Here is a 174694-nt window from a genome sequence, read left to right on the forward strand (position 1 = left end):
AGAAGAGAAAGCACTCGACCCCCTGGGTGGGGGGCCCCCCCCCCTCCCCCCCCCCCCACTTCTCTCCCCACGTCATCTCCCCACCCATCTGTCCGAGACAGGGCGCAGCAGCGCCCGGAAGGAACACGATGTCCCAGAACACCCGCACCCAGGCCCTCACCGACTCCGGCGTCTCCATCTGGCTGGACGACCTCTCCCGTCAGCGGCTGCAGTCCGGCAACCTCGCCGAGCTCATCGCCACCCGCAACGTCGTGGGCGTGACCACGAACCCCTCGATCTTCCAGGCCGCGATCTCCGGCTCCGACGAGTACGACGCCGACATCACCGCCCTCGCCGCCGAGGGCAAGGACGTCGACGCTGTCATCGAGAAGCTCACCACCGACGACGTGCGCACCGCGGCGGACCTCTTCGCCGACGTCTACGCCTCCTCCAAGGGCTTCGACGGCCGCGTCTCCATCGAGGTCGACCCGCGCCTGGCCCACGAGACCGAGAAGACCATCGAGCAGGCCAAGCACCTGTTCGAGGTCGTCGGCCGCGAGAACGTGATGATCAAGATCCCCGCCACTGAGGCCGGCCTGCCCGCGATCACCGCGGTCATCGCCGAGGGCATCAGCGTGAACGTGACCCTGATCTTCTCGGTCGAGCGCTACCAGGAGGTCATCGACGCCTACCTGACCGGTCTCGAGCAGGCCGCTGCGGCCGGGAAGGACCTCGCGACCATCCACTCGGTCGCCTCGTTCTTCGTCTCCCGCGTCGACACCGAGATCGACAAGCGCCTCGAGGCCCTCGGCGGCGAGGCGGAGACCCTGCGCGGCAGCGCCGGTGTCGCGAACGCCCAGGCCGCCTTCGGCGAGTACCTCACCGCGTTCGCCTCGGAGCGCTTCGAGGCCCTGAAGGCCCAGGGCGCCAACGTGCAGCGCGCCCTGTGGGCGTCCACCGGCGTCAAGAACCCCGACTACCCGGATACGCTGTACGTCGACCGTCTCGTGGCCGATCCGAGCGTGAACACCATGCCGGAGAAGACCCTCGAGGCCGCCGCCGACCACTCCGAGCCGGCCGCCGCGCTCTCCGCCGAGTCCGCGGCCACCGGCGAGTCCGTGCTCGAGCGCGTCGCCGAGGCCGGGGTCGATCTGGCCGATGTCTTCGCGCTGCTCGAGCGCGAGGGTGTCGAGAAGTTCGAGAAGGCCTGGGAGGAGCTCATCGCGACCGTGTCGACCTCTGTCGACGCGGCGCGCGCCTGATCTCCTCCGCTCCACGAGCACGGTCCCGACCCTTCCGGGGCGGGCCGTGCTCTCGCCAGTCCGTGTCCGAGAAAGGACCATCGTGACCGATACCAGCACTCCCCCGTCCGGGACCGAAGGGCCGGAGGTCGACAATCCGCTGCGCGACCCGCGCGACCGTCGGCTGCCCCTGATCGCCGGGCCCTCCTCCATGGTGATGTTCGGCGTCACCGGCGATCTCGCCCGCAAGAAGCTGCTGCCGGCGATCTACGACCTCACCCACCGCGGCCTGCTCCCCCCGAGCTTCGGCCTCGTCGGCTACGGCCGGCGCGACTGGTCCGACGACGACTTCGCCGAGTACGTGCGCAAGAGCGTCTCCGAGCACTCCCGGACCGGCTTCTCCGAGAGCGTCTTCGAGCAGCTGCGAGGCGGCCTCCGCTTCGTGACCGGCACCTTCGACGACCCCGCGGCGTTCGAGCGGCTCACCGAGGTCGTCGGCGAGCTCGACCGCACCCGCGGCACCGGCGGCAACCACGCCTTCTACCTGTCGATCCCGCCGGACGCCTTCCCGCAGGTGTGCGAGCAGCTCGCGAACTCGGGCCTGAACACGCCGCGCGACGGCTCCTGGCGCCGCGTCGTCATCGAGAAGCCCTTCGGCCACGACCTCGCCTCCGCGCGCGAGCTCAACGACGTGGTGGAGAAGGCGTTCCGCCCCGAGGACGTGTTCCGCATCGACCACTACCTGGGCAAGGAGACGGTGCAGAACATCCTCGCGCTGCGCTTCGCGAACCAGCTGTTCGAGCCCGTGTGGAACGCGAACTACGTCGACCACGTGCAGATCACGATGGCCGAGGACATCGGCATCGGCTCCCGCGCCGGCTACTACGACGGCATCGGCACCGCCCGCGACGTCATCCAGAACCACCTCCTGCAGCTGGTCGCGCTCACCGCCATGGAGGAGCCCGTCTCCTTCCGCGCCTCGGACCTCCGGGCCGAGAAGGAGAAGGTGCTCGCCGCCGTCGAGCTGCCCGAGGATCTCGGCGCCCACACCGCCCGCGGCCAGTACGTCGGCGGCTGGCAGGGCGGCGAGGAGGTGCGCCCCTACCTCGAGGAGGACGGCATCCCCGCGGACTCGGTCACCGAGACCTTCGCGGCGATGCGCCTGGACATCGCGACCCGTCGCTGGGCCGGGGTGCCCTTCTACCTGCGGGCCGGCAAGCGTCTGGGTCGCCGCGTCACTGAGATCGCGGTCGTGCTCAAGCGGGCTCCGTTCCTGCCCTTCCGCTCCACCGACACCGCGGACCTGGGCCAGAACGCGATCGTCATCCGTGTCCAGCCCGACGAGGGCGTGACCATGCGCTTCGGCTCCAAGGTCCCCGGCACCCAGATGGAGGTGCGCGACGTGACCATGGACTTCGCCTACGGCATGAACTTCACCGAGGAGTCCCCCGAGGCGTACGAGCGCCTGATCCTGGACATGCTGCTCGGCGACCCGCCGCTGTTCCCGCGCCAGAAGGAGGTCGAGCTCTCCTGGAAGATCCTCGACCCCATCACCGAGTACTGGGCCGAGAACCTGAAGCCCGCCCCGTACCGACCCGGCACCTGGGGCCCGGACACCGCCCACGAGATGCTCGCCCGCGACGGACGTACCTGGAGGCGACCGTGATCACCACCCTGCAAGACACCACCGCCTCGGCCATCGACAAGAAGATGACCGAGATGCGGGAGACCTTCGGCGCGAACACCATCGGCCGGGTCCTCACCCTCATCATCATCGCCACCGGCGACCTCGAGGAGCCGCTGGAGGCGGCGATCAGCGCGAGCCACGAGCATCCCGCACGGGTCATCGTGGTCGACGCCGATCCCGAGGCCGAGAGCTCCGGGCTGGACGCCGAGATCCGCGTGGGCCGCGACGCCGGTGCCGGGGAGATCGTGATCCTCCGCGCCCGCGGCGAGATCATGAGCTCCCTGGACACCCTGGTGATGGCGCTGCTGCTGCCGGATGCGCCGATCGTCACCTGGTGGCCCGAGAACGCGCCCTCCTCCCCCGTCCACGACGTGCTCGGCTCCATGTCGCAGCGGCGCATCTCCGACGCCGCCGCCTGCGAGTCCCCCGTCGCGACCCTGAAGCGTCTCCGCCGCGGCTACGCGAGCGGCGACTCGGACCTCGCCTGGTCGCGCCTGACCCGCTGGCGGGGCCTGCTGGCGAGCGTCTTCGAGGTGCCGCCGGTCTCCGTGCCGCAACGCATCGAGGTCTCCGGCGCCGCCGAGAACCCCTCGGTCGTGCTGATGTCGGCCTGGCTCGAGCACGCCCTCGGGATCGAGGCGGAGATCGTCGAGCCGACCGGCGAGGGCAAGGACATCCCCGGCGTGCACGGGGTGCGCCTGCACCGCGCCGACGGCATCATCGAGCTGACCCGCGTGAGCGACGAGGCGATCGTCATGACCCTGCCCGGGGACGACAACCGACAGCACGTCACCATGCCGCGCCGCAGCCTCGACGAGCTCCTCGCCGAGGAGCTGCGCCGCCTGGATCCCGACGAGGTGTACGGGGAGGTGCTCGCGAGCGCCTTCACCGGCATCGACGACTTCGCGACCTATGCCTCGGGCAAGCCGGAGCCGACCGACACGGTCGTCGCCGACGCCGCTGCGGTGGCGGAGGCCGCCGCGACCGACGTCGCCGCCCGGCTCGCGGAGGCGCAGTCCGAGCGGACCGTCGCACACCTGGTCGTCACCGGCGGGACCGTCGGCACCGCGACCGCGGCAGCCCTGCCCGCGGCCCTCTCCGCCGCCGGTGTGGACGCCGCTCGCCTCCACCTCTGGTGGGGCGACGAGCGGTACGTCGACCCCGACTCCGACGAGCGCAACGAGGTCGCCGTGCGGAAGGGCCTGATCGAGCCGCTGCTCGCGGCCGGCCTGCTCCCCCGCAACGTGCATGCGATGCCCTCCCCCGCCGACGGCATGTCCCTCGACGAGGCGGCCGCCTGGTACGGCCAGCAGCTCGACGCGGCGGGCGGCGACGAGCCCTTCCGCACCCGCGGACGCGCCTTCTTCGACGTGCTCCTGCTGGGCGTCGGACCCGACGGCCACGTCGCCTCGCTGTTCCCGGAGCACCCGGACCAGCAGCAGGCCGGTGCCAGCGCGATCCCCGTCACCGACTCCCCGAAGCCGCCGGCCTCCCGGATCTCCCTGACCTGGCCGGTGCTGAACTCGGCGCGCCACGTCGGGCTCCTGGTCGCCGGTGAGGAGAAGGCCGAGGCCGTCGCCGCGGGTCACGGCGAGATCGCCCCGTGGACGATTCCGGCCTCCGCGGTGCGCGGACTCGAGTCGACCACCTGGTACCTCGACAAGGCTGCGGCCTCGCAGCTCGCCGAGGGCTGAGAGGACGGCGCGGCGCGCGCGCAGTGCACGCCCGCCCTCGCGCCCGACGGGGCGGCTCCCTCCGGAGAGCCGCCCCGTCGGCGTCTGCGCACCCGTGGCTGTGACTTCGTCCGCTAAATGGCGGGATTCTTCCGACGCTCCGTAGCGGCCTCGATCGCTGACCACCGACAACCACCGCGTCCCGGTAGAGAATGGCTCAGTGAGACAGTGCCTGAGTCGCTGATCTCGTCTAGGACGGCTTGAAGATCTGTCCGACATCGGCGTGCTGGGCGTGCCAGGCCACTCGTTCTACCCCTCGGACCAGGTCTGCCAGCCCCGGGTCCTCGATCGGGAAGTGGCCGCACTCGCGCAACATGACCAGTTCTGCCGGAGCGGCGATGCGACTGAGCCAGCGCGTGCTCACCTCCACTGGCGTCCAGGCGTCTTTCGCCGGATGGGCGAGCGTCACCGGGGTGGTCATCCGCTCCGGCGGGGCGTGGCGGTAGGTCATGAACGAGGTGAGGAACCCGAGCGGGACCGTGGCCCCGCCCCCGCGCGGATCCGCAGTGCACAGCCTCGACAGGCGCGGATCGCGACTCATCTTCGACAGCGCGGCCACCCATGACATCGGAACGCGACGCCCCGCGAGCCTGCCCGGGAGGAGTCGTGCCAGCGGCCCACCCAGGATGCCGATAGGGCCGAAGCGGGTGATGACTGCGCGTACATGCGCATCCCGCGGGTCTAGCAGACAGGTCGCCACCACTGCGGCGGAGAGACCGGTGCGTGCAGCGACCTCATAGGCGAGCATCCCGCCGATGCTGGCACCCAGCAGCACCAGCGGGCGGCCGTCGTCCTCATCGCGGACGAAATCGCAGAGCAGCGAGACCCAGTCTTCATACCGCACGGCGTCCGGATCCGGTGAGATCGTCTCGCCATACAGGGGCATGTCGACGGCGGCCAGTTCGACCTGATCTTCCGGAAGGAGCGAGGCTACCGGCCACAATGCCGCGCTGTGGCCGCCAGCTCCGTGGACAAGTAGGACCCGCACGGGTGCGTTCGAATTCACCCGGCGGAGCACATGAACTTCGTGCCCCCGCCAGTCCCACCACGTACTCGTCGGCTCCTGATCGACTCTTTCTCGCCAAGAAACGGGCAGGAAGTTCGCGTAGTCCGCCACACCTGGAGAAGTCACGCTTCAACGGTACCGGTAGACATGTACCCGAGCGCAATGCGGGCCCAGCGCTCCTCAGCCCGCCGACTCGCCACGGTTTTCGTGCACGCCCTGAACCGTCACCACCTCGTGGGGTCGATGGGGAAAGTCGGCGCGGCCGGGGACAACGCGGCAATGGAGTCTTTCTTCGCCCTGCTGCAGAAGCACGTCCTGGACCGCAAGCGGTGGCGGACCCGAGAGGAGCTCCGGATCGCGATCATCACCTGGATCGAGCGGACTTACCACCGACGCCGCCGGCAGGCCCGCCTGGGCCGATTGACCCCCATCGAGAACGAGACCATCATGAACCCGACCGTCAGCCTGGCGGCCTAACCCCAGCTGACACCTGATCGCGCATCAGTCCCGACCCGCCACTCCCCCGAGGAACCTCTGCGGACCTGGGGGTCTGACGCGCCTCTTCCCCCGAGTGTGCAGAGGTTCCGCGCAGGCTCGCCCCTCCCCAGGTCGCCCCGTCACCGCTCTCGCGTCACCCGGTCGTCGCCGGACACGACGAAGCCCCCGCGATCGGCGGGGGCTTCTAGAGGAGGGGGGCCAACGCGAAGGCGCCGCGGGCTCAGATCAGGCGCTCGATGATGCCGAGACCGATGCAGCACAGGCCCCAGATCACGGCCATGCCCACGGTGAGCCGGTTGAGGTTCCGCTCCGCCACGCCCGAGGCGCTCGCAGAGGCGGAGACGCCGCCGCCGAACATGTCGGAGAGCCCACCGCCGCGTCCCTTGTGCAGGAGCACGAGCATGATCGCGAGAAGGCCGCTGACGACCATCACGATCTGGAGGATGAGCTTCAGGAGGGACAGATCCACGGGGGACGACACCTTCCGGGTGGGGGACGGACCGATCCAGGATACGGCACGGGCCGGACCTCGAGAGGTCCGGCCCGCGTGGCGAGGCTCTCCAGGCGGCAACCCGCCGGTTAGCCAGGATCAGACTCGGCACGACCGGCTGATCTCCTACCGCTCGTTCCTCGCAGAACGTCGATCAGCCCTGGTAACCCGCGATCTTGGCGAATTCCTCGGCCTTGAGCGAGGCGCCGCCCACGAGGGCGCCGTCGACGTCGGGCTTCTCCATCAGCTCGGCGACGTTGGAGGACTTCACGCTGCCGCCGTAGAGGACGCGCACGGCATCGGCCGCGGTGTCCCCGTGCTTCGCGCGGACCCACTCGCGGATCGCGGCGCAGACCTCCTGCGCGTCATCCGGGGTGGCGACCTCGCCGGTGCCGATGGCCCACACGGGCTCGTAGGCGATGACGCTCACCGCGACATGCTCGGCGGTGAGACCCTCGAGACCGCCCTCGACCTGCGCGAGGGAGTACTCGACCTGCTTGCCGGCCTGGCGCTCCTCGAGCGGCTCGCCGACGCACAGGATCGGGGTCAGGCCTGCAGCGAAGGCGGCCTTCACCTTGGCGTTGGTGAGCTCCTCGGTCTCGCCGTGGTACTGGCGGCGCTCCGAGTGGCCGATCGCCACAAAGGTGCAGCCCAGCGCCGTCAGCATCTGGCCGGAGATCTCGCCGGTGTAGGCGCCGGACTCGTGCGCGGAGAGGTCCTGGCCGCCGTAGGCGATCGGGAGCTTGCCGGCGTCGACCGCGGTCTGCACGGTGCGGAGGTCCACGAACGGCGGCAGCACGACGGTGTCGACCTTGCTGGTGTCGACGTCCTTCAGCTGCTCGCCGAGCTCCTCGACGAGGGCCAGGCCCTGCTTCCAGTCGAGGTTCATCTTCCAGTTGCCCGCCATGAGCGGGGTGCGGGTGGTCACTTGGAGCCCTCCTCGAGGATCGCGATGCCCGGCAGTTCCTTGCCCTCGATCAGCTCGAGGCTCGCACCGCCGCCGGTGGAGATGTGCGAGAAGCGCTCCTCGTCGACGCCGAGGAGGCGCACGGCCGCGGCGGAGTCCCCGCCGCCGACCACGGTGTAGCCCGGCGCGTCGGCCAGGTGCTCCGCGACGGCACGGGTGCCGGCCGCGAAGGTCTCGAACTCGAACACGCCCATCGGGCCGTTCCAGAACACAGTCTTGGCGTCCGCCATCTTCTCGCCGAACAGCGCGGCGGTCTTCGGGCCGATGTCCATGCCCTCCTGGTCGGCGGGGATCCCGTCGGCCGGGACGACGGTGGCCTCCGCGTCGGCGGAGAACTCCGCGGCGACGACGGTGTCCACGGGCAGCACGAGCTCGACGCCGTTCGCGGCGGCGCGCTGCAGGTACTCGGCGACGACATCGATCTTCGACTCGTCGAGCAGCGACTTGCCGATCTCGAGGCCCTGGGCCTTCTGGAAGGTGTAGGCCATGCCGCCGCCGATGAGGATGCGGTCGGCCTTGCCGAGGAGGTTGTCGATGACGGCGAGCTTGTCGGCGATCTTCGCGCCGCCGAGGACGACCACGAAGGGGCGCTCGGGCTCGTCGGTGACCTTGCGAAGCGCCTCGACCTCGCGCAGAACCAGCTCGCCGGCGGCGGCCGGGAGCAGGGTGGCGAGCTCGTAGACGGACGCCTGCTTGCGGTGCACGACGCCGAAGCCGTCGGAGACGAAGGCGTCGCCGAGGGCGGCGATCTGCTCGGCGAAGGCGAGGCGCTCAGCATCGTCCTTCGCGGTCTCGCCCGCGTTGAAGCGCAGGTTCTCGAGGATCGCGACGCGGCCGTCCTCGAGGGCGTCGACGACCGAGCGAGCGGACTCGCCGACGGTGTCGGTCGCGAAGGCGACCTCCTGGCCGAGCAGCTCGCCGAGGCGGGCCACGACGGGGCGCAGGGAGTACTTGTCCTCCGGCGCGCCCTTCGGACGGCCCAGGTGGGAGATCACGACGACGCGGGCGCCGGCCTCGACGAGGCGGGTCAGGGTCGGCAGCGCGGCGCGGATGCGGCCGTCGTCGGTGATGGTGGTGCCGTCGAGCGGCACGTTGAGGTCGGCGCGGACGATGACGCGCTTGCCGCGCACCTCGCCGAGCGAATCGAGGGTCTTGAGCACTGGTGCTTCCTTTGCTGAGGGGCAGGGGCCCCGCCGGGGCCGGGAGCCGTGGGCCCCGGGGGCCGGCTGAGGGGCGGTGCGGGCCGGGGCCGGAGCACACGGCGGGTAGCCGTGACGAGAGGAGCCCGCCGACACCGACCCTGCGGGGCGGCGCCGGCGGGCTCCTGAGCTGTCCAGCTCGTCAGGGACGAGAGGTCAGAGGGACTTGCCGACGAGCTGCGAGAGCTCGACGAGGCGGTTCGAGAAGCCCCACTCGTTGTCGTACCAGGCGAAGATCTTCACGAGGTTGCCGTTCACCTTGGTGAGCTGCGCGTCGAAGATCGAGGAGTGCGGGTCGCCCTCGATGTCCTTGGAGACGATCGGGTCCTCGGTGTAGCGGAGGATGCCCTTGAGCGGGCCCTCGGCCGCCTTCTTCACCGCGGCGTTGATCTCCTCGATGGTGACCTCGCGGGACGCCTCGAAGGTGAGGTCGGTGATCGAGCCGGTGGGGACCGGCACGCGCAGCGAGTAGCCGTCCAGCTTGCCCTTGAGCTCGGGGAGCACGAGCGCCACGGCCTTGGCCGCACCGGTGGTGGTGGGGACGATGTTCAGGGCGGCGGCGCGGGCACGGCGCGGGTCCTTGTGCGGGCCGTCCTGGAGCACCTGGTCCGAGGTGTAGGCGTGGATGGTGGTCATGAGGCCCTTGACGATGCCGAACTCGTCGTTGAGGACCTTGGCCACCGGCGCGAGGCTGTTGGTGGTGCAGGACGCGTTGGAGACGATGTGGTGGTTGGCGGGGTCGTAGTCGCCCTCGTTCACACCGATCACGAAGGTGGCGTCCTCGTTCTTCGCCGGAGCGGAGATGATGACCTTCTTGGCGCCGGCCTCGATGTGGGCCTTGGCCTTCTCGGCGTCGGTGAAGATGCCGGTGGACTCGATGACGACGTCCGCACCGATCTCGCCCCACGGGATGTTCTTGGGGTCGCGCTCGGCGTACGCCTTGAAGGTGTTGTCGCCGACGGTGATCGAGGTCTCGTCGTGGGAGACGTCGTAGGGCAGCACGCCGCCGATCGAGTCGTACTTGATCAGGTTCGCGAGCGTGGCGTTGTCGGTGAGGTCGTTCACACCGACGATCTGGATGTCTGCCTTCTGCTCGAGCGCGGCGCGCAGGAAGTTGCGGCCGATGCGACCGAACCCGTTGATTCCGACCTTAATGGTCACGGTTCCTCCTAGATTCACAGGTCCTCTGTGAAATATGAACACTGGCGCGCACGCCCTCGTACGCTCGGACGGCGCCGGATGTGACCGACGACCGCTGTGATCCTATCAATGCCCGGCGTCGGGTGACGGGGGCAACTGGTCCTCGTCCACTCCGTCTTCGGTCCCGGGGATGCCGAGCTCCTCCGCCTGCTTGTCCGCCATGGCGAGCAGGCGCCGGATACGACCGGCCACGGCGTCCTTCGTGAGCGGCGGGTCGGCGAGCCGTCCGAGCTCCTCGAGGCTCGCCTGACGGTGCTCGAGCCGGAGACGCCCGGCGTGCCCGAGATGCTCGGGGACCTCGTCGCCGAGGATCTCCAGCGCCCGCTGGACCCGCTGCCCGGCGGCCACCGCGGCCCGCGCAGAGCGGCGGAGGTTCGCGTCGTCGAAGTTCGCCAGCCGGTGCGCGGTGGCCTTGACCTCCCGCTTGGTCCGACGGTCCTCCCAGGTGAGGACGGTGTCGTGGGCACCCATCCGGGTGAGCAGGGCGGAGATCGCGTCGCCGTCGCGCAGCACCACGCGGTCCGCGCCGCGGGCCTCGCGCGCCTTCGAGGCGACGCCCAGGCGGCGCGCCGCGCCGACCATCGCCAGCGCCACCTCCGGCCCGGGGCAGGAGAGCTCGAGCGCCGAGGCGCGGCCCGGCTCGGTGAGGGTCCCCCGGGCGAGGAAGGCCCCGCGCCAGGCGGCCTCCGCGTCGGCGATCGCGCCGCCGACGACGAAGGGCGGCATCCCGCGCACCGGGCGCCCCCGGGCGTCGAGCAGCCCTGCCTGGCGGGCGAGCATGCCGCCCTCCCGGTCCACGCGGACGAGATAGCGGGTGGTCCGCCGGATCCCGCCCGGGGCGAGCACCGCGAGCTCGGCACGGTGCCCGTACATCTCGGCGATGATCCCGTGCAGACGGCGTGCGACCGCCGCGGAGTCCAGCTCGGCCTCGACGACGATACGTCCCGCGACGAGCTGCAGCCCGCCCGCGAAGCGCAGCATCGCCGCCGCCTCCGCCTTGCGCGCGGAGGGCCGCGTCACCTCGAGATGGCTGAGCTCCTCCTTGGCCTCACCGGTCAGCGCCATGGCGGTCCTCCTCGGGGGTCGGGGCGGGCTCGACGTCGCCGTAGGCGTCGTCGAACAGGTCGCGATACGCCGCGGCGAGGCGCACCGGGTCGTGATGGGGCGTGCCGTCGCCGACGCTCACCTGGCGCAACAGGGCGCGGATGCCCCGCTGACCGGCGGCCTCGGCGAGGCCGAGCGCGTCCTCGAGGACGGAGGGATCGGCGAGCAGCGCGTCGAAACGGATGCCCGGCGCGATCTCGAGCAGCACGTCGAGCATGTCGAGGCTGGTCATGCCCTCCGCCTCCTGCGCGCCGCTCGAGAGGTTGGTGGTGATGCAGCGCCGCGCCGGCGTGGTGCGGAGGGCCTCGGCGATCTCGGGGATCATCAGGTGCGGCATCACGGAGGTGTACCAGGACCCCGGCCCGACGATGACCCAGTCGGCGCGCTGGATCGCCTCGATCACCTCCTCGGGCACCCGGGGGCGCGGCGGGTCCAGCCGCACCTCCTCGACGCGGCCCTCCGCCGTGGCCACCTGCCACTGGCCGGAGATGGTGCGCAGGGTGCCGTCGGCGCCGCGCACGTCCGCCTCGATGTCGAGCGGGTCCAGCGCCATGGGCAGCACGCGGCCCCGGGCACCGAGGAGCGCCGCCATCTGCTCGAGCCCCTCCACGGGGTCGTCGAGGATCTGCCAGAGGGCGACGATCAGGAGGTTCCCGAGGGCGTGCCCGTCCAGCTCGCCGTCGGTCTGGAAGCGGTGCTGGATGACATCGCCCCAGATCGATCCCCAATCGGAGTCCTCGCACAGGGCGGCGAGGGCCATCCGAAGGTCGCCCGGGGGCAGCACCGGCATCTCGGTGCGGATGCGGCCGGAGGAGCCGCCGTTGTCGGCGACGGTGACCACCGCGGTGATGTCGTCGGCCAGCAGACGCAGGGCGCGCAGGTTCGCGGCGAGGCCGTGGCCGCCGCCGAGGGCGACGACCCGCAGCGGGCGGTCCGGGGCGCCGCGGCCACCGCGGCGGGCGCGCAGGGAGCGGTCGGGCAGGTGCGGGGAGCTGCCGCGGCGGGAGCGGGGGGCGATGCTCATTCGCGCCCCAGATCCCGGTGACGGATGCGCACGGCGTGGCCGGCGCGGCGCAGCTCGTCGCCGATCCGCTCGCTCACCGCCACGGAGCGATGCTTCCCGCCGGTGCAGCCGATCGCGAGAGTGGTGAAGTGCTTGTTCTCGGCGCTGTACCCGCGCAGCACGGGGGTGATCATCTCGAGGTAGCGGTCCACGAACTCCGCGGCATTGGCGTCGGAGAGCACGAAGTCGGCGACCTCGGGGTCGGTGCCGCGCTTCGGCTTCAGCTCCGGCACCCAGTAGGGATTGGGGATGAAGCGCACGTCGCTGACGTGATCGGCCTCGAGCGGGATGCCGTACTTGAAGCCGAAGGAGAGCATCGTGACAGTCAGCCGCTGCTCCTGCACCGTCCCGAAGACGGTGCGCATCTTCATCGTCAGCTGGTGGACGTTGAGCGGGGAAGTGTCGATGACCAGGTCGGCCATCCGACGATAGGCGGCGAGCATCTCGCGCTCGCGGCGCATGCCCTCGAGCACGCCCTCCTCCCCGGCGAGGGGGTGGGGGCGGCGCACCGAGTCGAAGCGGCGCACGAGCGTGCTCTCGTCGGCCGTGAGGAACACCAGGCGCACCCGGTGCTGGGTGCGGCGCAGCTCGGCGACGACATCCCCGAGCTCGGAGAAGAACGGGCCGGAGCGCGGGTCGACCACGACGGCGACGCGGTAGTCGCGACCCTTCGCGGAGGCCTGCAGCTCGAGCATCGCGGGGATCAGCTGCGGGACGATGTTGTAGACGACGTACCAGCCCATGTCCTCGAGAGCGTGGGCGGCGGTCTCCCGGCCGGCGCCGGCGAGACCGGTGATGATCACGACGTCGCCGCGCGGATCACCTTCCTCGTCGCGGTCCCGTGCATGGTCGGGCGCGGACGGCTCCGGGGGCTCGGCCCGCGGAGCGCGCTCCGAGGGTTCTTCCGAGCGGTTCTGCGCGGGCGGGGCGGGGTCGATCGGCGGGACGGGATCCGTGCCGTCGCGGGACTCCTCAGCGGTCACCGGGGGCTCCTTCCGAGTCGGGGTCCGGGGCGGCGGCGCGGGCCGTCGGCTCCCGGTCGAGGATCTCGCCGGTGGCCATGTCGATGACCACGTCGAGCCCCTGGTCCTCCGGGGCCGCCCCCTCGTCGGAGGCGACCGCTGCCTCCTCGGATGTTAGCGCGGCCAGGATCGACGCGGCGAGTGCGGGACCGATCCCGTCGACCTCGACGAGGTCCTCCTCACGCGCCGCCCGGATCGCCGAGACCGTCACGAAGCGGTCCAGCAGGGCGCGACGGCGCGCCGGTCCCAGCCCGGGGATGCCGTCGAGGGCGCTGGCCTGCATGGCACGCCCCCGCTTGGACCGGTGGAAGGTGATCGCGAAGCGGTGGGCCTCGTCGCGGAGACGCTGCACGAGGAACAGCGCCTCGCTCGTGCGCGGCAGGATCACCGGGTACTCCTCCCCCGGCAGCCAGATCTCCTCGAGCCGTTTGGCGATGCCGGCGAGGGCGATGTCGGTGATCCCGAGGTCGTCCATGGCGCGCTGGGCGGCGGCGACCTGGGGCGGTCCGCCGTCGACGAGGATCAGCGAGGGCGGGTAGGCGAAGCGGCGGTGCCGTCCCGGGGTCGCGTCGTCCTCGGCCGGGTCCGGCGGATCGAGATGGTGCTTGAGGCGCCGCGTGATGACGTCGTACATCGAGGCGGTGTCGTCGCGGGCGGCGGTGCCGGTCACCGAGTAGCGGCGGTACTCGCTCTTCTTGGGCAGACCGTCCTCGAAGACCACCTGGGAGCCGACCACGTTCGTGCCCTGCGAATGGGAGATGTCGAAGCACTCGATGCGCAGCGGGGCGTCGGCGAGTCCGAGCGCCTCGCCCAGGTCCTCGAGGGCCTTGGTGCGGGCGGTCAGGTCACCGGTGCGCTTCAGACGGTGGAGCCGCAGCGCCTCCGCGGCGTTCTCCGTGACCGTGGCGAGGAGGTCCTTCTTCTCGCCGCGCCGGGGGACGCGCAGGTCGACCTGGTGTCCGATCAGCTCGCGCACCTGCTCGAGGTTGGTGGGCAGGACGGGCACCAGCACCTCGCGGGGCGCGGAGCCCTCTGCGTAGAGGGTGGTGAGCGCGCGCTCGACCAGATCCGGGACCTCGGACTCGTCGAGGATCTCGGCGGTCCAGCCGCGCTGGCCGCGGATCCGGCCGCCGCGCACGTGGAAGACCTGCACCGAGGCCTCGAGCTCGTCCTGGACGAGGCCGAGGAGGTCGGCGTCGGTCGCATCAGACAGCACGACGGAGTTCTTCGACATCACCGCGTCGAGGGCGGCGAGGTCGTCGCGCAGGGCGGCGGCACGCTCGTAGTCCATGGCCGCCGCGGCGTCGCGCATCTGCCGCTCGAGGCGGCGGGTGTAGGTCGCGGTGTTCCCGGCCATGAAGTCCGCGAACTGCTCGGCGAGCCGCCGGTGCTCCTCCTCGGAGATCTCACCGGTGCAGGGCGCGGAGCACTTCCCGATGAAGCCCAGCAGACAGGGCCGGCCGGAGCGCTCGGCGCGGCGGTAGACGCCCGCGGTGCAGGAGCGCACGGGGAAGACGCGCAGCATCAGGTCGAGGGTCTCCCGGATCGCGCCCACCTGCGGGTACGGCCCGAAGACGCGGTCCCCCTTGGGCCGGGGACGACGGGTGATGTGGACCCGCGGCACCTGCTCGCCCATCGTCAGCACCAGGTAGGGGTAGGACTTGTCGTCGCGGAACTTGACGTTGAACCGCGGGTCGAACTCCTTGATCCAGGTGTACTCGAGGGTGAGCGCCTCCACCTCGGTGCCGACGACGGTCCACTCGACGCTCGCGGCCGTGGTGACCATGCGACGGGTGCGCTCATGCAGCACCGCGAGGTCCTGGAAATAGTTCACGAGGCGCTGGCGGAGGTTCTTCGCCTTGCCGACGTAGATCACGCGGCCGTGCTCGTCCCGGAAGCGGTACACGCCGGGGCGGGTGGGGATGTCCCCCGTCTTCGGCCGGTAGGTCGACGGATCTGCCATGCCTCAGCCTCGCACGGCGCGGCCGGAGCGTCCTGACTGCAGCAGCGGGGCGAGGAAGCGTCCGGTGTGGGAGTCGGGGTGCGCAGCGATCTCCTCGGGGGTGCCCGTCGCGACGATGGTGCCACCGCCCGAACCGCCCTCGGGGCCGAGATCGATCACGTGATCGGCCGTCTTGATGACGTCGAGGTTGTGCTCGATGACGATCACTGAGTTCCCCTTGTCCACGAGTCCGCCGAGCACCTCGAGCAGCTTGCGCACGTCCTCGAAGTGGAGGCCGGTGGTCGGCTCGTCGAGCACGTAGATCGTGCGGCCGTTGGAGCGCTTGTGCAGCTCCGAGGAGAGCTTGACCCGCTGCGCCTCGCCGCCGGAGAGCGTCGTGGCGGACTGTCCGAGCTTCACGTAGCCGAGGCCCACGTCGACGAGGGTCTGCATCTGCCGGCGGATCGCGGGGACCGCGTCGAAGAACTCGAGCGCCTCCGCGATCGACATGTCGAGCACCTCGGCGACGTTCTTGTCCTTGAAGTGCACCTCGAGGGTCTCGCGGTTGTACCGCTTCCCGTGGCAGACCTCGCACTGGACGTAGACGTCCGGCAGGAAGTTCATCTCGATCTTCAGCGTGCCGTCGCCCGAGCAGGCCTCGCAGCGGCCGCCCTTGACGTTGAAGGAGAAGCGCCCGGCGGTGTAACCGCGCATCTTCGCCTCGTGGGTCTGCGCGAAGAGAGTCCGCACCCGGTCCCACACGCCGGTGTAGGTCGCGGGGTTCGAGCGCGGGGTGCGGCCGATGGGTGACTGGTCCACGTGCACGACCTTGTCGAGGTGCTCGAGGCCCGTGACCCGCTTGTGCCGGCCGGGGACGATCCGTGCCCGGTTCAGCTCCTTCGCGAGCACCGCGTAGAGGATGTCGTTGACCAGGGAGGACTTGCCCGAGCCGGAGACGCCGGTGACGGCGGTGAGCACGCCGAGCGGGAAGGTGACGTCCTGGCCCTTGAGGTTGTTGGCGCGCGGGCCGACGACGGTCACGGTCCGGCCCGGGTCCAGGGGCCGGCGGGCGTCGGGCAGCGGGATCTCGAGGGCGCCGGAGAGATAGCGGCCGGTGAGGCTCTCGGTGTTCGCCTTGAGCTCCTCGACGGTCCCGGAGTGGACGACCTTCCCGCCGTGCTCGCCGGCGAGCGGGCCGATGTCGACGACCCAGTCGGCGGCGTTGAGGGTGTCCTCGTCGTGCTCGACGACGATGAGGGTGTTGCCGAGGTCGCGCAGCCGCTCGAGCGTCGCGATGAGCCGCTCGTTGTCGCGCTGGTGCAGGCCGATCGACGGCTCGTCGAGGACGTAGAGCACGCCGACGAGCCCCGAGCCGATCTGGGTGGCGAGGCGGATGCGCTGCGCCTCGCCGCCGGAGAGGGTCGCGGCGGCGCGGGCGAGGGTCAGGTAGTCGAGGCCCACGTCGAGCAGGAAGCCGAGGCGGGAGCGAATCTCGCGCAGCACCTCGTCGGCGATCGCGGCCTCGCGCACGCCGAGCTCGAGCGCCTCGTGGAAGGCGAGCGCGTCGCGGATCGACATGTCGGCGACCTCGGCGATCGACCTGCCGCCGACGGTCACCGCGAGCACCTCCGGCCGCAGGCGGGCGCCGCGGCAGGCGGGGCAGGGCACCTCGCGCATGAACTGCTCGTAGCGCTCCTTGGCCCAGTCGGACTCGGTGTCGGAATGGCGGCGCTCGAGGAACGTCATGACGCCCTCGAAGCCGGTGGAGTAGGTGCGCTCGCGGCCGAAGCGGTTGCGGTAGCGGACGTGGACCTGGTGGTCCTTGCCGTTCAGCAGTGCTTCGCGGGCCCGCTCGGGGAGCGCGCGCCAGGGCACGTCCATCGAGAAGGAGAGCTCCTCGGCGAGGGCCGCCATGACCTCCTGGTGGTGGTCGGTCGAGCCCATGGCCCAGGGAGCGATCGCGCCCTCGGCAAGGGTGAGGTCCTCGTCGGGGATCACCAGGTCGGGGTCGACCTCGAGACGCTGGCCGAGGCCGGTGCACTCGGGGCAGGCGCCGTAGGGGGCGTTGAAGGAGAAGGTGCGCGGCTCGATGTCGTCGATCGAGAGCGGGTGCTGGTTGGGGCAGGCGCGCTTCTCGGAGAAGCGGCGGATGCGGTCCTCGTCGTCCTCGGGACGGTCCACGAACTCGACCAGCACGACGCCCTCGGCCAGACGCAGCGAGGTCTCGACGGAGTCGGTGAGCCGGCGGCGGGCGTCGGGCTTCGCGGCGAGACGGTCGACGACCACCTCGATGGTGTGCTTGTAGCGCTTGTCGAGGGAGATCTCCTCGTCGAGGCGCCGCGTCGTGCCGTCGATGCGGGCGCGCGCGTAGCCCTGGGAGCGCAGGGAGGACAGCAGGTCCTGGTGCTCTCCCTTGCGGCCCTGGACCACGGGGGCGAGGAGCTGGAAGCGGGTGCCCTCGTCGAGGTCGAGGAGGGTGTCCACGATCTGCTCGGCCGAGGAGGAGGTGACGGCCTCGCCGCACACCGGGCAGTGCTGCACGCCGGTGCGGGAGAAGAGCAGGCGCAGGTAGTCGTAGATCTCGGTGATCGTGCCGACGGTCGAGCGCGGGTTGCGGTTGGTGGACTTCTGGTCGATCGAGACCGCCGGCGAGAGCCCCTCGATGAGGTCGACGGAGGGCTTGTCCATCTGGCCCAGGAACTGCCGGGCGTAGGCGGAGAGCGACTCGACGTAGCGCCGCTGCCCCTCGGCGAAGATCGTGTCGAAGGCGAGGGAGCTCTTGCCCGAGCCGGACAGGCCGGAGAACACCACCAGCCTGTCGCGGGGGATGTCGATGTCGATGTTCTTGAGGTTGTGCTCGCGCGCACCACGGACGACCAGCGATTCAGTCACCGGGCCATCGTAGTGGCGCGGCCCGACGCTCGAACAGCTGTTCGGAGGAGAGCTGTGCGACATACCCTGGTGCCCATGAACCCCGAGACCCCCGCCTCGCCCTTCCCCGCCCTCGCCGTCCGCGCGCTGTCCGTCGGCCCCATGGACAACAACGCCTACCTGCTCACCTGCCGGGCGACCGGCGCGCAGCTGCTGATCGATGCGGCCGCCGAGCCCGAGCGGCTGCTCGAGCTGGTCGCCGCGGGTGCGGCCGACGGACCCGGCGGGGCCGACGAGAGCTCAGTCCCGGCAGCGGCGATCCGCCTCGAGCGCGTGGTGACCACCCACCGCCACCACGACCACATCGGCGCCCTCGCGGCCGTCGTCGAGGCGACCGGCGCGCGCACCGCCGCCGGCGCCGAGGACGCCGAGTCGATCCGGGAGCAGACCGGCGTGACGATCGACGAGCCCCTGGCCCACGGCGACCGGATCCGCGTCGGCGCGGCGGAGCTCGAGGTGATCGCGCTGCGGGGACACACCCCCGGCTCGATCGCGCTGCTGTGGCGCGGCGGGGAGACGGGTGACCATCTCTTCACGGGCGACTCGCTGTTCCCCGGCGGGGTGGGCAACACCCAGCAGGATCCCGAACGCTTCGCCCAGCTCCTCGGCGACGTCGAGGACCGGGTCTTCGCTGTGCTGCCCGACGCGACCGCCGTGCACCCCGGTCACGGCGCGCCGACGACGCTCGGCGCCGAGCGGCCCGAGCTGCCGGCCTGGCGCGCGCGGGGCTGGTGAGCCCGATGGAGGCCGACAGACCGGTCTGGACCGCCCTGGGGCGGGCGGCCGACGGGCGGATCGCCCAGGTCGACCTCACCGAGGACGGCACGGTCCTCGCGACCGCCTCCGTCGACCTCGAGGGACTCGCGGAGGCCGTCGCCGCGCACGAGGCCGCGGTGCGCCCGCGCTGGGTGCTCCCGGACGTGCGCACCTGGTATCCGCGCCTGCTGGCCGCCGGGGTGACCCTCGAGCGCTGCCTCGACCTGCGCCTCGTGCACCGGATCCTGCGCCATTCGCAGCTCGTCGCGGACGTGCGGGCGCTGCGCGCGGCGACCGCCTGGGACACGCCCGTCGATCCCGCACCGGAGGTCGAGCGGGGCGGGGAGGCGCTCTTCGACCTGGATCCGTCAGCGGCCCGCGACCAGGGCGTGCCCCATGACATCGACGAGGTGCTCGCCGAGCTCGGTCGTCAGCGCGAGGCGCTCGACGGCGCGCGGGACCCGGGCCGGCTGCGGCTGCTCGCCGCGGCGGAGTCCGCCGGGGCGCTGATCGCCGCCGAGCTGCAGGCCGCCGGCATCCCCTGGGACGTGGCCGAGCACGACCGCATCCTCACGGCGGCTCTCGGCCCGCGCCCGGCCGCGGGCTCGCCGCCCGCTCGGATGGTGGAGGTCGGGGCGGAGGTGCGTGCGGCCCTCGGGGACCCGCAGCTGTCCCTCGAGTCCCCGCCCCGCCTGCTGCGGGCCCTGCATCGGGCCGGGATCGACGTGCGTTCCACCTCGCAGTGGGAGCTGCAGGAGCAGGAGCATCCGGCGATCGAGCCACTGCTGCGCTACAAGAAGATGTCCCGCCTGCTGACGGCGAACGGCTGGGCGTGGATCGACGAGTGGGTGCACGAGGGCCGGTACCGCCCGGTCTACGTGCCCGGCGGCGTGGTCACCGGGCGGTGGGCGTCCAGCGGCGGCGGCGCCCTGCAGATCCCGCGGCAGCTGCGGCCGGCGCTGCGCGCCGATCCCGGCTGGATGCTGGTGAGCGCCGACGTCTCCCAGCTCGAGCCGCGGGTGCTCGCCGCCATGGCCGCGGACGAGGCGATGATCACCGCCGGGGCCGGCCGCGACCTCTACGCCGGCATCGTCGACGCCGGCATCGTCGCGACCCGGCAGGAGGCGAAGGTGGGGGTGCTCGGGGCGCTGTACGGCGGCACCACCGGGGACAGCGGACGGGTGGTGCCGCGGCTGCGGCAGCGCTTCCCCGCGGCGATGGCCCTGGTGGACGGCGCAGCGGCGACCGGGGAGCGGGGCGGGACGGTGACCACGTGGCTCGGCCGCTCCTCCCCCGCCCCCGAGCAGGAGTGGACGCGGGCGCAGGCCGAGGCGCACGGGGCCGACGCCCCGGCCGGGGAGGGCGAGCGGGCGCGGCGCGCCGCACGGGACCGGGGGCGATTCACCCGGAACTTCGTCGTGCAGGGCACGGCGGCCGAGTGGGCGCTGTCCTGGATGGCGGGGCTGCGCCTCGCGCTGAGCCGCTTCGAGGAGGTGCCCGCGGAGCGGGCCGCCTCAGCCTCCGGCCCGGTCTTCGCCCGGCGGCCGCACCTGGCGTTCTTCCTGCACGACGAGGTGATCGTGCACGCCCCCGCGGAGCAGGCCGAGGCCGCCGCCGCCGCGATCCGCGAGTCCGCGCAGGCGGCGGGGCGGCTGCTGTTCCCGGGCAGTCCGATCGACTTCCCGCTCGATCTGGAGATCAGCGAGCGCTCGGCGCAGAAGTGAGCTGTGCGGCCTCGGCGGTGAGCTCCGCGGCCAGGGACGCGGTCCGGGTCGCGCCGACCAGCTCGGTCATCGACCGGTCGAACGATTCCTCCCACACCTGATCGAGCATCACGGCGTCGATGGCGCCGTCACGGCGGAGGATCACGGCGATCGTCTCCGCCTCCCGCAGGTACTCGTCGCTGGGGGCTCCCCCGCGATGCCCGGGCTCGAGGCGCACCGGGTCGCTCTCGGACAGCGTGGCGAGGACGCGCTCCTCGAGCGTCCGCTCAGCGTCCCGCGCCTCGCGCCGTTCCTCGGCGATGCCCATCGCGAGCGAGAGCGCACCGGAGGCGAGGGCCATCGCCAGCCGCGGGGCGGGCACGCCGCGGCGGTGCAGGAACTCTTCGATGCCTCGGTCCATCCACAGGCTGAGGACGCTCGAGCCGGCGATGATGCCGCCGACTGCGAGCGGCAGCGAGGCGTGCACGGCGGGAGACCTGCTGCGGGAGGAGGAGGCGGCGAAGGACGCGGCGCCGTCGCTGTCCAGGGGCTCGGAGTCGTGGCGGCGCAGTGCGATGAGCATGGCTCCTGCCCCGAGGGCGGCGGGCAGCACGATATAGCCGGTCTTCACGGCGCGCGGCCGCCGGTGCAGGGGGATCATCCCGAGGCCGGTCGCCATGACAGTGCCCGTGGTGAGAGAGATGATCCGTTGCTGCGGAGTGCGGGACAAGAGCATCCTCCTCGGCGTGGGGTGCGATGCGAGGTGGCGCAGCGGTGCGGGACGTGTCGACGGTATCGAGCCGGATGGTCCTGCATGCACCGACGATCGTCGGCTCTGCGTCATCCCTGCGGGTGGATCGCTGTTCGCGGGGAGGGCCGGGACTGGGGCAGTATGTGCGGATGCGTCTGTGGTCACTGCACCCCCGCCATCTCGACCGCCAGGGCCTCACGGGGTGCTGGCGGGAAGCGCTGCTGGCTCAGGCGGTGCTCGCGGGGCGCACCCGGGGCTACCGCAGCCATCCCCAGCTGGAGCGTCTGCGTGCGCAGAGCGATCCGCTCGCCGCCATCGGCGCGTATCTCGATGCCGTGGCCGTCGAGGCCACGGCGCGCGGATATCGCTTCGACCGCACCCGCATCGACCATGCGCCGAATGTGGAGGCGCCTGCGACGAGGATCCCGGTCACCGACGGGCAGCTCGCCCTGGAGTGGCGGCACCTGCTGGCCAAGCTCGAGCTCCGCAGCCCCGACCTCCACCACCGGCTGCGGCAGCTGTCCGGCCCGGAGCCGCATCCGCTGTTCACCGTCGTGCCGGGACCCGTCGAGCCGTGGGAGCGAGAACCCGCCTGAGACGGGCTCAGCGCCCGATCGAGAGGATGCCCCGCGAGGTGGTCGGGCTCTCGAGCTGGCGGCTGCTGGAGGCTGCGAACGCACGGAACCGCCGAGGCACCCACACCGGGTCCTCGAGCGCACTCCAGGAGGTTCCGGGGAATCGCAGGGGTGCCGCACCCCCGACGACGACGAGCCGTCGACCCGCCCGGCGGGTGCCCTCGGCGATCCCTGCGGTGACGACATCGATGTCCTCCTCCCGGCCGGGAGCCGGACGGGTGGCCCCGATGACCACGTCGTGCTCCTGCGCGAGATCTGCGACGTGTGCGGCCGAGGAGCCGTCGAGCACGGCGGACTGCGCCCGTCCGATGAAGCCCGGGCGGATGCTGCGGGATGCTGCGGTGACCGCGTGCCCTCTTCGCAGCGTCTCGGCGGTGAGGCGGGTCGCGGCCGCGCCGAGGATGAGGATCTTCATGCGGCGTGCTCCTTCGTCGGGGTGTTCGTCGTCGTGGCGGCGGGGCGGGGATCGTGGGATGTCTCGGACTCGGTGCCCGATCGGCTCGGCCAGGTCGGCGACCGCTGGGAGCTCGCGACGGCGATCAGCGCGAGGACGAATCCGACGCTCTGGAACGCAGTGAGACCCTCGCCGAGCACGCACCACCCGAGGACGGCGGCGACGAGCGGCGAGATCAGCGGCAGGAAGGCGACCGCGCCCGCGGGCATCCTGCCCACCCCGCGGAACCAGAGCGTGTACGCCAGGGCCGCACCGACCAGTCCCAGCCAGGCATAGCCCGCAACGGCTGGAGCGTCCAGAGCAGGCGGGGCCCCCTCGACCAGCAGTGCGAGCGGCACGATCACGGAGCCGCCGGCGGCGAGCTGCCAGCCGGCATAGGGCACCGGGCCGACGGGTCTGCCCCAGCGCTTGCTCAGCACGGTGCCCACCGCCATGCTCACCGGTGCCGCGATCCCGGCGAGCACACCGAGCAGGTTCAGCTCGACCCCCGGAGCGAGGACCATCATCGTCACGCCCACCACGGCAAGCACTCCCCAGCACAGCCGCCACGCAGTGGGGCGCTCGGACAGCAGCGGGAGGGCGAGAGCCGCAACGAGCAGAGGGCTGGCGGCCCCGAAGATCGCCGCGATACCACCGGGCAGGAGGTACGCCGCGACGAACAGCAGCGGGAAGAACGCCCCGATGTTCAGCGTGCCGAGCACGAGCGCCCGCCACCACCAGTGCCCGCGCGGGAGCGTCCTGCCCAGTGCGCACAGCAGCAGTCCCGCGGGAAGCGCCCGCAGCACCCCCGACCACAGAGCGTGGTCCGCTGGCAGCAACACGGTGGTCACCACGTAGGTGGTTCCCCAGACCATGGGGGCGAAAGCGGTGGAGAGCACCGGAGCACCCCTGGAGATGGAGGAGGGGGCGGTTGCGGCGGAGGGGGCTGTGGCCATGTGTTCCACTGTCCACCTGCCTCCATGCATGAGTCCAGCACATGCTTGTCATTCAAGCGATCGCGTAGCACGATCGTCGGCATGGAACTGCAGCAGCTGCGCTACGTCCTCGCCGTCGCCGAGACCCGGAACTTCACCCGAGCTGCGCAGCAGTGCTTCGTGGTCCAATCGGCGCTCAGCCACCAGGTGCGCAAGCTCGGCACGCCCCTCTTCGCACGCTCCAGCCGGCGGGTCGAGCTCACGCCCGCCGGGGAGGCGTTCCTCCCATGGGCCCGCAACAGTCTGGACGCCGCCGAGCGCGCCGCGGCGGAGGCCACGGCGGCGGTCGGAGTGGTCAGCGGCACCCTGACGATCGGACTGATTCCCACGGTCACGGCGCTGGACATCCCCGCACTGGTGCGCCGCCTGCACGAGGCCCACCCGGAGGTGAACGTGAGGCTCCGTGTCGGAGCCAGCGACGAGCTCGTCGCCGCGGTGCGCGAGGACGAGATCGACCTGGCAGTGCTCGGCCTCGCCCAGGGCATCATCCCCGAGGGGGTCGAGCACCGGGTGCTGGCCGAGGAGGCGCTCGTGGCCGTGGTGCCCGAGGAGCACCCTCTGGCCCGTCGCGGCACGGTGGATCTGGCCGAGCTGGCTGAGGAGCCGTTCGCGGACTTCGCCACGGGCAGCCCCGGCCGCGCCCAGAGCGACCGGGCATTTCGGACCGCAGGCCTGGTGCGCCGAGACCCCTACGAGGCCTCCACCGCGCAGCTGATCGGAGAGCTGGTCTGCGCAGGACTGGCCGTCGCACTGCTGCCCGCGCCCTTCGCCCCCACCCACGGCGCCCGCACGCTCACCGTCCGCAGCGGCCCGCATCGCACGGTGCACCTGGTGTGGAACGCCTTCCAGCCCAGCTCGGCCGCGCGGGCCGCCCTCCGGCTGCTGCCCTGAGCGGCTGTCGGAGTCCGGGCCGCCCATGGTCGGCCTACTCTCTTCCCACAGCAGTCGGAAGTATTCTTCCGGCACTGCAGTCCCGCTCTGCGGTCCATTGCCGCGAAGAGCCATGCTCCTGCTTCATCGGAAGCATCTTTCCGAAAGACTGCCTGGCATCGCGTGCTGGACCCGAAATCGACGATGTCGGAAGGATCTTTCCGCTACGGCCGCAGGTGAGGACCTCGCCACCGAGATCGGCGCTGCGATTCGCGCAGCATGCAAAGAGGCTTGCCTGACCCAGCAGCAGCTCGGCGAGCTCTCGGGGCTGTCCGACCGCACGATCCGCGACATAGAGTCCGGCACCGCAGGCCCCGGCCTGCGGGCAGTCCTGGCCGTGGTCGATGTGCTCGGCCTCCGTCTGGCAATCGCCCGATGAGCGCTGCCTGTCCTGAGCGCGTCAGGAGCGCTGCACGGCCCGCAGCTCCTTCTTCAGTTCCTGCACCTCGTCGCGCAGACGGGCGGCGACCTCGAAGTTCAGCGACTCCGCCGCCTGGTGCATCTGCGCGGTCATCTCGTCGATCATGCCGGTGAGCGCGCCGACCGGATCGTCACCGAGGTCGACCTTGCGGCCCTGCACGGAGTCGACGGCGTTGGCCCGGGCGCGGTCCCGCGCCACCCGCTCCTTGCCGGAGCGGTAGTCGGTGGACATCAGGGTCTCGGTGTCGATGTCCTCGCGCGCGAGCATGTCCGTGACGTCCGCGATCCGCTTGCGCAGCGGGGTCGGGTCGATGCCGTGCTCGGTGTTGTAGGCGATCTGCTTCTCGCGGCGACGGTTCGTCTCGTCGATCGCCTGCTGCATCGAGTCGGTGATCCGGTCCGCGTACATGTGCACCTGACCGGACACGTTGCGGGCCGCGCGCCCGATCGTCTGGATCAGCGAGGTGCGCGAGCGGAGGAAGCCCTCCTTGTCCGCGTCGAGGATCGCGACGAGCGAGACCTCCGGCAGGTCCAGGCCCTCGCGCAGCAGGTTGATACCCACGAGCACGTCGAACTCGCCCTGGCGCAGGGAGCGGAGCAGCTCGATCCGGCGCAGCGTGTCGACGTCCGAGTGCAGGTACTGGACCCGCACCCCGTTCTCGAGCAGGAAGTCGGTGAGGTCCTCCGCCATGCGTTTGGTCAGCGTCGTCACGAGCACGCGCTCGTCCCGCTGGACGCGCTTCTCGATCTCCTCACGGAGATCGTCGATCTGGCCCTTGACCGGCTTGACGATCACCTCGGGGTCCACCAGTCCCGTCGGCCGGATGATCTGCTCGACCACCCCGTTCGCGCGGTTCAGCTCGTACTCGGCCGGGGTCGCGGAGAGATAGACCGTCTGGCCGGTGCGCTCGGTGAACTCGCCGAATGTGAGGGGGCGGTTGTCGAGCGCCGAGGGGAGGCGGAAGCCGAAGTCGACGAGGGTCCGCTTGCGGGACCGGTCCCCCTCGTACATCGCGCCGATCTGCGGGACGGTCACGTGCGACTCGTCGATGACCAGCAGGAAGTCCTCGGGGAAGTAGTCCATCAGGGTGTTCGGGGCGGTGCCGGGCGCGCGGCCGTCGAGGTGGCGGGAGTAGTTCTCGACGCCGTTGGTCGAGCCCATCTGCCGCAGCATCTCGAGATCGTGCGTGGTGCGCATCCGCAGCCGCTGCGCCTCGAGTAGCTTGTTCTGGCCCTCGAGCTCCACGAGCCGCTCGGCGAGCTCCTCCTCGATCGTGCCGATCGCCCGCGCGAGCCGCTCGGGACCCGCGACGTAGTGCGAGGCGGGGAAGATGTGGATGTGGTCCTCCTGCCGGATCACCTCGCCGGTGAGCGGGTGCAGGGTGTAGAGCGCATCGACCTCGTCGCCGAAGAACTCGATGCGGATCGCGAGCTCCTCGTACATCGGGATGATCTCGACGGTGTCGCCGCGCACCCGGAACGTGCCCCGCTCGAAGGCGACGTCGTTGCGGTCGTACTGCATGTCCACGAAGTGGCGCAGGAGGTCGTCGCGGTCCAGCTGCTGGCCGCGGGACAGCTGCACCATGCGGTCCACGTACTCCTGCGGCGTGCCGAGGCCGTAGATGCAGGAGACGGACGAGACCACGACCACGTCACGGCGGGTCAGCAGCGAGTTGGTGGCGCTGTGCCGCAGCCGCTCCACCTCGGCGTTGATCGAGGAGTCCTTCTCGATGTAGGTGTCCGACTGCGGGACGTACGCCTCCGGCTGGTAGTAGTCGTAGTACGAGACGAAGTACTCGACCGCGTTGTGCGGCAGCAGCTCCCGGAACTCGCTCGCGAGCTGCGCGGCGAGGGTCTTGTTGTGCGCCATCACCAGCGTGGGCCGTTGCACCTGCTCGATGAGCCAGGCCGTCGTCGCGGACTTGCCGGTGCCCGTCGCGCCGAGCAGCACGACATCCTGCTCGCCGTCGTTGATGCGCTTCGTGAGCTCCTTGATCGCCTGCGGCTGATCGCCGGACGGCGAGTACTCGGAGACGACCTCGAAGGGATGCTCGGCGCGGACCAGATCGGTGACAGGACGCATGGGGTCGAGCCTACGACCCGGGGCCGACGGACGACATGGCGCGCGTCTCCTGTCCGCTCAGGGCCGACGGGCCGCGCTCAGCGGCGTCGGTCCAGGAGCGTGCGCACCGCCTCGAGCGCGCGGTCCGCACGGTCGGCGAGCTCCGTGCGGCCCGATGTGTTGAGGATCAGCCGGTCCGCGCGCCGGATCCGCTCGAGATCGGTGACCTGCACGGCCATGATCGACTCGACGTAGGCGCGGTCCCTGCCGCGGTCGCGGGTCACCCGGGCGATGCGGTCCTCGCGCCGGGCGAGCACCGCGACCACCGCGGCGTAGGTGCCCGCGGCGTCCTGCGCCTTCTCGAGCAGCAGCGGGCTGTCGTGCACGAAGATCCGCTCCCCCGCCGCGGCGGCGTCGGCCTCCTCGCGGGCGACCGCCTCGTCGACGCGGGTGAGCACGATCCGCTCGAGGTCGGCGCGGGCCGCGGCATCGGCGAAGACGATCCGCGCCATCGCGGCGCGGTCGATCGTGCCTGCCGGGTTGCGCAGCTCCTCGCCGAACCGCGCGATCGCCTCCTCGACCCCGTCCCCGGGCATGTCGAGCACCGCGCGGGAGTGCGCGTCGAGGTCGATCACGCGCATCCCGGCGCCGCGCCAGAGCGCGGCGACCGTGGACTTGCCGGAGCCGATGCCGCCGGTGAGGCCGACGCGGAAGCGGGGCGATGCGGGGTACATGACCCGATCGTAGGGCTAGCGCGTCAGAGCCGTCACGAGCTGTTTCCCGGCTGGCGCCCCAGGTCGTACGGTGCTCGGGTGGATCCTCTGCAGCTGCTCGTGACCAACGACTTCCTCCGTGTGCTGGACCTCGTGGGCGTGTTCGTGATGGGCGTGGCGGCCGGAGCGATCGCCTCGCGGCTGAACTTCGACGCGGTCGGCTTCGCGGTCATCGGGATCGTCGCCGGCCTCGGCGGCGGGCTCGTGCGCGACCTGATCCTCGACTACGGCACCCCCGCCGCCTTCGACGGCCCCTGGTACCTCGCGTGCGCCCTCGCCGGGGCGATGTTCACCTTCCTCATCCACGCCGACGGCCCGTGGTGGCGCCGCCTGGTGACGGTGCTCGACATCGCGGCGATGGGGCTGTGGGCGGCGACCGGCACGGCGAAGTCCCTCGGCTACGGCCTCGACGTGCTGCCCGCGATCCTGCTCGGGGTCACGAGCGCCGTCGGCGGCGGCGTGATCCGCGACGTCCTCGTGGGGCGGATCCCCCAGATCTTCGGCGGCGGCCCCCTGTACGCGACCGGGGCGCTCGTCACCGCGGTGATGACCTGGCTGGTGCTGGCCCTCGGCCTCCCCTCCCCCACGGTGCTGATCGCCGTCGCCGCGGGCTCGCTGCTCGCCGGGATCGCGGCCTGGCGCCGCTGGTCGCTGCCGGCCCATCAGGAATGGCAGGTGACCCTGTCCGCGACCCAGCTCAAGCGGCTCGTGCGCCGCACCCGCAAGGACGAGCGGGAGCGGGTGGCGCTCGAGACCGGCGCGATCCCGGTCGTCGACGTGGAGCACGACGACCTCGCCGAGGACAGCGCGGCCGAGGACCGCGATGCGCACTACTTCGAGGAGCGGGTCTTCCCGGAGGCGGAGGCGCTCCCCGGCACGATCGAGCACGAGCAGCGTCACGGCCGGGACCCCGGGACCGCCGCGGCGCGCTGACGCGCCGGGGCACGGCGCGGGGAGCCTGGCCGCCGCGCGGGGCGCCGCGGGATCGTCGCGGGGCGCCGCCGCGCGACGCCCTCAGGGACGCAGCAGCTCGAGCATCCGCGCGACGTCGACCGCGTCGAGCTGACCGGGCGCCGAGGCCTCCCCGACCGTCGCGAATGTCGCGGCGCTGCCGAACGTCTCCGCGGCGACGCGGCTCGCGGCGCCGAGCGTGCCCATGCTGATCGCGAGGTGCGGACCGCGGCGGTCCCCGGCCACGGCGAGGCTCGCCGCGAGCAGGGTCAGCACGTCCATCGGGCTCCGCGGGGTGACCGCGATCTTCGGCACGTCCGCGCCGAGCTCGCGCTGCCCGCGCAGGATCTCGACGATCCGCTCCCGGGTGGGCGTCGCCTCCATGTCGTGGAACGAGCCGACGACGGCGATGCCGTTGCGGCGCGCCGCCTCGATCACGCGGGCGACCATCGCGCCGTCCCGCGCGGTCTCGATGTCGACGAGGTCCACCGCGGACTGGGTCCCGGCGGGCCGGCCCGTGATCAGCGCGAGGAGGAGCTCCCCGAGGTCGTGGTCCGCGATCGGGCGCGGTCCGCCCTCGGCGGCGGTGCGGAAGGTGACCAGGAGCGCCCGGTCCGGGCCGAGGGCGGCGCGCAGCGGGGCGAGGGCGGCGAGCACGGCGACGCGGTGCTCCGCCGGGTCCCCGAGGTCGGGGCGGAAGCGGTCGAGGCGCCACTCGACGATCCGGGCGGGGGCCTCGACCGCGGCGGCGGCCTGGCCGAGGAGCGCGTCGAGGTGGTCGCCGACGAGCGGCACGATCACCTCGGGGCGGCCCCGGCCCAGCTCGATCCCACGCACGGTGACGGTGCGCCGCCGCGGATCCGGGCCCCCCGCCGCGTCAGCCGGCGCGGCGGATCGGTCCGAGGACGGCATCTCGTCATGGGCGGTCACGCCGCTCAGTCCTCCGTCACCGCGGCGTAGGCCGCGAGCAGCAGCGCCGGGTCCGGGCCCTCGAGGCGTGAGACCTTCCCGATCCGGTCCAGCACGACGAAACGCAGCACGCCGGCGCGGGTCTTCTTGTCGCGCTTCATGGCGTCCTCGAGCTTCGGCCACTGCCGATCGCGGTAGGTGACGGGCAGGCCGAGGGAGGTGAGGATCGTGCGGTGGCGGTCGACCTCGGCCTCGGAGAGCTTGCCGGCGAGGTGGGAGAGCTCGGCGGCGAACATCATGCCGACGGAGACCGCAGCGCCGTGCCGCCACTGGTAACGCTCGTTGCGCTCGATCGCGTGGCCGAGGGTGTGGCCGTAGTTGAGGATCTCCCTCTCGCCCGCCTCCATAAGGTCGGCGGAGACGACGCGCGCCTTGACCCGGATCGCCCGCTCGATCACCTCGCGGAAGGCGTCGCTGCCGGTGTCGCGCACCGCGTCGGGATCCTGCTCGACGAGCGAGAGGATCTCGGTGTCGGCGATGAATCCGGCCTTCACGGCCTCGGCGAGGCCCGCCGCGACGTCGTGCGCGCCGAGGCCGGCGAGCACGTCGAGATCGGCGACCACGGCGATCGGCGGGTGGAACGCCCCGACGAGATTCTTGCCCTCGGAGGTGTTGATGCCGGTCTTCCCGCCGACGGCCGCGTCGACCATGGCCGCGACGGTGGTCGGAACCTGCAGCACGTCGATGCCGCGCAGCCAGGACGCGGCGACGAAACCCGCGAGGTCCGTGGCGGCGCCGCCGCCGAGACCGATCACGAGGTCGCCGCGGCCGATCTCCGCCTGTCCGCACACCCCCCAGAGGAACCCGGCGACCTGCGCCGTCTTGGCCTCCTCGCCGTCGGGGATCTCCGCGGCGAAGGCCTCGCGGCCGGTCGCGATGATCGCCTCGCGCAGCTCGTCGGCGACCTGGCGCAGGCTCGGCTGGTGGATGATCACCACCCGGCGCGCCCGCTCGGGGATCCGGCTCGGTGCCTCGGCGAGCAGTCCGCGGCCGACGAGCACGTCATAGCCGCCGGTCGGGGTGGTCACGGGAATGGTGGTGGTGCTCATGCGGTCTCCTCCTCGGCGCCGGCGGCCCGCAGCCCCAGCTCGTCCATGATCTGGCGCGCGACGCGCGCCGGGGGGCCGGATCCGGCGTCGATGCGCAGCGCGGCGAGGTCGCGGTAGACGGGTCCGCGCTCCTCGGCGAGCCGGCGCCAGCTCTCCATCGGGTCGTCCCCCGACAGCATCGGGCGTCCTGCGCCGCGCGCGATGCGGCGGGCGGCGATGGCCTCGTCGACCTCAAGCAGCACCACGCGGCGGCCGCGCAGCCTCTCCCCCGACTCGCTCCGCATCGGCGCCCCGCCGCCGAGGGCGAGCACCCCCGTCTGCTCCTCGAGGGCGCGGGCGAGGACCTCCGCCTCGAGCGCGCGGAAGCCCTCCTCCCCGTCGGCGGCGAAGATCTCCGGGATCTGGCGGCCCGCGGCCGTGACGATCAGCGCGTCGAGATCGCAGAAGGCGACGCCGAGCCGGGCGGCGAGGGCGCGGCCGACGCTGGTCTTGCCCGCCGCCATGGGTCCCATCAGGATGACGAGCGGCCCGCTCACGAGGCGGTGTCCGCTCCGCCCGGGAGACGGGACTGCAGCTCGACGGTGCGCTCGAGGTGGGCGCGGATCTCCTCGACGCTGTCCCCGCCGACCTTCTCCAGCAGGGCGTCCGCGAGGGTCAGCGCGACCACGGCCTCGGCGATCACGGCAGCGGGCGCGACGGCGCAGACGTCCGAACGCTGATGGTTCGCCGTGGCCTCGGCGCCGGTCGCCACGTCGACCGTGCGCAGGGCGCGGGGCACCGTCGAGATGGGCTTGAGTGCGCCACGGACCCGGATCACCTGGCCGTTGCTCATGCCGCCCTCGAGGCCGCCCGCGCGGTTCGTCACGCGCGGGTACTGCCCGGACTCCGAGGCGATCAGGATCTCGTCGTGCGCGGCGGAGCCGCGGCGGGCCGCGGTCGCGAAGCCGTCCCCGATCTCCACGCCCTTCATCGCCTGGATCGACATGACCGCCTGGGCCAGGCGGCCGTCCAGCTTGCGGTCCCACTGGGTGTGGGAGCCCAGGCCGACGGGCACGCCGTAGGCGATGACCTCGACGACGCCGCCGAGGGTGTCGGCATCGGCCTTGGCCGCGTCGACCTCGGCGACCATCGCCGCGGAGGTCTCCGGGTGGAAGCAGCGCAGCGGGTCCGCATCGAGCGCGGCGGCGTCCTCGGGGGTGGGCAGCGGGGCGTCCTCGGGGACGCGCACGGAGCCGACGGAGAGGGTGTGCGAGACCAGACGGATGCCGGCGGCCTGCTCGAGCAGGGCCGCGGCGACCCGGCCCGCGACCACCCGGGCGGCGGTCTCGCGGGCGCTCGCGCGCTCGAGCACCGGACGAGCGTCGTCGAAGCCGTACTTCAGCATGCCGGAGAGGTCCGCATGACCGGGGCGGGGCCGGGTCAGGGGCCGGTTCCGAGCGATCTCGCGCTCGTCCCCGGTGCCGGCGTCGACGAGGAGATCGTCCCGCTCGACGGGGTCGGCGCTCATGACCTTCTCCCACTTCGGCCACTCCGAGTTGGCGATCTCGATCGCGAGCGGAGATCCGAGGGTGCGCCCGTGCCGCAGGCCACCGTGGATGCTCACCACGTCCTGCTCGAACTTCTGGCGGCTGCCGCGACCGTGGCCGAGACGGCGCCGGGCGAGCACGTCGCGCAGATCGTCACTGGTCAGCTCGATCCCGGCGGGGACGCCGTCGAGCAGGGAGATGAGGGAGGGGCCGTGGGATTCCCCGGCCGTGAGCCAGCGCAACATGGCCACGATTCTCTCACGGGCCGTCCGACCGGTACGCGGACGTCCAGGTGAGGACGACCCGCCGGCCGACGCCACGCCGCGTCAGGAAGCGTCAGTCTTCGTCCAGCTCCACCGACTCCAGCGGGGTCAGCCGCTCGACCAGCGGCACCACGTCGGAGATGCCGCCCAGCACGGCGGTGGGCCGGTACGGGTACTGGGTGATCTCGTCCTCGCGGGTGGAGCCGGTCAGGACCAGCACCGACCGCATGCCGGCCTCGAGCCCGGACTTCACGTCGGTGTCCATGCGGTCCCCGATCATCACCGAGGTCTCCGAATGGGCGCCGATGCGGTTCAGCGCCGTGCGCATCATGAGCGGGTTCGGCTTGCCCACGTAGTACGGCTGAGTGCCCGTCGCCGCGGTGATCATCGCGGCGACCGCACCGGTCGCCGGGAGCGGTCCCTCGGAGCTGGGACCGGTGACATCGGGGTTTGTCGCGATGAACTTCGCCCCGCCGCGCACGAGACGGATCGCCCGGGTGATCGCCTCGAAGGAGTAGGTGCGGGTCTCCCCCAGCACCACGAACTCGACATCGGTGTCCGCGAGGATGAAGCCCTCCTCGTGCATGGCGCTGGTGAGCCCTGCCTCGCCGATCACGTAGGCGGACGAGCCGGGCGCCTGCTCGGCGAGGAAGCGGGCGGTGGCGAGGGCGCTGGTCCAGATCGCCTCCTCGGGCAGCTCGATCCCGGAACGCGCCAGCCGGGCCCTCAGGTCCCGCGGCGTGAAGATCGAGTTGTTGGTGAGCACGAGGAAGGGGCGTCCGAACTGCTGCAGCGCAGCGATGAAGTCGGCGGCGCCGGGCAGGGCGGACTCCTCGTGCACGAGCACGCCGTCCATGTCGGTCAGCCAGGTGTGGATCGGGTGGTCCTCGAGAGCGGTGAACATGCTCCCAGTGTGCCCCGGGCGGGGCGGCGAACCCAACCCGTCCCGTTCCCGGACAGCCGGAAGGCCCGGCCCCCTGCGGGGACCGGGCCTTCCGAGCCGGGTGATCAGCGGGTGATCAGTTGCCGGTGAGCTTGGCGCGCAGGGCGGCCAGGGCCTCGTCGGAGGCCAGGGTGCCCTCGTCGGAGGAGCTCGACTGGTACGAGGTCTGCGAGGACGGAGCCGACTCCGGGGTGCTGGAGGTGCTCGCGGCGGCCGGGGCGTTCGCGGACTCCTCGTCGGCCTTGATGGCCTCGGCGACCTGGGACTTGTGGGCGGTCCAGCGCTCGTAGGCGGCCGCGTACTGGGCCTCCCACTCCTCGCGCTGGGTGTCGTAGCCCTCGAGCCACTCGTTGGTCTCCGGGTCGAAGCCCTCGGGGAACTTGTACTCGCCGTTGGCGTCGTACTCGGCCGCCATGCCGTAGAGCGCGGGGTCGAAGGTCGAGTCGTCGCCCTCCGGGTCCACGCCCTCGTTGGCCTGCTTGAGGGACAGCGAGATACGGCGACGCTCGAGGTCGATGTCGATGACCTTGACGAAGACGTCCTGGTCGACCGTGACGACCTGCTCGGGCAGGTCGACGTGGCGCTGGGCCAGCTCGGAGATGTGGACGAGGCCCTCGATGCCGTCCTCGACACGCACGAAGGCGCCGAAGGGGACCAGCTTGGTGACCTTGCCGGGCACGACCTCGCCGATGGCGTGGGTGCGGGCGAACAGCTGCCACGGGTCCTCCTGGGTCGCCTTCAGCGACAGGGAGACGCGCTCGCGGTCCATGTCGACGTCCAGGACCTCGACCTTGACGTGCTGACCGACCTCGACGACCTCGGACGGGTGGTCGATGTGCTTCCAGGACAGCTCGGAGACGTGCACCAGACCGTCGACGCCGCCGAGATCGACGAAGGCGCCGAAGTTGACGATGGAGGACACGTTGCCCTCGCGGACCTGGCCCTTCTGCAGGGTCTGCAGGAAGTCCGAGCGGACCGCGGACTGGGTCTCCTCGAGGTAGGCGCGGCGCGACAGGACCACGTTGTTGCGGTTCTTGTCGAGCTCGATGATCTTCGCCTCGATCTCCTGGCCGACGTACGGCTGCAGGTCGCGGACGCGGCGCATCTCCACGAGGGAGGCCGGGAGGAAGCCGCGCAGGCCGATGTCGACGATGAGGCCGCCCTTGACGACCTCGATGACGCGACCGGTGACGACGCCCTCGTCTTCCTTGATCTGCTCGATCGTGCCCCAGGCGCGCTCGTACTGGGCGCGCTTCTTGGACAGGATCAGGCGACCCTCCTTGTCCTCCTTCTGGAGGACGAGGGCCTCGATCTCGTCGCCGACCTCGACGACCTCACCGGGGTCGACGTCGTGCTTGATGGACAGCTCGCGCGAGGGGATGACGCCCTCGGTCTTGTAGCCGATGTCCAGGAGGACCTCGTCGTGATCGACCTTCACCACGGTGCCCTCGACGATGTCGCCATCGTTGAAGTACTTGATGGTGGCATCGATGGCGGCCATGAGTTCGTCGGCGCCGCCGATGTCGTTGATGGCGATCTGGGGGGTCGTGGTGTCGGTCATGTAGGTAGGAACTCCGTCGGGACAGGAATCGAGTAGGTACGGTGGACGTGCAACCTCGCCGGTGATCGCCGACAGATCGCGGCGCTCGCCCGGGCGGGGCATCCGCACGCGGGGACGACCACCGAACTGCTCAAGACGGCCGCCTGCGCACAGACCTTCAGAAGCCTATCAGCCGGGGCGCGCCGATGCGAGGGCCCGCGGGGCGTGGGGATCCGCTGCGGGATGTGACCTCGCTCCCCCGAGGCGTGACGGCGCGGCTCAGTGGGCGGCCGCTAGCCAGGAGGGGCCGACGCCGATCCCGACCTCGAGCGGGACCGACAGCTCGTAGGCCTCACCCATGCCCCGGGCCACCAGCGCCCGCAGCTCCTGCTCCTCGCCGGCGGCGACCTCGAGCACGAGCTCGTCGTGGACCTGGAGCAGCACGCGGGAGCTGAGCGCGGAGGCCGCGAGGAGCTCGTCGACGCGCAGCATGGCGAGCTTGATGATGTCCGCGGCGCTGCCCTGGATCGGGGAGTTCAGCGCGACCCGCTCGGCGTTCTCGCGGCGCTGGCGGTTGTCCGAGGTGAGGTCGGGCAGATAGCGGCGTCGCCCCAGGATGGTCTCGGTGTACCCGGTCTCGCGGGCCCTCTCGACGCTCGCCCGCAGGTAGTCGCGCACCCCACCGAAGCGCTCGAAGTAGCCGTCCCGCAGCGCCGTCGCCTCGCCCTGGGAGATGCGCAACTGCCGAGCCAGGCCGAAGGCGCTGAGCCCGTAGGCGAGGCCGTAGCTGACGGCCTTCGTCTTCGAGCGCATCTCGGCGTCGACGTCCTCGGGGGCGACGTCGAAGACCCGCGAGGCGACGAAGCGGTGGAGGTCCTCCCCCGAGTTGAAGGCCTCGATCAGGCCAGCGTCCTCGGAGAGGTGCGCCATGATGCGCATCTCGATCTGCGAGTAGTCCGCCGTCATCAGGTCCGCGTAGCCCTCGCCCGGGACGAAGATCTCGCGGATGCGCTGCCCCTCGTGGGTGCGCACCGGGATGTTCTGCAGGTTCGGATCGGTCGAGGCCAGGCGACCGGTGGCGGCGGCGGTCTGCAGGAAGGTGGTGTGCACGCGGGAGCCGTGGTCCACGGCCGCGTCGAGGCCCACCAGGTAGCCGGTCAGCTTGCTCATCTCGCGGAAGCGCAGCAGCCAGGAGAGGAAGTCGTGGCCGGAGGAGCCCGGCTCGACCTTGTCCTGGAGATCCGCGAGGGATTCGGCGTCCGTCGAGAAGCCCGAGGCGATCTTCCGGGTGCGGGGCATGGCGAGGGTGTCGAAGAGGACCGTCTGCAGCTGCTTCGGCGAGGCGAGGTTGACCTCCTCGCCGACGATCGCGCCGGCCTCCCGCTTGGCCTGTGCGACGAAGCCCTCGAACTCGGACTGCAGGGCGGCGAGGCGCTCGAGATCCAGGGCGATGCCCCGCTCGTGCATGCTCACCAGACTGCGCTGGAGCGGCAGCTCGAGCTCGTGCAGGATCTTCGCGGCCCAGGGCTCCGCCGTCAGCTGGTCGGCGAGGCGCTTGGCGACGGTGAGCAGCGCCGCGGCGGAGCGGGCGAGGCGCTCGGCAGCGCGCACCACGTGCTCCTCCCGGGCCTCGGCGGACTCCTTGGCGAGGGTGGCCTGTGCGGGCTTGCGCGGCCGCGGCTCGAAGGTCACGCCGGCGTGCTCGGCGGCGAGGGTCTCCGCGTCGTAGGTGCGGGCCCCGGGGCGCAGGACGAAGGCCTCGAGGGCGAGGTCGTGCCTCCCCTCCCCCAGCCGGTGCCCGTGCTCGCCGAGGAAGGCGAGAGCCGCCTGAGCCCCGGCGACCTCGATCCGCGGGGTGTCCTCGAGCAGCCGGGTGAGGACGGCGGTGGCCTCCTCGTCCAGGGCGGACAGGCGCAGCCCGACCGCGCGCTCGGGGGTGGCCAGACCCAGCAGCGGGCCGCCGCGCACATCGTCGGCCAGGTCGAGCGCGAGCAGCGCCGGCGACTGTCCGAGGGCGTCCGCGAGGTCCGCCGCGGTGCTCACGACGGACACCTCGAGGTCCGCCTCCACCTCCTGCTCGCCGTAGCCGTCCGCATCGAGGAAGACGTCGGGGACGTCGGCGCGGATCGTAGGACCGAAGGCGAGCTCGTCGAACACCTTCTGCAGGGCGACGCCGTCGCCGCGCCCCAGGGTGTAGTGCTCGGGGTCGGCGGGGAGGTCGAGATCGAGCACGGCGGCGTTCATGCGCCGGTTGCGCTCGACGTCCTCCCGATGGGCGCGCAGATTCTCCCCGGCCTTGCCCTTGATCTCGTCGGCATGGGCGAGCACACCGGGGAGATCGCCGTGGGCGAGGATCCACTTCGCGGCGGTCTTGGGGCCGACGCCGGGCACGCCCGGCAGGTTGTCCGCGGCCTCGCCCACGAGCGCGGCGAGGTCGGGATAGCGCTCCGGCGGGATGCCGTACTTCTCCTCGACGGCGGCGGGGGTCATCCGGCGCATCTCGGTGACGCCCTTGACCGGCTGCAGGAGCGTCACCCGCTCCCCCACCAGCTGGATCGAGTCCCGGTCGCTCGTGACGATGAGCGCCTCGTGGCCGTCCGCGGCGGCCCTCATGGCGAGGGTCGCGATGATGTCGTCGGCCTCGTAGTCCTCGTAGGTCAGCCAGCGCACCCCGAGCGCGTCGAGGACCTGCTGGATGAGCCCGATCTGACCGTGGAACTCGGGCGGGGTCACCTCGCGACCGCCCTTGTACTGGTCGTAGATGCGGTCGCGGAAGGTCCCGCCGGGCAGGTCGAAGGCGACCGCCACGTGCGTGGGCCGCTCCGCGGCGACGACGTTGATGATCATCCTGGTGAAGCCGTAGACGGCGTTGGTGGCCTGACCGCGCCCGTCGCTGAAGCCGTCGGCCGGCAGGGCGAAGAAGGCGCGGAACGCCATCGCATGCCCGTCGATGAGGAGGATCCGCTGGTCGCTGGGGGCGCTCGCACTCATGGGGAGCAGTCTCGCACGGGACGATCCCCGGCGCCGCTCCCCAGGGCGAGGGTCCCCGGGAGGGTGTCCCGACGATGTGGCAGGCTCGCCCCATGCACCAGCACCCCGATACCTCCGGCAGCCCCGGTACTCCCGGCACTGATCGGTTGCGCGGCGAGGAGCTCGCCGCCCTCGTCGGCCCGATCACTCGCGGCACCCTGCTCGAGCGCTGCCAGATGGAGCTGGTGGAGCTCTCCTCCGAGGGAGGGATCATGACCATGCCGGTCGCGGGGAACATCCAGCCCGCGGGGCTCCTCCACGGCGGGGCTACGATCGCCCTGGCCGAGTCGATCGCCTCCTTCGCGGCGATCCTGCGGGCGCGCGAGGTGCACGGCGAGGGCGCCCAGGCGGTGGGCACCTCGGTCTCCGCGGTGCATCACCGCAGCGCTCGAGAAGGTCTGGTCACCGCGACCGCGTCCCTGCGCCACGGGGGCCGCCAGGTCGCGACCTACCTCGTCGACGTGCACGACGAGGCGGGGACGCTGCTGAGCACCGTGACCGTCTCGACCATGCTGCTGCCGCCCCGCTGAGGATCCCCGCGGCCGGAGCGGCTCGCCAGCAGGGCGGCTCGACATCCTCGCCGTCCCGTCCACCGGTCCGGGAGGCGCTCAGCCCTCCAGCTCGTAGCCGTCCGCCCCGTCGAACTCCAGCTCGTTGGCGTCGTTCCAGGCGTAGTGGCGGAAGTCGCCGACCCGCGGATCGCGGTCCGAACCCAGCTCGAGGGGACCCGACCGGCCCGCATAGGAGATCGACTCCTTGGCCCCCGCCGCCAGGGCATCGCGCAGCACCGTGCGGCACTCCCCGTAGTCGTTGCACTCCCCCGAGCCGGTGAGCACCCGCGGGATCGAGGCGGCGATCGCCGTGCCCTCGACGGAGAGCGCGTCTTGGGCGGCCAGCGCCGCGATCACGAACCCGTCATAGGCCTGCTGGGAGTAGGCGTACCCGGTGTCGTAGAGCCCTGGATCGACGTTGAGCATCATGTTGACGTGGCGGACGCTGTACTCGCCCCCCGGTTCGAGGCCCTTCGCCCGGGAGAGGCACTCGGCCGCCAAGTCCGCCTCGGCGTAGTTGACGCTCGCGGCCGGGGAGAGCTGGGCCGCGATCTCAACGGTGGGCCGCTGCCCGCCGTCGAGGGTCGCCGTGTGCAGCGCGGAGAGGAACGGCCCCGTCTCCGGGCCGCCGTTGACGATGAGCAAGGCCGGCGGGGTCTCCAGCACGGAGGCGACCAGCGCGTTCACGTCGCCCAGATCGCCCGCGGCGTGGAAGTGCTCGAGGACCACCTTGCCGCCCGTCGGCCCGAGCACCTGGGTGAGCTCGAAGAGGAGGCTGCGACCCTGCGCCGAATCCTCCGAGACGTAGGCGACCGTTCCCGGAGCTCCGGCCCGGTCGCCGGAGACGGCCCAGGACTGCTCGGCGTAGTAGGCCGCGAGGGCCTTGTCGTTGGGGCACAGCCGGGCGAGCATGCCGGAGGTCTCGACCTCCGGGGCGCGGACGCTCATCCCCGAGCTGAAGACGTCGATCACGGCGATGCCCGCGGCGACGAAGGCGGGGATCGCGGCGACCAGCGCCTCCTCGTCCACCGAGGTGATGCAGGCCGTGACCCCGGCCTCGGCGAGTCCCTGGATGACCTCGGTGAGATCCGCGCCGGCCTCCGTGACGACGTGCCGGTCCACGAGGCCGACGTCGTGTCCGAAGAGGCCCTTCCACTCGGCGTTGACGTCGATCCAGGCCTCGTGCACCGCGAGGGCGATCGCGTTCTCGAAGGGCGCGGAGCGGCCGTAGCTCGCCCCGATCGACCCGAGGGTCAGCGCGGTGTCCGGCTCCGCGAGCGCATCGCCCGTCGGCGCCGTCGTGGTGGCCCGACGCCCGCGGCCGCGGCGGATGCCGCCGGTGCCGCAGGCGCTCAGCAGTCCCGCACCCAGGATCCCCGCCCCCAGGCCCTGCACCATCGTGCGCCGCGACATGCCCATGTCGAGACCTCCCCCGTCCGTCGTCTCGCCCGTTCGACGCCCCCGTCGCCGGGCGGTCAGTCCTTGCCGCCGCCCAACTGGTCCACGACCGCGTCCGCGACCTCGCGCATGGTGAGGCGACGGTCCATCGAGGTCTTCTGGATCCAGCGGAAGGCCTCCGGCTCGCTGAGGCCCATGTTGGTCTGCAGCAGGCCCTTGGCGCGATCGACGCGCTTGCGGGTCTCGAAGCGCTCCCCGAGGTCGGCGATCTCCGCCTCGAGCTGCGTGATCTGCTGGTAGCGGGAGATCGCGATCTCGATCGCGGGCAGCAGGTCCGCCGGGGTGAAGGGCTTGACGACATAGGCCATGGCGCCGGCGTCGCGGGCGCGCTCGACGAGCTCGGCCTGCGAGAAGGCGGTGAGCATGACGACCGGAGCGAGATTGTCCTGGCCGATCTGCTCGGCCGCGGAGACACCGTCGGTCTTCGGCATCTTGACGTCCATCACGACCACGTCGGGGCGCAGCTCGCGCGCCTTCTCGACGGCGCTCTCGCCGTCGCCCACAGCGGCGACGACCTCGTAGCCGGCCTCGGTGAGGGTCTCGACGATGTCCATGCGGATGAGGCTCTCGTCCTCGGCCACCACCGCGGTACGGCGGACACCGCCGGTCTCCTGGACCTCGAGATCCTGGTCGTCGGTGGGAAGGGAAGGATTCTGCTCAGTCATGTCGCCCTGTTGTCTCGTGGGTGTCCGCGGCGGGGACGGGGTCCGTCGCGCCGCCGGGACCGGTGGTCATCAGCGGTATCCTAGTCCAGGCCTCCGTCCCGGGGGTGCGAGCCGGATTGGCGAAATGGCAGACGCGGCGCACTCAAAATGCGCTGTCCTCACGGGCGTGCGGGTTCGAGTCCCGCATCCGGCACCTCAGCGCGACAGATCACGACAGGCCACAACGGATACGGCGCCCCTCGACCCATGGGTCGAGGGGCGCCGTATCCGTGTGGCAGCAGCGGCCGGATCAGGCCTGCTGCGGACCCGCCGCGATGCTCGCCGACTCGATGCGGGCCGACTCGGTCCCGTCGAGGTCGCCGATGCGGTGCACGCGCAGGGAGTTGGTCGAGCCGTGGACGCCGGGGGGCGAGCCGGCCGCGACGATCACCAGATCGTTCTTCTGCAGGCCCTTGTGCTCGCGCAGCAGCTCGTCCACGACGGAGATCATCGCGTCGGTCTCCTTCTGCATCGGCACCAGGTGCGCCTCGATGCCCCAGGTCAGGGACAGCTGGCGGGCGACCTCGGGGTACGGGGTCAGGGCCAGCAGGGGGATGGTCGGGCGCAGGCGGGAGAGGCGGCGCGCGGTGTCGCCGGACTCGGTGAAGGTGACCAGGTACTGCGCGGAGAGCTGATCGCCGATCTCGGCGGCCGCGCGGGTGATGGCGCCACCGCGGGTGTGCGGGATGGTGCCCAGCGGGAGGATGCGGTCGGCGCCATTCTCCTCGGTGTTGGTGACGATGCGGGCCATGGTGCGGACCGCCTCAAAGGGGTACTTGCCCACGCTGGTCTCGCCCGAGAGCATGACCGCGTCGGCGCCGTCGAGGATCGCGTTCGCGCAGTCGGACGCCTCCGCGCGGGTGGGGCGCGGGCTCTCGATCATCGACTCGAGCACCTGGGTGGCGACGATGACGGGCTTCGCGTTGCGGCGGGCGAGCTCGATGGCGCGCTTCTGCACCAGCGGCACCTGCTCGAGCGGCAGCTCGACGCCGAGGTCGCCGCGGGCGACCATGATGCCGTCGAAGGCGCCGACGATCGAGCGCAGCGCGCGCACGGCCTGCGGCTTCTCGATCTTCGCGATGACCGGGACGCGGCGCCCCTCCTCCTGCATGATCCGCAGCACGTCGTCCATGTCGTGGGCGTCGCGCACGAAGGAGAGCGCGATGAGGTCCGCGCCGAGCTTGAGGCCCCAGCGGAGGTCGTCGATGTCCTTCTCGCTCATGGCGGGAACGGACACGGCGACGCCGGGCAGGTTGATGCCCTTGTTGTTGGAGACGGGCCCGGGGACCTCGACCACGGTGGTGACATCGGTGTCGGTGACGTCCGTGACGCGCACCGAGACCTTGCCGTCGTCGATCAGGAGCACGTCGCCGGGGCGGCAGTCGCCCGGCAGGCCCTTGAAGGTAGTGGACACGCGCTCGCGGGTGCCGACGATGTCCTCGGTGGTGATCACGAAGGTGTCGCCGACCTCGAGCTGATGCGGCCCGTCGGAGAACTTGCCCAGACGGATCTTGGGGCCCTGGAGGTCGACCAGGATGGCGACGTTGCGACCGAGATCGTCGGCCGCGCGACGGATGTTCGCGTAGACCTGCTCGTGGTCGGCGTGGGAGCCGTGGCTCAGATTCATCCGAGCCACGTTCATGCCTGCATCGATCAGGGTCCGGATCTGCTCATAGGTGTTGGTCGCCGGACCGAGTGTGCAGACGATCTTCGCTTTACGCATGTCAACCCATCTGTAGTTCGAGTAAGGGCCGCGGCGCCTTCTCGGGCGAGCACAGGACGTGCTCCGCCGGAGGCGCCGCAGCATCGCGTGATCTGGGCACAGTCTTTCACACTGTGACGGGCTTCTCTCCCGGGTCCACGGGCGCGGGCAGAGAGGTCGAGCCCATCAGGTGGCGGTCGACGGCCGCGGCGGCGGAACGTCCCTCGGCGATCGCCCAGACGATGAGGCTCTGGCCTCGGGCGCAGTCGCCCGCGGTGAAGACGCCGGGCACCGAGGTCTGCCAGTCCTGGTCGTGCACGATGTTGCCGCGTGAGGTGATCTCCACACCCAGATCGGCCAGCAGGCCCTCTTCCTGGGTGCCCGTGAACCCCATCGCGACGAGCACGAGGGTGGCGGGGAGCACGGTCTCCGTGCCGGGGGTCGGCACGCGGGAGCCGTCGAGGTACTGGGTGCGGGCGACCTTCAGTCCCGTGACCGCGCCGCTCTCGTCGATCTCGAAGCCGGTCGTCGAGGCGAGGTAGGAGCGGTCGCCGCCCTCCTCGTGCGCCGTGGAGACCTCGAAGAGCACCGGGTGCACCGGCCAGGGCTGCTTCTCGTCGCGCTCGACCGGCGGCTGGGTACCGATCGCCAGAGTGGTCACGGAGCGGGCGCCCTGGCGCAGCGCGGTCCCGAGGCAGTCGGCTCCGGTGTCGCCGCCGCCGATGATCACCACGTCCTTGCCCTCGGCGGAGATCGCGTCCTCGACCCAGTCGCCCTCGACCAGGCGGTTGGCCTGGGTGAGGTACTCCATGGCGGGATGGATGCCGGTCGCCTCGCGGCCCGGGACCGCGAGGTCGCGCGGGGTCGAGGCGCCGGTCGCGAGGACCACCGCGTCGAAGCGGCTGCGGAGGTCGGCGACGCTCAGCGCGCTCTCGCCGGTCCCGCCGACGTCGACGCCGGTGCGGAAGCGGGTGCCCTCCTCGCGCATCTGCTGCAGGCGGCGGTCCACGTGGCGCTTCTCGAGCTTGAACTCGGGGATGCCGTAGCGGAGCAGGCCGCCGAGGCGGTCGTCGCGCTCGAGCACGACCACCGAGTGGCCGGCGCGGGTGAGCTGCTGCGCGGCCGCGAGGCCGGCGGGCCCGGACCCGACGACGGCCACGGTGCGGCCCGTGTGCCGGGTCGGCTCCACGGGCTTGACCCACCCCTCCTCGAAGGCGCGGTCGATGATCGAGACCTCGACGTTCTTGATGGTCACCGGCGGCTGGTTGATCCCCAGCACGCAGCTCGACTCGCACGGGGCGGGGCAGGCGCGGCCGGTGAACTCCGGGAAGTTGTTGGTCGCGTGGAGGCGCTCCGAGGCCTGCTGCCAGTCGTCGCGGTAGACGAGGTCGTTCCACTCGGGGATGAGGTTCCCGAGCGGGCAGCCCTGGTGGCAGAACGGGATGCCGCAGTTCATGCAGCGTCCGGCCTGCCGGGAGACGACGCTGAGGGCGTCGGGGCCGCCCTTCTCGCGGGCCTCGTAGACCTCGCGCCAGTCCATCAGGCGCAGCGGCACCGGCCGACGGGCGGGGAGCTCGCGCTCGCGGTACCGCAGGAATCCGCGGGGATCAGCCATGGGTGGCCTCCATGATCTCGTTCCAGACGTCGTGGGAGTCGGGGTCCACGCCCTGCGCGACGGCCTCCTCGCGGATGCCGGTGATCCGCAGGAACGCGCGGGGGGCGACCTCGGTGAGGCGGTCGAAGAGCTCCGCCGGGTCGGCGAGCAGGGCGGCGGCCCGGTCGGACCCCGTCCGCTCGGCGTGGTCGGTGAGGGCCTCGAGCACGAACTCGCGGTGCTCCTCGCGGACCGGTGTGATCTCGAAGCCGGCGGCGTCCTTGGGGTTCAGGTCCGCGGGGTCGAGATCGAGGACGAACAGGGTGCCGCCGCTCATGCCGGCGCCCAGGTTGCGGCCCGTGGGGCCGAGGATCAGCACGGCTCCGCCGGTCATGTACTCGGCGCCGTGGTCGCCGATGCCCTCGACGACCAGGGTCGCGCCGGAGTTGCGCACGCCGAAGCGCTCGCCCGCGGAGCCCGCGAGCAGCAGCCGGCCGCTCGTGGCCCCGTAGGCGCAGGTGTTCCCGGCGATCGTCGAGGAGGTCAGGGACGGTGCCGTGCCGGCGCCGTGGCCGATCGCGATCACTCCGCCCGAGAGGCCCTTGCCGACGTAGTCGTTGGCATCGCCGGTGAGGTGGAGGGTCACGCCGCGCGGGAGGAAGGCGCCGAAGGACTGGCCGCCGGTGCCGGTCAGCTCGACGAGGATCGAGTCCTCGGCGAGGCCCGCGCCGTCGGTGCGGCGGGTCACCTCGTGGCCGAGCAGGGTGCCGGTCGAGCGCTGCACGTTGCGGATCTCGCCCTGCAGGCGGACGCTCGGCTCGGCGCCGTCGAGCACGGGGGCCGCGGCGGCGATCCACGGATGGTCCGCCGCCTTCTCCAGCTGGTGGTCCTGCCCGCGGCGGCGCTGCGGGTGGTCGCCGGGGAAGACCGTCGGCGGCTCGAGGATCGCCGAGAGGTCGAGCCCCTCGCGCTTCGCGGTGCCGAGGGCGCCGAGCGCCGGGGCGTCGTCCCGCAGGCCGAGGAGGTCGGTGCGGCCGATGGCCTCGTCGAGGCTGCGCAGTCCGAGGGCGGCGAGGTGCTCGCGCACCTGCTCGGCCACGAACTGGAAGAAGGTCACCACGTGCTCGGCCTTGCCGGCGTACCGGGCCCGCAGCTCGGGGTTCTGGGTCGCGACGCCGACGGGGCAGGTGTCGAGATGGCAGACCCGCATCATGACGCAGCCGGTGACGACCAGGGGCGCCGAGGCGAAGCCGTACTCCTCCGCACCGAGCAGCGCGGCGATGACGACGTCGCGGCCGGTCTTCATCTGCCCGTCGACCTGGACGGTGATGCGGTCGCGCAGACCGTTCAGCAGCAGGGTCTGCTGGGTCTCGGCGAGGCCGAGCTCCCAGGGGGTGCCGGCGTGCTTGAGGGAGTTCAGCGGGCTCGCGCCCGTGCCGCCGTCATGGCCCGAGATGAGCACGACGTCGGCGTGGGACTTCGAGACGCCCGCCGCGACGGTGCCCACGCCGAAGCGCGAGACCAGCTTCACGTGGACACGGGCCGCAGGGTTAGCGGACTTCGCGTCGTGGATCAGCTGGGCGAGATCCTCGATCGAGTAGATGTCGTGGTGCGGCGGCGGGGAGATCAGGCCGATGCCGGGGGTCGAGTGCCGGGTGCGGGCGATCCACGGGTACACCTTCTCGGGCGGCAGCTGACCGCCCTCGCCGGGCTTGGCGCCCTGGGCGATCTTGATCTGGATGTCCTTCGCGAAGGTCAGGTACTCGCTGGTGACGCCGAAGCGACCCGAGGCGATCTGCTTGATCGCGCTGCTGCGCTCGGGGTCGCGCAGCCGCTCCGGATCCTCGCCGCCCTCACCGCTGTTGGACATGCCGCCGAGACGGTTCATCGCGATCGCGAGGGTCTCGTGCGCCTCCTGCGAGATCGAGCCGTAGCTCATCGCGCCGGTCATGAAGCGGCGCGTGATCGACTCGACCGGCTCCACCTCGTCCAGCGGGATCGGCGTGCGGTCCTCGGTGCGCAGGCGCATCAGGCCGCGCACGGTCATGAGGTGCTCGTGCTGCTCGTCGACCGCATCGGTGTAGCGGCGGAACTCGTCGTACTGACGGTTCCGCGTGGAGTGCTGCAGGCGGAACACGGTCTCGGGCGTGAACAGGTGCGGCTCGCCCTCGCGGCGCCACTGGTACTCGCCGCCCACGGGCAGCTGACGGTGCGGCAGCTGGACGCCGTCGACGGGATGGGCGAGCGCGTGGCGGGCCGCGTTCTCCTGGGCGATGACGTCGAGATCGATGCCGCCGATACGGCTGACGGTCCCGGGGAACCAGGTGTCGACCAGGTGCTGGGAGAGGCCGACGGCCTCGAACACCTGCGCCCCGCGGTAGGACGCGACGGTCGCGATGCCCATCTTCGACATGATCTTCAGGACGCCCTTGCCGAGGGCGGTGAGCAGGTTGCGCACCGCCTCGGCCGGGGTGAGGTCGGAGACCACGCCGCGGCGGACGAGGTCCTCGACGCTCTCGATCGCGAGATAAGGGTTGACGGCGCTCGCGCCGTAGCCGATCAGCAGCGCGGCATGGTGCACCTCGCGCACGTCCCCGGCCTCGACCACGAGCGCGGCCGCGGTGCGGCGGCCCGTCCGCACCAGGTGGTGCTGGACGGCGCTGGTCAGCAGCAGCGACGGGATGGGAGCGAGCACCTGGTTGGCGTCGCGGTCGGAGAGGACCAGGAAGGTCGCGCCGTCGTCGATCGCGGCGACCGCCTCCGCGCAGATCTCCTCGAGCCGCGCCTCGAGGGCGGCGGTCCCGCCGGCCACGGGGTACAGGCCGCGCAGGCGCACCGCGTGGAAGTCCGCGGTCTCGGGGTTCGCGTCGACCGCGAGGATCTTCGCGAGCTCGTCGTCGTCCAGCATCGGGAAGCCGAGCACCAGCTGGCGCGCGTGCTCCGGAGTCGCGTCCAGCAGGTTGCGGGAGCGGCCGATGGTCACTCCCAGCGAGGTCACGATCTCCTCGCGGAGGGAGTCCAGCGGCGGATTGGTGACCTGCGCGAACATCTGCGTGAAGTAGTCGAACAGGAGCCGGGGGCGGTCCGACAGCGCGGCGATCGGGGTGTCGGTGCCCATGGCGCCGAGGGGCTCGGCACCCTTGGCCGCCATCGGGGCGAGCAGCACCCGCAGCTCCTCCTCGGTGTAGCCGAACACCTGCTGGCGTCGCACCACGGAGGCGGGCGAGTAGGTCACGTGCTCGCGCTCGGGGAGATCGGCGAGCTTCACCGTCTGCTGCTTGACCCAGCTGGCGTAGGGGCGCTCGGTCGCGACCTGGTGCTTGAGCTCGTCGCTCGGGACGATGCGGCCCTCGGCGAGGTCGAGCAGGAAGATCTCGCCCGGGGAGACGCGGCCGGTGCGGGCGATCGCGCTGTGCGGCACGTCGACGAGACCGGTCTCGGAGCCGAGGATCACGAGGTCGTCCTCGGTGATCCAGTAGCGCAGCGGGCGCAGGCCGTTGCGGTCCAGGCGCGCTCCCACCTGGGTGCCGTCGGTGAAGACGACCGAGGCGGGCCCGTCCCAGGGCTCCTGCAGCGCGGAGTGGAAGCGGTAGAAGGCGCGGAGGTCCTCGTCCATGGAGTCGTCGGACTCCCAGGGCTCGGGGATCAGCATCATCAGCGCGTGCGGGAGGGAGCGGCCCGAGAGGTGCAGCAGCTCGAGCACCTCGTCGAGGCTCGCGGAGTCCGAGGCGCCGGGGGTGTTCACCGGGAAGAGCCGTGAGAGGTCCTCGCCGAAGACGTCGGTGCGCATGCTGCCCTCGGCGGCCCGCACGCGGTTGCGGTTGCCGATCACGGTGTTGATCTCGCCGTTGTGGGCCAGGGTGCGGAAGGGGTGCGCGAGCGGCCACGCCGGGAAGGTGTTCGTGGAGAAGCGCGAGTGGACGATCGCGAGCTCGGAGGCGAAGCGCGGATCGCGCAGGTCCGGGTAGAACTCGTCGAGCTGTCCGGGGGTGAGCATGCCCTTGTAGACCATCACCCGGGTGGACAGCGAGGGGAAGTAGGCGCCCGTCGCGTGCTCGACCCGGCGACGCACCGCGAAGGCGGCGCGCTCGAGGTCGAGGCCGGTGCGGCCGGTCGCCTCGTCGGCGAGGAAGACCTGCTCCATGACCGGTCGCACGGCCTCCGCGGAGGGGCCGACCAGCCCGTCGGTCGTGGGCAGCGGACGCCGCCCGAGGACCGTGAGGCCCTCCTCGCGGGCGATCTCCTCCAGGGCTGCGAGCGCCTGCTCGCGCTCGGCCTCCTCCCGCGGGAGGAAGGCGATGCCTGCGGCGTAGGCACCGCGCGCGGGCAGCTCGACCCCGGCGACCTCGCGGAGGAAGGCGTCGGGCAGCTGGACCATGATGCCGGTCCCGTCGCCCGTGGACTCCTCGGCGCCGACCGCGCCGCGGTGCTCGAGGTTGCGCAGGGCGGTGAGGGCGTGCTCGACGATGTCGTGGCCGGGCTCGCCGCGCAGGGTCGCGATGAGCGCGACGCCGCACGAGTCCACCTCGCTGTCGGGGCGGTACAGGGCCTGCGGGCCGGGGAGGGAGGAGAAGCGGGAGCTGAGGGGGATCATGCGGAGGGCCCTTCCAGGGACGACGGCCGGGCGGCCGTCGATGGTCGACGGGATCCCGGGTCCCCTCCCTCGGTGCCGTGCGCCGCTCGATGGCGGTCACGGGTCCCCTGGGGCTAGGAGCCGGGTGTAGCGGAGTCGTCGGCCGCGGAGGGCGGCGTGCCGGACTTCTCGACGTGGTCCTCGTCGGGGCCGTTGCCCTCGGTCTGGGCGGGCAGCTCGAAGGAGCCGTCAGCGGCGACGACCTCTCCCCCGCGGCGGCGCCGGCGGCGGGTGAGGTGGGCGACCATGGCGATGCCGACGAGGGCCATCACGATCGCGACCAGAGTGTGGATGCGCAGCGGGCCGACCATCAGCACGGGCTCGGAGCGGATCGCGTCGATCCAGGCGCGGCCGATCGAGTAGATCGCGACGTAGCTCCAGAAGACGCGGCCGCCCGCGAGGTCGAAGCGGCGCGCGAGCCAGAGCAGCAGGACGACCCCGAGGAGGTTCCACAGCTGCTCGTAGAGGAAGGTCGGGTGGTAGGTGCCCGGCACGCAGCCGGGGATGGTCTCGCCGTTGGTCACGCAGGTGACCGTCCATGCCCAGGGGACGTAGGTGGCCGGCCCGTACAGCTCCTGGTTGAACCAGTTGCCGAAGCGGCCGATCGCCTGGGCGACCATCAGGGTGGGGGCGAGGGTGTCCGCGAGAGCGGTGAAGGAGACGCCCTTGAGGCGGGCCATGAACCACACGGCCACGGCGCCGCCGGCGATGCCGCCGTAGATCGCGAGGCCGCCCTGCCAGATGTAGAGGATGGCGACGGGGTCGCCGCCCGGGCCGAAGAAGGGCGCGGGAGAGGTGAGGACGTGCCAGATCCGCGCCCCGATGATCCCCGCGACGATCCCGGCGAAGGCGATGTCGAAGAGGTCGTCGCCGTTGCCGCCGCGGGCGACCCAGCGCTTCGTGCCCCACCAGAGGGCCACCCCCATGCCGGCCAGGATGCACAGGGCGTAGAAGTGGATGGTGAGCGGGCCGAGGGAGACGGCGGAGATCGGCGAGCTGGGGATCATCGGTGCTGTCTCCTCTCTGCGCTGCGGGGGCGGCGCGCCCTCGAGGGGGCGCCCGGCCGGTCCGGGGACGGGGTGTCGGGGTCCTGCTCCGCCGCCTCAGGGGCGGGGCTCGTCACTGGGGACGCTGGGCCCGCTCGACGCCGGCGCGGAGATCATCGGCCACCGCGGAGAGCGCGGTGCGGGCCGCCGCGTCATCGCCTTTATGGTCCAGGAGAGCCCGCACGAAGGCGGACCCGACGATCACTCCATCAGCGTACGCGCCGACCTGCGCGGCCTGCTCACCGTTTGAGACGCCCAGACCCACGCAGACGTTCCGCGCGCCCGCCGCCCGGGTGCGCTCCACCAGGCCCTCGGTGGCCGTGGAGACGCTCGCCCGGGTGCCGGTGACACCCATCGTGCTGGCCGCGTAGACGAATCCGCGTGTGTGCGAGACCACATAGGAGAGCCGGTCCGCCGGCGAGCTCGGAGCGACGAGGAACACACGGTCGACCGCATGCTCGTCCGAGGCGGCGATCCAGTCGGCGCCCTCGTCGGGGATGAGGTCCGGGGTGATCACCCCGGCACCACCGGCGGCGGCGAGATCCCGGGCGAAGGCGTTCGGCCCGTAGGCGAGCACGGGGTTCCAGTAGGACATGACGAGGATCGCGGCCCCGCGGCCCGAGAGCCGCTCCACGGCCTCGAGGACGTGCCGGGTGCGGACCCCGCCGGCGAGGGCCGCGCCGGCCGCCCGCTGGATGACAGGGCCGTCCATGACCGGGTCCGAGTAGGGAAGGCCCAGCTCGATCATGTCGGCGCCGTGGTCGATGAGGACCTTCGCCGCCTCGACCGAGCGGTCGAGGTCCGGGTAGCCGACGGGGAGGTAGCCGATGAGGGCCGCACGGCCCTCGCCGCGGGCCCGGTCCAGGGCGTCGCCGGAGCGGAGCCGGCCGGTGTCGGGGGTGCTCATCGGATCTCCTCCGGGGTGTCGGTGGCGTCGAGGGTGCCCCGGGCCATGGCGCGCAGCGCCGAGAGGTCCCCGCTGACGGCGTCCTCGTCCCCGCCGACGAGGCCGAACCACCGCGAGGCGGTGTCGACGTCCTTGTCCCCGCGGCCCGAGAGGCTCACCAGGATCACGGCGTCCTCCCCCAGCTCGCGGCCGAGCTCGAGGGCTCCGGCGAGGGCGTGCGCCGACTCGATGGCGGGCATGATCCCCTCGGTCATGGACAGCAGCGCGAAGGCGTCCATCGCGGGACCGTCGTCGATCGCCCGGTACTCGGCGCGGCGGATGTCCGCGAGCCAGGCGTGCTCCGGGCCGACGCTCGGGTAGTCGAGCCCCGCGGAGACCGAGTGGGAGGGGATGGTCTGGCCGTCCTCGTCCTGCATCACGAAGGAGCGGGCACCGTGGAGCACGCCGGGGCTGCCGCCACCGATGGTCGCCGAGTGCCGTCCCGAGGAGATCCCGTCTCCCCCGGCCTCGCATCCGACGAGGCGGACCAGCGGGTCGGTGTCGTCGAGGAAGGCGTGGAAGATGCCCATCGCGTTCGAGCCGCCGCCCACGCAGGCGACGACCGCATCGGGCAGACGGCCGGTGCGGTCGAGGACCTGGGCACGGGCCTCCTCGCCGATGATGCGGTGGAAGTCGCGCACCATCACCGGGAACGGGTGGGGCCCCGCGACGGTGCCCAGCAGGTAGTGGGTGGTCTCCACGTTCGCGACCCAGTCGCGGAAGGCCTCGTTGATGGCGTCCTTGAGTGTGCGGGATCCCTGGGAGACGGCGACGACGTCCGCACCGAGCAGGCGCATCCGGGCGACGTTCAGGGCCTGCCGCTCGGTGTCCTCCTCCCCCATGTAGATCGTGCAGTCCAGGCCGAACAGGGCGGCGGCGGTCGCGGTCGCGACGCCGTGCTGGCCGGCGCCGGTCTCGGCGATCAGCCGGGTCTTGCCCATGCGCCGGGTCAGGAGCGCCTGGCCGAGCACGTTGTTGATCTTGTGCGAGCCGGTGTGGTTGAGGTCCTCGCGCTTGAGCAGGATCCGGGCACCTCCCGCGAGGCGGGAGAAGCGGGGCGCCTCGCTCAGCAGCGAGGGGCGCCCGGTGTACTCGGCGGCGAGGCGACGCAGCTCGGCCACGAACTCGGGGTCGAGGATCGCCTTCTGGTAGACCTCGTTCAGCTCGTCGAGGGCGGGGACGAGGGCCTCGGGCAGGAACCTGCCGCCGAAGTCGCCGAAGTAGGGTCCGGCCTCCGAGCGGAGCTCTCCGTCGGGCCGGTCCATGTCGGGGACGGGCAGGGGCGATGCGGGGGTGCTCATGCCGGAGCTCCTTCGGTCTGGGGACGGCCGCGGCGGGGCACGCGACGGAACGAGGCGACGGCGGCGGCCGGGTCGCCGGAGGTGACGAGGGCCTCGCCGACCAGGACGGCATCGGCCCCGGCGGCGGCATAGGCCTCGACGTCCGCGACGCTCGCCACCGCGGACTCCCCGATCGCGAGAGGGCCCGCGGGGATCCGGCCGATCAGCTCGGCGGCCCGCGTGAGGTCCACGTCGAGGGTCTTGAGGTTGCGGGCGTTCACGCCGATGAGATCGGCGCCGAGGGCGAGGGCCCGATCCAGCTCCTCCTCGGTGTGGGTCTCGACGAGCGCCTGCATGCCGAGGGCGGTGGTGAGGTCGTGCAGCTCGCGCAGGAGGCCGTCCTCGAGCGCCGCGACGATGAGCAGCACCAGGTCCGCGCCGTGGGCGCGCGCCTCGAAGACCTGGTACGGGTCGACGACGAAGTCCTTGCGCAGCACCGGGACGTCCACCCGCTCGCGCACCGCGTCGAGGTCGGCGAGGGTGCCGCGGAAGCGGCGCTGTTCGGTGAGGACGCTGATCGCCGAGGCGCCGGCGTCGGCGTAGGCTGCGGCGAGCACGGCGGGCTCGGGGATCTCCGCGAGTTCCCCCTTGGAGGGGCTGGCGCGCTTGACCTCGGCGATGAGGCCGAGGGTGGTGCCATCGCCCTCGAGGGCGGCGCGTGCGTCGCGGGCGGGGGCGGCGGCGCGCGCCCGTCGGGCGATCTCCTCGGCGGGCACCGCCTGACGGCGCGGCGCGAGGTCCTCGCGCACGCCCGCGATGATCTCGTCGAGAACGGTTCCGGTGGTGGTCACGGAGGCCTCCTGGGCGGTGGGGACGGGGCGGCGGGGCCGGCGCCCGTCACGGTCGGCGCGGGTCAGGCGCCGACGAGGGACGTCGGGGCGAGGAACCAGAACAGCGGCAGGTTCCGCGCCACGGTGTACAGCGCGAGCAGAGCGAGCGCGCTGAGGAGCAGCGGCATCGGGGGACGCCAGGCGAGGGTCCGTCCCTGCACCCGGCGGACGGCCCAGGCGAGCAGGCCGAGGGCCACGACGGGCAGGGCCAGCACGACGGGGGCGTTGTTGCGCAGGGCCAGCAGCGGATCGCCGTCGAGCAGGGCGTGGACAGCGCGGGTCGCCCCACAGCCGGGGCAGTGCAGCCCAGTCAGGTGGTACACGATGCACAGCGGCACATCGGTGCGGAAGGGATCGAACACGAGCTGCACGCCGAGGGCGAGGGCGAGTCCTCCCAGCCCGATGCCGAGCGGCAGCAGCAGGGCGCGCGGACCGCGGACGCCGGGGGTCGTGCCGTCCTCGCGGCCGACGGGGCCGTGATCTGCGGCGGCGCGGTGCGGCACGGGCTGGCCGTGCTGCTCCGACGCCGCGGCGGTCACCGCGCCTCGGACTCGGCGGCGGCGCGGCGCGGCTGGCCGAGCCCGGCCAGCGACAGGCCGACGCCCGCGAGGATGGCGAGCACGACGAGGCCGGCGCCGATCCACACCAGGATCGACAGCTGCGGCTGCGCGGCGGCATCCGGGAGGATCATGCCCAGGGCCAGAACCACCGAGCCGATCACGATGCCCATGTTCATCGTCCAGGCGGCCACGGTCTTGCCCTCGTTGTGGTGCGGCTGCGGGGGCACGGTGTAGGTCTTGGTCATGGTCCTTCTCCGGTCGGTGGCCTGATCGGCACTCATTGTGCCACGAGCAGGGTCTCCACCCGGCGAGGCGCTCAGTCCCCGGAGCCGGTCCGGTCGGCGGCCTCGGCGGACTCCGATGCCTCCGCAGCCTCGGCGGGCTCCGTCTGCTCGGTCGGGTCCTCGCCGCGGGTCAGCGCGTCCCAGGCGGCGGCCGGATCCGCCTGCGGATCGACGTCGACGGCCACGGCGGCCGCCGCGCTGCGATACCGGCTGCGCCGCGGCCAGCGCCCGCCCACGAGCACCGTGGCGGCGCCGACGAGGACCAGCAGCAGGGCCGGGACGACGGTGAGCCACGGCCACAGGGTGGCCTCGGCCTCGATCGCGCCGCCCACCACCCCGGTGGCCTCGGCGACCGTGCCGCTCGCGGCGGAGACCGGATCGCGGAGCGGGCCGAACGCCGCCGCGCCCGCCGCGACGCCGGCGACCATCAGCACCGGACCGGTGACGAAGCGCACCCAGCTCGAGGACAGGGAGGTCGCGAGCGAGGCCGCGAGGGCGACGACCGCGAGCGCGACCACGGCGGGCGCGGCGTCGGAGCCGCCGACCTCGAGGGCCTGGGCGGTCCCCGTGAGGTTCGCGGCGAGGGCGTCCACCCACGTCAGGCGGGTCACGCCGAGCAGCAGGCCGGAGGCGGCCACCCCGAGCAGCACCGCGGTACGGCGCGTCGGGCGGGCGGCGGCCGCCGCGCCCTCCGACTGCTCGTCCGCGCCCGGCTGGTCCACGGCGGGGTCGTCGCCCGTCCGCTCGCTCATGCGCCGCGCAGGGTGTCGGCCGAGGCGACGGCGCGCAGGGCAGCGGCCGCCTTGGACTGGGTCTCGCGATGCTCCATCGTGGGCTGCGAGTCCGCGACCACTCCCCCGCCCGCCTGCACATGGGCGTCGCCGTCGACCAGCACCGCGGTGCGGATAGCGATGGCCATGTCCATGTCGCCGGCGAAGTCGATGTAGCCGACCGTCCCGCCGTAGACGCCGCGGCGCACCGGCTCGAGGCGGTCGATGATCCGCATCGCGGACGGCTTCGGAGCCCCCGAGAGGGTCCCCGCGGGGAAGGTCGCCCGCAGCGCGTCGTAGGCGAGGGCCTCCTCGCGGATCCTCCCGGTCACGGTCGAGACGATGTGCTGGATGTGCGAGAAGCGCTCGATGTGCATGAAGTCGCGCACCACGACGGTCCCCGGATCGCAGAACTTCTGCAGGTCGTTGCGGGCGAGGTCGACGAGCATGAGGTGCTCGGAGCGCTCCTTCGGATCGCCGAGGAGCTCCTCGGCGAGGCGCTCGTCCTCCTCAGGGGTCGCGCCGCGCGGCCGCGAGCCGGCGATCGGGTGGGTCGTCGCCGTGCGACCGCGCACGGTCACGAGCGACTCGGGGCTCGCGCCGACCACGTCGATCGCGCGACCCTCGGCGTCGGTGGTGCGCAGCAGGTACATGTAGGGGCTCGGGTTCATCCGTCGCAGCACCCGGTACACGTCGAGCGGATCCGCCGCCGTGGGCAGGGAGAACCGCTGCGAGGGGACGACCTGGAAGATCTCGCCGTCGACGATGTCGGCGACGGCCTCGCGCACCGCGGCCTCGTACTCGAGCTGGGCGGTGCGGGCCTTCGGCTCGGCGTCCCGCACCGTCTCGTACACCATGGCGCTCGTGGTGAGCGGGCGGCGCAGGGCCTCCCGCATCGTCTCCAGACGCGCGAGGGCGTCGTCATAGGCGGCGTCGACGCCCTCGTCGGTCGCGTTCAGGTTCAGGGCGTTCGCCACCAGCACCACCGTCGCGTCGTGCGCATCGTGCACGGCGACGTCCTGGGCGAGGAGCATGGAGAGGTCGGGGATGTCGATCTCATCCGGCGGGGCATCCGGGAGCTTCTCCCAGTGGCGGACCGCGTCGTAGGCGACGAAGCCCACCATCCCTCCGGAGAAGGGCGGGAGATGGGACTGCCGGGCGGCGCGGAAGGCCTCGGTGACCGCGCGGAGCGCCTCGACGGGGCTGCCGTCGACGGGCACCCCGGCAGGCACGTCACCGATCCAGTGGGCGCGACCTTCCCGTTCGGTGAGCACGGCCCGCGCCCGCGTGCCGATGATCGAGTAGCGGCTGTCGCCGCCCTCGCCGGCCGACTCGAGGAGGAAGGTGCCGCGGCCGTCCCCGGCGTCGGTGAGCCGACGGTAGAGGGAGACGGGGGTGTCCTCGTCCACGAGCAGGCGCACGCTCACGGGCACGACGCGCTGCCGGGAGGCGAGGGCGCGGAAGGTCTCGCGGTCGGGGACCACGCGACCCAGGGCGTCCCCCTCGAGCCCTCCGACGAGCTCGGGATAGGCGGTGATCCCCGCATCGGCCCCGGTCACCCCGGGGGTCCCGGAATCGGGCCCGCTGAACGGCGCGCTCATGCGGTGCGCTCCGCGGCGTCGAGCACGACGGCTCCGAGGTCCGTGCCGTCGAAGCACGTGGTGGTGCCGCGATGGCAGGCCGCACCGACCTGGTCCACCCGCACCAGGAGGGTGTCGCCGTCGCAGTCCAGGGCGACCGATCGCACCCACTGGACGTGGCCGCTGGTGTCGCCCTTGCGCCAGTACTCGCCCCGGGAGCGGGACCAGTAGGTGGCGCGGCCGGTGGTCAGGGTGCGGTGCAGCGCCTCGTCGTCCATCCAGCCGACCATGAGCACCTGCTCGGTCGACGCGTCCTGGACGACGGCGGTGATCAGGCCGGCATCATCGCGCTTGAGGCGCGCGGCGAGCTCGGCGGGCAGCGGGGAGGGGACGTTCACAGGGCGCGCTCCAGCTCCTCGGCGCGATCCGTGCGCTCCCAGGTGAACTCGGGCAGCTCCCGGCCGAAGTGGCCGTGCACCGAGGTCAGGGAGTAGATCGGACGCAGCAGGTCGAGCTCGTGGATGAGCGCCGCGGGGCGGAGGTCGAACACCTTCCGCACGGCGGCGGCGATCTGGTGAGCGGGGGCCTTCCCGGTGCCGAAGGTCTCGACGTACAGACCGACCGGCTCCGCCACGCCGATGGCGTAGGCGACCTGCACCTCGCAGCGGTCGGCGAGACCCGCCGCGACGATGGTCTTCGCGACCCAGCGCATCGCATAGGCGCCGGAGCGGTCGACCTTGCTGGGATCCTTGCCGGAGAAGGCGCCGCCGCCGTGGCGGGCCATGCCGCCGTAGGTGTCGACGATGATCTTGCGGCCGGTGAGGCCGGCATCGCCCTTGGGGCCGCCGAGCACGAAGCGGCCCGAGGGGTTGATGTGCTTGACCACGCCCGAGATGTCCAGGCCCTGGGCGGCGAGGTCCTCGAGGACCGGGGCGATGACCACGCGGTCGATGGCGGGGGCGAGCTGCGAGGCGAGGTCGACGTCGGCGCTGTGCTGCGTCGAGACGACGACCGCCTCGACGGACCGGGCGACGCCCGACTCGTCGTAGCCGATGGAGACCTGGGTCTTGCCGTCCGGTCGCAGGTACGGCAGCACGCCGTCGCGACGGGCGCGGGAGAGGTTCTGGGTGAGGCGGTGCGCGCTGTGGATCGGCAGCGGCATCAGCTCGGCGGTGTCCCGGCACGCGTAGCCGAACATCAGGCCCTGGTCGCCCGCGCCGAGGCGGGCGAAGTCCTCGAGGTCGCCGGTGCCGGAGCGGGACTCGAAGGAGTCGTCGACCCCCGCGGCGATGTCCGGGGACTGCGCCCCGATCGAGACCTCGACCCCGCAGGAGTCGGCGTCGAAGCCCTTCTCCGAGGAGTCGTAGCCGATCTCGCGGATCACATCGCGCACGATCGTGGAGACGTCGCTGTAGCCGCTCGTGCGGACCTCACCCGCAACGTGCACCAGTCCGGTGGTGACCATCGTCTCGACGGCGACCCGGGCCCCGGGATCCTGGGCGAGGAGGTCGTCGAGGATGGCGTCTGAGATCTGGTCGCAGATCTTGTCGGGATGCCCCTCGGTGACCGATTCGGACGTGAAGGTGCGCAGCTCGCTCGAGGTCATGGTGTCGAGGATACGTCGGCGAGCAGACCGACGAGCTCATCGAGCACGGCGTGGGCGACCGCGGTCTTCGAGCCGGCGGCCGCGCCGCGGTCGGCGCCCTCCGCGTCCAGGATCCGCACCGCGTTCTCGTCCGCGCCGAAGACGCCCGTGGTGATGTCGTTGAAGACCAGCAGGTCGGCGCCCTTGCGGCGCGCCTTCGCGCGGGCGAGCTCGAGGGCGCTCGCCCCTCCCCCGCCGGTCTCGGCGGCGAAGCCCACGATCACCGGCCGCTGCGCGTCTCCGCGGTCCAGCACGCTGCTGCGCAGCACGTCCTCGGTGCGGCGCAGGGAGATCACGGGCACCGAGTCCGTGGAGGACTCGTCCTTCTTGATCTTGTGGTCCGCCGGCTCCGCGGCGGTGAAGTCGGCGACGGCGGCCGCCATCACGAGCGCGTCGACGGAGCCGCGGTGAGCGGCGATCGTCGCGGCGAGCTCAGCGGCGTCGCCCACGTCCGTCCGCACGGCGCCCGGCGGTGTCTCGAGCCCGACGTTCGCGGCGGCGAGGTGCACCCGGGCACCGCGCACGAGCGCGGCGTGGGCGAGGGCCCAGCCCTGCTTCCCCGAGGAGTGGTTGGCGAGATAACGCACCGGGTCGAGCCTCTCGCGGGTCCCGCCCGCGCTGATCAGCAGCTCGCGGCCGACGAGGTCGCGGCGGACGGCGCCGTCGGCCGTGCGGGGCGCGGCGATCGCCGCGCGGGCCGCCTCGAGGATCGCCTCCGGCTCGGGGAGGCGGCCCGGGCCCGAGTCCGGCCCGGTGAGCCGGCCGACGGCGGGCTCGAGGACGACCAGGCCCCGTTCGCGCAGCACCGCGACGTTCTCGCGGGTGCTGGGGTGCTCCCACATCTCAGTGTGCATCGCCGGGGCGACCACGACCGGGGCGCGGGTGACGAGCAGCGAGGCGGTCAGCAGGTCATCGGCGCGGCCGATCCGCATCCGGGCGAGGAGGTCGGCCGTCGCGGGGGCGATCACCACCAGATCGGCCTGCTGGCCGTGGCGGACGTGCGCCACCTCGTCGACGTCCTCGAAGACCGAGGTGAGCACCGGGTGATGGCTCAGCGCCTCCCAGGTAGCCGCCCCGACGAAGGCGAGGGACGCCTCCGTGGGGACGACGCGCACCGAGGCCCCGGACGCGACGAGACCGCGCACCAGGTGCGCGGTCTTGTACGCGGCGATGCCGCCTCCGACCCCCACCAGGACGCGCGCTCCCTCGAGGGTGCGCAGCTCGCTGCTCATCGGTGCTCCCGGCGGGGTGGACGGATCAGAAGGTGAAATCCGACGGGGGGATCTCGGGGGCGTCGTCGCCGAGCAGCAGCGGCGCGGGCGCGTTGGGATCGGGCTCGTTCTGCGCCGCGTACTCCTCCTCGTCGATCTCGCGGACCGTCAGGAGGCCCTCGTCGATCTCGCGGAGCGCGATCGAGAGCGGCTTCTCCTGGTTGTCGACATCCACCAGGGGGCCGACGAACTCGAGCAGGCCCTCGGAGAGCTGCGAGTAGTAGGCGTTGATCTGGCGGGCGCGCTGGGAGGCGTACAGCACCAGGGCGTACTTCGAGTCGACGGTCTCCAGGAGACGGTCGATCGGCGGGTTCGTGATGCCCTCGGGCTGGGCGACGGTTCCGGCCACGGAAGTCCCTTCATCGAAAGTGTGCGTGCGACTGACCAGGATACGCCCTGGACCCCCCGGGGCGCGAGGGCGCCCGGGGACCGGCCGCGTGAGACGGCGCACGCCGGGGCGGGTGCGGAGATCCTGCGGGAACGGCGCGAAGGCGGAGAACCCGCGGGGTCGCCCCCGCGCTCAGCGGCGGACGCCGAGCAGCGCGGCGAGCTCGTCGGCCGCGCGGTCCACCTCGTCGTTGACGATGGTGACGTCGAACTCGCTCTCCGCGGCGAGCTCGACCTTCGCGGTCTCGAGGCGCCGGGTGCGCTCCTCCTCGTCCTCCGTGCCGCGCCCCACGAGACGCTGCACGAGCGTGTCCCAGTCGGGCGGCGCGAGGAAGACGAAGTGCGCCTCGGGGAGGGTCTCGCGGATCTGCCGGGCACCGGCGAGGTCGATCTCGAGGAGCACCGGGCGCCCCGCGGCGACCATCTCCTCGACCGGCCCGCGCGGGGTCCCGTACTTGTTCCTGCCATGGACCACGGCCCACTCGAGCATCTGCCCGTCCTCGATCAGGCGCGAGAACTCCTCCTCGCTGACGAAGCGGTAGTGGACGCCGTCGACCTCCCCCGGGCGCGGGGCGCGGGTGGTCGCCGAGACGGAGAGCCAGATCTCGGGGTAGCGGGCGCGGATCGCGGCCGAGACCGTTCCCTTGCCCACCGCGGTGGGGCCGGCGAGGACCGTCACCGGAGCCGGTGCCGACGCGGCACCGGCCCCGTGGGAGGTCGTCACTCGGAGAAGTGCGCGACGAGCTTCTCCGCCTGATGGGAGCCGAGGCCCCGGATCTTGCGGGAGGGGGAGATGCCGATCTCCTCCATGATCTGCTGCGCCTTGACCTTACCGACGCCCGGAAGGGCCTCCAGGAGCGCGGAGACGCGCAGGCGGCCGACGATCTCGTTGGTCTCGGCCTCGGCCAGGACCTTCGTGATCTCCTCGCCGCGACGGCCGGCGCTGTCCTTGAGACGGGCCTTGATCGCGGCGCGCTCGCGGCGGGCCTCGGCGGCCTTCTTCAGGGCATCGGCCCGCTGCTCAGGAGTGAGGGGAGGGAGAGCCACTGTTCTTACCTCTTGTTCTGTCGCTGGTGAGGAGCGGGATCCGAGAGGAGCCCGCACGTGGGAAGACTGTAACCCCTCGGACGTGGCGAGGCACACTCATCGGCGAAGGTGTCGCAGATCAGAGGCTTGCGGCCCCGCCTCCGCCCGCTCCTGCCCCGGTCCGGGGAGAGGCGGCGGGAGGCGGGTGCGCCGCCGGGCTCAGGAGTACTCGGCGCGCAGCTCGGTAAGACGCTGCTCGAGCGAGGCTGGGTCGGGGCCCGCGGAGAGCAGCCCGCGGGACACCGAGACCAGCACCTGACCTGCGGATTCACCGAAGACCTCGGCGAGCTCCGCGGGTCCGGCCCCCTGTGCTCCGAAGCCGGGGGCGAGCAACGGGACGTGCGGCGCGGCCGCGTCGATCCCGAGCCGCCGATAGGCGTCGCCCACCGTCGCCCCGACGACGAGGCCGACAGAGCCCCAGGTCGAGTCGTCGCCGCCTCCGCGCGCCTCGGCGTGTCGCGCCATGGTCAGCGCCACCGGCGTGCCCTGCTGGTCCACCGCGTGTTGGACCTGCGGGCCGCTCGGATTGGAGGTCAGCGAGAGGACGAAGACGCCCTTGCCGTGCTCGAGGGCGAGGTCCACGGCGGGGTCGAGGGACTCCGCCCCAAGATACGGGCTCGCGGTGATCGCATCGGCCTCGAGCGGCGCGCCGGGCCGGAGGAACGCCTCGGCGTAGGCGTCCATGGTCGAGCCGATGTCGCCGCGCTTGGCGTCGAGGATAGTCAGCAGACCCTGCTCGCGAGCCCCGGCGAGGAGCTCTTCGAGGGCCGCGATCCCGGCCGAGCCGTGACGCTCGTAGAAGGCCGACTGGGGCTTGATCGCCGCGACCCGTCCCGCGGTCGCGGCGAGCACCGCGCGGGAGAACTCCCGCACACCGTCGGCCGAATCGGGCAGGCCCCAGGCCGCGAGCAGCGCGGCGTGCGGGTCGACGCCGGCCAGGAGCGGCCCGTGCTCGGCCACGGCCCGCTGCAGGCGGGCACCGAAGGACTCCCCCGTCGGCATCCCGGCGGTGCGCTCGCTCATGCGGTCACCGCCGCGGCGCGCGCCTCGACAAGCCGACGGGTGTGCTCCTGCAGGCTGCCGACGCTGAACGGCTCCTCCGGGCGGGCCTCGATCGCCTGGACGGCTGCCTGGAACTCCTGGAGGGTCGTCACCAGCGGGACGTCCATGCTGGTCGCAGCCGCGCGGATGGCGTAGCCGTCGACTCGCGCGTTGGAGCCGGAGGGCGTGTTCAGCACCAGGGCCACCTCCCCGGACTCGATCAGTTCGATCACACTCGCGTCCTCGCCGCGCTCCGAGGCCTTGCGCAGCACTCGGCAGGGGATGCCGCTGCGACGCAGCACCCGGCCGGTGCCGGCGGTGGTGAGGATCTCGAAGCCGAGGGCGGCGAGGCGGGCGGCCGGCAGGGAGAGGGCGCGCTTGTCGCGGTCAGCGACCGAGACGAAGACGGCGCCGGAGGTCGGCAGGCCGCTCCCGGAGATCGCCAGCTGCGACTTCGCGAACGCGAGGGGGAAGGTCGCGTCCAGACCCATCACCTCGCCCGTGGAGCGCATCTCGGGGCCGAGCACCGAGTCGACGGCGCGCCCCTCGCGAGTGCGGAAGCGCTTGAAGGGCATCACCGCCTCCTTCACCGCGATCGGGGCGTCGTCGGGCAGGTCGGCGCCGTCGCCCGCGGGCAGCACGCCCGCGCCGCGCAGCTCGGAGATCGTCTCCCCCGCCATCACCCGGGCCGCGGCCTGGGCGAGGCGGACGCCGGTGGCCTTCGCGACGAAGGGGACGGTGCGGGAGGCGCGCGGATTGGCCTCGAGGACGTAGAGGATGCCCTGGGAGAGGGCGTACTGCACGTTGAGCAGGCCGCGCACGCCGACGCCGGCGGCGATCGCGAGGGTCGAGGTGCGGATGCGCTCGAGCACCTCGTCGCCGAGGGACACCGGGGGCAGGGTGCAGGCCGAGTCGCCCGAGTGCACACCGGCCTCCTCGATGTGCTCCATGATCCCGGCGAGGTACAGCTCCTCGCCGTCGTAGAGGGCGTCGACGTCGATCTCGATCGCGGTGTCCAGGAAGCTGTCCAGCAGGATCGGGGCCTCCGCCCGGCCTCCCTCGGGGAGGTTCCGGCTCACGTAATCGACGAGACCGTCCTGGTCGTAGACGATCTCCATGCCGCGGCCGCCGAGCACGTAGCTGGGGCGGACCAGCACGGGGTAGCCCACCTCCTCGGCGACCTCGATCGCGTCGGCGAGGCCCCAGGCGGTTCCGTAGGGAGGGGCGGGCAGCTCGGCCTCGGCGAGGACGGCACCGAAGTGACCGCGGTCCTCGGCGAGGTCGATCGCGGCAGGGCTGGTGCCGATGATCGGCAGGCCCGCGGCCTCGAGGCGGCGGGCGAGGGCCAGCGGGGTCTGCCCGCCGAGCTGCACGATGACGCCCGCGACGGGGCCGGCTGCCTTCTCCGCCTCGTACACCTCGACGACGTCCTCGAAGGTGAGTGGCTCGAAGTAGAGGCGGTCGGCGATGTCGTAGTCGGTCGAGACCGTCTCCGGGTTGCAGTTGACCATCACGGTCTCGTAGCCGCCGCCGGGCAGGTCGCGATCGCCGAGCGCGATCGCGGCGTGCACGCACGAGTAGTCGAACTCGATGCCCTGGCCGATGCGGTTCGGGCCCGATCCCAGGATCAGCACGGCCGGACGTTCGCGCGGCTCGACCTCGGTCTCCTGATCGTAGCTCGAGTAGTGGTACGGGGTGCGGGAGGCGAACTCGGCCGCGCAGGTGTCGACGGTCTTGTAGACCGGGTTGATCCCGAGCGCCTCGCGGACCCCCTTGATGACGTCCCCGCTCTGTCCGCGCAGCTGGCCGATCTGGTCGTCGCTCAGGCCGCGGCGCTTGGCGAGGGCCAGCAGCTCCGCGTCGAGCACGGAGGAGGAGCGGATCTCGGCGGCCAGCTCGGCGACCTGGAGCATCTGGTCGAGGAACCAGCGGTCGATCGCCGTGGCCTCGACGAGGCGGTCCAGCGTCTCCTCGGGATCGAGGATCCCCTCGGCCGCGGACCACAGCACCCGGGCGATCGCCACGAGGCGGCCGTCGGTCGGGGTGCGGGAGGCGTCGATCAGCTCGGCGACCTCGGCGGGGGCGGGCGGCTCCCCGACGTAGGAGGGCACCGCGGTCTTCACGTCGAGGGAGCGCTGGGCCTTGCCGAGCGCCTCGGTGAAGCTGCGTCCCATGGCCATCGCCTCGCCCACCGACTTCATGGTGGTGGTGAGGGTCGGATCGGCGGCCGGGAACTTCTCGAAGGCGAAGCGCGGCACCTTGACGACCACGTAGTCCAGCGCGGGTTCGAAACTCGCGGGGGTGGTGCCGGTGATGTCGTTGCGGATCTCGTCGAGGGTGTAGCCGATCGCGAGGCGCGCGGCGATCTTCGCGATCGGGAACCCGGTCGCCTTCGAGGCGAGCGCCGAGGAGCGGGACACGCGCGGGTTCATCTCGATGACCACGACGCGCCCGGTCTCGGGATGGGTCGCGAACTGGACGTTGCAGCCTCCCGTGTCGACACCGACCTCGCGGATGATGCCGATCCCGAGGTCGCGCAGGTGCTGCAGCTCCACGTCGGTGAGGGTCAGGGCGGGGGCCACCGTCACCGAGTCGCCGGTGTGCACGCCGACGGGGTCGACGTTCTCGATCGAGCAGACCACCACGCAGTTGTCGTTGCGGTCGCGCATCAGCTCGAGCTCGAACTCCTTCCACCCGAGGATCGACTCCTCCAGGAGCACCTCGGTGGTCGGCGAGTAGTGCAGCCCGTCGCCGCCGATCCGGCGCAGGTCCGCTTCGTCGTAGGCCATGCCGGAGCCGAGCCCGCCCATGGTGAAGCTGGGGCGCACCACCATCGGGTAGCCGAGCTCCTCGGCGGCCTCGAGCAGCTCGTCCATGGTGTGGCAGATCCGCGAGCGCGCGGACTCGCCGCCCACCCGCTCGACGACCTCCTTGAACTTCTGGCGGTCCTCGGCCTTCTGGATCGCGTCGAGGCTCGCGCCGATCATCTCGACGCCGAACTCCTCGAGGGTGCCGTTCTCGGCCAGCGCGATCGCGGCGTTGAGAGCGGTCTGGCCGCCGAGCGTCGGCAGGATCGCATCGGGACGCTCCGCGGCGATGATCGAGCGGATGATGTCCGGGGAGATCGGCTCGATGTAGGTGGCGTCGGCGACCTCGGGGTCGGTCATGATCGTGGCCGGGTTCGAGTTGACGAGGATGACGCGCAGGCCCTCCTCGCGCAGCACGCGGCAGGCCTGGGTGCCGGAGTAGTCGAACTCCGCGGCCTGGCCGATGACGATCGGACCGGAGCCGATGACGAGGACGGACTGGATGTCTGTGCGGCGGGGCATCAGGACTCCTTCTGCGAGGTCTGGCCATCCGCGACCGACGCGGACGAGGCGGCGGGGGCGGAGGTCGGGGCGGCGGCGCGCCGTTCGCGGACGAGGTCGGCGAGGCGGTCGAAGAGGTACGAGGCGTCGTGCGGGCCGCCGGCCGCCTCGGGGTGGTACTGGACCGAGAAGACGGGGCGGTCGAGGCAGCGCAGCCCCTCGACGACGTCGTCGTTCAGCCCGACGTGGGAGACGACCACGCGGCCGTAGCGACCGCCGTCGTGCGGGGCGAGGTGCTCGCCCTCCAGGGGGACGTCCACGGCGAAGCCGTGGTTGTGGGCCGTGATCTCGACCGTGCCGGTCTCGCGGTCGAGCACGGGCTGGTTGATGCCGCGGTGGCCGAACTTCAGCTTGTAGGTGTCGAAGCCGAGGGCGCGGCCCAGCAGCTGGTTGCCGAAGCAGATGCCGAAGAAGGGCAGGTCCGCGTCGAGGACGCCGCGGAGCAGCTCGACCTGGGCGTCGGCCGCGGCGGGATCGCCGGGGCCGTTGGAGAAGAACACCGCATCGGGCTGGATCGCGAGCAGGTCCTCGAGGGAGGTGCTCGCGGGCAGCAGGTGCACGCGGAGGCCGCGCTGCAGCATGCTGCGCGGTGAGGCGCCCTTGATGCCGAGGTCGACGGCGGCGATGGTGCCGATCGCCTCGCCCTCGGGCTCGAGGACGATCGGCTGGGCGATCGTGACCTCGTCGACGAAGCTCGATCCGCTCATCTCGGGCTGCTGGCGCACCTGGGCGAGCAGCGCCTCCTCGCCCGCCTCGAGGGCGTCGCCGGAGAAGATGCCGCCGCGGAGGGAGCCGGTCTCCCGCAGGATGCGGGTGAGCATGCGGGTGTCGATGTCGCTGATGCCGACCACGTCGGCGCCGACCAGCAGCTCGTCGAGAGTCTGCTCGGCGCGGAAGTTGGAGGCCAGGCGGCTCGCCTCGCGCACGGCGTAGCCGCGCACCCACACGGTGCGGGACTCCATGTCCTCGGAGTTCGCGCCGGTGTTGCCGATGTGCGGGGCGGTCTGGACCACGATCTGGCCCGCGTAGGAGGGATCCGAGAGGGTCTCCTGGTAGCCGGTCATGCCGGTGGAGAAGACGACCTCGCCGAGGCGGGCGCCGCGGGCGCCGTAGGCGGAGCCGCGCAGCACGGTGCCGTCCTCGAGGATCAGCAGGGCGCGCTCGCGACGGGCGCGGCGGGTCGGGGACGCGGGGTCCCTCGGGGCGGTGGCGGTGGTCATGCGTGCTCCTTCCGGGAGAGCAGGAGGTCGTGGTCGGCGCGGCGGGCGAGCCGCAGGCCGGTGTCGAGGAGCTGGTCGCCGAGGCGCCAGCGGAGGACGAGGAGCCCGTCGCCGCCGACGAACTTGCCGGCCATGCCGGGGCTCGTGGTGATCTCGGCGAGGGCGGAGGAGGGCACGGTCAGCGGGGCGAGGCCCTGACGTCGGATGTGCCAGGTGCCCTGCTCCCCCACCTCGACCGAGGCGGTGGCGCGCTGTCCGAGCCCGTGGGCGACGATCCGCTCGAGCGGCTGCTCGGCGAGGACCGTGTCGACGTAGACGGCGTCGAAGGGTCCCGCCGCCCGCTGCTCGCCGAGGGCGGCGAGATCGCGGCTGTCGGGCGGCGGGAGATGCTGCTGCGAGCGGCGTCGTCCGCGCCAGCCGAGCACCATCAGCCCCAGGAGCAGGACGAAGACGAGGACCAGGAGCAGGACCGGGACGAGGCGATCCATCAGGCGCCCGCCAGCGCGCCGTCGCGGACGGTGATGCGTCCGGCGTGGACGGTGAGGCGGTTGCGGCCCGGCAGCTCGCGCCCCGCGACCGGGGAGTTGCGGCTGCGGGAGGCGTGCTCGGCGGGGTCGACGGGCTGCGAGGGGCGCGGGTCCCAGACGAGCACGTGCGCCGGGGAGCCAGGCTCGAGCGGTCGGCCCTGGTCCTCGTCGCGACCGATCTCGGCGGGCTTCTCGCTCATCACCCGGGCGACGTCCCGCCAGCTCAGCCGCCCCTCGTCGACCATGGTCGCCTGCACGAGGGAGAGGGCGGTCTCGAGCCCGGTCATGCCCATCGCGGCCTGGTCCCACTCGCGGTCCTTCGCGTCCCGCGGGTGCGGCGCATGGTCGGTCGCGACGATGTCGATCGTGCCGTCGGCGAGCCCCGCCCGCACCGCCTCGACGTCCGCCGCGGTGCGCAGCGGCGGGTTCACCTTGAAGACCGCGTCGAAGCCGCGCACCTCCTCGTCGGTGAGCAGCAGGTGGTGCGGGGTGACCTCGGCGGTCACCTCGATGCCGCGCTGCTTGGCCCAACGGATGATGTCGACGCTGCCCGCCGTCGACAGGTGGCACACGTGCAGGCGCGAACCGACGTGCTGGGCGAGCAGCACGTCGCGGGCGATGATCGACTCCTCGGCGACCGCCGGCCAGCCCGCGAGGCCGAGCTCCGCGGAGACGACGCCTTCGTGCATCTGGGCGCCCTCGGTGAGCCGCGGGTCCTGGGCGTGCTGGGCGATGACTCCGTCGAAGGACTTCACGTACTCGAGCGCGCGGCGCATCAGCACCGGGTCGTGCACGCACTTGCCGTCGTCGCTGAAGACCCGCACCCGGGCGCGGGAGGAGGCCATCGCGTCCAGTTCGGCGAGGCGCTCGCCCTGCAGGCCGACGGTGACGGCGCCGACGGGCCGGACGGTGCACCATCCGGCCGTCTCGCCCTGGCTCGCGACCTGCTCGACCACGCCGGCGGTGTCCGCGGTGGGGGTCGTGTTGGCCATCGCGTGCACGGCGGTGTATCCGCCGCGGGCCGCGGCGCGGGTGCCGGTCTCGACGGTCTCGGCCTCCTCACCGCCGGGCTCGCGTAGGTGGGTGTGGAGGTCGGCCAGACCGGGCAGCACGATGCAGCCGTCGGCGTCGACCACCTCGGCACCCGCGGGTGCTTCCAGGTCCGCTCCGACGGCGGTGATCTCCCCGCCCTCGAGGAGGAGGTCGGCGACGTCCTCGCCGTAGGGGCGGCCGCCCCGGATCAGCACGACGGGCACGGCAGTGGTGGTGGAGACGGCGGCGTTCATCGGGCGTCCTCCCGGGTGTCGGTGGCGAGCAGGTGGTACAGGACCGCCATCCGCACGAACACGCCCGAGGCGACCTGTTCGACGATGACGCTGCGGGGGCCGTCGGCCACGTCCCCCGCGATCTCGAAGCCGCGGTTCATCGGCCCGGGGTGGAGCACGAGGGAGTGCTCGGGCAGCGCGGCGGCGCGGGCCGTGGTGAGCCCGTAGCGGCGGGCGTACTCCCCCTCGGTGGGGAAGAAGCCGCCGCCGACCATCCGCTCCCGCTGGACGCGGAGCATCATCACGGCATCGGGCCCGGTGGCCAGCGCCGCGTCGAGGTCGTAGGTGATCTCGCAGGGCCAGGCGCCCGCGCCGACGGGGACCAGCGCGGGCGGGGCGACGAGGGTCACCCGGGCCCCGAGCAGGGTCAGCAGCAGCACGTTCGAGCGGGCCACCCGCGAGTGGAGGATGTCGCCGACGATGACCACGTGCAGGCCCGCGAGGTCCGCCCGGGGATCCCCGGGGCGGAGGTGGCGGCGCAGGGTGAAGGCGTCGAGCAGCGCCTGGGTGGGATGCTCGTGGGCGCCGTCCCCCGCGTTGACGATCGGCTGGTCGATCCAGCCGGCGTGGGCGAGCTGGTGCGCCGCGCCCGAGGAGGCGGAGCGGACCACGACGGCGTCGGCCCCCATCGCCTGGAGGGTCAGCGCGGTGTCCTTGAGCGACTCCCCCTTGGACAGGCTCGAGCCCTTGGCGGAGAAGTTGATGACGTCCGCGGAGAGCCGCTTCGCGGCCGCCTCGAAGCTGATCCGGGTGCGGGTCGAGTCCTCGAAGAAGAGGTTCACGACCGTGGTGCCCACGAGCGTGGGCAGCTTGCGGATCTGCCGGGACTGGGTCTCGGCCATGTGCTCGGCGGTGGCGAGCAGGTCGAGGGCTTCGGTGAGGTCGAGGTCCGCGATGGAGATGACGTGCCTCATGCGCGCGCCTCCCCCGGGGTCGCCGCGGGACGGACGATGTCGACCGCGTCGATCCCGTCGGTCTCGGCGAGCTGCACGTGGACCCGCTCGCTGCGCGCGGTGGGCAGGTTCTTGCCGACGTGGTCGGCGCGGATGGGGAGCTGCCGGTGGCCGCGGTCCACGAGGACGGCGAGGCGCACGGCGGCGGGCCGGCCGATGGCCCCGAGAGCGTCGAGGGCGGCGCGGACGGTGCGGCCCGAGTAGAGCACGTCGTCGACCAGGACGACGGTGCGCCCGTCGATGCCGCCCTTCGGGATCCGCGTGGGACCGGGGACCCGAGTGCGCTGGGTGCGCAGGTCATCGCGGTACATGGTGATGTCGAGGCTGCCGACGAGGTCCTCGAGGGGACGCTCCCCGCCCTCGGAGCGGGCGATGCGCTCGGCGAGCCGATGGGCGAGCGGCACGCCGCGATGCGGGATGCCGAGGAGGACGAGGTCGTCCGCGCCGTGGCCGCTCTCGAGGATCTCGTGCGCGATCCGGGTGAGGGCGCGGCGGATCTCCTCGGCGCCCAGGACGCGCGAGGCCTCCGGATCCGGAGGGGCGTCGGTGTCGTGCGGGGTGGTCATGCGTCTCCCTTCCACGCCTCACGGGACGTGTCGTTAAAGGGTGGTGATGCTCTGCCGGGCCGTCCCGGGGTGACCCGGTGCACGGACCCGTGCGAGCCGTGCTGCGCGGCCGAGTCTAGCTTCCGCCGCGGCGGCGCCCCGACCTCGCCCGCCCCTCGGACGGGGCGGGGAGGAGGGGCCAGGAGGTCCTCAGGACCCCAGGCCCCGGATGTCGAGCAGGCGCTGGAGCAGCCCGTTGACGAAGCGCGGCGAGTCGTCGGTCGAGAGCACCTCGGCGATCTTGGTGTACTCGCCGATGATCGCCCCGCGACCGGTGCTCTCCTCGCCGTACAGCACCTCGGCGCTGCCCAGGCGCAGGATCGCGCGGTCCACGGCGGGCATGCGGTGCAGCGGCCAGTCCCGCGAGTGGGTCTCGAGGTCCTCGTCGATGTCGGTCGCATAGGGCGCGTACAGCTCGACGAGGTCGCGCGAGCGCACCGGCAGCGGGGTCTGCGCCGCGGTGATCCGCAGCCGGTCCCGCAGCACGTCGAGGACGTCACGGCGCTGGGCGTCGGCCTCGAAGAGAACGTCCAGCGCGCGGATCCGGTCGCGCGAGCGCGCGCCGAGACGATCCGCGGGCGCCGGGATCGTGCGCTCGAACTCGACCTCCCCCTCCGTCACCGGGAGCGGGAGGCCGGGTCCCTTGGGGGCCTTGGCCCCCTCGGGGCGGGGGGCATCGGTCACTTGACGCGCTCGATGTAGTCGCCGGAGCGGGTGTCGACCTTGACCTTGTCGCCCTGGTTGAGGAACAGGGGCACCTGGATCTCGCGGCCGGTTTCCAGGCGCGCGGGCTTGGTGCCGCCGCTGCTGCGGTCGCCCTGCAGGCCCGGCTCGGTGAACTCGATGGTCAGCACGACCGAGGCCGGGAGCTCGACGAAGAGCGCCTCGCCCTCGTGGAAGGCGATGATGACGTCCTGGCCCTCGAGCATGAAGTCCTTGGCGTCGGCCACGGTCTCGCCGGAGACGTTGGTCTGCTCCCAGTTGCTGGGGTCCATGAAGACGTACATCTCGCCGTCGAGGTACGAGTACTGCATGTCGCGGCGGTCGACGGTGGCGGTCTCCACCTTGACGCCGGCGTTGAAGGTCTTGTCGACGGTCTTGCCGGACAGGACGTTCTTCAGCTTGGTGCGCACGAAGGCCGGGCCCTTGCCGGGCTTGACGTGCTGGAACTCGACCACGCTCCACAGGCCGTTGTCCTGCTTGAGGACCATTCCGTTCTTGAGGTCGTTCGTCGTCGCCATGGGTCTCCTCGGAAGTCGTCGGGGCGGCCCCAAGGATAGCGTCACGCCGCCCCGCTCCCCCGGGGCTCCCGGTGGATCAGCGCTCGGAGGTGAGGTCGATCATGCTGAGCAGTCGCTCGGCGAGCGGATGGGCGGCGCTCTCCTCCCGCCACCCTCCGGTCTGCACGGCGCGGGAGACGGTCTGCTGCGTGACGCCGAGGCGCTCGGCGAGCTGGGCCTGCGTGGCCATCGGATCCTCGCGCAGGGCCCGCACCGCCCGCCACTGACCGCGGTTGCGGGTGCGGACCATCCAGCCGATCAGGCGCAGCACGGCCTCGGCGTCCTCGACGGTGCCGGCCTGGCGCGGATCGGCGGCGCGCACGGCCACGGGCACGGTGGAGGTGACCTCCGCGGCGCGGAGGGCCTCGGCCGCGGCGGAGGCCGCTCCCCCGGTGAGCTCCCGCACCGAGGCGGGCAGCGGCGCGGGCACCGTCCCGATCCCGAGGCCGACGGCGAAACCGCCCGTCTCGAGGGCCCGCAGCAGGACCTCGAGGGCGATCTCGGAGCGCGGGGCCAGGGCGAGGACGTGCCATCCGGCGGTGCGCTCGGCCGGCAGGGCGAGCGGCAGCGGGGCGAGGGCCGCGAGCAGCGCGGGGACCGGGTCCTCGCCGCCGCGGCGACGGAGCGCCCGGGTCGCGGTCAGGGACAGCAGGTGCATGGCGGCCTCCTCCGGCACGGACGGCGCTCTGCCGCTGTGCCGGACGATACAGCGGAAACCCGTTGAGCTCTCGAGGGCGCGCCGGGCCGATCAGGCCAGCTCGATGAGCTCCATGTACGAGGCGTTCCAGAGGTCCTCGACCGCGTCGGGCATGAGCAGCACCCGCTCCGGGGAGAGCGCCTCGACGGCACCCGGGTCGTGGGAGACCAGGATGACGGCCCCCTCGAAGGCGGACAGCGCCCCCAGGATCTCGGCGCGGCTGGCCGGGTCGAGGTTGTTCGTCGGCTCGTCCAGCAGCAGCACGTTCGCGCTGGAGACAACGAGGGTCGCGAGCGCCAGGCGCGTCTTCTCGCCGCCGGAGAGCACGCCGGCCGGCTTGTGCACGTCCTCGCCGGTGAAGAGGAAGGAACCCAGGATCTTGCGCGCCTCGACCTCGGGCAGCTCATAGGCCGCGGTCATCATGTTCTCGAGCACGGTGCGCTCGAGGTCGAGGGTGTCGTGCTCCTGCGCGTAGTAGCCGACGCGCAGCCCGTGCCCGGGGAGGATCTCACCCGTGTCGGACTCGTCGGCGCCGGCGAGGATCCGCAGAAGGGTGGTCTTGCCCGCGCCGTTCAGACCGAGGATCACGACCCGCGAGCCGCGGTCGATCGCGAGGTCGACGTCCGTGAAGATCTCGAGGCTGCCGTAGGACTTCGAGAGGCCCTTCGCCATGAGCGGGGTCTTGCCGCACGCAGCGGGCTTGGGGAAGCGGAGCGAGGCGACCTTGTCGCTGCGGCGCTCCTCCTCGACCCCGTCGAGCATCCGCTCGGCGCGCTTGAGCATGTTCTGGGCGGCGACGGCCTTGGTGGCCTTCGCCCGCATCTTCTCTGCCTGCGCGGTGAGGGCGCTGGCCTTCTTCTCCGCGTTGCTGCGCTCGCGCCGGCGCCGCTTCTCGTCGTCCTCGCGCTGGCGCAGGTACTGCTTCCAGCCCATGTTGTAGATGTCGATGACCTGGCGGTTCGCATCGAGGTAGAAGACCTTGTTGACCACCTCCTCGACGAGCATCACATCGTGGCTGATGATGATCAGCCCGCCGCGGTAGGTCATCAGGTACTCGCGCAGCCACACGATCGAGTCGGCGTCGAGGTGGTTGGTCGGCTCGTCGAGGATCATCGTCGTCGCCTGCGAGAACAGGATGCGGGCGAGCTCGACGCGACGGCGCTGGCCGCCGGAGAGGGTGCCCAGCGGCTGCTCGAGGAGGCGGTTGGGGATGCCGAGGTTCGCCGCCATGCGCTTCGCCTCCGCCTCGGCCGCGTAGCCGCCGGCGGCGTCGAGCTCCGCCTCGAGGCGGGGATAGCGGTTCATCGCCTTCTCGCGCTTGGCCTCGGAGAGGGACATGTCCCCCATCTCCTCCTCGGCTCGGCGCAGACGGCGCAGCACGTCGTCGAGACCCCGCGCGGAGAGGATGCGGTGCAGCACCGGCTCGGTGTCGTCGCCGGAGTGGGTGTCCTGCGGGAGGTAGCCCAGCTCCCCGCTCACCTCGACGCTCCCCTCGGTGGGCTGCAGGGTCCCCGAGAGCACCTTCGTGAGCGTGGTCTTCCCGGCGCCGTTTCGGCCCACCAGCCCGACGCGGTCGCCGTCGGTGATCTGGAAGGACACCTCGCTCATGAGCAGTCGGGCGCCGACGCGGACGGCGAGGTCGTGCACGGTGATCACGGCGGGTACTCCTAGCGAGCGGGGGCGGCCCGGAGGAGGGCCGGATCGAGTCTAGGGCCGGGGCGGCGCGGGGTCCCGCCGATTCCCGCCGACGGTGCCGCGGACCACAGGGGATCCGACGCCCAGGAGCGCTCCGGGATGTCATCCTGGGTGCGTGGTCGTGACCACGGCCACGGAGGCTCAGCAGAGAGGCTGGACATGCGCATCGGGGTGCCCCGCGAGGTCAAGAACAACGAGAACCGGGTGGGTCTGGGGGCCGCCGGCGTCCACGAGCTCGCGATGCGCGGGCACGAGGTCCTCGTCGAGACCGGAGCCGGTCTCGGCTCGCGCGTGAGCGACGAGGACTATGTCGCAGCGGGCGCGAGGATCCTGCCGACGGCCGACGAGGTCTGGGAGCAGGCCGAGATGATCGTCAAGGTGAAGGAGCCGCTCCCCGAGGAGTACGGGCGCCTGCGGACGGGCCAGATCCTTTTCACCTACCTGCATCTGGCGGCGGATCGCGGGCTCACCGAGGCCCTGCTCACCTCCGGCACCACCGCGATCGCCTACGAGACGGTGCAGCTGCCGGATCGCTCCCTGCCGCTGCTGGCCCCGATGAGCGCGATCGCCGGACGGCTCGCGGCACAGGTCGGCGCGTACCACCTGATGGCCCCGCTCGGCGGCTCGGGCGTGCTGATGGGCGGGGTCCCCGGCACCTCCGAGGCGAACGTGCTGGTCGTCGGGGGTGGCGTGGTCGGCGAACAGGCCGCGATGATGGCGCACGGACTGCACGCGAACGTCACCGTGATGGATCTGAACGTCGCACGGCTGGGCCAGATCGCGACGATGCACCACGGCGGGATCCTCACCCGCTACTCGACCACCCTGGACCTCGCCGAGCAGGTCGAGCGGGCCGATGTGGTGGTCGGCTCGGTGCTGATCCCGGGCAAGCGCGCCCCGAAGCTGGTGACCGACGAGATGGTGTCCCGGATGAAGCCCGGCTCGGTCCTCGTGGACGTCGCGATCGACCAGGGCGGCTGCTTCGAGAACTCCCGGCCGACCACGCATTCCGATCCGACCTTCCGCGTGCACGACGCGGTGTACTACTGCGTCGCGAACATGCCCGGCTCGGTGCCGGTCACCGCGACCGCGGCGCTCAACAACGCGACCCTGCCCTACATCCTGCGTCTGGCCGCCTCCGGCTGGCGGGACGCGCTGCGGGCCGACGGCGCGCTCGCCCTGGGCCTGCACACCCACGAGGGTGCGCTCACCCATGCGGGCACCGCCGAGGCGCACGAGCTGGAGCTCACGGAGGCGACCACGGTCATCGGCTGACCCAACCGGAGGCTCCGCTGCCCCGCCCCCGCCCCGGGGGCTCCGCGGCCCCGCCCCGCCGCAGAAATGCCACAGACTTGGGGGAATTCTTCGCGAACTCCCCCAAGTCTGTGGCATGACCCGCCGGTCACCGCGCGCGGTGGGCGGGGAGGGCGGCTCAGAGGTTGAAGCCGATGGCGCGCAGCTGCTCGCGGCCGTCCTCGGTGATCTTCTCCATCCCCCACGGCGGCATCCACACCCAGTTGATGCGGTGGGACTCCGTGATGGGATCCAGCGCCGCGAAGGTCTGCTCCTCGAGCAGATCGGTCAGCGGGCAGGCGGCGGAGGTCAGGGTCATGTCGATGACGGCGCTGCCGTTCTCGACGGTGATGCCGTAGACGAGGCCGAGGTCGACGACGTTGATCCCGAGCTCGGGATCGATCACGTCCTTCATGGCCTCGGTGACGTCCTCGACGGTGACCGTCGAGGCCGGGGTCTGCTGGTCGGTCATGGGTCCTCCCGGTGGGGTGCGAGCGCTCGGCCCGCGGCGTGGGATGGGCTCCGTCGGTCCGGACGCGGCGGTCCGGACCGACGGACGGGGGTCAGCTGTCGGCGCCGACGAGGAAGCGGTCGTAGCCCTCGGCCTCGAGACGCTCGGCGAGCTCGGGGCCGCCCTGCTCGGCGATCTTGCCGTTCACGAAGACGTGGACGAAGTCCGGCTTCACGTAGTTGAGGATGCGGGTGTAGTGGGTGATCAGCATGATGCCCACCTCGGTGTTCTCCTTGGCGCGGTTGACGCCCTCGGAGACGATGCGCAGCGCGTCCACGTCGAGGCCGGAGTCGGTCTCGTCGAGGATCGCGATGGAGGGCTTGAGCAGCTGCATCTGCAGGATCTCGTGGCGCTTCTTCTCGCCGCCGGAGAAGCCCTCGTTGACGTTGCGCTCGGCGAAGACCGGGTCCATCTTGAGGTCGTCCATGGCGCCCTTGACGTCCTTGACCCAGGTGCGCAGGGCAGGTGCCTCGCCGTCGACCGCGGTCTTGGCGGTGCGCAGGAAGTTCGAGACGGTCACGCCGGGGACCTCGACGGGGTACTGCATGGCGAGGAAGAGACCCGCACGGGCGCGCTCGTCGACGCTCATCTCGAGCAGGTCCTCGCCGTCGAGGAGGACCTCGCCGGAGGTGATCTCGTACTTGGGGTGGCCGGCGATGGCGTAGGCGAGGGTGGACTTGCCCGAGCCGTTAGGGCCCATGATCGCGTGGGTCTCGCCGCCCTTGATGGTCAGGTCGACGCCCTTGAGGATCTCCTTGGTGCCCTCAGGGGTCTCGACGGTGGCGTGGAGGTTCTTGATCTCCAGGATCGACATGTGGGGTTCTCCTTGACCAGGAAGCTGGTGAATACGTGGGGCTGGGGTCGGGCGCCGCGGGGCACCCGGAGGATCAGGTGGCGGGGGCGGCGGTCGGATCCACGAGGATCGCGCCGCTGCTCTCGTCGATGCGCACGGGGAAGACCCGCACGGGCCGGACGGCCGGGAGCTGCAGGGGACGACCGGTGACGAGGTCGAACTGGCTGCCGTGCTTCCAGCACTCGATGGTGCACCCCTCGACCTCGCCGTCGCTCAGCGCGATCTCGTCGTGCGAGCAGAGGTCCTCGAGGGCGTGGACGCCGCCGTCCTCGTCGCGCACCAGCGCGATCTCGATGCCGCCGGCGACGACGTCGATCGCCTCACCGGGGTCGAGGTCGGCGAGGGCGGCGACGGGGACGAAGGCGTCCGACATCAGTTCATGCTCCGGGCGAGCTCGTCCTCGATCGCGGCCGAGAGGCGCTCGCGCACCTCGGGGACATCGATCTGCTGGATGATCTCCGCGAAGAAGCCGCGCACCACGAGGCGGCGGGCCTCGACCTCGGAGATGCCGCGAGCGCGCAGGTAGAACAGCTGCTCGTCGTCGAAACGACCGGTCGCCGCGGCATGCCCGGCGCCCTCGATCTCACCGGTCTCGATCTCCAGGTTCGGCACAGAGTCGGCGCGCGCCCCCTCGGTGAGCACCAGGTTGCGGTTCAGCTCGTAGGTGTTCGTCCCCTCGGCCGACTTGCGGATCAGCACGTCGCCGACCCACACGGACCGCGCGCCCTTGCCCTGCAGCGCGCCCTTGTAGGCGACGTTGGAGGTGCAGTTCGGGGCGCTGTGGTCGATGAAGAGCCGGTTCTCGAAGAACTGGCCCTCGTCGGAGAAGTACAGGCCGAGCTTCTCGATCTCGCCGCCGGGGGCGGCGTACTCGCCGATCGCGTTCAGGCGCACCGCACCGCCGCCGAGGGTGACCGCGACGTGCTTCAGGCGGGCGTCGCGGCCCACGCGGGCGTGGTGCTGGGCGATGTGCACGGCGTCGTCGTCCCAGTCGTGGACCGAGATGACCGTCATCTGGGCATTGTCGCCGACGACGATCTCGACGTTCTGCGCGTACTGCGCGGAGCCGGTGTGGTTCAGGACCACGATCGAGGAGGAGGACTCCTCGGCCTCGAGCACGAGGTGGGCGTTGCCGCGCCGCTCGGCGCCGCGCCCGGTGATGTCGACGCGGAACGGCGTGTCGTACGCGGCGTTCTTCGCGGCCACGAGGTGCAGCGCCTGCTCGGTGCGGGCGGAGGCGACGGCGGAGGTGCGGTCCTCGGGCACCAGGACGGTGCCGCGCGGCGCCTGACCGGGGGCCAGGACTCCCGGCTCCGGGGCGCCCTCGGGGACGCTCACCGCGTAGTCGACGGCGAAATCGCCCTCGCGGTCGTCGGTGGCGACGTCCTCGAAGAGCGGCGCGAAGCGGCGCAGCGGGGAGAAGCGCCACTCCTCGACGTCGCTGCGGGGCACGGCGTGGTCGGCGACCTCGAAGGAGCGCAGCCGAGCCCCGCGGTTCGCCGCGGCGTGCGCGGCGGACAGCCCCTGGCCGGGGAGGGAGAGGTTCTCCGCCTCCAGCTCGGGAGCGGCCGTGGTGTCGGTGCCCTCGAGGGCGGTTCCGGCGGCGACGGGGGCAGCCCCCGCCGCATGGCCCACGGCCTCGTTCGCGGTGGGGTCCCCGGCGCTCTCGGGGCCCTTCACATCGGTGACATCGGTCGAGGTCATCAGCCGACTGCTCCTTCCATCTGCAGCTCGATCAGGCGGTTCAGCTCGAGGGCGTACTCCATCGGGAGCTCGCGGGCGATGGGCTCGATGAAGCCGCGCACGATCATCGCCATCGCCTCGGTCTCCTCCATGCCGCGGCTCATCAGGTAGAAGAGCTGCTCCTCGGAGACCTTGGAGACGGTGGCCTCATGGCCCATCTGGACGTCGTCGACGCGCACGTCGACGTAGGGGTAGGTGTCGGTGCGCGAGATGGTGTCCACCAGCAGCGCGTCGCACAGCACGGTCGAGGCGGAGTGCTCGGCACCGGGCATGACCTGGACCAGGCCGCGGTAGGAGCTGCGGCCGCCGCCGCGCGAGACCGACTTCGAGACGATCGAGCTCGAGGTGTGCGGCGCCATGTGCACCATCTTCGAGCCGGTGTCCTGGTTCTGGCCCTCGCCGGCGAAGGCGACGGAGAGGGTCTCCCCGCGGGCGTGCTCGCCCATCAGCCACACGGCCGGGTACTTCATGGTGACCTTCGAGCCGATGTTGCCGTCGACCCACTCCATGACGCCGCCCTGCTCGACGGTGGTGCGCTTGGTGACCAGGTTGTAGACGTTGTTCGACCAGTTCTGGATGGTCGTGTAGCGGACGCGGGCGTCCTTCTTCACGACGATCTCGACGACGGCGCTGTGCAGCGAGTCGGACTTGTAGATCGGCGCGGTGCAGCCCTCGACGTAGTGCACGTACGAGCCCTCGTCGGCGATGATCAGCGTGCGCTCGAACTGACCCATGTTCTCGGTGTTGATCCGGAAGTAGGCCTGCAGCGGGATCTCCACGTGCACGCCCTTGGGGACGTAGACGAAGGAACCGCCGGACCACACGGCGGTGTTCAGCGCCGAGAACTTGTTGTCGCCCGAGGGGATGACGGTGCCGAAGTACTCCCGGAACAGCTCCGGGTGCTCCTTGAGCGCCGTGTCGGTATCGAGGAAGATGACGCCCTGCTCCTCCAGGTCCTCGCGGATCTGGTGGTAGACGACCTCGGACTCGTACTGCGCGGCGACGCCGGCGACGAGGCGCTGCTTCTCCGCCTCGGGGATGCCCAGGCGGTCGTAGGTCTCGCGGATGTCCTCGGGCAGTTCCTCCCAGGAGGTGGCCTGCTTCTCGGTGGAGCGGACGAAGTACTTGATGTCGTCGAAGGCGATCCCGGAGAGATCCGGGCCCCAGGTCGGCATCGGCTTCTTCTCGAAGAGCCGGAGCGCCTTGAGGCGGCGCTCGAGCATCCACTCGGGCTCGCTCTTGCGGGCGGAGATGTCGCGCACGACGTCCTCGGACAGACCGCGGCGCGCGCTGGCCCCGGCCGAGTCCTCGTCGTGCCATCCGAAGGCGTAATTGCCGATGGAGTCGATGATCTCGTCCTGTGTGAGCTTCTCTGGTGCGCTCGTCATGATGTCCTTCCCTCGGTGAGCGGAATATGAGTCGTGCAGACGTGGGCGCCCTGGGCCAGGGTGGCCAGGCGCTGGACGGGGGCCCCGATGATGCGGGAGATGAGCTCGGACTCGGCCTCGCACAGCTCGGGATGATCGGCCGCGACGTCCAGGACGGGGCAGCGGCCGTGGCAGAGCTGGGCCGTGACGAGCGTACGCGGGATCTCCCCCGGACGTCCGCCGGCGGTCGGCAGCGGGACGTGCAGCGGGCGCACGGTGGTGGCGTAACCGCGGTCGGTGAGCAGCTCGGCGAGCAGCTCGATCCGCCGCGAGCGGGTGATCCTCTCCCCCGCCGCTTCCCGGCGCTCGACCTCCGCGGAGAGCGCGCTCTCCCAGTCGGCGATGCGACGGGCGGCGAGCTGGGCGACCGCGTCCTCCCCGCCTCGGCGGGCGAGCTCGGCGACCGCGAGGACGGCGAGCTCGTCGTAGCCCCCGGGGAGCTTCTCGTGCGCCGCCTTGGACAGCACGAACGTCTTCGACGGGCGGCCACGGCCGCGATGGGCGACCGGGACCTCGTGCTCCTCGATCACCCCGTCGGCCTCGAGGAGGGCGAGGTGCCGACGCACGGCGGCGCTGGTGAGCTCGAAGCGCTCGGCCAGCTGGCGGGCGGTGATCGGCCCGTGCGCGGAGATCGCGTCGATCAGCCGGTCCCGGGTGGCGTGCGGCCCGGCGGGCTCCTGCTGGGGAGTCGTCATGTCCTCGGCGCCTCCTCCGTCTCGACCGTCGGCGACCCCACCGATTTTACAACAGGGAGCTTTCCAAAACCCTACTCCGTAGTGTGCCTCGAACCACCCAGGGCGCCCTTACCCGGGGGTGACGCGACCCTCCCCCAACTGCTACGCTTTTCAACTATATTGGGGGCAGGTCGTGGAAGCGGCCCGCCCCGCGCACCGCGCCGTCGAGCACCGGAGGGAACCATGAGCAGCACCGAGAGCCAGGCAGGGCACGAGGCCACCGCGCCCGAGAGCGGCGAGGAGCATTCGACCCGAGGCGCGTACGTGAGCACGGGAAAGCCGTTCGACCGCGACATGACCTACATCGATGATCGGATCACGCGCGACGGCCGCGACGGCTGGCCGGTCGAGGCCGGTCGCTACCGGCTCATCGCGGCCCGCGCCTGTCCCTGGGCGAACCGCACCCTCATCTCCCGGCGGCTCCTGGGCCTCGAAGGCGTGATCTCCGTCGGCATGCCCGGCCCCACGCACGACAAGCGCTCCTGGACCTTCGATCTCGATCCCGGCGGCGTCGACCCCGTGCTCGGCTACGAGCGCCTCCAGCAGGCCTACTTCGCCCGCTTCCCCGACTACCCGCGCGGCATCACCGTGCCCGCCGTCGTCGACGTGCCCTCCCGGGCCGTCGTCACCAACGACTTCCAACGCATCACCCTCGACTTCGCGACCGAGTGGACCGAGCACCACCGCGAGGGCGCCCCGGACCTCTACCCCGAGCACCAGCGGGAGGAGATCGACGCGCTGAACGCGTGGATGCTCCACCGCGTCAACAACGGCGTGTACAAGGTGGGCTTCGCCGGCTCGCAGGAGGACTACGAGCGCGAGTACGCCCTGCTGTGGGAGGCGCTGGACGAGCTCGAGGAGCGCCTCGGCCGCAGCCGCTACCTCCTGGGCCCCTCGATCACCGAGGCGGACGTGCGCCTCTTCCCCACCCTGATCCGCTTCGATCCCGTCTACCACGGCCACTTCAAGGCCAACCGGCAGACCCTCGCTTCCATGCCGAACCTGTGGAACTACACCAAGGACCTCTTCCAGACCCCCGGCTTCGGCGACACCGTCGACTTCGAGCAGATCAAGCGGCACTACTACTACGTGCACGAGGACCTCAACCCCACGCAGATCGTGCCGCTCGGCCCGGCGCTCGAGCCGCTGATGGCGCCCCACGATCGCGATCGCCTCGAGACCGACACCTGGGGGCCGGGAGGCACCGCCCCCGAGCCGCCGCTCGCGGCCGAGGTCGTCGATCCCGCGCACACGCCCCTGCACGTCGCCGGTCGCTGAGCCGCCGACCGACGACGGGGGCCTAGCATGGGCGGCGCCATGACCGACCATTCCCCAGCCCTCGTCGTCGAGGACCTCGCCCTTTCCTTCGGCCCCGTCCGCGCCCTCGACGGGGTCGACCTCGTCGCCCGTCACGGGCGGGTCACCGCGCTGCTCGGCCCCAACGGTGCCGGCAAGACGACCACCATCTCCTGTGCGACGGGCCTGCTGCGGCCCGCGGGCGGGACCGTGCGGGTGCTCGGGGTCGACCCCTGGCGCTCCACCGCCGAGCATCGCGCGCAGGTCGGCGTGATGATCCAGGACGGAGGGCTCACCTCCGGGGCGCGCGCCCTCGAGCTCCTGCGCTACGGGGCCTCGCTGCACGCCCACCCCCTCGACATCGACGAGGTCGCCGAGTACCTGGGGATCACCGACTTCGCGGACACCCTCGTGCGCCGTCTCTCCGGCGGTCAGCGCCAGCGGCTCGCCCTCGCGCTCGCGATCATCGGGCGGCCCCGCCTCGTCTTCCTCGACGAGCCGACGGCGGGCATGGACCCCGAGATCCGACGCCGCGTGCGCACCCTCGTGCGCGGCCTCGCCCATCAGGGCACCGCCGTGGTCCTCACCACCCACCTGATGGAGGACGTGGTGGGGCTGGCCGACGAGGTGTGCGTGATCGCGCGGGGCCGCACGGTGGCCGCCGGGACGGTCGCGGAGGTCATCGAGGACCACCGCGGCTCCGGCGCCGACGGGTCGGTGACCGCCCGGCTGAGCGGCATCGCCCCCACCGCCCGGGCGACCCTCGAAGAGGATCTCCGCGCGCTCGCCGCCCGCCACGGCGCGCGACTCGAGATGGGCGCCGCCGGGGCGGCGGACCTCGAAGCGGTGCTCCTCGACCTGACGTGCGCCGCGCCGACGACGGAGGAGATCCGATGACCGCCCCCGACCTCTCCGCCGACTCCCGGGCGGGCGATCCCGCCTCCCCGACCTCCCAGGCCCCGTCGAACGCCCCGTCCTCCGGCCCGGCACCGGCCCCGAGACTTCGCCGTATCCTCGCCCATGCGCGTCTGGAGGCGCGCACCCTGCTGACGAACGGCGAACAGCTGATGGTCGCCATCGCCGTCCCGGCCTTCGTGCTGATCGGTCTGCGGCTGCTGCCCGTCGGCCGGCTCGAGGGTGTCGCCCCGATCGACACCGCGGTCGCTGCGACTCTCGCGACGGCGCTGGTCTCGACCTCCTTCACCTCCCAGGCGATCCAGACCGGCTTCGACCGGCGCAACGGCGTGCTGCGCTGGGTCGCCACCACCCCGCTCGGCCGGGACGGCTATCTCGCCGGGAAGGTGCTGGCGACCCTGCTGGTGCACGTGCTGCAGGGAGCGGTGCTCGGCCTGCTCGCTCTGGCCCTGGGCTGGCGTCCGGAGCTGTGGGGACTGCTCGCCGCCCTTCCGGTGTGGCTCGTCGGCACCGTGGCCTTCGGCGCCCTCGGCCTGCTGCTCGCGGGTCGGCTGCGCACCGAGGGCGTGCTCGCCGCCTCGAACCTCGTCTTCGTGCTGTTCGTGGTGGGAGGCATCTCCTTCCCGGTCGCGCAGTACCCCCGTTTCCTGCGCGGCCTCGTCGACCTGCTCCCCTCGGGCGCTCTCGGCGAGCTGCTGCGGGCCTGCCTCGCGGGCTCCCCGTTCTCCGTCGGCTCCGCGCTCGTGCTCGTGATCTGGGCCGTGGGCGCGAGCCTCGCGGTGATCCGCTTGTTCCGCTGGACGGACGCCTGAGGGCTCGTCCGACGTGCCCCGGGTCACCGCGCGGGGCACAGCGGATCCACGGGCGGGCTCCCTAGAATCGAGGGCATGCCCTCCGCCCCCGTCGCCCCCGCGGCTGCCGCGCGCGCTCCCGAGCGCCACGGCAGCGTGACCACCCTTCCCGACGCCCGGTTGGACTGGGGGCCGCGCCGCCGGGCCCGTCTCGCCCAGGTCGTGTTCTGGGGGAACCTGATCAGCCAGATGGGCATCATCCTCTCGGGCGGAGCGGTGCGGCTGACGGGCAGCGGACTGGGCTGCTCGACGTGGCCCAACTGCGAGCCGGGCACTTTCACGCCCGAGCTGACCCTCGAGTCGGGGATCCATCCCTTCGTCGAGTTCGGGAACCGGATGCTGACCGGCGTGCTGTGCGTCTTCGCCGCGGCGCTGCTGCTGGTGACCTGGCGGTGGCTGTCCCACAAGGGCGTCGGCTTCCGTCGCCTGGCCTGGGTGCCGCTGCTCGGCACGATCCTGCAGGCGCTGATCGGCATGGTGGTGGTCTTCGCCGACCTCCACCCCGGGGTGGTCAGCCCGCACTTCCTGATCTCCCCCGTGCTGGCGGCGACCTCGATGGTGCTGCTCGTCCGGCTCTACGACGGAGACGGCCCCGTGCGCCGGGCCGTGCCCCGTGCAGCGGTGTGGATCTACGTCCCCCTCGCCGCGGTGGGCTTCCTGGTGCTGGTCCTCGGCACGATCGTGACCGGCACCGGGCCGCATTCGGGCGATGCCGGGGACGTCACCCGGATCATGCTCGACCCGGTGCTGATCTCCCGGGTGCATGCGCTCTCGGTCTACCTCTTCTGCGCCCTCCTGATCGCCCTGCTCGTGGTCCTCGTCCACACCGGAGCCCGCCGCGAGGCCCGGGTCGCCGCGTGGTGGCTGCTGGGCATGACCTTGATCCAGGGCGTCATCGGCTACGTCCAGTACTTCACCGGGCTCCCCGAGATCGTGGTCTTCCTGCACCTGATCGGGGCCGCCCTCTTCGGTGCCGCCATCGCCTGGGTCGGGGCACGGCTCGTCACCTGGCAGGAGGCGACGGCATGATCCTCGGTCGCCGCCGTCGCTCCTCCACCGCCGAGCTGCCCACCCTCGAGCAGGCCCGGCCCGCCGGCGAGTTCGTGGCCTCGGTGCTCTCGCACCTTCGGGAGACCGTCGAGGTCGGATGGAACCTGCTCGAGGTCGACGCCGAGGCGCACCGCCTGATCCGCGAGGCGGGGGCGACGAGCTGCTATCTCGACTATCACCCGGCCTTCGGCGCCTCCCCCTTCGGGTACGTCATCTGCACCTCGCTCAACGATGGCGTGCTGCACGGACGCCCCTACGACCGGGTGCTCGAGGACGGCGACCTGCTCTCCCTCGACTTCGCGGTCTCGCTCGAGGGCTGGGTCGCCGACTCCTGCCTGACGATCCCCGTCGGCACCCCGCGGGAGGAGGACCTCCAGCTCATCCGAGACACCGAGCAGGTGATGTGGGCCGGGATCGACCAGGTCACCGCCGGGGCGACCGTGGGCGACATCGGGAACGCGGTCATGCACCGGGCCCACGCGCTGGGCTACACAATCAACGACCGCTTCGGTGGGCACGGCGTGGGCCGCACGATGCACGAGGCTCCGTTCGTCCCGAACCACGGCACCCCCGGCTCGGGCGCCGAGCTGGTCGCCGGGCAGCTGATCACGGTCGAGCCCTTCCTCGTCCCGACCACCTCGGAGCTCCGGGTCGACGAGCGCGACGGCTGGACCCAGCTCTCCGCCGACGGGTCCCGCGGCGCGCACGCCGAGCACACCCTGCAGGTCACCGACGGGGCGCCGATCGTGCTCACCGGCCGGGCGGACGACCCCTCCCCGCGCAGCTCGCTGGGCTGAGCGCGCTCAGCCGAGCACGGCGCGCAGGGTCGCAGCGATCCCGTCGGCGTCGAGGCCCTGAGCGGACAGGATCTGGTCGCGCTTGGCATGGGCGATGAACTCCCCCGCGACGCCCAGGGTGCGCACCACCGGAGCGGGATGCGCGAGGGTCGCACGGGACTGGAGCCGCACGGCGAGAGCCGCCCCGACGCCGCGCTCGGCGAGGCCGTCCTCGAGGGTGACGACGGCGCGGGCACGACCGGCGAGGTCCAGGAGAGGGTCCTGGAGCGGCAGGGCCTGCACGGGATCGATCACCAGGACGTTGAGGTCCGTGCGCTCGGCGAGCAGTTCCTCCGCGGCCTGGACGGCGCGGGGTGCGAGGGCGCCGATGCTGACCAGCAGCAGGTCCACCGGCGCCTCGTGGTCGCCGGCGAGCACGTCACCCGCGGGGATCCGCGTGCGGGCCGGCTGGACGGGCGGGCAGGCGCCCTTCGGGAAGCGGATGATCGACGGCCCCGGGGTGCCGAGCGCGGCGGGGACCGCCTCCTCGAGCCGCTCGGCATCGCGCGGCGCCCACAGCGACAGACCGGGGACCTGGGTCGCGAGGGCGAGGTCCCAGATGCCGTGATGGCTGGGGCCGTCGTCGCCGGTCACGCCGGCGCGATCGAGGGTGATCACGACGTCCTCGCGGTGCAGGGCGAGGTCCAGGAGCAGCTGGTCGTGGGCACGGTTGAGGAAGGTCGCGTAGAGGGCGACCAGCGGTCGGCGCCCGCCGGCCGAGAGGCCCGCCGCGGTGTCGAGGGCGAGCTGCTCGGCGATGCCCACGTCGAGGACGCGTTCGGGCATCTCCCGCTGCATCGGGGTGAGGCCGACGGGGTCGATCATCGCGGCGCTGAGGGCGACCACGCGCTCGTCGGCGCGGGCGGCGTCGAGCACCGCTCGTCCCAACCGGGCGGTCCAGGTGTCTGCGGCCCGGGCGGCCTCCTCCTGCTCCTCGAGGGCGAACGGGCCGGTGGAGTGCCACTGGTCGACGAGGTCGGACTCGGCGCGGGCGAAGCCGGCGCCCTTGCGGGTCACGACGTGGACAAGCACTCCGGCGCGGTCCTCGGCCTCGGCCAGGACCCGGGCGCGGGTGAGCGCCTGCGCGAGCGCTCCGAGGTCATGACCGTCCACGGGGCCGACGTAGCCCAGCCCGAGGGCGGTGAAGACGTCCTCGCCCGGGGCGACGTCCCCGGCGCGGAGCGCCGCGAGATGCGCGGCGAGACCTCCGACGGTCGGGGCATAGGAGCGCGTATTGTCGTTCAAGACCACGACGGTGCGGGAGCCGCGGTCCGTGGCGAGCTCGTTGAGCGCCTCGAGTCCGACGCCGCCCGTGAGCGCCCCGTCGCCGATCACGGCGACCGTCGCCCCGTCGACCCCGGCGAGCCGATGAGCGCGGTCCAGACCGTGAGCCCAGGCGATCGACCCGGAGGCGTGGGAGTTCTCGACCACGTCGTGCGGGGATTCGGAGCGATCCGGATAGCCCGAGACGCCGCCGGCGCTGCGCAGGCCGGAGAGGTCGGCACGACCGGTGATCATCTTGTGCACGTAGGCCTGATGCCCGGTGTCGAAGACGATCGGCTCGGCCGGTGAGCGGAACTCGCGGTGGAGGGCGATCGTCAGCTCGACCACGCCGAGGTTCGGTCCCAGGTGTCCGCCGGTGCGCGAGCAGATCTCGAGCAGGCGGCGACGGAGGGTGCGGGCGAGACCGGGGAGCCGGTCGGCGGGGAGCCGACGGAGGGCCTCCGGGTCCGAAGGGATCGGTACGTCGACGGGTGCCGCGGCGGCCGACGACTGCGGTGTCGTCCGGGGGCGCGGAGGTCCGGTGAGGGAGCGCTGCTGAGTGGTGGGCACGCGCGGTCCTCCCTGGGGTGCGGGGGCGGGACTCGCTCAGAATACGTCGTGCTGACCTGGATCGACGGCCGACATGGTCACATCCGTGCACATCTTCACCGGGGTTTCACGGTCACCGTCCGGCGTCTGCAATGGCGTGCAGATCGGGTGATCAGGGGTGCTCGTGCGGGGCGCTGGAGACCCGCGCGGACCCGTCCACGACGACGGCGCCCCGCCCGGCATTTGCCGGACGGGGCACCGTCTGTCACGCAGTACGTCGATCAGGCCGGAACCTACTGCCTGATCTCCTACCGCTCGTCCCTCGCAGTACGTCGATCAGGCCGGAACCTACTGCCTGATCTCCTACCGCTCGTCCCTCGCAGTACGTCGATCAGGCCGGAACCTACTGCCTGATCTCCTACCGCTCGTCCCTCGCAGTACGTCGATCAGGCCGGAACCTACTGCCTGATCTCCTACCGCTCGTCCCTCGCAGTACGTCGATCAGGCCGGAACCTACTGCCTGATCTCCTACCGCTCGTCCCTCGCAGTACGTCGATCAGGCGACGAGCGAGCGCAGGACGTACTGCAGGATGCCGCCGTTGCGGAAGTAGTCCGCCTCGCCGGGGGTGTCGATACGGACCACCGCGTCGAAGGTGACGACCGAGCCGTCCTCCTTGGTGGCGGTGACGGCCACGGTCTTCGGGGTCGTGCCCTCGTTCAGCGCGGTGACGCCCGCGATGTCGAAGGTCTCGGTCCCGTCGAGCCCGAGCGAGTCGGCGCTCTCCCCCGCCGGGAACTGCAGCGGCAGCACGCCCATGCCGATGAGGTTCGAGCGGTGGATGCGCTCGTAGCTCTCGGTGATGACGGCCTTGACGCCCAGGAGCTTGGTGCCCTTGGCGGCCCAGTCGCGCGAGGAGCCGGTGCCGTACTCCTTGCCGGCCAGCACCACCAGCGGGATGTCCTCCGCCGCGTACGCCTGCGCCGCGTCGTAGATGAACTCCTGCTCGCCGGTCAGGAAGTTCTTCGTGTACCCGCCCTCGACGCCGTCGAGCAGCTGGTTCTTGATGCGGATGTTCGCGAAGGTGCCGCGGATCATCACCTCGTGGTTGCCGCGCCGCGACCCGTAGGAGTTGAAGTCCTTGCGGGCCACGCCGTGCTCCTGCAGGTACTTCCCGGCCGGGGAGTCGAGCTTGATGGAACCCGCGGGCGAGATGTGGTCCGTGGTGGTGGAGTCGCCGAGCTTGGCGAGCACCCGCGCACCGCGGATGTCCTCGACCGGCTCGGGGGTCTGGCCCATGCCCTCGAAGTACGGGGGCTTGCGCACGTAGGTGGACTCGGCATCCCAGTCGAAGGTCGCGCCCTCGGGGGTCTCCAGCCCGCGCCAGCGCTCATCGCCGGTGAAGACGTCCTGATAGTCGGCGGAGAACATCTCCTGGGTGATGTTCTCGCCGATCACACGCTCGACATCGGTCGGGTTCGGCCAGATGTCGCGCAGGTAGACGTCCTGGCCGTCCTTGTCGGTGCCCAGCGGGTCGTTCTCGAAGTCGAAGTCCATCGTGCCCGCGAGCGCGTAGGCGATGACCAGCGGCGGGGACGCCAGGTAGTTCATCTTCACGTCGGGGTTGATGCGGCCCTCGAAGTTGCGGTTGCCCGAGAGCACCGCGGTGACCGCGAGGTCCTTCTCGGCGATGGCCTCGGAGATCTCCGCATCCAGCGGGCCGGAGTTGCCGATGCAGGTGGTGCAGCCGTAGCCCACCAGGTGGAAGCCGAGCTGCTCGAGGGCGGGCCACAGGCCGGCCTTCGTGTAGTAGTTCGTGACGACCTGCGAGCCGGGGGCCATGGAGGTCTTGACCCACGGCTTGGCCGCGAGGCCGCGGTCCACGGCGTTCTGGGCCAGCAGGCCGGCGGCCATCATCACCGAGGGGTTCGAGGTGTTGGTGCAGGAGGTGATCGAGGCGATCGAGACGATGCCGTGGTCGATCTCGAAGTCCCTGCCCTTGACCTGGACGGGGTTCGAGGCGCGGCCGACGACGTGCTGGTGCACGGGCGCGGCGCCGCCCGACTCGTTGTCGGAGTCGGGGGTCGCGGGATCCGACGCCGGGAAGGAGCCGTCGCCGTTCGTCTGCACCGGATGATCGGCGGCGTACGAGGGCAGCACCTCGCGGAAGGACTCCTTGGCCTCGGTGAGGATGATGCGGTCCTGGGGACGCTTCGGGCCGGCGATCGAGGGGACCACGGTGGAGAGGTCCAGCTCGAGGTACTCGGAGTAGGCGACCTCGATGCTCGGGTCGTGCCACAGGCCCTGGCGCTTGGCGTAGGCCTCGACGAGCGCGAGCTGCTCCTCGGAGCGGCCGGTGAGGCGGAGGTAGTCGACGGTGACGTCGTCGATCGGGAAGATCGCGCAGGTCGAGCCGAACTCCGGGCTCATGTTGCCGATGGTCGCGCGGTTCGCGAGCGGGACCTGGGAGACGCCCTCGCCGTAGAACTCGACGAACTTGCCGACCACGCCCTGCTGGCGGAGCATCTCGGTGATGGTGAGCACGACGTCGGTCGCGGTCGCCGCGGCGGGGATCTCGCCGGTGAGCTTGAAGCCGACCACCTTGGGGATCAGCATCGACACGGGCTGGCCCAGCATCGCGGCCTCGGCCTCGATGCCGCCGACGCCCCAGCCGAGCACGCCCAGGCCGTTGACCATGGTGGTGTGGGAGTCGGTGCCGACGCAAGAGTCCGGGTACGCGCGCAGGACCGGCGCCTCCCCGTTGACGGACACCTCACGGGTCATGACGGTCCGGGCCAGGTACTCGATGTTGACCTGGTGGACGATGCCGGTGCCCGGGGGGACGACCTTGAAGTCGTCGAAGGCGGTCTGGCCCCAGCGCAGGAACTGGTAGCGCTCGCGGTTGCGCTCGTACTCGAGCTCCATGTTCTTCTCGAGCGCGTCCAGGCGGCCGGCGACGTCGATCATGACGGAGTGGTCGATGACCATCTCGGCCGGGGCGAGCGGGTTGATCTTCTCGGGGTCGCCGCCGAGGTCCTCCATCGCCTCGCGCATGGTGGCGAGGTCGACGACGCAGGGCACGCCGGTGAAGTCCTGCATGATCACGCGGGCCGGGGTGAACTGGATCTCCGTCGCGGGCTCGGCGGAGGGATCCCACGAGGCCAGAGCGCGGACGTGATCGGCGGTGATGTTCGCGCCGTCCTCGGTGCGCAGCAGGTTCTCGAGCAGGACCTTGAGGCTGTAGGGCAGCTTCTCGGCGCCCGGCACGGCGTCGAGGGCGTAGATCTCGTAGTCGGTCCCGCCGACGGCGAGCTGCTGCTTCGCGTGGAACGAGTCGATGGTGCTCATGGAAGAACTCCTCGGTTGATGGGCGACCCCCTCATCGTAGGCGCGCGCACCGACGGCGGCAGGCGAACGCGCCGACCGCCGATCCGGACGAGTGTGCAGGTGAGGTGGTGGTCTGCAGGGGCGACCCCGGCAGATATCTTGAAGTCAAGATAAATTCTACCACGGATCGGGGCCTCCAGCTGACAGGTCGTCAGCTCGGCCCGGGGCGGGTCGGCCGCCTGCCCAGACCGGTTCAGACCCGCTCGAGGACCGCGACGGACTCGATGTGGTGCGTGTGCGGGAAGAGGTCGAAGGCCCGCAGCTCGGTGAGGCCCCATCCCTTCTTCTCGATCGCGGCGAGGTCCCGGGCGAGGGTCGATGGCTCGCAGGACACGTAGACGATGCGCTGCCGCACCGCGGCGGCGAGCAGGTCCATCAGTTCGAGCCCGGCGCCGTTGCGCGGCGGATCCAGGACCACCACGTCGACCCCGCCGCGCCGGGCGCGCACCCAGTCGGTGACGTCGGCCGTGCCGGTCGACACCTGCGGGAGGTCCTGGAGGTTCTCCGCGGCGAGCTGAGAGGCCCGTCGGTTCCCCTCGACGGAGACGACGGTGCCGTCCCGCCCCACCTGCTCGGCGGCGACGGCGGCGAACAGCCCCACCCCGCCGTAGAGGTCCCAGGCGCTGCCGCCGCGAGGTGCGCGCAGCGCCGTCGAGACGGCCTCGCTGAGCAGCTCGGCGGCCCGGCGATGGGACTGCCAGAACCCGGTCGCCGAGACCGCGAACAGCCGATCGCCGACGCGCTCGCGCACCATGCCGTCACCGCGGAGCGGGACGAGCCCGCGAGAGGTCCGCACGGACACGTCCACATCGCCCCACTCCTCGGGGACGCGGATCGTCGCCGGGTCCAGGTCCCGGCCCACCAGGACCACCGAGGCGGGGCCGACCGAGGGGGCGACCGCGTCGATGGCCTCCACGCCCTCCGGCGCCGTCCAGGATCCGAGGTCGAGATCGCGGATCGCGCGGGCCGCGAGCGGGTTCGCCCCGAGCGGGTGCACGTCGTGGGAGCGCCAGCCGCGCATCCCCACGTGCCCCTCCTCGTCGACCGCGAAGCGCATGCGCGTGCGCCAGCCGAGTCCGTCCATGTCGTGGGTGGCCGGCTCGACCTGCACCTCCTCGATGGGATAGCTGCTCACCCCGGCGCGGCGCAGGAGCTCCTGCATGACTTCGGTCGCGATGCGGCGCTGCGCGGGCAGGGCGATGTGGGACCACTCGGCACCGCCGATCCCCTCGGCGGAGGCCTCCTCCCACACCGTCGGGACGCGATCGACCCCGGGCTCGAGGACCTCGACCGCCTCGGCGCGCCAGAAGCGCGCATCGGGCTTCTCGGCCGGATCGTCGAGGAGGCGCGCGATCACCGTCTCCCCCGGGGCGGTCCCGCGCACGAACACGACCCGGCCCTCATGGCGGGCCACGAAGGTGCCCCCGGCGGCGGGCGCGCCGACGGAGAGGGTGAGGAGTCGTCCGTCCGGCGCCGGGCCGCTCGCGTCGCGTTCGGGGTCCGTGCTCATCGGTCCACTCCCTCTCCGCCCGCGTCTGGACGTCGCGGGACCGGCTCCGGTCGATCAGGTGGCTGCTCCGCTGGAATCTGACAGCGGTCATGTCGGCGACCAGTGTCCCACCACCGCGGGCGTCCCGGGGACATCCCGCGCCCGGCGCGTCCGCTCAGCCCGCGTCGGCGGCCGCGCGCCGCGCGAGCAGCGCCCGGTGGAGCAGCCACACCAGGTAGGCGATGACGGCGAAGGCCGGCAGACCCATGACCAGCTTGGCGACGCCGAGGGCGGCGACCTGGCCGGTGAGGAGCAGCGGGACCTGCACCGCGAGCTTCGCGACGTAGAGCCCGAGGAAGAGCAGCGTCGCCCGGGTGTAGACGCGGCGCGCGTCGGGGTCCTCGGCCCAGTCCTGCACCCGCGGGTCCAGCACCCCGACCACGAGACCCACGAGGGGCCGCCGAGCGAGCAGCGAGACCAGCAGCACCAGCACGGAGACGGCGTTGATCGCGATCCCCGGGGCGTAGAAGTCGGTGCCGTCGCCCGAGCGGATGGCGAGGACGGCGCCGAGGGCGACCCCGAGCAGACCCCCGAGCACCGTGGCCGGGCTCTGCCGCTGGACCAGGCGCACCACGAGCAGCACGGCCACGACCCCGACCGCGGCGAGGGCGGCGGCCATCACCGAACGGGTCACCAGGTACAGCACGAGGAAGACGAGGGTCGGCAGGACCGACTCGGCGACGCCGCGCGGCCCGCCGATCGCCTGAGCGACCGAGAACTCCTCCTGCTGCAGCACGCCGCCGAGGCCCGTGCTCGGGGCCGACGAGCCCTCCGAAGGCCGCTCCGGCGTGGGAGTCGTCGTCCCGGGGTCCCGGGGCTCGGTGCCGGCGGCGCTCATCCGACCTCGGTGATCTCGGGACCGCGGGCCAGCGGGTCGAGCGGGCCCTCGGCGATCTGGGCGAGGCCGGGACGCTGGCCGGGAAGGTGCAGCGGGATCAGCTCCTGGGGAGCCATCGCCTCGGTGCCGCGCACGACGACCAGGCGGGAGATCAGGGTCTCGAAGCGCTCGGCCTGGGCGCGGTCGCCGAGTGCCTTCCCGGTGAGGATCGCGCGCAGGAACCAGCGCGGGCCGTCGACGCCGAGGAAGCGCGCCGGGCGATAGCCGGTGCGTCCGTCGGCGCGCTTGACGGGCAGGCGGGTGATCAGCTCGGTGCCGAACACACCGGGACGGGTCTCGGCGGTGCCGCCCTGCTTGACCACGGAGTCGCGCAGCGAAGTGCGCACCTCGTCCCACAGTCCGCGGGACTTGGGGGCGGCGAAGGCCTGGACCTGGAGGGAGGATCCCTCGATCACGAGGTTCGCGCCGGTGACGTTGCCGCTGCGCTGGTCGACCTCCATGCGCAGTTCCATCCCGTCGATGGTGGGGACGAGCAGCGCACCGAGGTCGATCCGGTCCTCCTCGGGGGCGTCGTGGGCGTCGAAGGGCCCCGCGTCGAGGTGATCCGGTCGCTCGACGGTGTCGTCGCCGTCGGCGGGTGCGTCCGCGCCCTCCGACCGGGTCGCGTCCTCGGTGTCGGCCTCCTCGCCCGGCGTCCCGGGGTCGTCGGTGTCGAGCGCGTCCAGGCCCTCGATCTCCTCGACCTCGGCCTTCTTCCTGCGGGAGAACAGTCCCATCCTCATCCCTCCTGCTGCTGTTCGCGGTCGGACAGGGCGGCGGCGAGCCCGCCGCTCGAGCCGAAGCCCGCCTGAGCCCGGTCCGTCTCGTCCAGGTCCTCGACGTCCTCGAGCACGGGGGCGAGGAAGGGCACCACGACCAGCTGGGCGATGCGATCCCCGACCCGCAGCGTGACCGACTGCTCGAGGTCCGTGTTGTGCAGGGCCACCTTGACGGGCCCGCGGTACCCGGCGTCCACGACGCCGGGGCCGTTGAGCACCGTGACGCCGTGCTTCGCCGCGAGCCCGGAGCGCGGGCAGACGAGGCCGACCGTGCCGGCCGGGAGCGCGATGGCCAGGCCGGTGTCGACCAGGGCGCGACCTCCGGGCGGGATCACGACGTCCTCGGCGCTCGCGAGATCGAGGCCGGCGTCGTCGTGATGGGCGCGATGAGGCAGCGGAGTCCCGGGAGCACGACGGACCCGCAGGGTCGTGCCGCGCGGATCCGGGGAGCCGGGGGCTGAGGGCATCTCGGGCATGGGGTCCAGGGTAGGCGCTGGGACGACCGGTGCGCGCGACGGCCCTCGGCGACCTGTGCCCGGGACCTCCCCGCGGGCACCCCGGACGGGCGTGAGAACATGGCGGCATGTCCGCCGATCCCGCCGATACCGTGTCCCCGCGCCCCGCAGGAGATCCTCCCGCGATCGGGGAGGACGGTCGGCTCTTCCACGAGCGCCTGCTGCCCGGACCCGGCACCGCGGCGGTCGTCGTGCTGCTGGCCGTGGTGGTCGGCATCGCCGTGGCGCCGCTCGGGACCATCGGGGCCCTCGTCGCGGGCGTCCTCGCCCTGATCGTGGGAGCAGTGGTCATCGTCCTGGCCTCGCCCGTGCTCGAGGTCGCTGGCGGCGAGCTGCGCCTGGGCCGGGCGCACATCCCCACGGAGCTGCTCGGCGAGCCGGAGGTGCTCCGCGGCGAGGACTGGCAGCGGACGATGGGGCAGGATTTCGAGCCCCTCGCCCACCACTGCACGCGGCCCTGGGTCGCACGGGGCCTGCGCATCGCGGTGCTCGACGCCGAGGACCCCACGACGGCGTGGGTCGCCTCCACCCGTCGGCCCGAGGACCTCGCGCTCGCGGTGCGCACCGCGCAGGCCGCCACCGCCCGCTGAGGCGCCGACTCCGCCCGGGAGCTCGAGCCCGGCTCCGGAGCACGGGGCCGGCTCGGACCGGAGACGACGACGGCGCCGCCCCTCAGGGGGACGGCGCCGTGATCGGGGCGGGTGCTCGCTCAGGCGGCGGCGCACTCCTTGCAGATGATGAGGGTGCCCTCGACGTGATCGATCTGGCTGCGGTGCTTCACCAGGAAGCAGCTCGCGCAGGTGAACTCGTCGGCCTGACGCGGGAGGACCCGGACGGAGAGCTCCTCGCCCGAGAGATCGGCGCCCGGCAGCTCGTAGGAATCCGCGGCCTCGGCCTCGTCCTCATCCACCACCGGGGTCGCGGCCTCGTTCCGGCGACCCTTCAGCTCCTCGATCGAGTCCTCGCCGGACTCGTCGTCGTTCTTGCGCGGTGCGTCGTAATCAGTGGCCATCTACGGTCCGTTCTGGGTTGTCTCGAGTGTTCTCGGAGGGTCGTTCGACCTGTGGGGCGGGGGCCGTCCGTCGTCGTGGAACGCCGGCCGGTCCCCCGGTGGTCGACGCGCTTCCCAACGCGGAATGCGGCGGCATTATTGCAGAGAGGCCTGCGGGACTCAACAGGATGCCACCCGGAGCACGACACGCGGCGATCCGAGCCCTTGAGCGGGCCCGGTGAGCAGGCTCGCGCGGTAAGGTCGCGGCCTAGCGGACGCACGGCCCGCGGGGTGCCCACGCCCCACAGCGCCCCGCCGCGCCCCGACGTGGGTGCGCACACGGCGACCGCAGGACGCAGGCCAGGGCAGCGACGGAGAGGACGACGATGCGAGAGCTCGAGCTCGACGGGATCCATGACGACGGGGAGCACCTGATCCTCGTCGACTCGGAGGGGACCCGCTTCACAGTGCGCATCGACGCCGCCCTGCGCGCCGCCGTCCGCACCGACCGCCCCGCCCTCGGCGCGATCCAGGCGGCCTCCTCCGCTCCGGTGCGCCCCCGCGAGATCCAAGCGATGCTCCGCGCGGGCCGCAGCGCCGAGGAGATCTCCGAGTCCGCCGACATCCCGCTCGAGCACGTGCGCCGCTACGAGGGGCCCGTGCTCGCCGAGCGCGAGTGGACGGCGCAGCGCGCCGGCACCTTCCCCGTCGGCCGGGGCGGACCCGCCCTGCTCGAGGTGGTGCGCGAGCGTCTCCTGGCCCGCGAGGCCGCCGGCGATACCGCCTGGGACGCCTGGCGCCGCCCCGACGGCACCTGGACCCTCGAGCTGACCTTCGCGGCGGGGGGACGTACCCGTCAGGCGCAGTGGATCGCCGACCTCGAGACCCGCACCGTGACCCCGATCGACGACGAGGCCCGCTGGATCAGCGATGAGGACGCCCCTCCCGCGCCCACCCGCGGCCCAGCCCGCCTGATGGCCGTCAAGAGCGCGGTGTACGACGTGGAGAGCGACGACTCGATCGACGAGACCACCGGCGCTCCCCGTCGCAGCCGGAACACCTGGCCCGGCGCGCGCCCCGGCCGGACCGATCAGCCGGGGCGGCCCTCTGCCTTCGAGGAGGATGAGCTCGAGGCGCTCAACGCCCGTCGCGGACTGCGCTCGGTGCCGCCGCTGGACGACGGCGGCACGGTGTGGTCGAGCCTCGCGGACGAGGAGACCCCGGAGACGGCGCCCGCGCGCGCCACCGGCAGCGACGAGCCGGCAGACCTCGATGAGACCGCCGATCCCGCCGACCGTGAGGCGCTCGCCGAGCACGACGCCACGCGCCCCGCGACCGGGATCTCCGAGCGGGACGAGGACCAGGATCCCGTGGCTGAAGACGACATCGAGGCCGCCGGGCCGGACGCGGACGAGACCGCACCGGTGGCGTCGGCGGACCAGGAGGAGCCGGCCGAGGGCTCCGCCCCGATCGGCGCGGTGCACCACCAGGAGACGGTCGACCTCACGCCGCTGCCCGGCTTCGACCATCTCCCGTCGGCCCGGAGCGCCTCGGACGAGTCCGAGAACCCCGCCGCGGAGGACGCCCCCGCGAAGCCGGCGCGCCCTGCGCGCTCCAAGTCCAAGCGCTCCTCGATCCCCAGCTGGGACGAGATCGTCTTCGGCTCGAAGCACGACTGAGGCCGGCAGAGCTGAAGGAGGCCGGTCCGCCTCCTCTCGGATCTGCCCTGGCTCTGACCTGCCCCGGCGCGGACCTGCCCTCGCTCAGACCGTCACGGTGAGCAGCGGCACCCAGGACTCTGCCGCGGTGAGCGATCCGTGGACGCCGATCAGCGTCGGCGCCCCGGTGGGCCGCCGGGAGGAGTCCTCGATGTTCCACCGACCCCGGGCGAGCAGCTGCACGTCACCGAGGCGCCCGGCCACGCGCGGGTCCGGTGCGCGTCCCGCCGGGCCGAGGAGTCCGATGCGCAGGACCTCCTCCCGCTCGAGCACGAGCGCCCGCTCGCCGAGGAGCTCCCGCAGGGCGCCGGCCAGATCGGCCTCCGCCCCGGGCACCGCGAAGAGCGTCGCCGCCCGCGGCTCCCCCGCGACCTCCGCGATCAGACGGTGGACCGCCGGATGCTCGGCCAGGTCGATCGTGCGCTGCGGCGAGGTGTCGACCATGCCGTGATCCGCGGTGACGTGGATCCGCGTGCCGCGCGGCAGGCGACGCAGCAGGGCACCGAGCAGCGCGTCCGCCTCGGCCAGCGCATCCCGCCACGCCTCGGAGTCGATCCCGTGATGGTGTCCGGCGTGATCGACCGCGTCGTGGTGCAGGTGCACGAGCCCATCGGGCCCGGCCCGGTGCAACGCCGTGCGCACCGCCTCGACCCGATCGCCACGGCCGTGCGCCAGGAAGTCCCACCCCCGGTAGGCCGCTCCCGTGAGGTGCGAGCGCTGATGCTTCGCGGGTGCGACCTGCACCGCATGCCGTGTCCCCGCCTCCACCGGGGTGGGCAGCGGCATCCACTCCTCCGGGCGGACCCGCGGGTCCCCGGTCAGCTGGTTCACGACCGTGCCCGTCGCCGGATCGCGGGTGAGATAGCCGATCACGCCGTGCTCGAGCGGGCTGAGTCCGGTGTGCAGCGACACCATGGCGCTCGCCGTGGTCGACGGGGCGACGGTCCGGATCCGGCGGACCTCCCCCTCCAGGCGCCTCAGCGTGGGGGTGAGCGAGCGGTGCTCGCGGAGCAGGTCCGCCCCGACGCCGTCGAGCAGGAGCACGAGGTCCCGACCGGGCTGCGGGCGGTGCAGCAGGGGCGGCAGCACGTCGAGCAGTCCGGGGCGCGCCCCGTCGGCGAACGGCGGGGGCAGCAGGTCTCCCGGCCACTCCACGGGGCCGGGGAGGGTCGACGCGGTCACCGGGGCGGTCAGTCGTCGAGGGCGTCGACCGCGTCGAGCAGGGCGCCGTGGAAGCGGAGCGCCTCCTGCACGGCGCGGGGGCCGTCCGCGAGGGCGCTCACGCGCAGGGCGAGGTCGGCGGGGGCGACGGTGCCGGTGTAGCCGTGGTCGACCTGGCACGACGGGTCGTCGCAGACGGCGCGCTCGAGATCCATGCGGTGGGAACCGCTCCAGGAGATGCCGAGGGTGATCTCGGCCTCCGTGCCCGGCGCCTTCTGACCGTCGGTGTCGAAGACCTGGCTGAGACCGGTCGCCGACACCCGGCGCAGACGGATGCGCTCGGTGGTGGAGACCACCTGGCTCGGGTTGAGCTGATCCTCGGGGTCGTCGTCGAGATGGGTGACCAGGAGATGGGCGGCGGTCAGCACCACCACGGTGAGGTGCCTCCGGACCTCAGGACCGTCGAAGGTCGTCTCGGGACGCACCAGATGGGCGAGCACCGGGGCGCCGCGCAGGGAGCGCTCGATGCTCTGCCCCGCGATGTGGGGGAAGTAACCGGCGCTCTCGAGCTGGTCGATCAGGTCGTCGGGCAGTACGGAGGTCATCGGCCCAGTCTGTCACGCTCCTCCGGCACGGTGCAGGGCTCCTCGACGGGCGGCACGACCGGTCCGGACCGGGTGCGAGCAGGCGGGCAGCGCTGCCCTCAGAACCCGGCCGGGCCGGCGAGCGCGCGCCGGATCCCGTCGGTGCGGTTCGGGGCGGGGGCGAGCCGTCCCTCGGCGCCGACGACGGCGACCCCGTCCTGCCCGACGAGGACCGGGTACAGGTCGAGGCGGGAGAGCTCCGGGAGGTCCTCCGCGAGCATCCCGATGCGCACCAGCAGATCGGCGAGCGCCGCGCGGTCCGCGGGGGGCAGCCCGCGGGTGCCGTCGAGCTTCACCGCCGAGGCCGGGGCGCGCGTCAGCCGCGCCGCGGCGGCCTCGCTGAAGGGCGGGATCGCGTAGGAGATGTCGTCGAGCAGATCGGTCGCGTCGCCCGCGACGGAGAGGCTGACGACGGGCCCGAGCGAGGGGTCCTCGATGCTGCGCACCACCATCGCCACCCCGGGCGGGGCCATGGCCTGCACGGCGAGGGCCGCGCTCGAGAAGGACAGGTCCCGGCGCATGGACTCGAGAGCGTGGCGCAGCTGCACCTCGTCGGGGATCTCGAGCCGCACCCCGCCGAGGTCCGCGCGATGACGCAGCACCGGGTCGGTGCTCTTGAGGGCGACGGGATAGCCGATCCGCGCCGCGACCTCGACCGCCTCCTCGTCGTCCCGCACCGGGACGGCCTCGAGCAGCGGCACGCCGTACGCCGCCAGCAGCTCGGCGAGGTCCTCGGCGGTGAGGTCGACCTCGGCCGTCGCACCCTCGGGCAGCAGCCGGTCGACGAGGGCGCGGGCCGCCGCGCGGTCGACGTCCTCCCGTCGCGCGGGCTCGTCGTCGTCTGCCGCGGGCCGCAGCGCGGCGGCGAGCATGCCGGCTCCGGCGCGCACCACGCCGAAGGGCGTCGCGTGGACGGGCGGGAGTTCCGAATCGGCGCGCACCGCGGCCTGCACGGCGGCGAAGCGCTCGGCGCTGGTGATCAGGCAGACGAGCAGGACCACCTCGGAGTGCCGGGCGATCTGCGCCATCTGCCGGATCAGCTCCGTCGGATCGGAGGTGAGCGGGTCGAGCACCCCGGCGATCACCAGGTCCACCTCGCCGAGCGCCGCCATCGAGGTGAAGGCGCGCTGCACGAGGCGGGGGTCCGGGGCGAGCGGGACCGAGCGGTTGTCGGCGACCACGTCGAGCCCGGCCTCGTCGGCCGCTCCGCGCAGGGCCGCGCCGAGCGCAGCGGTGTTGGAGAGCAGTCCGGTGCGCGGCCCCGGCGGGAGGCCCTGGCGTCCGAGCGCGTCGACGACGTCGAGCAGGTGGTCCACCCCCTGGGCCTGCACCACCCCGGCGGAGTCGAGCACCTGGTCGAGGGCGCGGCGCGGGAGCTCGGAGAGCCGGACGTCGTGCCCGGGCGGTCCGCTCGTCGCGAGGCCCGGTGGGCGCAGCACGATCACGGGCGTGCGCCGCGTGATGCGACGGGCGAGACGGGTGAACTTGCGGGGGTTGCCCATCGACTCGAGCGCCAGGGCGATCACCCCCACCTCCTCGGCGTCCTCCCAGTACTGCAGGGTGTCGTTGAGGGAGACGTCCGCCCGATTGCCGGCGCCGACGAACTCGTGCAGTCCGATGCCGCGCGTGTCGGCCCCCGCGAGCAGCAGGGCGGAGAGGGCGCTTGACTGCCCGGCGAGCGCGACGCGGCCGGGACGCGGCATGGCGGGGGCGAGGGAGAGGCTGATGGCGTCCTCGCCCGTGCGCAGGAAACCGAGCGATCCGGGGCCGAGCAGGCGCATGCCGTGGCGTCGGGCGCGGGCGACGAGCTCCCGCTGCAGGGCCCGTCCGCCGTCGCTGTCGGAGAAGCCCTCGGTGGGGATCACGACGGATCGGACGCCGATCTCCACGCACTCCTCGATCGCCCCGAGACAGGCCTCGGGGCGCAGGGCGATCACGGCCAGGTCCACCGGTCCCGGGACGTCGCCGATCCGGGCGCGGGTGCGATGCCCGCGCAGCTCGAACGACTCACGGGAGACGACGTGCACGGCCCCGGTGTAGCCGGACCGCTCGAGCGCGGTCAGGAAGCGCCCGCCGACGGAGTCGTCCCGGGAGGAGACGCCGACGAGGAGCACCGAGCGGGGATGCAGCAGGAGCTCCATGGCCCGTGCCTCGGCACGATGCTCGCGCTCGGCCATGACCTGCAGGGAGCGCGCCGTGGGATCGATGCGGAAGGTGACCTGCACGACCCCGTCGTCGAGGGTGCGCTCGACGTCGAAGCCGGCATCGGTGAACACCCCGATCATCCGTGCGTTCTGCGGGAGCACCTCGGCGACGAAGACCCCGATCCCCCGTTCGCGGGCGGCGGCCGCGAGATGCTCGAGCAGCACCGAGCCTAGCCCGGTCCCCTGTCGCGAGTCGGCCACGTTGAAGGCGACCTCGGCCTCCCCCGGTCCGGTGCGGTCGTACCGGGCGACGGCGATGATCTCCTCGCCCACCTCGACGACGAAGGCCACCCGGTCGCGATGGTCGACGACGGTGAAGCGCGCCAGGTCACGAGGGGACAGCCGCGGCATCGGCGCGAAGAACCGCAGGTAACGGGACTGCTCGGACTGGGCGACGTGAAAGGCCTGGAGGGCGTCGGCGTCGGAGGGCCGGATGGGGCGCAGGTGCGCCGCGGTGCCGTCGCGCAGGGCGATGTCCGCCTCCCAGTGGGCGGGATAGGCGAGCCGCGGACGGCGGCCCTCGGCAGGACCTCCCGGGCTCGCGGTCCCCGGGCGGCGGCGTCCGGGGCGCCGGTCCTCACGTCGCTCGACCATGTCCGGATCCTATCGTCGCAGGCCGTGCGCGGGACGGTTCTCACGTCCCGCGGACGGCCCCGTCTGCCGGGATCGGTGCCGGTCATGCGCGATGATGTCCCCCATGGCCCGATCACGAAGCACCCAGCCCCCCGGCGCGGGAGATGCGGTCGACGAGACCATCGTCGACATCGACGTCACCAGCGAGATGGAGTCCTCGTTCCTCGAGTACGCCTACTCGGTGATCTACTCGCGGGCCCTGCCGGACGCGCGCGACGGCCTCAAGCCCGTGCAGCGCCGCATCCTCTACATGATGAGCGAGATGGGCCTGCGCCCCGACCGCGGCCACGTCAAGAGCCAGCGCGTCGTCGGCGAGGTGATGGGCAAGCTCCATCCTCACGGCGACACCGCCATCTACGACGCCCTGGTGCGGATGGCGCAGAGCTTCAACATGCGCCTGCCGCTCGTGGACGGGCACGGCAACTTCGGCTCGCTCGACAACGGTCCGGCGGCGCCGCGCTACACCGAGGCGCGTCTGGCCCGGGCGGCGCTGCTGATGACCGAGTCGCTGGACGAGGACGTCGTGGACCGCGTCCCGAACTACGACAATCAGCTCACCCAGCCCGAGGTGCTCCCCGCCCAGTACCCGAACTTGCTGGTCAACGGCGCCTCGGGGATCGCCGTCGGCATGGCCACGAACATGGCCCCGCACAACCTCGTGGAGGCGATCTCGGCGGCGCGGCACCTGATCGATCACCCGGAGGCGACGCTCGAGGAGCTGATGCGCTTCGTCCCCGGTCCGGATCTCCCCACCGGCGGGCGGATCATCGGGCTGGGCGGGATCCGGGACGCGTACCGCACGGGACGCGGCTCCTTCAAGATGCGCGCCACCACCCGCATCGAGAACATCACCTCGCGGCGCAAGGGCATCGTCGTCACCGAGCTGCCCTACCAGGTCGGTCCCGAGAAGGTCGCCGAGAAGCTGCGCGACGCGGTCCAGGCGAAGCGGGTCCAGGGCATCACCGACTACCAGGACCTCACGGACCGTCATCACGGCCTCCGGCTCGTGCTCACCGTGAAGTCCGGCTTCGAGCCCGAGGCGGTGCTCGAGCAGCTGTACCGGTACACGCCGCTCGAGGAGTCCTTCGGGATCAACAACGTGGCGCTCGTGGACGGGCAGCCGCGCACCCTGGGCCTCAAGCAGATGCTCGAGGTCTTCGTCGACCACCGGATCACCGTGGTGCGCCGCCGCACCGAGCATCGGCTGGCGAAGCGGAAGGCACGGCTGCACCTGGTCGAGGGCCTGCTGCTCGCGATCCTGGACATCGACGAGGTGATCCAGATCGTCCGCACCAGCGACGACGCGGAGATCGCGCGCGGTCGTCTGATGCAGGTCTTCGACCTCACCGAGGTGCAGGCCGAGTACATCCTCGAGCTACGCCTGCGGCGCCTGACCAAGTTCTCGCAGATCGATCTCGAGGCGGAGCGCGACGAGCTGCGCCGGGAGATCGAGGCGCTCGAGGAGATCCTGGGCTCCGACGAGGTGCTGCGCCGGCTGGTCTCCGACGAGCTGGCCGCCGTCGCCGCGGAGCACGGCGATGCCCGGCGCACGGTGCTGTTGGAGTCCTCCGCCGCCCCGGCTCCCACCGCGGGGGCGTCGCTCGAGGTCGCCGACGAGCCGTGCCGCGTGCTGTTCACCGGCACGGGCCTGGTCGCCCGGGCCGCCGGGGAGGAGCCGCTGCGCCGCGACGGGCAGCGGGGGGCGCATGACGTGATCGTCTCGGACGTGCTCACCTCGACCCGCTCGGCGGTGGGCGTGGTCACCGATCGCGGCCGTCTGCTGCGCCTGTCCGTCGTGGATCTGCCGACGCTCGCCCCGACGGCGGGGGCGCCGTCCCTCGCCGGCGGCACCCGGCTCGCGGATCTCGTGGACCTCGAGCGGGACGAGCGGGCCCTCGCGCTGGTCCGCGTCGCGGAGGACGATCTCTCCCGCGGCGGGGCGATCGCGCTCGGCACCCGCCAGGGCGTGGTGAAGCGGGTCCAGCTCGACTTCCCCCGCACCGACGGCTTCGAGATCATCTCCCTGAAGGACGGGGACGCCGTGGTGGGAGTGGTCGATCTCGAGGTCGACGCGGACCTGGATCTCGTGTTCGTCACCTCCGACGCCCAGCTCCTCCACTTCCCCGCCTCCGGGATCCGACCCCAGGGCCGGGCCGCGGGCGGCGTGGCCGGAATCAAGCTCGCTGACGGCGCGCGGGTGATCAGCTTCGGGGCGATCGACGTCACCGCTCCCGCCGACGTGGTCACCGTGGCCGGCAGCTCCGCGACGCTGCCGCTGCTGCAGACCGGCTCTCTCAAGGTCTCCCCGCTCACCGACTTCCCGGCCAAGGGCCGGGCCACCGCGGGGATGCGCTGCCACCGCTTCCTGCGCGGCGAGGACGAGCTGATCGGCGCGTGGGTCGTGCCGCATCCGGCGCGAGCCTCCTCCGAGGCGGGCCAGCCCATCGATCTGCCGGAGCCGACCGGACGACGCGACGGATCCGGCACCCCGGTGCCGGTCCCGATCGCCGCGGTCGGCTGACCGGGGCCCGGGCCGTGACCTCCGGGCGCCCCGTCGGCTCCCAGCCCGCCCAGCGCTCGAGTCCGGGACTCCCCCGTCCGACGGCGGCGAGCCGCACCGAGTCCTCGGCCCTCGCTCTCGGGCTCGGCGGGGCCGTCGTCGGAGTGGCCGTGGGACTGCTCGCCCTGGACGGCACCGCTCCCCTCTCCGGGGACCGCTCGATCGGACAGGTCGCCGCGGCCTCCTCGGCCCTCACCGCGGGAACGTTCGCGGCCGTGGGCATGGCGGTTCTCCTCCCCCGTCGCCACCCCTGGGTACGGACGGTGCCGCTGCTGCGGCGGGCGCTCACGATCGTCGGTCCGGCGCTGGTGTTCGCCGCCCTCGCCCTCCTGCTCACGAGCGCGATGTACGGCTTGCTGCAGCAGGCCTTCCTGGGCGTCGCCCTGGACCGCTTCGCGAGCACCTTCTGGGTCGCGGCCACCACGGGCCTGTGGGCGTACATCGTCTCCGCGAGCGCCTCCGCGCTCGACGGCAGGTCCCTCGCGACGCTGCTGATGGTGTTCCTGACCGTGGGTGTGCTCGCCTCCGCGATGCTCTCCCCCGACCCCTACTGGTGGGAGCGCTACTTCTCCCGGCTCGGCGAGGATCCGGGCTCTGCGGGGCGCACCTTCAACCTGACCCTCCTGCTCACCGGGCTCGCCTTCGTGGCGGTGGGTGACTTCGTCGCCCACGACCTGGAGCGGTGGGCGGCCGCGAGCGGGGCCGCGCCCTGGAGCGTCCACGTGGTGCGCGGGACCCTCGTCGTGCTCGGGCTGCTGCTCGCGCTGGTCGCCCTGATCTCCCGGGCGGTCTCCGTGCCCTGGCACGATGTCGTCGCCCAACTGCTCGTGGTGGTGTTCGGGCTCGCCCTGATCGTCTTCCCGCTCCTGCTGCGACGGCTCCCGGGAGTGCTGCTGGTGTTCACTGCGATCGCTTTCGCGATCCTGATCATGCTGATCGTCCTGTTCGTGGTGGTCGGCTACCTGAACATGACCGCCTTCGAGATGGGCGCGGCGGTGACCATGTATGTGTGGCTGCTGCTGTTCATCCGGACCGTCTCCGCGGCCGCCGAGGGGACGGAGACCGCGGAGGTGCCCGCCGAGCCCGCCCGAGCCGACGCCGCGCCGACAACTCCCTGACCGTCCTCCGGCGGTCACCGGTCCCCGTGGCACGATGACGCCATGAAGAGCACCGAGCACCCTGCTCCCTCGTCCCTCTCCCTCCCCGACGGCGTGCGCCTCGGCACCGCCCACGGCGTCGATGCCGTGCTGGTGGATACTCCCGCAGCGACCGCGGTCCTGCTGCTCGACGGCGCGCACCTGGTCAGCGCCGTGCTGGCGGGCGAAGAGGATCTCCTGTGGCTCAGCCCCACCTCGGGCTTCGGTCCCGGCGTCGCGGTCCGCGGTGGCGTACCGCTCGTCGGCCCCTGGTTCGGGCCCGGCCGAGACGGCGACCAGGAGGTCAAGCACGGCTGGCTGCGGAACGTCCGCTGGGAGCTGCGCTCCGCGACCCGCGAGGGCGAGGAGACCGTGCTCGTGCTCGACTCCCCCGCAGATCGACCGGATCTGACGGCCTCCCTCACCGTCCGGATCGGGGCCGAGCTGTCCCTCGACCTCGCGATCACCGCGGGCGAGCAGGGGCTCGAGCTCGAGGCCGCGCTCCACACCTATCTCGCCGTCGGCGACGTCCGCCAGATCACGATCGGGGGACTCGAGGGCGCCGACTATCTCGACAACACCCGCGGCCTCGCCCCGGCCGTGCTCCCGGAGGTGCCGCTGCGCCTGACCGAGGCGTCCGATCGGGTCGTCGACTCCACCGCGGAGGTCGTCGTGGACGATCCCCGGCGCGGCCGACGGATCGTCTCTGCGGCCCGCGGCACCTCCCGCACCGTGGTGTGGAACCCCTTCGACACCCTCGTCACCGGTCTCCCGGACGTGCCCGACGTGGCCTGGCCCGAGTTCGTGTGCGTCGAGCCGGCCGCCGCCAAGGACGGCTTCGTCGCCCTCGCCGCGGGAGAGACCCACACCCTCGGCGTGACCTACCGCATCGAGCACTGACCCCATCTGCTCGGTCCCGGGCCCGGCCGCGCCTCACGGAGCGGCCGGGCGCTTTCGCTGTCCGCGGGCGTCGGCGCCCGATTAATCGCTGGCGTCGCTGAACGTCCCCGTGGTCGACTGGGGTCATGGAGATGCTGCAGACCCCGAACCCGACCCCGACGGTGCTCGTCGGGGGTCCGGCGGGCCGCATCACCGCCGGCTGAGGCGCACCCGCCCCGCCGCCGGTCGGCGCGGTCCCCGGCCCCGACCACCCCTGATTCTCTCGACCTCGTCGAGCGCTCCGTCGCGCCCGCCTGCCCGGCGAGCGGACTCCGCCTGAGGCCCCAGTGGGCTTCCGCCCGTCCCCGAATTGCTCGGGGCATGGGCCCGGTTCGAGGACGGATCCCGTCCTCCCTCCCCCGAAGACTCGATGCATCATCCCGAGGAGATGTCATGACCACCACGACCACCCGTTCACCCACCACCACCGTCCGTCCCCTCCCCACTCCCCGCCCCGCACCGCGTCCCGCCACGTCGGCCCCCGCGTTCGCCTCCGAGACGGACGTGATCGAGGTGGAGAGGGCGCGCGCTCTCCTCACCCGGCTGCTGGCGATCCGCCGCGCGCGCCGCGAGCAGGCCGCTCGGCAGGCCCGGGCGGAGCAGGAGGCGATCATGCAGCGCACCCTGCTCGTCACCGGGCTGCTGCATCGATGATCCGCGCGACCGTGCGATCCCGCCCGGGTCGCAGTGCTCGCTCGGCTCGCCCGGCTCGCTCGCCGGGGGCCACCGCAGGACGACGGCCCGCCCTCCCCTCGCGGGGACCGGGCGGGCCGTCGTTCTGCGGGTCAGCGGACGGTGATGCCCTCGGCCGCCATCGCCGCTTTCGCCTCGGCGATGGTGAACTCCTGGAAGTGGAAGACGCTCGCGGCGAGCACTGCATCGGCTCCCGCCCGCACGGCCGGCGCGAAGTGCTCCGGGGCTCCCGCGCCGCCCGAGGCGATCAGCGGCAGCGAGGTCGCCTCGCGGGCGAGACGGATCAGCTCGAGGTCGAAGCCGTTCTTCGTGCCGTCGGCATCCATGGAGTTGAGCAGGATCTCGCCTGCTCCACGCTCGGTGACCTCCCGGATCCACGCGATCGCGTCGATCCCGGTGCCGCGCCGTCCACCATGGGTCGTGACCTCGAAGCCGGAGCCGGTGCGGGCCGAGCCCTCCGGGGTCTCGTCGGTGACCCGGCGGGCGTCGATCGAGAGCACCAGCACCTGATTGCCGAAGCGCCGGGAGATCTCCGAGACGACCTCGGGGCGGCCGATCGCCGCGGTGTTGACCCCGCACTTGTCGGCCCCGGCGCGCAGGAGCTGGTCGACGTCCTCTGCCGAGCGCACCCCGCCGCCGACGGTCAGGGGGATGAACACCTGCTCGGCGGTGCGGCGGACCACGTCGATCATCGTGTCGCGGCCGCCGGAGGAGGCGGTGACGTCCAGGAAGGTGAGCTCGTCGGCGCCCTCGGAGCCGTAGCGGGCGGCGAGCTCGACGGGATCACCGGCATCGCGCAGGCCCTGGAAGTTCACGCCCTTGACGACGCGGCCCGCGTCGACGTCCAGGCAGGGGATGACCCTCACGGACACGCTCATGCGTCGATCCTCTCCATGTCCAGCTCCTCGGCGCCCTCGATGATGAACTGCTTGCGCGGAGCGACCTCGGAGCCCATCAACAGCTCGAACATGGCGCTGGCCGCCTCCGCGTCCTCGATCCGCACGCGGCGGAGGGTCCGCTGACGGGGATCCATGGTGGTGTCCGCGAGCTGATCGGCGTCCATCTCGCCGAGACCCTTGTAGCGCTGGATCGGCTCCTTGTACCGCTTGCCGCGCCGCTCGAGGGAGGTCAGCAGCTTCTGCAGCTCCGCCTCGGAGTAGGTGTAGACCAGCTCGTTCTTCTTCGACCCGCCGTGGACGATCTCCACCCGGTGCAGCGGCGGCACCGCGGCGTACACCCGCCCCGCCTCGACCAGCGGCCGCATGTAGCGGTGGAAGAGGGTGAGCAGCAGGGTGCGGATGTGGGCGCCGTCGACGTCCGCGTCCGTCATCATGATGATCTTGCCGTAGCGAGCAGCGTCCAGGTCGAAGGTGCGCCCGGAGCCCGCACCGATCACCTGGATGATCGCCGCGCACTCGGCGTTCTTCAGCATGTCGGTGATCGTGGCCTTCTGCACGTTGAGGATCTTGCCGCGGATCGGCAGCAGCGCCTGGAACTCGGAGTCGCGGGCGTTCTTCGCCGTGCCGAGGGCGCTGTCGCCCTCGACGATGAACAGCTCCGAACGCTCCACGTCGGTCGAGCGGCAGTCGGCGAGCTTGGTGGGCATGGTCGAGGACTCGAGCGCGTTCTTGCGGCGCGAGACCTCCTTGTGCATGCGGGCCGAGATGCGGGCCCGCATCTCGGAGACCACCTTGTCGATGACCAGCGCAGCCTGCTCCTTCTCCCCCTTCTTCGTGGAGGTGAGGAAGTCAGTGAGGCGGTCCTCGACCACCTTGGCCACGATCTGGCGGATCGCCGGGGTGCCGAGCACTTCCTTGGTCTGCCCCTCGAACTGGGGCTCCTCGATGCGGACGCTCACCACGGCGGTGAGGCCGGCGAGGGTGTCGTCCTTCTCGATCTTCTCGTTCTTCGCGTTGAACTTGACCCGCCGCGCCTGGTTCTCGACCTGCTTGCGCATCACCTTGACGAGCGCCTGCTCGAAGCCGGTCAGGTGCGTCCCGCCCTTGGGAGTCGCGACGATGTTGACGAAGGAACGGGTCGTGGACTCGTAGTCGGAGCCCCACCGCAGCGCCACGTCGACCTCGCAGGTCCGCTGCACCTCGGTCGAGACCATGTGGCCCTTGCTGTCGAGCACCGGGATGGTCTCGGTGTAGTCGCCGCTGCCCTGCAGGCGGAGCACGTCGGTGATCCGCTGGTCCTGGGCGAGGTACTCGACGAACTCGCCGATACCGCCCTCGTAGCGGTAGGTGCGGGTCGCGGGCTGGTCGGGCGAGGCCTCGGGGCGGTGGTCGGTGACCGCGATCGCGAGCCCCGGGACCAGGAAGGCCGTCTGACGAGCTCGGCGCGTGAGGTCGTCGAGGGAGAAGTGGGAGCCCTTGACGAAGATCTGCGGGTCGGCCCAGTAGCGCACGCGGGTGCCGGTGACGCCGCGCTTGGCCTTCCCGATCACGCGCAGCTCGGCCGGGCCGTCGGCCGGGGTGAACGGCGCGGTGGGGCTCGGGTCGCCGTCGTCGGCGAAGACACCGGCCTGGCCGCGCTGGAAGCTCATGGCGTAGGTCTTCCCGGCGCGGTCCACCTCGACGTCGAGACGTGCGGAGAGGGCGTTGACGACGCTCGCGCCGACACCGTGGAGGCCGCCGGAGGCGGCGTAGGAGCCGCCGCCGAACTTCCCGCCCGCGTGCAGCTTGGTGTAGACCACCTCGACGCCGGTCAGCCCGGTGCGGGGCTCGACGTCGACGGGGACGCCGCGGCCGGTGTCCCGCACCTCGACGGACGCGTCGGGGTGGAGGATCACGGCGATCGAGTCCCCGTTGCCGCCGAGCGCCTCGTCCACGGCGTTGTCGAGGATCTCCCAGAGGCAGTGCATGAGGCCCCGGGAGTCGGTGGAGCCGATGTACATGCCCGGGCGCTTGCGCACGGCCTCGAGGCCCTCGAGGACCTGGAGGTTGCGGGCGTCGTAGGCGGTGCTCTTCGCGGTGCTGGTGGTGGACACCCTGGGATCCTACGTGGCAGGACGCTCAGAACCCGGGAGGCCGGGGCTGCGTGGCCGCTCACAGCGCCACGAGCCGTCCGACGGCCGTCTTGAGCCGGGCCGGCGCCCGGCCGATGCCCGCCCCGATGTGCCGGTGTTGCGCCGCGAGCGAACCGTGATCCCCGTCCCAGCCGAGCGGGGCCTCCGGGTGCTACAAAAGACTCCATGAACCTGACTCTCGAAGCCCCCCGGCTGACTGCCCACGACCGCTGCGACCGCTGCGGCGCCCAGGCGTACGTCAAGGTGCTCCTGGAGGCCGGCGGTGAGCTGATGTTCTGCGCCCACCATGCCCGCGCCCACCAGGATGCTCTGCAGGGCATCGCCGCCGAGGTCATCGACGAGACCGAGCGACTGCACGCCAAGCCGGAGCCCGTCGAGGACTGACCTCACCCGTCCTTCCGAGCGTCCGCCGCGCGGACGACGCACGGGGCGCCCACCCTCTGGTGGGCGCCCCGTCGTGCGTTCAGGGGCGGGTCCGCCGACTCCGCAGAGGGTGCGGACCCGTCGGCTCAGCGTCCGAGCAGCTCCGCCGCGTCGGCGGCGTACTCGACCCAGTGGCTGTCGGTCCCGTCGCGCGGATCCGTGGCGCCGGTGGCGCGGAAGCCGCTGCGCTCGTAGCTGCGTCGGGCGGTGAGGTTGCGGGCGTCGACGTCGAGTAGCAGACGCGGCCGGCCCAGCTCGAGCGCGACCTGCGCCGCGCCCCGCAGCAGGAGCGCGGAGACCCCGCGGCCGCGGGCTGCGGGATGCACCCACATCGAGACCAGGTGCGCGGCATCCTCGGGGAGCAAGTGCTCGGGCGTGTACCCCTCGGGCAGCACCCCGATCCCGCCGAGCACGACCTCCCCGGACCGCGCCTGCAGGTGGAGGCGGGGACCGGCGGCGTCCGCCCGCCACTGCTCCTCCGTCCAGCCCTCGAGCTCCGCGAGGCTCGCCCAGAAGGCGTCCGGATCGGTGCGGAGCATCTCGAGACGCAACGCACGGTGGGCGGCCCAGTCCTCGGGGCCGACGCGATGGATCTCCACGCCGACGGCGCCGGCCCCCGTTCCCGGGGTGCCGGCGCCGTCGAGGTGCTCGTGCGCGGTCCTCACTCAGTCGAGGTAGTCGCGCAGGACCTGCGAGCGCGAGGGGTGACGCAGCTTGCTCATGGTCTTGGACTCGATCTGGCGGATCCGCTCGCGGGTCACGCCGTAGACCTTGCCGATCTCGTCGAGGGTCTTGGGCTGGCCGTCCTCGAGACCGAAACGCATGGAGACGACGCCCGCCTCGCGCTCGGAGAGGGTGTCCAGCACCGAGTGGAGCTGCTCCTGCAGGAGGGTGAAGCTCACGGCGTCGGCCGGGACGACGGCCTCGGAGTCCTCGATGAGGTCGCCGAACTCGCTGTCGCCGTCCTCGCCCAGCGGGGTGTGCAGGGAGATCGGCTCGCGGCCGTACTTCTGGACCTCGACGACCTTCTCGGGGGTCATGTCGAGCTCCTTGGCGAGCTCCTCCGGGGTGGGCTCGCGCCCGAGGTCCTGCAGCATCTGCCGCTGGACGCGGGCGAGCTTGTTGATGACCTCGACCATGTGCACCGGGATGCGGATGGTGCGGGCCTGATCGGCCATCGCGCGGGTGATCGCCTGACGGATCCACCAGGTCGCGTAGGTCGAGAACTTGTAGCCCTTGGAGTAGTCGAACTTCTCCACGGCGCGGATCAGGCCCAGGTTGCCCTCCTGGATCAGGTCCAGGAAGAGCATGCCGCGGCCGGTGTAGCGCTTGGCGAGGGAGACGACCAGGCGGAGGTTCGCCTCGAGCAGGTGATCCTTCGCGGCGCGGCCGTCCTCGGCGATGATCGCCAGCTCGCGCCCCTGCTTGGTTTTCACGATCGACTCGTCGCGCTTGAGCAGCTGCTCCGCGAAGAGGCCGGCCTCGATGCGCTCGGCGAGCTCGACCTCCTGGGCGGCGTTGAGCAGCGCGACCTTGCCGATCTGCTTGAGGTAGTCCTTGACAGGATCAGCGGTGGCGCCGGCGGTGACGACCTGCTGCGCCGGTGCGTCGTCCTCCGAGGCGTTGAAGACGAAGCCGCCGGACTCCTCGACCTTGTCGTCGGCCTCCTTGGCCTCACCGGTCGGCTCGGCGTCCTCCTCGAGATCCTCGGAGGCGTCCTCGTCGCTCGCGGTCGCCTTGGCGGCCTTGCTCGACGCGGTCTTGCTCGGCGTCTTGGTCGAGCTCTTCCTCGCGGTGGTCTTCTTGGGGGCGGCCTTGCGCGAGCTGGAGGCGCCCTTCGCGGTCGTCCCGCTCGACGAGCTCGCCTCCACCTCGGACTCCACCGCCGCAGCGGTCGTGTCGGTCGTGGTCTCAGCGGTCTTGGAGGAGGTCACAGAGTTCCTTCTTCCGGCAGCGCCCCCTCTGGGAGGGGAGCACCGCACTCGGGCGTTCGGTCTTCACGGCGCGGCTCGCGGTCCCCGCTCCCCCGCCTCGCCGGTCCGAAACCGGTGTGATGGCGCAAAAAGGCACGGTGCCGTCAAGCCTCACGAGTATAACCACCTCGCGGACGCGGATATTCCCGGTGCCTGAACGCGGGCGATCGACCTGCGAGCGATCGACGGGTCGGCGGCGCGGATCGCCGGGCTGTGCGTCCTGCGAGCCCGGCAGAGATCCGGCCCCGTATTCCTCCGACGGAATGCCGCTCAGGCGGAACCGGCCACGGCCTCGCGCGCGGCGTCGTCCTTCACGGTGAGCACCGGGCAAGGGGCCGAGAGCACGACGCGGCGCGCGGAGGCTCCGAGGTTCAGCTTCCCGATGGGCGACTTTCGGCGCAGTCCGATCACCAGCAGGCTCGCGGAGGTCTCCTCGACGATCTCGAGCAGGAACTCGCCGATGTCCTGTTCGGGTCCGAGCCGCACGCTCACCTCGAGGTCCGCGGCGTCCTCGCCGAGCGCCTCGCGCACCGCGGGCTCCCCTGCTGCCCGCAGGCCCAGCTCGGGATCGTGGTACTGGTGGGAGGCGACGACGAGGCCCTCCCCGGTGCGACGCGCACGGCGCACCGCGGCAGCGAGCGCGGCGCGCCCCTGGCTCGAGGGCGAGTACCCCACGACGACGGTCATGCGACCTCTCCTTTGCGATGGTCACGGCGGGGCGTCGACATCGGTGCGCCCGCCCGGATCACCTTAGTCCTCCAGCAGGGAGGCGATCCACTCGTCGAGATCCGGGTGGGCCAGCAGGAAGGCGTCGTGCCCGATCGGGGAGCGTGCCACGTGGCCGACCGCTCCGGGCACGTGCTCGGCGATCTCCAGCACCAGGTCCGGCGGGAAGAGCCGGTCGGTGTCGATCGCGACGACGAGGGTGCGAGCGCGCACGCGCCCCAGGGCGGCCGCGACCCCACCACGGCCCCGACCCACGTCATGGGTGTTCATGGACCGAGCCAGCACCAGATAGGAGTTTGCGTCGAAGCGGCGGGACAGCTTCACCGCGTGGTGGTCGAGATAGCTGGTGACCTGGTGCCGGCCACCCGCACCCAGGGGGTCCTCCGTGCCCTGCGGACGGTTCCCGAAGCGTTCCTCGAGCTCGCGCGCGGTGCGATAGGTGGTGTGGGCGATACGGCGGGCGATGCCGAGTCCGCGCTCGGGCCCCTCTCCCTCGGGTGCGTCGTAGTAGTCGCCGCCGCGGAATCCGGGGTCGAGCTCGATCGCACCGATCTGCGCGATGTTCCAGGCGATCTGATCGGCGGTCGCGCGGGCTGAGCTCGCGATGACCGCCAGGCGCTCGACTTCGTCGGGATGGGTGACGGCCCATTCCACGGCGCGCATCCCGCCCATCGAGCCCCCGATGACGAGAGCCCAGCGGGAGATGCCGAGCTGGTCGCGCAGCCGGCGCTCGGCCTCGACCTGGTCACGGACGGTCAGGGAGGGGAAACGGGAGCCCCAGGGGCGGCCGTCGGCCGCCGGGCTGCTGGGACCGGTGCTGCCCTGGCAACCGCCGAGCACGTTCGGGGCGATGACGAACCAGCTGTCGGTGTCGAGGGGGCGGCCGGGGCCGACCATCTCCTCCCACCAGCCGGGGCCGGGATGGGCCGGGCCCGCCGGTCCGCGCACATGGGAGTCGCCGGTGAGGGCGTGGAGCACGAGGACGGCGTTGGAGCCGTCCTCGTCGAGCGTCCCCCAGGTCTCGTACGCGAGGGTGACCTCGGGGAGGTGCTCCCCGCTCTCCAGCGGCAGCGCTCCGAGCGCGGCGAAGCGCCGCTCACCGTCCCCGAGGGACGGATGCCAGGCTCCGCTGCTGCGCCCCGGTCGGGCAGTGGTCGGGGCCGCGCCCTCCCGCTCGGTGGCGTCGCTGCGCTCCTGCGCTCCCAGAACGATCATCGGCAGCTGTTCCTCCTTCGTCCCCGACACGGCCCGGGTCGGCGGAGGCGCCCGGTCAGGGGGCTGGCCACCACGCCGGGGGGATCGGGGTGTCGGTCATGCGTCCCAGCAAGGGTGCCAGAGTCGAGTCGGGTTCACGCCGGAGCAGGTCGTCGACGAGCGCGCCGGCGCTCGCGTAGCGGTGGTTCCACCAGGACAGCAGGACCAGCAGCGCGGTCAGACCGCGCCAGGCGTCGCGCGGTCCGCCGCGAGCTCCGGGCGGGGCGGCGTCCCAGGCGCTCGCTGCGACGACGCGCAGCGCGCTGAGCACTCGGAAGTGCCTTCCACCTGCGCAGACACTCGGGTCCGGCCTCCACTCGGGATCGCTGACGAGCACCTGCAGGAGGCGCTCGCGATCGATGCGGCGCGACTGGCCGCGCTCGACGAGCTGGGCCATGAGCTCCCAGTGGAGCCGGTCCACGGCGAGCGCGGAGAGCACTCGCGCGATGCGTTCACAGTCCGTCACATCGGCGTCGTCCTGCGGCCCGGCGTTCCCGGCACGCAGGCGCTCGAGGGCGCTGGCGGCTTCCTCGAGCAACAGCCCCGGGTCCTCGGCAGAGGCGAGGTCTCCGGCGGGGACGACGAGGGAGGCGCCCAGGGTCGTGAGGGCGGCGAGATCCGCGGGGCTCGCGTCCTCGGAGGGCAGTTCGTGGCCGTCGAGGACAGCACGGGCGGCCGTGTGGGTCTCGGTGAAGTCCCGCAGCGGCTGGGGCCGCTCGGGGACCGGGAGCTCCCCGGTCTCCGTGACCGGTCCGGTGGACAGCCGCGCGGAGCGGCCGCCGGCGAGCACCCAGGTGGACTCGAGGGCGAGCCCTCCCCCGTCGGCCGCGGCGGGAGCGGGCAGGAGGGCGCCGATCCGTGCGGCGATCGCCGTCACCTCCTCGGCGTGCGGCTCTCCCCGCTGTCCGTCTCCGAGAACGACCAGGACCAGGGCCGTGCGTACGCCGTGCCCGCTCAGCGCCTCGAGATGACGGCGGATCTGCTCTGCACCCCGCGGCGCGAGCAGTTCGGAGAGCGGGGAGGAGGTCACCATCGGTGAGGAGGTGGTGGTTCCCCGGCCGACGACGATCAGTTCGTCCCACGGGATGCGGTGCAGGGCCAGGCGCGCGGTGGCGAGCAGCTCGGCGGGATCGGGGGCGGGGCGGAGGGGGCGGCCGGCGCCCGCAGCGGAGAGGTGTGTGCTCATGTCCCGACGCTCTCGCGGCGATCCTCTCGGCGGAAGCCGCGCCGCCCCGATGTGGATGGCCATGGCGTGGGGAGGAACGATCACGACCCGGGTCCGGGGCTCTCTGGCCCGCGTGGGAGGATCATCCCGACCGTCGACTGGAGGAGTGTCATGCCCGTGTCCCCCAAGGATCTGTCCGCAGCGCAGCTCGCCGCTCTCGACGCCGGTCTCGTCGACGCCGTCGGGGCGGTCCTCGACGCGGAGCTGGCAGCGCGGCGCGCGCTGCTCGAGCCCATCGCCCCCGAGGCGGTGCAGCTCATCGACCATCTCGAGACGTACCTCGAGGGTGGGAAGCTGCTGCGCCCCCGCTTCGTGTTCTGGGGCGGGGTGGCCGCCCTGGACCGGGAGCCCGATCCCCAGGAAGTGGACTCCCTCGCGCGCGCCGGCGCGGCGATCGAGCTGGTGCAGGCCGCCGCTCTGCTGCATGACGACGTCATCGACCACTCCCCCCTGCGCCGGGGCCGGCCCGCCGCGCACGTCGCGGCCGCCGCACGCCACCGAGAGCTGGAGCTCGACGGCTCCGACGAGGAGTTCGGCGTCGCCGCCGCGATCATCCTCGGCGACCTCGCGCTGAGCTGGTCCGAGCAGCTCGCCGCCACCCTTCGCGGGGAGCCGGCCGCCCTCTCCGCGGGCCGCGCCGAGTTCGACGCGCTGCGCACCGAGGTGATGACCGGCCAGTACCTCGACATCCTCCATCAGGCGGGTGGCTTCGCGAGCGTCCCGGACTCCGTCGACGCCGCCCTCGCGGTGATCCGCTGGAAGACCGTTCCCTACACGGTGCTGCGGCCGGTGCGCACCGGTGCCGCGCTGATGGGCGCCCCTGATGCCGTGCTGTCGGCTCTGTCCGACTGGGCCGTCGAGATCGGCACCGCCTTCCAGCTGCGCGATGACCTGCTGAGTGTGGTCGGGGCGCAGGACGCGACCGGCAAGCCGATCGGCGGCGACATCGTCGAGGGCAAGCGGACCGTGCTGCTGGCCCGCACCGAGCAGGCGGTCGACGACGCCGGCCGTACCCTGCTCGACGAGGTGGTGGGGTGCGCGGGGGCGAGCGCCTCGCAGATCGAGCAGGTGCACGAGCTGATGGTGCGCACCGGTGCGGTCGCCGCCGTCACCCAGGAGGTGCGCGACGGCGCGCTCCGCGGGCGGCGGATCCTCGAGCGGACGCCGGGGCTCGGAGCACTCGGGGTCGCCGGGCTGCAGCGCATCGCGGATCACGCGACCGACGTCGAGACCCTCACCGCCTGACGAGGCTGACGAGCCCGACGAGCCTGGTGAGCCCGACGGGCACCTGCGCCACGGTGCGCGGTCGGGGCGCGGAGCTCAGAAGGCGAGCGCCTGGGCCCGACGGCGCACCTCGCCGCGCTGGCCCTGGCGCAGATGATCGATGGGCCGCCCCGGGAGGCTGTCGTCCTCCGAGAACAGCCACGTGAGCAGCTCCACGTCGTCGTAGCCACCGTCGCGCAGCACGGTGATGGTCCCCGCGAGATGCGGCGTGATCTCGTCCTCGACCAGCAGCAGCGCCGGGATCATCCGCACCACGGGCTCGCCGCGCCGCATCGCGATCAGGTGGCCCTCGTCGACCAGGCGACGCACCCTGGACACCTCCACGTCCAGTCGCTCTGCGACATCCGGGAGGGTCAGCCAGTCGGTGATCAGTTCCTCGAGCTCGTTCACCCGGCAAGAGTGCCACGACGAAGCCCGCGTGCGCACCTCGCCGTTCCCGGAACCCGCCCGACCCCGCGTCGCTCCCCCGCTCGGCGCGCCGCACCTCACACCCCGGCGCGCCGTGTGTCGATCCCCGTCCTGTGCGGTCCGGAGACCTACAGTGAGCAGGTGAGCTCGGCGACGTCGACTTCCCCCGGCATCAGCCAGCTCCTCGACGACCGCTACCGGGTCGAGGAGCCGATCGCGCGCGGCGGAATGGCGACCGTCCACCGCGGCCATGACCTGCGCCTGGACCGGGTGGTCGCGCTCAAGATCATGCACCCGCATCTCGCGATGGACGAGGACTTCCGCCGTCGCTTCGGGCGCGAGGCCCGCGCTGCGGCGCGGCTCGCGCATCGCAACGTGGTGGGGGTCTTCGACCAGGGGGCCGACGCGGACCGCATCTACCTCGCGATGGAGCTGATCGAGGGTCCGACCCTCCGCGCCCGGATCGCCGAGGAGGAGCGGCTCACGGTCCGCGCCGCGCTCGACGTCACCGCACAGGTGCTCGAGGCGATGGTCGCGGCGCACGGCGCGGGGATCGTCCACCGCGACATCAAGCCGGAGAACATCCTGATCGACCCGCACGGGGTGGTGAAGGTCGCGGACTTCGGCCTCGCCCGGGCAATCGGCACGTCCAACTCCTCCGCCTCCACCACGCTGCTGGGCACGGTCGCCTACATCAGCCCGGAGGTGGTCACCCGGGGCCACTGCGACGAGCGGAGCGATCTGTACTCCCTCGGGGTGGTGCTCTTCGAGATGCTCACCGGCCGTCAGCCCTTCGTCGGCGAGCAGCCGGTCCACATCGCCTTCCAGCACGTGCACGAAGACATCCCCGCGCCGTCCACCCTGGTCACCCGGGTACCGCGGGAGCTCGACTCCCTGGTGACCTGGGCCGCCGCCCGCCCCGTCGAGCAGCGCCCCGCGACAGCCGCCGATCTGCTGCGCGCCGTCCGCGAGCTGCAGCGCACCCTCCCCGCCGCGGTCCTGGACGCGCGTCCCACGCCGCGGGAGGCCCCGGAGGACCTCTCGACCGGCGAGATCCCGCAGTTGACCACCCCGCTCGAGGAGGTCGTCTCCTCGCTCGACGGGGATCCGCGCGCCTTCCCCGTCGGCCTGCTCGGCGAGGCCGTCCAGGACGCCGACGGGGAGACAGTGCAGCACGCCGCAGCAGAGCCCGGCAGCGCGGTCATCGCGGACGGCGAGACGGAGCCCGGCTCCGACGCGCCCGTGGTGGATGCCGACACCGCGGCCTCCAGCCCGCGGGAAGTCGCGCTGCGCACTCCCCGCGCCCGCCGCGGACGGCACCTGCCGCTCGGAGCGCGGCGCCGCTCGCGCGCGGTCGCCGCGCTGGCCACCCTGAGCCTGATCGCATCCCTCGGCGCGAGCGGCTGGGCGGGCGGCGACTGGTACCTCAACTCCGGCCCGGGAGCGGACCGCACCATTCCCGCCGTTGCCGGCAGCGATCTCGCCGACGCCGAGGCGGTGCTCGGCGCCGCCGATCTCACCACCCGCACCGTCGAGCGCTTCGACGACACCGTCCCCGCCGGACAGGTGATCTCCGCCGACCCCTCCCCCGGCTCCACCGTGAAGAAGGGCACCGCCGTCGAGGTCGTCGTCTCCAAGGGCGTCGAGACCTTCCCGGTGCCGGCACTCACGGGACTCTCCCTCGAGGAAGCGCGCTCCACGGTCGAGGCGGCGAGCCTCGAACTCGTGGAGGACGAGCCGCAGTACTCCGAGACGGTGCCCGAGGGCGAGGTGATCTCCCAGTCCCAGGAGGCCGAGGCGCTCCCCGCCGGCGGCGAGGTGCACGTCGTCGTCTCCCAGGGCCGGATGCCGATCACGATCCCCGACCAGACCGGTCGCGGCGGGGATGCCGCCCGCTCCACCCTCCAGGACGCCGGCTTCGACGTCTCGGTCTCCTCCGCCCACCACTCGTCGGTGCCTGCCGGCGCCGTGATCTCGCAGTCTCCTGCCTCCGGCACGGGATACCGGGGGGACACGATAAGCATCGTGACCTCGCTCGGGCCCGAGATGGTCACCGTCCCCGACGTCTTCCAGCAGCCGGAGGCCGATGCCCGGGCCGCGCTCGAGGCGGCCGGATTCGTGGTCGCCGTCCAGTACGACCGCGGCGATCCCGTCTTCGGCCTGGTCTACCAGCAATCCGCAACCGCGGGGACCGAGCTCGCCAAGGGCTCCACCGTCACGCTGACCGTCTTCTGAGCGCCGCGGCGAGGCTCACCTCTGGAAGCGAGCGACGCGCGCCGATCCGCTGGGGTCGACACGCGCCGCGCAGGACGCCGCTCAGCGCCGGGCGAGCCGCTCGGCGACGAGGAAGGCGAGCTCGAGGGACTGGGAGTGGTTCAGCCGCGGATCGACCAGGGTCTCGTAGCGGCGGGTCAGGCCCTCCTCGTCGATCTCCCCGGCGCCCCCGAGCACCTCGGTGACGTCGTCCCCGGTGAGCTCCATGTGGAGTCCGGCCGGAACCGTCCCAGCCGCCTCGTGGACCTCGAAGAAGCCGACCACCTCGTCGAGGATGTCCTCGAAGCGGCGGGTCTTGTACCCGTTGGAGGAAGTGATGGTGTTGCCGTGCATCGGATCGGTGACCCAGGCGACCTGCGCCCCGGACGCCCGCACCCCCTCGACCAGGGCGGGCAGGCGATCACGGATGGTCCCCGCCCCCATGCGGGTGATGAAGGTGAGGCGACCGGGCTCGCGCTCCGGATCGAGCGTGTCGATCAGACGCAGGGTGTCGTCGACCGTGGCCGTGGGGCCGATCTTCACCCCGATCGGGTTCCGCAGGCGGGACATGAACTCGACGTGCGCCCCGTCGAGCTGGCGGGTCCGCTCGCCGATCCACAGGAAGTGGCCCGAGCAGCCGTAGATCTCCCCGGTGCGGGAGTCGATGCGGGCGAGCGCCTCCTCGTAGTCCAGCAGCAGCGCCTCGTGGGAGGCGTAGAACTCGACCACCTTCAGGGCGTCGAAGTCGGCCCCGATCGCGTCCATGAAGCGGATCGCCTTGTCGATCTGACCGGCGAGCTCCTCGTAGCGGTCGTACCCGCTCCCCGCGGTGAAGCCGCGGTTCCAGGAGTGCACCTCGCGCAGGTCCGCGAAGCCGCCGCCGGTGAAGGCCCGCAGCAGGTTCAGGGTCGAGGCGCTCGTGGTGTAGGTCCGCCACAGCCGCTGCGGGTCCGGGATACGCGACTCCGGCGTGAAGGCGTAGTCGTTGACCGCGTCGCCGCGGTAGGTGGGCAGGGTGACGCCGTCGCGGGTCTCCTCGTCGGCCGAGCGGGGCTTCGCGAACTGCCCTGCCATCCGCCCCATCTTCACGACCGGGAGGGAGGCGCCGTAGGTGAGGACGGCCGACATCTGCAGGATGGTGCGGATCTTGTTGCGGATCCGGTCGGCACCGGACTCCGCGAAGGTCTCGGCGCAGTCGCCGCCGGCGAGCATGAACGCCTCTCCGCGGGCGGCGGCGGCGATGCGCTCGCGCAGCACGTCGACCTCGCCGGCGAAGACCAGCGGCGGCGCCGCGCGCAGGGCATCGAAGACCTCGGCCCGACGTGCCTCGTCGGGCCACACCGGCTGCTGCACCCGGGGACGCTCGCGCCAGCTCCCGAGCGCCGCCAGTCCCTCGTCAGCCGAGGACAGCGAGAAGGAGTGAGCGCGGGCGGGGGCATCGGGGCTGAACTGAGTCACCCGCACAGGGTACTCAGTGCGGCCCTGTGCCCTCGCCGCGTCCCGCGGTGCGGAAGGCGACACCCCCGGAGACTCGCTCACGCACCGAGCGGACGCGCCTCCGCGTCTCTCCGCTCCCCGGCGTCAGCCTCGGCCGGAGGCCCGCAGCCGGCGCTTGGCGTCGGCGGCGTACTCGTCGCTGCGCTCCTGGCCCGACAGTTCGGCGATGCGGTCCATCACCGCATCGGTGACGGCCCGGAGCCGCTCCGCCTCGCCCGCCTCACCGAGGGACGCGGCCAGGGCCCGCACGTCGATCGGCTCGCCCACGACCGCACGGATCCGCGGGGAGCGGCGCGGGAAGTACTTCCGGCCGCGCTGCGCCTCGTGGGCGCCGAGCATCGCCACCGGCACGACCGGCGCCCCGGAGGCGAGCGCGAGGCGGGCGACACCGGTCTTGCCCCGATAGAGGCGTCCGTCCGGGCTGCGGGTGCCCTCGGGGTAGATGCCGAGCACGCCGCCGTCCCGCAGCACCGCGAGGCCCGCCTCGATCGCCGCGGCCGAGGCGCTGCCGCCCGTGCGGTCCACCGGCATGACGCGCAGTCCGCGCATTACCGCGGCGGCGATCCGCTGCAGCGGTCCGCGCCCGGAGAAGATGTCCGACTTGCCGAGGAAGTGCACGCTGCGGCGCACCTGACCGGGCAGGAAGACGGTGTCCGAGTACGCCTGGTGGTTCGACGCGAGGATCACCGGGCCCGAGGCCGGGATCCGCTCCGCGCCGCTGATGGTGGGGTTCCACAGCACGCGCACCACGCCCATGACGACGGGCTTGGCGATCTCGTACAGCACGGAGGACTCCTCGCGGTGGGCCTGCGGGGCTCGGGATGAGTTCCCCGGCGGAGGGTGCGACGATGTACCCATGGCGTTCAGCGAACTGTCCCGCCCCTGGCGCGCGCGGGGACACTCTAACCCGCGCGGCGGGCTGCTCCTGTGCCACGGATTCACCGGCTCGCCGCAGTCGCTGCGGCCCTGGGCCGAGCACCATGCCGCGCTCGGCTGGGAGGTCGAGCTCCCGCTCCTGCCCGGCCATGGTTCGACCTGGCAGGAGCTCGCCTCGACCCGTTGGGAGCAGTGGTACTGCACGGTCCGCAGCGCTGCTCTGGCGCTCTCCGAGGAGACGGGCCCGATCGCGATCGGCGGGCTGTCGATGGGCGGTGCGCTCACCCTGGCCCTGGCCGAGGACCCCGACCTCCGGGGTCGGATCGCCGCGATCGTCGCGGTGAACCCCGGGATGACCCTGCCTGCCGTCGCGCGGTTCGCCGGTGTCCTCGGCCGCATCGTCCCCACGATCCCGGGGATCGGCTCGGACATCGCCCTGCCGGGAGCGAGCGAGGAGGCCTACGAGCGCACCCCGCTGCGGGCCGTCGCGCAGCTGCGCGAGTTGTTCGCCGTCACCCGTCGTGAGCTGGGCGCGGTCGAGGTTCCGCTGCTCCTGGCGACCTCCCCGCACGACCACACCGTGCCCGCCCGGGACAGCGACCTGGTCGCGGCGGGGGTGCGCGGGCCCCTCGAGCGCCTCCCCCTCCCCCGCAGCTACCACCTGGCGACGCTCGATCACGATGCGGAGATGCTGTTCGAATCCTCGGCGCGGTTCCTGGACCGGCACGTGCCGCTCCCGGGGGCACGGCGATGAGCACCGGGCGCAGCCCCTCGGATCCCCGGGACGTCGACGCCGAGTTCGCCCGGATGCTCGAGGGGGAGGGCATGCTCCTGCGTCCCGGTCGCGCCCCGCAGGAGCCGGCCGCCCCCGAGGAGCCGCAGCGGGACGACCCCTGGGATCTCGGCCCCGAGTCCCCCGCGGAGCCGCCGTCGGACGAGGACCGCGCCCGGTCCCGGGCCGCCCATCCGGCGCTCGGCGACCCCGGTGCGGGCATCCGCGGAGCGGCCGGGCCCCGCGAGCTCGACGACGAGGAGGCGCTCTACGGCGACTTCGAGCCGCCGGACCCGGACCTTCCGGCCCCGACCACCGGGGCGCTGTGGGCCTGGACGGCCCTCGCGGGAGGCTTCGCGCTGATGCTCGCAGCGGCGCTCACTGTCGTGGTCCCGACGATCCTCGGCTGGGCGGGCGGGCTCTGCGCGATCGGCGGGCTGGTCGCCCTGCTGCTGCGCGCGCCCCGATCACGCGACGAGGACGACGACGGCGCCGAGGTCTGAGCCCCGGCGCCGTCCGCGGTGCCGCTCAGCGCGCGAGGTCCGCGGCGCCGACGATGCCCGCCCGGTTCCCCATCGCCGCGGGCACGAAGGGCGTCAGCTCCCGATGCGCGCGCGCCGTCAGGTGCGCCGCATAGGACTCCCGCGCCGGATCCAGCAGCAGATCACCGGCGGCGACCACGCCGCCGCCGACCACGATCACGTCGGGATCCAGCAGGGAGCAGATCGAGGCCGTGCCGAAGCCGAGCCAACGGCCCAGCTCCGCGATCAGCTCGCGCGCCCCCGGATCGCCCTGCTGGGCGAGATGGGTGATCAGCGGCCCGTCGATCTCCTTCTTCGCCCCGCCGGCGGCCTGCACCAGCGGGCCCATCGCGGGGTCACCGGTCGCGGCGCGGCGCTTGGCCGTGCGCACGAGCGCGGTGCCGGCGGTGTACTGCTCGAGACAGCCGCGGTTCCCGCAGCCGCACCACTGCCCGTCGGGGACCGCGATCATGTGCGCGACCTCCCCGGCGAAGCCCGCCGCGCCGCGCACGAGCCTGCCGTCCAGGACGATCGCCCCCCCGAGGCCGGTGCCGACGGTGAGCATCAGCATGTGGCTCGCCCCGCGCGCGGCGCCGAAGCGGTACTCGGCCCAGCCCGCCGCGTTGGCGTCGTTCTCGACGATCACCGGCAGGCCGATCAGCTGCTCGAGCTCGTCGGCGAGCGGCCGATGGCGCCAGGAGAGGTTGGCCGCGAAGTTGATGGTGCGGCGGTCGGATCCCACGAAGCCCGCCGCTCCGACGCCGACGCCGACGACGTCGTGGCCCGTGCGCAGCTCGGCGACGGCCTCCGCGACGGCGGCCTCGATCAGCTCCGGATCGGTGGCCGGTGTGCTGCGCGTCGTGGTCGCGACGATCGTGCCCTCCTCGTCGACCACCCCCGCCGCGATCTTCGTCCCGCCGATGTCCACTCCGATGGAGAGCATGCCGCTCCTTCTCTTCCCAGCCGATCGTGACCTTGGATCAGGGCGATGCACCGCCTGCCCGCGCCCATCGTAGTGCCGCCTGCCGTACGATCGACCCGACCCCACCAGCGCTTCCGGGCAAGCGTCCGGCATGTCGGCGTATGGCGCACCTCCCGGATCAAAGGAGATTCGATGCAGCAGTTCAGCACTCCCCAGCAGCACGAGAGCCGTCCGGAGGAGAACACCACCGATCTCCTGCTGGGGCGTCGGCGCCAGGACCCGACCGTGCCGATCTTCGAGCGCACCCTCCCGGGCGGCGGCTACTCCCCGATGAGCGTGGACGAGTTCCTCGCGGAGGTGCACGGGGTGGCCAAGGGCCTGATCGCGAGCGGTGTCGGGACGGGCGACGTCATCGCCATCCTCTCCCGCACCCGCTACGAGTGGGCGCTCGCCGACTGGGCCGTGTGGTGGGCCGGCGGGATCAGCGTCCCGATCTACGAGACCTCCTCCCCCAGCCAGATCCAGTGGATCGCCTCCGACTCCGGCGCCCGCTTCGCCCTCGTCGAGCAGGCGCGTCACCGCGAGGACATGGAGTCCGTGCGGGGCGAGCTGCCGGCCCTCGAGCACATCGGCGTGATCGAGGACGGCATCTTCGCGGAGCTGACCGAGCGCGGGGCCTCCGTGAGCGACGAGGAGCTCGAGGCGCGGCGCACCTCGCGCGGGATGGCCGACGTCGCGACGATCATCTACACCTCGGGCACCACCGGACGTCCCAAGGGTGCCGAGCTCACCCACGCGAACTTCGTCGACACCACGCGCAGCGCCGTCAACCTGCTCGGCGAGTCCGTGCTGCCGCCCGGCTCCCGAATGCTCATGTTCCTGCCGATGGCGCACGTCTTCGCCCGCCTGCTCACGGTCCTCGCCGCAGCCTGGCCGGTGACCACCGCCTTCACCCCGGACACGAAGAACCTCCTGCCCGATCTCGCGGAGTTCAAGCCCACCTTCCTGCTCGCGGTGCCGCGCGTCTTCGAGAAGGTCTACAACGGCGCGGAGGCCAAGGCCATCGCGGGCGGACGCGGCAAGATCTTCTCCGCGGCCGCGCAGACCGCGATCGACTGGTCGCGGGCGGTCTCGACCGGGAGGGTGCCGCTCACGCTCAAGGCCAAGCACGCCCTCTTCGACCGCCTGGTCTACGGGAAGCTCCGGGCGGCGATGGGCGGGGACGTGAAGTGGGCCGTCTCCGGAGGCGCCCCGCTCGGCGAGCGGCTCGCCCACTTCTTCCGCGGCATCGGCGTGACCATCCTCGAGGGGTACGGCCTCACCGAGACCACCGCCCCCGTGGGCGTGAACCTCCCCTGGGCGGTCAAGCCCGGCACCGTCGGCCCGCCGCTGCCCGGCGCGACCGTCGCGATCGCCGAGAACGGCGAGATCCTGGTCAAGGGCGTCATGGTGTTCAAGGGCTACCGCAACAACCCCGAGGCGACCGCTGAGGCGCTCAAGGACGGCTGGTTCCACACCGGGGACCTCGGTTCGCTCGGCCCGGACGGCTCGCTCACCATCACCGGCCGCTCCAAGGAGGTGCTGGTCACCGCCGGCGGCAAGAACATCTCCCCGGCGCAGCTCGAGGACCAGCTGCGCGCGCACCCTCTGATCAGCCAGTGCATCGTGGTCGGCGACCAGAAGCCGTTCGTCGCCGCGATACTCACCCTCGACGCGGAGATGCTGCCCACCTGGCTGAAGAACAACGGCCTGCCGGAGATGACCATCGCCGAAGCCGCGCAGGACGAGCGGATCCGCGCCGAGCTACAGACCGTCGTCGATTCCGCGAACGGCTCGGTCTCCCGGGCGGAGTCCATCCGCGCCTTCGAGGTCATCGACACCGACTTCACCGAGGAGAACGGCTACCTCACCCCGTCGCTCAAGCTCAAGCGCAACGTGGTGGTCCAGGAGATGTCCGAGGTCATCGACCGCATCTACGGAGGCTCCAAGCCCGCCTCCTGATCCGCGGCGCCGGCCCGGCCCCGATCCGCCTCCCCGACGCCCGCGTCCGGGATCTCGCGGGTCGGGGCCGCGCCGTACCCTGGCCCCCATGCCCGCACGCCGCCAGCTCAGCTTCGAGGACCTCGGCACCCCGCTCGCGGAGGCGACCCTCGTGGTGGTCGATCTCGAGACGACCGGGACCGATCCCTCGGCCGACGCGATCACCGAGATCGGTGCGGTGAAGGTCCGCGGCGGCGAGGTCCTCGGCGAGTTCCGCAGCTTCGTGGATCCTGAGCGGCCGATCCCCGCCTACATCGCCTCGCTCACGGGGATCACCGACGCGACGGTGGCGGGCGCCCCGTCGATCCGTGCCGTGCTGCCGATGTTCCTGGACTTCGTGGGCGACGCCGCGCTGGTCGCGCACAACGCCCGCTTCGACGTCGGTTTCCTCACCGCGCAGGCCGCCCGTCTCGGGGTGGGATGGCCGCGGCCGACGGTGCTGGACACGCTCGCCCTCGCCCGGCGCGTGTACCGGCGGGACGAGGTGCGCGACCATCGTCTCTCGACCCTCGCCGCGCACGTCGGCGCGAGCATCACCCCCGATCACCGGGCTCTCTCCGATGCGCGCGCGACCGTGGACGTGCTCCACGCGATCATCTCCCGTCTCGGCGAGCAGGGCGCCGCGACCCTCCAGGACCTCGCGGGGGCGCACCGGCGGGCGACCCCGGTCCAGCTGCGGAAGAAGCACCTCGCCGAGACGATCCCCGCGGTGCCCGGGGTGTACCAGTTCCTGGACGCCGCCGGGGCGGTGCTCTACGTCGGCACCTCCCGCAACCTCCGCACCCGGGTGCGGACCTACTTCACCGCCGCCGAGACCCGGCGCAAGGTCTTGGACATGCTGCCGCGCGCGGAGGAGATCCGGGTGCTCGAGTGCACGACGCCGACGGAGGCCGCGGTGCGCGAGCTGCGCATCATCGCCGCGGAGAAGCCGCCCTCGAACCGGCACGGACTGCACCCCGAGAAGGCTCACTGGCTGCGGCTCGGCACCGGCCGGGAGGGACTGCGCGCGGCGCGCCTGGCCCGCGCGGAGTCGGACGGCTCCGCCCAGATCGGGCCGCTCCGATCCCGCCACGACGTCGAGCCCCTGCGCGGCCTGCTCCACGATGCGATCCTCGGGCGCGGGGCCGCCTTCGAGCGCGGGGCCGACGGGCCGGAGGTCCTCGGGAGCGGGGCTCGCGGGAGGCTGCGACGCGCGCTGGTGGAGGACCCGACCGAGGTCCTCGACCATGTCGCCGTCCGTCTGCGGGCTCAGGTCACGGCCGGCCGCTACGAGGAGGCGGAGCGGATGCGGCGGCTCGCCCACCTGTATCTGGAGGCCGCGCACCGCGCCGGTCGCCTGCGCGCCCTAGCCGCCGTGCCGCTGCTGATCGCCGCCCGCCCGAGCACCGAGGGCGTGATCGGCGGGCGGGGCTGGGAGCTGCTGTCGGTGCGGCACGGGCGCTTCGCGGGCACGACCCTGGTGCCGCAGCGCGCGGATCCGCTCGCCGCCGCCCGGTCGCTCGCCCTGATCGGGGTCGGGGAGGCAGAGCTGGCCGCGCCGCTCTGCCAGGGCTATCACCAGGAGGCGGAGATCCTGCTCGGATGGCTCGAGGGCGAGGGCGTGAGGACGGTGCTCGTCGAGGGGACCTGGGCCGTCCCCGCCCGGGCCCGCTTCGACGCCGAGCATCTCGCCGCTCGCTTCGCCCGCACCGCGGCGGCCGACGGGGCATAGGCTCGGGAGCACGCACCCGTCCGACGACCGCGCCAGGAGCAGCCATGATCACCGCCATCGTCTCGATCCTCGTCGAGTCCGCCCGCATCCCCGAGGTCGCCGAGACCATCGTCGACCTCGACGGCGTGGACCACGTCTACTCCGTCACCGGCGACGTGGACCTGATCGTGGTGGTGCGCGTGCGCGAGCACGAGGAGCTGGCCGACGTGATCGCCGATCGGATCTCGAAGGTCGACGGCGTCCTGGACACCACCACCAACATCGCCTTCAAGACCTACTCGGGCTGTGATCTCGACGCGGCCTTCGACCTCGGCAACGAGGGCTGAACCCCGACCCGGGCGGAGGGCCTGCCGCCCGTAATCGGGAGGACTCAGCTCCGGTCGTCGACTGCGGCCTGGGAGGCCTCCGCCCAGCGGGTGACGAGCTCCGTGGGGCGCCCCGAGTCGAGGGCCGCGGTGACCTCGGCATGGGCAGCGACGAAGCGCTCGGCGAAGTCAGCGGACGCCGGCTGGTCGATGCCGTCGAAAGCCACCACCCCCGCCGCGGCGTTCAGCAGCACCGCATCGCGGACCGGGCCCAGCCGGCCCTCGGACGACCCGGCGAACACCTCACGGGCGACCTGAGCGTTCTCCTCCGCGGACCCGCCGCGCAGCGCATCGTGACCGCTGCGGGGGATGCCGAGGAGCACCTCGGGGACCAGGACGTGCTCGCGCACCTCGCCACCGCGCACCTCCCAGACGTCCGACGGGGCGGTGACGGTGAGCTCGTCGAGCCCGTCCTGCCCTCGGAACACGAGGGCGCTCGTCCCGCGGGAGGCGAAGACTCCGGCGACGATCGGCGCGATCTGGGGATCGGCGACGCCGACGGCGCTCGCCCGCGGTCGTGCCGGGTTCGTGATCGGGCCGAGGACGTTCATCACGGTCGGGATCCCGAGCCCCTTGCGCGCCTCGGCGGTGTGCCGCATCGAGGGATGGAATACCTGCGCGAAGAGGAAGGTCATGCCGACCTGCTCCACGAGCGCCTCGACTGCGGGGACCGGGAGGTCCAGGCGGACTCCGAGCGCCTCGAGGACGTCGGCGGAGCCGGACCTCGAGGTCGAGGCCCGGTTGCCGTGCTTGACGACGGTGCGTCCGGTCGAGGCGATGACGACAGACGCCATCGTGGAAATGTTCACGGTCTGCGCGAGGTCGCCGCCGGTGCCGACGATGTCGATCGCACGGTCGGTGGCGCGCACCGGGCGGGCATGGGCGACCATCGAGTCGGCCAGGGCGCCGAGCTCCTCGCTCGTGACCCCCTTCGCCTGCAGGGCGACCAGGAAGCCGGCGAGCTGCACCGCGGACGCGCTGCCGGAGAAGACCTCGTCCATCGCCCACCCCGCCTGCGCGGCCTCCAGATCCTCGCCGCGCACGAGGCGCGCCGTGAGCCGGGACCAGGTCGGGGTGTTCTCGCTCATGCTCCCGATGATCGCACCTGCGCCGTGCCGCGCGCACGACGGCCCGCCCACCGAACCGCTCCATCCCGCCCGGGCGGAGCGCGTCACGGAACGGTCACGACGGGGCGACCCGACCCCTCACCTGCACAGAGGGCGCGTGTCCCGGTTCGTGACACCTCGTCAGGAGGGCTATGCTGGGACGGTCCGCCCGGGGTGCTCCCCGCGGCGTGCCCGGACGTCGTGATCCGGGCCGCCGATCCTGACCGCACGACATAATGGTGACGTGAGTACTGCGACCCTGCCTGAGCGCCCCGCCGCCGCCCTGCCGGCGGTCGGCCGACCCAACCCGACGCAGATCGGCACGATCGTCTGGCTCGCGAGCGAGCTGATGTTCTTCGGCGGCCTGTTCGCGATGATCTTCACCCTCCGCTCGATGGTCCCCGAGACCTTCGCGGACGGCCAGGCCCACTTCACGCACGGCTTCGCCCTGCTGAACACCGTGATCCTGGTCGCGAGCTCCTTCACCTGCCAGATGGGCGTGTGGATCGCCGAGGGCCGCCTCCCGGGCGGCCGCACCTTCACCCCGCGCAAGCACCGCACCGGTTCGATCTTCAACATCGCCCGCTGGGGCATGGTCGAGTGGTACATCCTCACCTTCGCCATGGGCGCTGTCTTCGTCTCCGGTCAGGCCTTCGAGTACGCGGAGCTGGTGCACAAGGGCGTGACGCTGTCGTCCTCGCCCTTCGGCTCGGTGTTCTACCTCTCGACCGGCTTCCACGGGCTGCACGTCCTCGGCGGCCTGATCGCCTTCCTGATGGTCCTGATGCGCGCCTTCGCCGCGGACTCCTTCTCGCAGCACGAGCAGGTCTCGGCCATCTGCATCTCGTACTACTGGCACTTCGTGGACGTGGTGTGGATCGTGCTGTTCTTCATCGTCTACCTGCTCGATCCGCTGTCCACGATGCTGAACGGCGACCACATGGTCCCGGTCGACTTCGTCTGGAGGCTGTTCTGATCCCCGGTCGGATCCCTCCCCTCGGACCGCAGTCCGCGCCCCCTCCCTCCCCCGACTCCCCCGTCTCGCCCGTCTCCTTCCTCCACGAATCGAGGTCCGAACCGTGAAGGCACTCGCCGCCCGACGTCATCATCCGATGGCGCTCCTCGTGATACTGCTGCTCGCGCTCGTTGCGACCGGCGGGCTGTACGCCGCCTTCCAGCCGCAGTCGGCGCAGGCCGAGGCCTACACCCAGGACGATGTGGAGGCCGGAGAGGCGCTCTTCCTCGCCAACTGCGCGACCTGCCACGGCCGCAGCGCAGAGGGCCTCCAGGAGGCCGACGGCTCGACCCTCGGCCCCTCCCTCATCGGCGTCGGCGCCGCCGCGGTCGACTTCCAGGTCGGCACCGGCCGCATGCCCATGCAAGCTTCCGGTCCTCAGGCGCCGCGCAAGCCCGCGCAGATGAACGAGGAGCAGACCCGGCAGCTCGCCGCCTACGTCGCGTCGCTGGGCCCCGGCCCCGCGGTGCCCGACGAGGAGTACCTCGACGCCTCCCTCGGCGACGCCGAGCGCGGTGGCGAGATCTTCCGCATCAACTGCGCCATGTGCCACAACGCCGCCGGCGCTGGCGGCGCCCTCACCCGCGGCAAGTACGCCCCGGAGGTGACCGGGCTCGAGGCCAAGCACGTCTACGAGGCGATGGAGACCGGCCCCCAGAACATGCCGGTGTTCAACGACACCAACCTGTCCCCCGAGGACAAGCGCGACGTCATCGCCTACCTCGAGGCGATCGATGAGGTCGGCTCGCCCGGCGGCATCTCCCTGGGCTCCCTCGGTCCCGTCACCGAGGGTCTGTACGCCTGGACCATCGTCCTGTCCCTGCTGACCGCCTGCGCCGTGTGGCTGGGGGCGAAGGCCAAGTGAACGCGAGCATGAACACCAACCTCGATGGCACCAACCCCGCGCGCGGCGTGAGCGCCGTCGCGCCCAAGGAGGACGGCGGTTTCCCGAACCCGGGCCTGCCCCCGCACGTCCACCGCCAGGCGGACCACTCCAAGACCGCGGAGAAGCGCGCCGAGCGCCTCGTCGCCGGCATGTTCCTGCTGTCGGTGCTGGGGACCGCGGTCTTCATCGCCGCCTACTTCCTGGTCACGCCGACCGGGCGGAACATCTTCGCCGAGGAGGGCACCCCCAGCGCCCTGTGGTGGTCGAACCTGGTCACCGGTCTCGGCCTCGCGATCGCCGTCTTCTTCATCGGTGCCGCCGCCGTGCACTGGGCCAAGACGCTCATGCCCGACGAGGAGATGGTCGAGGAGCGCCACGACATCCGCAGCTCCGAGGAGACCCGCGAGGTCGCCGCCGGCATCATCACCGACGGCTTCGCGGAGTCGGGCATCGCCCGTCGGCCCGTGATCGTCACCGCGATGGTCGCCGCCTTCGCCGCGCTCCCCATCGCGGTCCTCGCGCCGCTGTCGACCCTCGGCCCGCTGCCGGGCAACAAGCTCCACCACACCTTCTGGGGCCACAACCCCGGTCAGCGCCTGGCGCGGGACCACGACGGCACCCCGATCAAGCTCTCCGACGTGGCAATGAACTCGATCTTCCACGTGATGCCGGAGGGGCTCACAGAGGAGACCCCGCACTTCCTCGAGGAGCGCGCCAAGGCCGCGGCGGTCATCGTCCGCATCGACCCGAAGCTCGCCAAGAACGAGGAGAGCATGAGCCAGGGCGTCCAGGGCGTCCTCGCGTTCTCCAAGATCTGCACCCATGTGGGCTGCCCCGTCGCTCTCTACGAGCAGCAGACGCACCACATGCTGTGCCCCTGCCACCAGTCCACCTTCGACGTCACCGACGGCGCCAAGGTGATCTTCGGCCCGGCCCACCGCCCGCTCCCCCAGCTGCCGATCGAGGTCGATGACGAGGGCTACCTCGTCGCCCCCGGCGACTTCAACTCGCCCATCGGTCCCAGCTTCTGGAACATCCACAAGGACCGGTGACCCCCATGACCACCACCACCTCCCGCTCCCCGAAGGCCGCCCCGGCGGCGAACGGCACCTCGCGCATCCAGAAGCTCGGCGCGGTCGGCGGCGACTGGCTCGACCAGCGCACCTCCGGCGGCGGCTTCGTCCGCTTCATCGCGCGCAAGATCTTCCCCGACCACTGGTCGTTCATGTTCGGCGAGGTCGCGCTGTACAGCTTCGTGATCCTGCTGATCTCGGGCGTCTTCCTCACGATGTTCTTCGACCCCTCCATGGAGGAGGTCATCTACACCGGGCCGTACGAGCCGTTGCAGGGCGCTCACGTGTCCCGCGCGTTCGAGTCGACGATGCAGATCTCCTTCGAGGTCAAGGGCGGCCTGCTCTTCCGCCAGATGCACCACTGGTCCGCGCTGGTGTTCATGGTCGCGATCTTCGTGCACATGTTCCGCGTGTTCTTCACCGGCGCCTTCCGCAAGCCGCGCGAGCTCAACTGGCTGGTCGGCTTCGCCCTCATGGTCCTGGGCATGGTCGCCGGCTTCACCGGCTACTCGCTCCCCGACGACGTCCTCTCCGGCAACGGTCTGCGCGTGGTCGACGGCCTGATGAAGTCGATCCCGGTGGTCGGCACCTACATCTCGATGCTGCTGTTCGGCGGCGAGTTCCCCGGCACGCAGATCATCCCGCGCTTCTTCACCATGCACATCCTGCTGGTGCCCGCGCTGATCCTCGGCCTGATCGCGATCCACATGGTGCTGCTCGTGCTGCACAAGCACACCCAGTACCCCGGGCCCGGCCGCACCGAGCGCAATGTCGTCGGTTTCCCGGTCTTCCCGGTGTACGCGGCCAAGGCGGGCGGCTTCTTCTTCCTGGTCTTCGGCATCATCACCCTCATCTCGGCGACGACCTCGATCAACGCCATGTGGGTGTACGGCCCCTACGACCCCTCCCCCGTGTCCGCCGGCTCGCAGCCTGACTGGTACATGCTCTGGACCGACGGCGGCCTCCGCCTCATCCCGGGCTGGGAGTTCACCATCTTCGGCTACGTGATCTCGCTGAACATGCTGATCCCGATGGCCCTCTACGGCGGGATGCTGGCCGTCCTGGCTCTGTACCCGTTCATCGAGGCCTGGGTGACCGGTGACGATCGAGAGCACCACCTCAACGACCTCCCGTACAACGCCCCGGTCCGTACCGGCCTCGGCGTCGCGTGGATCAGCCTGTACGTGATCCTGGCGTTGGCTGCGACCAACGACCTCATCGCGATCGCCCTGCACCTCTCCATCAACGACCTCACCTGGGCGTTCCGGATCGGCATCTTCGTGATCCCGGTGCTGCTGTTCTACGTGACGAAGCGGCTCTGCCTGGCGCTGCAGCGCCAGAAGCGCGAGCTCGTCCTGCACGGCCGCGAGACCTCCCGCATCGTGCGTACCGAGACCGGTGACATGATCGAGATCCACGCGCCGCTCAACGAGTACGACCGCTGGGTCCTCGTGCAGCATGACGATTACCGTCCGCTGCAGGCCGGGAACGGCGTCTCCTCGCTCCGCGCGAAGGCGACGAGCTTCTTCTTCAAGGACCGCATCGAGCCGGTCTCCCCGGCCGAGCTGCGTGAGGCCATGGAGCATGCCGGGCACGAGCGCCACGTCATCGACGAGCTCACCGGCGGCGACTACCGGACCCCGGCGGAGAAGGCCAGCCACTGAGGCCATCCCCTCCCCCACCCTGACGAGGGCCCGAGAGCTTCTGCTCTCGGGCCCTCGTCATGTCTGATGGCGCGCGGCGACAGGGCCGCGCGGCGCAGGATCGGGGTCGACGGACGGAGCTTCCGGGCGGGCGAGCGTCACTCTCCAGAGCAGAGGGGACGTCAGTGCACTGCGGGGCGCGAGATGCAGGACCACCCCCACGGAGTCAGAGGGACCTCAGCGCAGCACGGGGCTGGTCTGCCGCGGTGGCGCCTCCCCGCGTCCGGCAGCCGCCTCGACGAGGAATCGCGCCGCGACCAGACTGAGCCGGCGGTCGGCTCGTCGGAGCTCCCGGAGGGAGCGCAACTGCTGGGCGGACGGATTGAGACCGCGGACCGCGAGGATCTCGCGCGCCCACGCCACCGCGCGATCCAGGGCGTCGTCGTCCGCGAACAGTCCACGGACCTCGCGCTCTGCGCGCCCGGCCGGGTCGATGCTGCCACCGATCATCGTGGCCCCTCCTGTCTTGAGCGGCATGCAGGGCGATGCCGCGCGGCTCGGAGGGACAGCAGGTCGGCGTGTCCGCTCCGTCGCCCACGCTAGCACCGGGTGCTCCTCGGCCCGGGGAGACAGCAGGAATGCGCCGGTCCGTCTACCGCTCAGCCAGTTGCGCCGTACGTGCGGGACGAAGGGCTCTCTTCATACAGCGTTATTACACAGTGTTTGCCAGTACACCCTCGGGTCGCGAATGCTCACTGGACCGAGCGTGCTTCGCCGACCGGGCGTGCTCCACCGAGCGGAGCGTGCTTCGCCGAGCGGGCGTGCACCGTGGTCCGCGAGTGCTCAGTGGACGGGACGTGCTCCTTCAAGCATGCGTGCTCCGCGGAGCGGCCTCCCCGAGGGGGGACACGGTTCCTCCGCCCAGATGCACCGCACCCCCGCACCGGAGATCCGGTGCGGGGGTGCGAGGAGAGTGTAGCGAGTTGCCGACTCAGTGCTGGTGCTGGCCGACGGAGAACTCGAGGACCCAGCTGATGATGCCGTAGATGACGAACACAACGCCGATGGCGAGGATCCACCAGCCGGCGGCGACGCCGAGGAAGGCCATCGCGCAACCGATGGACAGCCACAGCGGTGCCCAGCTGTACGGGGCGAAGCTGCCCTGCACACCGGCCTCGTCGGAGACCTCGGCGTTCTCGTCACCGGCGGCACCCTGGTCATGCTTGCGCAGGGTGATCGTCATGAGCACGGCGATCATGAAGCTCAGACCCGAGGTGGCGAGGATCGCCGGGAAGCCCGCGCCCTCAATGCCCATCGGCTCATAGCGCCAGGTGAGATAGCCGTAAGCGGCACCGACGACGAGGAGGAAGACGCCGAGGATGTAGAAGATCTTGGCAGCGGCCTTCATGTCAGTTGCTCCTGGGGTGCTCGATGGGCTCCGCGTGCAGCATGTGGTCCTGCAGGCCGACCTCCGGGTGGTGGAGGTCGAAGGCGGGACGCTCCGAACGCACACGGGGCAGGGAGTGGAAGTTGTGTCGCGGCGGCGGGCACGACGTCGCCCACTCGAGCGAGGCGCCGTAGCCCCACGGATCGTCGACCTCGATCTTCTTGCCCTTGATGTGGGTGAGGACCGCGTTGAGCAGGAAGGGCAGGGTCGAGGCGCCCATGATGAACGCACCGACGGTCGAGATCTGGTTCAGCCAGGTGAAATCGTCCTCTGCGAGGTAGTTCACGTAGCGGCGGGGAGCGCCGAGCACGCCGAGCCAGTGCTGGATCAGGAACGTCATGTGGAAGCCGATGGTCAGCAGCCAGAAGTGCAGCTTGCCGATGCCCTCCGAGAGCTTGTAGCCGAACATCTTGGGCCACCAGAAGTAGAAGCCCGCGAACATCTCGAACACCACGGTCCCGGCCATCACGTAGTGGAAGTGCGCGACCACGAAGTAGGTATCGGACAGCGGCCAGTCCAGCACCGGCGAGGAGAGGATGACACCGGTGAGACCACCGAAGATGAAGGTGGTGAGGAAGCCGAGGGTGAACAACATCGGCGTCTCGAAGGTCAGCGACCCTCGCCACATGGTCCCGATCCAGTTGAAGAACTTCACGCCCGTCGGCACCGCGATGAGCATCGTCATGAAGGCGAAGAAGTCCAGCATGACCGCACCGGTGGTGTACATGTGGTGAGCCCACACGGTGACGGAGAGGGCGGCGATCGAGATGGTCGCGCCGATCAGCGTCTTGTATCCGAAGATCGGCTTGCGGGAGAAGACCGGGATGATCTCCGAGGCGATGCCGAAGAAGGGCAGCGCGAGCACGTACACCTCGGGGTGGCCGAAGAACCAGAAGAGGTGCTGCCACAGGATCGGGCCGCCGTTCTCCGGGTTGAAGACCTGCGCGTCGAAGCGACGGTCGGCGCCGAGCGCCAGCAGGGCGGAAGCCAGGGGCGGGAAGGCCATCAGCACCAGCACACCGGTGATCAGCACGTTCCACGTGAAGATCGGCATGCGGAACATGGTCATGCCGGGCATGCGCATGCACAGGATCGTGGTGATGAAGTTGACCGAGCCGAGGATCGTGCCGAAGCCCTGCAAGGCGAGGCCGAAGACCCAGAGATCACCACCCAGTCCCGGGGTGAACGTGGTGTCGGACAGCGGCGCATAGGCGAACCAGCCGAAGGACGCGGCACCCTGCGGGGTGAGGAAGCCGGCGACCACGATCAGAGAGCCCCAGAGGGTGATCCAGAAGGCGAACATGTTCAGACGCGGGAACGCCATGTCCACGGCGCCGATCTGCAGCGGCACCAGGTAGTTCGCGAAGCCGTTGAACAGCGGGGTGCCGAACATCAGCAGCATGATCGTGCCGTGCATGGTGAACAGCTGGTTGTACTGGTCCTTCGAGACCACGACCTGGAGGCCGGGCTCCCACAGCTCGGTACGGATGCCGAGCGCGAGCAGGCCTCCGAAGGCGAAGAAGGCGAAGGCCATGCCCATGTACATCTTGCCGATCAGCTTGTGATCGGTGGTGGTCAGCAGCTGGAAGAACTGGCTGCCCAGGCTGTGCTTCCGCTGCTCGACGAATCGCGCCGGGCGCGCGGGCGACGCGGTGACGGTCTCGGCGCTCACTCGTTCTCTCCCTCGGTGGAGGTGGACTCGGAGTAACGGGGGCCCGCGTCGTCATGACGCTCGCGCATGCTCCAGTCCTCCTGGTTGCGGTTGAGGTCCACGCCCAGCTGGCCGTCGTAGCCCTGGTCGCGCAGTTCCTGCATGTGGGCGTCGAACTCCTCCTGGGAGACGACCTCGATGTTGAAGAGCATGTCCGAGTGGTACTCGCCGCACAGCTCGGCGCACTTGCCGGCGTAGGTGCCCTCACGGGTCGGGGTCACCTGGAAGGTCGTGGTGTGCCCGGGGATCATGTCCTTCTTGTAGAGGAAGTCCACGACCCAGAACGAGTGGATCACGTCGCGCGAGTCCAGACGGAACTCGACGGTCTGGCCGACCGGGAGGTACAGGGTCGGCAGCGTCTCGGCCGCCCCCTCCTCACCGGTGGCGAAGGACTGCACGCCCGCGGGCTCGTGGACGTCGGCCTCGACGTAGTTGAAGTCCCAGCTCCACTGCTTGGCGACGACGTTCACGGTGACGTCGGGCTCGGCGACGTGCATCTCGACCTCTCGCGCGTCCCGCTGCGTGAAGTAGAAGAAGGTGAGCACCATCACGACGGGGACGAGCGTGAACATCAGCTCGAGCGGCACGTGGTAGCGCAGCTGGGTCGGGAAGCCGGTGTCGTTCTTGCGGCGGCGGTAGGCGATCGCGCACCAGATGGTCAGGCCCCACACGATCAGACCCACGATGATCAGCACGGCCCACGAGCCGACCCACAGGTCGGTGATCATCCCGGTGCGGTCGGTGACCTCGCCGTCGGAGTATCCGGGGAGGAAGCCTCGCAGCTGCTGGTCCGTGCAGCCCGAGAGGACCAGGACGGCCAGGGCGAGTCCTGCGGCCAGAGCGCGACGTCCGTGCCGCGAAGGCTGGGGAACCTGGGGGATCACAGGGAATGACCTTCCGCTCGTCGTCCCCGCTCTCCGGCACCGGTTCCGCGTCAGGCGGATCTGGCTCCGAGGAGCGGAGTGGGTACTGATGTGGGCGGGGACATGCCCACAGTGCCGCGCCCGCTCCGGGGAGCGGGCCGGGCCGGACCGAGGGGTCCGACTCTTGACGGCACCCCGTCATCATACGGCCTCCGAGCGGCGGTTTCGCCCACGGCGCGCCCCCTCTCCGGGTCCGTCACCGCACCGTGATCGGGGCACCTCGCTCCCCAGGCACGCGACGGGCCCGCTCCCGTGACGCGTTGGTCATCGGGGACGGGCCCGTCGGACGCCTCCGCCGTGGGCGGCGGGGCGGATGCTACGGAGTTGACTCAGGCGAAGGAGTCGCCGCAGGCGCAGGAGCTCTGGGCGTTCGGGTTGTCGATCGTGAAGCCCTGCTTCTCGATGGTGTCCGCGAAGTCGATCACGGCGCCGGTGAGGTACGGGCTGGACATCTTGTCCACCACGACCTCGACCCCGGAGAAGTCGACGACCAGGTCGTCGTCCATCGTCCGCTCGTCGAAGTACAGCTGGTAGATGAGGCCCGAGCAGCCGCCGGGCTGCACGGCGATCCGCAGGCGGAGGTCGTCGCGGCCCTCCTGCTCCAGCAGGGACGAGACCTTGCCGGCGGCGACGTCGGTGAGGGTGACGCCGTGCGCCGCGGTGGGACGCTCGGTGGTGGGGGTGGTCATGCGGTCCTCCTCGAAGCTCTGGTCCCGCCAGGATACGCCTCGGCACCTCGCCGTGGTGAGTGGGCCCGCCCACGCGGGCGATCGAGGTCTGCGGCTCCGGGCGATCCCGGCTGCCTCAGAGCACTCCGCGGAAGGCCGCGAGGAGCATCACTCCCCCGTAACCGAGGACGATGCCGAGGACCGCGGCGGTGGCGGCATCGCGGCTGCGTCCGGCGAGCACGGCGGAGAAGGCGCCCAGGAGCACCGCGGCGACGACGAGCAGGCCCCACCAGAGGCCGAAGTAGCCGGCCAGGAAACCGAGCACGAGGGTGCCGGTGAGCAGCGGGATCGTCAGCGGGGAAACGGGGGTCGACCCTCCCGGCGTCTGCTCGGTCCCCTTCTCGGATCTCGCGGCGGGGCTCATCGGTCCTCCCGTCGGAGATCGCCCGCACGGAGCAGCAGCAGCGCCTCGGCGAGGCACACCTTGGCGAACTCGCCGAGGTGCAGCGACTCGTCGATCCCATGGGCGCGGGACTCGGGATCCTCCACGCCGGTGACGAGCACGTCGGCGGCGGGGAACACCTCGAGCAGGTCCGCGATGAAGGGGATCGAGCCGCCCAGACCGGTGTCCACCGCGGGACGACCCCAGGCATCGGCGAGCGCCCCACGGGCGAGCTCCATCGCCGGGGAGTCCTGGCGCGCGCTGTAGGGCCGGCCCTGCTCGCCGCGGTGCACGGTGACCTGGGCGGCCGCGGGGGCGTGCGCCTCGAGATGGGCGACGAGCACGTCCATCGCGGCCGCGGGCTCCTGGCCGGGCGGGATGCGCAGGGAGACCTTCGCCCTCGCCACGGGGACGAGCGTGTTGGACGCGTCGCGGACCGTCGGGGCGTCGATCCCGATGACGGACAGCGCGGGCCTCGTCCACAGCCGGGCGGCGATCGATCCGGTCCCGGAGAGCGGGAGCCCCGCGGGGACGCCGGCATCGCGCCGGTAGTCCTCCTCGGTCATCTCGACCTCGGGGTCCGCGGCGCGGACCAGGCCGGGGATCGCGACCTCGCCGTTCTCGTCGTGGAGCGTCGCGAGGAGCCGGGCGAGCTGGGTCGGAGCATCGAGGACCGGACCCCCGAAGAGCCCGGAGTGGACCGCCTGCTCGAGCACCCGCACCTCGACGACGGCGTCGACCACGCCGCGCAGGCTCGTGGTCAGCGCCGGGACGCCGACGGCCCAGTTCGCGGAGTCGGCGACCACGATGAGGTCGGCGGCGAGGGCGTCCCGGTGCGCCTCGATGAATGGCCGGAAGGTCGGCGAGCCCGCCTCCTCCTCCCCCTCGACGAAGACGGTCACGCCGATGCCCTCCGCGGAGAGCTCTTCGCCGACCAGGCGCAGCGCGGTCACGTGCGCCATGACGCCCGCCTTGTCGTCGGCGGCGCCGCGGGCGTACAGCCGCTCGCCGCGGCGGGTCGGCTCGAAGGGCGGCGTGGTCCACTCCGCGGGGTCACCGGTGGGCTGGACGTCGTGGTGCGCGTAGAGCAGCACGGTGGGGCGGCCGGGGGCGGCGGGTCGACGACCGATCACGGCAGGGGCCCCACCGGCGACCGACTCGAGGCTCACCTGCTCCAGACCCGCGCCGCGGAGCAGCTCGGCGACGGCCTCGGCGCTGCGCTGCACGGGCTCGCGGTCGTGGCCCGGGAAGGCGATCGAGGGGATGCGCACGAGCGCCTCGAGATCCTTGATCGCCTGCGGGAGGAGCGCGTCCAGGCGGGTGCGGAGGGCGTCGGGATCGGACGCGGCGCCGACGGGCGCGATGTGCTGAAGGTCCTGCGGAGTCGTCATGGTCCCAACCTACCGCCGCCGCCCGAATGTGCCTCCGGAGCCGACGGCCGCGCACCGCCGTCCTGCCCGACAGCTCGTGCAGAGAGGTCCCGGGCGGACCGCCTAGAATGCCCCGGTGATCTTCCGGAAGTCCGACTCCTCTCAGCCCTCGCAGCCCTCCGAGCCGACGCCTCCCGTGCGTCCCGGCTCCAAGGGCCGCCCCACCCGGTCCCGCAAGGAGGCCGAGGCGGCACGTCGGCGCCCGCTCGTGGTCGACGACCGCAAGGAGGCCCGTCGTCGCGATCGGGAGCGGGCGAACCAGCAGCGCATCGAGTCCCAGCAGGCCCTCATGACCGGCGATGAGAAGAAGATGCCCGCGCAGCATCGCGGTCCGCAGCGCCGCCTGGTGCGCGACCTCGTCGACTCCCGTCGCAACGTCGGCGAGCTCTTCTTCCCGGTTGCGCTCGTGATCATGCTGGTCGCCCTGGTGCTGCCCTTGGTGCGCCCCGATCTCACGGCCGTCATGAGCACCGCGATGCTCGTGGTCCTCTGGGGCGGCATCGCCCTGTGCGTGGTGGACGGCTTCCTCATCCGCCGCCTGCTGCGGCGCCGGCTCGAGGCGGAGTTCTCGGACGTCGAGCGGGGTCTGGTCGGCTACGGGATCATGCGCGCGATCCAGATCCGCCGCTTCCGCCTGCCCCGCCCTCAGGTGAAGCACGGCGAGGTGCCGCTGCGCTGAGCGCGCCCGTCGTCCGCGAACAGACTGCGGCCCGCACGTTCGACGTGCGGGCCGCAGTTCGTTCGGGGGCTCCCGGGGGTCAGGCGTCGGCCTCCGGCGTCGCCTCGGCTGCCTTCTCGCCCTTCGCGGCGGGCTTGGCGTCGACACCCGCCTCCTTTCGCTGCTGCGGGGTGATCGGCGCCGGAGCGGCGGTGAGCGGGTCGTAGCCGTTGCCGGTCTTCGGGAAGGCGATGACCTCGCGGATCGACTCCTCCCCGGCGAGCAGGGCCACGATGCGGTCCCAGCCGAAGGCGATGCCGCCGTGCGGCGGGGCGCCGAACTGGAAGGCGTCGAGCAGGAAGCCGAACTTCTCCTGCGCGTCCTGCTCCCCGATGCCCATCACCTGGAAGACGCGCTGCTGCACGTCCTGGGAATGGATACGGATGGAACCGCCGCCGATCTCGTTGCCGTTGCAGACGATGTCGTAGGCGTAGGCGAGGGCGCTACCGGGATCGGTGTCGAAGGTGTCGAGGAACTCGGGCTTCGGCGAGGTGAAGGCGTGGTGCACCGCGGTCCAGGCACCCCCGCCGACGGCGACGTCCCCGGCCGCGCGGGCGTCGGCCGCCGGCTCGAACATCGGCGCGTCGACGACCCACACGAAGGCGAAGGCGTCGTGGTCGATGAGGCCGAGGCGCTCGGCGATTTCGCCGCGCGCCGCGCCGAGCAGGGCGCGGGAGGTCTTCGGCTCGCCCGCGGCGAAGAAGACGCAGTCGCCGGGCGCGGCGCCGGTGGCCTCGAGCAGTCCCGCCTTCTCCGCGTCGGAGATGTTCTTGGAGACCGGGCCCGTGAGCGAGCCGTCCTCCTGCACCAGGACGTAGGCGAGTCCCTTCGCACCGCGCTGCTTCGCCCACTCCTGCCAGGCGTCGAGCTGGCGACGGGGCTGGGAGGCGCCGCCGGCCATCACCACCGCGCCGACGTAGGGTGCCTGGAACACGCGGAACGGGGTCTCGGCGAAGTACTCGGTCATCTCGACCAGCTCGAGGTCGAAGCGCAGGTCGGGCTTGTCCGAGCCGTAGCGGCGCATCGACTCCGCATAGGTGATCCGCGGGATCGGGGTCGTGATCTCGTGCCCGGCGGTCGCCCACACGTTGGTGAGGATCTGCTCGGCGAGCGCGATCACGTCCTCCTGGTCCACGAAGCTCATCTCGATGTCGAGCTGGGTGAACTCGGGCTGGCGGTCCGCGCGGAAGTCCTCATCGCGATAGCAGCGGGCGAGCTGGAAGTACTTCTCGATGCCGCCCACCATCAGCAGCTGCTTGAACAGCTGCGGGGACTGCGGCAACGCGTACCAGGAACCGGGAGCGAGGCGCGCCGGGACCAGGAAGTCGCGGGCGCCCTCGGGGGTGGAGCGGGTCAGGGTCGGGGTCTCGACCTCGACGAAGTCCTGGTCCAGCAGGGTGTCGCGGGCGGCACGGTTCACGGCCGAGCGCAGCCGCATCGCGCGGGCAGGGCCCTGGCGGCGCAGGTCGAGGTAGCGGTAGCGCAGTCGCGTCTCCTCGCCGACCTCGGTGTGCTCGTCGAGCTGGAAGGGCAGCGCCGCCGAGGCGGAGAGCACCTCGACCTCGGACGCGGTCACCTCGACCTCGCCCGTGGGCAGCGCCGGGTTCTCGTTGCCCTCGGGGCGCCGGTCGACGCTGCCGACGACCTTCAGCACGTACTCGTTGCGCAGGTGCATCGCCTCGTCCTCGCGCACGACGACCTGGGCGACGCCGCTCGCGTCGCGCAGATCGAGGAACGTCACGCCGCCGTGGTCACGGCGACGGCCGATCCAGCCGGTGAGGGTGACGGTCTGTCCGATGTGCTCCGAGCGGAGCTCGCCGGCGGTATGGGTGCGCAGCACGAGGTGTCCTTCACGATGGGGTCCAGGGGTCCACGCCGCCGCCGGCGTGGAGCGCCCAGCCTACCGTGGAGGGTGAGCGATCTCGCCCGGGCCGGCCTGGCCCTCGCCGGGGGCACCCCCGTACAGTGGACCCTCGTGCGACCTGCGATCACGCAGGTCTGGTTCGCCCCTTGTCGCTAGTGCCCCGCCCTGGAAGGCGGGAGATGCCGTTCGCGATGTGTCGGGGCGCTCATGTCCCGCGATCTCGCGAGGACCGCATCCCCCACTATCCGAGGACGCCATGAACGACGTTTCCCCTGCCCAGAATCCTGCCGTCGAGGACGAGAGCACGCCTGCCGCCCCCGTGGAGAGCACCGCCCCCGCCGACCAGGTGAGCGACGCGCCCGTCGAGCCGATCGCCCCCGCCCAGGACTCCGCCGAGGGCGACGCCCCGTCGGCGTCCGCGGCCCCCGCCGAGCCCGCGGCCCCCGCAGAGGCAGAGGCAGAGGCTGAGGCCGAGGCAGAACCCACGTTCGACGACATCGACCTGCCCCCGGCGCTGCGTCGCGCGGTCGATGACCTGGGCTTCACCCGCCCCTCCGCGATCCAGGCCCGCGCGATCCCCGCGCTGCTCGAGGGCCGTGACGTGATCGGCGTCGCCCAGACCGGTACCGGCAAGACCGCGGCCTTCGGCCTCCCCCTCCTCGCCGCGGTCGACCCCTCGCTCCGCGAGGTCCAGGGCCTCGTCCTGGCCCCCACCCGTGAGCTCGCGATGCAGGTTGCCGACGCGATCTCCTCGTTCGCCACCTCGATCGGCGGCCTCGAGGTCGTCGCCGTCTACGGCGGTTCCCCGTATCACCCGCAGGAGCGGGCCCTCGCCCGCGGCGCCCAGGTGGTCGTCGGCACCCCCGGCCGCGTGATGGACCACATGCGCCGCAACACGCTGCGCCTGGACACCGTGCGCTTCGCGGTGCTCGACGAGGCCGACGAGATGCTCCGGATGGGCTTCGCGGAGGACGTCGAGGAGATCCTCTCCCACTCCCCCGCGACCCGTCAGGTCGCCCTGTTCTCGGCGACCATGCCGCCCGCGATCGAGCGGGTCGCCCGCGACCACATGCAGGACCCGGTGCGGGTGAGCGTCACCCCGCAGTCCTCCACGGTCAAGAGCGTCCACCAGACCTTCGCCGTGGTGCCCTTCAAGCACCGCACCGGCGCGCTCGCCCGGGTGCTCGCGACCTCGGAGGCCGAGGCGGCGATCGTCTTCGTCCGCACCCGTGCCGCCGCCGAGGAGGTCGGCTCGGCGCTCGTCGCCCGCGGCGTGATCGCCGCGTCGATCAGCGGCGACGTCCCCCAGAAGGAGCGCGAGAAGATCGTCGAGCGCCTGCGCGACGGCTCCCTGCAGGTCCTGGTCGCGACCGACGTCGCGGCCCGTGGCCTCGACGTCGAGCGCATCGGCCTGGTCGTCAACTTCGACGTCCCCCGCGAGCCCGAGGCCTACGTCCACCGCATCGGCCGGACCGGCCGTGCGGGGCGCTCCGGCGAGGCGCTGACCTTCATCGGCCCCCACGAGCGTCGCGCGCTGAAGAACATCGAGCGCGCCACCAAGCAGACCCTCGAGGAGGCGGTCATCCCCACGCCGCGGGATGTCTCCAAGCACCGCCTCGCGACCCTGCTCACCCAGGTCCCCGAGCGCCGCGAGCGCGGCCGTCTCGAGCTCTACCGCGAGCTGGTGGGCGAGTTCGTGACCGAGCAGGGCATCGATCCGCTCGAGCTGGCCGCCGTGCTCGGCGCGATGACCGTCGGCGACGAGGGCCCCGGCGCCCCGACCGAGGACGAGGAGTTCACCCAGCAGACCGGGCGCTTCGAGCGGGACGACCGCCGGGACGACCGTCGCGGCGGGGACCGATTCGACCGCGGGGACCGCGGCTCCTCGCCCCGCACCGAGGCCGGCTACACCTCCTACCGCCTCGGCATCGGCCACTCCCACGGGGCGCGCCCGCCGGCCATCGTCGGCGCGATCACCGGCGAGGGCGGCCTCGACGGCAAGGACGTCGGCAAGATCCAGATCTTCGGCAGCTTCTCGCTGGTCCAGATCCGCGGCGGTCTCGACGACGAGCAGATGGGGCGCATCGGCAAGGCTCGCGTGGGCGGCCGCGCGCTGCGCATCGGCCCGGACTCCGGCCCCCGCGGCGGCAACGGCGACCGGGGCGATCGCGGTGACCGCAGCTCCGACCGCGGCGGCTTCCGCTCGGGCGGCGACCGTGGTCATCGGGGCGATCGGGGCGGCCGACGCTTCGAGGACCGCCCCCGCCGCGACGGCGGGAAGTTCGACGCCAAGCGCAAGGGCTTCCGCAGCTCCCACGAGGGCTGAGACCAGCACGCGGCCCGGCATCCTCGGGATGCCGGGCCGGTGTGACGCAGAGGACCCCGCACCGTTCGGTGCGGGGTCCTCTGTTCGTTGCGCTCTGTGCGCCGACGAGGCGGCGGGCTCAGCCCTGCTGCTCGGCCTGGGCGTCGGCGTAGGCCTTGCGGACCTCGTCCATGTCGAGGTTCTTCACCTGGCCGATGAGGTCCTCGAGGGCCGACTGGGGCAGCGCGCCGGCCTGGGAGAAGACCGGGATGCCCTCGCGGTAGGCGACGAGGGTCGGGATCGAGGTGACGCCGTAGCGCATCGCCAGCTGCTGCTGGTCCTCCGTGTCGACCTTCGCGAAGGTGACGTCCTCGTGCTTCTCGGACGCCTCGTCGTAGATCGGGGCGAAGCGCTGGCAGGGAACGCACCAGCCCGCCCAGAAGTCGATCAGGACGATGCCGTCCTCGACGGTGGTGTCGTGGTTCTCGGTGGTCAGGGTGACGGTAGCCATGTGCGCTCCAACGTCGTAGGGCTCGAAGTCATTCCCACTCTCTCACGGTGTGGGCCAGGTCATCGACAGCGGTGAGGAGACCCACTCCTCAGGCGTCCGCGGACGGGGCGGCGACCACGCGGACCAGCCGGTCCTCGGCGGGCGCCTCCCAGGTGGCAGCGTCGGCCGGGGCCTGCTCGCCGCTGCGGATGTCCTTCACCTCGTCCGCGGCGCCGTAGGCGCCGGGGAACCAGACGAAAGGGATGCCGCGGCGGTCGGCGTAGCGGATCTGCTTGCCGAACTTCGCGGCGGTGGGCGCGACCTCGCAGGGGATGCCACGGGCACGCAGGGCCCGGGCCACGGCCTCGCTCCGGCCGCGGCTCTCCTCCTCGCCGACGGAGACCAGCACGCAGGTGGGCACCGACCGGGTGGGGACGGCGATCCCCGTCGACAGCATCCGGGAGACCAGCCGGGACAGTCCGATGGACAGCCCCACCCCGGGATAGGTGTGGCGGTTGTCCGCCGCGAGACGGTCATAGCGGCCGCCGGAGCAGATCGAGCCGAGCAACTCGTGGCCCTCGAGGAAGCTCTCGAAGACGGTCCCCGTGTAGTAGTCGAGCCCGCGGGCGATCGACAGGTCGGCGAGGATCATCCCGGGGACGGCGGCCTCGACCCGCTCGATCACCGCAGTCAGCTCGGCGATGCCCTGCTCGACCATCTCGCCGGTCCCGCCGAGATCGCGCACCTGGTCGCCGAAGGAGGCGTCACGGGTGCGGATGGAGGCGAAGGCGAGGGCACGGTCTGCCTGCTCCGCGCTCGCGCCCGACTCGTCGACGAGCAGCGTCCGCACCGCCTCGGCACCGATCTTGGGGAGCTTGTCGAGGGCGCGCAGCACCGCGGTGTGGTCCTCGAAGCCGATCGCGCGGAAGAAGCCCTCGGAGAGCCGGCGGGTGTTCGCGTGGATGCTCACCTGCGGCAGCGGCAGCCGGGAGAGGATCTCCGCCATCACGATCGCGACCTCCGCCTCGACGTGCCCGGGCAGGGAGTCCTGTCCGATCACGTCGAGATCGGCCTGGTAGAACTCGCGGAAGCGACCGTCCTGCGGGCGCTCCCCGCGCCACACCTTCTGGATCTGGAAGCGTCGGAAGGGGAAGGAGAGATCGTTCTGGTGCTCGAGGACGTAGCGGGCCAGCGGCACCGTGAGGTCGAAGTGGAGCCCGAGGGTGCGGGAAGCGTCGGCGCCGGAGTCGTCGCCTCCGTCGTCCTCGGCGTGGAGGCGACGCAGGACGTACACCTCCTTGTCGATCTCCCCCTTGCGCAGCATCTGCTCGAGCGGCTCGACCGCCCGGGTCTCGATGCCGGAGAACCCGTGCAGCTCGGCGACCTCGCGGAAGACGTCCATCACGTGCTGCTCCACGAGCCGCTCGGCGGGGAGCCACTCGGGGAATCCGGACAGGGCGGCGATCTTCGCCATGCGGGGCACATCCTTCTCGGTCGCGGAAGACGGGAGCACCCATTATCGCCCGGACCTCCCGGGGGCACCGCGCGGACCGTGCCGAGCAGGCGGCCGCACCCCTGTAGAGTTCCGTGACGTGGTTCTCCCCGGTCGGGGCCAGGACCCCGTACCCGCCCGGCCGTCCCCGCGACGGCAGTGTCCCGCCCTGCAGCGGATCCCTTCGAAGGAGCTCAATCGTGAGCGAGTCCGAGACTCCCGTCCCCGCCTCCACCCCCGCCGATCCGGTCGCCGCCGCAGAGGTCGCGCCCACGGCGGAGTCGACGACGCCGGAGACCGTGCCCCCGGGCGAGACCGCCCCGAGCGTCGAGGCTCCGGCGGACGAGACCGCCGCTGCCGCACCCGCGGATCCGTCGGCCGAGCAGACCGAGTCCGCCGAGCCGACCGTGACCGCTGAGACGGACGACGCTGCCGCTGCCGACGCGCCCGAGGCCCCGGCGACGCCCGCCGCCGCCCCGCGTCCGTCGGCCCCGAAGCCCGGCCTGCCCTCCCCCGCCGCGCTCGCCGGCCGACGGGCCGCCGCGCCGCTGGTCCCGATCGCTCCTCCGGTCTCCACGCACGATCCCGAGGCCGTCGCCGCCGCCCGTGCCTTCGGCACCCTCGGCGAGGACGGCACCGTCTCCGTGCAGGACGGCACGCAGGTCCGCGCGGTCGGGACCAGCACCGAGTCCGATCCGGAGAAGGCGCTGGAGCCCTTCGTCCATGCCTACCTCGACCTGGTCGCCTTCCTGGACCTCACCCAGTCGACCCTCAACGCCCCCGAGCACACCCAGAACGAGCTCAACCGGCTCCTGGAGAACCTGCGCAAGAATATGAAGGAGCCGCAGGTCGTCGGCGACATCCCGGCGCTGCGGGCGCGCGCCCACGAGCTGCGCGAGAACGCCAAGGAGAAGATCCAGGCGCTCGAGGCGAAGCGGGCCGAGGGGCGCGCAGAGGCGACCCGGCGCCGCACCGAGTTCGTCGAGTCGATCGAGGCTCTCGTCGCGACCGATCCGGAGCAGATCTCCTGGAAGAACGCCGGCGACACCATGCGCCAGATGGTGCCGACCTGGAAGCAGATGCAGTCCGAGGACGTCTCCCTGGACCGTCCCACCGAGGAGGCGCTGTGGAAGCGGCTCTCCGCCGCGCGCGCGACCTTCGACCGCCTCCGCAAGCAGTTCTTCTCGCAGCTCGACGAGCGGCACTCCGAGGCGGCCACCGTTAAGGAGCAGCTCATCAGCCGCGCCGAGGCCATGCAGGACTCCACCGATTGGGGTCCGACGGTCCGCGCGTACAAGGACCTGATGGACGAGTGGCGCGCCGCCCCACGTGGCAGCCGCAAGAAGGACGACGCGCAGTGGAAGCGGTTCAAGGCCGCCCAGGACGCCTTCTTCGCCGCCCGCAACGCGGATCTCCACGAGACCGAGGCCGAGCAGCGCAAGAACCTCGAGGTGAAGGAGTCCCTGCTGGTCGAGGCCGAGGCCATCGACGCGGTGAAGGACCTCGACGCCGCCAAGGCCGCGCTGCGCTCGATCCAGGACCGCTGGGAGGAGGCGGGGAAGGTGCCGCGCGCGGACATGCGCCGCGTCGACGACCGCCTCCGCGCCGTGGAGCGTGCCGTGAAGGACGCCGAGCAGGCCGAGTGGCGACGCACCGACCCGCGTACCAAGGCGCGTGTCGAGGGGGCGTCCTCGCAGCTGCACTCGGCGATCGCCTCGTACGAGGAGGCCCTCGAGAAGGCCCGCGCGGGCGGCGATCCGAAGAAGATCGCCGAGGCCGAGGCCGCCCTCGAGGCCCGCAAGGAGTGGCTCGCCGTGATTGAGCGCTCGGCTCGCGACCTCGGCTGACCCCTCGCCCGGGGCGCGCCCGCACGGTCGCGTCCCCGGGCCGGGATCCTTCCTCCCCCGCCCCGCTCCGTCCACAGTGACGGGCGGGGCGTTGCCGTCCGCCGGGTCGCTTGCCACGCTCGGTCCATGATCTCCGTCGCTCCAGCCTCCCCGGATCCGCCGACGGCATGGGATCCCCCGGTGTTCGTCCGGCTGGGTCTCTGCGCCGCCTGGTCCTCCCATGCCGCTGAGCTCGCGGTCCCGCTCGGGGCGCAGCTCGAGCGCTGGCCGGAGAGTCCGGCCGTGGAGTCGATGGTGCGGGACGGTTTGCTCACCCGAATCCTGCCGGGCGTGCTGTTGCCCCCGGATCTCCTCTCCGGCGCGATCTCGCGGGTCCTGGCCCTCGGCTGCGCGCTCGGCGAGCACCTGCACTCCACGCAGGTCGTGGCGGGCGCCTCTGCCGCCTGGGTGCTGCTCGGGGGCACGCCGCCCCACCCGGCGGAGCTGCTCTCCTCCGCGCACCGGATGGTCCTCTCCGGCGTGGTGGTGCGCACGGCCCGGCTGCTCCCCCGGGAGGTGGAGACTCTCGGTGGTGCGCCGCTGACGGTGCCGACCCGCACCTGCGTGGATCTGCTGCGCTTCGCTCCGGCCGAGAGCGCGGCGGCGCTCGTCGGCGCGCTGCTCGAGAGCGGTCACGTCACCGAGGCCGAGATCGCTGGCAGTCTGGGGCGGATCTCCTCGCGTCATCCCGGGCTGGCGCAGGCGCGGCTGCGCTTCGAAACCCTGGAACGGACCGGTACAGCGGCGGCGTGAGCGGCGGCACTCACCCCGCGGCGAGAGGCTCCCCCGCATTCACGGCCTTGCCGTCGGCCGTGACCCGATACACGTCGTACACGCCCTCGACCCGTCGCACCTGCGAGAGGACCGACTGCAGATGCGAGGGATCCGCGAGCTCGAAGGAGAAGAACGCCGTGGCCAGCCGGTCCGAGTTGGTCTGCGCCGAGGCGGACTGCAGGTTGACCTGCTGCTCCGCGACGACCATGGCCAGATCGGTGAGCAGCCGGGGCCGGTCCAGCGCCTCGACCTTGATGTGCACCAGATAGGCGGTGCTGTACCGACCCGACCAGGTCACCGCGACGATCCGATCCGGCTGCTGCTCCCGCAGCTGCAGGGCGTTCGTGCAGGTCGCGTGGTGGACGGAGATCCCCGATCCGCGGGTGACGAAGCCGACGATCGGATCGCCCGGAACCGGGGCGCAGCACTTGGCGAGCTTCACCCACAGATCCGACTGGCCGTCGACCACGACGCCCTGATCGGTGTCCGCGATGTGCTGCGCCGAGCGCGAGGGCCGCGACTTCGCCCGCGAGGGCAGCGTCATCTCGGCGACGTCCTCCTCGGCGCCGATGGTGCCGCCGAAGGAGGCGCGCAGACGCTCCACGACGTGCTGGGCGCTCGTGTGCCCCTCCCCGATCGCGGTGTAGAGCGAGTCGACGGACGGCAGGTTCAGATCCGAGGCGACCGTGGCGAGGGTGTCGTGCGTGAGTAGGCGCCGCATCGGCAGGTCCTGCCGACGGAGCGCCTTGGCGAGCTCGTCCTTGCCCCGCTCGAGCGCCTCCTCGCGACGCTCCTTCGAGAACCACTGGCGGATCTTGCTGCGCGCCCGCGGCGATTTCACGAACCCGAGCCAGTCCTGGCTCGGCCCGGCCTCCGGGGACTTCGAGGTGAACACCTCGACCACGTCACCGGTGGACAGGGTCGACTCGAGAGATATCAGGCGGCCGTTGACGCGGGCGCCGATGGTGCGGTGGCCGACCTCGGTGTGGACGCTGTACGCGAAGTCGACCGGGGTGGAGCCCTGCGGGAGGGCGAGCACGTCCCCCTTCGGGGTGAAGACGTACACCTCCTGCGTGGTGATCTCGAAGCGCAGCGAGTCCAGGAACTCCCCGGAGTCGGTCGTCTCCTTCTGCCAGTCCATCAGCTGACGCAGCCACGCGGCGTCGTTCCCGATCGGTCGGGTCTCGCCGCCGCTGGACTGCCCGGCCATGGCCTTGTACTTCCAGTGCGCGGCGACCCCGTACTCGGCGCGGCGGTGCATCTCCCAGGTGCGGATCTGGATCTCCACCGGCTTGCCGGTGGGTCCGATGACCGTGGTGTGCAGCGACTGGTAGAGGTTGAACTTCGGCAGCGCGATGTAGTCCTTGAACCGGCCCTGCACCGGGGACCAGCGGGCATGCAACGTGCCGAGCACCCCGTAGCAGTCCTGGACCGTGTCGACCAGGACCCTCACGCCCACCAGGTCGTAGATGTCCGCGAAGTCCCGGCCGCGCACGATCATCTTCTGATAGATCGAGTAGTAGTGCTTGGGGCGCCCCGTGACCTCCGCCTTGATCCGCGCCTTGCGCAGGTCCTCGAGGATCTGCGAGGAGACGGTGCGGAGGTACTGGTCGCGGGCCGGTGCGTGCTGCGCGACGAGGGCCACGATCTCTTCGTAGACCTTGGGGTAGAGCACCTGGAAGGAGCGGTCCTCGAGCTCCCACTTCATGGTGTTCAGCCCGAGCCGGTGCGCGAGCGGTGCGTAGATCTCGAGAGTCTCCTTGGCCTTGCGCTCCGCGGAGGCGGCCGGCACGTACTTCCAGGTGCGCGCGTTGTGGAGACGGTCGGCGAGCTTGATCAGCAGCACCCGCACGTCGCGGCTCATCGCGACGATCATCTTGCGGACGGTCTCGGCCTGGGCGGCCTCCCCGTAGGTGACCTTGTCGAGCTTGGTGACGCCGTCGACCATCACCGCGATCACCTCGCCGAACTCCTCACGGAGCCGGTCGAGGGAGTAGTCGGTGTCCTCGACCGTGTCGTGCAGCAGCGCGGCGGCGACGACGTCCGCCGGGGAGCCGAGCTCGGCGAGGATCGTCGCGACCGACACCGGATGGGTGATGTACGGGTCCCCGCTCTTGCGCATCTGGCCGCGGTGGGCCTGCTCGGCGACGGTGTACGCCCGCTGCACGAGGGCGAGGGACTCCTTGGGGCTCGCCGCCGCCATGGTCTCCAGCAGCGGAGCCAGGAGCGGGTCGGTCACGGGAGCCGAGCGGCCGCCGAAGAAGGACAGCCGCGAGCGGGCGCGGCGCGGCAGGGTGCTGGGAGCGCTCCCCGGATCAGCCCCGGAGGGCGCGGACGAAACGGGCGAGACCGGTGTTCCCGGAGTGGCGGGCGCGGTCCCCTCCCGGGTCGCCTCGATCTCGGCACCCGGCCTCGTGGTCCCGCTCTGCTCCTGCACTGCGCACCTCCTGCTGGGAGGTCAAGTCTACGCACGCCCCGGGGTGGTCGCGTCCACGACAACTCGCTGGCGGATCAGCGGATCAGTTGGGGAAGGACCAGACCGCCGAGACGGGCACGTCGCCGAGCTTCTCCCGCCCGTTCAGGCCCTCGAGCTCGATGAGGAACGTGGCCCCCAGGATCTCCGCGCCGAACTGCTCCGCGAGCGCCATGGTCGCGGCGGCCGTCCCGCCGGTCGCCAGCAGGTCGTCGACCACGAGGGTGCGCGCCCCCGCGGGGAGGGACCCCTCGGGGATCTGGATCACGGCGCTGCCGTACTCGAGGTCGTACTCGAGGGTCGCCGGGTTCCCGGGCAGCTTGCCCGCCTTGCGCACGGGGACGAACCCCGCGCCGATCTCGTAGGCGAGCGGGGCGCCGAGCACGAAGCCACGGGCCTCGGTGCCGACGACGTACTCGATCCCCTCGGGGAGCCTGCTCGCCCAGTGGCGGATCACCGCGCGCAGCGCCGCACCGTCGCGCAGCAGGGGCGTGATGTCGCGGAAGAGCACTCCCGGCTGCGGGAAGTCCGGGTACTCGGCGATGTGGGTGCGGCGGAGCTCCTCGATCACCGCAGGGTTCACGGCGCCCTCCGAGTCCTCAGGGATGTCAGGGTTCTCGGGGGTGACGGTCATCGCTGTCCTCGTCGATCGGAGGTGCGCCGCCGACGGGTGGTCCGACGGGGCTGGGTGCGGGGAGCCGCGGGGCGGGATCCGCGGGTCGAGCCGGTGGCCCCACCGGCCGCGGCGATCTCGACCTCGTCCGCGTCGTCTTCCTCGTCCCGCACGTCCTCGCGCCCGAGGCCGTCGTCGGCGTCCTCGACCCGCGGCGCCGCCTCCACGACGGTGCCGGAGCGACGTGTCCGCTCGACGCGAGCGGTGTGGGCCCGGAGCTCGCTCTCGCCGCGCCGGAGGTCCACGAGCAGGCCCGGAGCGAGGAAGACCGAGGAGTAGGTGCCGGCGAGGATGCCGATGAAGAGTGCCAGCGAGATGTCCTTCAGCGTGCCGGCACCGAGCAGGAAGGCACCGATCACCAGGATCGAGCCGACGGGCAGCAGCGCTACCACGGAGGTGTTGATCGAGCGCACCAGGGTCTGGTTCGCCGCCCGCTCCACCTGGTCGGCGAAGCTGTGGCGCGTCTGCTGCAGGAGCCCCGAAGTGTTCTCGCGGACCTTGTCGAACACGACGATGGTGTCGTAGAGCGAGTAGCCCATGACGGTGAGGAAGCCGATCACCGCGGCCGGGGTGATCTCGAAGCCGCTGACCAGGTAGACGGCCGCCGTGACGAGCATGTCATGGACCAGGGCGATCAGCGCCGCCGCGGAGGACTTCAGGTTGCGGAAGTACACCGCCATGGTGATCGCGACCAGAGCGAGGAAGACGACCACGCTACGCAGCATCTTCTGCGTGATGTCGCCGCTCCACACCGGACCGATGTACGAGGTGGAGACGGCGTCGACCTCCACCCCGTAGGCGTCAGCGAGGTCGGCGGCGAGCTCCGCGGTCTGGGTCGAGTCGAGCTGGTCGGTCTGGACCCGGAGGGTGTTCTGGCCGAGCACCGTGATCTTCGGCTCGGAGTCGGGGAGCACCTCCCGCACGACCTCGCGGGCGGAGGTCTGCTCGGTGTCGGCGACCCCGGCGACCTGGAACTCGGAGCCGCCGGTGAACTCGATGCCCAGGTTCGGGCCGCGGAGCCCGGCGAGGGAGCCGAGCACCACGAGGACGATGACGCTGATCAGGTACCAGGTGCGGCGTCGACGCACGATGGGGACGACGCGTCGGCCCTCGTGCAGGTCGTTCCCGAGACGGGACAACACGGCGGTCATCGGCCCTCCTCCTCGGTGGTCTCGGCGCTGTCGGCGCTGGTGCTGTCCGGGTCCGGCGCCGGACCGCCGGGATCCTCCCCCGCGGCCCGCGTCTCGGCGGCCTCACGGGCGAGCCGCGCCTTGCGGGCGGCGAGGGGCTCGCGCTCGACGGTCCCCTCCTCCACCCGTCCGCGACGGGCGGGGCGCTCCGCGACCGAGCGGAACCGACCGCGGACCGCATAGGCGGGGACGTCCCGGCCCAGCAACGCCGGATCGAGACCGCTCAGCGGATGGCCCTTCCCGAAGAAGCGGGTCCGCACGAGGGACTGCAGCAGCGGGTGGGTGAACAGGAACACGACCACGAGGTCGAGGATGGTGGTCACGCCGAGCACGAAGGCGAAGCCGCGCACACCACCCGTGGACAGTGCGTACAGCACGACGGCGGCGATCAGGTTCACCGCGTCGGAGGCGAGGATGGTCCGCTTGGCCCGGTCCCAGCCATGGTCGACGGCGGCGACGATCCCGCGCCCCTCGCGGATCTCGTCGCGGACCCTCTCGAAGTACACGATGAAGGAGTCGGCTGTGAAGGCGATCGCGACGATCAGGCCGACCACGCCCGCGAGGGACAACCGGTAGCCGATCTCCGGGATGTTCGAGAGGACCGTGAGGATGCCGTAGGTGAGGGCGCCCATGACGAGCAGGCTCGTGGTGGTCACGATCGCGAGCACGCGGTACTGGAAGAAGGCGTAGACGACCACGAGGGCGAGACCGATGAGCCCCGCGATCAGGCCCATCTCGAGCTGGTCGCTGCCGAGGGTCGCGGAGATCTGCTGCTCCGAGGCGACCTCGAACTCGAGCGGGAGCGCACCGAAGCGCAGCTGGTCCGCGAGCTGGCTGGCCTGCTCCTGGGTGAAGCTGCCGGAAATGGAGGCCTCACCGTTCGGGGAGGGCTCCTGCACCTGGGGCGAGGAGATCACCAGGCCGTCGAGCACGATGGCGAACATCGGGCTCGCCCCCTCGCCGTTGTACAGCGCGGAGGTCATGTCGGAGAAGGCCTGCGCACCCGAGTCTTGGAAGGACATGTTCACCACGAAGTACCCCGTGGCCTGGCCGGTGGGGGTGGTCTCGGAGCTGACCTGGGCGTTCTGGATCGAGGATCCGGCGACCACCTCGGGGCCGAGCAGGAACTTCTGGGTGCCGTCCGGGTCGCAGGCGACGACGGCCTCGTCCGGGGCCGCGTCCGCCATCTTCTCCTGCTGGGCACGGGGATCGGTGCAGTCCGCGGTCATCAGCTCGGTCTGCAGCTCGGGGGTGAGCCAGTCGAGCGACCACGCGGGGTAGGCCAGCTCGCCCTCGGCGGGCGGGGCGAGCGAGGCGTCCTCGCCGAGGGTGCCGGAGAACTTCTGCTCCGCGGGGTCGACGGGCGGGGCGGAGCTCTCCTCCGACGCCTCGCCCGCGCCGCCGGCGTCGGAGGCGCCGCCCGCGTCGGACTCCCCTCCGCCGTCGGACGCCGCAGGATCACCGGTGCCCTCGGGCGCCACGATCCCCAGCACGGGGCGGAAGGACATCGACGCAGTCTGGCGCAGCGCCTGCGAGGTGGCCTCGTCGAGCTGGCCCGGCACGTCGATGACGATGTTGGTGCCGCCCTGCACGGTGATCTCGGTCTCCGCCACGCCCATGGCGTTCACGCGCTGGGCGATGATCTGCCGCGCCTGCTCCATGGCGGTGGGATCGATCGCCGCGCCGTCGCTGGACTGCGCCTGCAGGATGATCTGGGTTCCGCCCTCGAGGTCGAGGGCGAGCTTCGGGGCCGGATCCCAGCCGCCCTTCCAGACTCCGGCGCCGATACCGCCGCCGAGCAGCAGGATCAGCAGCGCGAGGGCGAGGAGGGCGATGCGGCGTGCGGGCATGGAGAGGCGATCCTCAGGGTGCGGCGGTGTGGGAGGGGGATCCGGTCGGGATCAGCGGTCGCGACGGTCCGCGTCGCGGGCGACGTCCTCGGTGACGGTCACGCCGGGCACCTCGCTCGCGGCGGAGGACCCCTCGGTGCGCTCCTGCTCGGAGCCGTCGACGGCGCCTGCGGCGACGGCCTGGTCCTCGGTGCCGGCCTCGTCCTCGGTCGGCTCCGCGGCGGGCTCCTCGACGGCCATGGCGATCGCCTGACGCGCCCACTTGCTCTGGGTGCCATCCTCGGACTCGAGCACCACGACGTCGTCGTACGCCTCCACGATCAGGCCGTAGAAGCCGGAGTGGGTGCGCACCTCGTCGCCGACGCCGAGCGCGCCGACGAGATCTCGCTGCTTCTGCTGGGCCTTGCGCTGCCGGCTCGACATCCACATCAGGGGCAGCATCATGACGGCGAAGATGAGCAGGAGGGGGAGGAGTTCCACGAGGTTCCTTTCGGCGGTGAGGTCGCCCCGTCGGGATCCCGGTCCCGGACGTGCGCCTGCCGCGGGCGACTGACCCGCCCACTGTACCCGCCACCGCCGCGCCGCCCTCCCAGGGGTGGCGCGTCGCTCAGAAGCGGCCCAGCATGGGGGCCGCGCCCTCGGGACCTGCGGGCGGCTCGAGCCCGAGATGGATCCAGGCGGCGGGGGCCGCCGCACGACCGCGCGGGGTGCGGAGCAGGAACCCCTCCCGCACCAGATAGGGCTCGACCATGGTCTCGACGGTCTCGGTCTCCTCCCCCACCGCGACGGCGAGGGTGGACAGGCCCACCGGGCCTCCCGCGAAGCGATGGCAGAGCGCCGAGAGCACCGCGCGATCCAGCCGGTCCAGCCCCCGCTCGTCCACCTCGTAGACCCGCAGCGCCTCACGCGCCGCGGCGAGGTCGAGGGCTCCGCTCCCCTTGACCTGTGCCCAGTCGCGCACGCGCCGCAGCAGCCGGTTGGCGATCCGCGGCGTGCCCCGGGAGCGGGAGGCGATCTCCGCGGCCGCCTCGTACTCGAGCTCGACCTCGAGCCGGATCGCCGAGCGGCGCACCACCTCGTGCAGCTCCCCCGGGGCGTAGAAGTCGAGGTGGCCGATGAAGCCGAAGCGGTCCCGCAGCGGGGCCGGCAGCAGCCCGGCGCGGGTCGTCGCGCCGACGACGGTGAAGGGCGGCAGGTCCAGCGGGATCGAGGTCGCGCCCACGCCCTTGCCGACCACCACGTCGACCCGGAAATCCTCCATGGCGATGTAGAGCATCTCCTCGGCGGGCCGGGCCAGGCGGTGGATCTCGTCGATGAACAGCACCTCGCCCTCGTCGAGGGAGGAGAGGATGGCAGCGAGGTCCCCGGCATGCTGGATCGCGGGACCGGAGGTGATGCGCAGCGCCGCACCGAGCTCGGCGGCGATGATCATCGCGAGGGTCGTCTTGCCGAGACCCGGCGGCCCCGACAGCAGCATGTGCTCGGGGGCTCGGCCGCGCGCGGCGGCCGCGTCGAGGACCAGCGAGAGCTGCTCGCGCACGACCTGCTGGCCCACGAACTCCTCGAGCCGGCGCGGACGCAGCGCGGCCTCCGCGGTGCGCTCGGGCGGGAGGGACTCGGGGCTGGTGAGCGACGGATCGGCTCCCGGATCGGTCATCGACTGCCGCCCAGGTGCCGCAGCGCGGCACGCAGCAGCGCCGCGGCGTCCAGATCGGCGCCGCCGTCACCCTCGCGCACGCGGTCCACGGCGGCGGTCGCCGTCTTCTCGGGCCAGCCGAGTCCGAGTAGCGCCTCGACGACATCGGCGTCCACCCCGGGCCGGGCAGCGCCGCCCGGCTCCGCGCTGGCGGAGCCCGTCGCGGCCTGGGTTGCGGGGGCCGGCAGCTTCCCTCCCAGCTCGAGCAGCATGCGCGAGGCGACCTTGGGCCCGATGCCCGGGGTGCGGGTGATGGTCTTCGCATCCTGCTCGGCGACCGCCCGGCGGAGTTCCTCGGGGTCGAGCACGGCGAGGACCGCGAGGGCGGTGCGCGGGCCGATGCCGGAGACGGACTGGACGATGCGGAAGGTCTCCGCCTCCTCGGCGCTCGGGAACCCGAACAGGGTCATCGAGTCCTCGCGGACCACCAGCTCGGTGTGCAGGGTCAGCTCGGCGCCGTGCCGGGTGGAGGTCAGGGCCTGGGGCGTGGTGCGGACGAGATAGCCGACGCCGCCGACCTCGAGCACGAGGGCGTCGAGGTCGAGGCGGGCCACCCGCCCGGTCAGGGATGCGATCACGCCACCACCATAGAACGAGTGTTCGATCAGAGGCGGGAGGTGGAGCGCTCCCGGGCGCGTCGGGCCTCGCGCTCGGCACGGGCCCAGACCTCCTGGGCGCTGGTCCGTGCCGCGCCCGTCGCGTCGAGCGCGACCCCTCCCCCGCCGCGCCACAGCTGCGTGAGGGCGATCGCGACCGCGTCGGCGGCGTCGGCGGGCTGCGGCGGGGCGTCCAGGCCGAGCAGTTTCACGAGCACGGTCTGGATCTGCGCCTTGTCCGCGCGGCCGCTGCCGGTCACCGCCGCCTTGACCTCCGAGGGGGTGTGCATCGCAACCGGGATGCCGCGCTCTGCGGCCTCGAGGATCGCGATCCCCGAGACCTGCGCGGTGCCCATGACCGTGGAGGTGTTGTTCTGGCTGAACACGCGCTCCACGGCGACGGCGTCTGGGCCGTGCTCGTCGAGCGCGGCCCGCAGGCCCCGGGCGATGGCGAGCAGGCGCTGGTCGATCGGGTCGCCCGGGGCGGAGCGGATGACGCCGGCGTGGACCAGGCGGGCTCGGCGCCCGCCGAGGGCGTCGATCACGCCGATCCCGCACCGGGTCAGACCCGGGTCCACGCCGAGCACCCGCAGCATGGTCACTCGGAGTCGTCGAGCTGCGCCGCGACGTCGTCCGGGATGTCGAGGTTCGAGTAGACGTTCTGCACGTCGTCGCTGTCCTCGAGGGCGTCGATGAGGCGCAGCGCCTTCTGCGCTCCCTCGAGGTCCACCGGTGTGCGCATCGTGGGCACGAACTGCGCCTCGGCCGAGTCGTAGTCGATCCCGGCCTCCTGGAGCGCTGTGCGCACGGCGACCACGTCGGTCGCCTCGGAGAGGATCTCGAAGGAGTCGCCCTCGTCGGTGATCTCCTCGGCGCCCGCATCGAGAACCACCTCGAGCAGCGTGTCCTCGGTCAGGTCACCCTTGGGGACCGTCACGACACCGCGACGGGAGAACAGGTAGGACACCGAGCCGGAGTCCGCCATGTTGCCGCCGTTGCGGTTGAAGGCCAGCCGCACCTCCGAGACCGCGCGGTTCTTGTTGTCGGTGAGGCACTCGACGAGGACTGCGACGCCGCCCGGTGCATAGCCCTCGTACATGAGGGTCTCGTAGTCGACGCCGCCGCCGTCGAGCCCGCCGCCGCGCTTGACCGCGCGATCGATGTTGTCGTTGGGCACGGAGGTCTTCTTCGCCTTCTGGATGGCGTCGAAGAGCGTCGGATTGCCGGCGGGATCAGGGCCTCCAATACGCGCGGCGACCTCGATGTTCTTGATCAGCTTCGCGAACGACTTCGCGCGCTTCGCATCGATGGCGGCCTTCTTGTGCTTCGTGGTCGCCCACTTGGAATGCCCTGACATGTCTCTCCCTCCGACATCTCCCGCCACGTGCCGGCGGAATGCCGCCCCATTCTAGGGGCAGGGCCGAGGGTGCCGGTCCGGCGGGTGTCGGCGGCCTGCCGACGGGACGCCTCAGCCGCGGACGACGGGGGACGTGAGAGCGCCGATCAGCCGACGGTCGGCGGTGAGCCGCTCGAGCCGCTCGCGCTCCATCGCCCGCGTGCGCGCCGTCGGACGCCCGTGGAGCACGCTGTGCCGCTCCATGCCCAGCGCGATCGCGGTGCGCAGGAAGTCCCGCATCGCCATCCGGGCGATGGCACCGTGCCGGGCGGCCCAGCGCTCGGCGCGGCGGCGCCTGCCCATCGCGACGAGCAGGTCGACCTCCTCGGGGGAGAACCAGCCGGCACGGCCGTAGTCGGACAGCCGCCGGCGCAGGATGCGGCGCTCCCGCAGCCGCAGGAACAGGGCGATGCCGACCAGAAGCGCGAAGATCGGCACCTGCACCGTGACGTAGTACCGCAGGAAGCCGGCGAGCGGGGCCTCGGGATCGACGGGGAGGAAGAAGCTCGAGCCGTTCCACAGCGCATGCAGCAGCATGCCCAAGGACAGTCCCCCGATGCCGAGGCCGAAGTACAGCATCAGCGAGCGGCGCTCGGCGGCGATACCCAGACCCAGTCCGCACAGCGCGGTGAAGGAGACGTGGGCGAAGGGCGAGAGCAGCCCGCGCAGGAAGAAGGTCTGCCAGAAGACGGCGACCTCGCCCGCGGCCTGCGACTGATGGAAGGAGCTGCCGAAGTAGAGGATGTTCTCGGTGAAGGCGAAGCCGCCCGCGATGAGCGAGGCGTAGACGACGCCGTCGATCGGTCCTGCGATGTACTTGCGTCCCCAGATCAGCAGGGCGACGAGTCCGAGCGACTTCATCGCCTCCTCGATCACCGGCGCCTGGATGACCGCGCCGAGGAAGCTCGCGACGATGTCCGCAGGCTCCTCAGGGCTGATCCAGTTCTGGAAGGCGCCGCCGATCATGAAGGTCAGGCCCACCGAGCCGATCGCACCCCACACGAAGGCGTAGACGAGCGAGGTGCGGGGCTGCGGGGTGTAGCGGTCCAGCCACCACACGGCGGAGAACACCAGGGCGACCGGGACGAGCGCCGCGGTGAAGGCGACGAGTGAGGTGCCGAAGCCGAGCGGCAGGATCACCAGGAGATAGAGGACCACCGCGGTGGCGGCGAGTCCCAGGAAGACCAGCGCCCAGTAGATGATCCGCCAGAGGCGGGATCGCTTCCGTCGGGGCTCGCGGCCCGACCCGAGGCGCCCCGGGGCGCGCGGGTCGCTGCGCTCGATGTCGTAGCCGTACCCGCTGGATCCCGGACCGGACGGGCCGGTCCGCTGCGACGGTGCCCCCTGCGGGAGCGGTGCGCTCGGCACGCTGGGTGCCCCGGTGATGCTCATGCCGCCCTGTTCCTCCCGCTCCCCCGACCGGACCGTCCGATGGTAGCCCAGGTCACGTCGGCCACGCCTCGGCGTAGAGGCGCCGCGTGTCCGAGAGCAGGATCGGGAGGGCCTTGGTCCGGCCCACCACGGGCAGGAAGTTCGCATCCCCCGGCCAGCGCGGCACGACGTGCTGATGGAGGTGGGCCGCGATCCCGGCACCGGCGACCTCGCCCTGGTTCATGCCCAGGTTGAAGCCCGCCGGGGAGGAGACCTCGCGGATCACGCGCATGGCGGTGCGGGTGATCTCGGCGACCTCGGCGACCTCGTCGTCGGTGAGCTCCGTGTAGTCCGAGACGTGCCGGTAGGGGCACACCAGCAGATGGCCGGAGTTGTACGGGTACAGGTTCAGGATCGCGTAGGCGACCCGACCGCGGTGCACGATCAGGGCGTCCTCGTCGTCGCGCGCCGGTCCGGCGCAGAAGGGGCACTGCGCGGCGTCGTCGGGGTCCTCGGGCTTGTCCTGCCCGCCGATGTACGCCATGCGGTGCGGCGTCCACAGGCGCTGGGTGGTGTCGGGGACGCCCGCGAAGGCGCGGGCGTCCTCGATCACGACGGGCTCGTCGCCCTGCTCGGCGGACCCCGTCACACCTGCGCCTTGTCGCGGATCGCCGCGACGATCCGCTCGACGGCCTCGTCGACGGCGATGCCGTTGTCCTGGCTGCCGTCCCGCATCCGGAAGGAGACGGCGCCGGCGGCCTGGTCCTCGCCGCCGGCGATCAGCAGGTAGGGGACCTTCTCCTTGGTGTGGGTGCGGATCTTCTTCTGCATCCGGTCGTCGGAGTCGTCGACCACCACGCGCACGCCGCGGGCGCGCAGCCTCTGGGCGACCTCCTCGAGATAGGGCGCGTACTCGGCGGCGACCGGGATGCCCACGACCTGCACCGGGGCGAGCCACACGGGGAAGGCCCCGGCGTAGTGCTCGAGCAGCACGCCGAAGAAGCGCTCGATCGAGCCGAACAGGGCGCGGTGGATCATCACCGGACGCTGCCGCGTGCCGTCGGACGCGGTGTACTCGAGCTCGAACAGCTCGGGCTCGAAGAAGTCCAGCTGGATGGTGGACAGCTGCCAGGTGCGGCCGATCGCGTCCTTGGCCTGGACGGAGATCTTGGGGCCGTAGAAGGCGGCGCCGCCCGGATCGGGGACCAGCTCGAGGCCGGAGGCGGTGGCGACCTCCTCGAGGGTGCGGGTCGCCTCCTCCCAGGTCGCGTCGTCGCCGACGGACTTCTCGGGATCGCGGGTGGACAGCTCGAGGTAGAAGTCGTCGAGCCCGTAGTCGCGCAGGAGGTCCAGCACGAACTGCAGCAGGCTCGCGAGCTCCTCCTTCATCTGCTCGCGGGTGGTGTAGATGTGGGCGTCGTCCTGGGTGAAGCCGCGGGCGCGGGTCAGGCCGTGGACCACGCCGGACTTCTCGTAGCGGTAGACGCTGCCGAACTCGAACAGCCGCAGCGGCAGCTCGCGATAGGAGCGCCCGCGGGAGCGGTAGACGAGGTTGTGCATGGGGCAGTTCATGGGCTTGAGGTAGTAGTCCTGGCCCTGCTTGGTGACGTTGCCCTCCGCGTCCACCTCCTCGTCCATGTGCATGGGCGGGTACATCCCGTCGGCGTACCACTCGAGGTGCCGCGAGGTCTCGAAGAGGTTCTTCTTGGTGATGTGCGGGGTGGAGACGAAGGAGTAGCCGGCCTCGACGTGGCGGCGGCGCGAGTAGTCCTCCATCTCCATCTTGATCATGGCGCCCTTGGGATGGAACACCGGCAGGCCCGAGCCGATCTCGTCCGGGAAGGAGAAGAGGTCGAGCTCGCTGCCCAAGCGGCGGTGGTCGCGGCGCTCGGCCTCGGCGATCCGCTCCTGATGGGCGCGCAGCTCCTCCTTCGAGGGCCAGGCGGTGCCGTAGACGCGCTGCAGCATCGGGTTCTTCTCGCTCCCGCGCCAGTAGGCGGCGGCGGAGCGGGTCAGGGCGAAGCCGTTGCCGATGAGCTTGGTGGAGGGCAGGTGGGGGCCACGGCACAGGTCGGTCCAGACCACCTCGTCGCGCCGGTTGACGTTGTCGTACATCGTCAGCCCGCCCTCGCCGACCTCGACGCTCGCGCCCTCGCTGGCGTCCGCGGCGGTGGACTTCAGGCCGATCAGCTCGAGCTTGTACGGCTCGCCGGCCTCCTCGGCGCGGGCGGCGTCGTCGCTGATCTCGCGACGCACGAAGCGCTGCCCCTCCTTGACGATCCGGCCCATCTCCTTCTCGAGCGCCTTGATCGACTCGGGGGTGAAGGGCTCGGCCACGTCGAAGTCGTAGTAGAAGCCGTCGGTGATGGGCGGTCCGATGCCCAGCTTCGCGTTGGGGTTGATCTTCTGCACCGCCTGGGCGAGCACGTGCGCGGTCGAGTGGCGCAGGATCGAGAGGCCGTCGGGGCTCGAGATGTCCACGCCCTCGACGCCCTGCCCGTCCGTGAGCGCGGTCGCGAGGTCGCGCAGCTCGCCGTCGACGCGGAGGGCGATGATCGTGGTGGTCCCCGCGAAGAGCTCGGTGCCCGTGGTCCCCTCCTCGATCCGCTGGGGGAATCCGTCGAGGGTGATGGCGATCTGTGCCACGGAATGCTCCTTGCTGTGCGGGTCGAGCCGGCCGACGATGCCGGCTCCGCCAGGCATCTTATCGGGAGCGGATCGCTCGGAACCCCGAACAGCACCCGACAGCACGGACCAGCAGCGGATAGCACGCGAGCCCCGGTCCGAGGACCGGGGCTCGCATCGATGGTGGGCGATACTGGGATCGAACCAGTGACCTCTTCCGTGTCAGGGAAGCGCGCTACCGCTGCGCCAATCGCCCGCGCCGCGACCCGGGGGACGCGGTGGAGGTGGGTACGGGATTCGAACCCGTGTACACGGCTTTGCAGGCCGTTGCCTCGCCTCTCGGCCAACCCACCGCGGAGTGCGATGCACCCCTCGACGAGAAAGGCGCGTCCGACGAGAACGTCGGGCGCGCCGTCCCGGAGAGCGGACGACGGGACTCGAACCCGCGACCCTCACCTTGGCAAGGTGATGCTCTACCAACTGAGCCACGTCCGCACACAGGGATCCGAGGATCCTGCGTGGGCGATACTGGGATCGAACCAGTGACCTCTTCCGTGTGAAGGAAGCGCGCTACCCCTGCGCCAATCGCCCTGATGCCGCCCCGCGGGGCGAACTCGAAGAAGCCTACACGAGGTTCACCGAGGGTAGCGCCACCTGGGATGTGACGTACATCCGAGGTGCTTCCGGGCATCCCGCACCCTCCCGCTCGCGACCCTAGACCCCTCGCCGACCAACCTCCGACCGGCGCCCTACCGACCCTCGACCCACCCCTGACTCGCTCCCCCGGCTCCCCCCGAACATCGCCATCCACGAACCGGCCCCGACCCCGGCGGTGACGTCGGCCACCTCGACCCCGATCGGTTTGCGCCGGTGACCGATCCGGCACTACAGTCGTCCCTCGTCGGCTCAGCCGATATGCGGACGTGGCTCAGTTGGTAGAGCATCACCTTGCCAAGGTGAGGGTCGCGGGTTCGAGTCCCGTCGTCCGCTCCATTCCTCCCCGCCTCACGGCGCATGGGCGATTGGCGCAGCGGTAGCGCGCTTCCCTGACACGGAAGAGGTCACTGGTTCGATCCCAGTATCGCCCACCACCCGGCCCCGGATCCCTCACGGATCCGGGGCCGTCGTCGTTCCCGCACCGTGACCCGCGCCTGCTTGTCGAGGCCCTGCCTACCAGTACCCTGAGCCCATGCAGATCTGGACCGGTCAGCCCTACCCGCTCGGCGCCACCTTCGATGGCTCCGGCACCAACTTCGCCCTGTTCTCGGAGGTCGCCGAGCGGGTCGAGCTGTGCCTCTTCGACACGGACGGGACCGAGACGAGGATCGAGGTCACCGAGGTCGACGCCTTCGTGTGGCACGTCTACCTCCCCGCCGTGCAGCCCGGCCAGAGGTACGGCTTCCGCGTGCACGGCCCGTTCGACCCGGCCGCCGGACACCGCTGTGATCCCTCGAAGCTGCTGCTGGACCCGTACGCGAAGGCGATCGCGGGCATGGCCAGCAACCATCCGTCGCTGTACAGCTATGAGTTCGACAACCCGGAGGTGCGCAACACCGACGACTCCGCCGAGCACACGATGCTCTCGGTCGTGGTCTCTCCCTTCTTCGACTGGGGCAACGACCACCCCCCGGCGCACCAGTACCACGAGACCGTGATCTACGAGGCCCACGTCAAGGGCCTGACGATGCAGCATCCGGACATCGACGAGTCGATTCGCGGCACCTATGTCGCGATGGGGCATCCGGCGATCATCCAGCACCTGAAGGACCTCGGGGTGACGGCGGTCGAGCTGATGCCGGTGCACCAGTTCGTTCAGGACGGCCACCTGGTGGAGAAGGGCCTGCGCAACTACTGGGGCTACAACACCATCGGCTTCTTCGCCCCGCACAACGAGTACTCGTACGCGGGGGACCGGGGTCAGCAGGTCCAGGAGTTCAAGCAGATGGTGAAGAACCTCCACGAGGCCGACATCGAGGTGATCCTCGACGTGGTCTACAACCACACCGCCGAGGGCAACCAGCTCGGCCCCACCCTCTGCTTCCGGGGCATCGACAACAAGGCGTACTACCGCCTCGTCGAGGGCGACCAGGCGCACTACTACGACACGACCGGGACCGGGAACTCGCTGCTGATGCGCACCCCGCACGTGCTGCAGCTGATCATGGACTCGCTGCGCTATTGGGTCACCGAGATGCACGTCGACGGCTTCCGCTTCGACCTCGCCTCGACCCTCGCGCGCGAGCTGCATGAGGTGGACCGGCTCTCGGCCTTCTTCGACATCATCCAGCAGGATCCGGTCATCTCCCAGGTCAAGCTGATCGCCGAGCCGTGGGACCTCGGCGAGGGCGGCTACCAGGTGGGCGGCTTCCCGCCCCTGTGGTCGGAGTGGAACGGCCGCTACCGCGATACGGTCCGCGACTTCCACCGCTCCGAGCCGGGCAAGATCGGCGACTTCACCTCGCGCCTCGCGGGCAGCTCCGACCTGTACCAGCACACGGGCCGCACCCCGATCGCCTCGATCAACTTCGTCACCGCGCACGACGGCTTCACGATGCGCGACCTGGTCTCCTACAACGAGCGCCACAACGAGGCGAACCAGGAAGGCGGCAACGACGGCGAGAGCCACAACCGCTCCTGGAACTCGGGTGTCGAGGGCGAGACCGACGATCCGCAGATCCTCGCGCTGCGCAAGCGCCGCGCGAAGAACCTCATGGCTACCCTGCTGCTCAGTCAGGGCGTGCCGATGCTGCTGCACGGGGACGAGATGGGCCGCACGCAGCAGGGCAACAACAACACCTACTGCCAGGACGACGAGCTGTCATGGGTCGACTGGGACCTCGACCCTCACCAGGAGGAGATGCTCTGGTTCACCCGGCACATGATCGCCCTGCGCCGCGAGCACCCGATCTTCCGCCGCCGCCGCTTCCTGCAGGGTGTGGTGCGGGACGACGCCGACTCGGTGCTGAAGGACGTGGACTGGCTGGGGACGGACGGCGCGCCGATGTCCGACGAGCAGTGGGGCGATGCGCAGAACAAGTGCCTGACCATGTTCCTCAACGGCTCGGCGATCCCCGAGCCCAACGGCCGCGGCGAGCGGATCGAGGACGACTCGGCGCTGGTCATGTTCAATGCCTCCGGCAACGAGGTCGATTTCGTGCTCCCGCCGGCGGAGTACGGGACGAGCTGGGAGGTCGCCCTCGGCACAGGCGACACCATCGAGATGGGCACCACCCTGGAGGCGGGGCAGAGCGTCTCCCGGCCCAGCCATTCGCTGCTGATCCTCCTGCGGCCCCCGATGGCGGCCGAGGAGGAGGCGGGTCCGGGCGAGAATCCGGGCCTCTCGATCCGCGCCTGACCCCACCGGCCCCGTCCCCCAGCGTTCCAGGAGAGCAGCGATCGTGAGCACGGACCGTGAGCACCGCCCCCGACCCTCGACGCGGGAGCGGGGTCCCGTCCCGCGCGGAGCCCGCCCCGTCCCGACCTCGACCTACCGGCTGCAGCTGCACGCCGGCTTCACGGCCGACGATGCGGCGGCTCTGGTCCCGTACCTGGCCCGGCTGGGCGTCGGCCACGTGTTCTGCTCCCCCGTCCTGCAGGCGGCGCCCGGCTCGATGCACGGCTACGACGTGGTCGACCATGGTCGGATCTCCGCGGACATCGGCGGGGAGGAGGCACTGCGCCGCCTCGCAGCGGCCGCCCACGAGCACGGGATGGGCCTGATCGTCGACGTGGTCCCCAACCACATGGCGATCCCCACCCCGATCCACCACAACCACGCCCTGTGGTCGGTGCTCCGGGACGGGGCCGACTCCCCCTTCGCGTCCTGGTTCGACGTGGATCCGACGGCGGAGCGCTCGATCCTCATGCCGGTGCTGGGCCGACCGATCGGGGCCGTGCTCGCCGACGGCGAGATCACCGTCGCCACCGACGAGATCCCGCAGGCCGACGGCTCGCTGCGCGAGGAGACGGTGCTGCGCTACTTCGACCACGTGCTGCCGGTCGCCACCGGCACCGAGCACCTGGGCCTCGCCGACCTGCTGGATCGGCAGTGGTACCGCCTCGCGTACTGGAAGGTCTCCGACGACGAGCTGAACTACCGCCGCTTCTTCGACGTGAACACCCTCGCCGCCGTGCGGGTCGAGCTGCCGGAGGTCTTCACCGCGACCCATGCGACGCTGCTGCGGCTGCAGGGCGAGGGCGTGATCGACGGCTATCGCATCGATCATCCCGACGGGCTCGCCGATCCGCGCGGCTACCTGCGCGATCTCGACCGGGCGACGGACGGCGCCTGGACCGTGGTGGAGAAGATCCTCGAGGGCGAGGAGCGGCTGCCGGGCGACTTCCCGTGCGCGGGCACCACCGGGTACGACGCTCTGTGGCGGGTGGGCGGGCTGTTCCATGACCCACACGGCGCCCCCGCGCTCACCCACCTCTGGCAGCGCCGCACCGGCGACCTGCGCCCCTTCGAGGAGGTCGCCCGCGAGGCGACGGATCTCGTGATCACCACGAGCCTGTGGGCGGAGATCGAGCGGCTCACCTCGCTCATCCACCGCATCTGCCAGGAGGACATCCGGCTGCGGGACACGACCCGGCGACACATCCAGCGGGTGGTGATCGCGCTGCTCGGCGCGATGGACCGCTACCGTGCGTACATCGTCCCCGGCGAGGCCGCGCCCGGTGCCGAGCGGGCCGTGATCGAGGCCGCCGCCGAGCGGGCCCTGCTCGAGCTGGGCGAGGACGAGGACGTGCGCGGCACCCTCGAGACGGTCGTCGCCCTGGTCTGCGGGGACGAGGTGGGCAGCGCGGGTCGCCGCGCCGAGGCCGATCGGGCGGAGGTGGTGATCCGCTTCGCGCAGACCTGCGGACCGGTCCATGCCAAGGCCCACGAGGACACCGCCTTCTACCGTTACCCGCGCTTCCTGCCCGTCACCGAGGTGGGCGCGGATCCGGAACGGATCGGGGTCGAGCCGGATGAGCTGCACGACCACGCCCTCGCGATGGTCCGCGAGCGGCCGGATTCGATGACCACCCTGTCCACGCATGACACGAAGCGCAGCGAGGACGTGCGGGCGCGTCTCGCGGTGCTGACCGAGGCACCCCGGGAGTGGTCCCTCCTCGTGCTCGATCTGGAGCGGGCCCTCGCCGGCGAGCGCGGCGACCGGGTGGACGGGGCGATCGGACTGCTGCTCGCCCAGACACTCGCCGCCTGCTGGGACCTGCCGGGCTCGCGCGCCGCACGGATCGACGGCGAGCGCCTGGACGGATATCTCACCAAGGCGATGCGGGAGGCGAAGACCCACACCACCTGGACCGAGCAGGACGAGGAGTACGAGCGGCAGGTGCTCGCCCTGGGACGGGCGGCGCTCGGGAGCGCGGAGGTGGAGGCGCTCCTGACCGAGTGGACTCGGCGCACGCTCCCCGCCCAGCGCGCCGCGATCCTGGGCCAGAAGCTCGTGCAGCTGACCATGCCCGGTGTGCCGGACGTCTATCAGGGCAACGAGACGGTCGACCTCTCCCTCGTCGACCCCGACAACCGTCGGCCGGTCGACCACCGCGCGCACGCCGAGCGGCTGGAGCGCATGCTCGCAGGCGCGGGGCCGGACGGGCTCGACGACGAGAAGCTGTGGCTGACCCATCGGGCGCTGCGCTTGCGCCGCGAGCGGCCGGAGCTGTTCCGCGGGCGGGACGCGGCGTATCTGCCGCTCGCGACCACGACCGGGCACGCGGTCGCGTTCGGCCGGGCCGTCGGCGACGGCCCCGTCGAGGCAGTCACCGTCGTCACCCGCCTTGCGCACGGCCTGGCCCAGCGCGGCGGCTGGGGCGAGGCCTGGATCTCGCTGCCCGAGGGCGAGTGGCAGGACCTCCTCTCGGGAACCGTCGTGGCGGGCGGCCGCACCCCGCTCGGCGACCTGCTCGACACCTGGCCCGTCGCGCTGCTGGTGCGCCCGGAGGCGGGGGCGGCGATCGAGGGCGGGACCCGCGCATGAGCGCCGGCAGCCTCTCCGTGGACCGTTCCCGCTATGCCGTCTGGGCTCCTGCCGCCGCGCGCGTCGAGGTGCGCGTCGACGGCGCGGTCCATCCGATGACCCCGTCGGCGGACGGCTGGTTCGAGCTGCCGGGCGTCCCCGCGGTGCCCGGAGCCCGCTACTCCTTCCGGCTCGACGGCGGCGAGCTGTGGCTGCCGGACCCGCGATCCCTGTCCCAGCCCGACGGGGTGCACGGGGAGAGCGAGGTCGTCGATCCGTCCGCGCTGCGCACCGCCGACGGGTGGGAGGGACGCTCCCTGCGCGGCGCCGTGCTGTACGAGCTGCACGTGGGCACCTTCGCGCCCGGGCCGGACGGTGCCTCCGGCACCCTGGACTCCGCGATCGAGCGGCTCGACGAGCTGGTCGACCTCGGCGTCGACGCGGTCGAACTGATGCCGCTGGCGACCTTCCCCGGGGACCGCGGCTGGGGGTACGACGGGGTGGGGCTGTACGCGGTCCATGCCGCCTACGGTGGCCCGGCGGCGCTCGCGCGCTTCGTCGCGGCGGCGCACTCCCGCGGACTCGCCGTCGTGCTCGACGTGGTCCACAACCACCTCGGCCCCTCCGGGAACTACCTGGGGATGTTCGGCCCCTACTTCACGCCCCTGCACCTCACGCCCTGGGGCGAGGCGGTCAACCTCGACCAGCCAGGCGCCGCCGAGGTGCGGGCGTTCCTGCTGGGCAGCGCCCGCCAGTGGCTCGTCGATCTCGGTCTCGACGGGCTCCGCCTCGACGCCGTGCACGAGCTGCACGACGACTCGCCGCGGCATCTGCTGGCCGAGCTGTCGGATGCGGTCCGGGACTGGGAGGCGGAGACGGGGCGTCCGCTCACGCTGATCGCCGAGTCGGATCGCAACCAGCCCGCGACCGTCGCCCCCACCGCGGCCGGCGGCCTCGGCATGGACATGCAGTGGGCCGACGACGTCCACCACGGCGTGCACGCCTGGATCTCCGGCGAGCGCGCGGGCTACTACGCCGACTTCGGGGACGCCGAGGTGCTGCGCACGGTGCTGACGGGGATGTTCCTGCACGCCGGCACCTGGTCGAGCTTCCGGGAGCAGGTGTGGGGTGCCCCGGTGGATCCGTCGTCCCCGCACTACGACGGCCACTCTTTCGTGGTGTTCCTCCAGGACCACGACCAGGTGGGCAATCGGGCGGCCGGAGATCGCCTCCACCATCGCCTCTCCCCCGAGCAGCATGCGGCGGCCGCCGCGCTGGTCCTGCTCGGTCCCGGCACGCCGATGCTGTTCCAGGGCGAGGAGTGGGCGGCCTCGACGCCCTTCGCCTTCTTCACCGATCACGACGCGGAACTGGGCCCGCTGGTGAGCGCGGGCCGGGCGGAGGAGTTCGCCGCGATGGGCTGGAGCGAACAGGTGCCCGATCCGCAGGACCGCGCCACCTTCGTCGCCTCGCAGCTGCGGTGGCAGGAGCGGGACCGCGGCGATCACGCCCGGATCCTGGACTGGTACCGCACGCTCCTCTCCCTGCGCCGGGCGGAGGACGATCTGGGCAGCGGAGATCTGCGCCGCACCGCGGTCGAGGTGCTCTCGGAGTCCGCGGTGCTGCTGCGCCGCGGCGGGATCGGGGTCCTCGCCCATCGCGGGCCGGGCCCGCTCCGTCTCGCCCCGGATCAGGGCGCCGGGGAGCTGCTCGCCCGGTTCGGCGAGGTCCACCACGGAGCCGACGGCGAGATCGAGCTGCTGGGCGCCGGGGCGGCCGTGCTCCGGCTCACCGAGCGCTGAGGGCGCGGCGGGGCGTCAGCGGGCCAGGTAGCCGCCGTCGACCGGGAGCACCGCCCCGTGCAGGTAGTCCGCGGCGGAGCTGGCGAGGAAGAGGACCATCCCGACGAGGTCCGCGGGATCGCCCCAGCGTCCGGCGGGGATGCGGCCGAGGATCTCGCGGTTGCGGTCCTCGTCCTCGCGGAGCGCGGTGTTGATTTCGGTGGCGATGTAGCCGGGTGCGATGGCGTTGACGCCCACGCCGCGGCCGGCCCAGTCGTTGGCGACGGACCGCGTGAACTGGGCGACCGCGCCCTTCGAGGCGGAGTAGGCGGCGTTCTGCACCCCGCCGAAGAAGGACATCATCGAGGCGATGTTGACGATGCGTCCGCCGCCCCGGGCGAGCATCGGTCGGCCGAAGGCCTGGGTGAGGTGCACGAGCGCGTCGAGGTTCACGGCCATGACCTCGGAGAACTCCTCGAGGGGGAAGTCCTCGAAGGAGTGCCGTCGGGTGGTGCCCGCATTGTTGACCAGCAGGTTCACCTTGTGGTCGGCGAGCACCTGCGAGATCGCGGACGCCCGAGCGACGGGATCGGAGAGGTCGACGGAGAGGGGGTGGTGCCCCTCGCCGAGGCTGTCGGTGCCCCGTTGCAGGCCGATCACCTCGGCGCCGCTCGCGAGGAGACCCTCGGTGATGGCCCGGCCGATGCCCCGGGTGGAGCCGGTGACGACGGCGGTCGTCCCCGAGAGGTCGACGTGGAGAGTTCCGGGGGTGCTCATGCGGGGCGACCTCCTGGTCGGCGGGGGTGGGTCAGTGGTGGGCGGGGCTCCCCCGGCCGAGAGCTCAGCCGGCGGAGAGCGCAGCCGGCGGAGGGCTCAGCCGGCGGAACGCTCCGCCGTCCCCACCATCTCCGCGCCGTCCCGGGCGAGGGAGGCGAGCCGGGAGAGGGCGCGGAAGTACTTCTTGCGATAGCCGCTGCGCAGCAGGTCGGCGGAGAACAGGTCCTCGATGACGGCCGGCTCGCCCTCGCGACCGGCTCCTCCCCCGACGCCCTGGGCGGAGAGGAGCACCGGCACCTCGCGGTCGTAGAGCCGATCCACGAGCACCACGAAACGGAGCGCGTCGTGGTGGTGGGAGAGTCCGTGCACGTCCGTGACGTGGGCGGCGGCGACCTCGTCGATGAGGGCGCCGTAGCGCGAGGGGTGCACCGTCACCAGGTGGACGAGGAGCTCGTCGAAACCGTCCAGGGTCGCCCCGTCGAGCGATCCGGCATGGCCCTCGACCACGGTCCGCGGCAGGGCGGCGATCTCCCGCACGCCGTCGCGCCGGCGGTAGTCCTCGCCATCGATCCGGAGCACCTCGAAGCGCTCGGCCATGGCCTGGATCTCCCGCAGGAAGTCCTGGGCGGCGAAGCGCCCCTCGCCGAGGGCGTCGGGCAGGGTGTTGGAGGTCGCGGCGACCGCGACGCCCCGATCGGACAGCTCCCGGATGAGGCGCGTCATCAGCAGGGTGTCGCCCGGGTCGTCGAGCTCGAACTCGTCGATGCACACCAGCACCGAGTCGCCCAGCAGGTCCACGGCGCGCTGGAACCCCAGGGCGCCGACGAGATCGGTGTACTCCACGAAGGTCCCGTACACGCGCTGTCCCTCGACCGCGTGGAAGAGCGAGGTGAGCAGATGGGTCTTGCCCACCCCGAAACCGCCGTCGAGGTAGAGGCCGCGGGCGCGGGCCGGGGCGCTGCGGCGGCGGAGCAGCGCGCGCAGGCCGCCGCCGGGGGCCGGGCGGCCGAGGGACGCGCCGAAGGCGGAGACCAGCTGCTTCGCCTGCTCCTGGGAGGGATGCGCCGGATCCGGCACGTAGTTGTCCAGGCGCGCCTCGGAGAAGCGGGGCGGTGGCACGAGATCCGCGAGGAGCCGCTCGAGGGTGGGTTCGGGGCGGCGGGCGCGGAGGGAGTCGGTCACGCGGGCCAGTGTAGGGCGGGTGCGGGCGCTTCCCGTCCCCCGCTCAGATCCTCGAGCCGTTCAGATCCTCAGCCCGATCGACTCCTCGCCGGGCGGGGAGGCGGGGTCGCGCACGGGGTAGGTGAGCGCTGCGGGGTCCTCGTCGAGGCCGAGCACGTCGATGAGGTAGCCGGCGAGGAGCCGCTCGTAGCGCACCGGGTCGCGGTTCCACTCCCGGGTGTGGGAGGCCCCCTCGAAGGGCACGAAGGTCACGAGATCCGGCCGGAGGGCGGCGAGTTCCCGGCTCGGAGCGGGGGGAACGGTCGCGTCGTCGAGGGCGTGGAGGAGGAGGGTGCGGTGATCGAGATGGTCGCGGTAGTAGGCGGGCGTCATCTCGTCCAGCGCGAGCGGCTCGTGCAGCCGCACCAGGCGGGCCCCGATCTGCGAGGTCATCATCCACATGGCGAGGCGGCGCATGGGCCGAGGGGCCTTCAGGGCGGTCGCGTGGTAGACGAGGATGTCCTGCCAGTCCACGGCCGGCGAGTCCAGGACGAGGCCCGCGATCCGGTCGCGGTGCGCGGTGCGGACCGAGGTGCGCAGGGCGATGCCCCCGCCCATGGACCAGCCCACGAGCACGAGTCGCCGGGCCCCGTGCGCCAGCGCGTACTCGATCGCCGCCTCGGCGTCCTCCCACTCGGCGGCGCCGAGATGGTGCATGCGGTCGGCGGAGGCGGGCGCTCCGGTGTCGTTGCGGTAGGTGATGGAGAGGGAGGTCAGTCCCAGGCGATGCAGCAGCGGGATGATCCGCAGCGCCTCACCGCGGGTCGAGCCGTGGCCGTGGATGAGGATCGCCCAGGTGTCCGCCCGGCCCGCGGCGGCGCCGTCGGCGGGGTCCGGGTCGACGCGCCAGGCGGGCATCTGGCCGACCGGGGAGTCGATCATGACCTCCTCCGTCGGCAGGCCGTGCGCGGTCTGCGGGGTGCCGGCCCAGAAGAAGCCGTTGACCGCGGCCTTCTCCACCGTGAGCGGATCGACGGTGTCCACCGCGAGGAGGGGCCGGGCGATGGTGGTCGGCGTCGGACGACCGGTGACCTCGCCGAGCCGCACGTGCACCGTCCCGCCGGACTGGCGCAGCGCGAGCAGTCCGGCCCGGCTGGACTCCTTGGTGGCGTCGAGGTGGACCCGGTCGCCGTGCACCGCGCGCACGGCCAGATCTGGACGGTGCCGCAGTCCCTGCTGGGGCACGAGCGGGAGCCGGGCCATCACGCGCGCCCCGAGGGCGAGGAGGCCTGCGCTGAGCGTGAACGTGCCGAGCGCCCCCGCTGCGCCGAGCACCGCGACGTCGGACCATCGTCCCTGGCTGCCGCGCTCCCGCAGCATGCTGAGCGGGGCGACCGAGCGGCGTCCGGGGGGCGCGGTGGGTGACCGATGCGTCATGCCGCGCATCCTATCGACGACTACGATCGAGACTGTGAGCGCCCCGACGGTCCGACGTCACGACCGGGGGTGCGTCGACCAGCGCGGCGCCCGCGCCGCAGAACGGAGTGCGCGATGTCCACCGAGCCCATCGGATCCCGTCCCTACACCGTCGCCCTGAGCGAGGAGGAATGGCGCCGTCGCCTCGACCCCGCCTCGTACCAGGTGCTGCGCGAGGGCGGCACGGAGCGTCCGGGCACCGGGGAGTACGAGGAGGTGCGCGCCGCGGGCACCTACGCATGCAAGGCCTGCGGAGCAGAGCTCTTCACCGCCGAGACCCAGTTCGACGCGCACTGCGGCTGGCCCGCCTTCTACGCACCGACGGACAGCGACGCGGTCGAGCTCCTCGAGGACACCTCCCTCGGGATGCGCCGCGTCGAGGTGCGCTGCGCGCGCTGCGGCTCCCATCTCGGGCACGTCTTCGAGGGCGAGGGCTTCCCCACCCCGACCGACCAGCGCTACTGCATCAACTCGATCAGCCTGGTGCACAGCGACGACGCCTGAGGCCGGCCGCG

At 72.0% G+C, this 174694-nt stretch carries 147 protein-coding genes, 7 tRNA genes and 1 pseudogene; 46 read left to right on the top strand and 109 right to left on the bottom strand.

Going from position 1 to position 174694, the window contains the following annotated elements:
- The first annotated feature begins 128 nt into the window (after nt 1-128).
- From tal to pgl, 3 genes are all read left to right on the top strand, one after another.
- Nucleotides 129-1241 (top strand): transaldolase, encoded by a 1113-nt coding sequence (tal, locus tag V1258_RS03645; RefSeq protein WP_329748405.1) that lies wholly within the window; start codon nt 129-131, stop codon nt 1239-1241.
- A gap of 82 nt (nt 1242-1323) precedes the next feature.
- Entirely contained in the window at nt 1324-2886 is a 1563-nt protein-coding gene (gene zwf, locus V1258_RS03650) for a glucose-6-phosphate dehydrogenase (protein WP_329748406.1), read from the top strand.
- Nucleotides 2883-4601: a 6-phosphogluconolactonase gene (gene pgl, locus V1258_RS03655; protein WP_329748407.1), complete on the top strand. Its 1719-nt coding sequence runs from the start codon at nt 2883-2885 to the stop codon at nt 4599-4601. The genes zwf and pgl overlap by 4 nt, the downstream gene beginning before the upstream one ends.
- Before the next feature lie 229 nt (nt 4602-4830).
- On the opposite strand, the gene V1258_RS03660 is transcribed toward pgl, so the two are convergent.
- Complete coding sequence (locus tag V1258_RS03660) at nt 4831-5646, bottom strand: alpha/beta hydrolase (RefSeq protein WP_329748408.1); 816 nt, start codon at nt 5644-5646, stop codon at nt 4831-4833.
- A gap of 204 nt (nt 5647-5850) precedes the next feature.
- Between V1258_RS03660 and V1258_RS03665 the strand changes: the two are divergent.
- Nucleotides 5851-6123: pseudogene (locus tag V1258_RS03665) on the top strand (integrase core domain-containing protein); the annotation flags it as partial.
- Nucleotides 6124-6364: 241 nt separating this feature from the next.
- Here V1258_RS03665 and secG read toward each other — a convergent pair.
- The 9 genes from secG to uvrA form a co-directional block, all read right to left on the bottom strand.
- Entirely contained in the window at nt 6365-6607 is a 243-nt protein-coding gene (secG, locus tag V1258_RS03670) for a preprotein translocase subunit SecG (RefSeq protein ID WP_329746905.1), read from the bottom strand.
- 181 nt (nt 6608-6788) lie between these two features.
- Nucleotides 6789-7562 carry a triose-phosphate isomerase gene (gene tpiA / locus V1258_RS03675; RefSeq protein WP_329748409.1) on the bottom strand — a complete coding sequence of 258 codons (774 nt, stop codon included), beginning with the start codon at nt 7560-7562 and terminating at the stop codon, nt 6789-6791.
- Complete coding sequence (locus V1258_RS03680; RefSeq protein ID WP_329748410.1) at nt 7559-8761, bottom strand: phosphoglycerate kinase; 1203 nt, start codon at nt 8759-8761, stop codon at nt 7559-7561. The genes tpiA and V1258_RS03680 overlap by 4 nt, the downstream gene beginning before the upstream one ends.
- A gap of 195 nt (nt 8762-8956) precedes the next feature.
- Entirely contained in the window at nt 8957-9961 is a 1005-nt protein-coding gene (gap, locus tag V1258_RS03685; RefSeq protein ID WP_329746767.1) for a type I glyceraldehyde-3-phosphate dehydrogenase, read from the bottom strand.
- Between the two features lie 105 nt (nt 9962-10066).
- Entirely contained in the window at nt 10067-11065 is a 999-nt protein-coding gene (gene whiA, locus V1258_RS03690; RefSeq protein ID WP_329748411.1) for a DNA-binding protein WhiA, read from the bottom strand.
- Nucleotides 11049-12128 carry a gluconeogenesis factor YvcK family protein gene (locus V1258_RS03695; protein ID WP_329748412.1) on the bottom strand — a complete coding sequence of 360 codons (1080 nt, stop codon included), beginning with the start codon at nt 12126-12128 and terminating at the stop codon, nt 11049-11051. The genes whiA and V1258_RS03695 overlap by 17 nt, the downstream gene beginning before the upstream one ends.
- Nucleotides 12125-12970: an RNase adapter RapZ gene (gene rapZ, locus V1258_RS03700; protein ID WP_329746906.1), complete on the bottom strand. Its 846-nt coding sequence runs from the start codon at nt 12968-12970 to the stop codon at nt 12125-12127. The genes V1258_RS03695 and rapZ overlap by 4 nt, the downstream gene beginning before the upstream one ends.
- A gap of 169 nt (nt 12971-13139) precedes the next feature.
- Nucleotides 13140-15152, bottom strand: a complete 2013-nt coding sequence (gene uvrC / locus V1258_RS03705) for an excinuclease ABC subunit UvrC (RefSeq protein ID WP_329748413.1) — start codon at nt 15150-15152, stop codon at nt 13140-13142.
- Nucleotides 15153-15155: 3 nt separating this feature from the next.
- A complete protein-coding gene (uvrA, locus tag V1258_RS03710) occupies nt 15156-18023 on the bottom strand; it encodes an excinuclease ABC subunit UvrA (RefSeq protein WP_329748414.1) in 2868 nt (955 codons plus the stop codon).
- Between the two features lie 75 nt (nt 18024-18098).
- On the opposite strand from uvrA, the gene V1258_RS03715 reads away from it, so the two are divergent.
- Together V1258_RS03715 and V1258_RS03720 are read left to right on the top strand one after the other, a co-directional pair.
- The gene (locus V1258_RS03715) at nt 18099-18797 is read left to right on the top strand and encodes an MBL fold metallo-hydrolase (RefSeq protein ID WP_329748415.1); all 699 of its coding nucleotides are present in this window, start codon (nt 18099-18101) and stop codon (nt 18795-18797) included.
- 5 nt (nt 18798-18802) lie between these two features.
- A complete protein-coding gene (locus tag V1258_RS03720) occupies nt 18803-20542 on the top strand; it encodes a bifunctional 3'-5' exonuclease/DNA polymerase (RefSeq protein ID WP_329748416.1) in 1740 nt (579 codons plus the stop codon).
- Here the strand turns inward: V1258_RS03720 and V1258_RS03725 are convergent.
- Complete coding sequence (locus tag V1258_RS03725) at nt 20517-21251, bottom strand: hypothetical protein (protein WP_329748417.1); 735 nt, start codon at nt 21249-21251, stop codon at nt 20517-20519. The two genes, V1258_RS03720 and V1258_RS03725, sit on opposite strands and share 26 nt — an antisense overlap.
- 170 nt (nt 21252-21421) lie before the next feature.
- Between V1258_RS03725 and V1258_RS03730 the strand changes: the two genes are divergently transcribed.
- Nucleotides 21422-21868 (top strand): pyrimidine dimer DNA glycosylase/endonuclease V, encoded by a 447-nt coding sequence (locus V1258_RS03730; RefSeq protein WP_329748418.1) that lies wholly within the window; start codon nt 21422-21424, stop codon nt 21866-21868.
- Nucleotides 21869-21875: 7 nt separating this feature from the next.
- On the opposite strand, the gene V1258_RS03735 is transcribed toward V1258_RS03730, so the two are convergent.
- Nucleotides 21876-22322 carry a hypothetical protein gene (locus V1258_RS03735; protein ID WP_329748419.1) on the bottom strand — a complete coding sequence of 149 codons (447 nt, stop codon included), beginning with the start codon at nt 22320-22322 and terminating at the stop codon, nt 21876-21878.
- Entirely contained in the window at nt 22319-23296 is a 978-nt protein-coding gene (locus tag V1258_RS03740; protein WP_329748420.1) for an EamA family transporter, read from the bottom strand. Before V1258_RS03740 ends, V1258_RS03735 begins: the two co-directional genes overlap by 4 nt.
- Nucleotides 23297-23377: 81 nt before the next feature.
- Here V1258_RS03740 and V1258_RS03745 point away from each other — a divergent pair, with 81 nt between their 5' ends.
- Both V1258_RS03745 and V1258_RS03750 read left to right on the top strand, forming a co-directional pair.
- The gene (locus V1258_RS03745; protein ID WP_329748421.1) at nt 23378-24226 is read left to right on the top strand and encodes a LysR family transcriptional regulator; all 849 of its coding nucleotides are present in this window, start codon (nt 23378-23380) and stop codon (nt 24224-24226) included.
- Nucleotides 24227-24338: 112 nt separating this feature from the next.
- Nucleotides 24339-24644 carry a helix-turn-helix domain-containing protein gene (locus tag V1258_RS03750; protein WP_329748422.1) on the top strand — a complete coding sequence of 102 codons (306 nt, stop codon included), beginning with the start codon at nt 24339-24341 and terminating at the stop codon, nt 24642-24644.
- 21 nt (nt 24645-24665) lie between these two features.
- Here the strand turns inward: V1258_RS03750 and uvrB are convergent, their stop codons facing one another.
- A complete protein-coding gene (uvrB, locus tag V1258_RS03755; RefSeq protein WP_329748423.1) occupies nt 24666-26768 on the bottom strand; it encodes an excinuclease ABC subunit UvrB in 2103 nt (700 codons plus the stop codon).
- 77 nt (nt 26769-26845) lie between these two features.
- A complete protein-coding gene (gene coaE, locus V1258_RS03760; RefSeq protein ID WP_329748424.1) occupies nt 26846-27481 on the bottom strand; it encodes a dephospho-CoA kinase in 636 nt (211 codons plus the stop codon).
- Nucleotides 27482-27559: 78 nt separating this feature from the next.
- Between coaE and V1258_RS03765 the strand changes: the two genes are divergently transcribed.
- Entirely contained in the window at nt 27560-28453 is an 894-nt protein-coding gene (locus V1258_RS03765) for a trimeric intracellular cation channel family protein (RefSeq protein ID WP_329748425.1), read from the top strand.
- An 81-nt stretch (nt 28454-28534) separates the two neighbouring features.
- Here V1258_RS03765 and aroD read toward each other — a convergent pair whose 3' ends face one another.
- From aroD to polA, 7 genes are all read right to left on the bottom strand, one after another.
- Nucleotides 28535-29401, bottom strand: coding sequence for a type I 3-dehydroquinate dehydratase (aroD, locus tag V1258_RS03770; RefSeq protein ID WP_329748426.1), 867 nt, complete (start codon nt 29399-29401; stop codon nt 28535-28537).
- Nucleotides 29402-29406: 5 nt separating this feature from the next.
- Nucleotides 29407-30489, bottom strand: a complete 1083-nt coding sequence (gene aroB / locus V1258_RS03775; RefSeq protein WP_329748427.1) for a 3-dehydroquinate synthase — start codon at nt 30487-30489, stop codon at nt 29407-29409.
- Nucleotides 30486-31025, bottom strand: a complete 540-nt coding sequence (locus V1258_RS03780) for a shikimate kinase (RefSeq protein ID WP_329748428.1) — start codon at nt 31023-31025, stop codon at nt 30486-30488. Before V1258_RS03780 ends, aroB begins: the two co-directional genes overlap by 4 nt.
- Complete coding sequence (gene aroC / locus V1258_RS03785; RefSeq protein ID WP_329748429.1) at nt 31022-32260, bottom strand: chorismate synthase; 1239 nt, start codon at nt 32258-32260, stop codon at nt 31022-31024. Before aroC ends, V1258_RS03780 begins: the two co-directional genes overlap by 4 nt.
- Nucleotides 32261-32351: 91 nt before the next feature.
- Entirely contained in the window at nt 32352-33182 is an 831-nt protein-coding gene (locus V1258_RS03790) for an HAD-IIA family hydrolase (RefSeq protein WP_329746789.1), read from the bottom strand.
- Between the two features lie 115 nt (nt 33183-33297).
- Entirely contained in the window at nt 33298-34782 is a 1485-nt protein-coding gene (gene rpsA / locus V1258_RS03795) for a 30S ribosomal protein S1 (RefSeq protein WP_329748430.1), read from the bottom strand.
- 258 nt (nt 34783-35040) lie between these two features.
- Entirely contained in the window at nt 35041-37752 is a 2712-nt protein-coding gene (polA, locus tag V1258_RS03800) for a DNA polymerase I (RefSeq protein WP_329748431.1), read from the bottom strand.
- A gap of 92 nt (nt 37753-37844) precedes the next feature.
- Here polA and V1258_RS03805 point away from each other — a divergent pair, with 92 nt between their 5' ends.
- Nucleotides 37845-38321 (top strand): PaaI family thioesterase, encoded by a 477-nt coding sequence (locus V1258_RS03805; RefSeq protein ID WP_329748432.1) that lies wholly within the window; start codon nt 37845-37847, stop codon nt 38319-38321.
- 78 nt (nt 38322-38399) lie between these two features.
- Here the strand turns inward: V1258_RS03805 and V1258_RS03810 are convergent, their stop codons facing one another.
- The gene (locus V1258_RS03810; RefSeq protein WP_329748433.1) at nt 38400-39761 is read right to left on the bottom strand and encodes an ABC transporter substrate-binding protein; all 1362 of its coding nucleotides are present in this window, start codon (nt 39759-39761) and stop codon (nt 38400-38402) included.
- A gap of 56 nt (nt 39762-39817) precedes the next feature.
- On the bottom strand, nt 39818-40465 hold the full coding sequence (locus V1258_RS03815) for an ANTAR domain-containing response regulator (protein WP_329746794.1): 648 nt from the start codon (nt 40463-40465) through the stop codon (nt 39818-39820).
- Between the two features lie 110 nt (nt 40466-40575).
- On the opposite strand from V1258_RS03815, the gene V1258_RS03820 reads away from it, so the two are divergent.
- A tRNA-Leu gene (locus tag V1258_RS03820) sits at nt 40576-40658 on the top strand.
- A 96-nt stretch (nt 40659-40754) separates the two neighbouring features.
- Here V1258_RS03820 and pyk read toward each other — a convergent pair.
- From pyk to V1258_RS03960, 28 genes are all read right to left on the bottom strand, one after another.
- Complete coding sequence (gene pyk, locus V1258_RS03825; protein WP_329748434.1) at nt 40755-42227, bottom strand: pyruvate kinase; 1473 nt, start codon at nt 42225-42227, stop codon at nt 40755-40757.
- A 106-nt stretch (nt 42228-42333) separates the two neighbouring features.
- On the bottom strand, nt 42334-43821 hold the full coding sequence (locus V1258_RS03830) for a glutamate synthase subunit beta (protein ID WP_329748435.1): 1488 nt from the start codon (nt 43819-43821) through the stop codon (nt 42334-42336).
- The gene (gltB, locus tag V1258_RS03835) at nt 43814-48394 is read right to left on the bottom strand and encodes a glutamate synthase large subunit (protein WP_329748436.1); all 4581 of its coding nucleotides are present in this window, start codon (nt 48392-48394) and stop codon (nt 43814-43816) included. The genes V1258_RS03830 and gltB overlap by 8 nt, the downstream gene beginning before the upstream one ends.
- A 113-nt stretch (nt 48395-48507) precedes the next feature.
- Nucleotides 48508-49440, bottom strand: coding sequence for a prolipoprotein diacylglyceryl transferase (gene lgt / locus V1258_RS03840; protein ID WP_329748437.1), 933 nt, complete (start codon nt 49438-49440; stop codon nt 48508-48510).
- A gap of 112 nt (nt 49441-49552) precedes the next feature.
- Nucleotides 49553-50386, bottom strand: coding sequence for a tryptophan synthase subunit alpha (trpA, locus tag V1258_RS03845; RefSeq protein WP_329748438.1), 834 nt, complete (start codon nt 50384-50386; stop codon nt 49553-49555).
- Nucleotides 50383-51726 (bottom strand): tryptophan synthase subunit beta, encoded by a 1344-nt coding sequence (gene trpB, locus V1258_RS03850; RefSeq protein ID WP_329748439.1) that lies wholly within the window; start codon nt 51724-51726, stop codon nt 50383-50385. Before trpB ends, trpA begins: the two co-directional genes overlap by 4 nt.
- On the bottom strand, nt 51723-52556 hold the full coding sequence (gene trpC, locus V1258_RS03855; RefSeq protein WP_329748440.1) for an indole-3-glycerol phosphate synthase TrpC: 834 nt from the start codon (nt 52554-52556) through the stop codon (nt 51723-51725). Before trpC ends, trpB begins: the two co-directional genes overlap by 4 nt.
- Before the next feature lie 62 nt (nt 52557-52618).
- Nucleotides 52619-53134, bottom strand: coding sequence for a DUF2752 domain-containing protein (locus tag V1258_RS03860; protein ID WP_329746802.1), 516 nt, complete (start codon nt 53132-53134; stop codon nt 52619-52621).
- Nucleotides 53131-53400 carry an HGxxPAAW family protein gene (locus V1258_RS03865; RefSeq protein ID WP_329746803.1) on the bottom strand — a complete coding sequence of 90 codons (270 nt, stop codon included), beginning with the start codon at nt 53398-53400 and terminating at the stop codon, nt 53131-53133. The genes V1258_RS03860 and V1258_RS03865 overlap by 4 nt, the downstream gene beginning before the upstream one ends.
- Before the next feature lie 71 nt (nt 53401-53471).
- Nucleotides 53472-54191 (bottom strand): Trp biosynthesis-associated membrane protein, encoded by a 720-nt coding sequence (locus tag V1258_RS03870; RefSeq protein WP_329748441.1) that lies wholly within the window; start codon nt 54189-54191, stop codon nt 53472-53474.
- The gene (locus tag V1258_RS03875) at nt 54188-55810 is read right to left on the bottom strand and encodes an anthranilate synthase component I (protein WP_329748442.1); all 1623 of its coding nucleotides are present in this window, start codon (nt 55808-55810) and stop codon (nt 54188-54190) included. The genes V1258_RS03870 and V1258_RS03875 overlap by 4 nt, the downstream gene beginning before the upstream one ends.
- Entirely contained in the window at nt 55807-56187 is a 381-nt protein-coding gene (hisI, locus tag V1258_RS03880) for a phosphoribosyl-AMP cyclohydrolase (protein ID WP_329748443.1), read from the bottom strand. The genes V1258_RS03875 and hisI overlap by 4 nt, the downstream gene beginning before the upstream one ends.
- Nucleotides 56184-57395 carry a methionine adenosyltransferase gene (gene metK, locus V1258_RS03885; RefSeq protein WP_329748444.1) on the bottom strand — a complete coding sequence of 404 codons (1212 nt, stop codon included), beginning with the start codon at nt 57393-57395 and terminating at the stop codon, nt 56184-56186. Before metK ends, hisI begins: the two co-directional genes overlap by 4 nt.
- On the bottom strand, nt 57392-58666 hold the full coding sequence (gene coaBC / locus V1258_RS03890) for a bifunctional phosphopantothenoylcysteine decarboxylase/phosphopantothenate--cysteine ligase CoaBC (protein ID WP_329748445.1): 1275 nt from the start codon (nt 58664-58666) through the stop codon (nt 57392-57394). Before coaBC ends, metK begins: the two co-directional genes overlap by 4 nt.
- Before the next feature lie 25 nt (nt 58667-58691).
- On the bottom strand, nt 58692-59054 hold the full coding sequence (gene rpoZ / locus V1258_RS03895; protein WP_329746809.1) for a DNA-directed RNA polymerase subunit omega: 363 nt from the start codon (nt 59052-59054) through the stop codon (nt 58692-58694).
- Between the two features lie 171 nt (nt 59055-59225).
- Nucleotides 59226-59816, bottom strand: coding sequence for a guanylate kinase (gmk, locus tag V1258_RS03900; RefSeq protein WP_329748446.1), 591 nt, complete (start codon nt 59814-59816; stop codon nt 59226-59228).
- Nucleotides 59813-60139, bottom strand: coding sequence for an integration host factor, actinobacterial type (gene mihF, locus V1258_RS03905; RefSeq protein WP_329746811.1), 327 nt, complete (start codon nt 60137-60139; stop codon nt 59813-59815). Before mihF ends, gmk begins: the two co-directional genes overlap by 4 nt.
- Nucleotides 60140-60337: 198 nt before the next feature.
- Complete coding sequence (gene pyrF, locus V1258_RS03910; protein ID WP_329748447.1) at nt 60338-61201, bottom strand: orotidine-5'-phosphate decarboxylase; 864 nt, start codon at nt 61199-61201, stop codon at nt 60338-60340.
- Nucleotides 61198-64548 carry a carbamoyl-phosphate synthase large subunit gene (gene carB, locus V1258_RS03915; RefSeq protein ID WP_329748448.1) on the bottom strand — a complete coding sequence of 1117 codons (3351 nt, stop codon included), beginning with the start codon at nt 64546-64548 and terminating at the stop codon, nt 61198-61200. The genes pyrF and carB overlap by 4 nt, the downstream gene beginning before the upstream one ends.
- Nucleotides 64548-65807, bottom strand: a complete 1260-nt coding sequence (gene carA / locus V1258_RS03920) for a glutamine-hydrolyzing carbamoyl-phosphate synthase small subunit (RefSeq protein ID WP_329748449.1) — start codon at nt 65805-65807, stop codon at nt 64548-64550. Before carA ends, carB begins: the two co-directional genes overlap by 1 nt.
- On the bottom strand, nt 65804-66295 hold the full coding sequence (locus V1258_RS03925) for a PH-like domain-containing protein (RefSeq protein ID WP_329748450.1): 492 nt from the start codon (nt 66293-66295) through the stop codon (nt 65804-65806). The genes carA and V1258_RS03925 overlap by 4 nt, the downstream gene beginning before the upstream one ends.
- On the bottom strand, nt 66295-67620 hold the full coding sequence (locus V1258_RS03930) for a dihydroorotase (protein ID WP_329748451.1): 1326 nt from the start codon (nt 67618-67620) through the stop codon (nt 66295-66297). The genes V1258_RS03925 and V1258_RS03930 overlap by 1 nt, the downstream gene beginning before the upstream one ends.
- Entirely contained in the window at nt 67617-68573 is a 957-nt protein-coding gene (locus V1258_RS03935) for an aspartate carbamoyltransferase catalytic subunit (RefSeq protein ID WP_329748452.1), read from the bottom strand. Before V1258_RS03935 ends, V1258_RS03930 begins: the two co-directional genes overlap by 4 nt.
- Nucleotides 68570-69178 carry a bifunctional pyr operon transcriptional regulator/uracil phosphoribosyltransferase PyrR gene (pyrR, locus tag V1258_RS03940; protein ID WP_329748453.1) on the bottom strand — a complete coding sequence of 203 codons (609 nt, stop codon included), beginning with the start codon at nt 69176-69178 and terminating at the stop codon, nt 68570-68572. The genes V1258_RS03935 and pyrR overlap by 4 nt, the downstream gene beginning before the upstream one ends.
- A gap of 189 nt (nt 69179-69367) precedes the next feature.
- Nucleotides 69368-69901 carry a transcription antitermination protein NusB gene (locus tag V1258_RS03945; protein ID WP_329748454.1) on the bottom strand — a complete coding sequence of 178 codons (534 nt, stop codon included), beginning with the start codon at nt 69899-69901 and terminating at the stop codon, nt 69368-69370.
- Entirely contained in the window at nt 69898-70458 is a 561-nt protein-coding gene (gene efp / locus V1258_RS03950; protein WP_329746820.1) for an elongation factor P, read from the bottom strand. Before efp ends, V1258_RS03945 begins: the two co-directional genes overlap by 4 nt.
- 76 nt (nt 70459-70534) lie before the next feature.
- Nucleotides 70535-71155, bottom strand: a complete 621-nt coding sequence (locus tag V1258_RS03955) for a MarR family transcriptional regulator (protein ID WP_329748455.1) — start codon at nt 71153-71155, stop codon at nt 70535-70537.
- A gap of 90 nt (nt 71156-71245) precedes the next feature.
- Nucleotides 71246-72850 (bottom strand): ABC-F family ATP-binding cassette domain-containing protein, encoded by a 1605-nt coding sequence (locus tag V1258_RS03960; RefSeq protein WP_329748456.1) that lies wholly within the window; start codon nt 72848-72850, stop codon nt 71246-71248.
- Nucleotides 72851-73048: 198 nt separating this feature from the next.
- On the opposite strand from V1258_RS03960, the gene ald reads away from it, so the two are divergent.
- A complete protein-coding gene (gene ald, locus V1258_RS03965) occupies nt 73049-74164 on the top strand; it encodes an alanine dehydrogenase (RefSeq protein ID WP_329748457.1) in 1116 nt (371 codons plus the stop codon).
- Nucleotides 74165-74321: 157 nt separating this feature from the next.
- Here the strand turns inward: ald and V1258_RS03970 are convergent, their stop codons facing one another.
- The 6 genes from V1258_RS03970 to V1258_RS03995 all read right to left on the bottom strand — a co-directional run bounded on the left by V1258_RS03970 (nt 74322) and on the right by V1258_RS03995 (nt 79411).
- Nucleotides 74322-74654 (bottom strand): metal-sulfur cluster assembly factor, encoded by a 333-nt coding sequence (locus V1258_RS03970; protein WP_329746824.1) that lies wholly within the window; start codon nt 74652-74654, stop codon nt 74322-74324.
- Between the two features lie 91 nt (nt 74655-74745).
- The gene (gene sufC / locus V1258_RS03975; protein ID WP_329746825.1) at nt 74746-75507 is read right to left on the bottom strand and encodes a Fe-S cluster assembly ATPase SufC; all 762 of its coding nucleotides are present in this window, start codon (nt 75505-75507) and stop codon (nt 74746-74748) included.
- 73 nt (nt 75508-75580) lie between these two features.
- A complete protein-coding gene (locus tag V1258_RS03980) occupies nt 75581-75919 on the bottom strand; it encodes a non-heme iron oxygenase ferredoxin subunit (RefSeq protein WP_329746826.1) in 339 nt (112 codons plus the stop codon).
- On the bottom strand, nt 75919-77250 hold the full coding sequence (gene sufD, locus V1258_RS03985; RefSeq protein ID WP_329748458.1) for a Fe-S cluster assembly protein SufD: 1332 nt from the start codon (nt 77248-77250) through the stop codon (nt 75919-75921). Before sufD ends, V1258_RS03980 begins: the two co-directional genes overlap by 1 nt.
- Entirely contained in the window at nt 77250-78677 is a 1428-nt protein-coding gene (sufB, locus tag V1258_RS03990) for a Fe-S cluster assembly protein SufB (RefSeq protein ID WP_329748459.1), read from the bottom strand. The genes sufD and sufB overlap by 1 nt, the downstream gene beginning before the upstream one ends.
- Nucleotides 78674-79411 (bottom strand): helix-turn-helix transcriptional regulator, encoded by a 738-nt coding sequence (locus tag V1258_RS03995; RefSeq protein ID WP_329748460.1) that lies wholly within the window; start codon nt 79409-79411, stop codon nt 78674-78676. Before V1258_RS03995 ends, sufB begins: the two co-directional genes overlap by 4 nt.
- 222 nt (nt 79412-79633) lie before the next feature.
- On the opposite strand from V1258_RS03995, the gene V1258_RS04000 reads away from it, so the two are divergent.
- The 5 genes from V1258_RS04000 (at nt 79634) to map (ending at nt 84359) form a co-directional block, all read left to right on the top strand.
- Nucleotides 79634-80728 carry a glutathione S-transferase family protein gene (locus tag V1258_RS04000; protein WP_329748461.1) on the top strand — a complete coding sequence of 365 codons (1095 nt, stop codon included), beginning with the start codon at nt 79634-79636 and terminating at the stop codon, nt 80726-80728.
- Nucleotides 80729-80767: 39 nt separating this feature from the next.
- The gene (locus tag V1258_RS04005; protein WP_329748462.1) at nt 80768-81643 is read left to right on the top strand and encodes an ABC transporter ATP-binding protein; all 876 of its coding nucleotides are present in this window, start codon (nt 80768-80770) and stop codon (nt 81641-81643) included.
- Complete coding sequence (locus V1258_RS04010; protein ID WP_329748463.1) at nt 81640-82473, top strand: ABC transporter permease; 834 nt, start codon at nt 81640-81642, stop codon at nt 82471-82473. Before V1258_RS04005 ends, V1258_RS04010 begins: the two co-directional genes overlap by 4 nt.
- A 75-nt stretch (nt 82474-82548) precedes the next feature.
- Nucleotides 82549-83541 carry a COX15/CtaA family protein gene (locus V1258_RS04015; protein WP_329748464.1) on the top strand — a complete coding sequence of 331 codons (993 nt, stop codon included), beginning with the start codon at nt 82549-82551 and terminating at the stop codon, nt 83539-83541.
- The gene (map, locus tag V1258_RS04020; RefSeq protein WP_329748465.1) at nt 83538-84359 is read left to right on the top strand and encodes a type I methionyl aminopeptidase; all 822 of its coding nucleotides are present in this window, start codon (nt 83538-83540) and stop codon (nt 84357-84359) included. The genes V1258_RS04015 and map overlap by 4 nt, the downstream gene beginning before the upstream one ends.
- A 6-nt stretch (nt 84360-84365) precedes the next feature.
- On the opposite strand, the gene V1258_RS04025 is transcribed toward map, so the two are convergent.
- The 6 genes from V1258_RS04025 to dut all read right to left on the bottom strand — a co-directional run bounded on the left by V1258_RS04025 (nt 84366) and on the right by dut (nt 93276).
- Nucleotides 84366-86231, bottom strand: a complete 1866-nt coding sequence (locus V1258_RS04025; protein ID WP_329748466.1) for a 1-deoxy-D-xylulose-5-phosphate synthase — start codon at nt 86229-86231, stop codon at nt 84366-84368.
- 535 nt (nt 86232-86766) lie between these two features.
- Complete coding sequence (gene acnA / locus V1258_RS04030; RefSeq protein ID WP_329748467.1) at nt 86767-89556, bottom strand: aconitate hydratase AcnA; 2790 nt, start codon at nt 89554-89556, stop codon at nt 86767-86769.
- A 232-nt stretch (nt 89557-89788) separates the two neighbouring features.
- On the bottom strand, nt 89789-91105 hold the full coding sequence (locus V1258_RS04035) for a class I SAM-dependent RNA methyltransferase (protein ID WP_329748468.1): 1317 nt from the start codon (nt 91103-91105) through the stop codon (nt 89789-89791).
- A gap of 154 nt (nt 91106-91259) precedes the next feature.
- Nucleotides 91260-91982: a DUF3159 domain-containing protein gene (locus V1258_RS04040; RefSeq protein ID WP_329748469.1), complete on the bottom strand. Its 723-nt coding sequence runs from the start codon at nt 91980-91982 to the stop codon at nt 91260-91262.
- Complete coding sequence (locus V1258_RS04045; protein WP_329748470.1) at nt 91979-92758, bottom strand: DUF3710 domain-containing protein; 780 nt, start codon at nt 92756-92758, stop codon at nt 91979-91981. The genes V1258_RS04040 and V1258_RS04045 overlap by 4 nt, the downstream gene beginning before the upstream one ends.
- A gap of 2 nt (nt 92759-92760) precedes the next feature.
- Nucleotides 92761-93276 (bottom strand): dUTP diphosphatase, encoded by a 516-nt coding sequence (gene dut / locus V1258_RS04050; protein ID WP_329748471.1) that lies wholly within the window; start codon nt 93274-93276, stop codon nt 92761-92763.
- 107 nt (nt 93277-93383) lie between these two features.
- Here dut and V1258_RS04055 point away from each other — a divergent pair, with 107 nt between their 5' ends.
- On the top strand, nt 93384-93905 hold the full coding sequence (locus tag V1258_RS04055) for a DUF3093 domain-containing protein (protein WP_329748472.1): 522 nt from the start codon (nt 93384-93386) through the stop codon (nt 93903-93905).
- 119 nt (nt 93906-94024) lie between these two features.
- On the opposite strand, the gene V1258_RS04060 is transcribed toward V1258_RS04055, so the two are convergent.
- Nucleotides 94025-94327, bottom strand: coding sequence for a DUF4193 domain-containing protein (locus V1258_RS04060; protein ID WP_329746842.1), 303 nt, complete (start codon nt 94325-94327; stop codon nt 94025-94027).
- Between the two features lie 365 nt (nt 94328-94692).
- Here V1258_RS04060 and sepH point away from each other — a divergent pair, with 365 nt between their 5' ends.
- Complete coding sequence (gene sepH, locus V1258_RS04065; protein ID WP_329748473.1) at nt 94693-95985, top strand: septation protein SepH; 1293 nt, start codon at nt 94693-94695, stop codon at nt 95983-95985.
- Between the two features lie 84 nt (nt 95986-96069).
- Here sepH and V1258_RS04070 read toward each other — a convergent pair whose 3' ends face one another.
- The 3 genes from V1258_RS04070 to V1258_RS04080 form a co-directional block, all read right to left on the bottom strand.
- Nucleotides 96070-97206, bottom strand: a complete 1137-nt coding sequence (locus V1258_RS04070; RefSeq protein WP_329748474.1) for an alkaline phosphatase family protein — start codon at nt 97204-97206, stop codon at nt 96070-96072.
- Nucleotides 97207-97214: 8 nt separating this feature from the next.
- A complete protein-coding gene (locus V1258_RS04075) occupies nt 97215-97790 on the bottom strand; it encodes a DUF5998 family protein (RefSeq protein ID WP_329748475.1) in 576 nt (191 codons plus the stop codon).
- Between the two features lie 98 nt (nt 97791-97888).
- Nucleotides 97889-100627, bottom strand: a complete 2739-nt coding sequence (locus V1258_RS04080) for a GNAT family N-acetyltransferase (protein WP_329746846.1) — start codon at nt 100625-100627, stop codon at nt 97889-97891.
- Between the two features lie 103 nt (nt 100628-100730).
- On the opposite strand from V1258_RS04080, the gene V1258_RS04085 reads away from it, so the two are divergent.
- From V1258_RS04085 to V1258_RS04100, 4 genes are all read left to right on the top strand, one after another.
- On the top strand, nt 100731-103187 hold the full coding sequence (locus tag V1258_RS04085; RefSeq protein WP_329748476.1) for a DNA gyrase/topoisomerase IV subunit A: 2457 nt from the start codon (nt 100731-100733) through the stop codon (nt 103185-103187).
- A 14-nt stretch (nt 103188-103201) separates the two neighbouring features.
- A complete protein-coding gene (locus V1258_RS04090; protein WP_329748477.1) occupies nt 103202-104344 on the top strand; it encodes a DUF998 domain-containing protein in 1143 nt (380 codons plus the stop codon).
- 42 nt (nt 104345-104386) lie between these two features.
- Entirely contained in the window at nt 104387-105262 is an 876-nt protein-coding gene (locus V1258_RS04095) for a D-hexose-6-phosphate mutarotase (RefSeq protein WP_329748478.1), read from the top strand.
- A gap of 432 nt (nt 105263-105694) precedes the next feature.
- Complete coding sequence (locus V1258_RS04100; RefSeq protein ID WP_329748479.1) at nt 105695-105955, top strand: hypothetical protein; 261 nt, start codon at nt 105695-105697, stop codon at nt 105953-105955.
- Between the two features lie 131 nt (nt 105956-106086).
- Here the strand turns inward: V1258_RS04100 and hisF are convergent, their stop codons facing one another.
- Nucleotides 106087-106872 carry an imidazole glycerol phosphate synthase subunit HisF gene (gene hisF / locus V1258_RS04105; protein WP_329746851.1) on the bottom strand — a complete coding sequence of 262 codons (786 nt, stop codon included), beginning with the start codon at nt 106870-106872 and terminating at the stop codon, nt 106087-106089.
- Nucleotides 106869-108986 (bottom strand): DNA gyrase/topoisomerase IV subunit B, encoded by a 2118-nt coding sequence (locus V1258_RS04110; protein ID WP_329748480.1) that lies wholly within the window; start codon nt 108984-108986, stop codon nt 106869-106871. The genes hisF and V1258_RS04110 overlap by 4 nt, the downstream gene beginning before the upstream one ends.
- Nucleotides 108987-109190: 204 nt before the next feature.
- Here V1258_RS04110 and V1258_RS04115 point away from each other — a divergent pair, with 204 nt between their 5' ends.
- Nucleotides 109191-109409, top strand: coding sequence for a DUF7455 domain-containing protein (locus V1258_RS04115; RefSeq protein WP_329746853.1), 219 nt, complete (start codon nt 109191-109193; stop codon nt 109407-109409).
- A 125-nt stretch (nt 109410-109534) separates the two neighbouring features.
- Here V1258_RS04115 and V1258_RS04120 read toward each other — a convergent pair whose 3' ends face one another.
- The 5 genes from V1258_RS04120 to V1258_RS04140 all read right to left on the bottom strand — a co-directional run bounded on the left by V1258_RS04120 (nt 109535) and on the right by V1258_RS04140 (nt 114587).
- On the bottom strand, nt 109535-110113 hold the full coding sequence (locus V1258_RS04120) for a GNAT family N-acetyltransferase (protein ID WP_329746854.1): 579 nt from the start codon (nt 110111-110113) through the stop codon (nt 109535-109537).
- The gene (locus V1258_RS04125; RefSeq protein WP_442878568.1) at nt 110114-111430 is read right to left on the bottom strand and encodes an RNA polymerase sigma factor; all 1317 of its coding nucleotides are present in this window, start codon (nt 111428-111430) and stop codon (nt 110114-110116) included.
- A gap of 261 nt (nt 111431-111691) precedes the next feature.
- A complete protein-coding gene (locus V1258_RS04130; RefSeq protein ID WP_329746856.1) occupies nt 111692-112108 on the bottom strand; it encodes a universal stress protein in 417 nt (138 codons plus the stop codon).
- A gap of 63 nt (nt 112109-112171) precedes the next feature.
- The gene (gene metX, locus V1258_RS04135) at nt 112172-113362 is read right to left on the bottom strand and encodes a homoserine O-acetyltransferase MetX (protein ID WP_329748482.1); all 1191 of its coding nucleotides are present in this window, start codon (nt 113360-113362) and stop codon (nt 112172-112174) included.
- 55 nt (nt 113363-113417) lie between these two features.
- Nucleotides 113418-114587 (bottom strand): hypothetical protein, encoded by a 1170-nt coding sequence (locus tag V1258_RS04140; RefSeq protein ID WP_329748483.1) that lies wholly within the window; start codon nt 114585-114587, stop codon nt 113418-113420.
- Between the two features lie 150 nt (nt 114588-114737).
- Here V1258_RS04140 and V1258_RS04145 point away from each other — a divergent pair, with 150 nt between their 5' ends.
- Nucleotides 114738-115871 carry a polyprenyl synthetase family protein gene (locus V1258_RS04145; RefSeq protein ID WP_329748484.1) on the top strand — a complete coding sequence of 378 codons (1134 nt, stop codon included), beginning with the start codon at nt 114738-114740 and terminating at the stop codon, nt 115869-115871.
- A gap of 75 nt (nt 115872-115946) precedes the next feature.
- Here the strand turns inward: V1258_RS04145 and V1258_RS04150 are convergent, their stop codons facing one another.
- Complete coding sequence (locus V1258_RS04150; protein WP_329748485.1) at nt 115947-116300, bottom strand: Rv2175c family DNA-binding protein; 354 nt, start codon at nt 116298-116300, stop codon at nt 115947-115949.
- Between the two features lie 159 nt (nt 116301-116459).
- On the opposite strand from V1258_RS04150, the gene pknB reads away from it, so the two are divergent.
- Entirely contained in the window at nt 116460-118553 is a 2094-nt protein-coding gene (gene pknB / locus V1258_RS04155; RefSeq protein WP_329748486.1) for a Stk1 family PASTA domain-containing Ser/Thr kinase, read from the top strand.
- 81 nt (nt 118554-118634) lie between these two features.
- Here pknB and V1258_RS04160 read toward each other — a convergent pair whose 3' ends face one another.
- Both V1258_RS04160 and V1258_RS04165 read right to left on the bottom strand, forming a co-directional pair.
- On the bottom strand, nt 118635-120029 hold the full coding sequence (locus tag V1258_RS04160; protein ID WP_329746862.1) for a class II 3-deoxy-7-phosphoheptulonate synthase: 1395 nt from the start codon (nt 120027-120029) through the stop codon (nt 118635-118637).
- Between the two features lie 123 nt (nt 120030-120152).
- On the bottom strand, nt 120153-120854 hold the full coding sequence (locus V1258_RS04165) for a lysophospholipid acyltransferase family protein (protein WP_329748487.1): 702 nt from the start codon (nt 120852-120854) through the stop codon (nt 120153-120155).
- 70 nt (nt 120855-120924) lie between these two features.
- On the opposite strand from V1258_RS04165, the gene V1258_RS04170 reads away from it, so the two are divergent.
- Together V1258_RS04170 and V1258_RS04175 are read left to right on the top strand one after the other, a co-directional pair.
- On the top strand, nt 120925-121698 hold the full coding sequence (locus tag V1258_RS04170; RefSeq protein ID WP_329748488.1) for an alpha/beta hydrolase: 774 nt from the start codon (nt 120925-120927) through the stop codon (nt 121696-121698).
- Nucleotides 121695-122219 carry a hypothetical protein gene (locus tag V1258_RS04175; RefSeq protein ID WP_329748489.1) on the top strand — a complete coding sequence of 175 codons (525 nt, stop codon included), beginning with the start codon at nt 121695-121697 and terminating at the stop codon, nt 122217-122219. The genes V1258_RS04170 and V1258_RS04175 overlap by 4 nt, the downstream gene beginning before the upstream one ends.
- 25 nt (nt 122220-122244) lie before the next feature.
- Here the strand turns inward: V1258_RS04175 and V1258_RS04180 are convergent, their stop codons facing one another.
- Nucleotides 122245-123180, bottom strand: a complete 936-nt coding sequence (locus V1258_RS04180) for an ROK family glucokinase (protein ID WP_329748490.1) — start codon at nt 123178-123180, stop codon at nt 122245-122247.
- Nucleotides 123181-123351: 171 nt separating this feature from the next.
- Between V1258_RS04180 and V1258_RS04185 the strand changes: the two genes are divergently transcribed.
- From V1258_RS04185 to V1258_RS04195, 3 genes are all read left to right on the top strand, one after another.
- Entirely contained in the window at nt 123352-125160 is a 1809-nt protein-coding gene (locus V1258_RS04185) for an AMP-dependent synthetase/ligase (protein ID WP_329748491.1), read from the top strand.
- Nucleotides 125161-125248: 88 nt separating this feature from the next.
- Complete coding sequence (locus tag V1258_RS04190) at nt 125249-126910, top strand: DEDD exonuclease domain-containing protein (RefSeq protein WP_329748492.1); 1662 nt, start codon at nt 125249-125251, stop codon at nt 126908-126910.
- Nucleotides 126911-126954: 44 nt separating this feature from the next.
- The gene (locus V1258_RS04195) at nt 126955-127236 is read left to right on the top strand and encodes an Lrp/AsnC family transcriptional regulator (protein WP_329748493.1); all 282 of its coding nucleotides are present in this window, start codon (nt 126955-126957) and stop codon (nt 127234-127236) included.
- 44 nt (nt 127237-127280) lie between these two features.
- Here V1258_RS04195 and trpD read toward each other — a convergent pair whose 3' ends face one another.
- Nucleotides 127281-128363, bottom strand: coding sequence for an anthranilate phosphoribosyltransferase (gene trpD, locus V1258_RS04200; RefSeq protein ID WP_329748494.1), 1083 nt, complete (start codon nt 128361-128363; stop codon nt 127281-127283).
- Between the two features lie 262 nt (nt 128364-128625).
- Here trpD and ctaE point away from each other — a divergent pair, with 262 nt between their 5' ends.
- The 4 genes from ctaE (at nt 128626) to qcrB (ending at nt 133019) form a co-directional block, all read left to right on the top strand.
- The gene (gene ctaE / locus V1258_RS04205) at nt 128626-129357 is read left to right on the top strand and encodes an aa3-type cytochrome oxidase subunit III (RefSeq protein WP_329748495.1); all 732 of its coding nucleotides are present in this window, start codon (nt 128626-128628) and stop codon (nt 129355-129357) included.
- Between the two features lie 103 nt (nt 129358-129460).
- Entirely contained in the window at nt 129461-130261 is an 801-nt protein-coding gene (qcrC, locus tag V1258_RS04210; protein WP_329748496.1) for a cytochrome bc1 complex diheme cytochrome c subunit, read from the top strand.
- A gap of 8 nt (nt 130262-130269) precedes the next feature.
- Nucleotides 130270-131334: a cytochrome bc1 complex Rieske iron-sulfur subunit gene (qcrA, locus tag V1258_RS04215; RefSeq protein WP_329748497.1), complete on the top strand. Its 1065-nt coding sequence runs from the start codon at nt 130270-130272 to the stop codon at nt 131332-131334.
- 5 nt (nt 131335-131339) lie between these two features.
- The gene (qcrB, locus tag V1258_RS04220) at nt 131340-133019 is read left to right on the top strand and encodes a cytochrome bc1 complex cytochrome b subunit (protein WP_329748498.1); all 1680 of its coding nucleotides are present in this window, start codon (nt 131340-131342) and stop codon (nt 133017-133019) included.
- 216 nt (nt 133020-133235) lie between these two features.
- Here the strand turns inward: qcrB and V1258_RS04225 are convergent, their stop codons facing one another.
- The 7 genes from V1258_RS04225 to V1258_RS04255 all read right to left on the bottom strand — a co-directional run bounded on the left by V1258_RS04225 (nt 133236) and on the right by V1258_RS04255 (nt 139580).
- On the bottom strand, nt 133236-133508 hold the full coding sequence (locus V1258_RS04225; protein ID WP_329748499.1) for a hypothetical protein: 273 nt from the start codon (nt 133506-133508) through the stop codon (nt 133236-133238).
- A 481-nt stretch (nt 133509-133989) separates the two neighbouring features.
- Nucleotides 133990-134406: a cytochrome c oxidase subunit 4 gene (locus V1258_RS04230; RefSeq protein ID WP_329748500.1), complete on the bottom strand. Its 417-nt coding sequence runs from the start codon at nt 134404-134406 to the stop codon at nt 133990-133992.
- 1 nt (nt 134407) lies between these two features.
- A complete protein-coding gene (gene ctaD, locus V1258_RS04235) occupies nt 134408-136048 on the bottom strand; it encodes an aa3-type cytochrome oxidase subunit I (RefSeq protein ID WP_442878573.1) in 1641 nt (546 codons plus the stop codon).
- A gap of 65 nt (nt 136049-136113) precedes the next feature.
- Nucleotides 136114-137040: an aa3-type cytochrome oxidase subunit II gene (ctaC, locus tag V1258_RS04240; protein ID WP_329748502.1), complete on the bottom strand. Its 927-nt coding sequence runs from the start codon at nt 137038-137040 to the stop codon at nt 136114-136116.
- A gap of 368 nt (nt 137041-137408) precedes the next feature.
- On the bottom strand, nt 137409-137768 hold the full coding sequence (erpA, locus tag V1258_RS04245) for an iron-sulfur cluster insertion protein ErpA (protein WP_329746879.1): 360 nt from the start codon (nt 137766-137768) through the stop codon (nt 137409-137411).
- Nucleotides 137769-137883: 115 nt separating this feature from the next.
- Complete coding sequence (locus V1258_RS04250; protein WP_329748503.1) at nt 137884-138171, bottom strand: hypothetical protein; 288 nt, start codon at nt 138169-138171, stop codon at nt 137884-137886.
- Nucleotides 138168-139580 carry a dipeptidase gene (locus V1258_RS04255; RefSeq protein ID WP_329748504.1) on the bottom strand — a complete coding sequence of 471 codons (1413 nt, stop codon included), beginning with the start codon at nt 139578-139580 and terminating at the stop codon, nt 138168-138170. Before V1258_RS04255 ends, V1258_RS04250 begins: the two co-directional genes overlap by 4 nt.
- A 115-nt stretch (nt 139581-139695) precedes the next feature.
- Here V1258_RS04255 and V1258_RS04260 point away from each other — a divergent pair, with 115 nt between their 5' ends.
- On the top strand, nt 139696-140298 hold the full coding sequence (locus tag V1258_RS04260; protein ID WP_329748505.1) for a DUF3043 domain-containing protein: 603 nt from the start codon (nt 139696-139698) through the stop codon (nt 140296-140298).
- Between the two features lie 79 nt (nt 140299-140377).
- Here the strand turns inward: V1258_RS04260 and aspS are convergent, their stop codons facing one another.
- Nucleotides 140378-142177, bottom strand: coding sequence for an aspartate--tRNA ligase (gene aspS, locus V1258_RS04265; protein ID WP_329748506.1), 1800 nt, complete (start codon nt 142175-142177; stop codon nt 140378-140380).
- A 280-nt stretch (nt 142178-142457) separates the two neighbouring features.
- Here aspS and V1258_RS04270 point away from each other — a divergent pair, with 280 nt between their 5' ends.
- The gene (locus V1258_RS04270) at nt 142458-144527 is read left to right on the top strand and encodes a DEAD/DEAH box helicase (RefSeq protein ID WP_329748507.1); all 2070 of its coding nucleotides are present in this window, start codon (nt 142458-142460) and stop codon (nt 144525-144527) included.
- Between the two features lie 118 nt (nt 144528-144645).
- On the opposite strand, the gene trxA is transcribed toward V1258_RS04270, so the two are convergent.
- Together trxA and hisS are read right to left on the bottom strand one after the other, a co-directional pair.
- Complete coding sequence (trxA, locus tag V1258_RS04275; protein ID WP_329746885.1) at nt 144646-145017, bottom strand: thioredoxin; 372 nt, start codon at nt 145015-145017, stop codon at nt 144646-144648.
- Between the two features lie 88 nt (nt 145018-145105).
- Nucleotides 145106-146470 carry a histidine--tRNA ligase gene (hisS, locus tag V1258_RS04280; RefSeq protein WP_329748508.1) on the bottom strand — a complete coding sequence of 455 codons (1365 nt, stop codon included), beginning with the start codon at nt 146468-146470 and terminating at the stop codon, nt 145106-145108.
- A gap of 218 nt (nt 146471-146688) precedes the next feature.
- Between hisS and V1258_RS04285 the strand changes: the two genes are divergently transcribed.
- Nucleotides 146689-148335 carry a DUF349 domain-containing protein gene (locus V1258_RS04285; protein WP_329746887.1) on the top strand — a complete coding sequence of 549 codons (1647 nt, stop codon included), beginning with the start codon at nt 146689-146691 and terminating at the stop codon, nt 148333-148335.
- 126 nt (nt 148336-148461) lie between these two features.
- Nucleotides 148462-149127 (top strand): hypothetical protein, encoded by a 666-nt coding sequence (locus tag V1258_RS04290; protein ID WP_329748509.1) that lies wholly within the window; start codon nt 148462-148464, stop codon nt 149125-149127.
- A gap of 10 nt (nt 149128-149137) precedes the next feature.
- Here the strand turns inward: V1258_RS04290 and V1258_RS04295 are convergent, their stop codons facing one another.
- The 16 genes from V1258_RS04295 to V1258_RS04370 all read right to left on the bottom strand — a co-directional run bounded on the left by V1258_RS04295 (nt 149138) and on the right by V1258_RS04370 (nt 163609).
- Nucleotides 149138-151585, bottom strand: coding sequence for a RelA/SpoT family protein (locus V1258_RS04295; protein WP_442878571.1), 2448 nt, complete (start codon nt 151583-151585; stop codon nt 149138-149140).
- Nucleotides 151586-151667: 82 nt separating this feature from the next.
- The gene (locus V1258_RS04300) at nt 151668-152255 is read right to left on the bottom strand and encodes an adenine phosphoribosyltransferase (protein ID WP_329746889.1); all 588 of its coding nucleotides are present in this window, start codon (nt 152253-152255) and stop codon (nt 151668-151670) included.
- Nucleotides 152252-153445 (bottom strand): protein translocase subunit SecF, encoded by a 1194-nt coding sequence (secF, locus tag V1258_RS04305; protein ID WP_329746890.1) that lies wholly within the window; start codon nt 153443-153445, stop codon nt 152252-152254. The genes V1258_RS04300 and secF overlap by 4 nt, the downstream gene beginning before the upstream one ends.
- A complete protein-coding gene (secD, locus tag V1258_RS04310) occupies nt 153442-155334 on the bottom strand; it encodes a protein translocase subunit SecD (RefSeq protein ID WP_329748510.1) in 1893 nt (630 codons plus the stop codon). The genes secF and secD overlap by 4 nt, the downstream gene beginning before the upstream one ends.
- A gap of 51 nt (nt 155335-155385) precedes the next feature.
- The gene (yajC, locus tag V1258_RS04315; protein WP_329748511.1) at nt 155386-155814 is read right to left on the bottom strand and encodes a preprotein translocase subunit YajC; all 429 of its coding nucleotides are present in this window, start codon (nt 155812-155814) and stop codon (nt 155386-155388) included.
- Between the two features lie 127 nt (nt 155815-155941).
- Nucleotides 155942-156991, bottom strand: a complete 1050-nt coding sequence (gene ruvB, locus V1258_RS04320) for a Holliday junction branch migration DNA helicase RuvB (protein ID WP_329748512.1) — start codon at nt 156989-156991, stop codon at nt 155942-155944.
- A complete protein-coding gene (ruvA, locus tag V1258_RS04325; RefSeq protein WP_329746894.1) occupies nt 156988-157608 on the bottom strand; it encodes a Holliday junction branch migration protein RuvA in 621 nt (206 codons plus the stop codon). The genes ruvB and ruvA overlap by 4 nt, the downstream gene beginning before the upstream one ends.
- Before the next feature lie 26 nt (nt 157609-157634).
- A complete protein-coding gene (ruvC, locus tag V1258_RS04330) occupies nt 157635-158222 on the bottom strand; it encodes a crossover junction endodeoxyribonuclease RuvC (protein ID WP_329746908.1) in 588 nt (195 codons plus the stop codon).
- Nucleotides 158223-158224: 2 nt separating this feature from the next.
- Nucleotides 158225-158983 (bottom strand): YebC/PmpR family DNA-binding transcriptional regulator, encoded by a 759-nt coding sequence (locus tag V1258_RS04335; RefSeq protein ID WP_329746895.1) that lies wholly within the window; start codon nt 158981-158983, stop codon nt 158225-158227.
- A 111-nt stretch (nt 158984-159094) separates the two neighbouring features.
- Nucleotides 159095-160414, bottom strand: coding sequence for a PrsW family intramembrane metalloprotease (locus tag V1258_RS04340; RefSeq protein ID WP_329746896.1), 1320 nt, complete (start codon nt 160412-160414; stop codon nt 159095-159097).
- A gap of 52 nt (nt 160415-160466) precedes the next feature.
- Nucleotides 160467-161042 carry an HIT family protein gene (locus V1258_RS04345; RefSeq protein ID WP_329746897.1) on the bottom strand — a complete coding sequence of 192 codons (576 nt, stop codon included), beginning with the start codon at nt 161040-161042 and terminating at the stop codon, nt 160467-160469.
- Nucleotides 161039-163039, bottom strand: a complete 2001-nt coding sequence (gene thrS / locus V1258_RS04350; protein WP_329748513.1) for a threonine--tRNA ligase — start codon at nt 163037-163039, stop codon at nt 161039-161041. The genes V1258_RS04345 and thrS overlap by 4 nt, the downstream gene beginning before the upstream one ends.
- 160 nt (nt 163040-163199) lie before the next feature.
- Nucleotides 163200-163274, bottom strand: a tRNA-Val gene (locus V1258_RS04355).
- Nucleotides 163275-163297: 23 nt separating this feature from the next.
- Nucleotides 163298-163371, bottom strand: a tRNA-Cys gene (locus V1258_RS04360).
- A gap of 69 nt (nt 163372-163440) precedes the next feature.
- Nucleotides 163441-163513: transfer RNA gene (locus V1258_RS04365), tRNA-Gly, on the bottom strand.
- Between the two features lie 24 nt (nt 163514-163537).
- Nucleotides 163538-163609, bottom strand: a tRNA-Val gene (locus tag V1258_RS04370).
- 326 nt (nt 163610-163935) lie between these two features.
- Between V1258_RS04370 and V1258_RS04375 the strand changes: the two genes are divergently transcribed.
- The 5 genes from V1258_RS04375 (at nt 163936) to treZ (ending at nt 170786) form a co-directional block, all read left to right on the top strand.
- Nucleotides 163936-164011, top strand: a tRNA-Gly gene (locus V1258_RS04375).
- A 23-nt stretch (nt 164012-164034) separates the two neighbouring features.
- Nucleotides 164035-164109 (top strand) — tRNA-Val (locus tag V1258_RS04380).
- A gap of 98 nt (nt 164110-164207) precedes the next feature.
- On the top strand, nt 164208-166373 hold the full coding sequence (glgX, locus tag V1258_RS04385; protein ID WP_329748514.1) for a glycogen debranching protein GlgX: 2166 nt from the start codon (nt 164208-164210) through the stop codon (nt 166371-166373).
- 43 nt (nt 166374-166416) lie between these two features.
- Nucleotides 166417-169005 carry a malto-oligosyltrehalose synthase gene (treY, locus tag V1258_RS04390; protein WP_442878572.1) on the top strand — a complete coding sequence of 863 codons (2589 nt, stop codon included), beginning with the start codon at nt 166417-166419 and terminating at the stop codon, nt 169003-169005.
- Entirely contained in the window at nt 169002-170786 is a 1785-nt protein-coding gene (gene treZ / locus V1258_RS04395; RefSeq protein ID WP_329748515.1) for a malto-oligosyltrehalose trehalohydrolase, read from the top strand. Before treY ends, treZ begins: the two co-directional genes overlap by 4 nt.
- Nucleotides 170787-170801: 15 nt before the next feature.
- On the opposite strand, the gene V1258_RS04400 is transcribed toward treZ, so the two are convergent.
- The 3 genes from V1258_RS04400 to V1258_RS04410 form a co-directional block, all read right to left on the bottom strand.
- Nucleotides 170802-171542, bottom strand: a complete 741-nt coding sequence (locus V1258_RS04400; RefSeq protein ID WP_329748516.1) for an SDR family oxidoreductase — start codon at nt 171540-171542, stop codon at nt 170802-170804.
- Nucleotides 171543-171638: 96 nt separating this feature from the next.
- Nucleotides 171639-172724 (bottom strand): cell division protein ZapE, encoded by a 1086-nt coding sequence (gene zapE, locus V1258_RS04405; protein WP_329748517.1) that lies wholly within the window; start codon nt 172722-172724, stop codon nt 171639-171641.
- 60 nt (nt 172725-172784) lie between these two features.
- Nucleotides 172785-174140 carry an alpha/beta hydrolase family protein gene (locus V1258_RS04410; protein WP_329748518.1) on the bottom strand — a complete coding sequence of 452 codons (1356 nt, stop codon included), beginning with the start codon at nt 174138-174140 and terminating at the stop codon, nt 172785-172787.
- A gap of 114 nt (nt 174141-174254) precedes the next feature.
- Between V1258_RS04410 and msrB the strand changes: the two genes are divergently transcribed.
- Complete coding sequence (gene msrB / locus V1258_RS04415) at nt 174255-174683, top strand: peptide-methionine (R)-S-oxide reductase MsrB (protein WP_329746904.1); 429 nt, start codon at nt 174255-174257, stop codon at nt 174681-174683.
- Nucleotides 174684-174694 lie beyond the last annotated feature (11 nt).

The sequence above is a fragment of the Brachybacterium sp. J153 genome (assembly GCF_036311905.1).
In the GTDB taxonomy this organism is placed as follows: domain Bacteria; phylum Actinomycetota; class Actinomycetes; order Actinomycetales; family Dermabacteraceae; genus Brachybacterium.

Excerpts from the sequence above, each read along its gene's own strand:
- tal (WP_329748405.1), top strand. The coding sequence starts at position 129 with ATGTCCCAGAACACCCGCACCCAGGCCCTCACCGACTCCGGCGTCTCC.
- whiA (WP_329748411.1), bottom strand. The coding sequence starts at position 11,065 with ATGGCGCTGACCGGTGAGGCCAAGGAGGAGCTCAGCCATCTCGAGGTG.
- V1258_RS03695 (WP_329748412.1), bottom strand. The coding sequence starts at position 12,128 with ATGAGCATCGCCCCCCGCTCCCGCCGCGGCAGCTCCCCGCACCTGCCC.
- uvrC (WP_329748413.1), bottom strand. The coding sequence starts at position 15,152 with ATGGCAGATCCGTCGACCTACCGGCCGAAGACGGGGGACATCCCCACC.
- V1258_RS03715 (WP_329748415.1), top strand. The coding sequence starts at position 18,099 with ATGAACCCCGAGACCCCCGCCTCGCCCTTCCCCGCCCTCGCCGTCCGC.
- V1258_RS03720 (WP_329748416.1), top strand. The coding sequence starts at position 18,803 with ATGGAGGCCGACAGACCGGTCTGGACCGCCCTGGGGCGGGCGGCCGAC.
- V1258_RS03730 (WP_329748418.1), top strand. The coding sequence starts at position 21,422 with ATGCGTCTGTGGTCACTGCACCCCCGCCATCTCGACCGCCAGGGCCTC.
- V1258_RS03735 (WP_329748419.1), bottom strand. The coding sequence starts at position 22,322 with ATGAAGATCCTCATCCTCGGCGCGGCCGCGACCCGCCTCACCGCCGAG.
- V1258_RS03740 (WP_329748420.1), bottom strand. The coding sequence starts at position 23,296 with ATGGCCACAGCCCCCTCCGCCGCAACCGCCCCCTCCTCCATCTCCAGG.
- V1258_RS03745 (WP_329748421.1), top strand. The coding sequence starts at position 23,378 with ATGGAACTGCAGCAGCTGCGCTACGTCCTCGCCGTCGCCGAGACCCGG.
- V1258_RS03750 (WP_329748422.1), top strand. The coding sequence starts at position 24,339 with ATGCTCCTGCTTCATCGGAAGCATCTTTCCGAAAGACTGCCTGGCATC.
- uvrB (WP_329748423.1), bottom strand. The coding sequence starts at position 26,768 with ATGCGTCCTGTCACCGATCTGGTCCGCGCCGAGCATCCCTTCGAGGTC.
- coaE (WP_329748424.1), bottom strand. The coding sequence starts at position 27,481 with ATGTACCCCGCATCGCCCCGCTTCCGCGTCGGCCTCACCGGCGGCATC.
- aroB (WP_329748427.1), bottom strand. The coding sequence starts at position 30,489 with ATGAGCACCACCACCATTCCCGTGACCACCCCGACCGGCGGCTATGAC.
- aroC (WP_329748429.1), bottom strand. The coding sequence starts at position 32,260 with ATGTTGCGCTGGCTCACGGCCGGGGAATCCCACGGCCCCTCCCTCATC.
- V1258_RS03790 (WP_329746789.1), bottom strand. The coding sequence starts at position 33,182 with ATGTTCACCGCTCTCGAGGACCACCCGATCCACACCTGGCTGACCGAC.
- rpsA (WP_329748430.1), bottom strand. The coding sequence starts at position 34,782 with ATGACCGACACCACGACCCCCCAGATCGCCATCAACGACATCGGCGGC.
- polA (WP_329748431.1), bottom strand. The coding sequence starts at position 37,752 with ATGAGTGCGAGCGCCCCCAGCGACCAGCGGATCCTCCTCATCGACGGG.
- V1258_RS03805 (WP_329748432.1), top strand. The coding sequence starts at position 37,845 with ATGCACCAGCACCCCGATACCTCCGGCAGCCCCGGTACTCCCGGCACT.
- V1258_RS03810 (WP_329748433.1), bottom strand. The coding sequence starts at position 39,761 with ATGGGCATGTCGCGGCGCACGATGGTGCAGGGCCTGGGGGCGGGGATC.
- V1258_RS03815 (WP_329746794.1), bottom strand. The coding sequence starts at position 40,465 with ATGACTGAGCAGAATCCTTCCCTTCCCACCGACGACCAGGATCTCGAG.
- pyk (WP_329748434.1), bottom strand. The coding sequence starts at position 42,227 with ATGCGTAAAGCGAAGATCGTCTGCACACTCGGTCCGGCGACCAACACC.
- V1258_RS03830 (WP_329748435.1), bottom strand. The coding sequence starts at position 43,821 with ATGGCTGATCCCCGCGGATTCCTGCGGTACCGCGAGCGCGAGCTCCCC.
- gltB (WP_329748436.1), bottom strand. The coding sequence starts at position 48,394 with ATGATCCCCCTCAGCTCCCGCTTCTCCTCCCTCCCCGGCCCGCAGGCC.
- lgt (WP_329748437.1), bottom strand. The coding sequence starts at position 49,440 with ATGATCCCCAGCTCGCCGATCTCCGCCGTCTCCCTCGGCCCGCTCACC.
- trpA (WP_329748438.1), bottom strand. The coding sequence starts at position 50,386 with ATGAGCACCCCCGACACCGGCCGGCTCCGCTCCGGCGACGCCCTGGAC.
- trpB (WP_329748439.1), bottom strand. The coding sequence starts at position 51,726 with ATGAGCACCCCCGCATCGCCCCTGCCCGTCCCCGACATGGACCGGCCC.
- V1258_RS03865 (WP_329746803.1), bottom strand. The coding sequence starts at position 53,400 with ATGACCAAGACCTACACCGTGCCCCCGCAGCCGCACCACAACGAGGGC.
- V1258_RS03870 (WP_329748441.1), bottom strand. The coding sequence starts at position 54,191 with ATGAGCGAGCGGACGGGCGACGACCCCGCCGTGGACCAGCCGGGCGCG.
- V1258_RS03875 (WP_329748442.1), bottom strand. The coding sequence starts at position 55,810 with ATGAGCGCGCCGTTCAGCGGGCCCGATTCCGGGACCCCCGGGGTGACC.
- metK (WP_329748444.1), bottom strand. The coding sequence starts at position 57,395 with ATGACCTCGAGCGAGCTGCGCACCTTCACGTCCGAATCGGTCACCGAG.
- coaBC (WP_329748445.1), bottom strand. The coding sequence starts at position 58,666 with ATGAGCAGCGAGCTGCGCACCCTCGAGGGAGCGCGCGTCCTGGTGGGG.
- pyrF (WP_329748447.1), bottom strand. The coding sequence starts at position 61,201 with ATGAGCGAGCGCACCGCCGGGATGCCGACGGGGGAGTCCTTCGGTGCC.
- carB (WP_329748448.1), bottom strand. The coding sequence starts at position 64,548 with ATGCCCCGCCGCACAGACATCCAGTCCGTCCTCGTCATCGGCTCCGGT.
- carA (WP_329748449.1), bottom strand. The coding sequence starts at position 65,807 with ATGACCACCGCCACCGCCCCGAGGGACCCCGCGTCCCCGACCCGCCGC.
- V1258_RS03925 (WP_329748450.1), bottom strand. The coding sequence starts at position 66,295 with ATGGATCGCCTCGTCCCGGTCCTGCTCCTGGTCCTCGTCTTCGTCCTG.
- V1258_RS03930 (WP_329748451.1), bottom strand. The coding sequence starts at position 67,620 with ATGAACGCCGCCGTCTCCACCACCACTGCCGTGCCCGTCGTGCTGATC.
- V1258_RS03935 (WP_329748452.1), bottom strand. The coding sequence starts at position 68,573 with ATGAGGCACGTCATCTCCATCGCGGACCTCGACCTCACCGAAGCCCTC.
- pyrR (WP_329748453.1), bottom strand. The coding sequence starts at position 69,178 with ATGACCACCCCGCACGACACCGACGCCCCTCCGGATCCGGAGGCCTCG.
- efp (WP_329746820.1), bottom strand. The coding sequence starts at position 70,458 with ATGGCGACGACGAACGACCTCAAGAACGGAATGGTCCTCAAGCAGGAC.
- V1258_RS03955 (WP_329748455.1), bottom strand. The coding sequence starts at position 71,155 with ATGCACCTGCTGTCCCTGACCGCGACCCGGGCGCTCCGTCGCCGCGGC.
- ald (WP_329748457.1), top strand. The coding sequence starts at position 73,049 with ATGCGCATCGGGGTGCCCCGCGAGGTCAAGAACAACGAGAACCGGGTG.
- V1258_RS03970 (WP_329746824.1), bottom strand. The coding sequence starts at position 74,654 with ATGACCGACCAGCAGACCCCGGCCTCGACGGTCACCGTCGAGGACGTC.
- sufC (WP_329746825.1), bottom strand. The coding sequence starts at position 75,507 with ATGTCGATCCTGGAGATCAAGAACCTCCACGCCACCGTCGAGACCCCT.
- V1258_RS03980 (WP_329746826.1), bottom strand. The coding sequence starts at position 75,919 with ATGTCGGACGCCTTCGTCCCCGTCGCCGCCCTCGCCGACCTCGACCCC.
- sufD (WP_329748458.1), bottom strand. The coding sequence starts at position 77,250 with ATGACCTCGACCGATGTCACCGATGTGAAGGGCCCCGAGAGCGCCGGG.
- sufB (WP_329748459.1), bottom strand. The coding sequence starts at position 78,677 with ATGACGAGCGCACCAGAGAAGCTCACACAGGACGAGATCATCGACTCC.
- V1258_RS03995 (WP_329748460.1), bottom strand. The coding sequence starts at position 79,411 with ATGACGACTCCCCAGCAGGAGCCCGCCGGGCCGCACGCCACCCGGGAC.
- V1258_RS04000 (WP_329748461.1), top strand. The coding sequence starts at position 79,634 with ATGAGCAGCACCGAGAGCCAGGCAGGGCACGAGGCCACCGCGCCCGAG.
- V1258_RS04005 (WP_329748462.1), top strand. The coding sequence starts at position 80,768 with ATGACCGACCATTCCCCAGCCCTCGTCGTCGAGGACCTCGCCCTTTCC.
- V1258_RS04010 (WP_329748463.1), top strand. The coding sequence starts at position 81,640 with ATGACCGCCCCCGACCTCTCCGCCGACTCCCGGGCGGGCGATCCCGCC.
- V1258_RS04015 (WP_329748464.1), top strand. The coding sequence starts at position 82,549 with ATGCCCTCCGCCCCCGTCGCCCCCGCGGCTGCCGCGCGCGCTCCCGAG.
- map (WP_329748465.1), top strand. The coding sequence starts at position 83,538 with ATGATCCTCGGTCGCCGCCGTCGCTCCTCCACCGCCGAGCTGCCCACC.
- acnA (WP_329748467.1), bottom strand. The coding sequence starts at position 89,556 with ATGAGCACCATCGACTCGTTCCACGCGAAGCAGCAGCTCGCCGTCGGC.
- V1258_RS04035 (WP_329748468.1), bottom strand. The coding sequence starts at position 91,105 with ATGAGCACGGACCCCGAACGCGACGCGAGCGGCCCGGCGCCGGACGGA.
- V1258_RS04040 (WP_329748469.1), bottom strand. The coding sequence starts at position 91,982 with ATGAGCGCCGCCGGCACCGAGCCCCGGGACCCCGGGACGACGACTCCC.
- V1258_RS04045 (WP_329748470.1), bottom strand. The coding sequence starts at position 92,758 with ATGGGACTGTTCTCCCGCAGGAAGAAGGCCGAGGTCGAGGAGATCGAG.
- dut (WP_329748471.1), bottom strand. The coding sequence starts at position 93,276 with ATGCCCGAGATGCCCTCAGCCCCCGGCTCCCCGGATCCGCGCGGCACG.
- V1258_RS04055 (WP_329748472.1), top strand. The coding sequence starts at position 93,384 with ATGTCCGCCGATCCCGCCGATACCGTGTCCCCGCGCCCCGCAGGAGAT.
- V1258_RS04060 (WP_329746842.1), bottom strand. The coding sequence starts at position 94,327 with ATGGCCACTGATTACGACGCACCGCGCAAGAACGACGACGAGTCCGGC.
- sepH (WP_329748473.1), top strand. The coding sequence starts at position 94,693 with ATGCGAGAGCTCGAGCTCGACGGGATCCATGACGACGGGGAGCACCTG.
- V1258_RS04075 (WP_329748475.1), bottom strand. The coding sequence starts at position 97,790 with ATGACCTCCGTACTGCCCGACGACCTGATCGACCAGCTCGAGAGCGCC.
- V1258_RS04080 (WP_329746846.1), bottom strand. The coding sequence starts at position 100,627 with ATGGTCGAGCGACGTGAGGACCGGCGCCCCGGACGCCGCCGCCCGGGG.
- V1258_RS04085 (WP_329748476.1), top strand. The coding sequence starts at position 100,731 with ATGGCCCGATCACGAAGCACCCAGCCCCCCGGCGCGGGAGATGCGGTC.
- V1258_RS04095 (WP_329748478.1), top strand. The coding sequence starts at position 104,387 with ATGAAGAGCACCGAGCACCCTGCTCCCTCGTCCCTCTCCCTCCCCGAC.
- V1258_RS04100 (WP_329748479.1), top strand. The coding sequence starts at position 105,695 with ATGACCACCACGACCACCCGTTCACCCACCACCACCGTCCGTCCCCTC.
- hisF (WP_329746851.1), bottom strand. The coding sequence starts at position 106,872 with ATGAGCGTGTCCGTGAGGGTCATCCCCTGCCTGGACGTCGACGCGGGC.
- V1258_RS04115 (WP_329746853.1), top strand. The coding sequence starts at position 109,191 with ATGAACCTGACTCTCGAAGCCCCCCGGCTGACTGCCCACGACCGCTGC.
- V1258_RS04130 (WP_329746856.1), bottom strand. The coding sequence starts at position 112,108 with ATGACCGTCGTCGTGGGGTACTCGCCCTCGAGCCAGGGGCGCGCCGCG.
- metX (WP_329748482.1), bottom strand. The coding sequence starts at position 113,362 with ATGATCGTTCTGGGAGCGCAGGAGCGCAGCGACGCCACCGAGCGGGAG.
- V1258_RS04140 (WP_329748483.1), bottom strand. The coding sequence starts at position 114,587 with ATGAGCACACACCTCTCCGCTGCGGGCGCCGGCCGCCCCCTCCGCCCC.
- V1258_RS04145 (WP_329748484.1), top strand. The coding sequence starts at position 114,738 with ATGCCCGTGTCCCCCAAGGATCTGTCCGCAGCGCAGCTCGCCGCTCTC.
- V1258_RS04170 (WP_329748488.1), top strand. The coding sequence starts at position 120,925 with ATGGCGTTCAGCGAACTGTCCCGCCCCTGGCGCGCGCGGGGACACTCT.
- V1258_RS04175 (WP_329748489.1), top strand. The coding sequence starts at position 121,695 with ATGAGCACCGGGCGCAGCCCCTCGGATCCCCGGGACGTCGACGCCGAG.
- V1258_RS04180 (WP_329748490.1), bottom strand. The coding sequence starts at position 123,180 with ATGCTCTCCATCGGAGTGGACATCGGCGGGACGAAGATCGCGGCGGGG.
- V1258_RS04185 (WP_329748491.1), top strand. The coding sequence starts at position 123,352 with ATGCAGCAGTTCAGCACTCCCCAGCAGCACGAGAGCCGTCCGGAGGAG.
- V1258_RS04190 (WP_329748492.1), top strand. The coding sequence starts at position 125,249 with ATGCCCGCACGCCGCCAGCTCAGCTTCGAGGACCTCGGCACCCCGCTC.
- V1258_RS04195 (WP_329748493.1), top strand. The coding sequence starts at position 126,955 with ATGATCACCGCCATCGTCTCGATCCTCGTCGAGTCCGCCCGCATCCCC.
- trpD (WP_329748494.1), bottom strand. The coding sequence starts at position 128,363 with ATGAGCGAGAACACCCCGACCTGGTCCCGGCTCACGGCGCGCCTCGTG.
- qcrA (WP_329748497.1), top strand. The coding sequence starts at position 130,270 with ATGAACACCAACCTCGATGGCACCAACCCCGCGCGCGGCGTGAGCGCC.
- qcrB (WP_329748498.1), top strand. The coding sequence starts at position 131,340 with ATGACCACCACCACCTCCCGCTCCCCGAAGGCCGCCCCGGCGGCGAAC.
- V1258_RS04225 (WP_329748499.1), bottom strand. The coding sequence starts at position 133,508 with ATGATCGGTGGCAGCATCGACCCGGCCGGGCGCGCAGAGCGCGAGGTC.
- V1258_RS04230 (WP_329748500.1), bottom strand. The coding sequence starts at position 134,406 with ATGAAGGCCGCTGCCAAGATCTTCTACATCCTCGGCGTCTTCCTCCTC.
- erpA (WP_329746879.1), bottom strand. The coding sequence starts at position 137,768 with ATGACCACCCCCACCACCGAGCGTCCCACCGCGGCGCACGGCGTCACC.
- V1258_RS04250 (WP_329748503.1), bottom strand. The coding sequence starts at position 138,171 with ATGAGCCCCGCCGCGAGATCCGAGAAGGGGACCGAGCAGACGCCGGGA.
- V1258_RS04255 (WP_329748504.1), bottom strand. The coding sequence starts at position 139,580 with ATGACGACTCCGCAGGACCTTCAGCACATCGCGCCCGTCGGCGCCGCG.
- V1258_RS04270 (WP_329748507.1), top strand. The coding sequence starts at position 142,458 with ATGAACGACGTTTCCCCTGCCCAGAATCCTGCCGTCGAGGACGAGAGC.
- trxA (WP_329746885.1), bottom strand. The coding sequence starts at position 145,017 with ATGGCTACCGTCACCCTGACCACCGAGAACCACGACACCACCGTCGAG.
- hisS (WP_329748508.1), bottom strand. The coding sequence starts at position 146,470 with ATGGCGAAGATCGCCGCCCTGTCCGGATTCCCCGAGTGGCTCCCCGCC.
- V1258_RS04290 (WP_329748509.1), top strand. The coding sequence starts at position 148,462 with ATGATCTCCGTCGCTCCAGCCTCCCCGGATCCGCCGACGGCATGGGAT.
- V1258_RS04300 (WP_329746889.1), bottom strand. The coding sequence starts at position 152,255 with ATGACCGTCACCCCCGAGAACCCTGACATCCCTGAGGACTCGGAGGGC.
- secF (WP_329746890.1), bottom strand. The coding sequence starts at position 153,445 with ATGACCGCCGTGTTGTCCCGTCTCGGGAACGACCTGCACGAGGGCCGA.
- secD (WP_329748510.1), bottom strand. The coding sequence starts at position 155,334 with ATGCCCGCACGCCGCATCGCCCTCCTCGCCCTCGCGCTGCTGATCCTG.
- ruvB (WP_329748512.1), bottom strand. The coding sequence starts at position 156,991 with ATGACCGATCCGGGAGCCGATCCGTCGCTCACCAGCCCCGAGTCCCTC.
- ruvC (WP_329746908.1), bottom strand. The coding sequence starts at position 158,222 with ATGCTGCGGGTGCTCGGCGTGGACCCGGGTCTGACCCGGTGCGGGATC.
- V1258_RS04335 (WP_329746895.1), bottom strand. The coding sequence starts at position 158,983 with ATGTCAGGGCATTCCAAGTGGGCGACCACGAAGCACAAGAAGGCCGCC.
- V1258_RS04340 (WP_329746896.1), bottom strand. The coding sequence starts at position 160,414 with ATGAGCATCACCGGGGCACCCAGCGTGCCGAGCGCACCGCTCCCGCAG.
- glgX (WP_329748514.1), top strand. The coding sequence starts at position 164,208 with ATGCAGATCTGGACCGGTCAGCCCTACCCGCTCGGCGCCACCTTCGAT.
- treZ (WP_329748515.1), top strand. The coding sequence starts at position 169,002 with ATGAGCGCCGGCAGCCTCTCCGTGGACCGTTCCCGCTATGCCGTCTGG.
- V1258_RS04400 (WP_329748516.1), bottom strand. The coding sequence starts at position 171,542 with ATGAGCACCCCCGGAACTCTCCACGTCGACCTCTCGGGGACGACCGCC.
- V1258_RS04410 (WP_329748518.1), bottom strand. The coding sequence starts at position 174,140 with ATGACGCATCGGTCACCCACCGCGCCCCCCGGACGCCGCTCGGTCGCC.
- msrB (WP_329746904.1), top strand. The coding sequence starts at position 174,255 with ATGTCCACCGAGCCCATCGGATCCCGTCCCTACACCGTCGCCCTGAGC.